Raw genomic sequence first — 224,682 nt, forward strand, 5'->3', positions numbered from 1 at the left:
CGCCGAGTTCACGGTAAAATGCTTTCGTCAGTTCGTATCCACTGCCAACCATGGGTAATAAAGTTTAGCGATTCGGCAGCTATAAAGCTTGCAGAGCACGTTTTGGAGAAAGAGAATTAAGCCAGGTTTGTAAACTCGGCTCATCTGAAGCAATATGAGTTTGACAATCCAATTCAGACGGAATGCTGCGAGAAGATTTACCAGGTGAAAGCGCAACGATTCGCCCAGCATGACCACCTACAAGAATATGAATGATAAAGCCGTATGAGGTTGGTCTGCACAGCACTACTTCACCCTTTGAGGCCCGTACAATGGAAGTAATTTTATGGAGGATCATGCCGCTTTGTACCCCTCCTTGCGGCTTTTAGACTGCTTACGACGATCAAGCCGGGTTGCGATATGTTGGCGAGCTTGTTCTTCTAATTCCCCATTAGTCGCCTTGCGACCATTCTTTACCCATTCAGAAAGTTCGGAAAGAAAAAAGTACAGATTTCCGGTTCCATCAGGTTTATGATGAGGAATCTTTTTTTCGTAAACAAGGCCATAAACTGTTGCTTCTGTCTTGTTTAGAAAGGCAGCGACTTCTTTTACCCTAACAGGTCGCTCCTCAATAGGAGTCGATGGTTTCGCAAGCTGATCTAGGTATTCGCGAATCGATTGAACCAATTGGCGCGTTTCGCTTACCTCATTTTGGAGTTTTTGAAGATCAAGTATCATACATCGGCCGGTTTATAAAGCCGATGGCAAAGGGACGAAAAGAATAATGTCCACTTCAAGGGCAGTGGACAGGAAACGGACATATAATGGACCCAAAAACTACATTTTATTTGTCTTTATCTTTCCCTCGTAAATATTTAACCAGAATTGAAGGCTTAAAGGATACGATATTCATACCGTCATTTCGTACGAAGAAATTCGGTATCTGCTCACTAAGCAATTTTGCTCCTTGCTCTGGAACTGCTCCAGCCTCAAAAAAAGTTAGTCCAAAGGCTTTTACCTGACATGTTACTACTATATGATTTTTAGGCATGTCTCCTCTGTTAATCAAATTTTGAAGAGTCAAATGATCAGCGTCGTCAATAAATAAGCAAAGGTCATCATATAAAGCCTGTTTTGAATTTTGTAAGATAAATAGAGGTGGAGATGATGGAGAAGGGGCTGCAGAGGGTGTTGTGTAATCAACAAATTGATCTTGAGATTTAGATTCTTGCCACGATTTGTGCTCCTGTTGATCTTCCTGCTGCTTGGCGGATTGTTCAGAAGATTTGTGTAATGGGATGTAATTCCTACCACTATTAGTTATGCTAAAGTCATCCTCAGTGATTTCAACGTCATGCTTTAGGGATACAAGCCCAAAACGAGTTGCAGCCTTTCTAATATGACTGGCCAGGCCTATTAATGAACTTATATATCCATTGCTAATAAGTAGGAAGGATGAATCTTTTATGCTTTGGCTGATACTAAAGTCATTTTGCATAATTATTTCGGCGCTAAGTTCCTCAAATTGCTTCAGGAGGCTAATAACACCTTCATAATAAACATCTTCTACATATGTTTTTAGCCAAGCTGGATTAGATAAATTGACTCGAAGTACCTCGTCAAACTCATCCATAAAATCCTGGCCAGGATTTGACATATATAAAATATTTTGCTTTGCCTCATCGAATGGCTTATCGATAAGTTGAAGATAGAATTGATAATGTGCTTCCGAATAAGCCTTTTCAAATGATCTAAAATATTTACCTGTATAAATCATAAGGATTTAGAGTAATACTGCTTGTGACAGCTTTGTCAGACAATTTTAGGCGGAGTAGGGGAGATACTATAATTCTATCTTAAGCCGGTTAACCGCAGTTCGTTTCTGGCTGTCAACCACTTTAGCGTATACCTGAGTTGTCAATAGTTTCTTATGCCCTAAGAGCTTCGATACAGTATAAATATCCGTTCCCTGCTGAAGTTGTAGAGTCGCAAACGTATGACGAAAACAGTGGAATGTAACCGGACGGGTAATGCCAGTGTCATCTAGCCATTTGGCAAGTTTTTTATTGAGCATTTCCGAATAGTTGAGCCGAGGAAAGACGCGAGCTGTTGGCTGACCTTCATCCCCCAAAAACTGACGCGCCTGTTCAGTTATAGGCAACGTTTCGGGCATTTGCGTCTTTCTGGTCGTAAAACGGAGAGAATATCCTGTTTCGTCGTGTTTGACCTGTTGCCAGGTAAGGGCTGCGATATCGGAGAATCGTAAGCCTGTCAAAGCAGAAAAAAGGGCAGCCTGTTTTAAATCAGGCCGATCACAATCGGTACGGGAAAGAGTTGTTAATTCTTCAAGTCCCAGAAATTCTCGTTGGACTTCCTGTATAGGTATACGTTTGACCTTTGATAGAAAGTCAGTGGTTAAGGTACCATCGTCGACCGCGCGTCGAAGAGTAGTCTTAAAATGCTGGAAATAGTTGGCTTTGGAGTTTTGTGCTAAACTCACTTCATTCATCAGGCTGTCTCGGAAACGGTTACAGAACTCGGCGGTTAAGTGTTTAGTTAAAAGCTTACCTCCGGCGAACTTTTCAAATCGTTTTGCCATAGCTCGCCATGAGTTTCGGGCTCCTTTGCTCCGACCTTTGTAGGCGTCAACTTGAGCCGTCACGTAACTGACAAAGTCAACTTCTGTTTTGCGGCTTTTTACAAACCCAAACGCGCCGTTCTGAATAGCTACCTGTCGCTGGGCAACAATACGGGCGGCAAGCTCCTTGGTCTCCCAGTTGTGAAGTTTATCCGGCTCCGTGCGGGGCTTTTCAAATAAATAAAGTCCCAGAAACTCACGACGGGTTAGCTGACTGGTTTCAGGATTAGGAATAGGAGGATAGAAGTCAAGATATAGGCTTTTACGGCCACCACTGATCTTCTTTTCGCGCAGGGTTACTTTCATCGTTGTTCTTGGGATCTGTCTGTCTGACGGATACAAACCAAAGGTGCAAACGAGGTACAATAATGTACAGAAATGGGACGAAAAAAGATTTAGGTATTAATAATTGAAGTGAATGAAATTGGCCTTTTTGAGCTATTAGAGGCTATTTTCCTTAGGTGTTTATTTTGACCTATTTTGTATGTGTAACTTTCCGTCTAATAGCTGCATAGGAGAGAAGTTGTGCTCAGCCTGTCAGACAGACTGAGCACTTTTTTTGGCAAAGCTACATAAAGAAACAGGTTCGATGCCGTTAAACTTACATCAGTTTATCGTGTTGGCAGGATGTAGTCAACCTGCTGAGCTTCCCATACAGACGGGATTTCCAGTCGTTGCAGCATTCGCTGAAGTACATCATTGGGCACGACATGCTCGCGATCCCGGTTTTGCCGAACGAGCTGCTGGTAAGGAACTTCGAGATAGATAATCCGAACCCGTGCTTTGTAAGTTACAAATAACTCGACTAGTTGTTGCCGCAACTGACGCGTTAGGTTTGTGGCATTCCAAACGAACGAGGTTTGGCTACGTAACAGCGCTTTAGCTTCATCCTTGGCCAATTGGACAACCCGACTGGTACCCTGTTTGTCTGTCGGACTAATTTTCAGTCTCTGTCGATATGTATCCAAACTAACAACGGGCCAGTCGGCTAGATGACGGGAAACGAAGGTGTCTTTTCCCGAACCGGGCAAACCCGATAAAAGCACTACCTCGCAGGCTGCCTCGCCAAATGGCTCGTAATCTGGATGAGCGTCGTCGCGACTGAAATAGTGAAACCGGGCTGATGGGCTCGCAAATGAACGCGGTTGCCCCCAGCAATTAGCTTCTCGACAGAACTCCTCAAACAAATCAACCCGATACAACAAATCGGCCTGATCCGTGCATAGTCTGCCTTGTACGTCCGCCCTTGCCAACATCGTTAACCAGTGCGTATTTACCTCAAGGCTCACCTGCAACAGGGTTTTCAATGGATCAGGCTTCTCAAAAATCCAGAGCGGCAGGCCGTGATATCGTATCAATTTGCAAATCTGCTCCCGCTTGAAAAAAGGAGCGGGCGAAAGGATATGATGGGCTACATAGAGCATTTCACGAGCTGTTCGTTCACCGCGTCGGGCGTGCCCTTTCGAGGTAATGCTGCCATCTGGCTCGACCACCGTTGTTGAGCGTTTTTCTACATCGTGCAGCAATGCGGCTGTCCAGAGTATTTCCTGACTATCAGTTGATAGCGATTCATAGTCAGCTTGCTCCGCTAAGCAGTTCATTACCATCTGAGTGTGTGTTGCCACATCTCCTTCGGCATGGTGGCGTGGGTCTTGTACGACCCCCGCCATATCCCGAACCTCTGGAAAATGATGGATGAGCGCAGACCATTGTTTATCATTTGTGAATGTCCACATGACGTTTGGTAGTTAACGCAGACCGCTTGGCTGCTCGTGAATCAATCGGGCACGTTGCCAGTTTCGGGTCCAGTGTTCATCCGTTTTGACGTGTCCTTTCCGAACGTACTTGAAGACATTCTGAGGGTGATCGGCAACCGAAAATCCATTCGCATTCCGGGTCACAATGCCTTCGCGTGTGCAGGACTCGCCCGTTTGGGCATCATACGAACCAAATGTACTGGGGTGGGTGGCCCATTTCTGCACGTCAGTTTCTAAAGCCGCTAAGTCGAAAGGTTGCGACTGAATCGCTAGTACAGGTACCGTCGGAAAATCGAGCAGGTGCGCGTAAAACTGAACTTCTTCCCAGGAGAGCCACTGATCACCTTCGCGAATTGCAAAGACGTAGAAGTAGGCCTCTAATCGGGAATAGGCGATCGAGTGCACGGCATACAGATTTTCGCCAAATACCTCCAGATCACCGAGATCATAGTTTATAATCTCCCAGCGCTCACGCAGGTGGCGCGTCCAGGGTGTTTGAGTAGGGGTAGCATGCGAACGGGCAAACACGCCATAGCGGTTTAGGCAGTTATTCTCTCCATCTAGTTTCTCTGTATGAACGAGTGTTTCGATGCGGGAAATAGCTTCCTGGCTGTTGTAATTGATTCGGTCGTCGCTCGTTGTACCCGGCGAAAACGGGTAATGATACGTCCGGCCATATTTGCGGGAAATCATGTTAATCGCGTTTTGATGAGACAATAAAAACACAGGCACTTTACCGGGTGGTAAAGGCTATCCAAGGAGTGGAGCCTGTGCGCGATTACATGACATTCAGTAGCTTACGGATTGATGATTGATTAAGCGCTGCAAAGATAAGAGTATGCATTCAATAAATCACCCGTACGTTTCCTGCCATTCTTTCTTCAGTTTTTTGTACTCCGCATCTTCGCGCGCTTCCAAATATTTACCGTAAAATATCCGGGCTGATTCCGCTTTAATTGGATCTTCCTCTCGCGGAAGTTGTTTGCGGCCATGGGCACCAGATTTCCCTTTTTTGTCATCAGGAACGGGACCGTCGTATTTCTGACCAGTGGTGTGGTTTGCATAACGCCTTGCTCGAGTGTAGCCCATCATAAGAAACTTCCTGGCCATGTCCATACCAATAAAGTCGCCTTTCGCTTTATAATCCAGAAAGAGCTGGTAAATTTTTTCGGACGATTCTCGGGCTATTTCGGGAGTCTTGAACCGCCAGTAAGGAAGAATTTCGGACTTGTAGGGCTGTACTAACAGAACACCCATTTCCCCTTTTCCGACGCGATAAAGCTCGGGTTGTTCACGGAGATTCAGATTCTGGTAATCGAGATCGTAGTTAAAGGAACGGTCAGTTGAAGGCATTGGCTCAATATCATTTGTTACTGCTGTCTATAACAACGAATAGGACAAAAGAGCTATCCCCGCAACAAACGTGAATCGAACCGATAAGGTTGTTTAGCCGTGGCCCGCCGAATTTTCATACTTTCGCTTCAAAATCAGCAGCTATGATTTGGTACAACAAACCGGCAATCTGGTCGGAGGAGCGGGACTGGCTACATATGCGAGTCGAAGGTGATACAGATTTCTGGCGCGTAACTCATTATGATTTTGTCCGTGACAATGGACATTTCTATTTCCGGGAGCAGGCTGGGGATTTTGTCGCGAGTGTGAAGGTGACGGGGCACTATAAAAATCAATATGATCAGGCTGGACTGATGCTTCGACTAGATGAACACAACTGGATCAAGACGGGTATTGAGTATGTGGATGAACAGCAGCATGTTAGCGCGGTGGTTACGCGCGAGTTTTCTGACTGGTCGGTATGCCCACAACCACATAACCCGCCGTCTGTTTATTTACGACTAACACGGCAGCACGATTCGGTGCGTATTGATTATTCGCTCGATGATTTCACCTACCAAATGGTACGATTGGCGTATTTCCCGGTCGGTGTTCCTGTGCAGATTGGCCCAATGGCAGCGGCTCCGGATGGCGGTGGGTTCGACGTAACGTTCGAGCAATTCTCGGTGCTGAGCATATCGTGATTAAAAATTTTGCCTATTTTCTCAGTTGCTTCAATAAACGATAGTCTGCCCACTGGATTAATCCCACTCCAGCAATGGTCAGTAGCAAAGGGATGGTCAGCTTTGAAAAGGGTAGTGGTTGGCTGAACAGCGAAAAACCATCAGGGAGCAAGCCAAACCATTCTGGACTCGGGTTCATATTGAAAGCAGGCCCGAGTATGCCCACGGCGGCTTAGGTGTAAGTATTCCATGGCCAGTACACGGCACTCAATCACCGCAAAGTTTTTGCGACCAGCTTCGCTTTCCTCGTCCGACGGTAACTTATCAATCAGATGTTCTGGAAAACCAGGGTAGGGGTGCGGCTGTACAGTACCCGGTTTTTGTTCGGAAAGATAAGCCTTTCGTCCACCTACCCACAGCCTGCTCCAGTGATCATCGGCTATATAATCGTCGGTGTGAAGTCGGGTTTCTATTGTCAGGCGGAGTTGCACCTGGCGATTGGCATCCCAGAAAAGGAGCGATGCTTGTGGAGATGCTTCAAGTTGTAGCACCTTTTCAGAACGTGCATCCGAATAAAACCAGACGTACTTATGATCTATGTCAACCAGACGTAGAATCACGATTCGGGCATCGGCACCTCTGGACGTACAGCTAGCCATAATCATGGTTTTGAAGCCCGATCCTACCGATTCATCCTCTTTTTGTTCGGCAGCTGCCAGGAGTTGCTCCCAACTGGTGCGTTCGAGATCGGGGAGCATGGCAACGGCTTCTGAATTCTCCCGACTTTCCTGGTGATTGGATGCTGGTGTATGAATGCTCATAATGTGCGCTGATCAAGGGTTATTAACGGGCTGCCTGCTCCTTTTGTTTGCAATCGACGAATGAACGTGGCATAACCCAAGAGCCACTTTATTTGTTTAGTAAGTATCATATCGGAGGTTATCGGTAAATTCATCTGCCTATGTGTTATCATAAATCACTTGTTGTTTCTGCTCCTGAACTGGAGACTCGCTACGAGGCACAACTGCCTGCATCGGCCCATTTTCAGCCGGTATACCATGCCAATGCCTACCAGTTTCCGGCCTGGCCGATACTGACGCACCAGGAACCCGGACGGTTTCAGATGATGCATTGGGGGTTAATTCCGCGTTGGACCAAAACAGACGATGACGCTGCTGAAATACGTACCTGGACGATCAACGCCCGATCAGAAACGATTTACGATAAGCCCTCTTTTCGCTCGGCTGCACAGGCGGGAAAACGCTGCCTGATTCCGGTAACTGGCTTTTATGAATGGCATACGAAGGGAAGCAAAAAGTTTCCGTTCTACATCACGGCGACGGATCAGAAAATCGCGTCTATTGCGGGGCTTTGGGATGAATGGACCGACCCGGAAACCGGTGAACTGAAGTCGACCTACACGCTCCTGACGACTGATGCGAATCCGCTGTTGGCCGCTATTCACAATTCGAAGAAGCGGATGCCTTGCCTGCTTACACCAGAAGCCGAACATGCCTGGCTCCATAATGATCTGAGCGAAAAGGATGCACTGGCTTTACTGGAGAAACAGTACCCAACCAGTCGAATGCATAGCTACAGCATTAGCAAACGCATAACGTCACGGTCTGAGCCAAGCGATGTTCCTGAAGTAATGGCTCCGTCTACCTATACGGAATTAAGCGATCAGCCTCAGTTGTTCGCCTGATTAGGCAAGCCTGATAGCTCCTCTCCCAAAACGGGAGAGGGGAGAAATGTAGGACTTTATAGTCTTATAACATTGCCGCACCAAATACGCCGGCGCTGTCGCCTAGCTTTGGTTTGAGGATGCGATTATTTAGTTCGCGACTGTTGAACACGTATTTTCGAGCGCGTTCGACTCCTTCTGTATAGAGTAAATCAACGTTGCCGAGACCACCGCCCAGCACAATCACATCAGGATCAAGGATGTTGATAATAACCGAGATGCCCCGGCCAAAATATTCCAAAAGTCGGTTTACAGTCTGGCTGGCAACCAGGTCGTTTCCTTGCTGATACCGCTCCATAATTTCCTGCATTGTCCGTTCTTCTTTACTAACCTGCTGATAATAGCGCTGGAGGGCTGGCCCCGAAAGAACCTGCTCTACGCATCCCCGTTTGCCGCAGTAGCAGGGGTATCCATTCTCTTCCAGCGTATTATGCCCCCATTCTCCTCCGAGTCCCTGTAAGCCATTCAACACAAAAGGGCGACCATAGGGTTTGGAATGCCTGCTACGCACCACAATACCTCCACCTACACCCGTACCCATAATTACGCCAAACACTGTCTGGTAGTCGGGTACCACCTCCGGTACGATTCCCATAGTCGCTTCGGCAAGAGCCAGACAGTTGGCATCATTCGCTATCTCAACGGGTAAACCTAACAGGCGCCCTAAGTCCTGTTTCATGGGTTTGCCATTAAGAACAGTGGTGTTACAGTTCTTCATCGCTTGACGGGCTGGATCGAACGTACCGGGCGTCGCAAAACCGATTCGTTCGGGTTTGATGCCCGTTTCATCTTTTAGCATATCGATGAGCTTAACAATCTGATGCAGAATGTGATCGTAGCCATTATGGGCTTCGGTGTCAATTCGCTTGCGAACAAGGACGGCGTCGGGTGAGGGAGCTGATAGGACAACGCCTTCAATCTTGGTGCCTCCCAGGTCAATACCCCAATAAGACTTCATAAACGAATGAGTGACCGGATCGCCGGTCCGATTAGAAAATTCGATTTACGATTTAATTCGTTTCTCCACGTAGCTTTACGGTTAAAATCTTATTAAGCGTCCGTTATAATTTTTTACTTACTATGCTTACCATCGGTCAGAAAGCACCTGATTTTACATTGTTCAATACAGCCCGAAAAGAAGTGTCTATACATGATTTTCAGGGAAAGAACCTGATTATCCTATTTTTCCCAATGGCTTTTACCAGCACCTGTACCGCCGAACTTTGCGAAATGCGCGACAACATCGGTGTTTACTCAGGGTTGAATGCCGAAGTAGTTGGCATCTCGGTTGACTCTCCGTTTACGCTGGCTAAATTTAAAGAAGATCAAAACCTGCCTTTCGATCTATTATCAGATTTCAACAAAGAAGTATCGCAAGCCTATGATACGTATTACGAAACCTTTGCGATGAATCTGAAAGGCGTGAGTAAACGGTCTGCTTTCGTTGTTGATAAAAATGGGCTTATTCAATACGTCGAAGTGCTCGAAAACGCTGGCAACGTCCCTAATTTTCAGGCTATACAGGAAACATTGACTTCACTTAACTAATGATGAATTATGAATGATAAATGAAGAATGTAATTCTCAGGCATTCTTCATTTATCATTCATAATTCATCATTCTACCACATGGCCTGGTATCATAACTTTTTTCATGGATTGCCGCAGGACGCCTGGAAAGCTGCCCAAACTGAGGAGCAAACGCAGCTTGATCTCGAACTGCTCGTCGAATCGCTTGACTTTGGCCCCGACGACAGAATTCTGGATGTATTCTGCGGATATGGGCGCCATGCCCTACCACTTGCCCGAATGGGGGCTCGTATGACAGGAGTCGATATTGCCGTCGACTATATCACCGAACTTGAATCGGTTGCTACTCAGGAGAAATTGCCGCTTGTTGCCATCGCAGACGATTTTCTGGCCATGCCAGAAGTTCAGATTGGTGTTATGGCTTCATTCGATGCGGCCTATTGTCTGGGTAATAGTTTTAGTTTCTTCCCTCGCCCCGACATGCTGACTTTTCTAACGCGCATTGCTACCCTGTTAAAGCCAGGAGGGCGATTTTTAGCGCATTCGGAGATGGTGGCTGAGTCGGTTCTTCCCGATTACCAGGCACGTAACTGGCAACCTGTTGAAGATACTTCTGGAGAGTCGATCCTGTTTTTGGTTGAAAACGAATACGCTCCCCTTCACAGTCGTATCGACTCACATCTGACGTACGTAAAAGCAGGGGAAATACAGTCACGTACTGCTCAGCATTATATATATACCCTTGCCGAACTCAGTCAATTGTTTGCCGAAGCGGGTTTGACTATACTCGATTGTTATGGGACTGTAGAAGGAGATCCTTATGCACTGGGTGACGAAGCTGTATGGTTACTTGCGCAACGACTTTAAGAGTCTGGTCAATAAAAAATAACCAATTAGGAAGAAATGTTAACTTTTATTCTATAGAATAAGAAGATATAATAACCGGAAAAGAGATAATTGGAGTTTTTTGAGGAAATTCACATCAACTGTAGACAATGCAATCATTAATCCGTAGTTTTCAGTCAATATAACACCGTTAACTGAAAGCAGTAATAACCTACTTACTCCTATGGAAACTATTGAACGCAAGCCGCGCAGCCGTGAGCAAACTCGCTCTGGCATCGTAAAAACGGCTAAGTCCATTGCTCGCCGGGAGGGCTGGCAGGCGGTATCGATTCGTAAAATAGCTGACGCAATTGAATACAGTGCCCCAATAGTCTATGAATATTTTGACAGCAAAGATGTGTTGTTAGATGAAATCCGGAATGAAGGATTTCGCCACTTATATCAGCAGTATGACCGTATCCTGAGTCTCTACCGAGACCCGGAAAAACGCCTATATGAAATTTCGCTGGTGCAATGGGAATTTGCCCGTGAGAACCCTGAAATCTATCAGGTGATGTACAATCTGGACGGTGCTTATTGCACAATTCCGGTTTATCAGTCAGAATCCATGCAGGCTGTAAATCGCGTTGTGTGCAAAACAATCTTCTCCTTTATTCCCAAAGCAGAAGAAAGTATCAAGCGCCTGTATTTTCAATGGTGGTCTATATCTCACGGAATGATTGCATTGGCGATGCTACTCAAAGACGAGCAACCGCTCGATCAATCCGAACAAGTCTACCGCGAAACGATGCGTCGCTTCGTACGTGATTTGCGCTAACGCAACGGCGGAGCGGATCGCCCGTGTTACATCATGCATATTGCCGTTATAGGCGCAACAGGAATGCTCGGGCAACCTGTTGCGCAAGAACTCATTAAGGCTGGATTTGCAGTTCGCATTATTGCACGTGACGTACCCAAAACACTCTCTTTGTTCCCAGATACAGAGGTTGTTTCTGGGGATTTGCGTAGCGTTGCGGGACTAAAGGATTCGCTTCGAGGTATAGATGTAGTCTATTTGAATTTATCTATCAAACAGAACGAGAAGCGAACCGATTTTCACGCAGAAGCTGGAGGATTGATCAATCTGATTGAGGCCGCAAAATTCGCTGGTGTCCGCCGAATAAGTTACCTATCGTCCATCATCATGCGTTATCAGGGCATGAATGGTTTCAACTGGTGGGTATTTGACGTAAAGCAAGAAGCCGTTCGGCTTATTAAAGCTTCCGGAGTTCCCTACAGCATTTTTTATCCGTCCTGTTTTATGGATTCTATAAACGGCACGCAACGTGTCGGGCGTTTTATCCTGTTGGTTGGGCGATCTGCTGTAAAACCGTGGTATGTAGCTGCCAATGATTATGGTAAACAGATGGTAAGGGCTTTCCTGATTGCGCAGGATGGTCAAAATCAGGAGTATGTAATTCAAGGTCCAGAGGCTGTTACGCAGCACGAGGTCGCCGAACGATTTGTGGCTTCCTACCGACACGGAAAGTTACAGATCTTGACAACCCCGCCTTTCCTAATGCAACTTGGTCGCCCATTTTCCGCACAGGCCGACTACGGTTGGCACATCACAGAAGCCCTGAACAACTATCCGGAAACCTTCGAAGCCGCACAAACCTGGGTCGATTTGGGCAAACCTAAAACAACAATAGAGCTATTTGCTAAAAATAGTCAGGCATAATCAGTGATTGCTATTGCTGACTATGCCTGACTCATTTTTACGATGCACCACCTGCACGGCGTTTTTCTTCTTCGGCACCACCAGACCGCCGACGTGATTGGGGCACGGTGTCGCTGCCAAAGCGGTAGGTAAGTGAGGCTGTCGCTATTCGTGTATCCTGCCGTTGATAGAAACGCTCAACATAATTGGCATAGGTAGAGGTAGCATGTAACGGACTGGTATAGAAGATATCGGTCATATTTAACCGCAATGTCCCTTTCTTTCCCCACATAATTTTCTGGAGTCCCATATTGAGTTGGCCCAGCGGCTGGATATCTAAGAAACCATAAAGCTGTCTCGATTGATAGTTCCCCGCCAAATCCGCTGTCCAGCCACGACCCAGCGTGAAGGTATTGGTATTATTGATCGTGAAAGCAGGTAAACCCTGGTTGAGTGATGTACCCGCCAGATCGCCGATAAACCGGTTGTAAAATGCGACAACATTGTTATCCATCGTCCACCAGTTTGTTGGTTGAACTGGAATGGTCAGTGTCAGGCCGTAATAGTCAGAGCGGGTCAGATTCTGAAACGTTGATACGGCCTGCCGATTTCCCTCTGGTGCCGGTTGAATAACACTGACGATGGGTTGATCGGTACGGCTATAGCTAATTGACGTCATAAACTTCTGTTTGAATGTATGCGTCAGTTCGATGTTGTAACTCAACTGCGGATAGAGCGATGGATTGCCTGTGAAATAGGTTGTAGCGTCGATATACGCCCGGAAAGGGTTCAGCTGATTGTACGTTGGCCGGTCAATCCGACGACTAAGCGATAAACTTAGATCCTGCGTTTTTGATACGGTTTGTTTGACAAATACACTGGGAAAAAGTTGAAAATAGTGCCGTTCGAAACCGTTGTTGCCAATTAGTTGCAGGCCGCGTGCATTCGTTTGTTCGCCCCGTAATCCCAACTGAACAGACGTCTTTTTGAAAGTCTTATTGACGTTCAAATAAGCGGCATTGATGTTTTCATCGTAGCGGAACTGATTACTTTTGCCCGTATCCACTACACTCTTGCCTTCGCTGATATTCGTGAATAATACATCGTTATCCGCATTGACCCAACTCGCTTTTACCCCGCCTTCCAGTCGGGTTTTGTTTGGGAACGTATGCACATAATCGGCTTTGAACGAACTGATATTCAGACCTCCATTTAGCTTTCCATCCAATACAGTTGGCGACTGAATGGGCACGGTAAACGTAGTTGCCAAATTCTGGAGTCGGTGAATTCCGTAGTGAGCAAAGTCGACGTCGGCGGTTAGTTCACTACGCCCCGTTGAGTCGAAGCTGTGTTTCAGATTTAGGTTAGCCGCTGTATTCGGCGTTTCTAAGGTTCGATGATTGGCCGATTGATAGCTGGATTGTAAGTTGCCCAACTCATCGAACGTTTGCGTAACGTTAGGTATGCTGGCTTCGGCATGATTTACTAATCCATTGACTACAGCACCAAGTGTTGTTCGTTTCGACAATGTATAGTCCAGCCCAGCCCGATACGTGTGGGAGACCCAATGCGTTTTTCCCACATTATCCTGAACACTACTACCAATGAACTGATTTGCCTGATAGAAATCCCGATGCAGCATCAGTTGACTAAATTGGTTTCGGTCGTTATAGTTGTAATTCCCGAAGATGTTTACTTTTTTGTGCCGGTGATTCAGCGAAAGGCCGCTCGTAAACTTGCCATATTTTCCGTAGCCGTAACTCGTAGTTACACTGCCATTTGTGCCTTGCCGACCATCTTTTTTGAGTTTGATCGCGATGATACCCGCACTGCCAGCAGCATCGTACTTGGCAGGTGGATTGGTTATAAGTTCAATTTTCTCGATCGAATTGGCAGGCAGAGCACGTAGCATCTCACCTAATTCGGCTCCTGTCATCGGCACTCGCTTGCCATCAATAAGTACCAGAACACCCTGTTTCCCTCGTAGTGCCAGATTGTCATTTTGATCGACAGTTACACCCGGTGATCGGCTAAGTATCTCCAGCGATGTTGCTCCAGCACTAAGTGTGGTTCCTTCCACATTGACTACAATGCGGTCGGTTTCTCGTTCAAACAGAGGTTTACGTGCTTGTACCGTAACTTCTTTCAATTGCGTTTTACTACTGGACTTTAACAGAATTGGCGCTAATGTCTGGTTGGTTGATGCCACGACAAAAGGAGCCGTTTGGACACGTTCGAACCCTACCTGCGAGGCCGAAACAAAATAACTTCCTGCTGCTAGTCGGTCGAATCGAAATGTTCCGGTTGCATCGCTAAACTCGGTTTTGACAACGACCGAATCGGAGGCTCTATGTAAAGCCACCGTGGCAAATTCCACCGTTGTACCTGCCGGGTCGCGCACTGTACCTGATAAAACAGGGTCCGATTTGGCGTATAAGCCTGACCAGCCAGCCAATAAGAGAAGGAAAAGAGAAAACGCGCGTAGAGAGAAGTGCATAGTATATACTGTTTAGGTCAATCTGATAAACCAGATAAAAGAGCCTAAACCATATTCTCAGCGCGGCATTTCTCCATAAACGGGCAAAAATCGGTATTAGTGGAAAGCAAGATTCAACTGATAACGACTGCTTCTACCACCGCCAATAGGGATAAAGATCTGTTTATCAACTAAATCCTGTAGATCTCTAGTGGCTGTTGCTTTCGATGTCTTACTAATGCCAATGTATTTACGGGCATTCATACCCCTTTCGAAACCGACTGTACCGTTCTCAAACATCCGGGCAATAACTTTTTGCTGGCGTTCATTAAGGCTGGTTTTGTGGATGTCGAAAAAATGAGTTTTCTGCAATACAAACCCAAGGGTAGCTAAGAAGTCATCTTGTGAAGTCAATATCACATCAGAAAAATAGGTAAGCCAGCTAGTTATTTCGTTTGATCGCTGGCTTTTTTGCAACGCATCATAATATGCCTTCTTAGTTGCTTCTATGGTTCTGGATAAACTTAGCAACACAGGTTGGCCTAGACTTTGTGAAAGAGATTTTTCGGCGATAATGCGCCCTATCCGCCCGTTTCCATCTTCAAATGGGTGTATAGATTCAAAATAGAGATGGGCTATCGAGGCTCTGATCAACGGGTTTGTAATTGTGCCGGCTTGATTAGGAGAAGTAGTGTTAAACCAATCAATAAATCGGTTCATTTCGGCTGGTACATTCATAGAGGGAGGAGCTTCAAAATGAATTTTTTCTTTTCCCATCGCTCCAGATATTACCTGCATAGGTTCAGTGTGTGTGCGCCAGCGCCCGATTTCTATGCCGTAGCTACCTTTCATCAATAAGGTATGCCAATGGAACAGCATGGTTTCTGAAAGAGGTTGGTCGAACGTGGTGCGCACTAGCACCAGCAATTCGGCCATTCCTTCTGAGCGTTTATCGTTTATGCGAACCGTATCGCTAGTAAGCCCTAAATTTCGTTTGATCGATGAAATGACGTCTTGCCGACTGATAAATTCACCTTCTATGGCCGAAGTCTTGATGGCTTCATTGACCATAACATCAACCAAAACCTCCCGACGAGTTTCAATGGGTAAGCTATCAAATTGGCCTGTACTCTTTCCTGCTTTTTGGGCAAACTGGAGGGCATTTTGCTCCATACAGAGCAGATCGAAACGGAAGGTGGGCCAGTCAGTCTGTTGCCAGTTATAGCGTGCCATGAGCCGAATAATAATAGCTATTCGGCTCAAATATAATAGTTTTATGAGCCGAATAACAACGGATTTAATGCATAGGCAGGCTCTTCACCTTTCCACCAGCAACGTCGTCGACACTATGCTGAATAATGAAAGCGTTTGGGTCAATCTCTAAAACAATGGAGCGTAATCTACTGATTTCCAGTCGGGTAACTACGGTATACAAAACACTATCGATTTCCTTGTGACTACCGTGCTTGCCGTAACCTCCCTGACCTTTTAGAATCGTTATGCCCCAACCCTTTGCTATAATCTGCTCCCGTATTGGCTCTGGCTGTTTGGAGATGATAAGAATTGCCGTATATTCCTCAATACCGTGAATAACAAAATCGACTGTTTTAGAAGCAGCGAAGTACGTGATCATCGAATAAAGCGCTGGACTGATGCCCAGGAAGAAGGCCGCAGCCCCGAAAATGAGTACGTTGAGTACTAAAATAACATCGCTCACTTTCAGAATCGGACTACTTCGACTAATGAGCAGAGCGGCAATCTCGGTGCCGTCCAGTACAGCACCACCCCGCATGGCAAGCCCAATACCCGCCCCAATAAAGAAGCCCCCAAAAACGGCTGTTAGCAAAAGATCGGGCGTTACATCTGGGTAGGGGATAAGAGCCAGACTAAGGGAAAGACCAGCAATGGCCAATGTACTTTTAACCGCAAATTGCCGACCAAACTGCCGGTAACCTAACCCAATAAACGGCAGGTTAATAACTAATAACCAGATCGGTAGCGGAATGCTAAATAAGGTAGCTAGCAGCATAGAAATGCCCGTAACACCTCCGTCGATGAAATGACTCGACGTTAAAAATCCTTTGATACCCATGCCCGCACTGAGTACCCCGGCAATAATGAAAGCTGTATCTTTAATCGTTCTGAAAGCAGAGGTTTGTCTAACCATATTGACAGTTGAGTAGGGTGGAATAAGTGAAGTAGGTGGAGTGAGTGGTAGTGAGTGAAGTACATACTACACTTAATACCACTCACTCCACCTACTTCACGTAATTAACAATGTCCTAATATAACCCTTCTATCGACAAATACCGTTCGCCGGTATCATAACAAAAGGTCAAAATTCGACTGCCGGGGGCAATGTCGGGGAGTTTCTTGGCAACAGCGGCCAACGATGCGCCAGAAGAAACGCCAACGAATACACCTTCTTCCTTGGCCGATCGGCGAGCCATTTCGTAAGCCTCATCTTTACTTACCTGAATAGCGCCATCCAGCAGATCAGTGTGCAGGTTTTGAGGAATAAAGCCTGCGCCAATGCCCTGAATGGGGTGCGGGCCTGGTGCTCCTCCGCTAATAACTGGCGATAGTTCTGGCTCTACGGCATATACTTTCAGATTTGGAAATTTCTGTTTAAGTACCTGCCCTACACCTGTGATATGGCCACCCGTACCCACACCCGTAATCAGTACATCGAAACCTTCAGGAAAATCGGCCAGGATTTCTTCGGCTGTTGTACGAACGTGGATATCGATGTTGGCGGGGTTCTCAAACTGCTGTGGCATCCAGGCGCCAGGAGTTTGGGCAACCAGTTCGTGAGCCCGTTCGATAGCCCCTTTCATGCCTTTCTCGCGAGGTGTTAGGTCGAATTCGGCTCCATAAGCAGCCATGATTTTCCGACGCTCAATGCTCATGGATTCGGGCATGACCAGGATTATTTTATAGCCTTTTACCGCAGCTACCATAGCTAGACCAATGCCTGTATTGCCGGATGTTGGCTCAATAATAGTGCTATCGGAGGTAAGCAGTCCTTTTGCTTCGGCATCGTCAATCATAGCCAGAGCAATACGGTCTTTGATGCTGGCGCCGGGGTTGGCCCGCTCTAATTTGGTCCAGACTTCGTAGCCTGGAAATAGACGGTTAATACGCACATGGGGCGTTTGGCCGATCGTGTCGAGAATAGTAGTAGCTTTCATTTGGGGTTGGTTTAGTTAGTGTAGTAGGTGAAGTGGTGGAGTAAGTGAATAGGTGGAGTGAGTTAAGTAGGGTAAACAACGTTACTTAGTTAACTCACTCCACCTATTCCAATGACTTCACCACTTCACTACATTAAATGACAAAATTGATTGGCTCGACAGATTCCATCGATTTTAACCGAACTTCGGTCTGGTGCTGGTGGAATACGAGCGAATGGGCTTCAACACTGCTGGTTAACCAGACGTTACCACCGATTACTGAGTCGTGTCCCACAACCGTATGACCACCAAGAATGGTGGCATTGGCATAAATGACTACGTTATTTTCGATGGTTGGGTGGCGTTTTTTCTGCGCCATCGATTTGGCAACGTGCGTAGCTCCAAGCGTTACGCCCTGATAAATCTTCACATTGTTGCCGATGATCGTTGTTTCGCCGATGACGACGCCCGTGCCATGATCAATAAAAAACGATTTGCCAATTTGAGCACCTGGATGGATATCGATACCTGTCTGCCCATGTGCATATTCGGTCAACATTCGGGGTAAGAGCGGTACGTTGAGCTTCAATAACTCGTGCGCGATTCGATAGACAGAGATCGCATAAAAACCAGGATAAACCGCAACAACTTCTTCAATACCAACCGAAGCCGGGTCATTATCGACAATGGCGTGGGCATCCAACAGCAGATTGTCGTAAATGACCGGCAATTGATCGAAAAACCGTCCAGTAATTACGGCCGGGCTTTCCGATAGGTTTTTTTCTAATGGGCACAGCAGATTGGTCAGTTGATCGTGCAGACTCTGATACGTCTCTTCTACGTGCTGCGAAATCGACTTGCAATCTTGTGTAACCGGAAAAAGCAACCGCATTAATTGGTCAATAAAGCGTCCGGCGTCCGGTCTTGATGGGAGTTTGTAGCGGTAGTGTGAACGTTGAGCTTGAAGGTGGTCAAGGAGGGTATTAGTCGCAGTGGTCATAGTATTGTGTTGGTTAATAGATCAAATGGCACTACTGAATTTTGATTGTTAAGTTCGAGTATAGTAGAATCTGCGCCCCGTTCTGTAGAAACACTACCTTAGGACTCTATTCGCTTAACGAACAAAAGCTAAGTCTATGGCAAAGAGATTCTATGATTTTGGAACAAAATGCGGGCCGCAAAGTTCGCCGGACATATTTGGAGTCTGATTTGTACCGTAAATTTTAGAAACTAATGACAGGAATCATCATGTTTAGTAAAACCATCATCACGTTTGTCATTTCCCTAATCGCGACGTCGGGGGTTTCCTGGCTCGTGGCACTGGCCTGTAAGCCGGAAAAACAGACTGATGTCGTTGTAGCTGATTCGGCTGGCAGCACCTGGGGCACGGCGCTTGCGAAAGTCGTGAACGCCTATCCAAAACTGACATTTAGCTCCCCGGTTGAGTATACCTACGCCAATGACGGCACCAACCGGGTGTTTGTCGTGGAGCAGGATGGGCGGATTCGGGTATTTGAAAATGATGCCAACACCACTTCGGCAGCTACCTATTTAGATATTCGCTCGAAAGTATCGTCGGGTGGTGAGATGGGATTGCTGGGGCTGGCCTTTCACCCAAATTTCAAACAGAATGGTTTCTTCTACGTCAATTATACAAAAAGTAATCCCCGCGAAACGATTGTGAGTCGTTTCAAGGCATCATCTGCCAATGTGTCGGAAGTAGACCCTGCTTCTGAAGTGATTCTGTTTCGCTTCGATCAGCCTTATGCCAATCACAACGGAGGAAAAGTCCTGTTTGGACCAGACGGATATTTATACGTATCTACCGGCGATGGGGGCAGTGGGGGAGACCCGCAGAACAACGGACAGAATCGGGCCAACTGGTTAGGGAAAATCTTACGTGTCGATGTAAACAGTACCGACAAGGGACAGTATGGCATTCCGAATGACAATCCATTTAAAGGCAACACCAATGGTTATCGGGAAGAGATTTTTGCCTACGGCCTTCGAAACCCCTGGCGAATTAGCTTCGACGAGAAAGGCCAGCTTTGGGCGGGTGATGTGGGGCAGAATGCCATCGAAGAAGTGGATATCGTTACGAAAGGTGGAAACTACGGCTGGCGGATTAAAGAAGGAAATGCTGACTACAATGCGAAAGATAATACGGTGAATTCATCGGAGTTAATTGCCCCGATCTGGCAGTATTCCCATGACAATGGCAATGTATCCATCACGGGTGGATTCGTCTATCGTGGCTCAACTAATTCAACTTTAAAGGGTAAGTATATTTATGCCGATTACGCGAGCGGTCGTGTCTGGGCATTAACACCTAACGGTACTAAATCGGGTACGAATCAGGAACTTGTTTCGGGAGCCGGGGCTATTTCGGCCTTCGGCGAAGATCAGAAAAATGAACTCTATCTCTGCGAATATGGAGGAGGCAAGATTCTAAAACTGGTGCAGAATTAATTAGCCTATTTTTCTTTCGACAGGATTTACAGGATAAAACAGGATTTTTTTTCAATTCTATAATCCTGTTTTATCTGTAAATCCTGTCGAAAGAAAAAGTATAGCTTCAAGCCTCGCTCGACTAAAGCGGGGCTTTTTTATAAAAGGCTAACATTGTGTTATTGTTAACCTTATCGTACGCTCCTAAGAATTGGCGTTGGGGTATTGGTCTTTATAGTCTACGGATTCTGTAGAAAAATAGAAACACATGTGCCGGACACGAATTCGTAACTATAAGACTATCAGCAGTTGGCTCGAAATTGGTACAAAAGCAAGCAAAACCAATTTAGTTAAACTCAAAACCACAGTAATCATGGCAACATTTGGAGAAAGCATCGCTAACTTTTTCGGAGGCACAGATACGGAAACAGAGGAAGGTCTCCGGGGTCTATTCATTTCGGAACTCAAGGATATTTACTACGCTGAAAAGCAAGCTGTAGATGCCCTTGGCGAACAGGCCGATGCATCGACCACCGATGAAGTACGGAGCGCTTTCCTGCAACATCAGGAAGAAACCCGAAACCACTTAGCTCGACTGGAGCAGGTATTTAACAGCATCAGTGTTGATGTTGAAGAAGGGTCCAGCGACGCCATTGATGGGTTGGTTGGTGATGCTCAGCGGATTGTCTCGAATACTAACACAGGTTCATTGACGCGTGATGCTGGTTTAATCATCGCGAGTCAAAAAATTGAACACCATGAAATTGCTTCCTATGGATCGGTCGTGACCTTTGCGCAGGTACTTGGCTACAACGAGGCCGCACGGCTGCTGGAACAAACACTGAACGAAGAGAAAAATGCAGATAAGAAATTAACTACCCTGGCCGAGTCATTTATTAACAGCCGGGCGTCGTCAGAAGATGATGGTTCTTCGCCCCGGAATGATGATGACGCTGATGACTTCAATAAGTGGGGTGTCGTTAATCCAGATGGCGTTCGGTACGACGACCCAACTACAAACAGTAATTCGTCAAAGTCGACTTATAGCGGCAATTCTAGTATACCGCTGGCGGGTACATCAGGCATCTAGAACTGGCCTGATATAAAGAGAGACCAGGCTGAAATAGCCCCAGAAAAAGATAAAAATTCATCTTTTTCTGGGGCTATAATTTTGTTTGGCAAAAATGAACTTGATCGGTTATACTTGCTTCAGTTATCCTTTAATTTCGATCTATTTTTACTTGTATGGACAATCTATCCCGCGATCTACTTAATGCCGATGAATTATTAGCGAAGCCAATTACACCTACAAGCCAATCGAAGCGCCTGGCCAATTTGCTACTTGATATGCTGTTTTTTTACAGTATTGTCTTTACAGTTGGTGTGATCGTTCTGCTGATTTATCCAGAAGTAGGGTATTCTGTTGAATCAGTAAACCCACTAGTTGATCGTGTGGTTGGGGCCTTACTATATGTGGCCTACTATATGGTATTCGAAACCTGGCTGGGGAAAACGCCTGGAAAGATAATTACAAAAACAAAAGTTGTCGATAAGCAAGGCCAAAAGCCAGACTTTACCACCCTACTAGGGCGTAATTTAGCCCGGATTATTCCATTCGATGCGTTCACATTTTTACGGGAAAATCCCATCGGAATGCATGACCGAATGGCGCGTACAATGGTCATTGATGATCGACCAACTCTGACGCTCGACCAGTCGCTCCGAAACATACCTGACTAACTGATGACAACTGCTGTTTTTGACTCTCCACTTGGCTCAGTACGTATCTCTGGCGATAATAAGGGTGTTTCCGTTATTTCCTGCACCGACATTTCAGTGCGGGAAATTGGTTCTGAAACCGGTCTTGCCGGGTCACTAGATGAGCCAGTTCGGGAGGCTGTTCGGCAATTACAGGACTATTTTGCCGGAACCCGCCAAACGTTTGATTTTCCATTGAATCCAGCAGGAACTGCTTTTCAACAAACGGTTTGGCGGGCGTTGCTCGACGTGCCGTTTGGCACCACATTATCTTATTTAGCGCTAAGCCGACGCATTGGGGACGAAAAAGCTATTCGGGCTGTAGCGGCTGCCAATGGCCGAAATCCACTTTGGATTGTTGTGCCCTGCCACCGCATCATCGGTTCCGACGGATCGCTGACAGGCTATGCCGGTGGACTGTGGCGCAAACAATGGCTGCTGGAGCATGAGGGTGCTTTTGCCCGATCGAGTCAATTGTCGTTGTTCTAAATTGTCAAGATAACTCCTGACCATTCTTAACAAATCAGAACAACTCACTCAAATACACCACCACGCCCAGTGAGATGCGGAAGGCAGTTACATCGGCTTTTTCATCGAAAAAATTAATACCATTCACATAAACGGGTGATTTTGCGCCCGCTTGCAAGCTTCCATTCAAGGTGATCGCAACGGGTAACGATACAAAATAATTTAGACCTGCTCCAACATGCAGGGTTCCTCCTTTAAAGATAAGATTATCGCGCCCGCCATTTACGTTGAGCACCTGATCGGCTTTGCCTGTTTGATAAGCGTACCCCAGCTCGGCATACGGACGGAGTGCATGGGTCGTCGCCGAAAAGTTAAAACGCACCCCACCCGTAGCGTGGGTAAAATGGAAGGACTTTGCAGCGATTTTAGTGGCACTGAGTGAGTTGAAATCATATTGTGCAAAGACTTCGAAGCGTTGGTTGAAACCATACCCAACCCGGCCACCAATGCCTGGTCCGCTACCCGCGTTCTCATCTAAAAACTGAAAGTGATCGGAGGACCAACCCATATAATGGCCTTGTATACCCAGGCTAAGGCCTTCTGTAGTAGATCGTTGGCGAATGGTTTGCCCCCACAGGGTATTCGAGACCAGGAGACTTATACCAACGAATAGGAACATAAATCGGACAGATTTCATAACAATCAGGCTATTAGGTATTAAGTGAAAGAATGTAGTGAGATGATTTTTAGAGGTTGATAACATCATCGCCCGTGCGGACTTCAAATGTTTGCCCTGAACGAAACAGTACGGGCTGACCTTTAGCTTCTTCGCTGAACGTGGCCGACCGAAGCGAAACTCGTTTGCCGTTTACCGCTTCGACGGTTGTGATTCGGAATTCAAGCAGATTCCTTTTTCGAAACACGTCGCCATCAGCCCGCTTGATCCGGCTAACTTCGCCATAGGCTGTTGCCCCGCTCTGAATGACTACTTCGCCGTCGCTCGTTACGGGCTCAACTACCCGAAAACGAACAGCTTGCCCTTCCTGAGAGGCATCGGACGAAAGCCCATCGATTAGAGCCAGATTGACGCGCAGTCGGCGAATGGAAATGGATTTTCGGGCCGTTGTTTTGGGTGCAGAAACTACAGGCTCTGGTTCTGAATGAGTGATTGGTGTGCCAGAATTGGCGGGCGTTTCGGGCCGTACCAGTGGATCGGACTTAGGTTGTTCGGGAGACCCAACACCCGATTTTTTGACCAGTACAGGCCCGTTTCCATATGGCCGCGGAACGATGGATTTAGGTTGTTTCCCGATCACCTTCTTTTCGGCGGGTTCGGGCTGCTGCCTGGGTTCGGGAACGGCTATTGTGCTAGGCGTGCTACTGGTTTCATTGGCTAACGAAACAACAGTGGTTTGCGAATCTACAGGCTGTTTTGCCGGATCGTTTTTCGTGGCCAAACCTGTACCAGTCACGTGTCTTTTTCTCGTTTCGGGCTTAGTATCGTCGGTCCTGTCGAAAAAGATTAGCCCGATAAATAGTAGAGCAACTACGGTAAGTCCGCCTGCCAATACGGTTTGCCAGTTGTCGGATAACCATTTTTGAGCTGGTTGTGTGCGTACTGAACTGCGATCCGGCGAAATCTCGGTGGTTTCGAGCAATACGGTTTTGCGAACGGGTTGGATATTCAAGACGTCGGCGGTAGTCACGGGCCGTCGGGGAATAAGTGACGTTGGTTCGAGCGTTGGAATCTGCGAAAAGAACGGTTGAAGGGCTTTTTGAAACTCTTTGGCGTCGGCAAATCGCTTGGCCGGATTTTTCTCCAGGGCTTTATGAACAATCGTTTCCAGTTCTTTCGGCACATTCGCGTTTAGTTTCCGGAGGGCAATTGGCTTTTCCCGAATAATGGCCTGCATCAGGGTGTAATCGGTCTGGCTGGCAAAGGGAAGTTTTCCCGACAATAACTCATACAACAGAATGCCCATGGCGTAAAGGTCTGAAGCAGGGGAGGGAGCTTCGCCCTGAACGAGTTCGGGAGCCATGTATTCGAGCGTTCCCACAATGCGATTCACCTGAGTCAGACGCTGGTTGCCGATAACACGAGCAATCCCAAAGTCCATCAGTTTAATGCTTCCTTCTGGGGTAAGCATCAGGTTCGCTGGTTTGATATCGCGGTGTAAAATCCCTTTCTTATGGGCATGGGCTAATCCTTCTAACCCTTGCCGGGTAATTTCAGCGGCCACCGCAGCCGGTAAAGCACCCGTTTTTCGGATCAGGGTTTCCAGACTGTCACCTTCGACGTATTCCATCGCCATGAAATAGTCGGAACCATCCTGAAGAAAATTATACACCACCGCAATATTCGGATGGTTGAGCCGGGCCAGAATCAAGGCTTCGTTGCGAAATCGCTCCATAAACGAAGTTTGACTAACCAGGTGCGTGTGAAGCATCTTGACTGCCACTGGCCGTTCGAGATGCGTATCGATAGCCTGATAGACGGTCCCCATTCCACCTTCGCCCAGCAGCGATTCAACGCGGTAATGATGGATCAGTCGGCCTTTCATGGTTGGTTGCATGGTGGTAGTCATTGAGGTAGTTCCAGATCACGGGTGAAGGGTAAGTCGATTTCCCGGGTTTCTTTGGTCGTCGTTGTAGTATCGGCTACAACACGTTCGGCCAGCACAATCGTAATGTTATCGTGCCCCCCCCGACTCTTGGCCATGTGCACTAATTCGTCGGCAGCATCGTGCAGATTAGTCCGCTTCAATACCCGGACGAAATCGGCCTCAAGGCAATATTCATACAGACCATCGGAACAGAGCAACAACCGGTCGCCCGCATCGAAGGGCAGAACACAACGCCCCAGATCGACGCGAACATCAGCTTTGGTGCCCATTGCCTGCGTCAGTACATTCCGTTCTGGATGGTTGGCAGCTGCTTCGGGAGTGATTTCGCCCGATCGAAGCAGTTCCTGAATATACGTATGGTCCTGAGTTAGCTGGATAAGCTGCCCCGTTTTAAACAAATAGGCCCGGCTGTCGCCAACGTGAGCGAAATAAAGTTGCTGATCGTGAATCACAATGGCCGTGCACGTAGTGCCCATACCCCGAAAGGCATCGTGTTGACGAGCCTCGTCGAAGATTTGGCGATTGGCCATCTGGAATGCCCGCAGCAAACTTTTTTCGATGGATTCTGTGTGCTGAAAATATTCTCGGTTGATGATTTCGGCTGCCATCTGGCTGGCTACTTCGCCGGCCAAGTGGCCACCCATGCCGTCGGCTACTAGGAGTAGATGTCCTTTGATCCGGCGAATACCTTCATCGGCCAGACGGACAAACAAGCCAGTGTCTTCATTGTTTTGCCGGACATTCCCCAAATCTGAAACGACAACCGCGTTTACTTCGTCGGTCGACGAGGTTCCGGCTGGTTCAACACGGGTTGGTTGCTCGACGACCGATTCGGCTGTTTCCGGGAGTGTTTCCGGATCGTTTTTGCCGAATAGCCAGGTAAGGAAATTTTTCATGATTGTGGGGTTGCTATCGGTCAAAATAACACTGGTATAACTCCTGTACTTGGGGATCAATAATAAACTGCTGCTGGGCTCCCTGATGCCGAATGGTAATGGGGATTGGCTGTCCGGGCGTCCGTTTTACCACAAAAGGTTCTTTGGATTGCACCGTGCCATCGGGCATAACAAGCTCAAGATCATAGTCGGCGTTGAGTACTTCGACTCGAATTTGCTCGTACTGTTTAGTGGGCGTAACGGTTGTTATTTCCTCCTGGTCAGCTTTTTTTTCTTCCTTTTTTGTCTGGTTAATCAGAATGAGCAGCCCTAAACCTGCTACAACGGCCAGGATCCAATAACGAATGGTGTGGATAGAAGCCCAATCGACTATTGGGAAATTTGGTAACGAAAACCCATTTTCGGCCATGAACCCTTGTTGCACAGTCGTTGACAGCATTGACTCTATATCGGCTGCGGCCGGACGCTTCATCGGATTGACATGCAGGCAATTGGTAATCAAAGCGGCCAGTTCGGGCGAAATTGTCGGATTCAACAGTTGAGGGCGGGTAAAGTGCCCTCGTTCAATTTGATGGCGTAGTAGAAGCGGATTTCGTTCATCGAAGGGTAGGTGACCGGTAGTCATCTCGTACAAGAGGACCCCCAGCGCCCATACATCCGATTTTTGTTCAACCTGACCCCGGAATTGCTCCGGGGCCATAAATTCCGTTGTTCCAACGGCAAACCCAACTTTTGTCAGTTGAGGAGTATCGCGGCCTTTGGCAATGCCAAAATCAACCACTTTTACCTGTCCATTGAGTCGAATCCTGACGTTTGAGGGTTTCAGATCGCGGTGGATAATTCCCATTTGGTGCAGGTAGGCCATCGCGTCGGCAATCTGTCTGATGATTCGGGTAGCCTCTTCATTAGTCAGGCGTTCCCTTCGTCGAATCAGTTCATCTAACGCTAGGCCATCGATCCATTCAATCACTAAAGCAGGGCGGTCATCGAGTAGGCTAAAGTCGTACAGAGCCGCAATGTTAGGGTGTGAAATCGATGCCTGAACAAGGGCTTCGTTGCGGAAGCGGGCTGCAAATTCGGGCCGGTATAACACTTTCACCGCTGCCAGACGGCCCGTTTCAAGATGGGTAGCTTTAAACACTTCACCCATTCCGCCTGCTCCGACATACTCTGTCAGGCGATAGCCAGCAACGATGCGAGAGAGGTAAGGATGGGTGAGTGACATGGATGTAGAAGCGGAAAGCTGGTTAATTAAAATGTCAGGTATTGTCAGGGACTTATTCAACTACTTGCCGTCGGCCCATCAGTTCCAGACCATATTTGATAGGGATGGCGAAGGTGATGCGTGTGGCATCCTCACGGCTGGTGCTGGCGGAGAAGATCCCAATGGCGTTGCCATCTTTGTCGAATACAGGTCCACCACTGTTGCCCGACCCGGTTGCGTTGGCCGTAAGTTGGTAATAGTCACCAAATTCGCTGTAATAGGCGGCTGCTTTACCTGCCGATTGACCACGTAGAATCTTGCCGATATTGCCAGGAGTAACTGTTACGTCGGGCACTTTTACAATTTGAGCGTTGCGATTGGCAAAGTCGCCTGAATATTCACCGACAAACACATCGGGAGAAATACCGGGGTAACCCATGACCGTAATCGGCTGACCAACGGCGATCGTTTTATCCGCATCGCGCAGTTTAACGGGGGCTAATGATTCGGCCAGGTCAATTTTGATGAGGGCAACATCGTGTTTTGGCGAAACAACGGGCTTGCCCTGGGCTGGGAATCGCTGTTCGTTTTTGTTGAACGTTACATCCATGTAGGTATTTACCCCATCGATAATTTTACCCGACATCGGTTTTTTGCCAAAGAACTGCGTTTCGCCAGGTACCCAACGGAATTCCTGCACTGGCTGATCGCTGATTTCCCATCCTTTTGCGCCCTGAACGAGTAGTATGCCTGGGAATGCATCCTGCGGGAAACTGTAGTACGAATTCCAGGCGGCTGCTACGTGCCGATTGGTCATAATGTGTCCCTGAGGTGAGACCACAAAGCCCGTTCCACTGGCTCCAGCCATGGCTATGGGCTTGCCAACAGCTACATTCCGTTTCAGACCCAATAGCGGTTCAATTTTTCCGGGTGCCGTTTCAATGTACACGGCTTTATTTACTACACGACCGTCAGACAGTTTAATCGGCATGTATTCGTGATAGATATCGTCGCCGGTAGTGTGAACCAGTTTATACCCAAATTCGATGAACACAACTTTGCTGGTATTTTCGGCTGCGATCTGCTCGGCGGTTAACCCATCTTTCGCTGGCTCGATAATTCTCGTTGAATCGTGGTGGTGAACCTCAATTCGTTGAATTTTAGGCTTTAATTCATCTTTGAAGGCATAGGCTAAACCAGATACTATCACCAGCAGGCCAGCTACACCCAGCACCATCGATTTGCTGGTTTTCCGGCGTTCGGTCATCATCATCCGCTCCACAGTTTGTTTGCCCAGGCCTACTTTATGCGGAATGGCCATATCATTATCGCCCGATGCGGCCACTGTTTCAGCAAGACTCATTTCTTTCGTAGGCTGAATCGATACCGGAATATCGACAACGCGAGTGCTCATCATCAGTTCAGCAGGGCGTGGGTTCAGATCGAACTGGAACACAGGACCACCCTGACCGAGTTGAATTTCGTCGCCGGGTTGGATGGGGGCTGAACCAGCGATACGGCTTTTATTGACGAAAATGCCATTGCGGGAATTGTTATCGACCAAGGTGAAGGAAAACGGTTTGCCGGGCTCCCGAACAATTTTGCCGTGTTCGCGGGAAACAGCCGAGTCGCGTTCTGGATCGAACCGCACCACATTCGTAGCCGCCCGACCGAAGGTCAGCTCATTGTACTTCTTATAATCGAACTCTTCAACCTGATTTGCTTTACTGCCAGTTAAGTGGCGAATGACGTAACGATTTACTAGAGTTGCCATGATTTTGTATATGTCTTGAGTTGAAAATTGATTGCCGTTTGACTGATACAAAGTTGGCGGATGGGCCGTCCGTGGGAAATCGGGAAATTCCCGGATTTAACCCCCGGCGAACCTATATTTTTCGTCTATAGGTTTTCCTATATTTTGCCGTAGGTGCTTGTCATTAAGCTCGTTAAATGGCTACTTTGGCGTATTAAAGAGTGAAAGAGTGAATGAGCGAAAGAGTGCCTAACGGTTCTCACGCTCATTCACTCATTGAAAACTATGCGTTATATTATATTCCTCTTGCTGACCTGCACCATCGCCGTTGCGCAGAATCCGATCATCGATTCGTTGCGGAACCAGTTGACGAAACTGCCCGTGGACACCAATCGGGTGAAAACGATGCACGAACTGGCAACCAACCTGTGGTGGAATGGCTATGACTCGCTGGCCCGACAAACGCTCTACCAGGCAATGCGTATGGCCAAACAGATAAACTATTCTTCAGGCGAGATTCGCGCCCGACTGGCTCAGGCCCGGATTGAAGCGGACTATCTATCCGATACTAAATCGGCCCATGCGCAACTGGACACGGCTCAGCAAATGGCCATTGCCATTCATGATCTTTCGTTGCAGGGACAGGTGCTTTTGCGACGGGCTCAACTCTATGAAAACATCATGGAGAAGCTACCCGAAGCCAGAAGCCTGCTGGATAAATCCTTGCAGAAATTTCAGCAAGCTCATGACCGACAATGGGAAGCGCAGACGTATAACGAACTGGCGATCATGAAAATGGGCGAAGGTAATTACGTAGCTGCCATTAACTTATGGCTCAACGCCCGCCGACTTCAGGAGTCGATTCACGATTGGAAAGGCCTGCGGTCCACTTTGCCGAATCTTGGTATGGTTTACATAAAACTAAAGCGCTACGACGAAGCTATGGCCTGCTTTACCGAAGCTGAAAAAGTGGCCGACCGCCTGAATGACAACCTGGTTCGAACGTTTATCCTTAGCCGGAAAGCCGAGATACTCGAAAAAGAAGGAAAATACGCACTAGCGCTAGAATCCTACATGGGTGAGGTAAAAGCCTACCTGAATCCATACCAGCCTAGCCATCTGGCCAGAGCGTATGGGGCAGTTGGTCGAATATATATTCAACTCAAGCAGTATGATAAAGCACTTGAATACAGTCAGTTGGCTCAGAGTACATATCGTAAGACTGTTGAGAAAACGAGAGAAGCACTGGAACATAATGCGCAGGCTAATTTCGGAAAGATCTATCTCGCGCTGAAACAATACGACCGTGTGGTTCCGTACGCTCAGGCAGGTCTGGAGTGGACAAAAGATGTGAAAGAAATGCGGCCTGAGCGAACAGAGTACGTTCGCCAACTGGCTGAAGCCTATGATCATCTGGGGCAACCTGCTAAAGCACTTCATTATTTTAAATGGTACAAAGCCGAAGCCGACACCATGCTCAATGAAGAGGCCATGCAGAAAGCCACTGTGGCCAGCATGACCTATGACTTCGAGAAAAAACAGCAGGGCGTTCGCTTAAAACAGGCCCAGCAGGAAGCTAGAATACAATTGCTGGAAAACGATAAACTCGAACAGACCCGTAACCTGCTGATTGTCTTACTCCTATTGGTTGCGGGTATTCTCAGTTTCGTATTTTGGAATAACCGCCGACTCCGTGTCAGAAACGAAGAGCTTTCCGAGAAAAACGCCGAAATCGAAGCCGCTTTGTATCGGGGTCAGACGCTCGAACGCAAACGGGTTGCGAGTGAACTACATGATAGCGTAGCCGCCAAAGTATCGGCGTTAAAATGGCGATTCGAAGCGTTTGATACGTCGCAGTTTGATGCGGATCAGCATCGGGAACACGCCCGACTGCTGGATCATATGGGTGAAGTGTATGAAGATATTCGGGCCATTTCACACAACCTGATGCCCGAAATTCTCGAGAAACAAGGCCTTCAGGCGGCACTAATCAAATTGACCGATACGCTGAAGGTGCAGAACAAAACCCGGTTCTTGCTGGAAGTTGAGAAATCTGGGGAGGATGTCCGAGGCAAAACCGCCTACGAACTCTACACGATCACCCTCGAATTGGTCAACAATATACTGAAGCACGCAAAAGCCCGCCAGGCCGACATTTCGTTAGCTCGCCAGAATGGCTTTCTGATGCTAACCGTTCAGGATGATGGGCAGGGTATGCCAGCGGGAAAAAATCAGGATGGCTTTGGTACGCTGAATATTAAATCGCGTTTGGAGCGGCTAGGTGGTACCTATCTGGTTTCCAGCCCAGCTGAAGGCGGAACATGTATTAACGTTCAGATTCCAATTGCTGCGTAACCTACAACAACCCATGCTTCACTGCATATTTGATAATTCCAATTGAATTTTTGACGCCCAATTTTCGGAGAATATTATGTCGATGCGTTTCAACGGTACCAGGGCTGATGAAGAGTTTGTCGGCGATAGCGTTGGTTGATAATTCCTGTGCTACGAGTTTGATGATTTCGATTTCACGGTCGGTTAGCGGGACAAGTAGAGCCGGGGCTTCATCCGATGGCCTTACCGATTCGACCGGTAGCGCCATCAACTGCGTCATGACAGATTCGGAGAAATATTTTTCGCCCCTGGCTAGTGTTTTCATCGCCTTTTCAAGCTCGGCTTTACCCGCTTTTTTCATAACATAGCCTGAAATGCCCGCCCGAAAAGCCTCCCGAATCCGATCAGCATCTTCCGATACCGTCAGCATCAGTATTTTAAGCTGAGGAAAATGCTGGCGTACCTGCAATGTCAGATTGATACCGTTAAGGAGAGGCATGTCCATATCCGTTAACAGAATATCCACCTCGTTCTCGTGGAGAAAACCAACAACCTGCCGGCTATCGCTTAAGGTGCCTACAACTTCTACGCCTTCAATGCGGCTCAGAAGTAAGGATAAACTGTCTAAAATGATTTCGTGATCGTCGGTTAATAATACACGTATGGGCGAGGGCATATGAAATACAAATCAAAACAGTAGTGAAATAGATCAAATATACTAGGTGTTTTAGCGATTGACAATGAACGTTTTTAGCGTATGGACAAGATCTTTTGAGGGAATTTAAACTTTCGGGACCACGATGCAGTATATTCACGATATGCACACTGCACTACCCTTGTTACTATTGTCCAGCCTGGTCCTGACAATAGTTGCCTGCGCTCCACGGTACAAAGGCCCGGTTACCGATCATTTCGACGGAAAGAAATTCTTTAATCCGGGTATGCCGGAGCAAACATCGGGTGGTTTACTCAAATGGCTATTGCATCGGGACAAAGGCCCCTGGCCAGAGCAACCCGACGCCTTTGTGGGCTCCCGACCTGCCACACGCATTGAAGGCGATAGCCTGGTGCTCACTTTTGTCAATCATTCTACCTTTCTAATCCAGACAAACGGACTTAACATTCTAACCGATCCGGTCTGGTCGAAACGTGTTGGGCCAACGTCATGGCTGGGCATCAAGCGCAAACGTCCGCCAGGACTTCGGTTTGAGGAATTACCTCCAATTGACGTAGTCCTGCTCAGCCATAATCACTATGACCACCTCGATTTGCCCACCATCAGGAAATTAGTGAAAGCGTATAACCCGCTCTTTGTTACACCGCTGGGTGTGTCATATCTGCCTAAATCGGTAAAGGGTCGTACAACCCGCGAACTCGACTGGAATGATACGTTACAGATCAATGAGAAACTTCGGCTTACCTGCACCCAGGCGCAGCATTTCAGCAATCGGGGTATGGGCGACCGCGATGAAACCCTCTGGTGCGGTTACCTGCTTCATACCAGTTTCGGGACAACCTATTTCTGTGGCGACAGCGGCTATGGTCCCCATTTTAAGCGCATTGGTGAGCAGGCGGGTGGGCCGATAAAACTGGCGTTGCTGCCTATTGGCTCATATCGGCCCGAATGGTTTATGGCGCCTGTTCACGTGTCGCCTGCCGGAGCCGTGCAGGCATTTATTGACCTAAAAGCTACCCAGGCGGTCGGCATTCATTTCGGGACGTTTCAGCAGGGCGACGATGGTTTAGCTGAGCCTGTTGATGATTTGCGAAAATCCTTGCGCGAGAAGAAGATTGCTGAAGAAAAATTTCTGGTTCCGAAAGAAGGCCACCCAATGGTGTTTAAATAAGCTACAATAAAATATTATTAACTGCCTGAATAGCAGGTGGAATGTCTGTTTCGTCGAGCATTTCGCGGAGGTCGATTTCGATGGTGCGGCTCATGGAGGTAATGGGCGTGTCGTTGGCTCCACCTTCGAATGGATTCTCAGTGCTTTCTCCAACCTGCTCCAGGCTCATGAATACCCACGACACCAGCACGCCAAACGGAATAGTCAGCCAGACGATATGCTCACCCAATTTGTCGAATTCTTTTAACAAACCAAACGGAACTAGCCACACAAACAGGCGAATAAACAGGCCATTGATAGTGGCAAATTGACGAGGGTAGGGGAAATTCTTAATTCGCTCGCTCTTGCCCTGATGCTCATACAGTTCTTTCAGCATCAGCGCCAGTTCTATATAGCGATAATTCTCGATCCAACCCTGGTCGACCAGCTCCCGAAGCTGTTTTGATTGAAGACTAATCAACTGTGTGGCCCGATTTTTTTTGCTCAGTACATAGTCAGCTTCCTGAGTAGATACTAATTTCCTGAGTTCATCGGCCAGATTGCTTTCCCGTTCAGTGATTTTATAAAACTTCTGATACTCAGCATTGTACTCTTTGTCAATGTTTTCCCAGACCCGCGATTCCCGCAGTTGAAATCGTAAAGCGGTTAGCCAGGCTATGTGCCTGTAAATGAGTTGCTGATGGATGGCTTTAGAATCAGCGCCCGATGCTGCTGGGTTACGGACAAAATCCCGAATCATGATGCCCAGACTCCGACTGCTGTTGACTATGCCTCCCCAAATCTGACGGGCTTCCCAGGAGCGGGCATAAGTCGCATTATTACGAAATCCGGCAATAAATGCAGCTGCCGTACCTAGCAAAGCAATGGGTACCCAGGGCATGCCCAGCCATGTAAAGCCGATCACCTGATAAAGAACCGTTACGCCCGTATTAATGGCAATTAACCAGTATAAATTCTGGCGTGTCCAAACTATAAATTCCTTTAAGGTATACTTTCTTCCAGCGTGCATGGTGGTGGTGTAGTGTGTGTAGTAAGTGAAGTGGTGGAGTGAGTGAAGTGGGTGTAATAGTGGCCTAACTTCACTTATTACACTTACTTCACTCACTCTACTACACTAATTTAATTTTTTCTCATAGGCCAGGAATCGTAATCCAGGACGAAAACCAAGTGTGATTTCTCCGGCATACTGATACCCTAGTTTCGGAAAGAGTTTCTGAGTGCCCTGGTTCTCAGAATTGGTATCAATGCGTAGAAACTTGATGCCCCGTTCAAGCGCGAGCTGTTCGGCTTGCTCCAGCAAAGCAACAGCTACGCCTTGTCCACGAAAAGCGGGATCAACAGCCAGCCGATGCGTAACAACCGCTCGCTGACTGAGGTCGAAGCCGACCTGAGCATACTCGGGCTCCTGATCTTCGGTTAGAGCCGCTACACCTGCGAGCTGACCATCAATGTCGGCCACCCAAAGCTGTGCTTTCGTAATGTCGTTTCCGAAGACTGTTTCGTTGGGGTAATGGTCGTCCCACTGAAAATTACCCGTTTCGTGCATAAGTGGTATAACATTCTTTAACAGGTTCAGTAAAGCTGGGATATCGGCAGTAGTAGCAGGGCGAATGGTCATGGATGAATAAGCGTAGTTCGGTGTTTTTAAAAATTAGGATTAGTTTCTCTAGCCACAACAATACGATCCCCATGACTTTTCGGCATCGATGTCACGGTGAAAACGACGTCATTTGAAGAGTCATTGCGCATTTGATGCGGGACTAATGGTGGGATTTCAATGCCCTCATTAGCCTTTAGGTGAATTGTTTCCTGGCCAATCTCCATGGTTGCTTCACCCGCTAGTACAAAGAAAAACTGGTGTGACTTCTGGTGATAATGCTTCACCTCAACCGTACCCGGTGGCATTCGTTCCTGAATGATACTCAGTGAATCTGACTTCACTAAATGCCAGCCATCGCACTGGTCACCCCAGGTATAATGCTCCGCATTTTGGGTGGAAATGGGTTGAAGAGATTCCTCCTTCATTGCTTATGTATACGCTGCTTATTTCCCTTCTTTCAGCATTTCTACCACTAGCGTCAACTCATTAACGGTGGCTTCCGGGTCGCCCGAAAACCCGATTTGACGGTAGCGCACGCGACCATTGGGTCCAATCACCACCTTCGTCGGAATTCCCTGAACTTTATAGGCGTTAGCTACTTTCTGCTGCGTGTCGAGCGGCACAACGAAATTGTAAGGGTGTTTGTCCATGAACGAATGAACTCGTTGTAAGGGGCCGCCTTCGCGTGTATTGACAAATAGAAACCGAACGTTTGGATCATTCTGAAATCGGGTTTGCGCCTGTTGCATGGCTGGGAACGACGCAATGCAAGGCCCGCACCAGGTAGCCCAAAAATCAAGCACAATCACTTTTCCTTTAAAGGCCGACGACGAAATGGTGCGTCCCAGCAAGTCGGTGAGGGCAAAGGCGGGAGCGGGTTCATTAATTAGCTTCTCCTGAAGTTCATCGCGCTGGTCGGCCTTAATGTCGGCTTCGAGGTTGGCTAAATAAGCATCCGCTTTTGCAGGAGTATTGCCCGGTTGTTTGGCATACCAGTCGCGTAATGTGGTTTTTAGACCTGATGTCGCCTTGTCCACTTGTATTGCGGCTTCAACCATTGGGAGCGCATCGGTAGCATGGTTTGTACGAAGGGCACAAAGGAAATAGCGTTCATTAGTGCGCGGGTCGCTATTCTCGGCATCGTCGGGATTAATAACATCCTGATAAACCGTATAGGCTTCAGCGTATTTGCCCTGTTGTTCCAGCGTACGGGCGTAGGTATTCATCAACTGCCGTTGTCGGGTCTGTCTTTCTGCTTCCCAATTGCCCGGTGCGACCCTGGGTTTAGCATGTGCTTTTAGAACTGTCAGCGCGTGCTTAATCAGTTGCTCAGCTTCGGGTAATGATCGCCGTTCTTCCGCTAATTGATAGGCTATGGTGTTCAGAACCAGTACATCTGTTTGTGTCGTGGGTTGCTGCTCAACAAATGCAACTAACCCACGAATGTCGTTATTTTTGAAGTACCCGTTGGTCATGATTACCGCCAGGTCGGACAAATGTGATGAGGTTGGAAATTCATGAACAAAGGCTTCGTACGCGGCTTTCTGGCGATTCCAATCCGTTTGGGCCCGGATGGCTATGGCGCGGTCTTTCTGCACTAATGAACCGGCAGGTTCCACTGTTTTCTGGCGCTCGCGTAGCGCATTGACTTTCTGAAAGTCGCCTAAACTTTCGTACAATTTTGACGCATCTGTCAATTCAGCAAGCGTTGGGTTTGGGCGAGATGCCAGATAAGCCTCAATCTCGTTTTTTACTTTAGGTCCATAGCCGAGTTTCCTCTGCTTAATCAGAGCCGCTAAATGATCGGACCAGTATAAAGGGCGTAGGTCAGGATTTTGCGCCAGTTCATGCTCATATAGCGTAACGACCCAGGTTGGATCGAAGCGGGTATTCGTTTCGTTCAGAAAATGACTACGGGTAAATACTGATGCCTGACCACCAGTAGCATGCGGTACAATCCGGCCTGATGCATCATTAACTGGAATGACATAAAATTGCCCACAATTGAGATCAGTGCGTTGTGGCAGCTTACTGTTTCGGAAAAACAGCATTGTTCCGGTAGCATCTTTTGTTGGAATGTAAAGCTCTCCAACGTAATCAGCTCCCTGCCGCACTAACGTGACGGTCGTTGGCTTGCTGATTTGCATCATGTTAGGCGCTCCATAGCGTACGTACCGCCCTTCAAGTGTGCTGTCTTTAGCTAAAGGCGTCGTTTGTGGGCTATACGTAAAGGAAACGATCTGCCCAAGCTGTGGTCGTTCCGGGGAAAAACAGAATTGAGCAGATGCTGAAAAACAGCATGTCAGCAGTAAGAAGACGACACCGAAAATTAATCGCATAACGTTAAAAATAAACTTGTTTTATACGGCTACTGGTTCTTCTTTTCGCACGGGTTTCGATACGGCCCATAAGCCAATAAACGTGAACAATCCGTTGAGTAGCAGGCGTTCAAAGCCAAACTGATAACCACCAAACCAGGACGCTGAGTTTTCATTGACAATGTAGGTTAGCACGGGTGATGCCAGACAGATGAACGGCACAAGCCGATCAATAACCGGACGCTGGCTGAAAATACCAAAGGCATAAAGCCCTAATAATGGCCCGTAGGTATAGCCTGCAATATCAAAAACAGCCGTGATAACTTCCTTACTATTGAGTTGACGGAAAACAATGATGACAATATAAAACAATAGCGAGAAGCCAATGTGCACGATGTGTTTGATCCGGGATCGTTCAACTTCAGGGCGTTTCTCCACGTCCATGAAATCTACACAGAAAGAGGTTGTCAGGGCTGTTAGAGCAGAGTCGGCGCTAGCGTATGTAGCGGCTGTAATGCCCAGCAGGAACGTAATGGCAACCACAAGGCCAAGGTGATTCAAGGCTAGCATCGGGTATAGATCATCGGTACGGGCCGGAATCTCGATGCCTTCGCGTTGGGCATACACGTACAACAACACGCCGAGCGAGAGGAACATAAAGTTGACGAAAACGAGCGTAACCGTAAACCAGAACATGTTCTTCTGGGCCTCGCCAATATTTTTGCAGGTCAGGTTTTTCTGCATCAGATCCTGATCCAGACCTGTCATCACAATAGCGATGAACGCCCCCGAAATGAATTGCTTGAAAAAGTTCTTCGGGTCGTTGCCATCCCAGTAAAATACCTGTGACATTGAACTATTTTTCACGGTCTGTACTAACCCACCGAACGATAAACCCAGTTCTTGAGAGATCAGAATAATGGTCAATACGACAGCTGTAACCAGAAATACAGTTTGGAGTGTATCCGTTACAATAATGGTTTTAACGCCCCCTTTGAATGTGTAAATCCAGATTAATCCGATTGTAATGAACACCGAAACCTCGAACGGAATACCTAGTGCGTTGAATAATGCAATCTGCAACACACCAGCCGCCACATAGAGTCGAACGGCTGAACCTACTGTTCGGGCGAGCAGGAAGAAACCAGCTCCGGATTTGTACGACCAGAACCCAAATCGCTTTTCAAGGTAGCCGTAAATCGAAATCAGATTGAGTCGGTAATAAAGCGGCATCAGCACCGAACCGATCACAAAATAGCCAACTATATAGCCTAGTACGACCTGGAAATATGAAAACCCGATTTTACCTACGGCTCCCGGTACCGAAATGAAAGTAACCCCTGACAGCGAGGTGCCTATCATACCGAAAGCCACTAACCACCAGGGTGATTGGCGGTTAGCCGTAAAAAAAGCGTTGGTATCAGCTCCTCGGGCCGTGTAAAACGAGACGGCAATCAGCATCCCGAAATAAGCTACTAAAATCACTAAAGCGAGGGTAGTATTCATGTATTGAATTGGTGATCTACGAAGTACGAGCTACGATTTCAGCGAGCATCTGAAAGCAACTTTTTGCGCTCAAATAAGGTTGTTTTAGTATACGGATAAGGTTTTTAAAACTGCCCGTTTTTCCGTAAATTTGCTAAGTAAACACGCTTTTCGATCCCATGCAACCTTTTGAAGAAAACGACTGGTCGACCGATGTAGATGTACTCGATGATGTAGTTGAAACCGACGTCCATAACCTTGTGGTTTTCAATGACGATGTCAATACGTTTGAACACGTTATTGATACCTTGATCGACGTTTGTGAACATACACAGGAACAGGCCGAACAATGCACCCTATTGATCCATTACAAAGGCAAGTGCGCTGTCAAAAACGGTTCATGGGAAGAACTTGTGCCCATGCGTAACGAGATCTGCCGGCGAGGCATCTCTGCTGAAGTCTTAAACTAATGATGAATGATGAATTATGAATGATTTGCCAGAACGGTGATTTCTGTTTGTAATTCATCATTTATCATTCATAATTCATCATTCTCTTGGAATACCCCTCCAAACTTATAGAAGACGCAGTTAACGAGGTGTCGAAACTGCCGGGAATTGGGAAAAAAACTGCGCTCCGGCTGGTATTGCATCTCCTTAAACGGGATGAAGACCAAACAGAACTATTGGCTCAGAGCTTAACGGCCATGCGTACGAAGGTTAAATATTGCCGAAAGTGCCATAACCTGTCTGATCACGATTTGTGTACCATTTGTGCCAGCCACAAACGCGATCAGTCATTGATTTGCGTTGTTGAAGACACGAGGGATGTGCTGGCCATTGAGAATACAGCTCAGTTTAAAGGGCTCTATCATGTGCTGGGTGGCATCATTTCGCCCGTTGAGGGGGTAGGTCCGAGCGATTTGCAGATCGATTCACTCATGGCTCGGTTGCGCGGTTCCGAAGGCGAACAGGTGCGTGAAATTATCCTGGCCATCAGCCCTACCATGGAAGGGGATACAACCGCTTTTTATCTCCAAAAGAAGCTCAAGCCTTTTAATATCAAAATCTCGACCATTGCCCGTGGTGTTCCTATTGGGGGCGATCTCGAATACGCCGACGAGATAACGCTTGGCCGAAGTATTCTGAGCCGGATTGCGTACGAATAAACTCTGGCTCCAGTTCCAGAAATAGATGCGATTGGCATCAAAAACTCGTTTCTTTGCGGCTGTGACCTTGGGTTGTTGAACATTTGCCCATTTACAGGGTTTTGCTTAATGGCTCTCGTGGTCGCAGACCTAAGGTCGTAGACACTTTTTGTTTCTCCCAAAACCAATCATTCGCATGAATCGCTCCGAGTTTTTGAAACTGGCATTCGGTACTTCAGCCAGCTTGATAGCCTTCCGTTCTCTTGGCTTTGCACCTGCTCAGGCAGAAGGACCGTTTAAACTGGCTCCATTGCCTTATGATGCTGGCGCGCTTGAACCACATATCGATAAAATGACCATGGAAATCCACCACGACAAACACCATAAGGCGTATGTGGATAACCTCAATAAGGCCGTTGCTGGAACCGATATGGCGAAGATGGACATTGAAGCCCTGGTGAAAAGTGTGACAACCAGCACTCCGGCGGCTGTTCGCAACAATGCAGGAGGGCACTGGAATCATACGTTCTTCTGGAACATTATGGGCCCCAACGCGGGTGGCTCACCGAAGGGTGCATTGACCGAAGCCATTAATAAGAAATATACATCGTTCGATAATTTCAAAACCGAGTGGGGTAAGGCAGCAACGGGTCGCTTTGGTTCTGGCTGGGTGTGGCTCATCAAGAATGGTAACGATGTCGAAATAATTTCGACGCCTAATCAGGACAATCCATTAATGGCGTTGGCAGAGAAAAAAGGAACACCTGTCCTGGGCCTTGATGTTTGGGAACATGCATATTACCTGAAATACCAGAATCGTCGTCCCGAATATGTTACAGCCTTCTGGAACGTTGTTGACTGGAATAAAGTAGGAAAGAATTTCGGAGCGTAATCGGCTAGAGTAAGGGACGTAAGTGAAAGTAAGTGGAGTGGGTGAAGTAAGTGCTATATGCACTACTCCATCCACTCCACTTACTTTCACTTACCCCATAAATTCATATTTTTGTGAAAATAGATTTCGTCTATGTTAACAGAAGAATTATACAATGAAATCCCGTCATTAGACCTGGCGGATTTCACCTCAGGCGATCCTGACCGCAAAGCCAAATTCGTGCAGGATTTAGGCCGGGCGTTTAATCAGATTGGATTTGTGGCCATTCGTAACCACGGCCTGACCGATGAATTGACTAAAAAATTATACGATTCAGCAAAGGAGTTTTTCTCTGCACCCGATAATGTTAAGCAGAAATATGAGCACCCTGAACTGAATGGCCAGCGCGGCTATATTGGCAAAGGGAAAGAAACAGCTAAAGGCTTTAAAATAGCTGATTTAAAGGAATTTTATCATATTGGTCAGCCCGAGCCAGAAGGCGATATGCCCGGCAATGTGATTCCTGAAGAATACCCCGAATTTGGTGAAGCAACCCTAACGGCCTATCGGACTCTCGAAAATGCAGGCAAGCAATTACTACGTGCTATTGCCCTGTACCTGGAGTTGCCTGAAACCTATTTTGACGACAAAGTGCGGAATGGCGACAGTATCCTCCGAGCCTTGCATTACTTCCCACTCGATCCCAATACCACGCCTGATGGCGCTGTACGAGCCGCTGCCCACGGCGACATTAACCTGATTACCTTGCTCATGGGTGCTTCGGCTGACGGCCTCGAAGTGTTGCGTCGCGATGGCAAATGGATTGGCATTACGGCCCTGCCCGATCAGGTTGTGGTCAATGTAGGCGATATGCTTGATCGACTTACGAATCATAAACTGAAATCGACAATTCATCAGGTCGTAAATCCGCCCCGCGAGAAAATGAATCAGTCGCGGTACTCGATTCCGTTTTTCATGCACCCGCGCGCCGATATGAACCTTACCAGTCTGGAAAGTTGCATTGACGCCCAGCATCCCAAACTGTATGTTGACATGACGGCGGGTGAATTTTTGGACGAGCGGTTGATGGAATTAGGGTTGAAAAAGAAATAATTAGTCAATAGTCAGGTTTTGTCAAGAATTGCCCGATAATCGGTTTAAAACGACTCTTGCCAATCCTGACTATTCTTGACAAATTTTGACCACTCTCCTGACCCGCTAATCATGTTGCCCTACCTAACCGCTACCAAACCCGTACGCCGAATCCGTTACTTCATCTTTCTGAAAGATGTGCTGATTCTTGCGCTCACGACGTTTGGCGGGCCTCAGGTACATCTGGCCATGTTCTATGACCGATTGGTGCATAAAAGGCGGTATTTGACCGAAGAAGAATTGCTGGAATTAAATGCACTGGGTCAGGTATTGCCGGGGCCAACGTCAACGCAGACGATTACGGCCTTAGGCTTTAAAATTGGTGGGCCAAACTTAGCGTACCTAACCGTTATCATTTGGATTTTGCCCGCTGTATTAATCATGACGGCGGCTGGAATCGGTATCTTTTATCTGGAACGGCACAATCTTTCGCTCCAGTTTGCCCGTTTCATTCAACCAATGGCCGTTGGCTTCATGGTGGTAGCTGGGTACCGAATTGGGCAAAAAGTTATTCATGATAAAATAAGCCTTGCCCTTGCGCTCATAGCGGCTTTAGCTGGCTATCTATTTCGCTCGCCCGTTATGACGCCCATCGTTATCACTATTGGTGGGCTCACTACAGCGCTGGCTTATCAGAAACAAGAGCGGATGGAAAAAAAGCCCCTGCGCGTGCAGTGGGATAATTTTTTTCTATGGTTGGGCGTCTTTATCCTGGCTGCCGGATTGGGGGCTGTTACACATTCGCTTCCCGTACGGTTGTTCGAAAACTTTTATCGGAACGGTAGTTTCGTCTTTGGTGGGGGACAGGTGTTAACCCCCATGCTGTACAATGAGTTTGTAGCCTTTAAGCATTACCTGACCCGAGAAGAATTCCTGTCGGGGCTTGGGCTGGTGCAGGCGGTACCAGGACCAGTGTTTTCGTTTGCGTCATACATTGGTGCGTTGTCCATGCGTGACGCTGGTTTTCATGGCCAACTATGGGGCAGCCTTGTGTCGACGGTCGGGATTTTTCTGCCCGGCACGTTTTTGATCTTCTTTGTCTACCGTTTCTGGGAACAACTTAAACGGTATCGTGTGGTGCGGGCGTCGTTGGGAGGTATCAATGCAGCCAGCACGGGATTAACAGCAGCAGCAGCCATCGCCCTTTTTGAGCCTATGGCTCCGTACTGGCCTTCAGTCGTTGTTGTATTGGTTACAATCTGCTTGTTACTCTATACGAGAATTCCACCCTATGCACTGATTTTAGGCGGTCTGCTGGCAGGTATAATTTTGTAGGAAAAGCAAACTGGCGCGTTAGACCTTCTTCATTTTAACACATCAGCCAGTTCGAATCTGCCTGAATAAGTAGAAAAAGCCTACTATATTCGGTAGAATCGGGTACAAACGGCAGAAAAATCTGAAAAATCTGGCTTTTGCCTATAAGGCTACCTCTTATTATTGAGAGAAAAACGCGTAGTTTTACCCTATAGCGTTCATCCTCATATACATACCTCGTCATGTCTACTCGTAGAACCTTCTTTCGCCAGACTGCAGCCGCAGCGACTGGTGCGCTGACTCTCCCTCAGTTTTTACCCGAAACGTTTGCCAGTCCCATTCCTACTGCCGATGCCGGGTTGAAATCGGCTGCTCAGTGGGCGCAGGACGAAGACTTCTGGTCGTGGGTAAAATCAGAATATACGGTATCGCCAACGTTGCTCAATCTCAACAATGGGGGCGTTTGTCCGCAGCCGAAAGTAGTGCAGGATGCGCACATTCGTTTCTACCAGTATTGTAACGAAGCGCCATCGTATTACATGTGGCGTATTCTCGACCAGGGCCGCGAATCTTTGCGCGAGAAACTGGCTGATTTAGGTGGCTGTTCGCCCGAAGAAATTGCCATCAATCGAAACGCTACCGAAGGATTGAACACGGTTATTTTCGGCCTGAATTTAAAGCCGGGCGATGAGGTTGTTTTGACCAAACAGGATTACCCGAATATGCTGAACGCGTGGAAACAGCGGGAAAAGCGCGACGGTATCAAACTGGTTTATCTGGATTTGAACTTACCCAGCGAGGACGAAAATTACCTTACTGAACAATACGTAAAAGCATTTACCCCCAGAACGAAAGTTGTCCATGTTACCCACATGATCAACTGGATAGGGCAAGTGATGCCCGTTCGGAAAATAGCCGATGAAGCCCACAAACGAGGCATTGAGGTAATTGCCGATGGTGCGCACTCATTTGCCCTTTTCGATTTCAAAATCCCCGACCTCGGCGCCGATTATTACGCCACCAGTCTGCATAAGTGGCTTTGCGCGCCTTTCGGAAGTGGTATGCTGTATATCAAGCAAAACAAGATTCGTAATATCTGGGCATTGCTCTCCAATAATGAACCCGACGGGCCAGACATTCGTAAATTCGAGAGTCTGGGTACGCGCTCGTTTGCATCTGAAATGGCCATCGGTACCGCCGTTGATTTTCATAACAGCATTGGGTCGGCGAGGAAGTTTGCTCGGGCACACTACCTGAAAAATTACTGGATGGAACGCGTTAAAGACTTGCCGGGCGTGAAGATCCATACGTCGCTCAAACCCGAATTTGCCGGTGCTGTTGGCCTGTTTTCCATCGACGGTATGAAGACCAGCGAAGTGGACGGACAGTTGCTGAATAAGTATAAAATTCATACGACGGGGATTGACTGGGAAAACATTCACGGTGTTCGTGTGACACCCCACGTGTATCATTCACCCAAAGACCTCGACCGACTGGTGGTGGCAATCACACAGATGTCGGAGAAACAGGCGCTGGCCAGCAAGCAGAAGAAGAGTTAATTTATCGTTTATAATACCTAGCAGATTTGCGCAGCAGATGAATAGATTCTGCGCGAATCTGCTTTTATTTTTGAGCGTATCCGAGAAACCAATCAAGCTAGTAACGCTCATCTTTAAACTATGGATCAATTGAAATGGGGTATTATTGGTTGCGGAGATGTAACCGAAGTGAAAAGCGGCCCGGCTTTTAATAAAGTGCCTAATTCGAGTTTGGTGGCAGTGATGCGCAGAGATGCCGAAAAAGCCGCCGATTATGCCAAACGCCACAATGTACCTACCTGGTATGATGATGCCGATGCCCTAATTAACGACCCCAATGTCAATGCGATATATGTGGCAACACCGCCAGATACGCATGCCGAGTACGCCATTCGAGCGATGCGGGCCGGAAAGCCAGTTTACGTCGAAAAGCCGATGGCCAGAAATGCGGCCGAATGCGAAGCTATGAATCAGGTGAGCCGGGAAACGGGTGTGCCTCTGTTAGTGGCATTTTATCGTCGGTCGCTTCCATATTTTCTGAAGATTAAAGAGCTGGTCGACGAGAAAGTAATTGGTGACATTCGGTACGTTCGGGTTCTATTGAATTGGCAACCGTACGCCGAAGAAGTAGGGGAGAACCCAAAACCAAGATGGCGGGTTGACCCTGAAATTTCGGGCGGTGGCCATTTTCATGACCTTGCATCTCACCAATTCGATTTTCTGGAATACGTCTTTGGTCCAATCAAAACCGCTAGTGGAATCGCCAGAAACCAGGCTGGACTCTACCAGGCAGATGACGTGGTTATCGCAAACTTTGAGTTTGAATCCGGCGTATTGGGTACAGGAAACTGGTGCTGGACTGTGAATAAAGAGCAGCGAATCGAGGTGACAGAGTTTATAGGCTCTAAAGGGAAAATCTCGTTTTCTTATTTTGAGATGAACTTCATTAAGGTAGAAACTGAAGCAGGTACAGTTGACTACACCATTCCATATCCAGAGAATATACAACAGCCACTGATTGAGTCGATTGTGAGCGAGCTTCGAGGGGAAGGGAAATGCCCAAGTACGGGAGAGACAGGGGCAAGGGCAAATGCCATAATTGATCAGATTACAGCACATTGATACGAAGAGACCGTCGAACGGTCTCTTCGTATTTTTAATTATTTTACATACAAATACTGAATTAATAAAACCATTTTACATACATTTGGAGAATTAATACAATCAGAAGAATAACCGACCAAGCCCATGAAGGGGAGTAATCTGGGGGAATTTGAAGAACTCGTGCTGCTTACTATTGCCGCATTAGTCAACGACGCTTACAGTGTAGCCGTTTGTGATGAGCTGGAAAAACATACGGGCCGAGTCGCCAAATTGGGTGTTGTGCATGCCGTTCTGAATCGGCTGGAAGAGAAGGGCTTAGTGAAAAGCCATCTGGGTGATGCAACCAGCACGCGAGGGGGTAAACGCAAACGCTATTACGAAGTAACGCACGCGGGTAAAATTGCCTTGACAAATGCCAAAGATGTGCGGGAGTCACTCTGGCGTATTATCCCCGGATTCAATCTGGAAGGCTCAATATGACACGATTTGACAGCCAAAACGATCGGTCTGGAGACCAATCCGATTTGCCTCAACCGCCCCGTTGGGCGCAGCGCCTGATTAGCTGGTATTGCCGCCCCGACTTACTGGAAGACCTGCAGGGTGATCTGAATGAATACTTTGAGCGTAATCTGAAAGCTAAAGGCGCCAAACGCGCCCGATTGATTTACTGCCTCGATGCCCTGAAGTTTTTCAGATTATACACCATCCGCAAACCCGATTTCCTAAACCTTTTTATTCACTGGATCATGATTGGCAGCTACCTCAAAACCTCCCGGCGCAGTCTGGTGCGCAACAAATTATTTTCCTTCATTAACATTTTCGGGCTGGCCGTGAGCATGTCGGTAGGTCTGCTCGTTATTTCCCTGATCTCGGATTTTCTTTCGTACGATGATTTTCAACTGAAGAAAGATAGAACATATCGGGTCATCACTACATTTCAGAACGTAGATCAGCCTGCTGTGGAATTAGCTTCTACATCGGTAAAGGTTGGCAGGAAAATCCGGGAAACGGTAGCCGGAGTAGAAGATCTAACGATTCTTCGTAATGGATTTTCTGGCGATGCCCATGTGGGTGAAACGGTCGTACCCTTTGGGGCTTTTTGGGCAGATAATTCATTTTTCAAGGTATTTACATTTCCCTTACTAAAAGGAGATCCGGCTACTGCTCTCAAAGAGCCGTATTCATTGGTGTTGACCGAAAAAACGGCAAAAAAACTATTCGGAGATGTTGATCCACTGGGCAAGTCAATACGATTTGATTCGCTGAATTATACGGTTACGGGTGTTGCGAAAGATGTTCCCAAGCTATCACACGTACGGTTTGACGCACTGGTTTCGTTTGCTACGGCCGATGCGTTGTTAGCCAAAGCAGATCCTAATTTTTACAGCTGGGAAAATGTCTGGCAGAATTATGTCTATATGGTGCTGCCAGAGAATAGTGATCCTGAATCGGTACAAGCTATCCTTGATAAACTGAATACGAAGGAAAACGCTGCCATAAAGAATAAAAAGTTTACCGTTGCGCTCCAACCATTAAATAAAGTCGTATTAAGCAAGCGACTAGATAACTCGATTGGCCCCACCATGATGCCTATTGTCATATGGATTTTAGGGGGCCTGGCTTTCGTAATTATTCTCTCTGCCTGCTTTAATTACACCAATCTCTCCATTGCCCGTTCGCTTAGACGATCTCGGGAAGTAGGCATTCGTAAAATTATCGGTGCTATGAAAAGTCATGTACTAGGACAGTTCATGGCCGAATCGGTAATCATTGCCCTGTTGGCTCTGGTGTTTTCTTTTGGTCTGTTTTTGTTCTTACGAACCCAATTCCTGGCGCTCGATCCACATATCGGTGATCTGGTCGTACTTGATTTGTCACCCCGGATCATTCTCTATTTTCTGGTCTTTGCCATAGTGGTTGGTCTGGCTGCCGGTTTTTTGCCCGCCTTATTTTTCTCCCGGATCAATGCGCTTCAGGTCATAAAAGACGTCTCAACCGTAAAGGTATTTCAGCGGGTCAGTATGCGTAAAGCATTGATTGTCATTCAGTATACATTTTCACTGATTTTTATCGCCACAACCCTGATTGGCTATAACCAATATCGTGGACTTGTCCTGTTCGATCTGGGCTTTACGACTGAAAATATTTTGAACATCAGCATGCAGGGCAATAAAGGGAATGTATTAGCCAAAGAGTTATCGGAAATTCCGTCTGTTCGTGAAGTGTCTCAATCGCTGATGATTACAAGCTTGGGAAGTATTCATGGGACAACTATGAAATATACTGATCCCCGAGATTCGGCAATGGTGTGGCTCAATTTGGTTGATGAGCATTATTTGCCTGTGCATAACCATAAACTGGTCGCTGGCAAAAACTTTACCTTACGTCCGAAGAAAGGAGAAGAAAGTGAAATCATCGTGAATGAACAGGTGCTGAAACGGTTCAACATTGCCAAAAGAGATCCTGAAAAAGCACTGGGCAAAGTAGTGACCGTCGATGGAAATAAACTCACCATCGTAGGCGTACTAAAGGACTTTCATTATGGAACAATGGAAAAGAAGATTGAACCCGTTATGTTCCGCTACTCGTCCGACGAGCCCTGGGGTTATCTGAATGTCAAGATTGCTCCCACCGATCTGCCTGCCACAATGGCGAGTATCGACAATGTCTGGCGGAAGATTGATAAGATTCATCCGCTGGAGGCCAAATTTTACGATGATCAGATTGAACTGGCCTATAGTCAATTCTCGGTCATGGTGAAGGTGATTGGCTTCATTGCTTTCCTGGCCATCTGCATTGCCTCCCTGGGCTTGTTTGGCATGGTTGTATTCACGACCGAAACTCGCTTAAAAGAAATTAGCATCCGTAAAGTACTGGGCGCAACCGAAGGCGGATTGGTTTTTTTACTGAGCAAAGGATTTTTGGGACTGCTGCTTATCGCTAGCTTAGTTGCTCTTCCGGCCACCTATTTCTTTTTCGACAAAGTCGTTCTAACCAATTTTGCCTACCACCAACCCATCGGCCTGAGTGAATTACTGATCGGAGTAGTGATGGTTATGGTACTGGCCTTTTTACTGATTGGCTCCCAAACCTTAAAAGCCGCCCGGAAGAACCCTGCCAACGTGTTGAAGAGTGAGTAGAGACGCAAACCATTGCGTCTCTACGTGAGAACCGACCGATACCAAAATCCAATCGCCCCGAGCCAGCCCAACACCAACCAAGCACCCACAGGAACCCCAAACATAATGGCCAGTAAGCCGCCGATAAACGTAGCCAGTACACCTGACAGCCAGCGTTCGGGAATTATGGTGCGACCATACGAAAGGCTATGCATAAGGAGAATACATCCCCAACCTGTCAGCCAGAGCCATATGACGTAATCGAACCGAATTTCGGACGGGCAATTGCGTAGTAAAATCAAGAGTTCGGGAAACCAGATTAGGCCGTAGGTAAATGCGTACCGCGCGAAGCGCTGTAGCCAGGATAAGGGCAGATTTTCCAGGAAGAGTAAATACTTTTTCTCAAACTCACTGATTTGTCCGCCCACCTGCGAATGACCTAATACGGCCAGTAACAAACCGATGAGCAGTAGGCGTTGGTCGTAATCGTCGGTAGGGTAGAGCCGGCAAACACCGGCCAATAAAAGCCCCGAAAAGGATTTCGTCAGGACGAACGAGAGGGGTTCGTGGCGTAGCCAATAAGCAGGAAAGAACAGCTCGTAAGGGAGCTGGACTGTCAGATGTGGTAACCGAAGTGAATCAGGGTTAGGGTGGCGAAGTCGATAATCGGCTGCGGTAGCCCCCATTATCAGTAAGATCAGAATAACCAGAACAATAGCACTGAGCGAATCCCATCGCTGGAAATGAATGCCTAGCTGGATCATCCAGCCTGCGTAGGCAATAATGGGTAATAACAGACCCGTTTGTATCGCCAGCCACAGCGCCCACCGCTTTGAGGTTGGGATAAGCCAGAATGTTTGTAGAAATAAATGCTCTGGAGCTGTTAATTCCTGCCAGATAAACGCAATGGTTTTAAGGAGGTATAAAGTCCACAGAACGAATACAATAGCCAGAAAAAATGGCGACCCCAATGCTGCGGTAATCAGCGCTTTGTGTTCCGTAGCGCTCAGAAACCCAAAAGCTAGCAGGAGGATTACCAGAAAGGTACCCGCGTTTTTGGCGTAAAAGGGGCTAATGAAAATCCGATTGAGAAAGGTCAGCATGGCATGATTAAGTTGTGGTCGTAATAACCCCTTCATTCACTTGCCAAACACTGGTTATAGGCAAACCCGTTAGGCTGACATCCTGGTGGGACGTCAGTAGAAACGAAACACCCTCGCTCGTATGGAGTTGCTGGATATAAGCGAATAGTTTCTCGGCGGTGGCTACATCTAAGGTCGTAAGGGGTTCGTCCAGTAAAACCAGTTGGGGTGTTCCGAGTAAGGCCAGAAGAAGAGACAGCTTCTTGAGCATGCCACTCGAAAACTGGCCGGTGGGTTTCGTCCAGAACGAATCGACTCCCAATAAGTTAGCTACTGCATCGACTTGCCCGACAGGAGATTTCTTGGCTTTACTGACAAATCCGACAAGATCACGGGCGCTTAGAAAAGATGGATATAGCGGCTCGGCTTCGGCATAGTTAACCCGCATTCGGTAGGCAACTGGATCGCGACTGATTTCGTACTTTCCAGCCAATACAATCTCACCTGAAAACGGAAGTAAGCCTGCAACAGTACGGAAAAGGGTCGTTTTGCCGGAACCATTACCACCCCGAAAATAATGAAATCCAGGTGGGAGTTGAAGTTCCGGTACGGTCAGGGCAATGTGACCATTGTAGGCTTTGGTGAGGTTAGTGACAGTGAGCAATTTTTGAATGATGACCGGGTCGCCGGTGCGATTATAAATGATGAATGAAATGTGCACAGTACTGTGCCGTTGACAAAATTCATCATTCATCATTTATAATTCATCATTCCACGTCACCATTTCACACTCAACCGAACACCACCCATGCCATTTCGGCCTGGGGCGGCATTGTAATACCGGTTGCCAACTGCGTTCAGGTCGTAGCCAAGCGAGTAGCTTCTGTCCAAAAGATTGTCGCCACTGGCATAGACATCGAGCGTCCAGTGCTGACCTAAGTTGCGCCGGAAGCCGAGGGTAGCCTGTAATAACTGTGTCGGATTAGATAAGGCTGTATTCGCGTCGTTCAGCGCAAATTCTAAAAGAAACTGATAGGTTAAATGGGCATAGAAGCCCGACTTAGTCTCCGCATCAATACCGGTTACGTTTGTCGTGGGTGCTACACCAGGAATTCGATTGTTTGATAAGTCGACGGCGCCCTGTTGATAATCGCGATACCGATAATTGACGAGTGTCAAGCTATTCCACAAGCGGAGAAGAGAAAAGGTGGATGAGCTGGAAAACGACGAGGGAAGAATAAAATCATAAGCGAGCTGCGCTTCTAAACCCGGCTGATCTGTCCGACCGGCATTCACAAAATAGTCTGCCCCGGCAGCATCCGACCGGCGAACAATGGTTTCGCGCAGTTGAAGTTTATACAGCGCGACATCGAACCGCAATCGACTATGGAAGACTGATCCCCGAATGCCCACTTCATAACTTGTTCCACGTTCAGGGTTGAGTGTTGTGCTGAATCCACCAGCAGAGGGGTGTACTTCCTGACTCGATGGGGCTGAATAGCCCGTACTAATGCTTACAAAAGCCGACAAATTGGGGCCGAAGGTGCGAAGCAGAGCTATTCGTGGTAACCAGACAGGATTGAAATTGCGGTTGATCGTAGCCGTTGGCAGCCCTCCGGCTCGTACCATAAACCGGGTAAAATCATATTGAACATCATTTCGACTAATACCTGCCGTTAGTCGGAAGTGAGCAGGTAACTCTGTTTCGGCCTGGGCAAAAATGGTTGACTGGCGCGAAATCAGTTCTTCATCGGTCTGGATACTATCAGGCACTCCAGCCCGGTTTCCAAAATTTCGGTCTACGGTGAAGTTGCGTAAGAACTCCCCGCCCACCGTAAGGACCGTGGGCAGAGGACTATTCGGGAAGCGGAATTGAGTAACCGTCCGTCCACCGACACCCATGTCGGTCCGTCTTTCGTAGTTCGTGATAAACGGATTGGCAAAGTCGGTAGTGGAACCAAAGATAACGGTTGTATTCTGTATGCGATCACTCCATCGGTATTCGTGTGACAACCCGAAATAGCTCACTTTCTGGTAAATACCTGCCTGTTGGGCTGCACTGCTGGGTAGGGTAGCGGTAGCCGGACGTGAGGCTCGTGGATTGGCAAGAAATTGCGCTTCGGTCAGGCCACCAGGCGTTTGGTAGTGCAGATCCGAATACATAGCCAGTACCGAAACCGTTCGTTTAGGGCTAACGCTGAACGAACCAATTAAGCTCAGATTGTCGCGTACAACTGCACTTTGATCACGGTAACCATCAGATTGTAAGTGATTGTAATTGAGTGCTATGGCCGAATTGTTTTTGCCCGTTTGCAGGGCAATACCATTGCCATACAGCCCATATGATCCACCCAAAGCAGAGACTTCAACATTACTTTTACCCGCCGGAACCGCAAGTCCGCTAAACAGAATGGTGCCTCCTGTTCCGGCGCCATACAAGCTTCCCGACGGTCCTTTGATAACTTCAATGCGCCCCAATGCCCGAACATCTAATGCATTCAGGTTTGTGTTGCCGCCTGCATCGGTAAGCGGCATTTCGTTCCAGTACGTTTTAATATTACGGACCCCAAATGGCGACCGGATCGCGCTCCCTCGAATTGCCAGCCTATAACTGCCCGGAGACCGCTCATCTGCCCGAACGCCGGGCAGCGTATTAAGCGCAGGAACAAGAGTGGGGGTGCCAAATCGTTGATTCAAATCCCGGCGAGTGAGCAACCCTACCGATGCTGGTGTTTCCAGTAGGCGTCGATTGGTCGCATACCCCTTAACAACAACTTCATTAAGCTGAAGTGTGTCATCTAACGACGAAGCCGTTGGCGTTTGGGCAACTAAAATTGAGGGAAAAAATAAGCCGGAAACTAGAGCGAATGGAAGGAAACGTTTGAGCATATTGCTACGGGATAAGTAGCACAAAAGTACAACGTAACAGTTGAATGCAGCGTTTTTTGTCAGGTATAGGCAAAGTTTTCAACTCACAATTTTAGGTGTAGATTGGGATGAAAACCAGTAAAGTTCTCGTTTCTTAGTTCGGCAACTTCACCCGATATAAGCGAAACGGGTAATCCACTTTGTCTTCCCCATTATTATAGCGTTTGGTACGGTGAATCTGTGCGGCTGTCACATATAGATACCCATCGCTACCAATGCCGAAGCTATCAGGCCAAAGCAGCCGATTATCCTGAACAAGCATTTTTAATTGACGATCAGGAGTAAAGTATCGGATGGCTTTGTCGGGTGAATCGGTTAAATAGATGTTTCCGGCTTTATCTGCAATCATGCCGTGTGAGACGCCCGTTTCGCCCATTATCTCAACATGCGAAGCTACCTCGGTAGGGGATAAGGCAGGATTTGTTAAGTAAGTTGTGGCTATACGGAATAGTTTTGTTTGTGTAATGGGTCTGAAATAGAGATACTTGAAGTCGTGAGTCAAGGCAATACCGTTGACGTTGCTTCGGAATGGGTTTCCCCGCGTGTCGCGCACTTCCTTGCCATCAATATTGAGCACAAAATTTGGGTCAGCTTTGGTTGATTTATCGTTTTCCAAAACTGTTCGGCTCTTACCCGAAGCCAGGTCCAGCACCACAATGGCTCCTCGTCCGGGATCTGACAGATACGCAACCTGCTGCCGCGAATCGACCTGCACATCATTCAGGCCAGTTCGCTCGCGAGGTAAATCCTCGAACCGATAAATCTTCTCAATCTGATTGGTTGACAGGTTGACTTTTACCAACTTAATACCTTCTGGAATGGCTTTCTGGCCCGCAGGACTGGCTGGGTCAAGTACCCAGAGTGTATTGGTCTGATCGACGAAAAGAGCCTGTACATTGATGAATCGACTTTGTGGTTTCAGTGAATCCCACTGGTTCCATTCAGCGTTTGGATAAGGATGTCGTTCGCCCTTGATGAGTTCTGCTAGTCCGTCATCGTAATTGCCAGGGTTTTTCGGAAACGTAACGAAAATGCGGTTCGCTTTCGAAACGCCTAAGCCAATGGGTTGATGTTTTCCAAATTCGGCTACAGTCTCCAGCTTCGATTGTGCCGTTGAGAGCAGGCTACTTAACAAGAAAAATAGGCTCAAGAATCCTGGTTTCATTCTATGCTTGACCGTTTGTCAGTTCCTTTTTTGATAGGGTTAGCAGTTAGAAAAATCCTGTTTTATCCCGTTAATCCTGTCAAAACCCTTTACCCAACCCGTTCCGCCGATTTCCAGATTTGATCGTCGTAGTTAATACCGAGACCTGGCGTGCTGGGTATTTGCATGACACCATTCTGTACACGAATGGCGGGTTCATACCACGAAGGCACTTTGCCATTCAACTCGTAGACAAACTCCTGCAAGCCGTAAAGGTTTGGACAAACGGCGGCTAAGTGCCAAAACGGGGCGATAAGCGGGTCGGATTTGGGCGTGTGGGGAGCTATGTTTTTACCAAAACTTCGGGCAATTTCTGCCACCTGCAGGCCCCGTAATATGCCTCCGTTATAATAGACATCGGCCTGTAATAGATCATAGACATCAGTTCGGGCCAACCGCTCAAAGCGATACAGACTCGTATCCTGTTCACCACCTGCCATTACCAGTTTAGTAATTGCTTTATTGACTCGACGAATACCGTCTTCGTCCTCAAAATTGCAGGGCTCCTCAAAAATGGCAACCCCGTTATCTTCCAGCATGTGACCTATCCTGATGCCTTCTTCGGGCGTGTATGAACCGTTGGCATCGGCGTAAATAGTTATGCTGTCGCCTAGTTTCTTACGAACTAAAGGCACAAAAGCTCGTGTCCGACGTTCGTCCTCAGGCGTATTCTGCATTCGCCCACCAACCTTGATTTTTACCCCTTTAGCCCCCGTAGCGGCCAGTTTCTGCGCCAATCGGTCAACAACCACATCGGCAGTATCTGTGCCTCGATCAAAATCAGAAATGTAGACGTCGTAGTTAGTGCGAACAGTTTGCCCCAGCAACTGATAAACGGGCTTTTTAACCTGTTTACCCAGTAAATCCCAAACCGCAATCTCGACCGAACCAATGCAGTTCCAGAGCGGCATGCCCGCATATTTGTAATTCGAATTAAGCCGGTACGCATTATCAACTAACATCGGCAAATCACGGGCATCTTTACCTGTAAAGTGCTCAATAATAAGTCCTTTTAGTAGCGAAGATAGATTTTGCATCCGTTCGTTGCATTGCGTAATGCCCCGCGTCCCATCCTGTGCTGTTACCACCAGCATAAGTTGTCCCTGCGTTTTTAGTAGCTCTACAGACCGAATGAGGACAGGATCGGAAATCGCTTTATGCAGATCAGGTAGTTGCCAATTGGGCAGGTCACTGGTCGATCTCTGATTCTGCCCGAAAAGGTCTTTATGGGCGAGCAGGCTGCTGCCCATGAGGGTATTTTGGAGGAACTGTCGGCGCTGCATAGGGCTAAGTCGAAGGGCTAAACCGGCAAAGGCGGCTGTGCACCCGTCATACTGGCAAAATCCTGATTTTTCGTTATATTTGTTTCAAATCAAGCGGTTTGCTGACCGGGAAGTTAAGGTCAGCTGTGTTCCACCATCATTCAGCTGTTACCTTGACATTTCAGGAATTTAATCTCCATGACGACCTGCTGGCCGGCGTGGATGCCATGAACTACTTAAAAGCCACTCCGATTCAGGAACTAGCCATTCCCAAAATTCTCGAAGGGCGCGACCTGATTGCCAGCGCTCAGACTGGAACCGGAAAAACGGCGGCTTACCTTATTCCACTTCTCGATAGAATCTCCCACGCCAACCACGACCATACCAGCACGCTTATTCTAGTGCCAACGCGTGAACTCGCCAAACAGATTGATGAGCAGGTAGAAGGCTTCGGTTATTTTGTAGAGGCTAATAGCATCGCCATTTACGGTGGAGGCAAAGGCGACGATTGGGACAAGCAGCGAAAAGCGCTCGAAACCGGAGCCGATATTATCATTGCCACTCCGGGTCGACTTATTGCACACATGCAACTCGGCTATGTTCATTTCGATAAGATTGACTATCTGGTACTCGATGAAGCCGATAAAATGCTCGACATGGGCTTTTCGGACGATATAATAAACATTGTAGCGAAACTGCCTGTCAAACGGCAAACCTTGCTGTTTTCGGCTACGATGCCCAATAAAATCCGTGAGTTTTCGAAACGAATTCTGGTTGACCCCGAAGAAATTCGGTTGGCCGTTTCGAAACCAGCGGCCGGTATCGATCAGCAGTTTTATCTGGCTTATGACAGCCAGAAGCTGCCGCTGTTGGCCCACCTGATTAAAAACAGTACAAAGCCTGTGCAGAGCATGGTGCTGTTTACATCCCGGAAATCGGAAGTGAATGGAATCGTGCGGGCGTTGAGCAAACTGGGTTATGAAGCACGAGGCATCAGTTCTGATCTAGAGCAGGATGACCGCGAAGTCGTGTTGCGTGATTTTAAAAATAAAGCGTTCCCGATTCTGGTCGCCACCGATGTGCTGTCGCGTGGTATCGACATCGATAATCTGACCCACGTTGTCAATTACGATATTCCGCGTGATGCCGAAGATTATGTTCACCGAATCGGTCGTACGGCACGGGCGGCTACTACAGGTACAGCCATTACGTTCATTAGCGATCAGGATCAGAACCGCATCGTAAATATTGAACGGTTGATTGAGCGGGAGGTCGAAAAACAGTCGATTACCGAAGCGCTCGACATGGGTAAATCACCGGTTTTCGACCCAAAACGATTCAGTGGTCTACGGGGTAAAGGAGGCTCTCGCGGTGGTTCAGGTCGGGGTGGTCGCGATGGACGCCGTGGTGATGGCCGCCAGCGGCACGAGAGCAATAAACCAGCGACTGGTGAGCGACGAGAAGGTCGTCGTGATCAACGCACCGATGCTGAATCCAAACCCCACCCAGAAGGAATAATGCCTATTACTGAGGGTTCGACAAATGCAACATCTGAAGGAGTAGCGCAGTCACTTCCGGTCGATGCTGGTGGGCAGGCAAAAAACAAACGTCGGAAAAAACGCCGGAGAGGCCCGAAAGGTGAAGGCCGTCCGAATGACCAGAGCCAGTCATCGGTTTCGGTGCCCGCTGGAGAATAAGCGTTTATCAATCTTGTCAGACAGCCTGGTCGTTGCAACGGGCTGTCTTTTTTATTGTCTTTTATTGCAGCACAAAACCGCTCTCCCATGACCTCCCTAATTTCTCGCCGGACAACTTTGCAAACGCTGTCGCTGGCGACTGGTGGATTATTGACACAATCAATTGACCTGGTGGCAGCTCAGCAACCAGCTCCCAAAAAATTAGGTGTTGCTCTGGTCGGTTTAGGGAATTATGCGACCAATCAACTAGCCCCAGCGTTACTTGAAACCCAAAATTGTTATCTGGCGGGTATCGTAACGGGCTCTCCCGATAAGGCGAAGAGCTGGTCAGAGAAATACACGATTCCTGCGAAGAACATCTACAATTACCAAACCTTCGACCAAATTCGGAACAATCCCGATATTGATATTATCTATGTGGTTCTGCCTAATTTTCTGCATGCTGAATACACCATTCGGGCAGCTCAGGCGGGCAAGCATGTGATTTGTGAGAAGCCGATGGCTATGAATGCTGAGGAAGCCCGGCAGATGATTTCGGCCTGCGAAAGAGCCGGTGTACAGTTGTCTGTGGGTTATAGACTGTATTTCGAACCACATCATCTGGAGATGCGCCGATTAGCCGCTGATAATACATTCGGACATGTAAAGGTGATCGAGTCAGGCTTGGGTTTCACCGTACCAGGACCAAATTCCTGGCGACTGGATAAGAAAATCGGTGGGGGAGGAGCCATTATGGACTTAGGCATTTACGCCATCCAGGGTGCCCGCCGAATGATCAATCTGGACCCCATAAGTGTGACTGCTCAGGCGTTTACGTTCGATAAGGAGCATTTTAAAGATATTCACGAAACGGTCTTCTGGCAGTTCGAATTTCCCGGTGGTACCGTAGCGCATTGTAGTACTACTTATTCGTCATACGTAGATCGACTTTATGCTACCTGCGAGCGCGGCTGGTTTAAACTCGAACCCTCCTTCAATGCTACAGGCGCTCAGGGTGTTACTAGCCGAGGAGCAATGGACGTACCTTCTCCGCATTATCAGCAAATTGCTCAGATGGATGCATTTGTTCAGGCCATTCGAACGAAATCGAAACCCGAAGCATCGGGCGAAGAGGGTTGGAAAGATATGAAGCTGATTGGGGCTATTCTACAGGCCGCTGAAACCGGCCGGAAAATTCAACTCGACTGGAGAAGTTAGAACGGATGATGTTATAAAATTAATGTGTTTACGTGTTTTCTCTGAATTTTAAATTCATTAATTTATTTGGTTTTAAATAGATGTAATCACGTTCAAAATCAAATACCATATTAAATCGTTTTAAAAGATCATTACCAACGTAATTAACCTCAAAACCTACTGGATTTTTGCTTCCTAAAACGAGCGTGGGAATGTTTGTAAGCTCAAACGTATTAAGTTTCAAGAGCGGGAATAGCATTAATTTAGTCTCATACTTTACGCCCCTCGGATCGCGAATAACTGATGATTTAATGAGCTTTAAATTCTGAGAGAAATTTTGCTTACTTGCCCAGGTGCTATCTAAAATAATGGCCTGATCCGAACCCGTGTCAATTAAAAAAGTACCAGTATATTTTTTGTTTTCTATGGAAAAGGCTCCTTTCATACAGACAAAAGAATGGATAAATTCCAACTTTGATTTAACGTAGCCTTTCAACGCCTTTGGTAATTCTGAATGAATTAGTAGACGATTATGATCGTAATCGATTTCTACTTGTTTCCCTTCAAATAGATTCCATCCAAAACGCCCATCCATATCGTGTGAGGTTAATCCTGTAGCAGTAACCTCAGGATTAGTCCATACCGAATTGCCCATTTGCAATTTAAAAATCTTAGTTAAATTAGTATAATTTGGAGTTGCTTTGCCCGCTAGGACATCAGGTTGATTTGATAACAATTTTGTCTTTTTAAGGATAGCATCTTTCGTTAAATGAAAATCGAACGAGCCAACATCAAAATGTAAGTTTAGCGTATCAGTGTCGTTAATAATAGTTTTTACCTGAATCGCATTAAATGCCGTCAGTGTAAAAGGAATTGTATCATGAGTAATAGCCCTTCTTTGGTGCGTACTTTTTGACGGAATTGCGCTTGCAATTTGCGTGTAGCAGGAATCTTTGCCATTTAACAGAACAATAAAATTGTATTTTGTTCCTGGTTTTACTTTTACCTTTATAGAATCTATGTCTGTATAAAATGTCACCCATTTTGTTTTTCTCGTTCTATCCGCCGTAAAAATATCTGGTCTGATCTTCGGAGAAAGTGCCCAGGCATTTTTATCTAAATAGCCACCATCATTGATAGCTACACGTTTGGACGTTGCTTTAATAATGGGCAATGTTGACTGGGCAAAAATTGATTGAGTTAAAAATAATAAAATAGCAAAAAGTGTATAGTTCATTTAGTTGAATAGGCTTGGTTTTTAGTTGGCTGATTATATGAGTGTTGTTTACAAATCTAGAGACTGGTAATACAAATTGCTTATTTTATTAGATAAGACTTGAGATAGTCCTATTTAGCCCGACAGTTAAGTGTACAGGTTGTCACACAAAGTTAAATAGTGATTCTGTTAAAATTGTGTCGGGCTCATATTGTCAAGCGATGAGTTCTATCGCTTTTCAAAAAGATCTACTTTCAGTCTAAAACAGCAAGAGTCCACCACGGCGGCTTGACATGAATGTATTGTTAAAGGATAATCAAGTCCGTTATTAAGTGCCATACAGCTTTGTCCCACAGCCTAGTTAAGTGCTAACATTTTATTATCCATACTCTTTTTAGCGATAAAATATATTATCCGAAATGTCCGGTGGGACACTTCGTCGCTCGATAGTTATTGCGGAATAGGCTCGTTTGTGGTAATATTGCAGCTTTAAATACATTTAATACATAATAAAACTTCAGAACCCTTCAGCACCCATATTAGAACCAAGATAAGTGCATTTCTGCTTGTTATATTTCCTTTTAAACTAAAATTTACTGGGAATAAAAAAATGCTCGAATAATCTTATTAATTAAAACTCCTTAGTCGATGGATTTATATAAACCTCTGGTTAGTATTATTATTGCTGTTTATAATGGTGGTGATTATTTAGAAGGTGCAATTAAGAGCATACTTGTCCAAGAATATAAAAACTACGAAATTATTATAATTGATGGAGGTTCAAGTGATAATACTTTAGAAATCATTGATCTCTATAAACAGGATATCTTCTACACAATAAGTGAACCAGATAATGGAATTTATAGTGCTTGGAACAAAGGGCTTAAGGTAGCTTCTGGTGATTGGATTGCTTTTTTAGGTTCAGACGATATTCTATATCCTCATGCCTTTCAATCTTACATAAATTATATTACTGATCATCCAAATAAAGAGCTGTTAGAATTTATTTCATCGAGAATTAACCTTGTTAATAACAATCTAGAGATAATAGATACAGTAGGTAAAGCATGGGATTGGCCGCTCTTTAAACGTAATATGATTACTTGGCACGTAGGGTGTTTTCATTCTAAAAACTTATTTGCTAAATATGGATTATTTGATGAAGATTATAAAGTTTCTGGAGATTATGAACTTCTGTTGAGACCCAAAGAGCTTTTACAAACAGGTTATTTACCAGTAACAACAGTTATGATGCGTGATGGAGGAGTAAGCACAAGATTATTATTTAAAGCTATCGACGAAACCTATAGAGCTAAAGTGAAGAATAAAATTATCTCTTCATCTATTAGCCCTTTACTTATCTATAATAATAAAGTCAAATTATTTATAAAAATGTTCTTAGTAAGAATTGGTTTTATAGAAAAATTATAGAATTTATTATTTTCTATCTTAGGAAAAAGCTTCTAGTATGTGATTTAATAAAGTAAGTACCTATTTAGCTTTCTTAGCTTGAGAGACTAATAATCAAGCTAAGAAAGCTAAATAGGTACTTGTGATAAAGCGATAGTGTTGTATAAAGTTATCGCTTTATTTTTTTTATGAGCGACTTAGGCAACATTCGTCCTATACTGCGAACAATACCAGTAATACTGGCGGCCTTTGCATGGCCATCCTGATTGACTGGTCGTCCGAAATATTTATTAGGGACTAACTTTCCTGTAATAATATTCCGGATTTTTCTGACGAACAGTTTATCGATGGTCGTATCTGAACGAAGGGGTGTGTAGTAGACACAGTCTTCAAAGAAATAGTGCGTAACCTGGCTATGGCGGCTTGATGTAGGGTCATTTATTGGCTCGCCACCATGCAATAAGTTTGAAGCCCAGATTAAGGCATTACCTTTAGGCATGTTCATAATCATTTTTTTCAACCCTTGTGCTTCAATGATTGTTGCCAACCGTTTTTCGTATTCACGATACACTCCTTCTTTCCCATAAAGCTCTTCGACAGTTTGGGCAGATGAACCACTTAGGCCCATGTCGATCATGTCATAAAATGGCAATTTATGACTGCCTGGGTAATAATGAAGGGGCCCATTATCATTATGGATATCTTCAAGAGCAACCCAAACTCCACACATAAACTTCTGGGGAATTGAGTTAAAGTGCACAGCGTCAGAATGTGTAAGTTGCTGGGTGCCAACGGGGAAATTTAATGTCTGGAAAGGGATTGGCTCCCGACGATACAAGATACGGAGCACTTCAAGAATACGTGGTGCCGTAGCAATTTCGCGTGTTGCAGATACCGTTTCCCAAGCATCCTGAACCCGAGCGCCACCTTTATACAAAGGCTCAACACCAGCTATAGCTTTATCTAAAACGCTTCCTGAAATTTGTGGATCAAAAATAACGTAACCATCTTTTGCAAATCTAAGTGCAATTTCTTTTAGTTCCGGATCTAAGTTTGACTGGTTCAACTCCTGTGTAAAGAATGGAGATTCAACCCATGGCATATTGAAAGGAGGGTTATCTAGTACCTTAGTGGTAGGGGTGATAGAAGTCATAATCGAATTAATTTGAATTTCCTCCAAACCTATAAAGAACCATTAACTTATACAATGACTCTTAGCACTCATTATCGTCAGTTACAACTTTGCTTTACTTACTTTAAGCTATCACATTTAGGATGTGTCGGATAAGTTCGTTTGGTTCTAGTCTTCTCCGACCTGATTAGATGATTGTACCCACCTGACTGGAATTAATAAATTTTTGTAAGTTCCTATTTGCCAAACCTTTTTCTGTGAGTCGATGGCATCGATAGAGCATTGAATACGGGTTGCCAATAGCCGCCCGTATGCTCCACGGCGGTGATGATAATTTTATATGATAAGCGCTTGGTGATACTAGTATAGACGCCAAATCCGTGTAGAAGATTTTTATTTCGATCGACTTGATTGGTTGGTCTGCTCTTTCCAATGGCAAAAAATGTTGCCAGAAATACTCAACAAGCAATCAAACTACAACTGGCACCCTTGGGTTGTCAATAACCGCCAGCCCAAGGATGTTGGTTGTATACGCTTCTTCAGACTTTCAGAGTGACTTTTCTGTGATGCGATTTTGGGCATGATATAGCTAAGCAACTAAATCTGGACCACCTCGAATGACTGCGCGATAATACAAAAGGCGTAATAGAAATTTGAGGCCCTTATACAGCTTTCGAGTTTCAAACTAATGGAAACTTGTTTTAGAAGACTTCACCCAGGTTGAAAAATAATCCATGAGAGCCATCGAAACCGAAGCCGTAATCGACGGAGAGATTTGTTCGTGAGACTTTGTTCATTTTAATCCGAATACCACCGCCTACGGCCGGAGCAATTTTTTCAAACTGGTTGGTGTTCTGCTCTGTAACAGATTGGGCATTGGCAAAAACCACTCCGCCCAGCAATCGGTCGTTGGTAATATGAAAACGGTATTCGGCTTCTGCATAGATGAAATTTTTTCCTCTAAACCTCCCCTGAATGAACCCACGACCTACGTTACCTGTGTTATCCCAACCTGTGCTAGGTAAATCCAAAAATGGTGGATCACCATTGAAGGTGAAGGCATTATAAGACCATAATGCCAGAATATTACCTGATTGTAGAGATATTGGAATATACTTTCGAGCTTCTAATAATAATGACTTGTAGGTATCGTCACTTCCTAAAAGCTCCATATTGGCTCTAAGTACAGCATTGAGATATAAGCCACCGCTTGGATTAATGGCATTACTTCGGTTATCGTAAAGCAAATGCAATGCAGGGCCTGATGAAACCGAACGCCCTTGAATACCAGACGAATAGCGGGAAATGCGTACTAATTCACGAACGCCATTAGGGCCTTCAACATAGCTGTCAATATTCCAATGTAAGTCTAGGTAATACCCAACACCGCCGTATAAATTAGGAGCTAACCGGCGTAGAAAACTCTGATAAAACCGGAAGTATGCGTAATCCATATTGATAATCCTATCGGTGGTAGTATACATACCGAGACCGTAGGTAGCCTGAGGATAGTGCATCAATCGCCAATCGTTGGTCCATAGGTAGCGATTGTTCCGACTCCAGATCTGCGAATTAGCCGTTAGAATTATCTGATTATTCTGGGTGTATGATAGCTGACCGCTTACTGACGACATATTGGCGCCTGGTTTTCGGAAAGGTGTATTTACTAATACCGCTACCAGTGCTTTGGTTTGTAAAGTATAGCCAATTTGCGGGATGACTAACAAAAAGCGTTTGCCTTCTTCCAGGTTCGACGAGTCATGTGGAGTAATATGTAAGCGCGGATACCATCGCTTTACCAGATCTGCAACATCGTGTAAACGGGGTACTGGTTGCGTATTTTTTACGGCCATCGTATCCACTAATGGCATCTGTGCCAGGCAACAGGTAATCTCCGATACACTTAACAGCAGGAAGCCCACAAACAAACGGGTAACGAGTTTCATGAGTGGGTTTATACGTGTTGCATAGGTTGATAAACAGTACTTTAAGGGGGCAATCGGGTACGCTCTTGAAGCTGTTCTACGCATACCCAAACGTAAAAAAACATCGGAATGTTGCAAGTACAAACGCAGGAGCGAAAAACAGAATCGGTCTAATAAGGTAAGTAGAACTCGATACTTATTGTTTGTGATAGTGCAAAAATACAGCTATCAGGCCCAATCTGAAATCCAGGTCGGGCTTTTCCGTTTTCAGAAAGCGTTTATCTATTCTTTTTTGTCGGCTATTAGTTCCAGAATTGATTTCCTGCTCTATGAGAATTTAATGACGTTTTTATCCCGACCTGTTGATATTATCTACATAGAGGATGGCAAAGTAAAGAAGGAAAACGTGCATGGTAGAATAAAAAGAATGGTTATTACGGAATAAAGAAACAATTTTCTGTGCTAAGATAAATTATTTTCTTTAATGTCAATTTGCAAAATATTCTTTGGGTAAACTATCCGTAAACCCATTTATTTCTGTATTTTTGGCCGTTAACCCAATCATCAACTCATCTATTTCATGTTTAAACCTCTCCTGACAGGGCTGCTCGCAGCCGGTTTGGCCTACTCCTCCATAGCTCAGACGACCTTTCCGGTAAATGGCGTTTACGACGAGCGACCGGGGCTATATGCCTTCACCAACGCAACCATTATTGTTGATCCGCAAACTACGTTACAGAATGCTACCCTACTAGTTCGTAATGGCCGGGTCGAAGCGGTTGGTACAGCTGTTAACGTGCCCGCCAGTGCCGTCGTTACTGATTTAAAAGGCAAACGGATTTATCCGGCACTCATTGACATTGATTCCGATTACGGAATGCCAGAAATTACCCGCACAGGTGGTGGGGGCGGTGGCCGTGGGGCTGGTGGAGCTCCTCAGTATGAGTCGAACAAAAAAGGGGCGTATTATTGGAATCAGGCCATCCAGCCCGAAAATGAAGCCAGTATATTGTTCAAGGCGAATCCGACCAAAGCAGATGAACTCCGTAAGCTAGGCTTCGGTGTCGTGTTGACACATGCTCACGACGGTATTGCTCGGGGAACTGGCTCACTGGTGACGCTGGCTGATGATCGCGAGAATTCGATCGTACTGAAACCTACTGTTACGGCCCACTATTCGTTCAGCAAAGGGACGTCGGGACAGCAGTACCCTAACTCGATGATGGGCGTGGTTGCCTTGCTACGTCAGGCCATGTACGATGCCGATTGGTATAAACGGGCGGGTAGTAAAGAGCAGGCAAATATGTCGCTCGACGCGTTGAATCGTACCCGTTCGCTACCGGCTATTTTCGAAGCGAATGATAAGTTAGGTATTGTTCGTGCCGATAAAATCGGTGATGAATTCGGGATTCAATATATTATACGTAGCTCGGGCGACGAGTATCAGCGTTTAGACGAGGTGAAAGCAACCGGAGCCTCGCTTATTGTGCCTCTCAATTTTCCTCAGCCGTATGATGTTGAAGATTCGTGGGATGCCGACAATGTATCACTAGCCGAACTCAAGCATTGGGAAATGGCGCCAATGAACGCCGGACGGGTTGCCGCAGCAAATATCCCATTTGCGCTAACAACGGCTGGCCTTCGGAATAAAGCCGATTTCTGGGCGAACCTTCGCAAAGCCATAGAAAATGGGTTATCTGAGCAAAAAGCACTCGAAGCATTGACAACCATACCGGCAAAGCTCATCCACGTCGAAGATATGGTAGGTACGCTGCAGAAAGGTCAGGTAGCCAATTTCCTGATCACATCGGGCAATTTATTCAGCGCCGATAATGTGATCTTTGAAAACTGGATGCAGGGGAAACAGTACATTGTTGCCAACAAGAACGCGGCCGATTTACGCGGAAGCTGGAATCTGACGGTAGGCAGTCAGAGCAATCTCAAACTGAACATTACTGGAAAAACGCCAGATAAGCCAGAATATCAGATTCTGGTGGACACGGTTAAAGTGACACCCAAAGTAGCCGTAGCAGGTGATATTATTTCGATTCAGGTTCAACTGGATAAACGCAGACCAGGTACGACTCGCCTGACAGGTTACCGCACGGGCACTACGATCAAAGGCGATGGCGAATCTCCAGATGGTAAAACCATCACCTGGTCGGCAGTTCGTGCGGGCGATGTTCCATCGTCAACAAGTGCGACGAGCTCAACAGCGCCTATCGCATCGGCGACAGCTACTACACCGGCCAGCAACACCGCAGCTACGTTACTTTATCCGTTTGTGGGAATGGGTAACCTGAAAAAACCACAGGCCGAAACGGTACTGATTCGGAATGCGACGGTCTGGACGAATGAAAAAGACGGTATTCTGGCTAATACAGATGTATTGGTTGAGGGGGGGAAGATTTCTAAAATAGGTAAAAGCCTAACCGCTCCAGCAGGGGTTAAAGTCGTTGACGGAACAGGCAAGCACCTCACCAATGGTATTATCGATGAACACTCACACATTGCGTTGCTGTCAATCAATGAAGGTGGCCAATCCAGCTCGGCCGAAGTTCGGATGTCGGACGTAATCAATCCTGACGACATCAACATTTACCGTCAGCTAGCAGGTGGCGTTACTACTTCGCAACTCCTGCATGGTTCGGCTAACGCGATTGGCGGACAGTCGGCCATTGTAAAACTCAAATGGGGCGAACCTGCCGATGGAATGCTGATCAAAGGTGCCGACGGTTTTATTAAGTTCGCGCTTGGTGAGAACGTAAAGCAAGCCAACTACCCAAACCCGAACGTACTGACCCGTTTCCCACAATCGCGGATGGGCGTAGAGCAGGTCTATATGGATCACTTCACACGGGCTAAGGAGTACGCAAAAGGATGGACTGATTACAACAAACTGGGCGCTAAAGAAAAGGCAACGGCAATTGCGCCCCGTCGCGACATTGAACTTGACGCACTGGCCGAAATTTTGGCTAAAAAACGCTTCATTACCTGTCACTCCTACGTACAGTCGGAAATTAACATGCTGCTGAAAGTGGCTGATTCACTGGGCTTTAAAGTCAATACGTTTACGCACATTCTGGAAGGCTATAAACTGGCCGACAAAATGGCGAAGCATGGTGTAGGTGGCTCGTCATTTGCCGACTGGTGGGCATACAAAATGGAAGTACATGATGCGATTCCGTACAATGCGGCTCTCATGCACCACCAGGGTGTAACGGTTTCTATCAACTCCGATGATGCCGAAATGGCCCGTCGTTTGAATCAGGAAGCGGCTAAAACCGTCGAATACGGTGGTGTGCCCGAAGAAGATGCCTGGAAAATGGTGACGCTCAATCCTGCCAAACTACTGCATTTAGACAGCAAACTTGGCAGCATTCGGGCTGGTAAAGATGCCGATCTGGTACTTTGGAATGCCCACCCATTATCTATTTATGCTCGCCCAGAAATCACAATGATTGAAGGTGCTACCTATTTCAGCCTGAAAGATGAAGATGCCAAACGTGACGCTGTACAAGCCGAACGTGCCCGGATTATTCAGAAGATGCTGACAGCTAAAGCGGGCGGTGCTTCGACCGTACGGCCAAACTTCCGGCGGGCACGTATGTGGCATTGCGAAGACGTAGAAGGAATGTTTGCAGAAGAGGAAGGGAAATAGACCGCGCGGGCGGCCCCGCCGGGATTTATCTGATTTAACTGATTTTCTTGATTTTGTTATCCTCTGCGTTCTTTGCGAATTCTCTTTAATCTCTGCGTTTACCATTAAAAACATGAAAAAACTACTCATACCTATACTTACCCTGGTCACGCTTACGAGCTACGGCCAGAATCCGGCTCCGGCTAAGCCGCAGACGAAGGCTATTGCGCTCACAGGCGGTACTGTGCACGTTGGCACCGGACAGGTGATTCCCAACGGCATTGTCCTGTTCAGCAATGGCGTTATTACAAATGTGGTGGATGGCACGACTGTTCGCCTGAACCTGAATGATGTCGAGGTGATCGACGTGTCGGGCAAGCACGTATATCCTGGCCTTATCTCGCCGGTATCGACGGTTGGTCTGCAGGAAACGGGTGCTGTTCGGGCTACGGTCGATATGCGTGAAATCGGCATTCTGAACCCAAATATCCGGTCGCTGATTGCGTACAATACCGACTCCGAAATTATTCCGACCATTCGGAACAATGGTGTGTTGTTTTCTCAGGCCGTGCCACAAGGAGGTACCATTTCGGGAAGCTCGAGCGTCATGATGTCCGATGGCTGGAACTGGGAAGATGCTGCATTAAAGAAAGATGACGGCATCTGGCTCAACTGGCCTACCTATTTGGCTCGTGATTTCAATTTTGAGGATTTCACAACCGTTGTTCGGAAAAACGAACGCCGTGCAGCGGCCATTGATGCGCTTCGGGCGACGTTTGCTGATGCCAAAGCGTATGCAGCTCTGTCAAATCCAACTCCGTTGAACCTCAAGCTGGAATCGATGCGTGGCTTATTTACGGGCAAACAGAATCTGTATATCCGCGCCGACTATGGTAAAGACATCATGGAGGCTGTTACGTTCGCAAAGTCAGTGGGTGTACCGAAAGTGGTGATCGTTGGAGGAGAAGAAGCACACCGCGTGGTTACGTTTCTAAAGGAAAACAACGTTCCGGTTATTCTGAGTGAATTACACCGATTGCCCAGTCGCGAAGATGAAGATGTCGATCTGCCATACCGGATGCCGGGCATTCTACAAAAGGCTGGCGTGTTAGTTGGTCTGAGCTATGCCGATGGCTGGTGGCGGACTCGTAACCTGCCGTTTCTGGCCGGAACAGCCGCTGGTTTTGGGGTAACGGATCGCGAAGAAGCGCTGAAAATGGTCACCTCGAATACGGCCAAAATTCTAGGCATTGACAACCTTGTTGGTACGCTTGAAAAAGGTAAACACGCAACGCTGTTCGTTTCGGCAGGTGATGCTTTAGATATGCGGACAAACGTTGTGGAACAGGTGTTTATTCAGGGCCGGAAGGTGAACCTGGATGATCGCCACAAGCGCCTTTACAAGACGTATAAAGACAAGTACGAGAATAAATAGTAACGAGAATAATGGCTGATTGATTTTTGTCATCCCGACGAAGGAGGGATCTTAGGGTTTCTTAACTCCCTAATAAGGGTGGTTTAAGATCCCTCCTTTGTCGGGATGATAAAAAAGCTTACAATTCACGTTAATCCCTTTTATAAGCCCGTAAAGGCTGTTGGTTAATGCCGAATAACAACGTATTCCCGATTGGCAATACAGCCCGTACATCACCCGTTAGTTGAAACCCTGCCTGTTGCTGTGGCACTGCAAGGAAATTTCCCTTTCCATCACCCCGCAAGAGTAAACCATAATTCGCATCGGATCGACCGAACCGTAGACGGGCTTGTGCTGTATTGCCACACAGAAGTAGATCTTTTCGTCCGTCCTTATCATAATCCAGCGCCGTTAGTGTAAAAATAGGAGCTTCCTGAACAGCTAATGGTAATGGCTTTTCTGCGAATTTGCCAGATGGCGTACTCAGAAATAGGCTGGTTTTTAGCTGGTTGGCAACCAACTTATTCGATCCTTCTAATTGTTCCTCAGTAAACACATCGGCTAGCGTAGCATTCGAATAACTATCGTAGTTGGTGAACTTATGGCGAAGCATGCCTAGTTGCTCAAGCAGTTCGTCGCGGGTGGCATGGGGGTAGCTTTTCCCTTGTACGTACAGACATAGAATAGGGTCTATTTTGCCGTTTTTATCGAAATCCTTGTAAATCAACTCGGCAGGTTCCTTATCACTGGCGCGACATTGAGTATTCAGTCCCTGATTTCCCACTACTAAGTCTGGCCGACCATCGCCGTTGAGGTCATCGACCAGCAGCTTGTTCCACCAACCCCGCGATTCTTTGTCGAAATATGCCTTTGTCTGATCAGTTAAACCAGCTCCCTTGTCGAAGCCGAGTACCGTTATGGGCATCCATTCACCAACGATCACTAGTTCAGGTTTACGGTCGGCATTGAGGTCAATCCAGGCGGCATCGGTGACCATGCCTAGCGTGGAGAGCATAGGTGCTAGTTTGGCTGTCTGATCGGTGAATTTCCCATGACCGTCGTTAATGAGCAGGAAGCTCTTTGGTGTTTCTGGATAACGACCCGGCACCACCCGGCCACCGACGAACAAATCAGGCTGCTTATCACCATTAACATCGGTGACTCGTACACAGGCTGCACTGGTATTCAGAACGGGCAATGCATTTGGACTTTTGGTAAAATTCCCTTTGCCGTCATTTAGATACAGACGATCCTGCAAGCGCGGATCATCAAGAGCCAGGTTGCCATAACCACCGCTGCATACATAGAGATCAGGAAATCCGTCGGCATTGGCGTCGAAGAAAATGGCGTCGGCATCATTGCTTAATTTGTCGGCTTCAAAAGCGGGCTGGACTTTTCGACTGAATTGATTACCAGTTTGCTGGATAAATAAGGCTCCGGCTTGCTCTATACTTCCGCCCACATATACATCCTCAAGCCCGTCGCCATTCACGTCGGCTTTGGTTAGACACGGCCCATTAAATGACTGCGCATTGACCAAAAGTGTTTGCCGTTTAAAATCGTTGGTTTTGTTGATCGGGTCGGCAAAAACGACTGGCGTTTTGATTTCCTGAAATAGGGAAGGGGCAACCTTAGGCGTCTGGAAAGTTGCCTGCGCATTTTTCTCTTGTAAAGCCAGCAGTTGATCCGCTTTAACATTGGTCAGCAACTGCTGCTTCCCTGTTGGCCAAACCACTCGAAGCGAATCAATTGCCGAATCTTCGCCTAACCCAAAATGCAGCCGGGGCGACATGCTCGACTGATAACCGCGCGTAGGCATCTGCTCAACGTACTGTTGCTTGCTCTTGCGATAGAGTGTTAACTTGGCACCCACTCCCTGTGTGTTCGCTCCTGCTCCTTCCAGCTTTACAGTCAAATAGTGATGATGGAGTTCCTTATTGGTTTCGTTCTGAAAAATAAAGGCTGGCTGGTTTGTATTATTAACCACGAGGTCTAAATCCCCATCGTTATCCAAATCGGCGTAGGCGGCTCCTGTACTGTTGGAATGTTGCGTTAATCCCCAGGCCGAGCCAACATTGGTAAATGTGACTTCTCCCGAAGGATCACCACCCCGATTTCGGAACATATAATTCACGACGTTGGAGGAAGGGATTTTATGAACGAGCTCCAGTACATCTTCGCGCCGGAAATTTGTCGGGCGATTTTTCATGTAGTCGGTCATATATTTCAGGAAATCCAGGTTCGTATAGTCGCGAACATACCCATTGGTAATGTAAAGGTCTTTCCAGCCATCATTATCATAATCGGCAAGTAGGGGAGACCAACTCCAGTCGGTATTGGAGATACCCGCCATCTGACCCACTTCGGAGAATAAAGGTGCCGAGCTTGATGCATGGCGCGCGGCAGCTCCCTGCTCCTTGCTCCCTGCTCCCGAGCCCCATGATCCTTCGTTAATCTGAAGCATGTTCCGCATGTGCTGGTAATGAAAACCCGATTGCACACTAAGGTCAAATTTTTCGTAATTGTCGGGAGCCATGAGCAGTTTCTGCCGACGGTTGTCCTCGGGAAGCATATCGAGTGTCAGAATATCTGGGCGACTGTCGTTGTTCACATCGGCGACATCGTTACCCATCGAAAAATTGGATATGTGACGAACGCTGGCGCTGAGCTGATTCGTAAACACTGGACCACCAGATCGACCGCCCTGATTGTTGATGTAGAGATAATCTGGGACGCCGTAATCATTGGAGATATACAAATCTGGCCATCCATCATTATTGAGGTCTGATACGCCGACTCCCAGCCCATAACTCAGTACCGAACTACTTAAACCTGATTGTTCGGTTATGTCTTCAAACCGATTTTCGGTATTCTTCAGCAATCGAACCCCAATCTCCGGATTGGGTTGTTTCATGATAGCCGCAGTCGCTTGGGGATCGAGGATGGGCAACAGACGGGGATTATGATTGAGTAAAAATAGGTCGAGGTCACCATCCCGATCATAATCGAAAAAAGTAGCCTGCGTGCTCTGCCCTGGTCTGTCCAAACCATACTGGGCCGTCTGTTCAGAAAAATGTGGAATGCCCTGGGCATCAGGCCCATCGTTGATGAAGAGTTGAGGAATACGTTTTTGAGGAGGTAAACTGCCTGAATAGCAGACAAATAAATCAAGTCGACCGTCGCCGTTGACATCAGCCATCGAAGCCCCCGTACGCCAGGGACCTTCGCGTCCGGCGACACCAGCGGTTGCTGTTACGTCGGTAAATTTCAAGCCTCCTTTATTGATGTACAACTGGTTTGGCACCATATTTCCGCTGAAGAAAATATCTTCCAGACCATCGCCATTCAGATCTCCGACAGCCACACCCCCACCATTGTAGAAATACTCGTACATCAGTACGTTTGTATTCAGCCCTTCGGTCAGGTTGTTGGAGAACGTGACCCCAGTTTGTTCGGGTGATAATGACGTAAAAAGGGGAGGGCCACTAGCCTCATTAGGTTCGTTAGCTTGGTCAGACGTATGACAGGCAACTACCGAAACCAAACTGACAAGGGTAAACAGACGCGTAATCGTTTTCACGTAATCCGGGTTTATGAGAAATTAGCTAAAACTAAACTAAAAAATGCCAGTACCCGTAAGCACTGGCATTTTTTAGTTAAAAGCATTTCTGCTGGATTATTAATAACCGGGGTTCTGAATCAGTTTATTGTTCCGGTTAATTTCGTCCCGACTGATGGGCAGGAAGTAGACTTTATCATCCCATTTCCGGTTTTCTTTACCAGTCCCTAAATCCTGCGCGCTATAAGTATAATCGTAATTGTCTTTGCTATACTTATAGGTTGTCACCGACTTTCCTGCTTTCAGCTTACCTGTAATCGTGATAATCTGAGCCTGTTTTCCTAAAGCAGTTGGCGCAATCATCCAGCGTCGAACGTCGTAGAAACGCTGCTCTTCAAACAGCATTTCGATGTTTCGTTCGTTCTGATAGCGTGCTACGAGTGCTGCACCAGATTCTGTAATGGCAGGCATACCTACACGGAAACGAATAGCGTTGATCCACTTTTTGGCCTCAGCTTCCTGCCCCAGCGCGATACAGGCTTCAGCATAGTTGAAGACCACTTCTGTAAAGCGAATCTGAATAGAAGGTACTTCCTGACGAATATTCATGTCCACCAACGTTGGGTCTGGGTCCATAAATTTCCGAATACCGTAGCCTGTCCAGGTGCCGTTCCAGTTCTCAATCGTACTGTTACGTGTATCTAATCCATTGTATGGAGTAACTGCACCACCGCCAGTTCCAACTTCGTATTGACCCATTTGAATCTGACCCGCTGGGTCGATACCTGCGCCATCGGCTGTACGAGGTTTCCACTGAGCACCATCATACAGAATAGATACATAGAAACGAGGGTCACGATTCTCGTAAGGAGCAGCTGCCTGAGCTGGATTTTTCCAGTCGAACTTTGTTCCATCCATCATTTCGTAACTGTCAACCAGATTCTGAGTCGGTTCACTTGACGTCCAGCCGTGGTAACCATTCGGCATGTTGTTACGGGGATACCAGGAAGCCCAGTCGTCGTAAGAAGTACGAATGTTATATTTCAGGAAAATTCCATCCGCTTCGCCACCGTTGCGTGATAAAAACAGGTTAACATAGTTCGCCTGCCCTTCGGTTGCCGTAACGGGTGCTGTCAGATTCAGTTTATAACCGTACTGGTTTAGATCCATAACAGCTTTGGCTGCGTCCTTAGCCTTCTGCCAACGAGCTGTGCGATCGCCACTCACGTAACCCAGTAGTTCTGGATTGGCAAAGCCAGCAATTACAGTCGATTTAGATTTGGCCGTCGGAATATCGTGCAGATCGCTGGCAGCATACAACAGTACGCGGGCTTTGAGCGCCATGGCAGCGCCCATCGTAGCACGACCACTTGTCAATGTCTTACCTTTCAGTAAGACAGAGGCTGAATCCAGATCGCTTACGATAGCATTTACACATTCTTCGTAGGTATTCCGGGAGATGGTAAACGTCGATTCGTCCAGCGTATAGGCTGATTTAATAATCGGAATTGCTCCATAATAGCGAAGCAGTTGATTATGATAATAAGCCCGCAGAAAATACATTTCACCTTTCATCCGATCGGCAATACCGCTACTGTTGTTGAATTTAGGTTTCGCTAAATTGGCCAGGGCAATATTGGCAGCCCGGATGCGAGCATACATAGCACTCCACTCCGTCATGACAGGGATGTCCCCTAAATTGGACGGACTCACGGTCGACTCATTAACCGACTGTTTACCGAAGCTATACAGTGCATTGTCGGTTTGACAGTCGAAATTCATCTGGCTCAGAATACCATCCCGAAGGCCATTGTAGACATCCGTTACGAAAGACTCAGATAGGGATGCATCAGCCCAGACCGCATCTCCCGATACCTTATCGAGCGGTTTGGTGTTCAAAAAATCGGTATTACAGGCTGCCATCGTTACGCCTATGACCAGGCCGAACGACAGACACTTTATTATATAGTTCATACTATGCTGATTGATCGTTTAGAAACTAACAGATAACCCCGTGTTAATAACCCGAGACTGGGGATAGTACTGCGCGCTGCTGCTGGTCGACTCAGGATCGAACAGACCCTTCATTGCAGGGGCGTAAGTAGCCAGATTTAGCCCATTTACGTAAACCCGCAGGTTGTTTAACCCGACTTTGTTGGCGATTGTGCTTGGTAATGTATAGCCCAATTCAACATTCTTCAGACGTACATAGTCGGTGCTTTTCAGCCAGTAGCTGGTTCCGTTCGAAAAATATTGATTGCTCCGGTCAACAATACGTGGATCGACTGTGCTTGGGTTATCGACTGTCCAGCGGTGATCGTAGCTGTATTGAAGGAAGTTGCCGATCGTGCCCGACTCCGTTTGAAGGAAGATTTGACCACCAGTCGATGCCTGAACAAGCACACTAAAGTCGAAACCTTTGTAACGCAGACTAGCATTGAAACCACCCTGAAAACGAGGCTGATTGTTCCGGTCGGCCCGTACTCGGTCGTTTCCGTCAATCTTACCGTTTCCGTCGATGTCCTTAAGCCGCATATCGCCAGGACGTAATAAGCTGGCACCTACACCGGTGTAATCCACTTTGTTAGCATCGATCTCGGCTTGGGTTGAGAAAATACCATCATATTGGTACATCAACGTTCCGTTCTGCTGATTAGGGTCGTTAACGTTGCTTGGGATAGGCTTACCAGTCGAACGTTGCCATTCTGGCGCACCTGGTGTTTCGTCCCAGAAGGTAATGGTGTTCTTGGCATAACCGCCGTTTACACTCACGCTATATTTCAGGTCGCCCGCCTGACCATTGTAACCAACCCGGAATTCGTACCCTTTGTTGGTAACTTTACCAATGTTTGTGGCGGGTAGGGTAGCACCAGTCGTTTGAGGGATAGAAGCACTTTTCCGCCATAAGATATTCGACCGTTTGTTCTGGAAGACGTCAAATTCGAAGAAAATCTTGCCGTTCAGTGCTGATCCTTCCAAACCAATATCTGTATTGTTGGCTACTTCCCAGGTGAGCGCCTTATTTGGTACGCCATTTTCATAGAGTGTTGGTACAACCTGGTTACCCGTTACATAACCCCAGGTCGAATTCGCTACGTCGCCATATGCGTAGGTTGGCAAGTAGTCATATTCACGCAAGGTATTGTTGAAGTATACCTGATCGTTCCCCAATTGACCCCATGATGCCCGAAGTTTCAGTGAGCTGATAGCAGGAAGGCCCTTCTTGAAAAAATCTTCTTCCGAAATACGCCAGCCCGCCGATACGCCAGGGAAGAAACCCCATCGGCTCGATGCTGGGAACATATACGAAGCATCGTATCGCCACAGAAATTCGGCAAGGTATTTTTCTTTGAAGTTGTAACCTGCCCGACCGAAATAACTCATCCGAGCCCGTTCCCAGGCAGCGGTTGTGTTACTGTTTTTCTCAGCATTACCACCCGCAAATAACTGGTCGATAGCGGTAGAGGCAAAGTACTTGCGATAGCCTGAGAACCCGTTCGAGTTCGACTGTTCTTTGGTAATACCCGCCAGTACAGTTATGGCGTGATTGCTCCCGAACACATGGTCGTACGTCAAAATACCGGACAACAGCGAATTCAGCTGGTCGTTCGTATATTGATTAAGCGTTGCCTGTGCTGGGCCTTTCTGTACTGGTTGCAGTATCGGCTGTTTGTTCGCATCGTAGGAGGTATAATCCCAGCTGTAAACGGTCCAGGGTGTTTGCCAGGTTTTGCCTTGTTGTATGTATTTATCAAGGGCAACACTACCGGTCAATTTCAAACCTGGAATCCAGGGGTTAGTGATGTTTACGCTGGCATTGCTTTGCAGGTAATAGCGTGTATCTCTATCGTAACCTGTAGCGTTGGTCGTGATTAACACCGGTTGCTGACCATTCTCAATGTCAGGAGCTGGCTGACCACTAGGCCAGTAAGCTGGCTTATTAGGATATCCCCGCATCAGCATCCGGAAAATAGAACCCGGATCTACTGTTGGGTTAAACCGGTTTTCCTGACGACCTACTATACCAATAACGGTACTGATGTACTTGCTAACTTTAGCGTCCAGATTCATGCGGAAGTCATACTGCTTATAGCCCGTTGCCGAGTTTTTATAGTAGCCATCCTGATTCTGATAGTTCACCGATGTCAGGTATTTAATATTTTCGCTACCACCTACCAATTGCAACGTGTGACGCGACTGAGGAGACCATGTTTTCAGTGTTGAGCCAAACCAATCGGTATTGGGATGTCCCCAGGGGTCCGAACCGTCCTGATATTTCTTAAGGTCATCAGGTGTAAAAGCAGCTTTGGCAACCGACTTGTCGTCGGGCCGGGTGTAGCTACCTGTAGCCGCAAAAGCAGCCGAAGCATCTTTCCAATACTGCGAAGGCAGGTTATACACGTTTATTTCATTGTTCAATTGAGCATATTCAGCCGCCGTTGCCATTTTAGGAATGACGGTTGGCTGGCTAAAACCCTGATTGAAACTGTAGGATAACTCAGGCTTGCCACTTTTGCCGCGCTTGGTCGTTACCAGAATAACGCCATTAGCCGCCCGCGAGCCATAAATAGCAGCCGAAGCATCTTTCAGAACAGACATGCTTTCGATATCGGCTGGATTCAACCGGTCGATACCCCCAGCCCGAGCTGGTACACCATCGATAACGATCAGGGCATCCGTATTACCTAATGTGTTTGAACCACGAATCCGGATTGCAGCACCATCATTTCCGGGTTGACCACTAGAGTTGGTGGCAATAACACCTGGCATCCGACCCGCAATTGAGTTAGTCAGGTTCATCGCTGGCGACTTGATCAGATCAGATCCTTTTACAGTTGCTACGGCTCCCGTTACGGTTTCTTTCTTCTGCTCGCCATACCCTACTACAACGACTTCGTTCAGCATTTTGTCGTCTGAAGCGAGGGTAACGTTAATCGAATTTCGGCCTGTCGCTGCGATTTCCTGGGTTACATACCCTATGTAGGAAAATACCAGCGTTTCGTTACCCCTTGCTAAGTTAAGGGTGTAATCACCAGTCGCAGATGATACCGTACCAGTTGTTGTACCCTTTACAACAATACTGACCCCTGGTAACGCTAAGCCCTGCGCATCGATCACTTTGCCAGTTACTTTCGATTGAGCAATGGCCCCAATCGAGCAAAAAAGGCTGAATAGAAACACAGAACAGAACGCGATTCGCCTGAGCTGGATCGTGTTTGTCGGGAAGTTATCTCCTTGTAGAAAGAAGATCTTCTGATGGGTAAATTGTTTTTGCATAAGCTTTAACCTCTATTTAATTGGATTAACAAAAGCTTAAAGCAAAATACTTAAGTCTTTATACTTAGCCGATTTTACCCTTTTATTACTATTTTTTGATGAATTAGGACAGCTGGTAAAATATTTTAAAAAGCAAATAAATAATTGAAAAATCTTTATTGGTTACTTGTAGCCTAATAGGCAAAAAAAAAGCGCGATGTTAATCAGCCCCCACCTATGCAGGTAGCGGCTGATTCTTATTAAGTGGCATCAATAAGATTACAAAAAAATAAAGAATTTTCGAGGGAAATAGCCAGCGTACTTATCGGCCATCTTTGTCATCGTTGCTGATCTTTTTACCCTTTTTACCGCCCCCAGCATTCATTTGCCCAAATCGCCATTCGAATGTGAGTCGAACCGAACGACGGATAAAGTAATAAGTAGACTCCGACTCAAAAGTTGGGGCTGACTGCCGGTTAGTCTGGCTTACCCCGCGTATGAACGGGTTATTAAGCCCCAAGGTTAAGCTAGCCTGTTTGTTCATAAACTCACGTTTGGCTGAAATACTGTGCCAGTAAAAACCGGTATTGGTTCCCTGTAAACTAATCCAGCCTGAGCTATAATTACCATTCGCCTGGAGGGTGTAGTTTTGCGCTAGCTTGTAGCTGGTGTTCATATTGACACTCCAGACGAGTCCGCTGTTACCCTGATTAAGTGCCGGGCTGAACAGATCTACATAGCGAATATCACCCCCTCCATTCAAATTCCAGTTTTTAACGGGTTGACTGCTTAGGTTTACGTTTAGCCCCATGGCTTTCCGCTGAGCGATGTTCTGCGGCTTACTGGTAGAAATTCCGGCTGCATCAACCGTTGAGATATAATCGATGGCATTGTTGGTCAGCCGCCAGTACAGTGCCGAATTCACCGATAGCCCCTTCTTCGTACTTACATTGTAGGAAAGTTCGGTGGCGTGACTCAACTCAGGATTGAGGTAAGGGTTGCCAGTCTGGATATTTTTTGGATCACTCTGATTAAGCCAGGGATTCAAAGACCAGATCATAGGCCGCTGGATACGCTGAGTGTAGCTTATCTTCAGGGTATGGGATTTAACGCTTTTAGATAAGGTAATGCTTGGAATCAAATTCGTGTACTCACTGGCCAATTTGGTTTGAGTGGTAAAAAAATCACCCTTGATATTGGTATGTTCAAAGCGCGCTCCGGCATTCAGACTCCATTTTCGTTTTGTATCAATCCGCAAAGCGGTATAGCCCGAATAAATCCGTTGGGTATAATTGAAATCATTTGACTGAGAAGAATCGGCTACCAGTGGACTTTGTCCATCCAGCGACTGCGTAACCCGGTATTCGCTTCCAATGTCGCGTAGAATACTTTTAGCGCCTACTTCGAGTTTGATACTGGTTGTGTCTTTTCGCCCATATATTGTAAACGGATGGGTGTAGTCAGTTTGAAAGGTGTATTCTTTATTGCGACTATAGTTACTGCTATGCTGGCGATAGATCAACGATTCGGATGTAGAATACCGATCTGTATCGTAAAAGTAATTATCGGGCATTAGGCTGAACTGGGTTAGCAGCGAAAACTCCTGACCCGGCTTTTTGAATGATTTCGTATAGCCCAAATCAAGTTGGCCGTTGCCATAGGGGTTACTGAATTGAATGTCATTTCGAAAGGCTTGCAGTTCATTCCCCGCCGGATTTGTCAGCCGGTTCTGCACACTACTGTTATTGGGGTAATGACCTCCCCAAACGTTGGCGGCAAAATTGAAATGATTCGTTGAATCAGGGTCATAATCAATACTCATTTCGCCATATCCACCCGTACCGGTATTGTCGGCAGTACTAGTCTGGGTTAGGATACTCAGTGGCTGGCTCGGCCCGTCACTACTCGGCATCAGATTGGTTCGCACCGATTGGCTTTCCCGTCTATTCCGAAACTGGTAGCCGTTGGCAGAAAGCGAAAGACCGAACTTCTTCTTCTTCAGATTCAGCGTAGTTCCAACTCCCCGGTTTAAATTACCCGCCGTAACCGAAGCGGAGCCATTAAACCCCTGAAGGGCTTTCTTCGTGATAATATTAATGACTCCGGCAGAACCTTCTGCATCGTATTTGGCACCAGGGCTGGTAATGACTTCGATGGATTTTATGACATTCGCGGGCATTTGGCGTAGTGCATCAGCCAAGTTTCGTGCCATCATGGCCGAGGGTTTGCCATTGATAAGCACCTTGATATTTCCGTTACCCCGCATTTGTACATTGCCATCCATATCAACGCTCAGAGTTGGTACTTTTCGGAGAACATCGGCAGCTGTACCGCCGGCATTCGAGATGTCTTTTTCGGCATTATAAACCAGGCGATCACCTTTGTCTTCAACGATTGCTTTTTGACCAGCTACAGTTACTTCACCCAGTGTTTTTCCCTCCGCAGCAATCAGAATTGGACCCAGTTGAACGGACGGGTGCTCCGTCGTTAGGGAGACCGGAAGATTTTTGGTTTTGTATCCCACGAATGACACAACTAACCGATAATTACCTAATGGCAAATTGGGTAATACAAAGGTGCCAGCTCCGTCGGTGGTGGTGCCGGTAAGAAGTTTAGTTCCGTCCATCAGGGCAACTGTGGCAAAAGGAACGGATTTAGTCGTTGTAGAGTCGGTGAGCGAACCGGTGAGCTTACCAGGGTTGAGGGCTTGAGCAAGGGCACTAGCAATCCCGACGCCAAGCAGGAGCAGCGTGAAAAGATGTTTCATCGAAAAGTAAAATCAGAAAGAAGAACCTGTTAGGTGCGAGCAGCCAAGGCAGCAGGAGTTAAATTTTGGTGAGTAACGGAACGTGTAATCCGGTTTTACGCGTCTCCGTTAATTTTGAATTAAAGATGGAGATGGATCTACGTATGTTGCATCCGTCGTTAAAATAAGTTGTCTATCGGGCAAATCAGTTGATGGGATGAGGTGGCGTAGGTTCATTATCCCTCCGAAGACGACTTAGTCAGGGAAATATTACAGATCCATGTAATTTTTATTTATGACCTGGCCTTGCCAGCTGGTTAACTGGCTTATTTCAGGTGTTCATCGAGAAGTAAGCTGCTCTGCTCAGTGACTTTTATAAGCTATTCACGGCTTTTAGTGTAGCCTCATAATTCGGCTCCAGCATTTGATCGGCGACGTACTCTGCGTACCGAATCTGGTCTTGCTGATCAATAACAAACACGGCCCGTTGCAATAAGCGCCATTCTTTCAAAAGTACTCCATATGCCTGGCCAAACTGCTCACTGCGGTGGGCTGATAACGATTGATGGTTGACCCCTTCGAGTTGGTGCCAACGAGCCTGCGCAAAAGGCAGGTCCATACTAATGCTATAAAGAATCACATTGGCCGGTAAATCGGCACTCAACGATTGCCAGCGGTGGGTTTCTATCTGGCATACGGGCGTATCGATTGAGTTGACCACATTCAGCAGACGTATTTTTCCGGCAGAATCGGTTAACCGAACCTGTTCCATGGCCGAAGTGGCAGGGTTAAAATAATCTAGTTCGAAGGCTGGGGCTGGCTCACCCGGATGCAGTTGGCGACCTACAACGGTCAAAGCTTCGCCCAATTCAAAGGCTTCGTTGATTCGTTCTTCCATGACCGAAAGGTAGCAGAATTCCGATAAATTCTCAATTCAAACTGACAACCACGAAGGGGAGAGGTGAGGATATTTACCGGCGAACAAACACGCCCTGTTATGCCTGATTTTGATTATCGTATCCTGTTAGTGAATACTTACGCGGCTTTTAACGCACGAGCCATTGATGAAGTTCTGACCACTATGCATCCTGATGTAGACTGGCCAAATGGCTGGGAAGGAGGCCGCGTAATTGGTCACGAAGCCGTGCGCGACTACTGGACCCGTCAATGGGCAGTTCTGGACCCAAGGGTTGAGCCGCTTCGGTTTGAAACCGATCCCATAGGACACATCGTAGTGGATGTCCATCAGGTTGTTAAAGATCCGTCAGGCAGTATTCTGTCAGATGGAATGGTGCAACATGTTTACCAGTTTGAAGATGGCCTGGTTAGGCGAATGGACATCAGGCACATCTGATGAGGATTCTATTGAGTCCGTTTAATTCGGGTGGCGACTTCAATAGCAGGGTTGCCACCTACGGGCACGTAGTAATAATCCGCCTGACTGTTGTCGCTATTATAAAATTGGAAGGCGTCTTTTAATGAACCCAAGTTAGACGAGGGGCGAGGTGTTAGATATACGTTGAACGTGTATTTGCCCTGACCATTCGGAACGCTGACAATGTACGCTTTCGGATACGAACGATTCTCACCGGGCGAAAAGCCATCATTGGGCGTTGCCTGTATATCAACCTGAACGGTGTCTTTCGTAATCCGCTTAATTTGTAACGTAAATGTCTTGCCGTTTATAGGATATGGCAAAGGGGTTGAATTGCCTCTGTAGGTAAAGGCGGTATAATTACCCTGCAAAATACTGGCTGGATCGGCAGCAGGATCGTCTTGTTTGCAGGCTGCGCAAGTCAGTACGGCTAAACAAAACAGGATAGATTGCTTTTTCATAAGGCTAACGGTTAAGGCTTTAACCAATGACTTTCCGACTCACAAAAAGTTTTGTTTTTATTGGCTTTTTAATTTCAGTTAAATGAGGATTAATAGAACGCAGATTTTTGTAATGACCATAACCGATCATAAAAATCTGCGTTCTATTGATTTAGTTTTGAATAACCGGAAACTGGGCAATACGTAGAGTCGTGCACCCGTAAGGCACCAGAATAACCTCCTCTTCCTGTTCAGCTTTCAGGTTATAGATAGGGCTGTAAGGAATCGGCCCCGTCATCTCGCTATACAGTTGCCAGAACGGAATGCGCTTGGCTTTTAGCCGAATTTCAGACGGTGCATTTTCCAGATTCCAGGGATAATTGGCTACGGATTCTTTTTGAGTCACCTTAGCGGTTTGCGGCAGTTTCGTATCCGATACGTCTAGCAAGCCGTAGTTCCAGGGCGTTGTAGGACGCACTTCCGTATATTGATTTCCGTAGGCAATTGGATCTTTTTCGTTCTGGACGGTCTTCCACTCTTCGCCCATTTTCAGCGCGTAGGTTAGAGGTCCCCGCTCTACAGAGACCGAGTTTTCGTGCCACTGGTTTTTGAAAACGTGCATGGGTAAACGTAGCTCGACGACATCGCCCGATTTCCAGGCCCGATTCAGGACCACAATCTGATTTCCAACTGACGTTTTAACCGGCTGACCATTCACCGAAATAGTTGCTTGTTTGCACCAGGCTGGAATCCGTACGTGGAAAGGAAACTTGATGGTGTTTACAGACTTATCAGTTGTCAGCGTAAACCGAATTAGTTCATTAAACGGGTAGGTCGTTTCTTCGGTGAACGTCACTTCGTTTCCACCTGCTACGTACGCTTTCACCTGGCTAGGAGAATAAACCAATGCGGCTAAACCCTGATCGGCGGTAGCGTACCACAGACTTTGGGTAAACTTCGGCCAGCCCTGGTGCATATTGGACGTACAGCAAGGATAGCCGGTTAGTAAACCCACGCAACCATCGGTACCGCCATGATTCTGATCGAAGTTTCGTACATGCCGGGTGAGCATAACCTGATTGGCCTGTTGGAAATACTGACGCCCCATAAAATCGTCGCTTACCTGAGCAGGCAATGCATTAAAGGCGATTTTTTCCAACTGATCGGCAAAAGAAACGTTGCCAGTAATGCCAATCATGCTTTCCAGACTAAACATCATCTCCACCGCCGTGCATAGCTCTGAACCCTGAGTCGGGTTATTGCCATGCAGGGCTTCGTCGCCCCCATATAAACCGTGCGCCATACCGTTATAATGGCGAATATCGGCGAGCCCTTTTTTTACTGCTTCCAGGTATTTTGGTTCAGCATGTTGCTGGTAATAAATCAACGGTTCTTTAATACCCTGCGCCAGATTGACGCAATGAATGCTTCCGGGTTGCGAGAGCATATTGGTATGCAGAAAGCCGTTGGTATAATCGAAAGTTTGTTTGTGAAGCAGATCGGCCAGCTTGAGTAGGAATGCATCGCCGGTCTGGTTATAGAGCCAGTAGACGATCATCAAATTGTCGCCAGCTCGATAGCGTGCCCAGAATGTCCAATGGTCGAGCGGAAATGTAGGTAACTGCTGCAATTGATACTTGAAGTAGTTGGTCATCAGCTTAATTACTCGTGGATCGCCAGTGGCTGAGTGATACTGCTTCAGGATTTTAAGCATCACCATTTTGGGCCACCAGTCCTGGCAGTTGTCACGTTGTAAGCCTGCTTCGTGTGGGTAATCGGTCAAAGGGCCGAAGTATCCATTCGGTTGCTGACTATTGATGGCCCAGTCTACCCAGGGTTTCGTTTTGGCAATCAACTCCTTGTCATCCAGCAGATAGGCGAGGGGCAATAGCCCGTCTATCCAATAGGGGCCGCGTTCCCACTGGTCTCCATCTCCACCGAGCCAACCATTTCGTTTGCCCATAACCGACGGATAAAGTTCATCGAGCCTGCCGGAAGCTCCGGTTTTTTGCCTTAGAAGCATTTCCTTAAGCCAACCCTGCGCTTTGATCGCTCCCAGCGGTAATTCGATATAGGGATTGGGGCGGAGAGGCTTTCGATTGTTCAGGTAAGTTCGGGAAAGGACAGGTTTGCTTACCGATTGAGGTTGGGCACTCGCGTGGATGGCCGTGACTAAGCCAATCAGACACAACAGGGTTAGGCGCATAAATGGGTAAAACCAAGGTTAATCGTTGCCCATATTGGGTACGTAAAGAACAGCAAAGAAATAGGATAAGGTTATACTACTGATTAAACGCGAGAAGAGATTACTTGTACCGTTGGGTACAACCTACGACCGTTCGGGAGAAAAAGAAATGCATAAGTTAACTTTTTTACTTATTTACATATGGATGGGTGATTCATGTTACTGAAGTGGGTTGGGTAGACATAATGAGCTAGTATGCGAGTCATCATAATTACTGTTTCTATACTAAGTGTGTTGGTTGTCCATATAGCCAGGTCGCAGAGCCCAGTTAATGGTACTGGGAATCTTAGTTCAGGTGGCCGAACCCGCACGTTCTCCTATCATTTACCGACCAATATCCCCAAAGATAATCTGGCACTCGTCATTGGTTTCCATGGCGATGGCGGAACTGGGGCCGGATTTCAGGCGTATGCGGGCCTGGATGCACTTGCCAATGCACAGAATTTTATCACTGTTTATCCCGATGCCGTAACTGTCGGCGGGAGCATTCAATTCAATAAATACGCCGATACAGCACCCGGATTTGGTAAAGCAGGCGATACAAATGGGCCGAATCCTCCCGATCCCAATGCACCCGACGACGTTCTGTTTACAGCTGATCTCATCGATTATTTCGCGCAGAAGTACCGCATCAATCGGAATCGAGTGTACGTGACCGGGCACTCAGGAGGTGGGTATATGTGCTATTTCCTGAGCATGACGTTACCGAACAAAATCGCGGCTTTTGCACCGGTTGCGGCTAGTTTGTGGGGAAATAATGCGTATCTGAACACGTATTTTTCGGCTAATACCTACACCCCTGTTCCCGTTTTGCATATCCACAGTAAAGGCGATCCTACGGTCGATGCGCCGATTATTCCTTACCCGAAAACACCCGCTTATGTATGGCCGCTATCGAACTACTCGGGCTTAAATTGTACGAACTGGAGCTCCTACACAACAACGGCCTTTAATCCAAATGTAGACTCGTTAACTTTTTGTGGATCAGGTAAAAAGGTTATCCTGCTCATGACGAAAGATGCGACGCATGGATGGAGCTCCCAGTTCAATGTGGCACAAACGATTTGGAATTTCGTTAAAGGATACCAACTAAACAGTTACCCTGAAATTGATAACCACCTGAAAGTTGATCAGTTTGGCTACTTGCCTCTGGCTAAGAAAATTGCCGTTATTAGTGGCCCACAAACGGGCTACAATGCAGCTGAAACGTTTACCCCATCCAGCTATTATCAAATCCGTAAAACAAATAATGATGCTGTAGTTTTCCGAGGAGCACCCGTGGCCTGGAATGGAGGGACTACACATACGCAATCGGGCGACAAAGCCTGGTGGTTCGATTTTTCGGCTGTTCAGGAAGCGGGCCAATATTATGTCTATGATTCGCTTCAGCGTAAACGCTCTTACACATTTGAGATCAGCAATACGGTCTACCAACCCGTGTTGAAACAGGCTGCCCGTGTTTTCTTCTATCAACGGAGTGGTTTTGCTAAACAAACACCCTACGCAGAAACACCCTGGACTGACGGTGCTGCCTTTCTGGGCGCTCAACAGGATACTGATTGTCGGCTGGTGAGCAATACGGCAGCGGCTACCTCGCTGGATTTACAGGGGGGCTGGTTCGATGCAGGCGATTACAACAAATACGTACCGTTTACCTATGGCCCTCTTGTCGATATGTTACTGGCCTATCAGGAAAATCCCGCAGCCTGGACCGATGATTTCAACATCCCGGAATCAGGGAATGGCATTCCCGATTTACTGGACGAAGTAAAGTGGGAACTCGACTGGTTGCGTCGTATGCAACAACCCAATGGGTCGCTGCTTCATAAAGTATCGGTGACGGACTTTAGCGCGACTTCACCACCCAGTGCGGATACACACCCTCGACGCTACGGAGCAGCCAGTACAGATGCCACCGCCACAGGTGCCGCCGTATTTGCGCTGGCAGCTATTCAGTTTAAATCGTTGAGTAATCCGCAGATGCAGACCTATGGGAACACCCTGCAAACCGCGGCCATCAAAGCGTTCAACTGGGCAGACACTAACTCGGCAGTACTCTTTAACAATACGGGTTTCCAAAGTGTGGCGGCTACATACGCCGATCATGATCGGCTGGCACGACGAGTAGCCGCAGCTGCTTTTCTATATGTGCTCACCGGCGATAATACATACAGGATGTTTTTCGATGCGCATTATAATCAGATTCACCTGATTCAGTGGGGATTTGCTTATCCGTTTGAGGCTACTTATCAGGATGCGTTGCTGTATTATGCCCGTGCTCCGGGTGCTACGACCAGCGTTAAAAACGCGATTTTATCTGCCTACACAACTAGCCTTAAAACGAGTAACAGTGATAATTTGCCCGCTTATCTGAGTCAATCGGATGCCTATCGCGCTTTTCTGAAAAACGATAATTATACCTGGGGCAGTAATGAAACGAAAGCTCACCAGGGAAATATGTTTTTTTCGATGAATACCTATAGTCAGGATGCTGTCAACAAAACGAATTATCGAGATGCAGGCATGGGTTTTATTCATTACCTGCATGGCGTGAATCCCACTTCCTATTGTTACCTGACCAACATGAGTGCTTACGGGGGTGAATTTTCGGCTCCAACAATGTATCATTCCTGGTTTGGTGATGGAACCGTCTTCGATTTTAATCCGCCACCGGCTTACCTGATGGGCGGGGCCAACCCAACCTACACGCCCGATGCGGCTTACTCGGGGCCAGTGATTAGCCCACCGCAAAACCAGCCGATCCAGAAATCCTACAAAGCCTGGAATACAAGCTACCCCGAAAACTCATGGCAACTTAATGAGCCAGCCATTTATTCGCAGGGAGCTTACCTTCGACTACTTGCTCAGACGATGTGTTATACCGATATGATAACCAGCGTAAAATCAGGCAATTGGAATGATGCAACGACTTGGACATGCGGACGAGTCCCGTCGATTACAGACCGTGTTTTGATCCAACAAAGTCATGTCGTTATAGTCGATATGGTCGTCAACGCCAAAAAGTTGGAACTGAAAGGAAAGCTTACGTATATAAACGGCGGAAAGCTTAATCTAGGAAACTGACAACCAACGGCAATAGCTATCCATGCGTAGCCACGATGTCTGGCGTCTCTGCTACTTTATCGATAAGGTCAATTTTTGAAACCGATACAACCAACGTTGCCAGGGCATTTTTAGAACGTTCGTCAACCATCAACACCCAATCTGTTTTGTCAACTCGATGCGTTTTATGTCCGATAGGGTTGTGAACGGTGGCATTGGTAGCCTCCCGACGGGCTAGTGTCATATTGATGGTATCCCCTTCTTTAAACGTAGGTACAAAGCTGAAATAGCCATCAGCAATCACCTTCCCTGATTTGTTTTCAGATGCGGACTCAAAAAAGATAACTTTCAGATTTTCGGATTGACTGGCCATTTGTATGTAGTGAAATTAAGGATGCTAACACTTACCTAACTGCCTAAACACGTTAAATGTTATGGGTATCCGTTCAATCTGCCTTGCCCGAAGGTAATCCGATGAATTAATATTGATGCGCTGGTTTTTGCAAAACAGCCGCAATCAGCGTACTTTTGCGGCTGAAAAATGGTCCCGTAGCTCAGCTGGATAGAGCATCTTCCTTCTAAGAAGGCGGTCATTGGTTCGAATCCAATCGGGATCACATTGAAAAAAAGCTAGTTAACTTATTTGTTGACTAGCTTTTTTGTTTTAGGTACAACAAATGATATGTGTCCTGGCTAATATGGTGGTTATATGCTACATCTTTAACTAACCGAAAATTTAACCAATACATTAAAGAATTAGGTGAAAAGGCTGATTTTCAATAGCTATGGCCAACGATTTGCAGTTTGATAAATTGGGCTATCTGACCCCCTATAGCGCAATAACAACCAATATAGAAACGCTTGAAAGAATATTTGTAGATGGATTTATAGATTCGACTACCCGCCGAAACTTGTTCGATGCCTATCAACAGTACAATACACAAATAAAGAACAATTTGCCAGACGGGGAGGTATTTACGGGAGTTTTGTAACTCGCAAAAGAAACCCAAACGATATTGATATGGTAACGTTTATTGACTTTAGGCGCTATGAACAATATGAGCCATTTTTTGACAGTTTACGGCAATTACACTATTTGCGTAAGACTGATGTTGACGGGTATTTCGTTCGGGTTTACCCCGCCGATCATCCGAATTACAGGTTGTTTGACCTTGACCGGGCCGATTGGAGTTTTCGATTTAATACGCCCAAACCAAAGGGCAATAAAGGATTCTTGGAACTAACCTACTGACCAATGGAAATCTATGAACATTTAAACGACAATCAACCGGCAAATGCTGATGAACGGGCCGCAATGGTTGCCCGGTTGCTTGACTTAATAGAACGCACAAACGCGGCTATAGACCGACATACAGTTCAGGAGAAACCCGACCAGTTAGCTATTCGGCAGTATACCGAACTACGGGACGAATACGTACGGGAGTTTGCGGATTTGGTGCAACCTATCGGATTAGTTGTTCAGGTACCGCCAAATCGTCAGGCAGCATAAATTACAATAACTGGAATGCATTAAATTATACCATTGTGATGCGCTTAATATCGGCAATATGTTTTGTTGTTTAAAAAAATAAAAGTATCCTTTGGGGTACTGTGGGTTTGATTCCCTCGCTATCTGCATTATTTTACAATCTAGTATAACCTTATAATCTGACTGACTACTAATTAACGACCAAACCAAATATGGCCAAGTCAATAAACTATTATGATCGTGCTCAATTAGCTAAGAGAAGAATACTGCATCCAGATTCAAAGACATTCAATTTGGACAAAGTAATTCAGCTAACTGGGCTAATTATTGAGAGAAGACTAGAGTGGGATATAGAGTGTCACACCGACGATATTACTACATCATTAAAAGAGGTATTTAATGTAGAAACTACATTTTTTAATTTATCTTATCCTCCAGAAATGGAGCAAAATGGTGATGATGAGTACTATAGTTTTGACTTTGATTTGCAAGAATGGTACATACTTATGCTCAATCTTGATAAAGAATTGAGAGAGATGTTTCAGAGTAAAAACGAGTCAATATTACAAAATCGAGAGGCTGCATATTTGATGGATAATCTAGTTAACCTCATCTTACCAACGTTCACTGACGTGCATGAAAGTTGTTTAAAAGTATGGGGAGATATTTTTTTGTAGATGGAGTAAGGCATTACAGAGAGCCTAAAACTAAAATAGAGCTAGAAAATGTAGAATATTCTTCCATCCTGTTAAATGCCCTTTCATCATGGGCGCTGAAGATTATAGAAAACGTCAAATTCTATTCCCCCGAAGTGTATGAAAGACATAGACAGCAAATAGAACATTACTTCAGGTTTACAAATGGGTTACTTATTGATCCTATCTCAGATAAAGCAGAATTTAGTGCAAGGCAAATAAATGATACCCCCACCAAAGACCAAGTCTTATTACTAAATGAGTTAGGTGTTTTTGACATACCGTCTATTAAAAATCTAACTACTGAGAATAAAGGCAAACTATTCGCCCGGTTATTAAATCGTAATGAGAAGAACGTAACTGAGTGTATACGCAATTGCGATCCCAAAGGCAACAGACAGGCAGCAGATAATCCTTACATCTACGCAAATAAAGTAAGCTCTATAAATCAATTACTAGCAAGTCTAGGCTTCTTTACAAAGTTGTAGCCCCTATATAACCCACTACACGCATTCAGACCCACCAACTTTGAGCCGTACTAAATCAACTACGGCCCATGTTACGCAACACATTTACACGAATACAGGAAATAAAACCGGGAAGTATAATTCTAATTAAATTACAACAGGCTGACGGTGGCCCTAAACAACGTCCAGCAATAGTTTTGAAACAGATGCCTGGCTATGGTGATTTTTTGGTTTGTGGCATTTCTTCCAGGCTACAACAAACAATACCAGAGTTTGACGAAGTATTAAGATCTAACTCCATAAACGGGCTTAAAGTAACGTCTGTTATACGATTAGGATTCCTGGACGTAATACCAGCTAAACATATTGTTGAAGTTATTGGCCGGGTTCCTGACGTGCTATATAATAGCTTACTTCAACGATTAGCCGACTACCTTAAACAGATAGAAACCTGACCTATATTTTTTGACTAACAATCCGATAAATGTTGGTATTCGGACAAAAAAACGGATCGGGAAACCACCCACCCGATTCTGACCAAATCAAATAGCCAATAAAGACCACTTGGCAACCCAATCGCCAACTAAGGCGATAAACTATTCTCTTATTGCCTCCTCATGTTTAATTAAAGGACTGCCTGTATTCCAAAGGCGTTTGTTTTGCTTTACTTTTAAATAATTTGCTAAACGACTGCGGAAATTCAAAGCCCAATTGATAGGCAATTTCATTTACCGATAGTTCTGTGGAAGCCAAAATATCTTTTGCATACTCAATCAGTTTTTCATGAATGAACTGTTGTGCGGTTTGCCCGTACTGTTTCTTTAAACAGTCACTCAGGTATTTAGGTGATAAATTTAACTGGGATGCCAGAAAAGTTGTCGTCGGCAATCCTTTTACGTTTGCCGAATTTTCAAAATAAGTAGTTAATATCAGCTCGGCTTTTTGGAGTAAGGAGTTATTAATAGGCTTGCGAACGATGAACTGCCGGTTATAATATCGATTGCAATAGGATAATAACAAATCTAAGTTGGCAATAGTGATATCCTGGCTGAAATTATCAATAGGTAAACTGATTTCTTTTTTAATTTGGTTAAGGATGTTTTCGATGGTTTTTTCTTCATCCTCCGACAAAATCAATGCTTCATTCAGTTCGTAGCCAAAGTAGCCATACTCTCTTATCTTTTGATGTAAGGGGAAGTTTCTAATAAAATCAGGATGAATAAGCAACGCCCAACCGGATTGGGGTTGCCAATCGCCCGGCTCAATAATCTGTATTTGTTTGGGAGCAAAGAAAGACATGATTCCTTCATCGAAATCATAAGGTGTTTGCCCATATTTTACTTTGCAGGGGCAGCCTTTCTTCAGGGTAATCTGATATAGATGAGAAATGAATTTTACTTTCTGCTCAATTACGGCTTTAGGTACTTCGTCAAATCGAAAAATACTGACCAACGGATGTTTGGGCTTGCGAATTCCGATCACCTGATGCTGTTGTGCAACAGATTGAACGACAACCGGTTGAGGTTCCTCTTTCTTCATATTGACAAACGTCGATGAAAAGATTAATTAAACGCTCATTTTTCTCCGATAGGATGCTGCCATGCGTTTGGCAAGCATTGCATTAGGGAATAATGCCGTCATTTTTGCTGCCATTCGGTTGGAGACTCCCGAAATAACAACGTGTTTCTTTTGATCCAAACCTTTCAATGCCTCATCAGCCACTTCTTCTGGTGTTTGCAAATTGGCTCCTTCAGTTAATGCTTTCCCTTTTTCGTTTTCGATACCTGCCGCCTGGTTGAAATTAGTTTTTGTTAGCCCCGGACAAAGTAACATCACATGAATGTTGTGCGGCTTGCACTCTTCAGTAATGGCTTCGGTAAAGGAGCGCACAAAAACTTTGCTTGCTGCATAAACGGCCATATAGGGAACGGGCATAAAAGCGGCCATTGAGGCCACATTGATTATCGTTCCGCTTTTTCTTTTTTGCATTTGCGGCAGAAAGAAATGCGTCATCGCTACAAATGAGGCATTGTTTAGCTGCAACATGTCAAGTTCGCCTTTTAAAGGAAGTTCTGAAAATTCTCCGCCAGAACCTATTCCTGCGTTGTTGATCAGCGTTTCAATCTCCAGATTACGTTTTTGGGTTTCCGTAAAAATCAGTTCCGCAGCTTCCGGCTTCGATAAATCAGCCGCAATGTAGTGAGCCTCAATACCAAATTGTTTAGAAAGCTGTTGACAAAGAATAGCTAATTTTTCAGTGTTTCTGGCGACCAATACCAGGTTGTGCTTTCTTATGGCTAATTTGTTAGCAAGGGCTTCCCCAATTCCACCCGACGCGCCTGTAATTAATGTTGCTTTCACGTTTCTGCTGTTTAACGTTTACAGCACAAAAGTGGCGTACCTCAAGTTAATAAAAGTGTTCAAAAGTCGGATTGTTGTGTTTGAAATTCGGTAATGATAATCACGACTTTACTTGACACTCTAGTAGTCTAGTCGGATTGCCTATGTAAGTTTCCCCTTCCCGGATGTAGTGATCCAACGTTAGTTTGGCGCTTCATTTCTTTAGCTTCTCAATTTCTTCTTGTTGCTGTTCAATCTGCTTCTGGGTCTTAATCATAGTGCTAAAAACCAAAATCGGCCTTTGGTGCGTCGTTATCTTTTGCTGATAGGCTCGGTTTTTGATAACAGAAAACTCGGTATCTGATTGGAGTTATGATGGTTTTAAGTAGCCCATAATCGGTTATTGAGTTTGCCTATCCGTAGCGTGCTGGAAGCAATTAACGTCTATTCAATTAAATAGCCCGAAATGAAACGCATTCTGTCAATCGTTCTATCTCTGACTACATTTCTTGCTTTTGGCCAAAACGCTGAAATTGGCCGACAAGTAAGCCAAAATCTACGTGGGTCTAGCCTGAATGTGAACGCCTTGAAGGCTGACGTCATTAACTCGCCTGTCAGCACGACGCTATCCGGAAATATAACGATAAGTGGTATAAATCAGGTTGACAAATTAACCTATCACACACTCAATGCAACCAGTTCGCTATTCATCTGTATTGACCCGGTGAACGGGAGCGACACAAAAGACCCGTCTGAATATACCGTTCAGACCGAAAATTTTACGGGTGGGGTCGTCTTCAAAACCTTGGACAAGGCTATCGAATGGATAAACGGTAGTTCAGGTTATAGCTACTTCGTCAGCATCCGTAATACTTCGTCAGCTAATCCGGTTGTACTGAGCGCAGACCATGAGGTCAATAATAAATACATTATCCTGTATTCGGCAGACTATCCTACACTCGCCAGTATAGTCTTAAATGCGGGTCTGTTTGCCAGTACGGGGACAATGCTACAACTACTTACCCTGGATTTAACCATAAATGGCTCTAATCGGATTGGATTAGATGGGGGTGATATTGTTGTTCAGAATTCAATTATCCGACCTTCAGTGTCCTGTTCAAATCTGTATTATGTTACGATGGGGAGAATGTATCTTGACAATTCGACCTACGTTTTTAGCGCTAACAATCAGAGTATTGTACAACCATCGGGCGGATACGGAGCGCAGGTTAGTATCGGTATGCATGGCCCTTTGGTATTTACCATGGGATCGTTTACTGGCCTTTCGCTTATATCGGCAGCGCACAGAGGCTACAATCTAAGTGTGAAGTGTAAGGATAACGCTACGTTTCCTATGGCTTTAAACATCGAAGGCGGACTTTTCCAATACGGACAAACACTTGTGCAGGGACAAGCTATGTTCGACCCTACCAATAGCAATTATAAGAGCGTTTTGCATGGCCCTACGCCTATCCGAACGCCGGATATGAATAGTAACAGTGCAGATTTGACGGGCAGTTTAAAAACGGTGGTAGTCGATGAAAACGGACGCTTTGGAGTTCGCGGCAACCGATTTACCACCGTGCAGCGCGATGCACTAACGCCCTATGAAGGCTTAGAAATATACAATCTGACGACGCACACCAAAGAATTCTGGAACGGAACTACCTGGAAAACCATCCTTACCAACTAGGGTAATAGCAGCCTTTACCCGCACATTTACAACTTTACCGTAACAATTCTGCCAGGTATCCTTTTGCGTTTTCATTCGTCGGGTCTTTTTCAATGGCTTTCTGGTAATATAGAATCGCCAGTTGTTTCAACCCTTTCTTCGTATAACAATCGGCTATCAATTGGTAAGCATAGGAATAATCATTCGGCTGAACAGGTAAAGTCGTGCTCAGTTCAAAAAGCCGAATAGCCTCGTCGAACCGCTGCCGATGCATGAGGTATTTACCCGTATTCACCAGATCGCCGATTTCGAAGCTGAGGTCATACCGATTCTGCTGATGCTCCCTGACATCTCGGTAGAAAGCAATTCCCTGGTCGAAATCAGCCAGTACTTTTTCGCGAAGATCCAGATACAACGACCGTTTGGGAACCGTATAGGGTTGCCCTTTCAGGATAGCAATAATACTGTTCGTCAACGCATTCACTTTAAACTGTTGGCTGTTGGTCATCAGAACGACAACGATATCGTTCTCTACATCGTGGGTCATCAGGGCTTCGTAATTATAGTTGGAGCCATGATGCTGATGCCAGGTCAGTTTATCGGCGTTAAAAACGGCATGACCCAGACTACTTTCGTTTCCGCCAAGATCTACTGCCAGCGCTTGCATGGCCGCTTTGTTGACCAACTGGTAGCTATCCAGTTTGACAAGCCAGTTGTATAAATCGTCAATTGACAACCGAGGCCACCCACTCATTTGCTGATCGTACGAGCTTTCTTTGAAATTGCTGTCAAACGCCCGAGTCATTTCCGGTGCAGTTATCGGCAGATCCATAAATGTATGGTTCATCTGCATCGGTTTCAGGAGATGTTCGGTTATAAACGCACTATAGTTCTGGCCCTAAATGGCTTCAATTACCTGACGCTGAAGATATACATTGGAATAGCTATAGGCATAGGCTTTCCCAGGCCTAAAGGCCAATGTTTTCAGACTTTTCAACTCATCATGGATTTGCTGATCGCTCGTTGCCGCACTTATTGGCAGACCACTCGTATAGTTGATCAGGTGCCTGAGCTGGATACTATCGGCCCATGTAGGGAGATCCTTCAGGTACTGGCTGAGCCTGTTATTGAGCGATAGTTTTCCCTGCTGCTGCAAAAGCAACAAGCTTACGCCATTGAACTCTTTGGAAATGGAGCCAATGTCGAAGAGTTTATCGATGGTCAGTTTTTTGGTCCGGCTGCCATCAGCATAGCCCAGGCTGTTTCGGTATTGGATCGTTCCTTGATGAACAACCAGTACGTTGCCATTGAAAACGCCCAACTGATGAGCAGCGTGCATGAGCGAATCGATCCGGTTGTTTTGTTGGTGCTGAGCAACCGAATGGGGAGATACTAGCCCCAATAGGGCCAGACTGAATAGGATTAATGGGTAAGTGCGCATCGTATAGTTGTTAAAATCAATCAATGATACGACTCAGGCACGTACCAGAATCCGGAAAACTTGCCAACCGCACGACCCGTTTGTGAACGACACCTGAACCGATTTTGGGACGCTTATCTTTGTGCATTCACCAACGATCATGACGAGAATCAAACAGCTGATTACATGGTTTAGCCTAGCTTGGTTGCTCGCGTTGGCAGGCTGTCAGCAGGATTCGGTCAGGCCGGAACGTATCCTGTTAAAGCTGGGTGATCAGCCAGAATGGGCAGCTTTGGACTGGAATGACCAGGACTGGGAGGCCACGAATGGGACGTCTCACCAAGAGCTATTCTGGCTACGCTTCCATATGCGGCTGGATTCTACCGTCACCAGACAAAAACCACTGGGAGTAAAGGTCGTTGCCCTGGGCTCCTTCGATGCGTTCTGGGACGGGCGGTTGATCGGTCATAATGGTCAGGTTGGACGTACGAAAGCCACAGAACGACCCGGCAAGCATGCCACGTATTGGCTCTTACCTGATACCGATACGAAACCTGGCGTTCATGTGCTGGCGCTACGGGTGTCCAATTTCTATGCCCGCACAGGCTACAGTTTTTATAATTGCAGCCTGGATAATTACCCGGACATGGTACGGGCATCGGTACAGACAATTGCCTGGATGGCTATGCTGGCGGGCGCATTTCTGATCGGCGCTATTTATTACCTGTTTTTATCCCTCCACAATCGCCGGGAGCCCCTTTTTTGGTTATTTAGCCTGATTTGTGGGTTATTCTTCTGCCTGATTATCGCGGAGTACCTGCCCCTCATCTGGTCGTATCAATACGACGTGCAAACGCCCAGACTAGAGGTGATTGGGGTGCTCACCCTGAGTATTTCGCTGTTGGTTCCTTCCTTTTTAAACCGCCAATTTGCGCTCTTCAACCCAACGCGATTCACGCTCCCGTTGCTTCTTCTTTTGCTGGGTATTTACGTCAACTTTCACGGACGGTACGATTTTACGGCCCAATTGATGAGTTTAACTATGGGCATTAGTGCGTTACTGCTGGCGCTATTGGCAGTGCACCAACAGCGGAAAGGAGCCCTCAGTATTCTCATTTCTGTCGGTTTAAGTGGCCTGTTAGCCTGCTTTTTATATTATGATTATAGCCTTTACCTGAGTTTTGGGTTTTTACTGCTGGCCATGCTCTATGGGCTGGTTATCCGCTCCAGGGAAATTGACCAGGCTTATCAACAGACCTTACTGCTGTCTGAACGCCTGAAAACAGAATTGCTGAAAAAAAGTATCCAGCCTCATTTTTTGCTCAATACATTAACCTCGCTGATCGACTGGATTGAAGAGTCGCCGAAGCAGGGCGTTGTATTTATTGAAGCGCTGGCGAGCGAGTTTAAACTATTGAACCAAATGGTCGATGTGCGTTTGGTAGCCATTACTCACGAAATTGAACTCTGCAAAAGCCATTTGGTGGTCATGCGCTTTCGGAAAGAGATTCACTATGTCTGGGATGATTTCGACATTGATCTCAGGGATACGCTTCCACCTGCCTTGTTACATACCGCCCTGGAAAATGGGATTACCCATAGTTTGCCACTCGCCGATGGGACAATCCGATTCCAACTATATTTTCAGCGAACCAACGTCTACCGGCAGTATCAACTACGCACGATAGCCACTAACCGAATCGTCGGAAAAGAACCAGAAAAAGGGACTGGATTACCGTATATGAGAGCACGACTAACCGAAAGCTATGGTAATAACTGGACATTGCTCTCTCAGGAAAGTGACGAAGGCTGGCTGACCCAGATAACGATTTATGAGAATTCTAATCATTGAAGACGAAGCCCGGATTGCGGCCCGCATTGAACGATTCGTGCGGGAGATCCTGGGTAATGAACTAACCAGTCTGACCAGTTGCGATGCGGTCGCGAGTGGCATCGAACATATTCGTACCCATGGTATAGATTTGTTGTTTCTGGATTTGAATCTGAATGGGCAAGACGGTTTCGAAGTGCTGAAAAACGTAATCGCTGAATCCTTTCATACGATTATCATTTCAGCGTATACCGACAAGGCGATCACTGCCTTTGAGTACGGCGTACTCGATTTTATTGCCAAACCGTTTGCTAGCGAGCGGGTAGGACAGGCCTTGGATCGGGTTAGGTTGAAATCGACTAGTATGCAGCATCCGCTTAAGTTTCTAGCAGTAAAAACGCGCGGAATCGTTCGATTAATTCAGGTAGATGATGTCCTCTTTGTGCAAGGGTCGGGTGTGTATTCAGAACTTCACTTACATAATGGGACGACGGCTCTGCACGATAAATCACTGGAAAAACTGGAACAGCTCCTGCCCACTTCCTTTGAACGAATTCATAAATCCTATCTGGCTGACAGTCGTTACTTTGCTGCGCTTCAAATTCAATCGGGTGGTCGATATGCGCTTCAGTTAACCAGTGGCCATCAACTGCCCATTGGCCGGACGCGGTATGAGCAGATCAAACGGCGATTTAAGTAGGGGCTAATAGGCTTTTTCAGCCTATTAGCCGCCTGAATTCGACACGTTGGTAGCCCATTGTCAAACGTCAGTCGATTCAGATTAACCTCTTCCCGATTTCGAAACTGGTGGATATGCAGGTAAGAGCTGATGTTCCACTTATCGTGACTGACCGAAATACGCGGGTTAACGGCCTCAGATTCCCGGCCACCACTTCCAGCGTACCGCTCACCTGCTGCTGGACCTTTTTAGTGATGATGTTAATTACGTATGCGGCCCCCTTCGGCGTCGTAACGAGCGGATGGACTGGTGATTACCTCAATGGCTTTGATCGAATTGGCAGGCATCATGTTCAATGCATGGGCTGCACCCCTTGAACTAAGAGGAAGGGCTACTAACACTGCCGAGTTTTCATCCCTCTCCTGGTTTTCAGGGGCGGGGCCGGGGGTGGAGTGATTAAAACTATACTTCATAACGAACAGAGTGGTTACGAGAAGCCGATTTGGCTTTTTTTCGTCGGCCGAATCCACGACGGCCCCACCAGACATAAAAACCGGTGATGGGCAAGCTGGCACAAATCAGGCTGGCGATAAAATAGATGATCTTGGTAGGCATATTGCCAATAGCTCCTACGTGTATGGCGTAATTGGTGCGACGAAGCCAGTCGGCAAAGTTCAGTTGGTCGATCTGAATGACTGTTGATGGCAGTTGTTTCAGCGTGTATTGATCCAGGTAAATGTCGCGCCAGGAACCTTTGTCCATATCGGTGCAAACGTAGATTGCATCGGTGGGTTTTTGAGGAAGCGAGACGATAATGACGTCTTTGTTATAGACAGCCAACTCGTCCATTCCTTTTTTGAAGGCTAAATCCACACTGGCCAGTCTGCTTCTAGTTGGCATCTGCATTGTATCAGATACATATTCGCCCCGCCGGTAAGGAGCCGGCGATTCACCGCCCGACGCGAGCCAGTAAACACCTTTGTTGATCCAGGCAAATCCCATAATCAACCCGGTGAGCGTAATGACCAAAGCCACAATGAGCGAATAAAAGCCCAGTACATTGTGCAAATCATAATTGACTCGCTTGAACTTGGCTTTCCACTTGATTTTAAAGCTCTTATCGCGGGTGCTCTTATTCCATTTTTTTGGCCACCACAAAATCAGGCCGGTAATCAACAAAACGAAAAAAATCAGAGTTGCCCATGCTACAATATGCTGCCCCACTTCACCGTCAATCCATAGGCTGGTGTGCCCTTCCAGAACGAACCGAAAGAAATCTTCCTCATCGACAATACCGGCAACAGCACCTGTATACGGGTTAACGAACACCGTCGAATCGGAGTCTAACGTGACTTTGACGGTCCGTCCATGCCCCTGATACCAGAGACTCAACGTCTTTTTGTCTGGAAAAACAGCTTTCATTTTCTGCTGAATCATCGACGGAGGCAGGTAAATGGTTTCGGCAGGTCGTTCCGCGTTCTGCCAGGGCTGCGTCAGTGGCTTGAGTTCCTGCTCGAAGACCAGAATACAGCCTGTAACCGCCACAACGAACACAACGATGCCCGATGCCAGACCAAGCCATAAATGAAGCCAGGCATTGATTTTTTTTAAGATCATGACAGGAGAGTGGGAAGAAGCGTTAATTGTGTAAATGCTTCTGTTTATCAGCTGTTTGAGGACTGTTAAGCTTAGCCCCGCTCCTAAAACAGGAGCGGGGTTGGGTGAGGTGGGTTATCCGAATTGATCGCTTCCCCTCACCCCCGACCCCTCTCCCAAAACGGGAGAGGGGAGCAAATTGGGACAAAACACTTACTTCGTTTTTTCGAGACGGAGAATGTAGTTGATACCTCCTACGAACTCAGCACCTTGTGTCAGTTTATCGGTGCTTGGATCGTATTCCCAGATGTAGTCTTTATCGGCTGCGTTGACAGCGATGTACGCTTTCCCATTTTCGACAACTACGGCCTGCACCATCCGCTCACCTTTATCGACAGGTAGCGCCAGCGTTTTAATAAATGCGCCATTTTTAACATCGATCACCGAGAATGAATGATCGGCATCGATCGACTCGCCAGCTACGCGCGTACGAACAATGGCTTTGCCATTGCCGATATACCACATGGCAGCTCCCATACCATTGCTCACTTTAGACGAAAAGTCGAAGTAATATGATTGATCTAGGGTCGTGCTGCCGCTCTTGATCCGATACACAGCCGAGGGGGATTTGTAATCGTAATTATAAACCGGGTCGGTCATAAAGTAGATGTCTCCGTTTTCGTCCTGGAACGAAGCTGGAGCGTATACGGCCGGACCGCCGGGATTGGTTGAACGAACATCTGAGATGTTGCTCTCTACAGCCATCGTCGATGCATTGATGACCGCTACGTTCAGCTGTTGATAAACCGGCATATTAGGGTAAACCGACCAATCTTCTGAAGCGAAGCTATACCCTAGGAACAACTTGCCCGCCCGGTATTCGGCAAAGCCCATTGAGTACGTACTAAAGCCGGTTGGATATGCCTGTAAATCAAGTTTACCCGTCGTAACGGTCATGTCAGCCACTTTAATGACGGCATAACGGCCTTCGTTTTTGCCGCCGTTATCGCCGATACCAAAGATCACCAGCGTCTGATCATCGATCCACGCGTAGGTGCTCCAGTCTAGGTAGGTAAAGGGAACCTCTTTATCGACTACTACGGCACCATTGGCAACATGATATTTGCCCAGCCGACCACTTCCGGCATTGGCATGATAATAAAATCCATTTTTCTGGATGATGTCCTGCGCATACACTTTGCCGGTCATTTCCGCGCCGTTGCCTAACAGGCTGATTGTACCCGAAGTCAGCGACGGAATATCGGCAATGTAATAGGCAATGTTGGGCCAGGAACCCACCGCCAGCACGGCCGAATAAGTACCTGCTTCTTGTGTTGGGTTTACGTTACTATCGCTGCTACATCCGTTTAGGGCGAATGCCAGCAGGGTTATCAGAATCGTTTTGACAGGGAAGTTGAGAAATCGGCTCATTGAGTTGATTTGTAAAAAACTAGTGGTTGTTATTTAAGGAAATAGCGGAGTTTCACAGAGAAAGCACGTCCGGGTTTCTGCAAACGGAAGTTGTCGAAAGCCAGCGCATCGGTCAGATTGCGGCACTCACCCGAAATGTTGTAGCGACCGTTGTTGACCGAATAGCTCAACGTAGCGTTGTGGATCAACTGGTCGGGGATACTCGATTTGCCATTCACGTTGCCATAGGCCGCCCAGGTTAGGTAGAACCAGTGAACACATTGCGTGTACCAGTTGAATTGCAGCCGCGTCCCGTTGCCGAAAACGTTATTCTTTCCAACACTCAGGTTGGCATTGCCAAAAAACCAGGGCTGGTTCGGAATCTTGTTCTTGTAGGTAGCCTCGTAGACCGTAGAACTCGTGCTACCGTACTTGGTCATGTTAACCGCGCTTTGGTAAGTAGCCTTAATGTTAAACGACAGCAGATCAGCATAATCGTAGCGGAGTTCGGCCTCGAAACCCGTGACACGCACACTCGACTTATTCTCGTTTTTGAGGGCCTTCGATCGCTGATCAGGCACGGGATAGATGAAATCCTGTGCGTCGCGATAGAACCCAGAGGCTTCGGCAAAAAATCGGTGTTTGTTAAATCGTAGCCCGTAATAACCACCCAGGTTGGCGTTGTAGCTGCTTTCGGGTTTGAGGTCGGGGTTGGGTTGAACGTTCAGGCCATCGCCAAATACTTCATCAACTTCCTGCAAGCGGTAGGCCCGTTCGAGCGATAGTTTCACCCCCAGATCGGGCAGGACTTTGAAACGCGAGGCCAGGCCATACCCGAATTTGTCGAAATGAGTAGTTAGTTTTTGATACGCGAGGTCAACGTATTTGTTACGTTCCAGCCCTAAACCATAATACTTGGCAAAAAAGGTGTTGGTCAGGCGTTTGTCCAGAAACTCTTGCTGATAAGCAAAGCCGATGATCTGCTTGTTCATCAGCCCCGGCATATCGTCTCCCGACACCAGCAGGGAGTTGTAACTCTCGTTTTTGAGATGATCGAGCGTGTAGTTGAGGTTGAAGGAATGTTGCTCGTTCAGGACGTAGCTCAGATTGGCCCGCAGGAAAGTTCGGGGGCGAATAATGTAGGAAAGCGACTTGATACTCCCCATTTCGCTGGCAGATTTAGTCGTCCAGAAACCATCCCAGTAATATTGACGGAAAAGCGTATCAGCTGTGATATAGGTATCTTTTGACCGTGATGCGAACAGGCTCAGATCGAGACCTTTTATGAACAGATCGTTCTTTTTGTAGCGCAGTGTGGCCGTTGAAGCTTTGTTTTTTCGGGTTACGTTTCCGTATACAATTGTCTGTTCGAAGCCGGTTTGTAAATCCTGCTGCCCTTCCGAATAGCCCAGACCAGCATAGAACACATCGGCCCAGCGCTTACCAGAAATGCCCACTTCCACCTGCCCCATGCCCGATTTATAGTGGTCATGAAACCGACGTACATCGGCTACCACAAACGAAGCGCCCGTTAGGTCAGTAATTTCGTTGCCGACACGCTTACCTCCTTCGAGGATTTCTACCCCCTTCATTTTGTAATTGTTGTCGGAGTAGTTGTAAAAGCCACTGGCCTTGACCGTGATGCCCGTTGGCTTGTGGACATATTGACCCGTCAGCGCCGACCGATGCGTGTTGAATGATCCATAACTATGACTGATGTCCAGGTAGTTTTGCTGACGCTGGTTGGTGATGACGTTCACCGCTCCGCCCATCGCATCGGAACCGAGCTGAACGGGCACGACGCCTTTGTAAACCTCAATCCGCTCGGCCAGATTAACCGGAATGCTATTGAGCGATACGGCGCTACCCAGAATTTCCAGCGGTACACCGTCGATGAAATACTTGACGGCTTTACCCGAAAGGCCATTGATCGAAAAGTTGAAGTTGGAGCCTAAACCGCCCTGTTCCCGAATCCGTACGCCCGTGCTCCGGTTTAGCACCTGGTTCAGATCGGCGTTGGAGTTGGCAAATTGTTTGGTTTCAATTGCGTTGACCGTGAACGCCTGTTCCTTAATCTGCTGGGTTTCGGTTTTCCCAAACACACTGACTTCGCTCAGGTTCTGCTGGTTTTCGGTTAAGCTAAAATTTGCTGTTTGGGACTGACGGGACTTGATTGTAACCTCCTTGAAAACAGGCAGGTAGCCAATGGCCGAACTGCCAATGGTATAGTTTCCCGGCTTGAGTGACGCAAATGAATAGAAACCGTTGGCATCGCAGGTGGTGCCGTATGACGTATTCTTAAGGGCGACGGTAGCGCCGGGAATGGCTACGCCCGATTCGGATTTGACATAGCCCGACAGCACTGCAACGGCTTGCCCGGAAGCAGCAAACGACAGTAACCAGAAGGAACTAAGCAGGTAAAAAAGTACAGATTGACGATACTGCATTGGTTGATCTAAAAAGTAGCTATCAACCAATGAGTAGCGTCATCGTCAACTTCCCGAAGGTCGTGGGAAGAAAAAAGTTGAATTTTTTAATTGAACGACAATCCTTTATCCTACCACGGACTTATCCCGGTATCGGGAGCGTTGTCATCGCTGAAAAACTGACTCGTTGGTCCATCTGGGCCAATCGTAGCTGCTTTTACCAGACGTGCTGCTGCATCAGTTACTGTACCCGGCCCACTGTGGTGATTGAAATCGGTAGCGGTGTAGCCCGGATCAACCACGTTGACCTTAAACGATGTGTCCCGCAGTTCATAGGCCAAGACGATGGTATAGGCATTCAGGGCTGCTTTGGATGCCGTATAGCAAGCTCCTTTTACATGATAATACTTCCAGCTGGGGTCATTATGCAGCGTCAGCGAACCTAAGCCGGAGGTGACATTGACGATCCTTGGTTCCGGGGATTGTTTCAGCAGGTCGATAAAGGCCTGTGTGGTTTCGATGACCCCAAACAAATTGGTTTCAAAAACTTGCCTGAACACGCTAATGTCTGCCTCAAGCGCCGTTTGAGGAAAACCGCCACTGATGCCAGCATTGTTGATCAGCACATCCAGAACACTGATTTTCTGACCTAGTGCCTCACGGGCGGCTTTAATGGAGTCGAGGTTGTCAACGTCAATCGTAATGGGCTCGACCTTGTCAAATCCTTCCGACTTCAGTTGATCAACCGCCTGTTTGCCTTTTTGCTCATCACGGCTTCCCAGGTATATGTAGTAGCCTTTTTGTAATAACTGTCGGGCTGTTTCGAAGCCGATGCTTTTGTTCGCTCCGGTAATCAGTACTGTTTTCATTGTTCATCTGTTTGTGATGGGACAAAATTACCGCGTTCCATACAAGCAGTTGACACACATTCTTCGGCATTACTGGTACATTTCACGGGTAGTTGCCCGGTACTCTGCTGGCGTGAGGTCGGTTTCTCTTTTGAAGAAGCGGCTGAAATACGATGCATCTGAAAAGCCGAGCTCAAAAGCGATTTCCTTTAATGAATGTTGGGTGTGAAACAGCATGCGCCTGGCTTCCAGCACCAGCCGTTCATGGATGTGGGCGATGGCAGGTCGGCCACTTTGGGCTTTCACGGCTTCGCTTAGATACCCGGCAGATACGTTGAGCAGGGAAGCATACTCGCTCACCTGATGCAATTCGCGAAAGTGCTCATCAATTATAGCCTGATAATTCTTCAGCAGAAGTTTGTCAACAGAAAACGATGAGCTCTCAAACTGTTCCGTATAGAGTCGGCTCAAATAGGTCAGTACTACTGTTAGGTAAGCGGTAAGCATGCGTTGCTGCCATTCACTAGGTCTGGTGTACTCGGTATGAATCTTATCCAGGATGTCTTCGATGAAGAGCACATCGTTTTCTGACAGCAATAATTCGTGAGCGTTCTGTGGGTTTCGAATCACTGGCAGTTTCCCCAGGGATGCACTCTCCTGTAAGGCCAGGAACTCGCTGGTAAACGCCAGAGCAGTACCCCACATAGGCTTAGGTTCTTCTTTGACGGTTAGCTGGTTAGGTACAAAAATATAAAAGGTATTATCTCTGGTAACGTAGGGAGTCATATCCACCCAATGACGGCTGTTGCCCCGGCGGGCAAATACAAGCAGATAATAATCCTTGCGGTGTGGTATCAGCAGTTCAGATTGATGAGTCAGCGCCCCTTCAAAGCGGGCCATGCTAAATAGCTTTCCGCCTAGAACCGGGTCCTGGGCTAATGTGTAAACTGGTACCGATTGATCATTAGTGATTATATTCATTCCTGAAATTACAAAATTCCTGCCGTTATTGTCAGGTGGTTCGAGGCTTTCGTCACGGATTCAACCGCTCTATTCCCAAGATATAATCAACTTGATTAGCAAAAGAGGTTTTCGGGTCGACCCGGAGAGACTATTCCTTTTCGTTGTCTTTGGGAAAATGGCCTTCCTATACAGCAATTAGCTAAAACCGATAGAACGTATTACGTATTCAGAATCAGGCTTTAGACGTAATCGGATGTCGAGTTTGTAGTTTCTATTTCAGAAGCCCGTGTATATACTGTAGCTGACAGAGAGTATTATTGCGGCTTATATACCCCAACAGTGATGAGCCTGAATAAATCGACAGCCTACCCATCAACACCAACCCACCATTTCGAATTACTGGACGGCCTTCGGGGAGTTGCCGCCATTGCCGTGGTCATCTTTCATTTCATGGAATTAATTGCGCCTGATTACAAGGACAATTTCATCGCGCATGCCTATCTGGCCGTTGACTTCTTCTTCTGTTTATCCGGCTTCGTCATTGCGTACGCGTATGATCATAAATTACAGACAATTGGCATACTCTCTTTTCTGAAACTCCGGTTAATTCGTCTGCATCCACTAGTGATAATAGGGTCGGTAATCGGGTTGATCGCGTTTATTTTTGATCCGTTCAGCAATCTGCATCAAGTATATGCCGACAAAATCGTAATCATGTTTGTCGCGTCCTGTCTGATGATTCCTTATCCGCTGGTACGCGAACGCTACTTTAATCTGTTCCATTTAAATCCACCTACCTGGTCGTTGTTTTGGGAATACGTTGCCAACCTGCTGTATGCGCTCGTATTGGTGAAGCTGCGCCCGAAACCATTGTGGATCGTAACGGCCATAGCCGCCATGCTACTGATCTGGGAGGCTCGCCAGGCAAATTATCTGGGGGTGGGGTTTGGAGGGGATACCTTTTGGGGTGGAGGTATCCGGGCGCTCTATCCGTTTCTGGCCGGAATGATCGTATATCGTTCCCAGTGGATTATTAAATCTCGTCTTGGCTTTATTCCGGTGAGCCTATTGTTGCTGCTAACCTTTTTCGTCCCGTTCTCAAAGTCCACCGCCTGGTTTGTCGATTTAGGGATTGTACTCATTTACTTTCCCTTCCTGATTGCTCTGGGGGCAGGGACTCGCCCCGGAGCCGCGATGGCTAAGATTTGCCGGTTTTCGGGCGAGATCTCATATCCACTTTATATGGTCCATTACCCATTCATATGGCTGGTCCTAAGTTATATGGAAGTTAAAAAGCCGCCGATAGGTCAACTGACGATGATCACCTTAATGGGTGTCTTTCTGCTGATTTGTTTTGCGTATGTAGTCATGCGCTTTTTAGATATTCCTATTCGCAATTACCTAAAAAGGGTATTGACGAAAACAGCGTGATTTGTGAATTGCGTTACACCGAATAGACTCTTTACTACTTCAGCTTTTTTCGTAACCAGGCTCTTATTGGTTCATCGTACCATCTTAAACTGACATAAGCCAACACGATAGCTCCTGAAAAGGTGAGCAGGGCATAGGGCCAGGCCTGTCCTAATGTAATGCCCTTATGATTGCTTACCCAGGCCACGTAAAAATAGACAAGCACATAATGCGTCATGTATAAGGGATAGGAAAGATTGCCCAGGAACTGACAAATTTTAGCTTCCGTTTGACTACGCACAACACCACTGGCACCGATATAGACAATGAGTGGAAAGACAATGATGATGCAAAAAGCTTCGTACAAACCATTCATCCAAAGATGTGTTGCACCACCTATTCTTGGCATAAGCAAAACAGCCGCAACCAGAAGGCTACACCATACGAACGCATTTTTGATGTAAGTAGGCCGGGATACCCTGGATAAAAGCAAACCGGCAAAAAATGGGAATATGGTACGTATTATCCCAATACGCATGTGTTCAGCATTAAGGGTCCAGCCACCGGTAACATCTCCGTTCGGGTTCGTAACAGCAAAATGCAAAAGCACGGCACCTGCCAGTACGACAAAACAAGCCAATGCTTTATTCGATAATTTTCGTAGACCCAGCGCATAAAGAATATTGGCTATATACTCGAAAAATAATGACCAGCCAACACTATTGAGCGGATGCATTTCTTGCCAGCCGCGTATATCCATAGAAAGTGGGACGGGTAAAATCGTATAACCGATCAGCATAACGACGATCAGCTTCCATACAGGAACTGTATGAATGAGCGGCCATATCGTTGAGTCGGTAAAGTAAAAGCCTATGGCGCCGAGCGTCATGCCCAATACAACGAGTGGTTGCAGCCGCTCGAACCGGCGACGAAGAAAACCGCCGATGGTTAATTTGTCCCATCTGTCGTCGTACGCATACCCAATGACAAAGCCGGATAGCAGAAAGAAAAAATCAACGGCCAGGTAACCGTGATTTACAACATTGTCAAGGTGGCTGCTGGCAAGTGGCTCAGTAAGGTGAAAGAAGACCACGATAATAGCTGCTACCCCCCGAAGTCCATCTAATAGTTGATAATGCGGCTTTGTGCCAAGCTTGTTATTGTTCATTAATAACAGGAAATTTAGTGCTACATGTTCGTATTACCCAGCAATACTAACTGATCACGGATTTAATCGCTCCAGCCGCAGGATGTAGTCAACCTGATCGTCGAAATGCATTCCCTTGCGAAGTGAACTGGTTTTGGGGTCGTAAATCCAGATGTAGTTGCCACCGATGTTGGGGTTTACGGCAATGTAGACCAACCCATTTTCGATTAATATGCAATTGCGGGCCGTCCCTTTGTCAAGCGGCAAGTCAAGACGGGTCGTAGTTTGTTTAGCCAGATCGAGTACGTAAAAATCGAAATGGGGAACCAGATAATGATCCTCCATACCTTTAAAAAGTCCTTTTCGTTCGGTACGTACGATGGCTTTGCCATTTCCAATATACCAGAATCCATAGCCGTGGTTATGAATTGGTGAAGCCGACAGGTTGAAAAAATAAGTTGGATCAAGCGCGCCAGTAGCTTTGTTGATGCGGAAAATGCCGGTGGGCTTGGATGGATTATCGCCCAACGCAATACCCGGACACGCGATAAAATAGAAATCCCCTTTCTCATCCGTAAAGAAATGCGATTGCCGCGTATTGATCCCTCCCGGATACGTTGAGCGGGTATCTTTGGTCGTATGAATGGGTTTCAGGCCGGGATACGTTAATTCGCCTACGTACAATGTATCGCTCGTGGTATAGCTGTTCAGGTCGGTTTTATGGTAGGTATAACCCAGATATAGGTGTCCATTCAGGAATGTCGAGAAACCGATAGACATGGAGTTGAAACTGTTCGCTGGTTTCGGCAGATTAACCTCGCCTTCTACAATCAGCTTCATTGGCTCCAGCTTCATTTTGGCATAGCGTACTTTTGAGTTTTTGGCGTCGTAGCCGATAAGTAGCAACGTATCTCTGAGCCAGTTGTAGTTGTCAACACTCCAGGTACCTGCCAGTTGAATCGAGTCGGTTTGAACGAACTCCTTGTTGATGATCGTATTTTGTAGGAACCGGCCACTTTTCCAGTTAAGTCGATAATAGTGGTTGTTGTGGGCAATCAGTTCGTAAAAAATTCGGGAAGGAGTAACTCTGGCGCCTTGTATAAGCGGATTGATATGGCCGGAGTCGATTGTATCGGTTTGAAGGATATATTCCGCCCCGTCCTTCATCATTACGTAGAGGCTGTATTTTTTCTTTTGACTCGGTTGGTCGCCCGTTTTTTCTGGAGCACAGGCAATGAGTTGACTTAATCCCAAAAAGAGCAATACTGTACTGAAACAGTTCCAGGAGATTCCCTTCATACCTTTTCTTAGATATTGAACTGCATCATAAGGTGACGTTGCATCAAAGGTGGCAGGCCAGAGAGAGAGCCTTGCGAAAGAATAATCACCTCATTGTTGTTGGATGCATTACCGTAGTTCAGTGCAATATAGTGTTGTCCTTTTTTTAGGGTCATTTTCTCGATTGCCTTATCGGGCCGAACGCAGATACCCTGTATGGTTAATTCAATATCCCGTTTTGGGTTGATCAGCATAGCCCCACAAAACTCAATTCGTCCCGTTTCGTTGTTAATCTCAACGTTGCTTTTTGGGCCAACCGACAGGGAATAGGCACTTTCCTGAAGATCCTTGTTAGCGGTTTCCGAGACGTTATTGACAATAATTACACCAGTATCGGTAGATTGAGTTTTAAAATAAAAAGCAGTAAGTCCAGCCAGCGAAACCAGGAGAATTGCAGCCGCCTGTCGCCAGAACGGCTTGAAAAAGAGCTGAACGACCGGTTTTTGCCGTGAGGGAAGCACCGTCGAGATTTCTTCCCACATATCGTTCTGAATTCTGGCCTTGCTTTCGCCAATGGGTAACGGTAACGTAGGTTCGTCGGTGAATTCATCATCGAAAAGCCAGGACTCTACCGCCTTTATTTCGTCGGGCGAACAGTGTCCGTTGTGGTATTTTTCGATAAGTTCCTTACTAATCTCCATGAATGCGCTTCGGCAAAATAGCTGCTTATGGTAAAAGTAGCATAAATAAGGAATAACCGTAAGTCGCAAAGATAAACTAGGTGAAGTATTCGGAAAGATTTGTTTTCAGCGTCGATAGGGCGCGGGTAATGTGATATTCGACGGCCCGTTCTGAGATCAGAAGCAACGAAGCAATTTCTTTATTGGATAACCCTTGTTCGCGGCTCATTCTAAACACATTCCGACACTGAGCGGGTAATGTCTCAACCAGGTTACTGACTTTCTCTTTCAGGTTGTTATACAGAACGTCGTTTTCTGTACTATTACTGGCAGTACTTTTATGCGTAATACACTCCGCAGCGTACTCCTGCCGTATTTTACTGTTTCTCAGGTGTTCAAACACTTTAAACTTTGCGGACCGGACGAGGTAACGTTCAATAGACGTCGTAATTTCCAGTTCATCCCGTCGTTCCCAGAGCGATTTGAAAATATCCTGCACCATTCCTTTGGCGACTTCAACATCACGAAGGTTACTGTAGCATACATTAAATACCTGTTCCCAATGCTGCAAATATATCTCCCGAAACGATTGTTCATCGATTCGAACAGGATCAGTAGAGCGTATTAGTTCTGGCATATAACGAGGAGAATGTGCAAAGATAATCTGCCACTCCTGTTTTATGTAGATTAATTCTAAATAAATTACTCCCTTATCTGGTATCGACCTATCCTGTCTCCACCAATTCAGCATCACCCGCAGTTGACGATAATGCCATAGTGGATACCTTTTTGTAATGAAATAATAGGAGCATTATATACAGCGAAGCGATGGTATGCAAGAATTAAATGTGGTCATGATCGGGCCTAAAGTAAATCATAGTTTATTGTTATTAAAAGAAGTAAACAACAGATTTACAGTTTTTTAGCGACTCAAAAATTTATGACAAAATATCGCTTATTCGTGGCATGAAAACGCAAATTGGCAGGGTTTTGGGTGTATTTCATGTAAAAACTAACTACCCCAATGTCCTCTCCTAAAAACGTACAATTATTGAAAGAATACATCAAAACGTTCATAGCAACGGAAGTGGTCTTTCCTGGTATTCCACCTCGGCAGTGGGGTGTAGCATTTAGCCCCTCTGAGCTGAATGAAGTTTATACTGGACTAAAGTTTGTCATTCGAAAGGCTCATCCTCTCCAGGATAGCGCTATGATAGCAGCTTTCGAGCAAATTGAAGCATCGAAGTCACTGGATTTACACTGGTTTTTATACGACTATTGGCGTGAAGTAGTCGTTATATTCGAATTCTACCCTAATTTGGGTGAACACTACCCAACCAGTTATCATCCTAGACAGCCCTACCAAGGTTGGTCTTGGCAACAGCCTGCTTAACATAGTAGACGAGTTGGTTAAGCAACTGCTGGAAAAGAAATAAGCTCCGGCTACAAAAGCCCCTCCCTTCACGGGTTGGGGCTTTTCGTTTGGGCCGGTTACAAGCTTTTATGCGTATTGAGTGATAAGGTTATAATACTTGATCAGTCAGGTTTTTACCTTTTTAATAAGCGCTGATGGACCAACTTCATCAATGCATCTCGATAATTGCGGCTCATGGGCAAGCTTTTGCCACCTAGTTTGATTTCGTTCCCTTCAATCGCTTCGATTTTTGATCCGTTGACCAGATACGATTGATGGATCTTGATAAACTGTTCTACGGGCAACTGTGATTCCAGACTTTTCATTGTCAGATAAGCCAGGATCGTTTTACGTTCGGTGTAAATACGCACATAATTGCCCACACTTTCCGCATAAAGAATGTCGTTCAATTCCAGTTTTTCAATTCGTTTTTCGCTTTTAATAAACAGATACGAAGGCGATAAGCTCGTTGTTGCCCCATGCTTCAGCTGAAAGTAATCTTTGGCCTTATGCACTGCTTTCAGGAATCGACTAAAGGCAAAGGGTTTTAATAGATAATCGATGATATCCAGCTCATAGCCTTCCAGGGCATAACGAGGAAAAGCCGTGGTGAGAATCACCAGCGAGTCGATGTCCAGTTTTTGCAGGAACTGGAGGCCAGAAATCTTGGGCATCTCAATATCCAGGAAGATCAGGTCAGTTGTCGTATGACTGAGAAATAGGTCTGCCTTCATTGCACTTTCAAAACTACCCTGCCAGTCCAGGAAGGGTACCTGTTCGACAAATTCATGCAGGAGTTTACGGGCAACGGGCTCGTCATCCACAATAATACAGCGGAGCTTCTTCATAGGGTGAGTATTAAATGCACCTGATACAGATTCTGTTCTTTTTTTATCGCCAGTTGGTACCGGTCCTTATACAATAGGTCCAGTCTTCTGACGGCGTTCGTCAGGCCGATACCGCCCACATCAGGTTCCGTTTCTTCATACGAATTTTCGCAGGTAAAATCGAGCCGGCCTGCATCCTCCTTCAACCGGATCATGATTCGGTTGATAATCGTATCATCCCGGGAAACGTATTTAAACGCATTCTCGACAAAAGCCATGAAAAGCAGCGGGGCAATTTTGACTCCACCGTTCTGGTAGGTTAAGGTAGAGCTAACCTGCATATTCTCATTACTGCGGGCTTTTTGCAGAGCCACGTAATTTTTCAGGTAGTTTACTTCCTTCTCCAGCGCAATCATATCGACGTCGGCTTCATATAAATTGTACCGCAGCAGATCGGAAAATTGCACCATCATATCCCTGGCCTGGAAGTTACCCTTGTCAATCGAGCCGTAAACAGTGTTGAGGCCATTAAACAGAAAATGAGGGTTTATTTGCAAACGCAGGTATTTTAGTTCGGTTTGCAGTTGGTTGATCTGGCTATTTTTGACTTGCTCCTGCTGGTCTGACCATTTCTGGGTTACGTACAGCATAGACGTAATGACCGTGCAACAGAGAGCATACACAAAATTATCCCAGAAACCACCGCTGGTTTTGGTGAGGGCATCCTGAAAAAGAACGTCGTGAATCATGTGATTATACCGGCTGATACAGAAGGTATATCCCGAGAGTAACACAAGAAGGCTGGCGAGATACCAGCCAAACCGTTGCTTTTCAAGCAGGTAGGGTATTAACAAGGCGCTATTGGCGATGATCATACCTGCAAATAGAGAAAAGTGGACGAGGAGCGTAAAGAGGTACGAAAAACAGGAAATTACACTGTCACCTATATAGGTAGGTTTCTCGATAATCAAGGCGCCGATATAGGCCAGCCAAAAAAGTACATTGTAGATACGCCGTTTGATTAACATCGCCTGTCTGGGTCCGGTAAATAGATAAATATATTTTATTGACCTGACAAACGGAAACGGCCCATTTAGTCGAATACTGCTTATCACGCTAAAAGGTGCACTTATCCTGCAAGCGATGCCTATTGTCCCGTAAATTTTTTGGTTCAACTAAATTCACTACATCATCTATACGGCTGATTTTCAATCGCCTTGTTCGTGTTCATTCAGGTTGTATCCTGTTTATAGATACGTGGTTCTGCACGTCAGATTTCAGGCAAAACTGTCCGATTACGTAGACTATGCCCACGACTGTCATATATTTTTTTAAAGTGCAAATGGTCCCTATACTTTTATGAAAACTTGATTCTCTAGTCGAGGCCGTACCAACATTTACTATAAAAAACCAAATCAACAACTCATGAATAAGATTGTAGGCTTTGGCCAACACGTAGACGGATATGACATTCCTGTGTTAAATGAGCGCGAGATAAGAGCAACGGCGGGAATCTATTTTTTTACCATCTTTTTGGCGCTCATGCTCATTCTATTTAAGAATGATTTTTTGCTGGCAAAATATGCGATAACCGTATTCCTGGCTGATTTCCTCATTCGTGTATTTATAAATCCTGAATTTTCACCTGCCTTACTCATTGGGCGGTTAATCGTTAGCAATCAAACACCTGAATATGTTGGCGCTCAGCAAAAGAAGTTTGCCTGGATCATTGGTGTCATTTTATCAGGCACAATGTTTATTCTACTGGTGGTCGTCAATGCCTACAGCCCAATAACCGGCATTGTTTGCCTGATTTGCTTAGTATTCCTGTTTTTTGAATCGGCGTTTGGTATCTGTTTAGGATGTACCGTGTATCGACTAATTTATCAGGAAAAAGCGCAATACTGCCCTGGCGAAGTTTGTGATCGTATGTCCAGACAGCCTATTCAGAAAACATCTATTAGTCAGCTATTTATTGTTTTTGGTTTTGCGGTCTCTATTATCCTCATGGCCTTTTTATTTAATGATCAGTTTAGTAAAAAGCCTCATAATATGTTTGGAATAAATCGCGCTGAACAGGCAAAATAAACGCTATATGTAAGCCTTATTTTTTCATGCGGTATAACTGAAATCGGGATATGGTTCAGCCCAGTGATTTAGAGGAATTTTTCGCTCCCTTCCGTAGAAATATTATCGGTCGGCAACAAACGTTTGATTCCCCGTTTGGTAAAAAAGAGATACTTTATGCGGATTGGACCGCCAGTGGTCGGGCATACGGACCGATTGAAGAGTGTATTCAACAGCAGATCATGCCTTTTCTGGCTAATACGCATACCGAGACGACCTTTACAGGCAGTCTGATGTCAAAGGCGTATGAAGCAGCTAAGGACATTGTTAAACACCATGTTCATGCCCAGAGCGATGATGTCCTGATTTTTTGCGGTAGCGGCATGACCGCAGCAGTGAATAAGTTGCAGCGGCTATTGGGCCTGAGACTCCCGGAACGACTACTGGATTACGTAAAAAAGGAAGACTGTTTCGATCCCGTGGTGTCTACTGGTCAGGCGGTTACGGTACCCAGGTGTTTAGAGAAATACCTGTCTTTGGATGAGACGTTAAGGCCGATTGTTTTTGTGACTCACATGGAGCATCACAGCAATCAGACCAGCTGGCTGGAAACCATTGCCACGGTCGAAATCATTCCTTCAGATGCGAACGGGGATGTTGATGTCGATGGCTTTAAGGATTTATTGGACCAGTATAAACATCGGAAAAATAAAATAGCGGCTATTACAGCTTGTTCAAATGTGACTGGTATTCAAACGCCTTATCACCAAATTGCCAGGTTAATTCATGCCTACCAGGGAGTCTGTTTTGTTGATTTTGCCTGTTCGGCTCCCTACGTGGACATCAATATGCACCCGACCGAAAAGGGAACTCATTTAGATGCGATTTACTTTTCTCCCCATAAATTTTTGGGCGGCCCAGGCACGGCTGGTGTGTTGATTTTCAATCAAAAACTCTATAAAAACCACATTCCTGATCAGCCGGGAGGGGGCACAATTCTGTATAGTAACCCCTGGAAGGAGCACGTCTATAGCACCGATATAGAACAGCGGGAGGATGGCGGCACTCCGCCCATCTTGCAGGGGATAAAAGTAGCTATGTGTATTCGCCTGAAGGAAGCTATGGGCGTTGACAATATCCGTAAACGGGAAGACGAACTGTTGCAGATCATATTTGATCGGTTCTCAACCATGAAACAGGTACATCTACTGGAAGGGCATTATAAAAACAGACTGGGTGTGATTTCCTTCCTTGTGGAGGGAGTCCATTATAATTTGGTGGTCAAACAGCTGAATGATCGATTTGGTATTCAGACCCGAGGAGGCTGTTCGTGTGCTGGTACGTATGGACACGTATTGTTGCAGGTTGATGCGCGTAGATCGCACGAACTCTTGACATCGATTCAATCCGGCGATCATCTGAGTAAGCCAGGCTGGGTACGATTATCCCTGCATCCCACGATGACGAATGCCGAAATGGAGTTTATCCTGGACGCCATCGAGTGGACAGCCTCGCATAGTCAGGAGTGGATACACGAGTATACCTACGATCATGAACATAACCAATTTGTCGTCAATGGACTAAAATCCCAATCATCCATTTCGTTTGATAATTGGTTCACGGCCTCTCATTGGGTTAATTCTTAAGCTCCAGCTATGCCCATTGAAGGCAACGAGCCCTGCTCATTTTTTTGTGTATACAGCAGCGGGTAGCGTGACGGTTTCAAACCAGTAATTCCGTAACCCTTTCAAATAGCTTTGCCAATCGCTATAACTAAATGGCTTGACCGAAAACGAATTGGCACCCCATTCGTAGGCTTGCCGAACATCAGAAGCTGCTTCACTAACGGTCAGCATAACCACGGGCAACAGGCTGTTTTGTTTATCCAATCGTAGATAGGACAAGAAATCCAAGCCACTTTCGGGAGCCTTTAAATTGATATCTAACAGTACCAGACGAGGCCCATATCCATCGAGTGTATTCAGAAACGTTTTGGCCTGGCTGACGTTGGCCACCTGGGTGAATGCAGCTTCGGGAAAACTGGTTTGGGAGGCTTGGTTTAGTATACCAAGCAGCGTGGAATCATCGTCCACGACAAGAACTCGAAATTTTGAAGGCATAGTTACGGATGAATTAGAACGCTAAAGAAACAAAAAAGCAGTTTTGCAAGACAAATGTGCAACAATGTAATGATAGAATAGCGAGTCTACTGTTGTAAAACGTACCATTCGGCGAGTAGTTCAGTGTTGTTTAATTATTATTTTTTGCTAGAAAAACTGATGACAACTGGCATAACTTTATGGCTTCCTTTTTTACTACTAGTTGAACTACTTATGATTCGGAATGCTGGTCTTCTTGTTGTTTTAGTCGCCTGTATACTGTCTGGCGGATGGGTTTTGTTGGATAGGGCGTCGCTGCCAATACTTGCCGAGCCTGATTTCCCGGCAGAGCTTACAGCCTTTACGCCTTATGCTGCCAATCCGGTTTTTAGCGGGACAGGAACGGATACCTGGGATCAGAAAATTCGGGAAAGGGGATACATTCTACAGGAAAATGGACAGTATCATCTTTGGTACACTGGGTATCGGGAGGGGAAAGATCAGACCTGGTCACTGGGTTATGCTACATCACCTGATGGCCTGACCTGGACCCGTTACAAAGGCAACCCTATTCATCAGTCGACCTGGGTTGAAGATATGTCCGTAATCAAATCCGATGGCACGTATTATATGTTTGCCGAAGGCAAGGATGATGTGGCCCACCTACTTACCTCAACGGATCGGATTAACTGGCAGGAGCGAGGGCCAATCGAGATTCGATATACTAACCATCAACCCCTTAGTAAAGGGCCGTATGGAACACCAACGATCTGGAAGGAGAAGGATGTCTGGTATCTTTTTTACGAACGAAATGATCAGGCGGTCTGGCTGGCAACCTCAAAAGATCTGAAGGTGTGGACCAACGTGCAGGATGAACCAGTTCTTGCCAAAGGCCCGCAAGAGTATGATTTGTATGCCGTTGCTATGAATCAGGTGATTCGCTATAAAGGCTTATATTACGCCTATTACCACGCATCGGCCTTTGCCGATTGGCACGAGTGGTCAACCAACGTTGCCGTATCGAATGACCTGATTCACTGGACGAAGTACACGAGAAATCCAATTATGAAAGGCAACACATCGAGCGGTATTCTGGTCAACGACGGCTCCCAGTATCGGCTTTATACCATGCATCCAGCGGTTAATGTTTTTCTGCCAGTGGCAAAGAAATAATGTTAGGCCTTTCGCCTGGAGCCGTGCCACGGTTTAATTAAGCGTCACGAAGAACCGTGGTACGGCTCCAGGCGAAAGGCCTACATGTAACTGGTTTTATAAAAGCCCATCCGGGCCAACGGCCTCAATATCCGGTGGACCATCGGGATAGTAGCGGAAAGTGGTTTTGGCAATCAGAGAAGGGTAAGGTTTGAAGGTAATCCAGCGCAGTGGCCATTTGCGTAGCCATAACGCGCTTGTTGTTAACCCCGTGAACCAACTGGGCGGCCGTTGGTAACCAAAAGCCATCCGTAATTTATCGTTGATGAGCGCTGCAAATGTGGGCTGGACAAGCGGATGCAGAAATCGGGGAAACCATCCCTCAACAATCCGCACGGTCGCATCGGCAATTTTACGATTGCTTTCTGTATAGCGAAAGTATCTATCCTCATAGGCATCGGTAAAAGCGCGTAAGTCAGCCAGATCGTTGGGAAGATCGCGTAGGTTCATGCGCCGGCCTACTTCCCGAAAAAAGTAAAAAAGAGCCTGTTCTTCCGAAGGCGTCAGTTTCCGCCAGCCATAACGATTGAGCCAATCAATAGGGTAGAAGACAAACGTGGCTAGCACAAACAGAAAATCGGCATTGTCAATACGATAGTGTCCGTGAATCTTATTCATGTGAGCAATAGCGCGTTGGCCTTTCTCGCTGTCGTAACCCGATTCCATAAACTCCGAAATTAGTCGGCTCGTATCATCGTAGCGTTTCTGGCCATGTCGTTCAAATTCGCCCGTTCGGGCCAGTAGTCCCGACACGCGCGGACTGGCGTAGGTATGAAACAGAGCCAGTTCGAGGGAGCGGGTTATATCGAAGGGAAATTCGTAAGCAGTCAGTAAATGCACGATACGCTGGTTATCGCGGATAGGATCGAGGGATTGCAATTCACGCCGAACGGCCGGATTGCGAAACAGGCCGAATCGTTTACTATAGATAGCGTTCATGGATACGAGGCTGTCATCAATTGACTTCCTACACGAAAGTTAGGCAACAAGTTGCCAGTTTGGTCTAGCCGCTAAGAATGACAATAAGAATTGTACTGACTGTCTGTTATACTTACCTTTATAAAGGCAGTTATAGCGAGATTTTCTGGAATAAGACTACAACCTCGAAGAGGTGTCATTTTTATAGAAAATTAGCCAAAGAGCACCTATAAGAACTCCAAAGGAGTGATATCTGTCGTGAAGCTATGCCACTCCTTTGGAGTTCTTATAGGCCGTTTGAGTCATATAACTGCTATAATAATTTCATCCGGTATCGGCCGTATGACTAAAGTATTTTTATAGGAAAGTCCTATAATTTGAAACAAGTAATTTGATATAAAGGGAAGGACAAAAACTTTCACCACCTAAACTTAAATGAAATGAGGAATGTAGTGAAGAAATTAAAAACAGTATCGCTTGATACAATGATCGATAAGCATATCGGCAAAATAGGAACACAACGGCGCGATACGTTTGAAAATGAACTGAAAATCGAACTATTAGGGAGTGCAATTAGACAAGCCAGAAAAGAACGTCACTTGACCCAAGAACAATTAGGTGACTTAGTGGGTGTTCAAAAAGCACAAATATCTAAATTAGAGAATAGTGTGACGAATGCCAGATTTGAAACAATCCTGAAAGTATTTTCTGCCTTAGGCGCAAAGGTGAATTTTAACGTAGAGTTAGATGATAAACAAATGACACTTTCCTGAATTTAAGCTGCTTTTTTCATTATCCCGAACGCCCACCTTATAAGTGAAATTGAAACTCCGCTGGTATTTATGAGCACAGGTTTCTATTCGCCCAATGGTCTACTGACCAACAAGCCCCACAATCAGTGAACCGTGAGCACATGGTTCAATTTATTAAAACCCGTTTGGGTTTCCCAGAGCCCATCATTGGCCAGTCGAATGCTATAAGCTGGGTTCGTCGCCAGTGAGGCATACCCATCCGGGAAATTTAAAAGTAGTTCGTACTGCCCTGCTTTTATAGCGTCAGGAAGCTTGACCGACTGACGAATCTGATGCAAGCCGGGCAGCAACCGTCGAACATCCGTTTGTAAGGGAAGTGTGTAGACTACTCCCGTTTTCGTATTACGCAAAATGAGTTGAAGTGGCCTTGGGTTGTAGGGAGAAGCATATCCAACATTATCAATAGTTACCGCAATGTTTACAGGCTTACCCGCCTTCCCTGATTCGGCGAACGTAGCGGTACGAAGTACAAAGCGATAGCCGAGTCGGCGACGAATGTTGTCCATGCAGCCATTGGCTTGCCAGTCGTTGTTTACCTCATTGTTATAGCTGGCGTTCAGGTAGCTATAGTGCATCAACGCCATTTCCTGTTCAGCACGGCCAAGGGGCGCGCAATCATTTTGAGGGCTGAAAGCATCGTCGCAGGTTTCGCCACCAACCGCTGTATATCGGCTGTCCTGTGCCATATACTGGCGTAGCACATCCGTAGCGGGACCGCGCTTGGTCGACGAATTACCCACGTCATAAAATGTCCCATAGTCGTCGGGGCTGGCAAGAAAACAGTCGTTGTGAAAGCCAATCCGCGCGGCTGGAGCACGCCCAAAACCAGCAACATCAGCTATAGCAGCCGATGTAATTGGCGCTTTGGGACCATAGACAAACCGTTGTTTAATCTGCGGTGTACGCACTTGTACCATACGGTCGGCGGGTAGTGCTTTCAGGAGAGCCGCCAATACCTGGTTTCGATCCTGCCAGCTACTATCGGGCACGACAGCCAGCCCATTGGTAGAGGCATCACCGAAATAATCAGTGAAGTAGTTCTCGCCCCAAATGCCAATGAAACCCATCTGAAAAACGGCAATGACATCGGCATTTTCATGCAACAAAGGGCTTAGCTGGCTAATGTGTTTCAACACAATCGCTTTGGGCGCATCGCCATAGGGCGGACATATTTTATATTGATCGGGACAATCGCCGGTGGTGGCTTTATCGGTGTAGGCAAATCGAAGAATGAATTTGACGCCAGTGGCGCGGGCAATGGCAAAATCGGCCCGTACTTTTTCCAGGAAGTCCTCACTGAGCGGACTATCTTTAAACGTTTCCAGCCGATAGCTCCGATACACCAACGAACAGTAGATTGAATAGGTCGCCTTTGAGACACGTTGGGGCTGGGTTCGATAGGTCGTAAGCGTAGCTGCATCAAGTGGTACAAATTTGGCTGACGAAGTAGAAATAGGAATGTAAAAACCTCGTTCAGGATTCAGAAAATCTTCCTGACTCTCTCGGTACGCTACGTGGTGGCCCTGCGCCTGAACGCTCGTTGGGGTTACTAAACAGCAACAGGCTACTAACGCGAGTAGGTATACATGATAGTTCATGCCTGCAAATTAACCGTTACTGGTTAACCGAAGAAATCCTATCTTACAGTTGCGAATACAACCTCTTTCTAGAAAACCTTCCTATGCAAACGCGAAAGCAGTTTTTGAAAAATGTATGTACAATAGCGGCTGGTGCTTCCTGGTTGTCCGTCGATGGACTGTCAGGCTTTGCAATGCCAGCGCCTAAGAAATCAATCTATTTTGATTTTCACTGCCATCCCGGCTGGTCAATGGCCGAACATACCTTTGCGAATAACGCAGAGACAATGCTTCCCCAAACGGTCAGCGATATGAAGGAAGGCCATCTGACCAGCGGATTTCTCGCCCTGGTGGCCGATGCGCCCCTGATAAAACCAGGCCCCAAAGGAATCATCATTACCCGGAAATATTCGCCGGGAGAGGGCTGGACAGAATATAAGCGCCAGATTCAACGGGTAAAAGAGGTGTTTGCACAAGTGTCAGTCCCGTTTTCAACGGATCTTAACGACCTGAGCACCAAGAATAATGGTCCCATTGCATATCTGGCTGTGGAAGGGGGCGATTTTTTAGATGACCAGGTGGGCCGGATCGAAGAAGCTTATCAGGACGGGGTTCGCTCCATACAATTAGTGCACTATGCACCCAATAACCTCGGCGACCTTCAGACGGCTGAAGCGACGTTCAATGGGTTATCTCCGTTTGGCAAAGACGTAGTAAAAAGGATGAATGAATTAGGTATGGCGATTGACGTAGCTCACGCTTCGTTTCAAACGGCTAAAGATGTGGCCAACCTGACGAAGGCCCCGATCATTTTATCGCATAGTATTCTGCAAATGGATGCCGATCGCCCAATTGCCCTCCGAGCTATTTCAAAAGAGCATGCAAAAGTAGTCGCTGATACGGGTGGAGTTATTGGAGCCTGGCCTTCGGGATTCAATAAAAGTTTTGACGAATATGTCGATAACATCAAGCGCCTGGTCGATGTGGTCGGCATTGATCACGTGGGAATTGGCACCGATATGGCGGCAAACTTCAAACCGGTTTTAACCAACTATACCCAATACCCTCAGGTAGCGGAAGCCTTAAAATCGAAAGGCTTGACTAGCGAGGAAGTTGATAAGATTATGGGCGAAAACGCCAAAGTTGTATTAGGGAAGATCGCTAAATCCAGGACAAAGAAGATGTAAGACCAATTTTTTCGACAGGATTTACAGGATTAAACAGGATTTCCAGTGGCTAAAAATCCTGTTTAATCCTGTAAATCCTGTCGAAAAAGGAGGCACAATCTGTGCCGATATTCAGCCAAATTAAACTTGCTCTACATCTTCCGATCCATTTTGGCTACTACAAACGGGGATTCGGCTACAGTCATCTTATCGCCAGCGAAGACCTTTGTGATCAAAAGTTGATAACAGCGATTATGATTCACTCGAAAGGATATGCAGCGCAAAGTGCTGAAACCGATTTAGCACCCTGGAATTTTGAACGGCGGGAAGTTGGCCCCCACGACGTACTGATCGACATTGCCTACTGTGGAGTTTGCCACACTGATATTCACCTGACCCGCAACGAATGGTTCCCTGGCCTGTTTCCGATGGTGCCCGGTCATGAGATTGTGGGCATTATTGCGCAGGTAGGCAGCCATGTAACGAAGTTTAAGCCCGGCGACCGGGCCGCCATTGGCGTCATGGTCGATTCGTGCCGGGAATGTGAAGACTGTAAAAATGGACAGGAGCAATTCTGTGCCGTAAGTCCGGTCGTGACCTATAATAATCTCGATCACTACGGTATGCCTGCCTATGGCGGTTATGCGAACAACATCGTCTCGAATGAAGATTTTGCACACCATGTTTCTGATAAACTGGACTTTGCCGGTGTGGCTCCCTTGCTCTGTGCAGGCATCACAACGTATTCGCCCTTACGAAAATGGAAGGTTGGCAAAGGGCATAAACTAGCGGTGGTTGGCCTAGGTGGATTGGGCCACATGGCCGTGAAATTCGGCGTAGCGTTTGGCGCGGAGGTAACCGTTCTGAGTACATCGCCGGGTAAAGAAGAAGCCGCAAGAAAGCTGGGCGCGCATCACTTTGTGGTCACGAAAGATGATGAGCAGATGAAGTCGGCGTTACGGTCGTTCCACTTCATTATTGATACCGTTGCTGCCGACCACGACATTAATCCTTACCTCGCCTTACTGAAAACGAATGGCGTGTATATCAACGTCGGTATGCCCGTCGAGCCCTGGCAAGTTTCGTCGTTTACGTTGGCTACAGGCAATAAAATAGTGTCTGGTTCGGGCGCGGGTGGTTTGCCGGAAACCCAGGAAATGCTGGACTTCTGCGCCGAACATAACATCGTAGCTGATGTAGAACTGATTGATATCAAAGACATTCACACCGCTTTTGAACGGATGCTGAAAGGAGATGTGTTATACCGCTTTGTGATTGATATGGCCACGTTGTGAGATGAAAAAAGAACCCACTCCACCCTATGTATTCCATTCTGTTTCTGAACTACACAAAGCGTTGGGATTACCAAAGCCGCTGCATCCGCTGGTGAGCTTGAGTAATTATCAGGACATCAGGGCGAATACAGATGAAATTGCCAAGGGCATGATGACGAATATGTACAAGATTTCGTACAAAAAGCATTATACCGGCAAGGTGCGCTATGGGCAGAGTTATTATGATTTTGATGAAGGCGGCCTCTGCTTCGTTTCGCCGAATCAGTTGATTACAGAATCGAGGCCGCGCGGTGAATACGAGGGTTTTACGCTGATCATTCACCCTGATTTTCTCCGTCCGTATCCATTAGGAAAGACGATCAAAAACTATGGCTTCTTTTCGTATTCGTCCAATGAAGCCCTGCACCTTTCAGAGAAGGAAAAAGAGACCATCATGGGCGTGTTCGGAAGTATTGGTGAAGAATTGGCGTTGCCGATTGATCAATACAGTCAGGATGTGATCGTTTCGCAGATTGAGTTATTGCTCAATTACAGCAACCGCTTTTACAACCGACAGTTTATTACTCGCAAAGCCGCCAATCACGATATACTGACAAAGCTGGAAACGCTGCTAGCCGATTATTTTGACAGCCAAAAACCATTAATAGAGGGCTTACCAACGGTTCAGTATATATCCGAACAACTGGCGGTTTCGCCCCACTACCTGAGCGATATGCTCCGGTCGCTTACGGGAATGAATACCCAGCAACATATTCACAATAAGCTGATTGACAAAGCGAAAGAAATACTAAGTACGAGTAATCTGACTACCGCCGAAGTTGCCTATCAGCTTGGTTTTGAACATCCCCAATCGTTCAACAAGATCTTCAAGCGCAAGACAAACGTATCGCCAATTGAATTCAGGCAGTCGTTTAATTGATAATTTTTTTGTCATTCCTCTTACACTGAATACCTCACGTTAAAAAAAGTTTTGCCAATTTGTCCAATCCGGAAAGTTCGATTGTCAATGAGTCGTAAAACAAAAACTCAGACAAATGGAACAACGATTGAATGTCCAGGAAAAAGGGCAAAACGCTCTGAAAACGCTTTTTGGGATTGGTAGCTATTTAAAGAAATCGCACATTGATGAAGCACTTCAGAACCTGATTTACTTTCGCGTATCCCAGATCAACAGCTGTGCGTATTGCCTGGATATGCACTACAAAGACGCCCGCGCCAAAGGAGAAACGGAGCAACGATTATATGGCTTAAGTGCCTGGCGCGAATCGCCGTATTATACCGACCGGGAGCGAGCGGCATTCGCCTGGGCCGAGGCCGTTACTGCCTGTCATGTTCCGGATGATGTTTACAGTCAGGCAAAAGGACAGTTTTCTGATGAAGAACTAATTGATCTGACACTGGCCGTTACCACGATCAACACCTGGAATCGCTTCAATCATGCCTTCATGGACATAACTACTCCAGGAAGCTATCGGGTTGGCCAATTCGGTTAAGTTCATGTCAAATAACCACTAACTTTCTGCCACTAAAAAGCGCCATGAACGAATTCCTGTTAGTAATTCACCGGGACCTGACCAGCAAAGATGCCAGTCCATCGCCCGAACAAATGCAAGCCTCCATCAAGCCGTTTCAGGATTGGATCGGAGGAATTGCGGCTCAAAACAAACTTGTCAGCCCTCCCAAACGCTGGGATGCGGGTGGGCGGGTTATCAAGCAAAACAACACAGTACTCAATGGTCCATATGCCGAAATTAAAGAATCGGTTGGGGGCTTACTTATGATCAGAGCGGCTGATTATGATGAGGCTGTTGAAATTGCTCAGGGATGCCCAGTTTTGAAATGGGGTGCCGTTGTTGAAGTGCGTATGGCTATGCCAACGGTGTAATAAATTAAAAATGGACGAGAGCGAACTATTGCCTCATTTGTTCAGAACAGAGTACCGAAAACTGGTTTCGGTACTCTGTTATTTGTTTGGTATTGAGCATATTGAAATTGCTGAAGACATTGTTAGCGATACGTTTCTGTCGGCCACCGAATTGTGGAGCCTCAATCAGATACCCGAAAATCCGACTGGGTGGCTATATACGGTCGCAAAAAATAAAACGAAGAATTACTTAAAACGGAATGCCCTTTTCGAACAAAAGCTGTCGGCCGATATAAAATACAATACACCCAAAGGAGAAGAAATTGACCTTGATCTGTCGACGAAGAACATTGCCGACAGTCAACTGGCTATGATTTTTACGGTTTGCAATCCACACATTTCGAGTGAATCACAGATTTCACTAGCGCTGAATTTGCTTTGTGGCTTTGGCATTCAGGAAATTGCAGACGCCTTTTTGACCAATAAAGACGTAATTTATAAACGGGTTAACCGGGCAAAGTCTGCATTAAAAGAAGCCCGGATAAAAATTGAACAACCCACGATATCGGAAATTAACAACCGACTGGAAACGGTTTTGACAACCCTGTATTTACTGTTCTCCGAGGGCTATTTTTCGACGGCCCAAAACGTACTGCTCCGGAAAGATTTATGCGCCGAAGCCATGCGACTAACGTACTTGTTGATCGAAAACGAAGCCACGAATAAACCAGCCGTTAATGCCCTGTTTGCCCTGATGAGTTTTCATGCCTCCCGATTCGATGCCCGAACCGACGAGCAGGGTGAGATTATTTTGTACCAGGATCAGGACGAAACACGATGGAATCAGGAATTGATTGAGCAGGGCACTTATTATTTAAATCAGGCTTCTACCGGTGATCAACTCACTAAGTACCATCTGGAAGCTGGAATTGCCTACTGGCATACGCATAAGGAAGACTCTCCTGAAAAGTGGGAAAGTATTTTGCAGCTTTATAATCAACTGCTTATGCTGGAGTATTCACCCCTGGCTGCCCTAAACCGGACGTTTGCCCTGGCGAAAGCGAATGGAAAAGAGGAAGCTATTCGTGAGGCCGAAAAATTAAAGCTTATCGATAATCACTATTATTACTCCCTGCTGGGTTATCTCTACACCGATCTTGACAACGCAAAAGCAGTACGTCATTTTGAAAAGGCGCTTTCCCTTACCAGTTCGCACGCTGTCAAAATCGCACTAGCCAAAAATATCGATCGATTGATGAGCCCCGCAAACCCTCAAACCCAATTAGCCCATGTCCTATTGCCGCGCCATTGACACAATGTCCGAAGAGCGTAAAGCCTTACATAAAGCCTACCACGACCACCTGTATGGCTTTCCCATTCATGACGATAATGAACTGTTTTGTCGATTGGTGCTGGAAATCAATCAGGCGGGGCTGAGTTGGGAAACCATTCTGAAAAAGGAAGCGACTTTCCGAAAAGCGTACGATAATTTTGATCTGCAAACCGTGGCGGCCTACACCGATGCTGACCGGGAGCGACTACTATCCGATCCGGGCATCATCCGCAACCGACTGAAAGTGAACGCTGCCATCGATAACGCCAAAACTATATTGCGGCTACAAGAGGAACACGGTTCATTTGAGAAATGGCTGGAACTGAACCACCCAAAGACAAAAGCCGAGTGGGTGAAGCTCTTTAAAAAGACGTTCCGCTTTACGGGTGGTGAAATCGTCAACGAGTTTCTAATGAGCATTGGTTATCTGCCCGGCGCTCATGCAGAAGATTGCGCGATTTATAACAACGTCATGGAAGCTAAGCCATTGTGGATTAGGAGTATGTAGAAAAATACGAATGAGTTTGGATTATGAAACACCTGTTTGTTACCTCTTCGTTTTTACTGCTAAGCTATGCGGTGCGTGGTCAACAGAGTTCGCTGTCAACGGAATTGCCAATTACGAACGTCGCAACGGTTGTTTTAAAGCTGGATGGGTACCCTGATTTTCTTGTACCTGACAACAATAATGTCTGGATCACCAATGTAAAGCGTATTGATAAACTGTCGCCGACAACTAATAAACCCATCCTGAGTGTTCCGGTGCCCGAACCCTGTGGCGCCATGGCTGTTGGATTTGGTGCCGTATGGGTGGCTAACTGTAGCGATAAATCAATTTATAGAATTGATCGGTTGACCGGTAAACTAGTGGCCAAAATACCAACGGGATTGGCGGATAAGCACGGGGAATTAAGCCTTGCGGTGGGTGACGGTTCCGTATGGGTACTTTCCGATAGCACAGGAATTTTAGCCCGTATCGACCCTAAAACCAATAAATTACAGGCAACCATCAGAGTATTACCCTTTTCCTATTGTGTCGCGTTTGGCTACGGTGCGGTATGGATAACCAATACCGGTCAGGGTAAAAACAGACCAGGCGCAGGTACAAATGCAGGATCGGTTCAGCGAATTGACCCGCAGACGAATAAAGTGGTTGTTACGATACCGACTGGTATGGTGCCCCGCTTTCTTGCCGTCGGGGAAAACGGCGTATGGACGCTCAATCAGGGCGATGGTTCCGTCAGTCGGATTGACCCTTACACGAATAAATTAATCGCAACAATTGATGTGAAAGCAACTGGTTTAGGTGGTGATATTGCTGCTGGAGCCGGTAAGGTTTGGGTCAGAGGAAATAAAACTGTTTTTCTGGCTACTATAAATCCCAAAACCAATTCTGTTGATAAGCGATATGGGCCAATCTCGGGCAGTGGTGCCGTTCGAGTGACGAATGATAAAAGCGTATGGATTTCATCACATGATATAAATACCGTCTGGATCATTAAACCATAACGATTAAGTCCCAGCCAGTTAGCCTACTGAGCGCGCTAACGTGCTACGTCCTTCCCACCGATAAAGCCAATCTGATAGCCATCGAAACAGGCTCGTGGTGCCGAGGTAGAAGTACATCAGGAACAGAAGTTTGAAGAATCCACGCCGGAAAGTGAAGGGAACGTTGGCACCATCTACATGCTGAATAATAAGGCCAAATAGAGCGTAGGTGCCTGCTATCCAGAGGAGTACGGTAAGCCCACGTTTGTCGCGAAAAACGACAATGTTTGCGAAAGCCAGGATCAGGCAAACCCAAACAGCATAGCCCCAGTAAACCGCATCGAAAACCACCTGATTGTTCATGTTGGAATATACCCTGATGAGCTGGGTCAGATAACCATTGGTTACTGCATGGATTGCGCTCAGATTCGCAGTCGAGGAGATAGGAATGTAACCTCGCAAGAAGACGTAATTCCAGAAGATAATTGGTAATAAACAGGCGATTGATAAAGCAATTGCACGAACAAGCGCCTTGCTTTTCGGAATGTCGGCAGATTGTACAAGTACCAGCAGCGAGCCAATTGGCACAAAGAAAATAGTTTCGGTACGAGTCCAGCAGGCAATGGCTAGTAAAAGGGCGCTTCCAACAAATGAACCGCGTTGTCTTGATTCAAGGTAACGTTGCAATAAGATAACTCCCGAGGCAAAGAAGGCCGCATTGGCCCAATCGGTTTGCACCAGAAAGGTGTAGGCAAATAGTTCTGGAGAGCAGGCCAGAATTGTGATCAATAGATCCGCAAGTAGTGGATGGATTCGTTCGCGAAGTTCAGCATATAAAAACAATCCGAACGAAACGACCAGAATCGTCAGCCAGATCTTCCCAAACACAAATGGCCCAACTCCGTCTGCTGCCAGTAAATAAATGATCTGTTGCATGGTAGTAAACGGAGCATAGAACGGCTGATTACTGAAAACCGAAACAGATGGTAAATGCTCTGTAAAGACCGACGAGACTAAGGTGTGTTCCCTGACGGCAAACGTTGCCACCAGATCAGGCCCGACGATCGTGTCAAATGGAATATTCGGAAACCAGGCGCATTTCCAGGCACTGATGAACAATAAATAGCCCCAGAAGACTAGAAACGGCAATTCACAGAGCCGAAAGGACAGTCGTTCCCACGTAAATAGCGAACGTAGATAGCCTAGTTGCCCACGTACCAGCATCAGGGACAGGCAAGCCATTACAGCTAATCCCAGAAACATCGGAGTAGGAGCGATGGGAAGATGAATCAGTTGCAAAATTACGGGCAGTATTGAACTAACTCCCAGGCCTGCTAACATCGAAAGCCCCAGTAAACTAAAGCCGTTCGTCAGTGCTCGCAGGCGAGTAACCAGCCCAAAGCCAAGTAGAAATTGTGCGCTAATAACAAAGACAAGGGACAAACTCATGGTTTTGATGTCTTATAATAAGCCTTGGCTTGTTGAGGTGTATAGGCAAAAAAATGAGGATCGTACTTCCTGAATTCGGCCATAACTAAAGGGCGATTATGGTCCTTGAATGTCAATAGAAAAATCTTGTTGTCGTATACCCAAAACGTATGCGTTGCCTGTTGCAACAGCGAATCAGGCGCGGTCATATCGAGCAAATGAACTGACTTGCCAAGGTGATAGTATAGCACACTTGGGTACAACCAGGCATATCCATTCGCTTTCCCTTCCTGCCAGGCGTTTCGAATCAAGTACCGTTGGGGAGGAATCAGAAAGTAATCAGTAGGTTGAGTACGTTGCCGGATTAATTCGGTGTACACATAAGCCTCCTTATACCCTTCCCGTTTACGAACCGAAACGTCAGTTTGTTTCCCAAGTGTCTGCTGTTGCGTATAAAATCGATCAACGGTTTTGGTAAGCCATGTTCTGTTTTTTGGTAGCCATACGATCACAAACAGGCTAACGAGGCTTATGAACAAATAGCTAATCTGCCTGATCCAGAACTGTCGATTAGCAGGTGAAAAAGAAAGCGGACGCATCTTATTGAGTCAACAGACGTTATATTTACACAGCTATAACGGCTTGATTTCTCCAAATTGACCATTCTTTATGAATCGACAAAAATTGATTATTAATTTGACCCGATGGCTGGCTGTTTTTCTGCTGATAGCGGGTTTGATGCCTATCAACCTAAGAGCACAGACCGTGCTGATCATCTCAGGCGAGGTAACCAAACCATTGACGCTGCAAGCCGCCGATTTGAAAGCGATGCCACATACCGAGGTAACGGGTAATGATCGGGATGCAAAGGAACATAAATATTCTGGGATACCGCTTTCGGAATTGCTCAAGCAGGCGGGAGCTACGCTAGGCAGTGCGCTTCGGGGCGAAAACCTGACCAAGTACGTTGCTATAAAAGCGATCGACGGTTATGAAGTCATTTTCGCACTCGCTGAAATCGATCCTGATTTTGCCAGCCGGGTAATTGTCCTGGCCGACGCCGTCGATGGAGCGCCACTACCTCAGGGTGTTGGGCCTTATCGGGTGGTGGTTCCCGGTGAGAAAAAACCTGCCCGCTGGATTCGGGAGGTGAAGTCGATTGAGGTGCGGTTCGCTAAATAAGTTAAGAATGAAGAATTAAGAGTGAAGAATAAGGCTCCAGCGATATTCTTCATTCTTCATTAAAAAACGGGTTATGCGTATTGGTCATATCGGTCTTGGTTTGGCGTTTGTTGCCGTTCTGGCTTCGGCCTGGACGGTTGACGAGCCTGTGCCAACAGGCCCATACGCGCTCCATTACCCCGCTTCATTCGGGGGGCGATTTACCATTCCCGCCGATAATCCTACGACGCAGGAGGGCGTTTATCTCGGGCGGATGTTATTTTACGAACCCAGTATATCGTCTACGAAAACCATCTCCTGTGCAAGTTGCCACCAGCAAGCGCGCGCATTTACCGATGGACAGGCCTTGAGTGTCGGCGTTACTGGAAAACGTACCCAACGGAATTCAATGTCCTTAGTCAATTTATTGTGGGTAAGACAGTTGTTTTGGGATGGCCGGTCGAGTAGTCTCGAAGAACAAGCGCTGGTCCCCATGGCGCATCCCGACGAAATGGGGTTAGCTCCGGGCGAAGCAGCCCAGGTTTTACAAAAAACGACTTCTTACCCTGCCCTTTTCAAACGTGTCTTCGGCTCCGACACGATTACTGATGCACGTATCGGCAAAGCCATCGCCCAATTTGAACGAACGCTGATTTCAGCTAATTCGCCCTACGACCAGTATTTGGAGGGAAATTATAAACTAACTGAATCGGAACAACGGGGTTTACAGTTATTCAATGTTGCACCGTCGATGGAGCGGAATGTTCGGGGTGGCAACTGCGCTCATTGTCACGGAGGCCCAAAACTCTATCAGGAATTATTTCACAACAACGGCCTTGAGCAGAAAGCGACTGATTCTGGTCGGCAGGGGATTACCGGACTGGAACTCGATCACGGACGATTCCGCGTACCGACCTTACGAAATGTTGCGCTAACGGCTCCCTACATGCACGACGGTCGATTGGCAACGCTGAATGACGTGCTGGATCATTATAGTGAGCACATTCTGGCCAGCCCGACGTTAAGTCGTGAGCTGCCGGGTCATACAAACGGATTTCATTTGACTGCGGGAGAAAAGACGGATCTGATTGCCTTTTTGCATTTGTTTACGGATAGTACGTTTATCAATAATCCAAAATTCGGGAATCCGCATTTAACGAGTTTAACTACCAAAAAATAGCCTCGAATTCTTTGCCTTATGAAAAAACTACTTCTTTCCCTTCTTCTGCTTCCCGTAACACTGTTAGCGCAGACCCAGCCTCTGCGCGTAGCAGTGGCGGCTAATGCGCAGTTCGTGATGGAACAGTTAAAAACGGCGTTTCAGAAAAAGACGGGCGTCGAGGTGGAGTCTATCGTGAACTCATCGGGTAAACTTACCACCCAAATTCAGCAGGGAGCACCTTATGATGTGTTTCTGTCGGCTGATATGGATTATCCGCAAACACTGCACAAAGCAGGATTAACGGTGGACGCTCCCGTTATTTATGCGTATGGCTCTCTGGTACTCTGGACGCTAAGTGAGCTACCATTAACTGCCGATTTAAAAGTACTTTCTGATCCTTCTGTTCACCACGTTGCCATTGCAAATCCGGCTACCGCTCCATACGGAGAAGCAGCTGTTTCGTTCCTGAAATACAAAAAGTTATTGGATCAGGTACAGCCCAAAGTTGTTTACGGCGAAAGCATCGCCCAGGTGAACCAATACGTATTGACTGGCGCAGCCGAGATAGGCTTTACGGCCAAATCGGTGGTGCTCGACCCTAGCCTGACGAAGCGCGGACACTGGATCGACTTGCCAACAACAGGCTATTCGCCGATTGCACAAGGGGTTGTCGTTTTGAAACGAAGCACCCTAACGAAAGAAGCCCAGCAGTTTATGGAGTTTTTGCGTAGTCCGGCGGCCCGGCGTATTTTGCAACAGTTTGGCTACCGTTCGCCCGCTTCCTGAATCTGATAATCATGCCCATCGACTGGGAACCCATCTGGCTAACCTTACGCTTAGCGGGTATCACCACCTTCATTTTACTCCTGATCGGCGTTCCCTTAGCGGGTTGGCTGGCGCTTAGTCGCTTTCGATTCAAACCAGTAGTCGAAGCCCTGATTAGTCTCCCGCTGGTATTGCCACCTTCGGTTGTTGGCTTTTACCTGCTCGTAGCCTTCAGTCCGACCAGCGCATTCGGGGCCTGGCTGTTAAAAACGGTCGATCTTCAGCTTGTATTTTCGTTCGAAGGCTTAGTCGTGGCTTCGTTGTTGTATAGTTTGCCGTTTATGGTGCATCCGGTTCAAGCTGGTATAGAAAATCTCCCTATTTCCTGGCGGGAAGCTTCCTACACATTAGGCCAATCGCGCAGTCGAACGATGTGGCGTGTCTTGTTACCCAACTGTAAACCTGCATTGCTCACCGGCATTGTTCTTACGTTTGCCCACACTATTGGCGAATTTGGCCTGGTGCTAATGATTGGCGGAAACTTACCTGGTCAGACCCGCGTCGCTTCCATCGCCATTTATGACGAAGTCGAATTGCTTCATTTCGAAACGGCCCATACTTACGCAGCTTTGTTGCTGGGCCTTTCGTTTGCCATTTTGTTGTTGGTATATGGCATCAATAAACGCGTAACGGTATGATTCACATCGACGTTGTCATACCACGCCTGTTTGCTGAAGGGGCCAGTGATCTTCATGTAAAACTTGAGATCGAATCGGGTAGCTTACTCGCATTGGTTGGACCTTCTGGCTCTGGAAAAACGACGCTGCTGCGATTGCTGGCAGGGCTCGAAACACCTCAACAGGGGCGAATCGTGGTTGATAACGACGTATGGCTAGACAAGCAACAGGCGATAAACCGGCCTCCTCAGCAACGTTCGATTGGCTATGTGTTTCAGGATACGGCTCTGTTTCCGAATATGACCGTTCGGGAAAATATTCAATATGCGGCTCCATCTGGACAGAGAGCTTTACTGGATGAATTGGTTGAGGCCACAGGTCTGGAACCCTTTATCGATCAAAAGCCCATACGCTTGTCAGGAGGGCAGCGGCAGCGGGTGGCGTTGGCCCGTGCATTGGTTCGTCGGCCTAAACTCTTACTATTGGATGAACCGTTTGCCGCACTGGATGCCGATGCCAGTCAGACGCTTCGGCAAGTGTTGCTGAAACTGCATCAGAACTGGGGGACAACAACGCTACTGGTGAGTCACCACGAGGTCGATGTACAGGCGCTCGCCGATCGGGTTATTCGCATGGTACAGGGCCGTATTCAAACGGACGACCTTATCGCAAACCGAATTACGGCCAGAGTTCAGCTGGAAGCGATCAAACGTATTGAGTACGATGAAGCCCGGCAGTATTGGATTATTGAAACCGATACGACTCTGATACAATCATCCAATCCGGCTTGGGAAAATCGACGCGTGGGCGATTTAATCCAGATTGGAGTCAGTTAATTCATGGGCAACTAGCATAGCCTGAATCAAGACCCTTCGGCCATTTTAACCCGAATGTTGATCATTACCTCATCGGCGAGAATCAGACTTGGTTTGCCGAGGTCGAAATCCAATCGATTGACTTTCAGATTGCCTATAAATTCGTTTTTGGGAGATACCGAAAATGGCAATTTTACGTCTCGGTGGATGCCTTTCATGGTAAGCTCAAAAATGCCTTCGTAGGTATTCGGGCTGATTTTTCGAATGGTCTTCGACTGTAACGTAATCATCGGATTCTTTTCGGCATCGAAATAATCCGGTTTCTGTAAATGCTTGTCTCGTAGCGTCAAACCCGTTTTTATGGTATTGACTGGAACTGACGCCTGAATCAGAGCTTGTTCGGGATGTTCGGGGTTGAACTGAATAGCGGCCTCTGTACCCGTAAACGTGCCATTTACAGTTAATCCCGCATTTACAATTTGAAACCGAATTTCTGATTCTTCAATTTTTGTATTCGGAGGTACGGAACCGGCAAACAGGCAAAGCAGCAAATAAAGCCATAAGGATGGTTGCATACGTGTTAAAGCGTTTTGAGAAAGGCCAATAGCGCATTTCGATCAGTTGGCGATAATTCCAGGCCAAACTCATGCCCACGAACAGCCCTTGTTTTTACATCTGCCCCTTTAAATCCGGTCGGAATATAGTCGTCTCGAAGTCGTTTTGGGTCAAGCATGTCATCTAGTTTGGCCAACGAACCATCGTGCAGAAAAGGCCCTCGGTACCAGACACCTTTCAACGACGGAATTTTATAATACCCAGTACCCCGCCGTGTTTTCAGCGTATAGCCCGGATCAGTGCCGATAGAAATGTCGAAAATATCATATTTTTTCAGATGGTCTTCAGGCACGGTAAAACCATCTGCGGGTGTTAACATATTGTTGGTGTAAAGCGGTGGTGTATGACAACTGACGCAACCTTGCTCAATGAAAACCGTTTCACCACGTTTCGAAATCTCAGTTGGTTTGTTGGGATTGACGGGTGGTTTCAGCGAATAAACGTACTTGGCAAGCGCATACAATTGGGCTTCACTGTGTCGATCAAACGTGCCGGTAAAACGACTTTTACCGGCTTCGGGCCTTGTTTTGTGCTGATCTCCGGCAGGAATATAGCCGTCGTAATCACCTAAAAAATCCAATGCCTGATTGATGGCAATATAACGCATCATATCGCCGATGTTCCGGTGGCGAGACAGACCACCGTGATCCAGATACGTACGATCCTGAACCCCGATCAGGTCAGGTACCGAAGGAGGAAACAAAATACTGGTGCCCTGACGGCCAAATGTACCAGGAGGAACCGCTTCGAAAGCCTTAGTAATTGCCGCTTTTGAGCTATGACTAAGCTGACTATTCGGGTCGTCTTTCACAAAGGGAGCATCAAATAAAATGCCTGATAAAAATTGGGCACCTGCTTCAGGAAAGTCAGGTTTTCGAATCAGCCAGGCGGTGGCTAAATCGCCGGGGAAATTGCCCTGGGCGCCTTTAAGTACCATTCCGTTCGACTCGACACGGGTGTGGCACATACTACAGGCAAGATTTCCCGTTAACACTTTCCCTTTTTCCGGAATAACGTATCGGGCATAGGGCATAATGCCATCTTTGGTCAACGGCATTTTGGTGTACGCATAAAAAGCTGGATCACGAATATCCTCATCCGATATAATGGCACCGTCAAGATCAATTGGCGCATCGAAAAGCAACTCACCCGCCTTAATCCAGTCTGCTTCGGTTTTGAGTTTTGCTGGGTCGAAAACTACCTGTGGCTCCTGTTTCTTTAGCCATTCCCAATACCCTTTGGGTTCACGACCGGGCGCATAGACTGGGTAATTTTTATAAATAACCCGTTCGGGCAACTGATAATAATAACTGGTCGGTACATGCTTTGGCGAAGCTTTTGAGGTGGCCAGAGGCAGTTCAACGGTAGCCATCGCCGTACTGTCCCAGGTGCGTGGAATATCAGGCGTAAAGGGAACCAATACATTCGCCTGATCTCCATTTGTTTGTGTAGTATAACTAAAGATGCCCAGAAGTAAACAGTTCAAAAAGAGGATGGATAGAGCCGATAGAAGCTGTTTCATGCACAGGAATGGTTTTTTAGCAAAATATAATAATGGAAAGCTAGTTGAACAACTCTTTGAGTATGCGGTCAATGTTGTCAGTGATAAGGATTAATTCGAATCGTCCCAAGAAATAAAGAAGTAGGCTGATTCGCAATTTGCCAGGAGAAGCGTAAATGGATATTTTTTATATGAGAAATAGTATTATTGTTCTGTAAATCAAGTAGTTGTCTGTGATTTATTTTGAACTTAGCAATGCTGCCAGACGTTTATTTACTAGACGCTCAATGCCTGATTCATGCCCGATTTCAATCCGTCAATTATCTTATATACTGCCGACGCGCTCAACGAACGGGGGGAGGCCATATTGGCGCATTTTCCGAATGTCGAGACGCTCGAGCTGAAGCAGCACAACCGCTTACCCGAGTTGGGTATGAATCATTTCAAGATCAAGTCCGACGTGTTGGTGCTGGGTAAATTGAAGACGCAGGATATAAAATGGAGCGGTCGTAGTGCAGATTACATTGCGCCAAGTCTGGCAAATGGCTGTTTCGGTGGGTGTGCCTATTGCTACGTTGACCGGCACAAAAACGCTAATCCGATTACACTATTTACCAACATCGACGAGAATCTGGCGAGTGTTGACCAACATGTTCATTCACTGGCTTGGCCTAAGCCTATCAATCAGACAGACCCGACGTTCTGGACCTATGACATCGGTTGCAACTCGGATATTTCGATTGATTACGACCTGACTGATGGCATTCAGGAGGTATTCTCTTTTTACCGCGATCATCCACGTGCCAAAGCTACGTTCGCGACTAAATTCGTAAACCCAGCGCTCCTCAACTTCGATCCAAAACGGAAAATACGCATCCGCTTCAGTCTGATGCCCAGCCACGTCAGCAAACTTGTGGACGTGCGAACGGATAGCATCGAAAAGCGGATTGCCGCGATTAATGACTTCTACGACGCAGGTTACGAAGTGCACGTCAATTTCTCGCCAGTTATCGTCTACAGCGGTCCCGATGGGGATCGCAAAGCGTGGCGCAACGACTACCGCGAGCTATTTCGTCAGCTCAATGCAACGCTACGTCCCCAAGTCCGAGAGCAGCTCAAATGTGAAGTTATTTTTCTGACTCACAACCAATGGCAGCATCAGGCCAATTTAGCCATCAACCCAAAAGCCGAAGAACTGCTGTGGGTACCTGAATTACAGGAGAGTAAAGTCAGCCAGTTTGGTGGCTGGAATATCCGTTATAACCACCAGTTGAAGCGGAAAATGATTGAAATTTTCGAGCAATTAGTTCGGGAAGAGATTCCGTGGTGTGAGATTCGGTATATTTTCTGACCGGGATTTAGCTGATTTAGGGATTCAAGCTGATTTTGCTTTTTAAATAGATTCGCATCTTTGACGCGCAAAACAAAATCAGCTTGAATCCCTAAATCAGCTAAATCCCGGTTCAGATTAGTGACTATGCTGCTTTACATACTCGTCCATCGAGAACTTGCCGGAGCCGATGACGAGGAACCAGAGCAACAATAACAAGACGATAACCGACAGCCAAAGCTCAGAATTCAAGGGCGAAAAACCCTGACTAATGTTGACGAAAAAGAGCGCACCTACCAGAATAGGAAGTTGTAGAATAACCATCAAACGGGTCAGGCAGCCGAGCGCGATCAGAAAGCCCCCCATCAAGTGGGCAAAGGCCACATAATGCACCAGCATTACGGGCCAGAGACTAAAGTGCAAACCACCGACTAATCGAGTCAAATAAGCCGTATCACTAATGAAACTGACGCCTTTCAGCACCAGTATAATGCCCAGCACAATTCGCAGGGCGTCGGTCCAGGCAGGGTGATGGGTATCGCCCCAGTTTTCAATTCGATTTAAAACGTTCATACCTGTAAGTGGTTTAGTGAAAACTAATCGAATATACAGGTAGGGTAACTAAAAAACAAGCTGATTGTTAGGGAGTTATTTTGAAAATTGGTTAGCTAGTCAAAGAAAAAATAATCGACCGTCTTCTGTCCGAACTAGCGGTAATTAGTAAGCTTGATTTTGCTGGAACTCCCTAACATGCAGTCGCCATAATCTGCTCATTATACCCGATTATATAAGTAATCTACCGTTTCCTAAATAGTCTGGATGATTGGACAAGTAGATGGGTGAACTGACTAAATTACTCTCATCTTGTCAAGTTAAAATCACTCTTCACATCAATCCAGTTCCTATGAATCCCACCGTTGATCCTGCCAGCAATGCATTGGCTCCTTTGAGACCCATTTGTTTTATGATTATGCCCTATGGCAAAAAGCCTACTCAGTCTGAAAGTGGAGTTGCCATTATTGATTACGATGCACTGTGGGACAAAGCCCTTTTTCCGCTCATTGATCAGGACCTTAATTATTATCCAGTACGGGCAGATCAGGATTTGGGGGCTATGATTATCAAAGAGATGATTGAACGACTCGCTCTGGCCGATTTAGTTATTGCTGATGTCTCGACGCCTAACGCTAATGTATATTATGAAATTGGTGTTCGGCATGCTGCCAGGGAAACAGGCTGCGTGATGATTTCGGCGGATTGGTCGAAGCAATTGTTCGATATTAGTCAGATGCGTCAGGTTCGTTATCCTTTGCCCGAAGGAACTATAACCGACGAAACCGCAGCGGCTGTACGAGAAAAGTTAAAAGGGATATTGCCGCTTGTAACAGGAATCTCGCCAGTTTTTGATTCGCTTCCCGGTTTTCCGTCCAAAATGGATATAAGCAGGACGACTTCATTTCGGGGTCAGGTTGAAGAATTATCTAGATTCTCGACTGAAGTACGAAAAATCCGACTCCTTCAGGATACTAAAGAACGGTCAGCTCAATCGAAACAATTAATTGAAAAGTATAAAAAAGCAGCATACACATTACCTGGAGTCGCCCTGGAAATCATCTACCTGCTTCGCGATAATGCCGATTGGGCAGAAACGCTGGTTTTTCTTGAAAGTTTGCCTGATACATTTCAATCCCTGCCGGTTGTAAAAGAACAGACTTGTTTAGTGAAATCTAAGAATGGCAGCCATATCGAAGCTATTGCTGCCCTAAAAGAGTTAATCGCCACTTCTGGAGACAGCTCGGAGCGACGCGGGCTAATTGGAGGGCGATATAAAAAACTGTTTAATAGTACGAAAGACAATCCCTCACAAAAGAGCAACTATCTGGATCAGGCAATTGCGGAGTATACCAAGGGAATGATGCTTGACTTAAATGATTATTTTCCATCCTGTAACCTCCCTCGACTACTACGGACTCGTAACGAATTTGATGATGGAAAGCAGGCTCAGGTCGCGGCTATTATTGCCCTGGCAGCCTGCGAACGGAAACGGGCAATTGACCCTTCTGATGAGTGGCTATTACCTACCTTGCTTGGTCTGGCCTTTGATGCTGGGGATATCAATACGGCACAAAACCTTTATAAAGAAATGAGAGATACCGGAGTCCAGCCGTTTAAGCTGGAGACAACTGTTCCTGACCTTGAAACGGCGATCAGCCTTATTAAAGATGAAACAATCAGTTCTCAATTGACTACGATTCTTTTACGTATAAAAGCGTTAGTTCAATGACTATTAAGGAAAAACTTACGAAAACAGGGCCTAAGCGATTATTGGCCCTTGATGGAGGAGGAGTACGGAGCGCCATTTCGCTGGAGATACTAGCCGAACTTGAACGGACGATCCGGCAAACGGAAGGCGCACCAGAAACATTTGTTCTGGCCGATTACTATGATTATATCGCCGGAACTGGCTCTGGCGCCTTTATTGCGGCCTGTCTGTCGCTGGGTATGCATGTCGCTGACATTTGTACTCAGTTTACTCCGATTGCCATAGAAGCATTTGCCCCGACGGATTCGGTGTACCCAGTCCGAAGTCGACAACGGGAAGAAAAACTGGACAAGATGCTTCAGGAATTGTTTGGTTTGGATACACTCCTGGGAAGTGATAAACTCAAAACCTTGTTGTTGCTAGTGCTTAAAGCGGCCGATTCTGACTCTCCCTGGACACTTACCAACAATCCCAACGCCTTTTACAATCAGGCCAACCAGCCTAAAAACAACCTGACTATTCCGCTCTGGCAGCTTGTAAAAGCCAGTTTAACCACCCCTATATTTATTTGTCCGGAACAAATTCAACTGCCAACGGCTACACTCTCTATGGTGGATGGAAGTGTCAGTATGTACAATAATCCTGCATTCCTCTTATTTCTGAATGTAACGTCTCCGATATATAAAATTAATTGGCCGGTTGGCGAAGATAAATTACAGCTTACATCCGTCGGAACGGGTCGAAATCCAGGCGTCAACGTCAATATAGGCCCAAAGGAGGTGAATCCACTTTTTCAAATGGGGGCAATTTCGTCAGGATTACTACAGTCGGCTTCTTTTGAGCAGGATTATCTATGTCGCTTTTTCGGCCGATGCGTGGCTGGCGATGTGTTAACGCAGGAAATAGGCGATATGATTGGGCAGAAATCTGGATTGCCAGGTAAATTTTTTACGTATCTCCGGTATGATATCGAACTTTCAAATCCAAATCTGTTCACAATAGGCTTGGCTTCCATACCGGCAGAATCCGTTCTGGCAGTTGATGCAGTTGACGCCCTGCCGGCATTACAGCTTATTGGTAAAACGGTTGCCCAAAATAAGGTTATGGCCGCTCACTTTACGACGCGACAGACGACTAATCTTGGGAGTAAAGAAGTGCCTAGCAGACTGGAAATGCGCGGGCCTGTTGCCGAGAAACGAGGTGTAGATTTTAGCTTTCTAGGTGAACCAGCTAAAGAGACTCCGCAACAGAAGGATACACTAGACGAAGAGAAAATTCAACTAGCGCAGGGTTATGAATATCAGGGCAATAGTTCTTACGACTCCTGGAAATGGTGGATATGGGTCAAAGGCACGGAGAAAACATTGGATACTGTAGCCTATGTTACCTATTATTTGCATTCTTCTTTTCCGAATCCGGTTCGGAAGGTAACGGATCGAAAATCAAAATTCAGATTAGACGCAGTAGGGTGGGGTGTTTTTTTAATTCGAGCGACCATAACGTTTAAAAACGGCAAAGAAAAACAAGTAACCCATTATTTGGAACTAGGTTATCCAGACGGCACATTCACGACTAAATAAATCATTTGCGGCTGTCAATCAACTCATTTTACAACACACCTATATACCCTTCATTCAATGAAAATATTCGTTGCCTTCGGTTATAATGATCGTGATAAATGGATTCCTGAGCTAGTATTTCCTGTCATCAAAGCGTTCGGACATGATGTGATATCTGGTGAAGATATACAGGGGCAAATATTGTCAGAAGCTGTGGCAGGTAATATTAGACGAAGTGATGCCCTCATTGCTTTTTTAACCCGGCGTGGAGATAAGGCTGAGAATGGCATATGGCCTACGCACCGATGGGTTACGGATGAACTTTCTGTGGCTATTGAATCAAGACGACTAGTTGTTGAGGTTCGTGAAACAGGCGTTGATTCACAGGGAGGCATTGCGGGCGATAGACAGCGTATTGAGTACGATGAGAGTCGACGGGATCGTTTCCTGGTTGAACTTGTTAAAACAATAGGCTCGTGGACACAGAACGTGCAGGTAAATATGCAGCTACTACCCGAAGATTTTTCGAATGAAATCCGTCCTTTTTTAGAATCGCCTTATCTACGCTGTACCTACCGATTATATATCGACAATACCATATCAGAAGAATTTCCAACCAGAATTCTCCCATTGCCGGGAGGCTTATCTATTCAGGCGCTCAATGTACAGAAAGGTGCCTTAATTCAAGTTAAAGTGATCGCCAACAATACTACCTGGGTTTCTGATTATATGAGTACAGGCTCGTACAGTATTCAGCTTCGGAAGGCAATGTAAGTGTTCTGACTACTAGTCTATTTAGTTAACTTTTCCTTTCCGTAAATACAGCTTATCGAAAAATAATAAATGCAGATTAGAGACTATCCAACCTATTGTAATTAATCCTAAACCAAGGATAATGCGCGTAATCGCTCCCTTATAGTTAAGTAGTTTTCCGGCAATTGCTCTAATAACTAATATAGAAGCCAAGGCAATAATAACCCAGCCGATAGCGCTAACTATGGTCGATAAAGCGCCTGCCTGATAAATAGCGAATCCGATTGCGATGAGCCCGACTAAAAGGCCTGCCAAAAGGATTTTTCGGGCAAGTTGTAGAGGCTCGGAAAGCATCCATACTTTCATGAATTTTTCGCGGGATACGTCCAGGATATCCAGGAGCTGCTTCAATTCAGGATTTGTTTCTTTTGACGTTAGATTATTTTTTATCTGTAAAAATTTCCATGAGCTGGATACTGGTTTATCCTTGCAATAGGTAGAATGAACCATTAAATAGCCACTGGTCATTAACGAAAATGCTTCAGTATCATGAAATGAGTCCAGATCAGTTCGAATAGCAGATAGGCGAGCCTGCATGTCTTTTCGAATAGTATAACTCGTGAAGGGATCTAAGTTGGGATTAACTGGGCTAGGATCTTCACAATTTATCCAGTCGACAGGGATAACATCTAAATCCATTTTTAGGTGAATGAACATCAATTCCTTTAATAGACCAGCTCGTTTCAGACTTAGCAAATCCTGATACTGCGCATTCCGAATCCGCTCCATGAGTACGTCGTTGGTGCGTGGAGGAACGCCCAGAATACTGCTGCTGGGGTCGTCTTCCGAACTCATCTGACCGCTGGCATCGCTCACCAACAGTACTGAACAATCCTGCTCCAGTAATCCACAAATACCCTGATTGTCGTGAACACCACCATCGACCAGTCGAACGATTTTATGCTCATACAAATCTTTTCGGGCCAGCGGCTCAAACAAGCCGGGTACGCAAGATGAAGCAGCCACGGCATGACCTAAGCGGATAGACCGCCCAACTTCAGGTTTGTAATACATTCGCCGTAATCGATAATTGCCGTCAATCTGCTGAATGGCCGCCGGAGATTCTCCCATCCAGGACGCCGTAAACTGCCAGTTATGTCCGGTATTAAGGGTTGTAGCGTTCAGGATAAGCATAGGTACTTTGGCCTGCCTACGCCAGTTGTCTGATTTAATTGAAAAAGATTCTATTGGCTTTCCATCGTCGTCAATCGGTTTAACTAATAACTCATTGAGCCAGATTGGCTTATTATCTGTATTAATAGATTGCCTATCACCGCTTAGGCCTTTTTTATTTCCGTTGCTGCAGTCAGCATACCTGTCTGTATCGTTTATTTTGGCGAAAAGCTCCTGTTCGTATAATTCGCCAACCCGTTCGGTACGGGAGTAATTTCGGTCGATAAGCATCTTCAGATTACTGCCGAAATCTGCGAGTACACGAGTTCGGATGTTGCGTTGCACTCCCGCCAGAAAATCCCGTTCAATGTCTTTGACCAGTTCGATATAACACTCTCTGGTAATAGCGCTGTCTGGAACAGATTCCAGTAAATTTTTGGCCTTTAGGTAGTAGTAGGCTCCAATAATGGAACCGCCTGATACACAGGACAGCACTTCAATATGCCGAAGTTTATCGAGTTCGGCTAGTTTGGCCAAAACACCAATATGGTATAGCGAAGCCCGGAATCCACCTCCTGATAGGGCGAGGCCGGTCTTTCCATTAAAAATAGCCTGTAAAGCCTCTGGCTCAACTTTGGTAAAGGCTCGTAAAACCGTCCAGGCTTCTGAAACCTGTGCCTGTTCAACACTATTTTCGTGTAATACCGCCAGTTTCGCTAATTGTCGGGCTGTGGTTTCTACTTGCCAATCAGGAATGGCGTCCTGGGTGCCTTTTTTCTCCTGAATAAAGGTATACGCACGCTCCAGCCAGGAGCGTGCAGTTGTGTACTCCTGTAGTCCAAAATACACTTCAGCCACCGTAACCAGATACCAATAATCTGTAGTGGTTTCCGGCGTATGCCCCACTGTTAATTTTTCTTTCAAGGCTTCCCGAATGCCGCTGGCTTTTTTCTGTAAAACTGACCGTTCAGGGGTAACTCCCTTGGGCTGCGCTTCCTGACTTTCCTGTTGAATTAGCAAATCCAGCATAAAGGCTGCGTTGACACCCGTATATCCCCAATCGTCGTACTCAGGCTTGCCGGTCATGTAGCTGTCAAAGCCACGCTGATAATAAGCCAAAGAAGTTTCCAGGTTTTGGACCTGTCCATCCGACTCCCATTTGCGCTTATAAATGGCCCCGGCAATACCTAATGTTTCTGAATTTTCTGTAGTAGAACTAAGTTTCGGAGAATCCTCTACCAGGATAGCTAGCGCCTGATCCAGCCGTTTAAGTAAAGGTAAATCTGGATCCTTATACGTGCTGACTGCACATTTCTGATCTAGCTTGAGCTGGACCTCTGGCAAAAGACCGGGTAATTTTCTTGCTTTTTCCAGAACTCGGCGGGCATAACTGAGGGCTCGCTTATTGGACAATTGCTGAGCAAGTTCCAGCGCTTTTCTAGCAGTCAGAGCTGGAGTAGAAAGTTGGCCATCCAGATTCAGAAATGAGCGGGCTTCTTTAATGGCATCCATGTCGTAGAAGGTTTGGTGGGTAGGTGGTTCGAATCAGGCAATTGTTTTTCAATCGTCATTTGGCTGTCTAAGTGCCTCAATTAATCGGTCAATATTGGCCTCGTACGCTGCATCAGTTGTCATATCAAGCCATATATTAGCCGACATACTGAGTCTAGGATTACAGATCTCCCGCATAATCATTAACAGCCGACGCTGGCTTTTTTCGAGTCCAAGATGTTGTGATAGTAGATTCTCTAATTCAGTAAAATTACTTTCTAAGTAAGCTGGCGTGAGCACTGCCAGCGTATAAGCACTTTGCTCAACTGCCCGTTCCATTTCTTTAATGAGAGAAGCGCCAAGTCGAAACGACTTGTGGTCAATGAAAACTCGTAAACCTGCTTTTTCTAAATAAGGAACCAAGACCTGGCGCACCCATGTCATCTCAGGATTTCGTTGGCGATAGCTAACGAAGACATCAAATTTATACTCATTCATTGGTATAGGGTTTGGGATAATGTCAAGTTAGTCCTCTTGAATATTGGCGATTTTCTTTGCTTTTTCCGCCCATTTTTTCGGGTCAAGGTCCCAGCGGGTAACGTATCCATTTCGTTCACCAGAGAATAAGAATTCATTGTTTTGGCTAAACGTTAGTGCCCAAACCTGATCAGATGTTGTGAGAGCCGAACCAAAACGATCGTGTGTTGCTACATTCCATAAATTAATCTTTTTATCATCTCCTCCAGATGCCAGTAGTTTTCCGTTAGGGCTGAAAGCCAATGACCAGATACCGTTTGCGTGGCCCATTAGTGCAGGCCCGACTGGTTGCCTTTTGGAAATGTTCCAAAGAAAAATCATGCGGTCGCTTGCGCTTGAGGCTAACAATTTACCATCTGGACTAAACGCGATACGTTTAATTTCTTTACTATGATTTTTAGGTAAAACTATAGCACTATAATCGTTCAGATTCCATAGAATAATCAGCCGATCGCTTCCGCCTGAGGCAAGTAGTTTACCATCAGGACTAAATCTTACACAGGCTATACCAGCTCTGTGAATTTTAGGCAAGGTGGTAATTAATTTGTAGGTAGAGATATCCCATAATTTTATAACTGTGTCGGCGCCACAGGTTGCCAGTAAACGCCCATTTGGACTGATATCTAGGTAGTTAACAGCTTTTTTGTCTACTTTGAGTGATTTGGTATATCGTTTATCAAAGGTATTCCAGAATGTAAGTACACCTTGATCATCACCCAAAACAACAGTTCCACCTTTGGGCGACAAAGCCAAACAATTGATAATACTGTTCTTGCTTTTTAATGGTTTTCCTATAGGTTTATGAGACAATACATTCCATATAATAATTGATTTATCATTACTAGCCGAAGCTAGAGTGCTATCATTAATAAACAGAACATCGGTGATAGCTTCCTTATGCCCAGCTAATGTATCTGTAAGCTTACCCGTTTTAGCATCATATATTCGAACGGTTTTACTCTTACTGGCTACCGCCAATCGATTGCTGGTAGGGCTATAGGATAACCCGTATATTGTACCCTGTGTAGATTTAATCTCTTTAGGATATTTGGAAGGAAGGTTCCAGAATTTTAGGGTTCCGTCATAACCGCCAGAAACGATTTGATTACCATTAGGATTAAATGACAGCACATTAATTCCTTTTTTGCTTTCAAGTAGGGTAAACTTTTCCCTATTAATATCCCACAGCCGAAGTCTGTTATTTTGGCTGTCATCTCCGATGGCTAAAATTTCTCCGCTTGGATTAAAGCTGGCAGATTTGGCATAAGCAGTACAGACACTATCCGTATCAATTAATACTGTAGATCTTATACGCTTCCAGGTTTTAGTATTGTACAATACAACAGTACAACGGTCATAACAAACCGCCAGAGTTAGCCCATCTGGACTAAATGTGAGGCTGTTGACATCGCCCCTATGAGCTCTTAGCTTTAAACCTGTTGATTTCTGGGTAGCTACATTCCATAATTTAACAGTTCCATCATCGCTACCTGTGGCAACTAGTGTGTTTTCCTTGTTGAAGGCAATACAGGAAATAGATTCTGTATGAAGTTTTACAGCAGGGCAAACTGGTTGTTGACTGGCAATATTCCATAGGGTTAGCGTACCATCTGACTGACCAGAAGCTAATATCTTCCGATCACTACTTAATGCTAGGCAATTAGGGTACATTGTTGTCTGAGTGGAGAATGAAATGGTCGGTTTTTGATCAAGATCATTGAAAGTTAACGTCCCATGTTGATCACCGGTAAGCATATGTTTCTGATCTGAGTCGAATCTAATAGATTGAATAGCAAATGGCGACTGGAATAATTTTTCGCCGAGCAAATTAGGATTCGGCAAATCCCAAAGAATAATATTGTTATCCCAACCAGAGGAAATAAGAGTTTTGCCATCTTGCGTGATGTCGACACTATTTATCTGATCCCGATGACCTGTCAAAGGATTTCCTAACTGCTCATAATTATTCATGTTCCATTGAATAATTTTTCGATCTGCGCCACAGGAAAATAACGTATCTCCGGTTGGACTAAACTTCAATCCCATAACAGATTCTGTGTGTCCTAAAAAGGCATATTCTAATGAGCGCCTGCTGGGAACATCCCAGATAATTAAGTTTTTATCGGTATCACCTCCTGAGCCAGATGCCAACAATGTGCCATCAGGACTAAATGCCAGTGCATATACACTACCATAGTGTTCATCGAGCGGATCACCTATAGGTTTACGGGTTTTTGTATTCCAGAATATGATTTTTTGATCAGAATCTCCTGAGGTTATTAATTGCCCATCTGGGCTAAACGCTATGCAATTAATAGTACTTTCGTGCGCAGATAATGAATCAATAAATTGATGCGTAACCGCATTCCAGAGAGTAATCTGTTTATCTGTGCCACCAGATGCCAGTAGGTTTCCATTATGACTGTATGCTAAGGCAGCAATATTATTGTTTTTGTCCACCAGTGTATCGATAGATTTTCGGGTAAGAACATCCCATAAAACAATTGTTCCGTCGGCACTCGCCGAAGCGACTGTTTTCCCATCTGGACTAAATTCAACGACATTTACGGCCTTTGAATGTCCCAAAAGAGGTTTGGTCAATGGCCTCTCATTAATCAAATCCCAGAACACGATTGTACCATCTGCATGACCTGAGACAAAAATTTTACTGTTGGGGCTAATTTTTACATTCCAGGCAAATGCCGAATGACTGTGCAAAAATTTTCGTAAATGAGGGCTTTGACCAAGGGTTGATAAAAGGCTTCCTCGTGTATCGATATTGTTATCTTTGTTATAAGCCTTACTGCTTAAGAAAAGAGCGCGATCTAACTGCACATCAATGTACGTTAATGCTTGAGCAGCTAACTGTCGAGACTGAGCGATATTTAATTCAATTACCGCGTAAATGAAAGCGGCAATAGCAAATACGGCTATAGTCGATATAATATAATTTCGCTGTCGTATATCCTTTATTTCCTTCTCACGAGCAGCCTCTTTTGCCTCTTTAATGGCATCCAATTCTCTTTGACTGACTCCTACTAAAGCCTGTACGTCATCGCTAAAACCTAAATCTTTTGCATCAGGGCTGTTGAGCCAACTGGTAGCCTCAAGTAGTTCGGTGGCGTCGAGTAAACCACCGTTGCTGCGGCCTAAACGTACCCACTCGGCAGCTTTTTGTTCCAGTCGCCTTCTTACTTGCTCGGTTTCCCTTCGTTCTCTAATCCAGCCTTGTAACTTGGGCCAGCCATCGATTAGGGATTCATGGGCAATATCGACATTGGGATTTTTACTGTTTTCTTCTGCATTGAACGTTAATAACCGATTATTGACTAGATGATTAATACAAGTTGTAAATTCAGTCGGATTATCATCTGTACTGTGTAGTTCCGAAACTGGTTGTTGTCGACGGGTATCGGGGCGGCCTTCGCCAAATTGAACCAACCGAAGGAAAATGCGTCGGGCTATCAACTGCTGCTCAGGCAACAAACTCGCATACGTGGCATCTGCCTTAGCTGCCATGGCAACGGCAAGGCCACTTTTGCCAAGTTGTTTATAAGATTGGAATGTAATTAGTTTATTGGATCTCTTTTCCCAAAGCAACACCATGGCTTCCTGCATCAAAGGCAGTACTCCTGGCTCGTTAGCTGCGTCACTTAATAAGCGATCCAGCAACTTCGGTTCAAGAAAAACGCCTACACCGCTAGCTGGTTTTTCAATTGCCTTTGCTAACGATTCATCTCGTAACGGCACTAATTCCAATCGTTCGCTAGCGTCAATTGGCCATAATCGGCTTCCCATTAAATCCTGATAGAAGGCAGCCCGCATACATAATAAAATACAACAGTCTGGGTGCCGACGAAGATTTTGTAGGGCTGTAGTAAATTTATCCTGCTCGTCCCGACTCGCCAGATTGAATAATTCTTCAAACTGGTCAATAACAAGCAGTAACCGTTCCGACGGCTTATTCTTATCCAGCAAATCACAAATAAGAGTGCTTGGGTCGGTGGTTAGTTCTCCTTCTAATAAAGTACTAAGTCTTTCTGTGGGCTGATCGCCCGGACGCATATCGCGGACTAACCAATAGCCTTTAGTGAAAAAACTGCTTTGGGGGAGCTGAGATAATATCCCGGCATAAGTGAGGGATGATTTGCCTGAACCTGATGCGCCGATAATGGCAATAAAATGCTGATAGCGAAGCCGACGAAGCATATCATTGATTTCGTCGTCCCTCCCAAAAAAAACAGATGCATTTTCGGTTGTGAAAGGTCGCAATCCTGGATAGGGACAAGGAATTGTCTCTGTGGTTGGTTCGGGAAGCAGAAGTAAGTCTCGCAACCGAGTGGTTTCAGTGGCCCAATCGGTGGCTAACCGAAAATCAAGGCTAACCCGAAACTCGATACGAAGCGGTATGCTGACTTCTTCTAGTTTAATTGGAATCAGACGGTTCCGTTGGCTGGCTACAACTGCGTATGTCGCAAGTTGTTCACTAAAATCTGCCCAATCATCAGCAATATAGGCTGGTGTGAAGACTAATATAACATACCGACTAGCCTTTATGGCTCGTTCAAATTCAGCTACTATTGATTTTCCCGGTTGAAATTGGGAGGTAGTAATTACTTGTTTAGGGGATAGGCCGAGTTCGGGTAGCAAATAGCCATATACCCATTGCTGATCGGCTTTAGCGTGAGAAATAAACAACTCATAAGTTGCTGACATTTCCATTTGATTTGTGAGGTTGTGTATGGATAATATGGTTGATCAAACTGACCTTTAAAGGAGTAGTCAGATTAGTCAATGTCGCTTTTGGTAAAAGGCAAGCTTATTAACTAAAATACCATATATCTAGCTGATTCTTAGCTGTTTTTAGCTAACGGTAGGTAAGCTGGCCTAAATGATTTGAGTGATGATACGACCGTTAGCTAAAACGCGCTGATATAAATTTTGAATACTTAGAAAACGCGCTTATTTTCCTTACCTCATACCCTTTCCTTTCCATATCATATGACACAACCATCTTGGGGCACACTTGCCTATCGTTACAGTATTGCACAACCACAACGTAAACTTCTGGCTCTGGATGGAGGGGGCATTCGTGGCCTGATTACGCTTCAGATACTGCTTGAATTAGAAAGTCAATTAAAAACTAAACTGGGTAGAGGAGACGACTTCCGTTTAGCCGAGTATTTCGATTACATTGCTGGTACCAGTACCGGCGCCATTATTGCCGCTGGTCTGAGCCTGGGCTTTTCCGTTCAGAAATTGATAGACTTCTATCTTGAAAAAGGGGAAGCTATGTTCGACAAAGCGTTTCTGGCGAACTGGGGGCATAATCTATACTCTGATCAGGCATTACTTGAAGAACTAAAAGCGACTTTTGGCGATGGAACAGACCTGTTTTTAAACGCTGGCCAATTCCATAGTTTACTTCTGGTGGTGACTATGAATCGAACTACCGATTCTCCCTGGCCTATCAGCAATAACCCCTGGGCGAAGTACAATGATCCCAATCGCCCGGATTGTAATTTAAGAATTAAACTCTTTCAACTCGTAAGGGCCAGCACTGCTGCACCCGTTTATTTCCCACCTGAAAAATTAGAGTGGGAAGCTAAAAATGCCAAAAAGACCTTTGAGTATGTTGATGGCGGAATGACTCCATATAATAATCCTGCCTTTTTGCTGTTTCGGATGGCTACACACCCTGCTTATAAACTAGAGTGGCAGACTGGTGAGGATAATTTATTGTTGGTATCTGTTGGAACGGGCGCATCTGTAACGACAGGTGGTTATGGCAATATTATAGACACACTCAAGTCACTACCTGATAATCTGATGTATGCGAGTCTGGTAGATCAGGATATCAATTGTCGAACGTTTGGTTGTTGCGCCTATGGAGCGCCCATTGACCGGGAGCTTGGAGACTTAGTGCTGCCTGAGGAGGCTATGGCAAACCCGGATCGGGCGAAACGACTCTTCCGATATGTTCGCTACAATGTTGATCTGAGCCAGGATGGGTTAAATGCGTTAGGACTTTCCACTATTAAATCCGACGATGTTCGCCAGCTCGACTCCGTTAAGTTTAAGGATCAACTTCAACTGGTGGGAAAAACAGCTGCCGCTGCTCAGGTGAAAATCGCCCATCTGGGTAATTTCATCTGATTATGAAAGCGTTTGTCGTTCGACCGTCTGGTACCAGGGAGGTGGCCAAACGCGACCCGAATTATTGGTCAATTTTTGGGAAAACATCAAGACACTCGATCCGAATAAGAAGGCGGAGATTTATCGCTTTTTGCCGTAATACGAAAACTCGTTGGATAGCCTCCTGGGCCGATAAGGAGACCGATGCCAATCGGTGGGTTGCTGCACTAATGCCTCCTTTTCTGAAACAAGACTATGAGCGTGGATTTAATAAGGATTTAAGTCATTTTTACTCAGGTGGCAGTGCTCTGGGATTCCTCACGGTAATTATTGCATTGGCCGAAGGGCATCCCGATACATGAGAATTAGAGTATGAGTCAGCAGTTAAGGCAAAACAGGCTTTACAAGACTATAAAGATCACCATCAAGAACTAGGAGTCGTGGTGAGAGCTTCACTGGAAGCCACTCAGAAGCGATTTCAACTCACGGGGGAATCGGAACTCCTGGGTTGCCGTTTCCCGACCAGACATTAGGTCAGTTCCTGGACGAATCCGTTCAATTTGCAGGACCAGGCTGGGTAGACCGTTTCAATGAACTATATGATCATGCAGGTCCAGCCCTGCCAACAGCTTACTATTTTTTTTAATAATTTGGATTTTTAATTTCAAAACCCTAGGAGCCAAAATAGTTGCTAGTTATTACTGGTTTAGTTGTGCAATGAGGCTAGCCAAAATAGCTAAATATTTCTTCTTTGGGGCTTTCTAAGTCTGGAAAATTTTGCAAAAATTAATTAGTCTGTTAGTTGATTGGAAATAATCGAATCCAAATGAAATTCTAAGTAACTTAGTCAGTCAATATTGTTTGCCTTGATTAAAGCAAGACAAAGACTAATAAGTAATAAAGTTATTAACTTATTTTAATCATTAATAAAGTATGTCGGCTTATTTGTCAAGTGGCCTTCCTGATCCTGTTCTTCCGTTAGATGAGGATTGGGATAAAATTATTGATGCACAGCAAGCCAATAAATGCATTTTGATTTTAGGGCCCGATGTTATAACTATTCAGGGGAAAACTTTATTTGAATTCGTAAGTGAATCTATATTTAAAAAACATTCAGGAATAAAAATTTTTTCAAATGAACAACTATTGCACATTCCAAAGGAAAATGCGATACGAAATAAATTAAGATTTGAATTAAATGATTTTTATGAAAAGTGTAACGAGTTGAAAGAAGTATATGAACTGGTCGCATTATTGCCTTTTCATTTAATTTTGTCCTTTATTCCACATGATGGATTATTTAAAACTATTAGGTTAAAATCAAAGTATGGGTCAAAAGCAAAATTCGGTTTTCAACCGGTGAAGGACCCACCTATAAGTGTAGCAGAACCTACAAAAGAACAACCTTTAGTATATAATATGCTTCCCCCAATTCTAAACCCGAATATAAGCAACAAAACCATCGAGCAACCATTACTTACATTTGAAGATTTATTTGATTATATATCTGGCGTGTTAGGAGCGCGCGAGTTGCCAACCAATTTGCAGTATGTTTTAGGTGAAGCTATAACCTTCGTTTTCTTAGGTGTACCTTTCGAAAATTGGTATACACATTTACTACTTAAAAAGATTTGTGGAATTAATGCTACTTATCTCAAAGCTTATGAAAGTGGACTTTCTGAAAAAACCCGAACATTTGTAGTAGATAATTTTTCTTTAGATTTTATGGATATTGATCCTAAACAGTTTCTAAAAGATTGGCATGCAAAACTAAAGAAAATGCAAGACGAAACAATTTTGGAATCTAATTCAGACCATTATGGAGATTTTGCCAGTGAAATTAATTTAAATGATAAAGAGCCGATTTCAGTATTTATTTCTTATGCTCACAATAATATTAATGAGATGACAATATTGAAGAATAATTTAGAAGCAATGTATCAAAAAAAATTGATTATATGGACTGATGTTAGATTAGAGGGTGGGGAAAAATGGTCGACAGAAATAGAAAATCAGATTAAAAAAGCTCGTATTATTTTATTGATATTGACTTGGGATTACTTGCGTTCTTCCTATTGCTGGTATGAAGAACTTAAATATGCGCTTGATCTCTATAAGGACGACCCAACTATACGTATTATACCAATCATGATGGGTGAATGTCCATGGGGAGATAAAGACCTACCGGACGATTTGGGGCGTAAACTATCAGAAAAATTTACAGACGCGTGGAAAATAGAGAGGAACTTGGCTAATCTACAAGCAATTCCAACAAACTCAAAGGGTAGACTTTTGCCAATTGACAAATGGCCTAAACGTGATTATTATTGGACAGCGTTATATAATCAAATGCAAATCATAATTAAAAATATGTAGGCCATTAGAAAGCAATGAATGACTCCTCTAATTTCCTTTACCGATATCCTGGTACTCGACCATTTGTTCAACATGATGAACGTTTATTTTTTGGGCGAAAAAATGACGCTAGAGAGCTATTTAAACTTATTTATGTCCAATCAATTGTAGTTATTTATGGGAAAAGTGGTTATGGAAAAAGTTCACTGTTGAACGCAGAAGTTGGCCCTAATCTTTCGAGAGAAGGTTTGCCTTTCTTTAATATTCGTTTTGGTAATTTCAATCCTGATCCTAATTACAAGGAACATCAAGTTACTCCCATTCAAGCTGTTATTCAAGAAATTAAGCACCTACAGCCGCTGGATTCGCTGACTGGACTTTTCCATGAAGAAGAATCATTATGGTATACGGTAAAGCAATTCCAAGTATCACAATTCTGTAATCAGCTTGTGCTAATATTTGATCAATTTGAGGAATTTTTTTCCTATCCTGAGGAGCAGCAACTTATTTTTTCTCAACAATTGTCAGATTTATTTAATCGTATTTCATTTCGCTCATTAATCGAAAGTTCTGATCAATATTCTGTGCTCAGTCCTACCAAAAAGGCGCTGGTACGCACAAATCCTATTGTGAAAATTGTATTTTCAATCCGTTCAGATAGTCTAGAATTACTTAATAAATTAAAAGATTTACATCCTGGTATTCTGCGTCACTGCTATAAGCTTGATGCAATCGATGAGGCCAATGCAGAAGCTGCCATACGTGAACCTGCAAGACTCCCTAAATCTGAAGGATATGGAAATTATCCATTTGAATATGAAGATAAATTATTGAAAGCCATACTAGAAGCTATTAAACATAATGGAAAAATAGATGCAGCTAATTTGCAGATTGTGTGTAGGTATTTGGAAAAGAATATTTTGCCGACTAAGGAAATAAATAAAGAGAAAAATTTAAAACTACTAGAATTAGATGATTTAAAATATATTTCTGGCGGACTTGACGGTATTTTTAAAGATTTTTATGATCGTTCTCTTCAGGAATTAGATAGTAAAAAGCACGTTGGTTTGGCGCAAAAAATTATAGAGAATGAATTTGTAAAAGATGGTAAGAGAATACCATTTTTGTCTACTTACCTCCTTTCTCGCTTTAAATCTGATGGTTTAAATATTGGTATTTTAAACAAATTGACCGAAGTAGTATTACTGCATAAATACCGTGATAATGATAATAGAGAATTTTATGAGCTAGCTCACGATACGTTGATTGGGCCAGTTGCTGAAGCTGCTCAAATTCGTAAAGAACGAGCCTTGAAAAAAAGATATTATAAAGCAATAGCTGCTTTTGTAGCATTAGCTATTATTCTAGGTGGAACCATACTGTTCTTCTTATACGTGCAAGGTCTTACTATCTCTATAAGAGCGCTTACACTAGACCGTGATAATAAACAAAAAGAATTGATCTATAAGCAGAAGCTTTTATATAGTGCGCAATTGAGCTTTGCGAAAATGCAAGAAACATATACTTTAACAAAAAAAGAATTATCTAACAAAAAGAAACAAGTTGATTTGCTAAATATACAACTTGAAGAAAGGAGGAGATATTTGGAATTGATTGTTGGTAAAATTCGTAAAGTACAAGAAGAATTAAATTTAGCTAATAAAGAAGCTTTTTTTAATCAAAGAGCATTAATTTACTTGGAAAAAGGAGAACCTTTAGAAGCTAAAAATGCTTTTCAAAGATTAAAACAAACAACTAATCAATATTGGTGGGTAAATTATAATATAGGTTCTATATATCAACAGCTTGGTCAGTACGAACAAGCCGATGAAAATTTGCATGCTGCTCTGGCTTCTATTGAGGGTAAAGACCCCGAAAATAGAATAAGGAGAATTATTACAATGAACAGAATAGCCCAAGTTTATAGAAATAGATACAAAATAATTTTAGATAAAAATAAGTATGGAGATTTAGTGAATCAGTATGAAAAATTATTAAATGACCTGAAAACTGACACGACTACCAGTGATAAAAAGCTGTATCTGGCAAGTGTCCAAAATGATTTGGCTGATTTTTATACTTCGCAAGGCGAATATGAATTAGCCGAGCCCTTATATGTATCGTCTTTAAGTAATAGAAGAACAACTTTACAAAGCAAAGATTCAAGGATAGTAGATATTATAGATAAACTTGCAGAAGTATATTTAAGAGAGCAGAAATATTCTGATGCTATCAAGAAAATGAATGAAAAAATTAATATTTTAGAAAATGCTTATGGGGCAGATAATTACCTTTTAGCATCTGCTTATCAAGACCTTGCCATAGGTTACCTAAGTTTTGGAACTGCTAAAGACTCTATCTCATTGCGAAATAAAGCAAATTCACTTTTTACCCTTTCACAAACTCTTTTTGAAAAGAAAATAGACTCAAAAATATCAACTGTTAAGCAAGAGAAACTTCAAAAATTATATACAGAAATCGGTCGATATAGTACTGCGAAAAGACTTTATTATAAGGAAATTAATAGAATGGATAGCTTAAAAGATTCGAGGATTGTTAATCAATATGTTAGATTCGCTGATTTTTATGCTACATTGTCTATGTATGATTCGACAAATATCTTGTATAAAGAAGCGATAAGATTAAAGCAAAAACAATTAACTAACCGAAATAGCACTAGAAAAGACACACTGGAATATCAACATATACTAGAGAAGTTCGCCGATACACTAAGTAAACATCGCCAGGGGAAGTCTGCTTTAGTATATTATAATCGTATTGATAGTTTCAGAGTTGATTACTTTGGTAATAATAGCCCTATATTAACGAATAACTTAAAAAAAATTGCCGATTTGTCTGAAAGTAATAAATCAGAAATTATTTATAATAGTATTATTAGAATTTGGAGACCACTTATTGGAACGCAGGATAATAAGAAAAAACAACCTGCTACTAATAAATGGTGGACTCAAAGATGGGCGATGAGTAAACCAATTGTTTTAGATTGGTATTGGGATGATCCAGAGGCATATATAGCCAGCCTTGATAAACTAGCCAGCCTTTATGCTAAACGAAATGAAAATGCTGCCGCTCTAAAGCTATATGATGAAGCCTTTTTAGCGTTACTTGTTTTTTATACACCTGGCGAAGTTATTGATAATCCTGAGACGAATGTCAAAGTAAACGATAGGAAGCAAAGGCCTTTCGCCGTATACAAGCCTAAATATTTTCCAGATATTTCAAATTTCAATGAGATATCTCTTGCGGTTTTAGATCATTATATCTACTTACTACAAACTTTAGGTAAAGATAAACAAGCTGACCAACTAAGAAAAAGCCCTTTATATTTAACTTTAATAAGTGTGAGCAAAAAGAACCTATTAGCCAAAATATTATAATTACTAATTATGAGACATATTATATACAGATGGGTCTTAATTTATATAATATTATGGCTATATTATACTAATGCAACTATCATATATGCTCAGTCTTTCCCTTATGATCCGATTATTAGATCACCTTCCAAGTATAATAGTAAAGAGCTGAAAAAAGGAGATAATCAATATATGACTCGTCAGGATTTTGAGTCACAATATAAAATTGTTCCTAATCCTAGTGATTCATTACTTCAGCCTTTCCTTTATAAACAAAATTCCTGGCCTTGGCGAGTTGGAGTTTTTAGTGGGTTTAATTACGCTTATTGTGGAACGTGGGAAAATACTTTTGGGCCTAATAAGCGAGATAAAACACTTTATAATGGAACAGGTTTTAACGTTACAGGTAGTATTGATTATTTCCTGACACCTGCTAAACGTCGCCTGCGTTTTGCGGTAGGAACTGCTTTCGGGTATCAAAACTACATTACTCGTGATGTCTATGAGGATTATTTGCATAGCCTGGCAGCGGCCCGTACGCCTGGTGTCAGCCGTGATCAGGTTACGATTGATCAGCGAGCTTCGGAGGACACTTACCTGACTGCCGGGATGGTAATGACTTTCACACTGACCCGCGGTCATCGAAATCCTTATGCAACAACATTTATTGAAGTGACAGCCCGTGGCGGTTTGTTTCATACACAAGCAGCAACAATTACAGCCTTTATTCCTTCGCAAAATACCACAGTTCCCACAGCGTCGATGGTTACGGGTGGCGCACTTATACGGACTGTGAATCCTAGCTCAAATCTATATCATCCTGGAGCGTTAGGGTCATTGGCTCTTTTTTTTCCACTGCGCAACAACTGGAATGTTGGTATACAGGCACAGGGATTTATTTCTCAATTAAACTACCTGATTGTAAATGGCCAAGAAGAACAGTTATATGAGTTTAAGCGCAAACATGGTGGATTTAGTGTTGGGATAGCTATACGCAGAAGCTTTCCTCACAGGCGTCTAATTCCTATCAAAAATGATACTGATACAAGTAATACAAATTTTAGTCGTGACGTAATTACTAATAATATTCCTCCTGATCCAATTATTGTATCATCCTCTCTAACTAAAAATAAACGGCGTAGAGAGAATATGGGGAAAAGCTCTTTTATGATGCGTCAGGGCTATGATACCACACATATTCAAACTATCCCTAACGACCCTAATCTTCAACCTTTCCTGTACAGGCAAAATCCAAAATCCTGGCCTTGGCGAGTAGGAATTTTTGGTGGAGTCAATTTAGCCAATTGCGGAACATGGGAGAGTTTGTCTAGCTCTTCTACAGGCAATTATGCTCAGCATAATGGTGTGGGCATTAACCTGACTGGAAATGTCGACTACTATCTGACACCTGATACCCGCCAACTACGTTTTGGTATAGGAACCGCATTTGGCTACCAGAATAGCAATACGAGAGAAGGCTATCGAAATTACCTATATGATCTGGCAGCCGCTCGTACCCCAAGGGTCTCCCGCGACCAGGTGACAATACTTCAGGGTGCATCAATAAATACATACTTAACTGCGGGTCTGTTAGGAACATATACATTTCATAGGAAAGCAATCGCCGTTGAGCTAGGTATACGCGGGGGCTTATTTCGTACAGAAGCAGCTACTATATCGGCATTTATACCATCACAAGGTACTGTTTTTCCAATGGGGCCACTGGTTGAAGGTGGAGTGCTTATTCAACGGGTTAGCCCTGATTCGAAACTTTATCATGGCGGTGGCACAATGTCGCTTGGTGTATTCTTTCCATTTAGTAAAAATTGGCAGTTAGGTGTTCAGGCCCAAGGCCTTAGTACAAAACTTAATTATTTAATAATAAATGGAATCGATGATCAGACAACCTCTTATAAAAAATCGTACAATAGTTTTAGTTTCGGTATTGCCTTACGCAGACTACTGCCTAGAAGATATCTGGTTCCTGTAGCAAAATGAATAACACACGTTATGTATTGAGGAAGCGCAATAGCATAGGATTTTAAATAATAAGCAGCTGATTAATTTTTTCCTACCATGTCCTTCTATAAAGTTTACATATCGTCCACCTTTCGTGATTTAGCGCCGTATCGAAAAACGGTGATGGAAACACTACATAAGGTACCCAACTTTAAGGTGGTCGGCATGGAGTACTATACAGCAGAAAGCACGCAGCCGCTTGATCGTTGCTTGCAGGACGTGGCCGATTGTGAGATTTACATTCTCATTCTGGCAAACCGATATGGCTATATAATTGAAGGACAGGATAAGTCGATTACCCATCTGGAATACCTCAAGGCGAAAGACCTTGGCAAAGTAATTCTTGTGTTTCTTGCTGATAATAAAGATGGTCGATTCCCGCCCGATGCCGATGAGCCTGGGCAACCATCGCCCGACGATAAACAGGCGAAACTAAAGGATCTGAAAAAAGTTGTAGGTAGCGCGTTCCTCTTGCCTCCTGAAGGCTTTACGTCGGAATATCATCTGGCCTTACAAGTAATGGAAGCACTGGTGCGAAATCCACGCGTGGATTTCGATGGGGTTTTTCCCGAAGAGCGTAAAATTTTCTGCGATCGGGCAAATCAGGTCTATAACTTTTATGAACTGATTCGCAAAAAGGAGCCATTTAATGTTTTTCTGATTCAGGGAAAGGAAGAGGATTTAAGTCAAAGCCTGGTGGAGCGGTTAAGTAAGTATTATCTGGTTTCATCAGATCCTACATCGTTGAGCTTCCATGAACTCATTGTCGAACCTGATTACGAAAAATTTAAAAGTTTACTTGTTAATGAACTTTGCCTCAAACTGATTCCATATGAGTCCGAACAACCCAGCGATCTGGTTGGCTTGCTGACAGCCTTAAAGGCCAACGAGGTTAGTATACTTACCTTAGAGGTGTCTGTAAGTGATGAAGTTAAATGGCAACAAGGGTATCAATACCTGGATAGAATTTTAAAGGAATTTTCGTTGGCCAGTGCCCAGGTTCAGGGCATACGGGTATATTGGTTCATTATGATCGATGTACCTGATTCATTACAGGAACAGGTTCAATCGGTGCCTATTCTGAAGGCGCCACCGCTGGCAATGCTGCAACGTGATGACATCAAAAGCTGGATTAGTACGTATATCAACAGTGATGCGGCAACGGTTCTGAAACTATTGAAACTCTGCTTTACAGCCATGCCGGCCCCACCGCAAACATTCGACATGCTAGAGGCCCAGGAGTATCTTCAGCGATTTATTAAACGCTTCAACGTTCGTCGGAAAAAGGAAGATGCTGAACTATTAGACATTTTACCCTAACCATGCCACTTACCTTACGAACCATTCCTGTCGATCTGAAGCCGTCCAACTACCTCATGGACAGCCGGCTGCAACGTGCCGTTGAATTAGCCTATGCCCTGAACAAACCACTGTTGGTAAGTGGCGAACCGGGTACGGGTAAAACTCAGCTGGCCTGGCACATAGCCGATATACTGGCTAAACAAACTGAAGGCACGCAGGCGCCTTTTTTGAATGAACCCATTGAGTTTTACACTAAATCGACATCGACAGCTACCGATTTATTTTATACCTACGATGCGGTAAGTCATTTCAGGAGTAAAGAACAAACCGATACAAACGCCTTTGTCGATTTCACCGCGTTGGGACGTGCCCGTGTGCTGGCTCATGGACGCAATAGTCCGGCTCTGTTAGCTGCCAACATACAGCCGCTGCTTGACCGCTGCGATCGATTAACAACTACTCCCCGAAGTAGCGTGGTTTTGATCGATGAGATTGATAAAGCGCCCCGAGAGTTTCCAAATGATCTGCTCAATGAGATGGAGTCGGGCGAATTTCGCGTTCGGGAGCTTAATTTCTCGCTCAAAAAACCACAGAACGACGCTCGGGTCGTAGTCATATTAACCTCTAATTTTGAGAAAAGCCTGCCCAATGCGTTTCTGCGACGCTGCGTGTTTTATCATATTCCATTCCCTAGTGATGACCAACTCCTGGAAATTGTCAATCTGCGCTTAGGACTTAGCCAGTCGCCAGCAGTAAGCGAAGCCTTACGACGATTCCGGAGCTTTCGCGACCAGGCGCGGCAATCGTCCAGCCGAGTGCCGTCTACCGCCGAATTTCTTGACTGGTTACGCGTGTTAAATGCCGATAAGTTGCTTATCGACAATACTTTCCCACCCCTTCATACCCATTCCAGTCGGGCTTTATATGAATCGTCGCTGGTGGTGCTGCAAAAAGATGGAGCTGCCTTCGACAAGAATAACCCGTTGCTGGCGTGATACCCGTCGATCCGACCCTAGCGACTACCGCCTGGCCATTGGCCGGTCTTTTCGACGCATTGCGCCGTGAAGGCTTTCAACTGCGCCCGGATGATTACGTAGAGGTCGTTCAGGTGCTTAATACGTTTCAACCGCAGTCTTATGCCGACTTGCAGGCGTTGATTGCTCCGTTAATTGTAACCAGCGATGAAGAGCAGGAGAAGTTTGACCGCATTTTCGAACGAGTCCGCCAGGCAGAAGGTATCCAACCTCACGTTGTTACAAAGAAACGACTGCCCTGGAACTGGTTGATAACTGCTTTTCTGGTACTTGTGGTAGTTGGATATACCGCATTTTTCTGGCCTGCCCCTACGTTCAAAACAGACTTATACCTGCTGAAGCCTGAGGGCCCGTATGAAGTAGGGGATACGCTTGTTTTTTCGATTGATTCCTCCATGCGACAAGCGGCTGGTTCGAGGGCGCGCTGGCAGTGGGAAACCGCAGATGGTCAACCGTATCCTCATCCCAACGAGTTAGAACTACAAGTGGTAGCTGAACACGCTGGCCCGCTCGTTGTGAATGTACGAGGTCGGCAGGGGAGGGGTTTGTTATTCACAAGTTGGACAGATAGTATACGAAGTATCGAAATCCCGATTTGCGATAACCTGCCTGTTGTTCAGATCGACAGTGTACGGTTGTCGACTTCTCCGCTCCGCTATCGTTTTTCAGCCCGGCTGGTTGGCTCTGTTAAGCCTTTGCAACGCACGAACTGGCAGCTCAACGACGGCGTTGTGGCGAGTAATCAGACAGAGTGGGAACATACCTTTAAGGCAGGTTCGGTTCCCGCTGCTTACAATGTGCGTTTCACGGCCTTCCCCGATACAGTTCAGCGACTTTGTTTTGGCGAAGCCAGATTGGAGGTGGATGTTCCTGAATTGAATCAGCCTCCTTTTACAATTGACCTACAGCCAGCGGGGAATTTAATCAAGCCTATAACGCAACGGACAAATGCTTATGCCTGGGCAATTGGATTGGTCGGTACCTTACTGGCTATTCTGATGGGCATTTATTACTGGCTGACCGCTCAGAAACCAGCGAAAAAAAATGACTTAAACCTTACCGGTACTAATCCACTGTCCCGATTTGCCAGCACTAAGCCCCCCTTAGAAATTCCGTTTGAAAACAGGGATCGCGAGCTGATTACCCTCGATCAGGCGTTTTACCGTACTGTGCGCCTTTTACGTCAACCAGCCGAGGGTGAAATCCGACGATTGAATATTGGGCAGACTATGCAGGCAACCATGCACGAGGGTGGCTTGCCAACACTGGTCTACCAGCCTCATTTTACAGAAACGGAATACTTATTTCTGATTGACCAGAGTCAGGTACGGAGTCAGCAGGTAGCCTTGTTCGAGTATTTGTTTCAGGCATTTACCCGGGAAAACGTATGTGTCGAACGGTTCTTTTTCCACAAGACATTTGATCGGTTTACGAACGAAACCCACCCCAAAGGCCTGTCACTCCGTCAATTATCGGATAGCTATACTGGGCGCACATTAATCATTTGGAGCAACGGTTATCCGCTGCTTTACCCGCCTTACCCTGTGGTGGAGCCATTCGTTCGTGATGCATTGGTAGATTGGCCATTACGTGCAATTCTGACGCCTGTTCCGTTTGCTGACTGGGGTTCGAAAGAGCTGGCTTTGAAGGCCGATTTCTTACTCTTACCCGCTGACTTGGTGGGTCAGCTGCGATTAATGCAGGTATTGACCGAAAATCAACCGAATCAGGATGCGTATCTGGAGCAACACGAAAAGGAATTGTATTCAACAGACTATGTCGATTTTCGATCTGTGGCTGGATTGAGGAAATACCTGGGTGACGAGCTTATTCAGTGGCTGGCTGCGCTGGCCATTTATCCACGTATTCGCTGGGAGGTAGTTGTGGAGATGGGTCGAACGCTGATGACTCCCGAAGCGGTCAACTTTACAAATCTGCTTAAACTGGCGCGTATTAGTTGGATGCAGGAGGGATCGTTTCCCGATAAAACGCGTTTGGAACTGCTGAAAACGTTGCACCCTGACAACGAAGTGAAGGCTCGTGTAACGCTTCTGAGGATGCTCAACAAAGCCGAGCAATACTTTCCCGGCGACCACTTTTACGATGGCGAAAAATTCCTGTTACAAACCGCCAGCCAGTTTGCGCTCTACGCCTATGATTCTGAAAAATACGCTGAGTACCAGCCAGCGCAGCAAGTCTTTAAGGCCCTTTACGAGCAAGGACAGTATCCTGATGGCGCCATGCTTCGTTACCTTGAAAATCCGGATGGTATCTGGACAACGTTGTTACCCACTACTGGCTCATCAATCGATCAATCGAGCCAATCGTCAGTAGACTCATTACGGCCAATCCCGCTTCAGGCGTACTTGACAAATCTGCCAGCTCCACCCGAAGCAGCGCCTGAGGAACCGCCAATAAATAGAAAACCACAATACTTACTGGCGGCCATTGGCGCTACTTTTCTGAGCCTTTTAGGATTGTGGTATTTATCTTCCAGGCCCCAGAATCAGGAAATAGACCTGGATCAGCAAATTCCGGTTACGATTTCGCTCGATTCAAGCCTTTGTGTAACGGCCCGGAATACAGTCAACAATGCCTATAACTCTCCTCGCTGGAGATTTTTTCTAAATGATTCGTTGTTGACTGTCAACAGCCTGCATGCGACACGCTCATTACCACTCCGAAATCTGATTATGGATTCGGCGAAAGTGCCAGCAGATTCGATGGCGTTGCGGGCAATGTTTTCGGTAAGTGACACGATGTCGGGAGGAGGGAGGCAGTACAGTTCTGTACAGTTTAGCCGGGATACATTGCGGGTTCGGATTAGTTGCCCAAATTCTCTGATAGTACCCCCAACAGCTTCTAATGATAGCTCGTCAACGGTCTATATTCAGTACTCATTTAGAGATCAGATCAATAAAGCCCGGCAATTGCAAACACGATTAAGCGCAAGCGGTTTTCGTGTGCCAGGCATTGAGCTTCGTGCTACCTACAGAGATTCTACGCAGGTTCGGTATTTTGCGAATCAGGATCGTTCCGAAGCAGACTCCGTTGCCAGTATTGTAAAAAGTCTTTTTAAACTTCGGATTGTTCGGATTGTAAAAGTTGGTGGCATTAAGAAAGCACCGGTGGAGGTTTGGCTGAATACTGGGGCAGCAACGAATGCGTTCATTTGTCAAAGCGTTCCAATAAGCTGGGCTAATCAGTTTAATGGATGGCAGGCGAAAGTAAATGGGTATACGTATACGATTAACACTTCGAGGAATCGCATTACTTTAAATACAGAATCATCGAAAGTACCCCCCACTGTAGATCCAAAAACCGGTGCACTAAGTGCTATAGGTTCATCATTAAGTATAGAGCTTGCGGGGTCAATTGAAAGCATCTGCAGGCAAAATGGCGTGTACATCGTGCAACTGGCAAACCATATTGGTCGAACATTGCTCATTCGAAATGTAACACGTACTTCCTGCACTCTTGCTGTTGTCAGGTTTAATGCGAACCAGTTGAACGGCTCACAAGGGAAAGCCTATTTTGACAGGGTTTTAAGTAGTGCGAGTTTCCGACAGTACCGCTACGTAACCACTAAACAGCCACAAAGCCAGACAACGAACGCCGACGCTGTCCAGCAAACTACCAACCCAGGTAATGAGTACAATCAGAGCCCAATTCAGACAGCAACACCAGCTCCGACAAGTACGGAAAGCTTGCGGTTAGCAGCTCAAAAATCGGCAGATATGACTGTAAAGGCCGGTCTTGAGGCCTACCAGAATGGACAATATGAAGAGGCTGTTAAGTTATTCGATCAGTCGCTGGAGAAGAACCCGGCCAATGCCTTCGTATTGGATATGAAAGGCTCCTCATTATTCAAATTAAAGCGATACGATGAGGCAGAGGCTACCCTCTTAACTGCTACAAAAGTAGACCCCAAAGATGCCTGGCCTTACTTTGATTTAGCCCGTGTTTATTGTGCAATGGGCAGATCGGCAGAAGCGAATAGTGCGAAACGTCAGGCTATAAAATTACAACCCGACATGCAGACGATTATGCGGAAAGACAGAGAGTTTATACGCGTGTGCGGGGCGGAGGCTTCGGCGAAATAAATAATACTGGTTTGCTAGCTTTCACTGAAGTAGCAAACCAGTATTTTCTTTAGCTGTCAAGTCAATAACTAAACTTCCTCCAGTGGCCCAATATGCACTGGCGCCAACTGAGCAAATTCCTCATCGTCAAACAACCGGGACCGAATCAAAAATCGAACACCCAACGGAATTTCTAGTGAGAAACTGGCACCACGCCCGCGGGTTATATCGACAGTCAGATGCGTATGTTGCCAATACTCGAACTGATCGCTCGACATCCAGAAGTCGCACCCGTCAATCTGACCCAGCAAGACATCCGACGAGCCAATAATGAATTCGCCTGCGGCATAGCACATAGGCGAGGAACCATCACAGCAACCGCCACTCTGGTGAAACATAAGCGGTCCGTGTTCTGCACGAAGCTTATCTATGATTTCGGCAGCCGCCGGAGTGAGGTCTATTCTGTCCATAATAGTGAGTGAGCGAAAGAGTTAATGAGTGAAAGAGCGAAAACTGAATGCGCCAGCTTTTCGCTCTTTCACTCATTAACTCTTTCGCTCTTTAATCAAAAGAATCCTAATTTGTTTTTGCTGTAGGAGATCAATAAATTCTTGACCTGACGGTAGTGGTTCAGCATCATCAGGTGGTTTTCGCGACCGAAGCCCGACTTCTTGTAGCCACCAAACGGTGCGTGTGCTGGGTAATCATGGTAGCAGTTTACCCAAACACGTCCCGCCTGAATCTGCCGTGGAATGGTGTACAGTTCATGCGCATCGCGTGACCAGAAACCGGCACCTAATCCATAAAGCGTATCATTGGCAATGGCAACCGCTTCGTCGGCATCTTTGAAGGTCGTAACCGATAGGACAGGCCCAAAGATTTCTTCCTGAAAGATTCGCATCTTGTTGTTGCCTTTGAAAATCGTTGGCTGAATGTAGAAACCACCTTCTACGCTATTGGCCGGACCGCCACCCGTCAGCACTTCGGCCCCCTCTTTTTTGCCGATGTCGATGTACGACAAAATTTTCTCGTATTGGTCGTTGCTGGCTTGCGCGCCCATCATCGTCTCTGGATCGAGCGGATGGCCAAGTTTGATGGCTTTGGTCCGTTCAATAACCCGCTCGATAAACTTGTCGTAAATGTCTTCATGAACCAGCAAGCGTGAAGGGCAGGTACAGATTTCACCCTGATTCAGCGCAAACATCACAGCGCCTTCCACGCATTTATCGAAGAACTCATCGTCGGCGTCGGCAATGGATTTCATGAAAATGTTTGGTGATTTGCCACCCAATTCCATCGTGACGGGAACAAGATTTTCTGATGCGTACTGCATAATCAGCCGACCAGTAGTGGTTTCTCCCGTAAAAGCTACCTTATTGACGCGCTTGTGTTGCGCCAGCGGCTTGCCTGCTTCTGGTCCAAATCCCTGAATAATATTGACTACGCCCGCAGGAATGATACCTTCCAGCAACTCGATCATGATGGCCAGCGACGTAGGTGTTTGTTCGGCGGGTTTAATAACCACACAACAACCAGCGGCTAATGCTGGAGCCAGTTTCCAGGTAGCCATCAGTAGCGGGAAGTTCCAGGGAATAATCTGGCCAACGACACCAATAGGCTCTTTAATAATCAGCGACAATGTATCGGCGTTGAGTTCGGTTGCTGAACCTTCTTCGGCACGGATTACGCCTGCAAAATAACGGAAGTGATCGACCACGAGCGGTAGGTCGGCCGCCATTGTTTCGCGGAGTGCTTTGCCATTCTCAACGGTTTCGACACGGGCCAGAAATTCAAGATTCTGTTCAATGACATCGGCAATCTGGAGCAGTACTTTGCTACGTTCGGTAGCCGATGTTTTTCCCCAGGTCTCAAATGCTTTATGAGCAGCATCAACAGCTAAATCAACATCGGCGGCTTTCGAGCGGGGCATTTTAGCAATCAGGCTACCATCTACCGGCGATTCATTGTCGAAATACTCTCCGCCAACGGGTGGCACCCATTTACCGCCAATGTAGTTTTCATACTGGGTCTTAAACATTGGCCGGGGCATAATCTTGCTCGGTGCTTCTGCAGTTTGCATGAGTTAAAAAGGATTTATGTGATTTAATTAGCTTCTTCACAAATTTTGCCGAAATTGTACAACTATAATTGCGTTATACTCTCAAAAACTTACGGAATTCTCCCATCCTCGAACGCATGAAAAAAATAGGAAAAGGTAGTACGAACGAAGCCATTAGTGCGTGGGGAGCACGGTTAGACACGCTGGTGGAGAATAAGCTGACACTCAGTCACGACGAAGCCGAATTACACCTATATGAGACGTTTCAGCAAGCCGATCTCATCCAGCTACGGTTCAACGCACCTGTCATGACGAGTATGCTGAGTGGTCGAAAAGTGATGCACTTACGCGAAATGGAGCCTTTTAATTACCAGCCTGGTGAATCATTACTATTACCGTCGGATCGGTTGATGCAGATCGATTTCCCCGATGCGACAACAGATGATCCGACTCGGTGCCTGGCTTTAACTATTTCGGACGAGTTTATTCGCGAAACAATTGCAGAGCTGAATGAGAATGTGCCTCGTGTGGAAACCATAGATCAATGGCAGTTAAATACCGATAATTATTTGCTGCAAAACGACCCTGAAATCAGTTCATTGACGGATAAGCTCATCCGGCTATTCCGTGAAAACAACCCATTTAAGACATTCTTTATCAAAAATACCTTGCGCGAACTGATTGTTCGGCTCTCACAAACGCAGGTACAGTCGGGTTTGCTTCTGCAAACGAGTGAGCATATTAATACGAATCGGCTCGCGTATGTTGTAACCTATATTCGCGAGAACTTGACCCGTACGTTATCGGTGGAGGAATTGTGTGATAAAGCCTGTCTATCAAAGTCCCACTTTTTCAGACTTTTCAAAAGCGAACTGGGCGTTTCTCCGGCTCAATTCATTTTGACTGAGCGCATTCGTCGGGCTAAAGCTATTCTGAGCAATCCCGCTAAAACTATTACGGATGCCTGCTATGAATCGGGATTCAACAGTGTAACTCATTTTAGTAATGCTTTTCGGTCGGTAGAGCATGTCTGTCCCCGTCAGTTCAAACGGCAACTGTTGAGGCTGAATTAAGAATGATGTAGTAAGGTATATGATGTGTATTGGACCTGCTATCCTTTACTGGACACGTCTTTAAATGACCTTTATGTAAGGTCCAATTTTAGAACGTTTACTGTTTTGTGCAGTAAAAGGTAGCAAATTCACTTTACCTAATTGCACTTAATATACCAGCTGTGAAGGGTCACTTTCACGCTACGAAATCCCAGACTGGTAGATCACCCTTCAGCAGGACTTTCTTTCGGGTAGCCCTTCGTTGATTCTTCGCTTATGCGTTCCACTCCATTGCTGACTTTTCTTGTTTGCCTACTCGGTCTACTTCCAATCGCCTGTGTGGACCCCGAAGACCTCGTCCTGACAGGCACGGTGGATATCATCGTGGTCGATGGTACCGTGACCAATCTGGCCGAGCTCCAGTTTATTAAAATCAACCGTTCCCGGGCCGACCGGCTGACGGGCCGCTTTGGTACCCTGCCCATCACCAAAGCCCAGGTCGAAGTGGTCATGGATTCCTCGGTCGTGATTCCAGCCCATGAAACCACCGATGGCCTTTACCAACTACCAGCAGACTTCAAAGGCCAGGTAGGGCATGCCTACCAGTTGCGACTTACCCTTAGCGACGGCACTCATTATGAGTCGACCCAGCAAGTGATGCCCGCAGCCCCCCCCATTGATAAGATCCACGCCCAGTTTAACCTCAAGAGTCTGTCCCCTCCCGTGCGGGGATACTATACGTCGGGTCATGATGTGTTTATCGAGTTGCAGGACCCCTCCGACCAGCGCAACTATTACCGCTGGGATTGGATTGACTACGAACCTCAGCATTGGTGCCGCAGCTGTTACCAAGGCTTTTATTCGATCTTTACCCCAATCGAAGTGAGTCATGAGCGATATATCTCCGGGCCGGACTTGTACGAAGACTGTTATTTCCCGCACCCCGTTTATACTACTGATTTCGTTTACAACCGCAACTTTGATTACGTCTGCCGCACTCAATGCTGGGAGATGCTGCATAGTTACAACGTGACACTATTTGACGACCAATATACCAATGGGGGTCTTATCCCCAACTTCAAAGTAGCCGCCATCCCCTTCTATCAACATGGCCCTTGTTTGGTGCATGTGCGCCAGTCCTCGATAACCCCCGATGCCTATCACTATTACAAGCTGTTTCAGGATCAAACCCAGAACACGGGCGGCCTGGCCGACACGCCCCCCAGCGCTCCCATTGGTAACGTGCACAATGTGGCAAACCCTAAAGAAATAGTCGTGGGTTATTTTACGGCCTCGGGGGTGTATAGTAAACCGCTCTATATTGACCGTCAGGATTATCAGGGCCTGCCTTTGGGCTACGATCTCCTCAACGGATATTCGGATCAGGTAGGGGCTGAGCTCTTCTATGCCTTGTACGGACGCTACCCCAATCCCGAACCCGCTCCCGACCTCAATCCTCCTCGAAATGCCCCTCTGATCATACCCTTTTTCATCGACAATACGCCCCGCCCACCGACGGCCTTATGTGCGCCCCTCGACCTACGAACGCCCTACAAGCCAGAAGGCTGGCCCAATTAATTTTGTTGTATAATCTACACTATATTTAGATGCCAAAAATGGGCTAACTATAACGACCATTTTTGATGTGATACTGTTAGTATGCCGTTTCGTACTTTAAAAAGAAAAGTACGAAAATAGAATTGTCCTATCCTGAGCTGAAATGGAGCAGATACGCGCTCGATTCTATGCAACACGTGATAAAGCAATTGATACATTACGAGCACAAGGTAAATGATGAGGAAGTAAAGTGATTAACCACTAAAATCGCTGCGTCAAAGCCTGTTAATTTGGGTGGTTGGCTAGGTAAATGTATAACTGCTAGCTCATACATTTATCCGATTGTGGCCAGGAAGCTTAGGGAATAATTTTGCTGAAGGGTTGGCCCACTGAATGGATTGAATTCAGCGGGCAGCTAAGTCCAACTGATGATTTAACAGCAATTCATTCCCTTTGACTTTATGAAAGCTCTTTACAGTGTACTGATTTTAACCATCAGCCCAGCTTGGCTACTGGCCCAAACAAACTATGTAGCTAACACAGCTAATTCGTATGCCCCTAGTACCAACAATACTCTGATAGGGCCAGGAGCAGGGGCCAATATTACAGGCAATGGAGGTAGCAACGTATTCACGGGCTATCAGGCGGGCTATAAAAATACCACGGGCTATTTTAATGTTTTCATCGGGCAGGGGGCAGGATATTCCAACCTGGTAGGAAATTACAACACGTTTGTGGGCACGGAGGCCGGCAACGCCAATACAGGATTCTACAATGTATTCATGGGCTATCGGGCTGGTGTCAGAAACACGAGTGGACTAGCCAACACGTTTCTTGGGACTCATGCGGGCGAAGCTAATCTTACGGGATATCGCAATGTATTTGTAGGCCACACTGCGGGAAATAACAACAAAACTGGTAGTGACAATGTCTATATCGGGTATTCGGCTGGTGATTTTGGTACGGATGGGCAACGGAATGTGTTTGTTGGGAATAGTGCAGGAGGATCCAATTCGACCGGTAGCGATAACCTGTTTGCTGGCCATGCAGCGGGTGTTGCGGTTACTACGGGCTACAGCAACGTAGTCTTAGGGGTTTATGCCGCTAGACAAATTGGCGCTGGCCATAACAATGTGGTCATTGGCGATTCGGCGGGGTATAATAGTAATACGTCAGGCAATCTGTTTGTTGGTTCTAAAGCGGGTTATAGGACCAGCAACGGTTCGCTGAATGCCTTTTTAGGCTATCAGGCGGGTTATAATAATACCTCAGGGAGTTATAATGCTTTTTTGGGTAATCAGGCCGGCATCAACAATACGTCAGGAGCTTACAATACCTTTATGGGTAATCAGGCGGGTTTCGGGAATTCGACCGGTAGCTATAATGTGTTTATGGGTGAAAATACGGGGTCCAGTAACACAACCGGTAGTTCAAATGCGTTTATCGGCACTCGGGCTGGTTTTAATAATACCAAGGGAGGAGGCAATGCATTTATGGGCTACTTTGCGGGCTATAGTAACATGGAAGGCGTCAATAATTCGGCTCTGGGTTATTCGGCGGGCTTTGGCACCACGTCGGGCTCCAATAATACCTTCGTGGGGACTAGCGCAGGCTCCACCAATACCAGCGGTGCCAACAATACCTTCATCGGTGCGGCAACTAATACCTCGGTCAGTAGCCTGACTAACGCTACGGCCATTGGTTATAACGCCAAAGTTAACATCAGCAACGCCCTGGTGCTGGGTAGCGGAGCCAACGTCGGCATCGGTACCTCAGCACCTAACAACAAACTGGAAATCACCCAGGGTACAACCGGCAATAGTGGGTTACGCTTCACCAACCTGACCAGCAGCATCACGCCCAGCATTAGTACCAATCAGTTTTTAACAGTTAACGCGAACGGGGATGTGGTACTGGCTCTGGTGGGCGGCAGCAAAGGAGCCTTTCGTTCGGCAGCTGGGGCGGATTCAATAAGTTTGTGGAGTAGTGATGGATTGAATCTTCATAATGTGAATAGTAGTGGTGGGGTAGTGATTGGGCCAGGTATTCAACATACGCCAGCAGGCTATCGGCTATACGTAGCCGATGGGGTGCTCACCGAGAAAGTGAAGGTGGCCGTAAAGAGCAGTGCCGATTGGAGCGATTACGTGTTTGCGCCAGACTATAAACTGACTTCACTAACTGAGGTGGCAGCCCACATTCAACAGAAAGGACATTTGCCGGGTATTCCTTCAGCAACAGAGATGGTTGAGCACGGAAATGATCTGCATCAGACAGATGCCAGATTGCTGGCCAAGATCGAAGAACTCACCCTATATACGATTCAGTTGGAGAAAGCCAACCATCTTTTACAGGAAAGTCAGAAAAGCCAACAAGCTATCAACCAACAACAACAGGCTCAGCTTGACGAATTAAAGCGATTGGTTGACCAATTACTCAATAAGAAATAAACAGACCATCGGCTGTTGTCATATATAAAGCTGGGCAATCGGTGCTTTTGCATCCCGGTTTTGTGGCTAATCCGGGTTCAGTGCGAGATTAATAATCATCGGCACTTATCGAATTGCCTGCTCGGTTTGTGTATCGAAGAAGTGAAGCTTATCAATTTCCCAAAACAAAGCAATCGGCTGACCGAACGTAACGGACGCCCCGCCAGGCAGTTTGGCGACAAACCGACGGCCTTCAATTGTAAAATAGGCCAGGATTTCGCTACCCATATGTTCTATGGCGTCAATTAAGGTAGCTGTTTCAGCGGAGTAATTTCGTTGTGACAAACCAATAGGCTGCTCCCGAATGTGCTCTGCCCGAACACCGAGCGTTACGTCGCGACCTTCGTAAGGTGCTAGTGCCGTCTGATGAATCGACGTTGACAAGTCAATCCGAACCGTACCCTCTGTACTTTCAAAACTTATTTTTTTATCCGAATTGATAATTCGACCGGTTAGGAAATTCATAGGGGGCGAACCGATAAAACCGGCAACAAACAAATTGGCAGGCTGATTATACAGCACTAAAGGTGTATCGTATTGAAGCACGTCGCCATGACGTAGTACCACAATCCGGTCGCCGAGAGTCATGGCCTCGATCTGGTCGTGGGTAACGTAAATCATTGTGGCCTGCAACTCGCGGTGAAGTTTCTGCAGCTCGATACGCGTCTGACCGCGCAGTTTGGCATCCAGATTACTGAGCGGTTCGTCGAATAAGAACACTTTTGGATTTCGTACGATAGCCCGCCCAATAGCCACGCGTTGCCGCTGCCCACCCGACATATCTTTAGGCTTTCGATTGAGAAGATTCTCAATTTCCAGGATTCTGGCTGCGTTGGTCACGCGTTGCCGGATTTCATCGCTGGCCATGTTCCGTAACTTCAGCCCAAACGCCATGTTGTCGTAAACGGTCATGTGCGGGTAAAGCGCGTAATTCTGAAATACCATGGCAATGTCGCGATCTTTCGGAGCACGATCGTTGATACGTTGTCCATCAATCAGCAAGTCTCCATCGGTGATATCTTCCAGACCGGCAATCATCCGCAACAATGTAGACTTGCCACAACCCGACGGCCCAACCAGCACGACAAACTCGCGGTCTTTGACGTCAATATTGACATCGTTGATCACCTTCGGTCCACCTGGGTAAGCCTTGGCAATGTGACGTAGTATAACTTCAGCCATTCGCTATTTATATTTTTCTAATGCTTTCACTGCGTCAGGATATTGTTCGAGCCTTTGAAACGCCCAGAGCGATTCGATAGTTGATTCGGCGCCTGAATTGCGATTAATCTGACTACTTGAGATAATCCCATCGTACCCTCGTCCCGATGCCTGGTCGTACATAGGCGTATTGGCTACGTTTTTTCCCAGAAACCAACTTGTCAGTTGCCCGGCTAAGTCGGCATATTTAGCATCTTTTGTTTGATCAAATGCTTCCAGCGCAGCCCAAACCATCGGCCGAATACCATAGGCAATCTGCGAAACCTGACTGGATTTAAGCGGTTTAACTTCAGTACCGGGTTGTTGTACCGTAAACGATTCCAGAAAACCCAGTTGAATTAGATACGGGTAAAAATTATCAATTTCACGCTTAGCGGCTGCAATCCAAGTCGGTTTATTCAAGGCTTTTCCAACCCGTAATAAGGCATACGATTGATCACTGGCATAGGCATGCCAGCCATTGTCAAAACTCAGAATAGCGCCATATGGATACTTGCCTACATCACCGTATTGCATCGCCAGAATACCATCACCCAGCAATTCAATCAGGTTCAGAACATCGGGATTTGGGGTTTGCTGATAGAGATTAGTCAGAGAAATCAGCATAATGGCTGCCTGGTCGGTGCCCGAACCGAAAGGAAGCCATTTAGGCACCTGAATACCCTGAACGAAATTGTACTCTTTTGGCTTGTTGCCAAAGTCGCGAAGCATATTGGCCGTCAGTTTCTGGATGGCCGTCTGCATACGCCCCGCCAGGGTCGCATCCACTTTTTGGTAGTACGGATAAGCTTCGCTTAAAAGCCATAAGGCTCTCCACGACCAAAAATTTGCTTCAGCCACGCTCGTCTGAAATGTCTTGTTAATGGTTCTATCGGGCCAGAGGAAATTATAAAAATACCCGTTGTCGGCTTGTAATTGCAGAACGAACTCGGTCATTGTCCGCAATTTGGTTTGCGTGTCTTTATTGGTTGATAGATCCGGTTCACGTAACATTAGCAGGGCTGCCCGCGCTACGTCGTCGATGCAGGTGAATCCTTCGTCGGTATCCGTCACGAGGTGATAATCCGGCGCTTCGCTGTAGATGGCTACCGTTCCAACGTCGGTTCCGTTCGAAGCCAATTTAACCGTTTGATACAGTCGATCCAGATGCGACAGATTAACGTAGCGTGTTGTTGGCGTAATCGTCTGGGCAACAGGCTGCTCTTTCTTACACGAAAACGCGAAGAGTAAAATTTGCAGCGTAAGAAGTTTCAAAAAAACAGGACGAATCATAACGTTTCAGTTCTAGTATTTCCTGGTCTCGCAATGACAGGAAAGAAATTTAATCTTTTAAGCCCGAAGACGCCATGCTTCGGATGAAGTGTTTTTGGAAAAACAGGTACAAAATCACAATCGGAATAGCCAGCATAACGGCAGCCGCAATCTTAACCCCTAATTGTCCTTCGGCCCGACCACCAACGGAAAATAGCGTTACCAGTTGCGGCATCGTCATCCTTGATTCATCCCGAATAACGATCAATGGCCATAAGGCTTCATTCCACAAACCCATGAATGTCAGGATAGTAATGGTCAGGACCGTCGGTAAAATATTGGGAATCAGTATCTGAAAAATAATCCGCATCTCATTGGCCCCATCCATCCGGGCCGCATCGATCAACGCCTGTGGTAAGCTCTGAAATGCCTGCCGAAATAACAGGATCGACAAGGAGCTGAGCGCAAAGGGTACAATCAGTGCCAGATACGTATCCACCCAACCTAGCCGCACCATGGTGATGTAGTTCGGAATAAGCGTGATCTGAAATGGTAGCGTCATCGTGAAAATGATGAGGTAAAAAATCCAGTTCCGCCCTACAAAATCCAGTTTTGCCAGTGCATAACCGACCATTGCACCCGATACCAAAACCAGTCCTGTTGTCAATAGCGCAACAAAGGAGCTATTCAAAAAGGCCCGGTCGAGCGGAATTTTGGTGAACACCGTTACGTAGTTGTTCCACGTAAAACCCACCGGCAACAATGTCAAATCTCCCAGCCCACTCTCCGACGACAGGGACGCGCTCACCATCCAGATAAACGGATAAATGAACGACACGGCCGCCAGGATCAGGAGAATGTATTTTATACTGGTTTGAAGCATGTTATGTTTTTAGTTTACACTTCCTGCTCAACGTATCGTCGCTGAATGACCACGACAAATAGAATTATCAGCGCAAAGCAGAAGCCTAACGTTGCAGAATAGCCCATGTGATAATATTGAAAGGCTTGCCGGTAAATGTACATTACCGCTGAGAGCGTCGTGTTCATGGGCCCGCCCTGCGTCATGATGTAGGGTTCGACAAAGAGCGAAAATCCACTAATTGTTGAGAGGACAACTACGGTAAAAATTGTTGGGTTGATCATTGGCAGCGTAATGAACCGAAACTTCTGCCAGTTGGTGGCTCCTTCGAGATCAGCAGCTTCATAATATTGCACGGGCACAGATTGCAGTCCGACCAGAAACAGAATAACGTACAGCCCAACATTTTTCCAGGTCGCCATTACAGCAATGGAATACATCGCCACCGCTGGATCGTCGAGCCAGGCGACACGAGGCACACTCATGGCCGTCAGCAATCGATTCAGAATACCCGAGTTGAAGCTTAATAGTTGCTGCCACAAAATCGTAACGACCACGCCCGACACGATAACCGGCAGGAAAAAAGCCGCCCGAAAAAACGATGCGCCACGTACCGTTCGGTTCAGTAACTCTGCCAATACCAGTGCCACAACAATTTGTAACGGAATGTGTACCAGCAGGAAACGTACCGTATTCCAGACTGCCTGCCAGAACAGCCGATCTTTGAAAAGGTGTTCGTAATTGGCTAACCCAACGTAGTGCATCGGCGAAATGATGTTCCAGCTATGGAACGTCAGCACCACCGAGAATACGACCGGGAACGCCACAAACACCGCGAAATGCAGGATGTAAGGCGAAACGAGAAGATAGGGCGTCCACTTTTTCATAATGAGTGAAAGAGTGAAAGAATGAAAGAGTGGAAGGGCGTTTCAGTTGGTTGCGCTCTTTCACTCTTTCATTCTTTCGCTCATTAATAACACATCTACCGCCTTGGCTGCGTCGGCAATGGCGGCTTCGGGTGTCTTTTTGTTAAAAATTACGCAGGCTTCGTATTCCTGCGAGATAATATCAAAGACTTCCACAATTACTTCCGAATTATCCACGCCTTTGATGTAGCGGGCCTGTTTGGCAAAGGGAAGTAAACGCGGATTCTTTGTTAGGAAGGAGGCAAAATACGGATCCGTATCGACGTTTTTCCGACGCGGAAACTGACCCGTTAATTCCATTAGTTGCAAATCTCCGGGCTTGTCTATGAGTGTTTTTACAAATTCCCAGGCGGCTTGCGGATCGCGGCAGGTGTTGAAAATGACAATGTTTTTGGGGTCACCATACGTATAGGCCGGACCGCGATGGTTGTCTGGAACGGGCATGGCATAGGTACCGTATTCAAAACCAGGATCTTTGAATTTCTCCAGGAAACCTACCGTCCAGGGACCCGTAAACTGCGAGGCAATACGCTTGGCTAAAAATGGGTCACGAGTAGCCGAAAGACGCTCCTTTGCGAAATAGCCATCTTTGTACAGCGTCTGTAAAAACCGAAATACCTCAATCGCGTATTGGTTGTTGAAAGCAGCCCGATTGTTCGTAATAAGTGGAGCACCATTAGAAGCCGCCAGATAAAGCGGATAAAAATTGAAGAGCCGTTCGTACCAGATTGCTTTCACTTCTGTATAACCCAGCCATTGATCAACGTAGCCATCGCCATCACTATCCTGTTTAAACTGACGCCCGGCATTGAGGTATTTTGTATAGGTATAGGGAGGCTTTGCATTATGCAGGGCATTCATCGCGAGGGTATTAGAGACCAGCATAATCGGATTCACTTTCCAGGGTACCTGATAAATATGGCCATCCGCCGACGTAATTTCCCGAATAACGGTACTATCACAGCGGGTCATCATGAACTCCCGAAATCCTTTCAGCGTGTCTAGAGGGATTAATACACCCGCTTTGGCGTACATCTCCACGCTACCCTGCCACATATTGGCGTAAATATCGGGTGTGGTTTTGCCCACCACCGATGCCAGAATGATTTCTTCACTCGACTGCCCTTCTGGAATAGGCTGGTAATGTAACGGCTTATCAGGTCGCTGTTTCTGCCATTGAGCCGTAAAGTTTTTGGCAAAAGCAATTTCTCCCGCATTATTGGAGCACCAGAACGTGAGTGGACGGTTTGTCGCCTGTTCGCGGTTGCAGCCGGTCAGCCAGAGAAAACAAAGTAGCGCGAGGAGTTTGGACATTAGACGGAATCAAAGAAACTAGTTAATAACAGCTCTCCCCTAAAGAGGGCTTTGTCCGGAAGGGAGGAAGGCACCCTTTAGGGGGAGAGCTGCTATTAACCTTGCAAAGCAATCATTACGGCTTCTCAGCCGTATAAATCGATTTTACCTGCGTATCACTGAGGGCTACATTATAGATTCGGACTTCATCTAGATCACCCCGGAAGTAGCCTCCCCAAGGACCGTAGAAATTATTGCCGTCGGCATCATCCTTTTGAGAAGCTTCATCGAGTTTATACAAACTCGTTGGCAAATCCTGACCAATAGCTAAGCTAATCGTACTCTTCACCGCCACAGGGTCACCTGTTAGGTTAGGCCAGTTTTTTACCAGGGTTCCGTTCAGGTAAAAATTCATATTACCCGCTTTGTAAGTCACCGTGATATGATACCATTTGTTAAGGTCCAACGTTGGATCGGCATTGTCATGGTCGATAATGCCAGTGCCCGTCTTAATTGTAAAGAAGGCGTAATTTGCCTGTTGAATATTGAATTTATAGCCATTCCAACGATTCAGGCCCAACATATAGTTGTTGGCATTACTTGAATCCATACGTGCCCACAAACTGACCGTAATTTCTTTCGATGGATTCAACGCCGTGTTGTAAGGGACTTCAATATTGCCACCTTTAAAGAAGTGATAGGCTTTATTATCAACGCCGTACCGGTCTTTCGTCAGCGTTGGTGTACCCGCTCCCCATATGGCCGCACCTGCCTTCAGACTTCCATCGAACCCTTTCCCCGATGCATCTTTTGTGTCTCCATCCATTTTCATATAGAGCACCAGATTGGTTGGGGCAATTTGCTGCACCTGCTTACTTAGAAACAGGAGCCCGGCCTGGCCCAAATTTGTATAGGCATTGTTCACATCTGATTGGACAGCGTTGGTGTTGTTATACACGGTCGTAGCCGCGTCAATAGCCGCTTTAAATACGGCTTTAGAGCCCGCTTCAAATTGACCGACTTGTGTCCCTTCAACAGCAAGCGCGTACCCAGCATTAGCACTGTCTAAGCGGGCTTTGAGTTTTGTTTTATCTGCGGGTACAACAACGGGGTCATCCGTTTTTTTACAAGCTTCAAATAAGACTAACAGGAGCATGAAAGCCATCATTACGCTCAGCATGGAGCGAACAGAAAACAAATTGTTTTTCATTGGTTTTGTGAGTTAAATTAATTGGTAAATCGGTTAAAATTGTGTTCTCCCTAACGTCAACCTGGCTGGCAGTCGGATGGAGATCGGTAGCGGCCGACCGCCCTTTGGGGATTTAGGGGGTTACTATGGTTCATTATTCAGTCAAAATTTTAAAGCTTTATTGGTATCCCGCTCACTCTGCGGAATCGGGAAATAACGGTTGGCGTCATAGGTAAACGATGGCTTATCACGGAGTGCATTTTGCGCGTAATCTTTTCCCCAGCGCATTAGATCGAAGAAACGGTGAAATTCCTGACCCAGCTCAACCCGCCGTTCGTGGTAGATCGCATCGCGAAGGCTCGATTGGCTCGTGTTTGTTACGTCGGGTAGCAACCCTGCGGGTACGGTTGCTACAACTGTTCCAGAACCTGGTGTGCCTGATATGGGCGCACTCAGGGTCGGATCATTGAGGTAGCTTTCCCGCGCCCGCTTCCTCACCTGATTGAGTAGGGGCAGCGCTTCGGCCGAACGACCTAACTCATTGAGTGCTTCGGCCTGCCATAATAATACGTCCGCATAGCGAATCGCTACGTAGTTCAGATTACCATCGCCTTTTGTGCTGGCTGGAATTTCGGACAATGGTTGCTCATGCTTTTTGGTCAGATAACCCGTTGGGGACCAGGCTGGATCAAACGACTGGCCGTTAACCCAATTCTTGCCCGACCGCCCAACCGTATAATCGAGTCGGGGATCAACAACGCCCGCACTCGTTTTCTCAAACTCGTTGACAAAACCGACCGTTGGGGCGTTGAAAAAATAGCCGTTTTCGTTCGCACGGGGAGCAAACCATTGATTCAGTCGATTGCCGGTAAAGGGGACCTGACCCGTTAAATGCTGTACGGCGAAAACGGTTTCGGTGCTGTTCTTATGAGCCTGATCGAAATTCTGGGAGAACACCGGCAACAGCGAGTAGTTGCCAATAGCTTGTACCTGTGCGGCCGTTGTGGCGGCCAGTTGCCATTTTTTCTCGTACAGATACGCTTTCGCTAATAAGGCGGTAGCTGCTCCCTTCGTTGCCCGGCCTACATCCGATCCCGTATAGGCTGAAGGTAGATTTTTGATGGCTTCCTGCAAATCTGGCTCAATCGCCTGTTCATAAATCGTTGCTACCGGCGACTGCGTAATCTGGAGTTGATCGGCGTTTTTTGGCTCCAGCAACAGGGGTATAGGGCCATAAATGTTTACTAAATAGAAATAATACAAGGCCCGTAAGAACCGGGCTTCACCCAAAATACGATTCTGCACGGTAGCGCTCATATTGATGGCAGGAACCCGTGCCAGAATCTGGTTGCACCGGTAAATGCCTTCGTACATTTCGCCCCACTGCGACTCAACGGGTCCGTTGCTGGGATAAATCTGAAAATCGTCGATCAAACCAATATCTGCCTGATCGCCGGGGTCACCGCCCTTGGCCGCATCATCGGACGCTACGTCGCCAAAGACCCATAACCGGTTGCGGTCACTCGAAAACGTCAGGGGTGTATAAGCCGCATTGATGGCCAGAATTGCCTGCGCCTGAGTCTGATAGAAAGCCCCGTCAGAATAATTGCCGAGCAGTTGTTCGTCCAGGTAATTTTTACAGCCGCCCATGGTTAGAGCCAGCAGACAGGCACTAAGCAGTAATACATAAATTCTTTTCATAACGTTACGTTCAAAAACTAATATTCAATCCCACAGTGTACGTCTTCGCACTCGGATAGGTCCCCCAGTCAATGCCGACCGCTACGTCGCCACGAAATTGTTCGTTATTGACGTTATCGCTCGTTTGTTGCTCAGGATCAAGGCCCGGATACTTGGTGAAGGTCAGCAGGTTTTGTCCCGCTACGTAGATACGTACCGTCGATGAGCCGATCTTCTGACTGATCTTGGCGGGCAACGTATAACCGATCTGCAGGTTTTTTAGCCGTGTATACGCTCCATCTTCCAGAAAGCGCGTAGAGGGTTGCTTATTATTGGCCGCTCCTCGCCACGACACACGTGGCTGCGTATTGCTCGTACCTTCGCCGGTCCAATGCTGATCGACTACGCGCTGTGTGACATTGAACGCCCGGTAGAACCCTTCAATATCGGTGGCCACCTGGTAGTAAATTTTATTGCCCGATACGCCCTGAAAAAACGCCGACAGATCGAACCCTTTCCATTGCACATTCGCCGTAAAACCATACAGCAACGTTGGAATCGGGCTACCCACGTGCGACCGATCATTCTGATCAATAATACCATCCCCATTTATATCGGCGAACTTTACGTCGCCCGGCTGGATGTTATTCCCCTGAAAGGCACTGGTGAATATTTGCTCTTTGTTCTGAAAAATTCCAGCTTGCGTTAGCAAATAAAATGACCCAATCGGGTACCCCGGCTCCGTTAACGTGGCGAAAACGCCGTTGTCAATTCGTCCACCTGGAATGGGGCGGCCATCGCTGAGCGAGGTTACTTTATTCCGTATGAATGACCCATTAGCGGTTAAGTCGAAACTTACCGGTCCAATTCGGTTCCGATACGTTAGATCAATTTCGAGACCTCTGTTTTCGACACGACCGGCATTCACATAGGGAACTCCCGACGTACCGCCCGAACGCGGTACAGGAATCGGCACCAACATATCCGACGTAGTCTTGATAAAATAGTCGACATTCAACTGTAGTCTATTTTGAAAAAACGCAGCATCAAGGCCAATATCGGTTTGAGTCGAAGCTTCCCATTTCACCGTCGAATTGCCCCGACTGGTGATCGCGTAGCCGTTATTTGTCTGCTGCGGACTCCCCAGAGGATAGTTGTAGCCACTCCCGACGATGGACGCGTAGGGGTAATTGCCAATATCCTGATTACCCAACTGCCCAATACTAGCCCGCACTTTCAACGCCGACACGATATTAGTTAATGGCTGAAAAAAGGCTTCCTGATCAATGTTCCAGCCAACTGATCCCGAAAAGAACGTAGCGTAGCGATTCTGAGGTGAAAAGCGCGAAGATCCATCCCGCCGAACGTTGAGAGTTGCCAGGTATTTGTTCTGATAGGCGTAGTTGAGTCGGAAAAATTGTGAAAGCAGTTTCCAGCGCTGATCCCCTTCCGAAGCCGAACGACCCAGCGGATCGTTACCCCGACCCAGGTAGCGGAGGTTGGGGTCCTGGTCAATAAAATTCCGGTCAGAGCCAGTTAGGTCGCGGCCAATATTTTGAATGGCTTCCATCCCTAACAAGGCGGATATATCGTGTTTCGAGCCAAAGGTATGCGTGTAGTTCAGCGTGTTATTCCAGTTCAGATTCGTACTGGTACTGATGTGATCGCTCAATGTAGCGGGGCTATTGATCCGGCCATTGGTGCCCCAGTTTTCGTTATAAATTTTCTGATTGACGACGCTAATGTCCACGCCCCCATCTGAACGGAAACGCAAATCTTTCATAATCTGCCACTCGGCAAACAGGTTGCCAAAGACTCGGTATTGATTCTGCTTATTATCCTGCTTATTGGCCAGTCCGACTGGGTTATAACCGTCGCCGTAGAGGTCAGGGCGAGCGGGCAAATCGGTATAATTTCCAGTCGAATCGTAGACAGAAACAGCAGGCGTATGAAATAGCGCGTACCGAACAATACTACCACCATTACCCCCATAACCATCACCTGAACTCCCCACGATGCTACGGTTCGAGTAGGTCATATTTATATTTGTCCCAATCTTCAGCTTGCCTTTAATATCGGTATCCAGACTCGTCCGTAGCGCGTAGCGTTTGTAACCTGAGTTTAGGATAATACCCTGCTGATCGAAGTAGTTGCCCGAAATCAGGTAGTGCGACCGGTCGGTGCCACCACTGATTGACAACTGGTAATTCTGAATGGGAGCCGTGCGAAAAATAGCGCGTTGCCAATCGGTATTCGGCAGTGAATTTGGATCCGCCGTTATGAGTTTTCGGAATAGTGTTGGGTCGCCGATGGTCGCATTATCGGCGTTAGCCGCTTCGTTATACATCTTTACGTAGTCGGCGGTGTTGGCCATTGGAATCAATCGCCCATGTTGCTGAACCCCTGTATAACTATTAAAGGAAATGCGCGGAGCCCCGGACTGGCCGCGCTTGGTCGTCACGACAACAACACCATTGGCCGACCGGGCGCCGTAGATCGCTGCCGACGATGCATCTTTCAGCACCGACATACTTTCAACATCGTTCGGATTCAGCAGGCTACCCGGATCTTTAGTCGGTACGCCGTCTATGACAAAAAGCGGACTGTTATCATTGATTGTCCCAACGCCCCGGATACGTATCGACACCGCTTCGCCCGGTTGACCCGAAGACTGCGTTACCCGAACCCCAGCGGCTTTTCCCTGCAATGCCTGATCAATACCACCGACCGGCAACCGGCCAATATCTTTTGATGTAACAGTCGAAACAGCGCCAGTCAGGTCGGCTTTCTTTTGAGTTCCATAGCCAACGAAAACAACTTCATCGAGTGTTTTAGTATCCTCAAGCAGCATTACGTTCATGTCGGTTTGATTGCCGACTGTAACTTCCTGCGTAACGTAACCTATATACGAAAATTGAAGAATGGCTCCCTGATCAGGGATAGTCAATTGAAATCGACCATTCGCATCGGTCGCAGTGCCCTTCGAGTCGCCTTTGATCAGTACATTCACACCGGGTAGTGTCTGGTTCTTAGCGTCGACTACTCTACCTGTAACAGATCGATCAACTGAAAATCCGTTGTTAGGATGCCGTTTATTAGCTAGCGATGGTGTGACAAAACTAAGCAGGCTCAGAAGTAGTAGCGCGTAGCAATAATACCCCCTGACATGTAGAAATGTAAAGGTGTGATTCATAAAAAATACGTTGAGTTGATCCAAAAAATTACTTTAGGTCACATTTAGTAATTTTTCGGCAAATACTACTTTTATTTCACTCAATAATACAAAAAATAACGATCAATAGTGAATAGTGTTTGCTGAAACGAAGCATTTATGACCTAATGGACTTATTTTCTTTTATACGGCCTGATTTAGGGGCAGCCAGCGTATTCTGGCGTCGTATTGGTCTGAAGAGGAACTGATGGCTGCTTACACTGATCAAGCGAAATGATCAGCAACATCCCAATAAAGAGACGAGAAGAATACTTAATAGATATGTTTTTATTTGTTACACACTTTTAATTATTGCAGCTAATTGAGCCGTATTTTTGAGTGACAATATGGTGAATACCTAGTTGAGACCTTAATCATAATCACCAAATGAGCAATCAAAAGCAGGCACGATAAGTCCACCACTTACTGAGATCTTGTAGTGCCGAAAAACCTAATGATTTGCTGCTTTTCATCCTTATTTGTATCTTTTTGAAGGTTCTTCAGTGTAAGTATCTGTAAAATAGATACTTACACCTGATCTTTAGTTATGACAACAAAAACTGCCTCAAAAGCTGTCTTTACAGCCCCTACGCTGGAGTTCATGCGCGAACTCGTTCAAAATAATAACCGGGAATGGTTTCATGCTAATCGGGCTCGCTATGATGCTGCTAAAGCCGAACTCTGTGGTGTAGTCGAGCGAGTGCTGGCGGGACTAAGCCCTTTTGAACCGCTAGCCAACACCACTGTAAAAGACTGTATTTTTCGCATCAACCGCGACATTCGTTTCTCGAAAGACAAAGCCCCTTATAAATCGAATCTGGCATTTGCCATTGGCCCCGGTGGCCGGCATTCGGGACGTATTGATTACTATATACATATTCAGCCCGATAATCAATCATTTCTAGGCGCTGGCATGTGGCAGCCAACTCCGGCTAACCTTGCTAAATTTCGGCAGGAGGTAGACTATAATGTCCAGGAACTGAAAGACATTATTGAAGCCGAGGAGTTTAAAATCTATTTCCCGGAAGCTCACGGCGAGACACTAAAAGTGATGCCCAAAGGCTACCCTGCCGACCATCCTGAAATTGACTTACTGCGCCGAAAGGAATTATTCTTTATGCATCGTTTTACCGATAAAGAGGTCTTGAAGCCCAACTTCGCTGACGAAATCGTGCGCGGTAGCCGCATTATCAAACCCTACTGCGATTTATTGAATTATCTATTCTACGACGAGAAGGAAGAGCAGGTGACGTTGTAGAGAAGTTGTGAATGTAGACTTGGCCAAGGCTTCACTGAATAGATATTCCCGAAAGTTCGTATTGGCACCCTTCGCCCAGATTTCGCCGTAATACTTCCTCTGCGACAGGGCTAAGCAGTACTGCTGCTTCCTGTTCAGTTGGCCTGGCTTCGGTTTCAACGGTCGTTGATATATAAGTACTTACACGGACATCATGGCATAGCATGTAAGCACTTAGTTTGTATGTGTTATTCATGTTGCCGTTAATCTAAACGTGCATAAAGAACCCAAATACAGCTATTTTTAACTACATAAAAAATAAAAAGCCTACCGCTTGAGTAAACGGTAGGCTTTTTTAATAAAAGTTCAGCTACTATTCGACGGCAATCATCGACACCGCTTTCGCTTCGAGCATACTTTCGCCCATCAGGTAGATATCAGCAGCGCGGGCGGCCTCACGACCTTCCGAAATTGCCCAAACCACCAGCGATTGACCCCGGCGCATATCGCCAGCAGCAAATACTTTAGGATTTGTGGTTGTCTGGTAATTCGATGCTTTTATGTTGCCACGTTCGTCGTACTCAACGCCGAGATCGTCTAACAAACCATTATGTTGCGGGTGGAGGAAGCCAGCAGCCAGCAGCGCCAGTTCGCAGGGAACGTCACGCTCGGAACCGGGTAGTTCAACCATCTGCATGCGACCGTTTTCGTTTTTCCAGGTCAGATCAACAATACGGAGCGCTTTTAGATTGCCATTTTCATCACCAATGAATTCTTTGGTATTGATGGACCAGTGCCGGTCGCAACCTTCCTCATGTGAGGTGCTGGTGCGAAGCATCATGGGCCAGTTAGGCCAGGGTGTATTTTCTGCCCGGTCTTTGGGCGGCATCGGCATTAGCTCAATTTGTGTCACGCTGGTAGCGCCGTGTCGGTTCGAGGTACCAACGCAGTCGGAACCCGTATCACCACCACCAATGACCACTACATTTTTACCCGTTGCCAACAGTTCGCCATCGGCGTATACCTCACCGCGATGATCGACCTTAACGGGCAAATTAGCATTACGCTTATTTTGCTGGCTCAGGAATTCCATAGCTGGGTAAACCCCCTTGAGGTCACGACCTGGAATGGGTAGATCGCGCGGAACGGTTGAACCACCCGTGAGCATCACTAGATCGAAGTCATTCAATAAGTCTTTCGCCTTCAGGTCAACGCCGACATTAACGCCCGTTTTGAAGGTAATACCTTCGGCTTCCATGACGGCTAGTCGACGATCGATAGTCCATTTTTCAAGTTTGAAATCGGGGATGCCGTAACGGAGTAAGCCGCCAATCTGATCGGCCCGTTCGAATAGAGTAACCGTATGACCCGCCTTGTTCAACTGAGCTGCAGCGGCTAGTCCTGCTGGACCAGAACCTACAACGGCTACCTGTTTCCCTGTACGCTCTTTTGGTACTTTAGGTGTAACGTAGCCATGTTCAAATGCAGCTTCAGCAATTGATTTTTCAATGAATTCAATGGCAACGGGCGGTTTATTGATGCCCAGCACGCACGATGCTTCGCAGGGGGCAGGGCAAATGCGACCTGTAAACTCCGGGAAGTTATTGGTCGAACTCAGAATCTCATAGGCGTAGGCCCAGTTCTGTTCATAAACCGCATCGTTGAACTCAGGAATGATGTTTCCGAGTGGGCAGCCGCTATGGCAAAATGGTGTACCACAGTCCATACAACGGGCTGCCTGCCGCTGAGAGTCCTGCTCCGAATGCGGCATTTCAATTTCCTTATAATCGTGAACTCGCTGCTGTGGATCGCGCTTTTTGGGGAGCTCACGCGTAAATTCTAAAAATCCGGTAGGTTTTCCCATAGTTTTTTATCCCTGTGTCACATCTACGGTTATGTCCTGATAAACAATGTTCTTATCGCGAATCTGATCGGCAAGTGAGATGCCACGACCGGCTAGTGCCTGACGGAAATCGCTTGGCATTACCTTCACAAACTTACCAAGCTGGTTGTCCCAATCCTGAATCAGGGCCAGAGCAACGTTACTGGTTGTGTATTGGAAGTGCTTTTCAATATACTCGCGAATAATACCCTGATCTTCCTCAGTCAGACCTTCTAAGCTCACCATTTCAGGGTTTACTTTAGACGCAAACGTTCCATCCTGATCGTAGACATAAGCGACACCGCCCGACATCCCGGCTGCAAAGTTTTTGCCTGTTTGTCCCAGAATGACCACCAGGCCACCAGTCATATATTCCAGACCGTGATCGCCTACGCCTTCAACGACGACTTTAGCGCCTGAGTTACGAACGCAGAACCGTTCGCCAGCCATGCCCCGAATAAAGGCTTCGCCTGAAGTAGCACCGTAGAATGATACGTTACCAACGATGCTGTTTTCATCTGGCTTGAACTGGGCTGTGCGGTCAGGGTACACAATCAGTTGTGCTCCGCAAAGACCTTTGCCGAAGTAGTCATTGGCATCGCCTTCAAGCTCAAGTTTGATACCGCTCGTGCTGAACGCACCAAAACTCTGACCCGCTGTACCGCGTAGCTTAACATGTATAGTACTATCAGGCAGACCGGGACCACCGTATACTTTCGAGATTTCGTTGGACAACATTGTACCGATACTTCGGTCGATATTCTGCACCGTAAATTCTCCGTAAACTGATTCAGTAGCGCCGTCCAGAGCAGGTTGGGCTAACTCGATCAACTTACGATCGAGGACCTCGTCCAGATGGTGATTTTGCTCTTCCTGTTTGTACAGAGCAACGTCAAGATTCGTTGGCTCTTTGTAAATCAGTGCGTCGAGGTTGATTTTTTTGTATTTCCAGTGCGCCAGATTCTCGCGGAGTTCAAGCATTTGGGCCTGTCCAACCATTTCGTTGATGGTACGGAAGCCCAGTTCGGCCATGATCTCACGCAATTCCATCGCCAGGAAGGTAAACATATTCACCACGTGCTCAGGCTTACCAGTGAATAGCGCGCGGAGTTCCTTATTCTGAGTGGCCACACCTACAGGGCAGGTATTCAGATGACACTTCCGCATCATGATACAGCCTGTAGCAACCAGTGCCGCCGTAGCCACACCGAATTCTTCGGCTCCGAGCAAGGCGGCAATAGCTAAGTCACGACCCGTACGCATCTGTCCATCGGCTTGCACCGTTACACGACCGCGCAGTTTGTTTTTAACCAATGTCTGATGCGCTTCGGCCAGACCCAATTCCCAGGGTAGACCCGCGTGGCGAATCGACGAGAGGGGAGATGCGCCTGTCCCGCCATCGTGTCCCGAAATCAGGATATGGTCGGCGTGGGCTTTAGCAACCCCAGTGGCAATTGTACCGACACCTGCTTCTGACACGAGCTTAACACTGATTCGGGCAGCCCGGTTGGCGTTTTTAAGATCGGAAATAAGTTGCGCTAAATCCTCAATCGAGTAGATGTCGTGGTGGGGAGGGGGCGAAATTAGACCAACACCGGGTGTTGAGTGACGTGTTCGGCCAATCCAGTCATCGACTTTGAAACCGGGCAACTGACCACCTTCACCGGGTTTAGCACCCTGTGCCATCTTAATTTGCAGTTCGCGGGCGTTGGTCAGGTAGTAGCTTGTTACACCGAAACGACCCGATGCTACTTGCTTAATGCTGGAATTCATGCTGTCGCCGTTTTCAAGCGGAGTATAGCGGAGTTCGTCTTCACCACCTTCGCCCGAATTGCTTTTTCCGCCGATGCGATTCATGGCAATCGCCAGCGTTGTGTGGGCTTCCCAGGAGATTGACCCAAATGACATCGCACCTGTAGCAAAACGTTTGAAGATGGCTTCAATAGGCTCAACCTCATCGAGAGGTACTGATGCACCTTTCTTAAACTTCAACAAACCGCGCAGCGTAATTGCTTTTTGCGTCTGATCGTCAATGAGTTTGGAATATTTCTTGAAGAGCGAATAGTCGTTCTTCTTCGTAGACTGTTGTAATAGGTGAATTGTATCGGGATTGAAAATATGCTTTTCACCCCGCTGTTTCCACTGATATATACCGCCAACCTCCAGGCGAGAAATTGACACCGACATATCGGGGAAGGCAACTGCATGACGAACCAGAATTTCCTTCGCTATTTCGTCCAGTCCCATGCCGCCAATGCGCGATACAGTTCCCGTGAAATATCGGCTCACAACGTCCTGGTTTAGACCAAGACATTCGAAGATCATGGCACCCTGATAGGATTGCAGGGTTGAGATACCCATCTTCGAGAAGATTTTGAGCAACTCACCATTAACCGCCTTCACGTAGTTCTTAAACAGCTTGTCGAGATCGTAATCAACTGCCAGCAAGCCTTTTGCTTTCATGTTGGCAATCGTCTCGAACGCCATGTATGGGTTCACACCCGAAGCACCATAACCGATGAGAGTAGCCACGTGGTGAGTTTCCCAAACATCGCCCGCTTCGACCACAAGTCCGACTTTTCCGCGCAATCCCTGACGAATCAGGTAATGGTGAATAGCCGATGTTGCCAGCAGCGACGGAATAGGGGCGTGGCTCGAATCAATCGCCCGATCAGACAGTACCAGAATCGAGTAGCCGTCCTGAATGGCATCTTCGGCGTAGCGGCAAATGCGGTCAAGAGCACGTTCGAGCGAACGACCTTCGCCATCAGCTGTAAACAGACAGTTGATCGTTTTAGCCTGGAAATTAGGCTTGTCGATGAACCGAAGCTTATCAAATTCCTTAGTTGTGAGTACGGGTTGATCTAATTCTACCTGACGGCAATGGACCGGCGATTCACTCAACAGGTTATACGTTGCGCCTACAAACGAGATTAGCGACATGATAGATCGCTCCCGGATCGAGTCAATCGGTGGGTTGGTTACCTGTGCAAATAACTGCTTGAAGTAGTGGCTCATGTGCTGGCTCTGCTCTGAGAGTATAGCCAGGGGAATATCAATACCCATCGAACCGAGAGCTTCCTTACCGGTCTCAACCATCGGGGCCAGAATCATTCGAAGATCTTCCGATGTAAACCCAAACGCTTGTTGCATCCGTAGCAACTTCGCTGGTTCGTAAGGGCTATACGTCCGAATGGGTGATTCTAAATCCTGAATCCTGATTTTATTGTCGTCAAGCCATTGTTGATAAGGCTGGCGTGCGCAAATCTCGGCTTTGATCTCTTCGTCTGATACAATGCGACCCTGTTCCATATCAACCAGGAACATCTTACCAGGTTGCAAACGACCTTTCGAAACTACCGTAGCTGGGTCAATGTCCAGGACACCAACTTCCGACGCCATAATAACGATGTCGTCAGTTGTCACCCAGAAACGGGACGGACGCAGACCATTACGGTCGAGTGTAGCGCCCACGATGCTGCCATCTGTAAACGAAATAGACGCCGGGCCATCCCAAGGCTCGATCAGAGCCGCGTGAAATTCGTAAAACGCTTTCCGAACGGGGTCCATGTGTTGATTACCATCCCAGGCTTCTGGAACGAGCATCATCATCACATGGGGCAATGACCGGCCACTCATGACGAGCAACTCAATGGCATTGTCGAGATTGGCGGAGTCGGATTGCTTAGGATCACAGATGGGCAATAGCATGTCCATCTCATCCTTGGTAAATTTGGATGATTCGAGCAGACCTTCAGCGGCTTTGATCCAGTTCACATTGCCGCGTACGGTGTTGATTTCACCATTGTGGGCAATGTATCGGAAGGGCTGAGCCAGCTTCCACGATGGAAAGGTGTTGGTCGAGAAACGGGAATGGACAACACCCAGGGCAGAAACAACTTCATCGTTCTGCAAATCGGGGAAATACGGCTCCAGCTGTAACGTTGTGAGCTGACCCTTATACGTAATTGTCCGACAGGAGAGTGACGAGAAGTAGAAGTGGTCAACACCCGCAATCGTCTCGTTAATAATACGAGTACTGTAGTTGCGCAGAATGTATAGTTTTCGCTCAAAATCTTCCGCATTGGTAACATCGACAGGGCGTTTAATAAACACCTGTTCCATTTGCGGTTCCGCTGAACGCGATCCGTTACCAAGATCACTATTATTGACCGGCACAACCCGATAACAAAGGAGTTCTAGTCCCAGGCGTTTCATTTTCCGGTTCAGGACGGCACGACACTCTTCGCGCAGCCACACATCTTTCGGGAAATATACCATCCCAACGCCGTATTCGAACGCAGGGGGCAAATGAACACCCAGCTTACGGGTTTCGTCCACGAAAAACTCGTGCGGAATCTGGATGAGTAACCCCGCGCCATCGCCGGAGTTGGGTTCAGATCCAACAGCTCCCCGGTGTTCCATACGCCGAAGCATCTGGAGGGCATCCGATACAATCTGGTGAGACTTTCGACCTTTAATATGGGCCACAAAGCCAATACCGCAATTGTCGTGTTCAAACTCGGGGCGGTAGAGTCCCGCCAATTGGTCAACCTGATCAGACATGGTCGTAACAGTGTTGGATAAGGCCGTTATTTTCGATATTCTGATTAACAGAATGGTAAAAAATAAGGGCAATTATTAAGAAAATCTAAATTAACAACTAGCCCGGCGATAATTAAATCCGGAGATGGTAGTCGGGCTGAAGGGCGTTTGTGACAAAGTCATGCAATATACTACCAAAAAAATTTGGCAAAAACAGCTTTTCCCGGAATATACTAGTAAACGGCACTAATTGTAAATTCGATTATAAATGTTCTTGAAAAATGCCAATTCAACAACCCCAGCCAGATAGATCAACCTGTAAAGTAGCTCCTTCTGTAGTTGAAATTGCACGAAAATACGAATCCTGATTGAGTACTTCCCGTAAAGAGTAATCAACCAAGGCCACTACTTTTCGTGTTTTATGGGCTTTCCACCAATCATTACAAACTTAACCCGCTGTAATTCAGTGATGTCAATTAATGGATCTCCTTTTACAGCGATAAGGTCAGCTAGTTTGCCCACTTCTACTGTACCCAAGTCCTTTTCTTTACCCATCATTTCGGCATTCACTTTGGTGCCTGCCAGTATGGCTTGCATAGGTGTCATGCCTAGTTTGACCAGTTCAGCAAATTCACGGGCAGGAAAAGTAGGTGGGAAACCCACATTATCAGTTCCTAAGGCTATTTTGACGCCTTTTTGAATCGCTAACGAAAGCATTCGATTCTTCACATTCTCAGCTTGATCGTGCTTTCCTAACTGAACAGCTTTGACGAGTGCCTTACTGTTAAAGTATTTTTCCTGAAAGAATAAACCTACTGCCAATGTAGGTACCAAGTATGTCCCATGCTGTAGCATAAGGTTAATGCCTTCCTCATCCAGATACGAACCATGCTCCACAGAACGAACGCCAGCTTTAATCGCCATTTTTATGCCCTCTGTAGCATGAGCATGGGCCATAACGGGCTTGTGCCGTCGGGCGGCTTCATCCATAACGGCTTTTAATTCTTCGTCACTGAAATGGACATCCTGAGGATTGTCGCCAACGGTCATAAAAGCGCCTGTCACTAATATTTTTATCCAGTCGCTGCCATGTTTGATTTCTTCCCGAACTGCTTTTCGCATCTCTTCGGGGCCATTGGCAACCAGACCATCGGCAATAATAGGCTGTTCATACGACAGAAAATTGATGTCTCCACCTCCGCCCGTCACCGATATATAATGGCCAGCTCCGAATATGTGCGGACCAACGAATAATCCTTTGTTAATCGCGTTCCGAATATCAAACTGGGCATAGGCTACATCAGCATCTCCAGCAATGCGCAGGGTGGTCCATCCTGCATATAATAGGTCTTGCATGTTTTTTAGACCTTCCAGTGCCTTCTGGGCAGATGATCGACGTAAATGGTCAACCTGATAATCATCTTTGTCAATAAAAGGATGGACGTGGGCATCAATCAGGCCGGGGAGTACCGTATACTCGCCGAGATCAGTAATGGGAACTCCTTTGGGGATATTATTCTTACCGCCTATTGCGATAATTCGGTCAGCTTCAATAATGATGGCTGCGTTTTGAATGACTTTTCCCGTGCCGTCAATTAATTGTTTACAGACAATGGCGGTTTTCTGCGCACGAAGCCCTGTACTTGCCAAACCCACTATTATAACCCCTAACCAGTAGTGTTTAAATCGCATAAGCAGATTTCGTGAAAATTGGATTTCTAGGGTTGTTGAGTAAAGGCTATTGCTCAAACATAGCGAAAAACAGGCAGGGAACCTATCGTACAACACATAAAAAAAGCCGCTCAGTTGAGCGGCTTGGCGGTTTTTGTGATTCGGCTGGGATTCGAACCCAGGACCCATACATTAAAAGTGTATTGCTCTACCAGCTGAGCTACCAAATCATTTCCCTTTCGGCAAACGGGTCGTTCGTCGTTTGGGAATGCAAAAGTAGAGGTTTGTTTTTGTAAACGCAATACTAAGCGCGAAAAAATTTTAATTGTTGGGTGAGTTTTACCGCTTCGACAGCTTCTCGAACATCATGAACACGTAGAATCGATGCGCCTTTTAGTAGAGCTGCTGTGTTTAAAACAGTAGTACCATTTAGTGCTTCATCGGCTCTGATGTTCAGAGTTTTCCAGATGGTTGTTTTCCGGGATAGACCGACTAGAATAGGTTCGTCGAATAGCTGAAAAGCATCCAGTTTATCGAGTAACTCAAAATTTTGCGTTGGTGTCTTCGCAAAGCCAAATCCGGGGTCTAAAATAATGTCTTTAGCACCCAATGAACGTAATTCAGCCAGGCGAATAGCTAGTTCGTCGATTATTTCCGTGACGACATTGTGATAGGTTGCCAATGACTGCATCGTTTGCGGAGTGCCTCGCATATGCATCAATATATAGGGGACTCCCAACATAGCTACTGTTTCGAACATAGCCGGGTCGAGGGTACCGCCAGCTACATCATTGACGATTGATGCTCCTGATTTTACTGCCTGCCGTGCTACCGATGCCCGAAAGGTATCGATTGAGATCAGCGCATCGGGAAAATTCGCTAGAATTGCTTCTATAATAGGCAGCACCCGGTCGGCTTCTTCGGTGGGACTAACGGCAGCTGCACCCGGGCGAGTGGAGTACCCACCAATATCTAAAAAGGTAGCGCCATCGTCGAGCATTTGCTGGGCTACCTCAACGGCAACTGTAGTCGCCGTTTTGTTGGGCGTAACCCGACTGCCGGCAAAGAACGAATCGGGGGTTGCATTCAGGATGCCCATCACTGCTGGCTGGGTCAAATCAACCAGCCGCCCCCGGCAGTTCAGCGTTTTTTTTGTAACTTTCGGCATCAAAGTAGTCGTAAGTCTGTAAGTCGTAAGTGGTAAGTGCTTACGCAAGTTTTTACTTGCGACCTACAACATAGCACTTACAACTTGTGAATACAGAATCCGAATATCGGCAGGTTATCCAACGCTGCAAAGACCTGTTCCTGAAAAAAAATAAAGATTACGGCACAGCCTGGCGTATTCTACGGCTGTCCAGCATCACCGATCAGATTTTTATTAAAGCACAACGCATCCGAACCTTGCAGGAAACGGGCGTAAGTCGCGTAGGAGAGGGTATCGAACCGGAATTTGTGGGTATCATTAATTACTGTGTGATGGCTCTGATTCAGATGCAGTTAGCGCATGACAAACGGACAGATATCCCAACCGACGAACTTGAACAACTCTACGATGGACAGATTGGCCAGGTTATTGAGTTATTGTTTGCCAAGAACCATGATTATGGCGAAGCCTGGCGTGATATGCGCGTTAGTTCAATGACCGATATTATTTTAATGAAACTGCTACGAACGAAGCAAATTGAAGACAATCGAGGGGCTACTCTGGTGTCTGAAGGTGTAGAGGCTAATTATATGGATATGATTAACTACGCCGTTTTCTGCTTGATAAAATTAACAATTAAGTAGACGGATTATAGGGTTAACAGGATGCTCACCAAGAATAAAATCATCTTAACCCGATAACCCTTTCAAGAAAATATGAACCCAACTACATCGCAGACTAAAGTCAAAACCGGCACGCCACCCATGCTGATTGCCGCCCGTATTGCCCGTATTCTAGTCGGGATTGTTTTTATTTTTTCGGGCCTGATTAAGCTCAACGATCCTGTTGGTACTCAGATTAAATTCGAAGAATATTTTGAAGTTTTCGCCCAGGATGTGCCATTCCTGCATGATTTCTTCATGGCCCTGGTCCCATTCACGCTGATCATGTCTGTGTTATTCTGCGCAGCTGAGGTAATTCTTGGGGTGGCCCTGCTTGTTTCCTATAAGCCTAAAATTACGGTCTGGCTGCTGTTTTTTCTGATTACCTTTTTTACGTTCCTGACCTTCTATTCAGCCTATTTTGATCGTGTAACCGACTGTGGGTGTTTTGGAGATGCCATTAAGCTCAAGCCCTGGACGTCATTCACGAAAGACATTGTTCTGACGGTATTGATCCTGTTTATTATTGGTCACCGAAATCGGCTTCGATCCCGTAATACAGGCTGGTTAGTGGGAATTACAGTTGCCCTGACCCTTGCGCTTGGTGTCTATGCCGTTCAGTTTCTGCCACCAATTGATATGCTTCCTTATGCCGTGGGTAAGAGCATTCCGGCACAGATGAAGCCTTCGGAACCGCTGCGGTATAAGTATGTGATGGAAAAAGATGGTAAGACGACAGAATTTGAAACGTACCCTACAGACCAGAGCTACAAATTCAAAGAAATGACGCTGGTCAATGAAAAAGCCAAGCCTAAAATTACAGATTATCGGGTCTGGAATGACGAAGGTGATTTTACCCAGCAAACGTTTGAAGGCAACAAGCTCTTTATCATCATTAAGAATACGAAAGACATTGATGCTGGAAGTCTGCCCGCTGTTCGTGCCCTGATCGAAGGCTTACAGGGAAGCAATATATCGCCTTACATTCTGACTTCGACCAGTGACGATGAGATCAAAGCGTTCCGAAAGGAATATCAGTTAGAGAACGTACCCTATTACAAAGCCGACGCTACCGTTCTAAAAACCATCATGCGCTCTAATCCTGGTACCTGGCTGATGAGTAATGGCGTGGTGCGTGGCAAGTGGCATTATAATTCAACGCCGGATGCGGCTAAGGTGAAGGATTTAGTGAAGTAGGTGTACTGAGTGCAGTCTGTGAAATGAGTGTGAGAAATCACTACTCTCACTAACTGCACTCAGTACACCTACTTCACTAAATCCACTAATCATGAAAAATATCTTTCTTATCGGCATGCCCTCATCGGGCAAGAGTACGTTGGGTAAACGTATCGCTGATGTATTACATTATCGGTTTGTCGATACTGACAAAATCATTGTTCGGGAGGAAGGGCGCTCCATTCCTGAAATTTTTGCCCAGTCGGGAGAAGCCTATTTTCGGGAAGCTGAACGACGGGTACTGCGAACCATACGGCCTGGCGATAGTCTGGTGGTTTCGACAGGCGGAGGAATGCCCTGCTTTCACGATAATATGGCCTATATTAAAGCTACCGGTGTATCCGTATTTTTGGATGTACCTATTGAGGTGCTCGTTCGCCGAATTCTGGCCCATGCCCATGAGGACCGTCCCCTTAACAAGGCCAATGACCCCGAATTAGCCTCTACCTTACAAAAGCGTTACGAAACTCGCTTTCCAATTTATTCCCAGGCCACCATCATTGTTCCGGGTGAAACAACTGAGGACGAAGTACTGCAAAGGATAGGAGAGTGGTTGTAAATAAATAAGCAGTTCGTTAATCGACTTTCCTCATTAGATACAGCGATGAGGTGACAACAGTCCACTGGTAATCAGTGGACTGTTTTTGTATAAATACTGTAATCGGCCAGCCATTATTCTAGTTAGTTACTTGTCAAAAAGTCTATATTTGAGGGTATAACCCATAAGCAGATTACCCGATGATAACTGCAAAAAAGCCACCGATGGCGGGTATTTATAGCGCGAATAGCTACAGTCCTAACCAGCTCCATTGCTAAAAACACAACATGAAAAATACTAAAAAGCTACTCCTTTTTCTTATGACGTTTTTGGTGATGCTGTCGGGTTTTGCCCAATCGACATTGCCCGTTGCTTCGGCTGGTACCACTGTATATGGTAGTAATATCAAAGTAGGGAAATACGCCAACATCCGGGGATTCAAGATGTATTACGAAGTCTATGGCGCTGGTAAACCCATGCTCTTTATTCATGGTAACGGTGGTTCGATCAACAACTTCAAAAACCAGATTCCGTATTTCGCTAAAAACTACAAAGTGATTGCAGTTGATAGTCGGGCGCAGGGAAAATCAATTGATACCAGCGATTCGCTTACCTACGAAATGATGGCCGACGACTTTAACGCCCTGCTGAATCAGCTTCATCTGGATTCGTGCTACGTTGTTGGCTGGAGCGATGGGGGTATCAATGGATTGTTATTGGCGATGCGTCATCCCGAAAAAGTAAAGAAACTGGCTATTACCGGAGCCAACTTATGGCCCGATACGACGGCCGTTGAACCGGGCCTTTTTCAGTGGATTGTATCGGCCAATGACAGTTTGGCGAAGGCATCGCAAACTCCGGCTACCAAAGCACAGAAGAAACTGCTCAATCTGATGGTATTCAATCCAAACATCTCGACGGCAGAATTGAAAAAAGTACACTGTCCTACGCTGGTAATCGGTGGTGATAATGATGTGATTGTGCCGAAACACACGATGATCATTGCTGAGGGAATTCCGCAATCGTATCTGTGGATTTTACCCAATTCCGGGCATTCGACGCTCGTCCGTTACAAGGATATGTTCAATCAAGTGGTTGGCGATTTTTTCAAAATGCCATATCGAAAAATAAATGGAATGGCAAAACTTGACTAAACGAATGATTTGTGTAGTCTATAATGCACTAATTCTTAGTAGATTGACTCATTAATCGCCAAAGTTCTCCTCAATTTTAACATGAAAACTTTAGTTGCCTGCTTGCTTCTACTAGCTTCATTACCGCTTGTTAATCAGGCACAGTCTGCTAAAAGAGCAGAAATTAGGGAAATCCAACTGTCGGGCAGTGGCTACGAATTGGGTTTGCAGCATGGTAAAGTATTGAAAAAAGAAATTGCCGAGTTAGTCGCTAAAATGAAGGCGAACACGACACGAGTTCTCGGCAAAGAGGCTAATCAGGTTATCAACGAATTCATACAATATGCCCAGTTTACGGATGCCATTAAGCAATACACGCCTGACCTGTATGAAGAAGTAAAGGGAATTGCAGATGGGTCGGAACAAGCTCTGAACGATATCATGGTTTTCAATTTACTGGATGAGTTTTGGGTGTATCAGGACAATCTGGCCAATCATCATTGTAGTGGTGTGGGCGTACCGGCGTCAAATGGTAATCCAGCTTATATCGCTCAAAATATGGACATTGAGAGCTATACCGACGGCTATCAAATCCTGATTCGTTTATCAAAAACGCCCACACGACCTGAGCAATTCATTTTGACGCATCCGGGCTGCATCGCTCTGGCTGGGATGAACGAGACAGGGGTTGGTGCCTGCATGAATACGCTCATGCAACTGAAAGCTTCCTCGAAAGGCTTACCCGTTGCATTTATAGTAAGGCGTATTCTTGCGAGCACCGACAAAAAAGACCTGCTGAATTTTATTCAGACCGTACCGCATGCTTCTGGCCAAAACTATATTATTGGCATCAAAGACGAGGTCTATGATTTTGAGGCTTCTGCCAATAAAGTTGTCCGATTTGACCCTAAAAATGCCAATGGTACGATCTACCACACCAATCACCCTCTTGTCAATGACGACGTAAAAGACTGGTTCAAAAAGCCCAGTCTCGCCCCGGAAAAATCAAACAGTCATATTCGGTTAGCGTCTGTTCAGAACAGAGTAATGAGAAGCCCAATCGTGAATGATGGACTGATAAAAGAAGCGTTACGCGCTAAGGATGATAAAAATAATCCTGTTTGTCGTGCCCCCAAAAATGGCGGATTTACATTCGTTTCAATGATCATGACACTAACAGGTACGCCTTTTCTTCAAGTCACGGCAGGGCCACCCGATGAGTCGGAATACAAGCGAGCTGAATTTAGCAATCGTGCAATGTCAGCGAAAAACCGATGAAAGCGGTATTCGGAGGACTGAGTGGCCAATAAAAATTAGAAAAATGGAAAAGGCATACAAATACCTTGGCTATTATTTGCTGCTATTTATTCCTTTGCCCACGCCATAGTATAAAAACTACTCATGAACAGAACGATTACTTTACTCGCATTGCTTCTCCAGTTTTTGTTTGCACAGGCCCAAACAAAAATTATTGACATGCACATTCATTCCTACACCGATAGTGACTTTGGTGGACGGGAGCCAGCTACCGATTATTATGGACATAAAGGTTCCGTAAATGCGGAAGCACACCGGGTAGCCACCTTTGCTGCATTCAAAAAATACAATATCGTAAAAGCAATGGTAAGCGGTAATCCAGAAAGTGTAGAGAACTGGGTGGCTAAAGACAGTGACCATCGTATCATCAGGGGCATTTTAATATATTCTGCCCATGATTACGGGATGGATAGTGTACGTTTTGAGCAACTGATCAAGGACAAAAAAATTGAAGTTTTTGGCGAAGTGGGGGCTTATTATGGCGGTACTACTCTCAACGACGCTTCTTGGCAGCCTTATTTACGCATCTGTGAGAAATATGATATTCCTGTAGCCCTTCATACCGGTGGCGGTGATCCAGGCGGCACCGGCTCCTGGTCACCCAGGGCACGTCTTACCTTAGGCGATCCTTACCTGATAGAAGATGTGCTTGTCAAGTATCCTAAGCTTCGGATTTATATCATGCATTCTGGCGAAGACTGGCATGAACATGCGCTTAGGCTGATGGCTTATTATCCCCAATTGTATTCCGATTTAGGAGCCATGTTATGGGTTGAACCGCTAAGCCAGCGATATGTTACTGACTTTTTGAGAAATGCCAAACAGGCGGGCTATTTAAACCGAGTCATGTTCGGTTCTGACCAGATGATCTGGCCCTATGCCATTGAAAAATCTATTCACTTTCTGAATAGCCTGCCTTTCCTGACTAAGCATGACAAAGAGAATATACTTTATAACAATGCCATGCGATTTTTATGGCGTGGCCAGTGAATTGCTTTTTGAAAAAACTGTAGACATGATATCGTCACCAATTATCTATAGTTGGTGCTGGCTAACAACCAAGTCGTCAAGCTAACTGAACCATGTTGAGTCATGAATTAAAACGGACGAAAAGACGCGTATCACTTTCTGCAAAAGCAATGAATCCATTTATAGCCTACATTCTGATCATCAATTTCAATAAATAGTACTTATTCTACCTGTCTATGAAAAATGCACTACTTGGTTGTCTAATTCTGACTTCATCGTTGGCTATTGCCCAGATAAAGACAAACAATCTGAAAATCAATCAGCAACGGATTCAGACTCGGCTACTGGAACTATCAAAATTTGGAGAACTCCCCAACGGTGGAATAGGGCGGGTGGCGTATAGCAAGGCCGATCAGGAAGGCCGGGCCTACTTTATAGGGCTGATGAAAAAAGCCGGACTCGACGTAACGATTGACTTCGCGGGCAATCTCATTGGCCGACGAAAAGGGAAAAATCCAGCCTTGAAACCCATCGCCTTTGGATCGCACATCGATAGTGTACCGAATGGAGGCAATTACGACGGCCCCGTTGGTTCAATTAGCGGACTGGAACTGATTGAGACGCTTAACGAAAATAACATCGTTACCGAACACCCTCTGGAGCTGATCATTTTTGCCAATGAAGAAGGTGGTACGGTCGGTAGTGGCGCCCTAATTGGTAAAATCACCCCAGCTGCATTGAAATCGGTGACCCAAAGCGGGCTGACGATAGCCGACGGTATTCGGGCTATTGGCGGAAATCCAGATAGCCTCAGTAAAGTAGTTCGAAAAAAAGGCGATGTGGCTGCCTTTATTGAACTGCACATTGAGCAAGGTGGCATCTTAATGACCGAAAATCTACAGATCGGTGTGGTCGAAGGGATTGTCGGGATTGAACACTGGGATGCAACGGTTGAAGGAGTGCCCAATCATGCTGGTACAACGCCTATGAATAGCCGACGCGATGCGCTACTGGCGGCTGCAAAACTGATTGTTGCCTTGAATGAGGTGATAACAAGCCATGAAGGCCGACAAGTGGGGACTATTGGTAAAATTGTGGCCGAGCCTGGTGCGTATAATGTTATTCCGGGAAAGGTGATTCTAGGGGTGGAAATCAGGGATTTATCGCATGATAAAATCTGGAAGTTATTTCATGAAGTAGAAGCAAAAGCCAAGGAAATTGCCAAAGCCTCAGAAACGACGATCACATTTACGCAGTCTTCCATAGGAGTAACCCCTGCCCTTACGGCTAAACCGATTCAGGACAAAATCATCAGTGCAGCCAAAGCAATGGGCTTTTCGTACCGCTATATGCAAAGTGGGGCCGGGCATGATTCGCAGGAAATGGCGCAAATCGCACCGGTGGGCATGATTTTTATCCCCAGTGTAGGTGGTATCAGCCACTCACCCAAAGAATTCTCAAAAGGGGTTGATATTGGCAATGGGGCCAATGTGTTACTGCAAACGTTGTTAGCGCTTGATCGGGAGTGAAACCTGAAAAAATCGGGAAATTATCAGCTACCAAATCAGTTTTCTGTATGAGTTAACTGACACAACTGCCCGATAAACTATGATGTCGAACTGCCTCAGCCACGCCAGGGTGCCTTGGGTTACCTCGAATATAGCTTTCTGGCTACTGCTGGCAATTTAGCTGACAACAGTAATTCGGGACCGATTCAGAACGGTATAGGCAAACAGGACTGGACCAACTTCAATGAGGCTGACGATTATTCGTACGCCAACAATGGCAGTTATACTAAAAACAGTCGAATTACCGCCTATCGAAATGGCATGCTGATCTGGGGTACCGAACCTGCTACTGTCAATACGGTGCAGAGCCTGAAGATTTCGACCGAGAATAAAAGTTCGACCACGACCAATTCGATCAGTACATACTTGCAACTCAACAATGTGGGTAACGTACCAGTCAATTATAGTGATCTGAAAGTGCGTTACTACTTCACCTCGGACGGTACACCCTCACTGAATTTCTATCTGGATTATGCCATGCTGGGCAATAGTAACGTGAAAGGCCAGTTTATAAAGATCAATCCACCCTTGGCCAATGCCGATACGTATCTGGAAATCACATTTCCCAATCTGAGCAAGCTGTATCCCTTGAGTGGTATAGGCAACATTCAGTATCGAATTGCTAAGCAGGACTGGAGCAATTTCAATCAGAGCAATGACTATTCGTATCATAATGGCAGTAGTCCGATGAGTGAAAACAATCGGGTGGTAGTGTATCTGGCGAGTCAGCGGGTGTACGGCACCGAACCTGGTGCGGGTGCCCGAGTCGGAACGGAGTTGACTGAGCCCAACCTGAGCGTGACGGTATTAGGTAACCCGGTTCGGGGTACTGAATTGGCTGTTGAAGTTCGTGGCGCCGAAAGCCAACCACTACGCTTTCAACTGACAGATTTACAGGGAAAAGTAGTAAGTGAGCGCTTGCTGGAGGTGGCTGGATCGGTAGAACAACAGCGCCTGGTGGTGAGTGAAGGGGTGAATGGCTTGCTACTGTTGCAGGTGAGTACGCCCATCCAGCGTCAAATTGTGAAGGTGCTTCTGGAGAAATAGTGAATGCTCGTTTGCCGTTAATTAATAAAATAGCTTAAACAAACAAAGGCGGACCAGAGCCGTCTTTGTTTGTTTAAGCTATAAAGACTTTGTTAGAAAAACACACCCAGCGACAACATCAGATTGGCGCTACGATTGTTGGTCGCAACTGTCGGCGTATCCGCACTGTTGGGCAATTCGAAGGGCGAGTAGCCTGATTTGTATGTTAGGTAAGAACCTGATACGTCAGCAAAAAAACGATCGTTTCGTACGCCCAATCCAGCGGAGAGCAGCAATTTAGATCGGTCGGCTTTGGCTACCCGATCCAGATCAACTTTATAGGCACTGGGCAAATAAGCAACCCCTGCCCGTAGGCGAAGTAATCCCGCTCGGATTTCGGCACCTGCCCGTACATTGACCACGTTTTGATAGGTTTCCTGAACAAACCGCTTCACATCATTTCTGAAATCGATGTTATCCTGTTGATTGGTGAAGGAAGAGGTGCGCACCCGCATGCCCTGATAATTCACGTACTCCGCAGTTGCAGTCAGGAAGCCAATTTTGCCATTTCCAATAAAGTAAGTGGCACCACCAGACGCCCGTAAGGGTGTTTGCAGTGAATAGGTGAAATCATTGGATGGATCAACCACATCCACATAATTTGTTGTCAGGTGAAGATTAGGATCTTTGGCCACCGCCGACAAGGTTTGGCTAAACGTTTCATTGGCACTACTGAACGTGGGTGAAATGAACGTAGCACCAATCTGTAGTTGGGGAATTAGTTTATAGATTACCCCCAGCGATGCGTTTATCCCACTCCCAGTTATGTTTAGACCATTTGTCTGTCCATAGTTTGCAAAAGTTTTTCCATTCACGGGGGTTTCCAGGAATATAACTTCCGATGTATATTTTAGGTGAGTCAGGGCAATTGAGCCACCAATATAAAGTTTGTCATCTAAGTTGCCTGAATAGGCCAGTGTCCATTGTGAATGCGCACCCGACCGGTTGATGGTTGAGCGCTGATCTTTTTGGGTAGTGGCATCATAGCGTGTATAAGGCGGCCCTGAGTAACTCGGTGTTGTTGTTGTGGTAGGATTGATCAGATACAATCCATAAGCAGCAGCCTCTTTAAAATCAGCCTGTCGGTCATTTGGATAAAATCCGTTAATTAGCTCGGTTTCACTATACTGAGCCGAATTGGCCGAATTAATATACGTCTGCGCAATGGATGAATTTGGGTTGTTATTTAACCCGCGTGCATCTATGTAATCGAAGAAATTGGTTGACTGTGAATAACCAACACCAAAAGAGGTCCGACGCCAACGACTGCTACCGTTAACTTTACCGGGTAAAATAAGGCTCAATTGGCCAATACTGACTTTGCCACCGCTGCCTGTTGTCTGTTGCCCTAAAAACGTACTTTGATTATTGGCCGATGTAAACATTGGACTAATGCTCAACTCAGACCGGTTGTAAAAGGCTAATCCCGCCGGGTTACCCGACAGGTTACTGGCATCACCACCCAGAGCAGCGTGGTTACCACCAATGCCTCGAAAGCGGGCCGTACCATTCTGACTAAAATCAGAATAACGGAAAGCATCGTCAGCATAATCAAAAGCTGCTCCCTGACTAAAGGCCAGGTGAGATGCGACTACAAAGGCTACTGTAAAAAAGGAATGTTTAGTCATATTCATAAAGCTTTATAAAGCGATTGGTGGAATGCGCTATGTATGCCGGGGCGCTGGTTATAGATTATTAGGCTATTGAGTTAGTAAGTTAGTGATATACAATGCACTGGATATAGCCTACTAACTCAATACCTGTAACCAACTTCCCTTTAGAACAGATAAACGAATAAACGTTTAATTGTCTTGTTATAAATACATAGGTGGCACAACACATACAAAACGAAAATCCCCGCTAATTGTCCTAACTAGCGGGGATTTTTTATTTATAATTTAATAAATGTTAGCGTGGACCACGGCCGCCACCGCCTGAGTGACCACCACCACCGGAGAAGCCGCCACCCCCCGAACTAGGGGCACTATAGCTTGGCGTACTAAAACTACGGCTTGGCGCGCTATAGCTGGGTTGTTGATAGCTTGGCTGATAGCTGCTCCGGCCACCCTGACTGCTTTGATAGGAGGGTTGTTGGTAGCTTGGCTGATAGCTGCTTCGACTTCCACCACTGTTGCTGTTGCTATAGCTGGAACCACTAGTCGATGGTGTGTAGCTACCCCGGCTGCTCTCCCGTGGGCGAGCGTAGTAATCGCTGTTACTGGTGCCTGAATTGCTGTTATAAGAGGGTGCTGCCGTGCTGGTGCTTGTTCGGCCATTGCTATTCGAGCTGTTATCGTAGTAATAACTACCCCGATTGCTGCCACTGCTGGGGCGAGCGTAGTAGCTATCACTTCTCGATGTAGAACCTGTGCTGGCACTTGTACGACCTCCATTTGGATTGTACGTACGGGCTGAGTTATCGAAAGGGGATGAATAACGACCCGATGAGCGATCACTGGTTCTGGCGTACGTCCGAGTACGATATGGATCGGCTCCCGTTACGTAAGCATTATTGATGTACGAGCCTCCATAATAACCTCCTCCGTAAAAGGGAGAATAAAATGGGCTGTAATAACCGCCATAGCCATACGCATATGAACTATAGAAGGGGTCATAAAATGAACCATAGCCGAATGGGCTGTATGCAAAGGCACTGCCATATCCAAATGGTGAGTAGAACGGACTTCCGAAGCCCATACCAAAGCTGTTGTAACCATAACCTCCATAGCCTCCAAAAGCACCCATGCCTAAGCCAAGGCCCAGGCCACTATAGAAGCCGGTATTGTTGAAACCCCAGCGATTCCAGCTATAAGCTGAGGTCGTAGCGGCATTGTAGCCATTCACGAAGCCTGAGTTATAGGCATTCGTTCCGGTATCGTTCCAGCCCGGATCAGGCGAAAGCCCCCGATTTAGTTTACGGGCGCTCAATTCGGTATAATACTCATCCGTGTTGCTGGTTCCGTTTGTACCGTATTGCTGATCGTCCACATAATCGGGATTGGCATTCCGAAGAGAGCGTTGCTGCTGGCGGTCGTAACGTTGCAGAGATCGGCTTGATTGCTGACCGCTGTAACTATCCGACTGCCGATTGCTGGCATATACGGGCGCGTTACCAGAAACACCATACAGATCATCCGCTTCACTGGTGTTCTGCGCAGTTTGACGGCTGGAAGTACACCCCCAGATACTAAGCAGAGCGGCCAACGTCAGGTAAGAATATAGTCGTTGCGTTTTCATTTGGCAAGGGAATTAAAGTAACAAAGTGTCATATAAACTGCCATTTCAATATATAACACTGGAATGACGGGTTTGATTACAAAAATAGAGTAAAAACCTATCTTTGCAAGTTATCTTTTAGTTAGATTCCATTTTATACATAAAGGTTTAATCCGTCTTAAAAAAAAAGTTAAGAATAGTTAAATATGGTCAGGACAATCCCTGACTACCCTTAATCATTCCTGACGAGTGAAAACATGGCAAAAGCAATTCCGTCCCGTAGTGAAAATTATTCCGAGTGGTATAACGAATTAATTAAAAAGGCTGACCTGGCCGAAAATTCAGCCGTTCGGGGCTGTATGGTTATCAAACCCTATGGGTTTTCGATCTGGGAAAAAATGCAGCGAGCATTGGATGATATGTTCAAAGAAACAGGCCATTCGAACGCTTATTTTCCTTTGTTTATCCCGAAGTCATTCCTGAGTAAAGAAGCGTCGCACGTAGAAGGCTTTGCCAAAGAGTGCGCCGTTGTAACGCACTACCGGCTTAAAAATGCTGAAGATGGTTCGGGAGTAATTGTTGATCCTGAGGCTAAACTGGAAGAAGAATTGATTGTACGGCCTACTTCGGAAACGGTAATCTGGAGCACGTACAAAAACTGGATTCAATCTTATCGTGACCTGCCATTGCTCATTAACCAATGGGCCAACGTAGTGCGCTGGGAAATGCGGACACGAATTTTTTTGCGAACAACCGAATTCCTTTGGCAGGAAGGTCATACAGCTCACGCAACGTCTGAGGAAGCACAAGCCGAAACCCAGCAAATGCTTGATGTATACGCAACGTTCGCCGAAGAATGGATGGCTGTACCGGTCATCAAAGGCGCTAAAACAGCCAATGAGCGGTTCGCCGGAGCCGAAGATACGCTCTGTATCGAGGCTATGATGCAGGATGGCAAGGCGCTTCAGGCCGGTACGTCGCACTTTTTGGGGCAGAATTTTGCGAAGGCGTTTGACGTGCAGTTTCTGAACAAACAGAATCAACTGGATTACGTTTGGGGTACTTCCTGGGGTGTTTCGACCCGGTTGATGGGCGCTTTGATTATGGCTCACTCCGACGACGATGGACTGGTGTTACCGCCAAAACTGGCCCCTATTCAGGTGGTTATTGTGCCAATTTACCGGACTGAAGAACAACTGGAACAACTAACAGCTAAGTTGAAACCGCTGATTCAGGAATTGAAAAAAGCAGGAATTTCGGTGAAATATGATGATTCGGATGCCAACAAACCCGGCTGGAAGTTTGCCGAGTATGAATTGCGTGGTGTTCCGGTTCGGTTGGCAATGGGCGGTCGTGATCTGGAAAATGGCACGGTCGAAATAGCCCGGCGCGATTTGAAAACTAAAGAAACCGTTTCGTTTGACGGCCTGACTGAGCGTATTAAAGCGTTGCTGGATGATATCCAGCAGACTATTTACGCGAAAGCCAGGACATTCCGTCAAGACAATACTTTCCGGGTCGATACATTCGAGCAGTTTCAGGAACAAATTGAGAAAGGAGGCTTTTTGATGGCTCACTGGGATGGGACATCTGAAACCGAGGAAGCCATTAAAGAAGCCACTAAAGCCACTATTCGCTGCATTCCGTTCGATCAGGAAGTCGAAGAAGGCGTTTGTGTGTATTCAGGCAAACCTTCGAAAGGGCGCGTCGTGTTTGCCCGGGCGTATTAAAAATAGGTAAGGGTAGTCAAAAAATGGTCAGGTATTGTCAGGTCTAGTTTAGCAACTCTTGATAATATCTGACCATTTTTTGATTATACCTGGTAGCCTATAATTTAGCCAACCATTCATCGGTTGAAATGGGTGATCTGCCGATTTTTTCCGGGCTCCGGTCTATTGCGTTTTTGGGAGTGAGCGAACTACTGTTGTTTTGACTCATGAATTTATGGTCTTACCATGAGGAGGTATTTCTATGCCGGAATATCGCTCATCCATATAGACTGTTTAAACCCCAAACGTATACCTATGAGTACCAGACGTTCGTTCCTTCGTGATGCCGGAGCTTTAACATTAGGCGGTCTTGTTTTGCCCCAATTGTCTCAGGCCGATTCCCTATTTTCTGCCATAGCTCCCCGCCCAATTGGGCTTCAGTTATTTACGCTGTTTAAGCCTATGAGCGATGATCCGAAAGGAACCCTCGAAAAAGTGGCAGCCGTGGGCTATAAGGAAGTTGAATCGGCTTTTAGTTTAAGGGGTGGCTATTACGGCTATACCGCAAAGGAATTTAAAAAAGTGGTCGAAGGACTGGGTATGACATGGCGGGCTCACCATGCTATGGGCGCACCATTCCGTCCACGGCCAACACCACCCTCCAGCGCAACCGGAACTGCAAGTGGAGGACAAGGAGCAGGTGGTGCCAATCCACGTCCGGCGATGGATTTTTCCAAGATGCCTCCCATGCTCAGCCTGCGAGATAACTACCAGCAGCTCGTTGACGAAGCGGGTGAAGGGGGATTGACTTATCTGGTTTGTGCCAGTACCCCTGTGGCCACGCTCGATGAGATTCAGAAGTCCATTGAGGTATTTCAGAAAACGGGTGAGGCTTGTAAAAAAGCGGGTATCGGGTTTGCCTATCATAACCACGCCACCGAATTTGATGCCGTTGAAGGTGGGAAAACACCCTATGATTTAATCCTTTCGCAAACAGACAAAGAGCTGGTTAAGATGGAGTTAGATCTTGCCTGGGCTGTGAAGGCGGGTAAAGACCCCGTTAAATTATTTCAGGAGCATCCGGGCCGTTTCCCGCTCTGGCATACCAAGGATATCAAGTCTGATCTGAAAACGATTACGGAGGTAGGCAATGGAGTCGTAGATTTTAAAAGTGCGTTTGCAGCCGCTAAAACGGCTGGACTGAAGTACTTCTTTGTGGAGCAGGACATGGCGGCTCAGCCTATCGAGAGTATTACAACCAGTTATACGTACCTGAAAAATCTACAAGCCTGATCAGACGAGTTGTTATGAAAAAAATAAATTTGATCGGAAAGAAGTGGCCCCAGCATTTTGCCTGGCCACTGTCAATTTCCCTGCAGGCGGTGCTGGTGCTTGGATTAGCGTCTTTTGTGATGCAGGACGATTCACCATCCCAAAAGCCCGATGAGAGCCGCTTTACCCCTGTAGTCGTGGCCGATGATCTTGACGAACCAATGACGTTCGAGGTGCTGAAAGATGGGACTGCTTATATTATTGAGCGAAAAGGGGGCTTTAAGAAATACGACCCGGTTACCAAAACGGTCGACCTGATTGCGACGATTCCGGTTAACACAAAATATACCTCGGCGGAGGGTAAGGTATCGGAAGCGGAGGAAGGTTTGATGGGAATGAGTCTTGATCCGAATTTCTCAACCAACCATTGGGTGTACTTATATTATGCCCATCCGACCGAGAAAAAACACATCCTGACGCGATGGGAGTTACGGGATAATAAACTGGTCGATAACTCAGAAAAAGTTTTGATCGAAGTGCCCACTCAGCGTGAAGTATGCTGTCATACCGGCGGGGGAATGACCTGGGATCGAGCGGGTAATCTTTACCTAACGGTTGGTAATAATACGGGTAATCAGCAGGCCGCTCAAACCGATGAGCGACCTGGTCGCAGTAGTTGGGACGATCAGGGGCACGCTGGGAATACGGAGGATCTGCGGGGTAAAATACTGCGTATCCATCCCGAAGCCAACGGTACCTACACCATCCCGACGGGTAACCTGTTTCCAAAGGGGACAGCCAAGACCCGGCCCGAAATTTATTCGATGGGGCACCGCAATCCCTGGCGGATATCAATTGATAGTAAGACGGGTTACATCTATTGGGGCGAAGTTGGGCCCGATGCCACTGCCGACTCAGAGATTGGCCCCCGCGGATATGACGAACTGAATCAGGCCCGAAAGCCAGGCAATTTTGGCTGGCCCTGGTTTGTAGGGAACAATCAGCCATTCCCGGTCTATGACTACGCGGAGAAAAAGCCATTAGAGAAAAAAGATCCGACTAAGCCGATTAACAATTCGCCAAATAACACGGGTTTAAAGGAGTTGCCACCTGTAGCACCGCCGTTTATTTATTATCCCTATGGCGTTTCTGAAGATTTCCCATTAGTGGGTACAGGATCGCGTTCTGCAACAGGCGGACCAGTTTATCATCAGGCTGATTTTAAAGGTGCGAAACGGCCCTGGCCTGCTTATTACGAGAACAAATGGATTATCACCGATTTCTCGCGGGGCTGGATTATGGCTGTCACGATGGATGCCGAGGGTAATTATAAATCGATGGAGCGTGTATTGCCCAACTATCACCCTGTTGAGCCCATTGACATGAAGTTTGGTCCTGATGGGGATTTATATACACTGGAATATGGTAGTAACTGGTTCCGTAAAAGCGACAATGCCAAGCTGGTTCGGATTGAGTACAATGGCGGTAACCGGAAACCCATTGTCGAAGTATCAGCCAGTAAAAAAGGAGGCACCGTTCCTCTGAATCTAACGCTGTTAACTAATGGTACGAAAGATTTCGATGGTGACAAACTGACCTATCAGTGGAAGATAACGGCCCCTGGAATGACCCCTCAGGTCTTCAACGTTGCTGAACCTGAAATCAAACTGGAAAAAGCAGGTGTCTATACGGCTACACTAACAGTAACCGACTCAAAAGGAGCCGCTAACAGCAAATCGATGAAGCTAATTGCGGGAAATGAGCCACCTGCGGTGGCGGTTAACCTGACCAGCAATAAAACGTTTTTCTTCCCAGATCAACCCATTCGGTACGTCGTTAGTGTGGACGATAAGGAAGATGGTAGCCTGAGCAATGGTAAAATTGCGCCCGAAAAAGTGGCCATGAGCATTGATTATACCTCAGAAGGGTTCGATTATGCCGAAGTTATGCAGAGCCAGCGAAGTGTCGATGCATCCACCCAGTATGCGGTTGCACAAACGCTCATTAGCCAGAGTGATTGCAAAGTTTGCCATCAGGTGAATACAAAATCGGTTGGTCCCATGTTTACCGCTATCGCAACAAAGTACAAAGGTAATACTGGAGCAACCGATCAACTGGTCAAGAAAATTCGGAATGGTGGAGTAGGGGTATGGGGTGACGTTGCCATGCCTGGTCACCCAGCAATGTCGGTAGCCGATGCCGAAATTATTGTGAAGTATATCCTGAATGTAAACGAGAAGACATTCAGTTCGCTGCCGATACAGGGGAGTTATAGCGTCAAAGTACCAGAAGGTGATAACGGACAGGGCTCGGTGCTGGTGCGGGCTGCTTATACCGACCGGGGTGGCAAAACCGTTCCCACACAAACATCCGAACGCATGATCGTGCTGCGTAGTCCACAAGTGAATGCCTCAGATGCGTCTGTCGTTCTCGGAGCTGATTTAAAAGCGCGGGGTATGGGTAAAGGTATGAATGTCATTCCCTACGCCAATAGCTATATTGGTTTCCATCGTCTCGATCTAACGGGTATCAAACAACTGGATTTTGGCGCTTCTGCCCAGCGACGCGAAGGTAGTTCGGGAGGCATCATCGAAGCGCACTTGAATTCACCTACGGGGCCGCTTATTGGTGAAGCCAATGTCGAACTGGCACCTGAAGTCGATATGGCCAAGCTAATGGCCCAGATGGAATCGGGTGCAGCTACGCCACCAGCTAGTGCATCGGCAACAGCGGGCGCGCCTAATTCGGCGGCAAGTCCCGCTCGATTCAGGCGACCTGCTCCTTCAGTTAAAATGGCACTAAAAGATACAGAGGGCATTCACGACGTTTACTTCGTCTTTAAAAACGATAAAGCCAAAGCGATTCAACCGCTTATGACGGTGGCGGGTATTAAGTTTATGGAATCAGTAAGTCAGTAGTTTGACCGTTCGGTGTAAACTTTTAATGTCAGTAGCGAGTTGGTAAAAATTAACGTAGAAGCAAATTCTTGTCGGAAGTTCCGGTATTTTTGCGAAGCGTTTACAACAAACCACTTGTATTATGGCACAAGCAAAATCTGGTGACACCGTTCAGGTGCATTACACAGGAACCCTAACCGATGGAACCATATTTGATTCATCAGCAGGACGTACACCACTGGAATTTACAGTTGGTAGCGGCCAGGTGATTAAAGGATTCGATGAAGGAGTGGCGGGTATGAATCAGGGTGAAAAGAAAACCATTAACATTCCGGTAGAGGATGCCTATGGACCTGCCAACGAAGAAATGATTTTCACGTTGAACCGTTCAGATATTCCGGATGATATCCCACTTGAAGTGGGCATGACGCTCAATATGCATGAAGATGGCAACCCCCGGCCTATCCCGGTCATCGTTCGCGATCTTACAGAAACGAACGTTACGCTCGATGCAAACCACCCGCTGGCGGGCCAGGAGCTTACCTTCGAAGTTGAGCTTGTTGGCGTAAAATCGCCTTCCGGATTGATTTTGTAAGATTCTGAAATAACTGAAGTGGGTGAACTGACTTTAAACGTAAAGTCAGTTCACCCACTTCAGTTATTTCAGAATCTTAGTTTACTCCGCTTTCTTTTCTAAGAGCAGCAATTCGCTCAACTCACGGAGGGCGGTTTGGATACCCCGTAAATTGGCGCGAGCCACATAGGCCGCTAAGGCAACAGTGATCGCTCCTACATTTAAAGCAAGGGGCAAATTGTGGATATGTTTCAGGCTTGATTGAGCATCGGCAGTAGCCTGCTGAATGCGCTCTGCCATTTCGGTCACATCGACAAAGGCCGGCCGACTTGCCAGCGTTTGAAGATCCTGAGCCCGATTGAGTAGGCTATTTTGATAAGCATTGAGGTCTAAATGTTGCTCATGCGATAGTTCTGGCCAATGGACTACCTGATACTCGTTGAGTGCCTGAGCCATGTTGCAATAGCTTCTTATAATGCCAGTACGTTGATCCGGCGTAAAATCTTCCATAAACAGATTGGGTTCTGCATCTATCCACCGTCTGGGAAATGGTTGGACTTTACTGGTAAATTAAGTCACTAACTGTTGATTAACGGGCTAACTTTTGAACGAACGGTCAAAAATATGAAGCTCAACTGGCACTCTTCCGAGGTAGTGGGGATGGTGTAAACTCCGATTTAAGCTGCTGTTAAAATCAAAAAAAGCCCGCTGCCTTCGTAAGAAGGCAGCGGGCAGAATTAGTGGTGTGGCCAGGCTTGTCCGAAAAGACTGACCACGTGTGTTGAGAGTGGGTAATGAACTTCGTAAAGGCGAGTCGCCGTCGAATTCAGCTTAGTGCTGAATGTCAATACGAGTCGTAAATTGTTTCTGATTTGGGCCAACCACAAATGTGTAGGCTCCAGCAGGTAAACTAGATAAATCGAATCGGCGAGTTGTGCCTTTGAAAGAATCTACTTGTACCAGAACGTTCTGAGGATCGTAGATAGCTACAGTTGATTCTTCTACGTTTTTAGAAGGCAACACGACTTCGATCTTGTTCTTTTCATAAGCAGTCAGCGTTGGCTCAGCAACTTGTTGCAGGTTGCGGTCGTCGATGTTTACCGAGTTGGCTTTAATCGTAAGCCCTTGCGACATCCACCAGGCGTTGTTGCCAGCCGTCAGAAAATACTGACCATCGGGTAAGCTGTTCAGGTTGAACGAGGTTGCCTTCTGGTTGTTTTTGGTGATGATTCCCCGGTAGAGAACGTTGCCGTCTGCATCAATGATTGCCACGTCAACGGGTGCCCCCGGCTTTGTATAAACACGTACTTTCTTTTGTTCGGACTTCTCAACTTTCACACCACCCATTCCTGAACCATTGTCTGCATTAGCAACTCCTGTGCCGGCTAGACTCCATACTGACAAGAGTACAGCGATTGATAAACGGATTTTTTTCATTGGTTTGAAATTTTGTTTTAACCGCTACAAAGGTGTGGGGTAAACACGATTTAATGCAATAGGTAAGTCCGTTTACAGCCTGTTATAGATGAATATTCATGTAAAAACACAATTTGCTATAGGTTTAGTAGGGCGATTATTAAAAAAGTACAACAAGTCCCTATAAATAACGTATGAATTGTATTTTTCTAATAATTTTAAATAATAGGATTTTTTGAATTTGAAAGTCTATTTTTTAGTCATATTATTCTATTTTGTGAAAAACAGTTAAATACATAAGTAAACCAACTGCCGTTAACTCGGGTAAAAAATAGGGAAAACCACCCTTTTGACGCATACCAGATTAACCTTTGCCAATCTAAGATCGATGGAAGAGTCAATTTTATTATTGTAAAATACCATTATTGAGAAAATAGTACTACTTGGAGTTTTGCAGGATTTTTATAGAAATAGTTATATTTTTGAGGTCAGGTACTTTTGCTTAAAAACAACTTATTTATACTTCACGAAACGGATGGGAGCTTTAGATTGGCAACGGAAAATTTATCTGGATGGCTTTGCGGGACAAGTTTCCAAAATTTCGCCCAACGCGTTTCAATTAGAGCAAGCTGCCAGTCGCCAAATGACAGCCGAAGCAGCAGCTTATATTCTGGGAGGGGCAGGGAGTGAGCAAACCATTTTAGCGAATCAAAAGGGTTTTGGACATTGGAAAATTGTGCCCCGGATGCTCCGAAACGTAGAGAATCCAGACCTTAGTATCGAATTGCTGGGTCAGAAACTACCCTCGCCGATTCTGCTAGCGCCTATCGGCGTGCTGGAAATGGCACATCCAGAGGCTGACCTAGCGGTAGCGCGAGCGGCTATGGCAACAGGCGTGCCGTTCATTTTTTCAAATCAGGCATCGGTGTCGATGGAAGCATGTTCAGAGGCTATGGGTAATTCAATGCGCCTGTTTCAACTCTACTGGAGCCGCTCCCGCGATTTAGTAACCAGCTTTGTCAAACGAGCTGAAGCCTGTGGTTGTAGCGCCATAGTACTGACACTTGATACAACGATGCTTGGCTGGCGAACGCAGGATCTGGCACTGGGACATCTGCCATTTTTGCATGGCAAGGGTCTCGCTCAATATACCTCTGATCCGGTTTTTCAACAACTTCTGGACGAATTTCTTCAACGCCCACCTGCCGCCCGTCCGTCCATAACAACTACGACCCTCAGGAATTTGCTGGGCTCTGTTCGACGGTATCCAACAGGTTCATTTCTGCATAAACTACGCTCAGGGAGAGCCATGGGGGCTGTTTCATTGTTTTCGGGCATCTATAGTAATCCGACCATCACCTGGGACGATCTGGCGTTTTTACGCGGGCAAACCCGATTACCAATACTACTCAAAGGAATTTTACACCCTGACGATGCCCGTAAAGCAGTGGACTACGGTATGGATGGTGTCATTGTTTCTAATCATGGCGGGCGGCAGGTAGATGGGTCAATTAGTACCATTGAAGCACTTCCGAGTGTAGTAGCGGCTGTAAATGGGCAATTACCTGTGTTGCTTGACAGTGGTATTCGGGGTGGGGCAGATGTGATTAAGGCACTTGCCCTGGGAGCTAAAGCCGTTTGCCTGGGTCGTCCTTACGTTTATGGCCTTGCGCTGGAAGGACAGCGTGGAGTTGAAACTGTGATTCGAAATTTACTGGCAGATCTGGAACTGACACTGGGCCTAAGTGGCTATAAGACCCTGGCAGAGCTTACTACCGACAGCCTCCGTCTTAGTTAACGAAAGGTCTTCGAGCGCTTTCCGAATGCCCAATAATGTTCTCCAGATTTCCATTCCGAAATATTAAATTCATTTAATCTGGCCATTCAGACAGACCTATTTCAGGTAATAATCCATAAATCGTTTGTAGTTTGCCGCTGATAAGTCTGATCAACATGCTTTATTGGTTACTAGATGAAGTGTCTCTTTAAAACAAATGGATCAGCCACGACTTACCAATAAACAAACACATCGTTAGAAAGGTATGGATCAGGTATTAAAGGGACAGATTGCCATTATCACCGGAGCCAGTAGTGGTATTGGAGCAGGCGTAGCGAAGTCGCTGGCGGCTGCCGGAGCTACTGTTGTCGTGAATTATCCCGTTGAGGCTACAAAACCAGCAGCCGACGCTGTCTTAAAAGAAATCACTGACGCAGGCGGAGTGGGAATCGTAGCCTTGTGTGATGTCAGTAAAGAAGATCAGGTTATCAAGTTATTTGCCGACGTTGTGGCTCAATACGGTACGGTCGATATTTTAATCAATAACGCGGGTTTACAACGCGATGCGAAGTTCGATGAGATGACGCTCGATCAGTGGAATACCGTTATTAGTGTTAATCTAACCGGGCAGTTTTTGTGCGCCCGCGAGGCTATCCGGGAATTTCTTCGTCGGGGACCGCGCCCGGAAGTATCAGCTGCTACCGGAAAAATTATCTGCATGAGTTCCGTTCATGAGTTAATTCCCTGGGGTGGACATGCGAACTATGCAACCTCAAAAGGGGGCATTAAAATGCTGATGCAGTCACTAGCGCAGGAGTATGGCGATCGTAAAATTCGGGTCAATAGTATTTGCCCTGGAGCCATTCAAACCCCTATTAATCGGGCTGCCTGGGAAACACCTCAGGCACTGAACAGTCTGATGTCGTTGATTCCCTACAACCGCATCGGTCAACCTCAGGACATCGGCAACCTTGCCGTGTTCCTATCCTCTGATCAATCTGATTACATCACCGGAGCCAGCATTTTCATCGACGGCGGCATGACCGTTTTCGAAGGCTTTTCTACGGGCGGGTGATCGGTTATATATGATGTATGATATAGGAAATATGAGATTGATAGCTCCTAAATCATACACCCTACATCATAATTCAATACAGTGACAATCGAACAACAACGCTTAGAAGACCCAACCTGGCGACAATGGGGCCCTTACGTCTCTGATCGCCAGTGGGGTACTGTGCGCGAGGATTATAGTTCCAATGGCGATGCCTGGAATTATACGACGCATGATATGGCCCGTAGTTATACGTATCGTTGGGGCGAAGAAGGTATTGCGGGCATTTCTGATGATAAGCAACAGCTTTGTCTGGCGTTGGCGCTCTGGAATGAGAAAGATCCTATTTTAAAAGAGCGTTATTTCGGCCTGACGAACAGTGAGGGAAATCACGGCGAAGACGTTAAAGAACTCTATTATTACATAGACAACACCCCAACGCATTCGTATCAGCGAATGCTTTACAAATACCCGCAGGCAGCCTACCCTTATCAATGGCTTGTCGATGAAAACCGACAACGAACTCGTCTGGAGCCCGAATTTGAATTGCTTGACACGGGTATTTTCGATGAGGATCGCTACTTCGATGTATTTGTCGAGTATGCCAAAGCAGGCCCGAAGGATATTTTAATGAATGTGACGGTGCATAATCGCGGCCCCGAAGCAGCCACCTTACACCTCTTGCCAACACTCTGGTTTAGAAATACATGGATATTTGGCGATGACTCCGACGGGGTGCCCAATTATCGACCTTCGCTGATATGGCAACCCAATGGAACAGTATCGGTTGAAGATTCGGACTTAGGGCGCTACGTACTTCATGCCGACGGGAAGCCGGACTGGCTGTTTTGTGAAAACGAAACAAACATGGTTCGGCTTTACAATACGCACTCCGGTTCGCGCTATCCAAAAGATGGTATTAATGACTATGTAGTACAGGGTGCCGATACCGTCAACCCAGCCCATACAGGTACTAAAGCCGCTGCGCATTATACACTGACAATTAATGCGGGGAGCTCCGTAACAGTTCGTCTACGACTCGAAGCCCCTGGAACGATGGTGGCTGATCTGGTGGCACCCTTCGCCGATTTCGACCATATTCTCGGGCAGAGAAAGGCTGAGGCCGATGCGTTTTACGCCCATATTCATCCCAAGGAAGCGACTGCCGATGAAAAATTAGTGCAACGGCAGGCATTTGCAGGCATGCTCTGGAGTAAGCAGTATTATTATTATGATGTATCGCGCTGGCTGGCTGGCGATCAGGGCGTAGAGTCGCAACATCACCCACCACCACCGCCCGAACGGTTACAGGGCCGCAATCATACGTGGCTGCAACTCATCAATGCAGGCGTTATTTCGATGCCCGACAAGTGGGAGTATCCCTGGTATGCGGCTTGGGATTGGGCGTTTCATTGTGTAACCCTATCGGTGATAGACCCCGGTTTTGCCAAGCAGCAGCTTATGATGCTCACCAATGAATGGTTCATGCATCCTAATGGTCAGTTGCCAGCTTACGAGTGGAATTTCTCTGATGTGAACCCGCCCGTGCAGGCGTGGGCAGCCTGGCGTATCTACCACCTGGAATTGGAGCGAAAACCGCCCGGCGAAGAGGACCGGACATTTTTGCGGGGTATTTTTCATAAGCTGATGCTCAACTTTACGTGGTGGGTAAACCGAAAAGATGAAGCAGGTAACAATATTTTTGAAGGTGGCTTTCTCGGATTAGACAACATTGGAGTGTTTGATCGCAATACTGTTTTTCCGGATAACAGCCATCTGGAGCAGGCTGATGGGACAAGCTGGATGGCCATGTATGCGCTGAATATGATGCGTATTGCACTGGAACTGGCTCGTCATGATCAGGTCTACGACGAAATGGCCACAAAATTCTTTGATCATTTTCTGTATATCGCGGGCGCTATCACGAGCATAGGCCAGGATCACATGGGCTTGTGGGACGAAGACGATGGGTTTTTCTACGATCAACTTCGAATGAGCGATGGGAGTGTTCAACGAATGCGTGTTCGGACGCTGGTGGGACTTATTCCGATGTTTGCTGTGGAGGTGCTGGATGATGCATTGATGAAAGCAACCCCCGCATTTTTACAACGAATGATCTGGTTTCAGAGTCACCGACCGGATTTGTATAACCAGGTATCACGCTATACTGAAAAGGGAGTAGATGAAAAACGGCTCCTTAGTCTGTTGCGGGGTTTTCGACTGAAATCGCTCTTAACGAAAATGCTCGACGAGAATGAGTTTCTGAGTCCGCATGGTATCCGGGCGGTCTCGAAAGTCTACCGGGATCATCCTTACGAGTTCACGCTAGATAATACCACCTTCCGGTTAACCTATACGCCCGCGGAAAGCGATAGCGGGATGTTTGGGGGAAATAGCAATTGGCGAGGGCCGGTTTGGATGCCTACCAATTACCTGATCATTGAAAGCCTGACCCGGTTCTACGACTACTTTGGCGATAATTTTACCGTCGAATATCCTGTTGGGTCAGGCCTACAGGTTACCCTAAAGGACGTAGCTCGTGGGCTAACCAATCGACTTATCGGCCTATTTACGGCCGATGCCAGCGGGAATCGACCTACATTCGGTCAGCATCCGAAGTATCAGGACCCTTATTTTCGGGATTATGTGCTATTCTACGAATATTTCGATGGGGACAACGGTCGGGGTGTTGGAGCCAGCCACCAAACTGGCTGGACAGGTCTGGTAGCTGAATTGATTACCCGAAAATATGGAAGTTTGAAGTAGGAAGGGCCTTCGAGGAATACCAATGGAAAACAAAAGAGAGCGGTTCGTCAAAACCGCTCTCTTTTGTTTGTTGTAGCCAAGGTTTCTACCCGTGCTATAAATTGTTAGCTCCGTGCTGGCCGAAGCACCAGAAACCGTTGCTGGAGTAAGTAATAGCCACCAAACAACAGACCACTGAAAAACAGGTCTCCCACCACGCCATTCAAGAAAAAGGAAGTACCGTTATAGAAGGCCAGGCCAGCAGCATAGCAGGTCATCAGACCAGCGGCTGTTTGCTGGTAAAATGTACTACCATACCATACCGCGAAGTTAGTAATCAGGAAAAACAGGAGCGAAGAAGTAATTGAAGCTAAGGCAATGCGTCCTGCTGTTGGACGCTGTAACGCAAACAGGCCCAGCAGCCACGTCAGGCCAAAACTGATGTAAACAGCGCCCATACTGCCGTGAAAACCAATCAGCGTGTCGCTCAACAGCATAGCCGCAAATGGAGCTATCAAGCCAATCCATTTACGCTCAAACGTAGCTGCACCAAACAGGGCCAGAGCCGCTACGGGCGTGAAATTCGGCCAGTGAGGTACTAAACGAAACAAAGCAGTAGCAAGAACAAGGACTGTAAGCGTAAGTAAACGAATTTGAAGCGGCTTCATGGTAATATCAAGGGAATATACTATACGTTTAGCAAAGGTAACTCCATAAACAGATACGGCCAAGTCCAATTTACATCTCTGGAGAAAGATGATCGCAAACTAAACTACAGTTACCAGAATCGGTTCATACTACCAGTATTAGCTGGAAATAACTCATGTATACCTTACTGCTTGCTTCTATTGATTGGGAGAAAATGATTACACCCAGTATGTCGCTCTGGGAAATACTTATTCGGGGTACAATTACCTACTGGTTCTGCTTTGCTTATATCCGCTTTTTCAGGCGCGGAGCTGGTCAGCTGGGTATCAGCGATTTATTGCTCATTACGCTTATTTCGGATGCATCTCAAAACTCAATGGCGGGCGAATACACGTCTATAACGGAGGGATTTGTGCTCGTTGGCATACTAGTCTTTTGGGATTATGCCATTAACTGGCTTGGCTACAGGTCGGTTTTCTTCAGCAAAATAGGGGAGCCCGATCCTGTTTTACTCATTAAAAACGGGGTGATGCAACGGCAGAATATGAAAAAGGAACTGATCTCGGCTTCCGAATTACAAGGTATGCTTCGTGAGCAGGGAGTCGATGAAGTGGCTGATGTGAAAGCCTGCTACATTGAAGGAAGTGGGAATATTAGTGTTATCTCCAAATAAATCGCTAACCATTCTCCGATCATCACGAATAATGACCATTCATCATTAAAGATAGCCTTATTTGTTTAATTAGATAGTTGTCTAAATGATTAATTAGATATTTGCCTAACAGTTTAACAGTCGCCTGATGAATAACCTCTTTAAAGCCTTAAATGATCCTACCCGCAGGCAAATACTGGACTTGCTGCGTGGGGGAGACCTGAACGCCGGTGAGATTGCCGAGCGGTTCGATATGACGAAGCCCAGTATTTCGCACCACCTCGATCTGCTGCGGCAGGCTGGTTTGGTTGAAGCCACTAAGCAAGGGCAGTTTATCAATTATTCCCTCAACACCACCGTACTCGACGAGCTACTGGCCTGGCTCATGAGCTTCCAGAAAACTGAAACGTCGACGACCGAAAAAACACAACAACCCCGTTAAACCTCCTTATCAATCATGAAAACAAATTCCACGTCAATCGAAATTCTGATGATTGCCATTATGCTGGCTCCACTTGCCTATCTGGGAACTATCTGGAATCAACTGCCTGCCGAAATTGCCATTCATTATGATTTACACGGAAACCCAAACGACTGGCAACGAAAAGAAACGGCTGCCTTACTCATTGGTGGACTGTCCGTGTTTCTCTACCTGGTTCTTCGATTTCTACCTGCGCTCGACCCCAGAGGACAACTAAAAACGTTGAACTATCAGAAGTTACGTTTTGCGGTAACGCTCCTATTTGCCGCTATCATGGGCTGGTTGTTTTATTTGGCTGGTCATCCAACCGATGGTATGGTATCAACCGAGGTGATTCTGGCGCTTGTCGGATTGTTGTTAGCAGGCATGGGTAATTACCTTATTACGGTAAAGCCCAACTGGTTTGTGGGTATTCGCACGCCCTGGACGCTAGAAAGTGATGCCGTCTGGCGTAAAACACATCGGCTGGGTGGTCGGCTGATGGTAGGAGGTGGGCTGTTAATTACCGTATTGGCCCTGGTTGTACCCACGTCCTATAAAATAGGTTCTATCATGGGCGTTCTGGCGATTACAATACTCATTCCCGTTATCTACTCCTACATTTTTTATCGGCAGGAGAAAGCGCATCAACTTAACTGATTAATTACCAGAACCATTTGTTCTATTTATTGCTCTCAATGATGAATCGTTTTATTACATCCGCTTTTTTCCTGGTAGCTGGTTACCACCTTGCACTGGCGCAAACGGAAGAGCCAATTCACTACAAAATCACAGCTCCGGCTGGGGCCGATCTAACGCTTGATGGTACGTTGACAGTACCCGACAACCAAAATAAAGCGGTACCGGTGGTATTACTCATTGCCGGTTCTGGCCCAACAGATCGCGATTGTAACAGTACCTATGGCTTTAAATCGAACGCCTTCAAAATGCTGGCCGATAGCCTGGTTCGTCAGGGCATAGCCGTAGCCCGATACGACAAGCGCTATTCTGGCACTAATCTGAAAGCAGCGGTTGCCGCAATAGGCACTGAAAAGCACCGATTTAATTATTATGTAAGCGATGCTGTTGGGTTTATTGAGCAACTACAGGCCGACAAGCGATTTTCTAAAGTTATCGTAGCGGGGCATTCCGAAGGTTCGCTAGTGGGTATGCTGGCAGCAAGGCAGACAAAAGCGGCTAAATATATCTCCATTGCCGGGCCCGGACGGAATATTGCCGACGTCATGAAGGTGCAGTTTCAAACAGCGCTGCCCGACACACTTCGTTCGCTGGCAACAGTGATCCTTGACTCGCTTAAGGAAGGATATCCAGTTCAGCGAGTGAACCCATTTTTACAGACTATGTTCAACGCCAAAATGCAGCCGGGCCTGATTTCCTGGATGAAATATGATCCCGCTGTTGAAATCAAAAAATACGTTGGTCCAGTATTGCTGATCAATGGAAAACATGATATTCAGGTAGCTACCAGTGAAGCTGAATTATTAAAAGCGGCTCGTCCAGATGCCACATTAGTGCTAATTGACCGGATGAACCACGTCCTTAAAAATGCGCCTATTGATCGGGCCGCAAATATTGAAACCTATAATCAACCCCATTTGCCCCTGACTCCTGGTCTGGTCGAGACAATTGCTCAATTCGTGAAAAAATAGTTTTTGTCATCTCAACTTTAGGGGAGATGACAAAAACTTAGTTAGCTGAGTAATGTTGTAGATAGGCGATCAATCGCTCGAAGTGCAGTTGCTCATATGGGTTTTGCGTCAGTCGGAGAAGCAAATGGCGATAGGTGTCCACTAAGCCATCGAAATGCGGATTGTGGTTAAGTCGGGCAGCAATTAGTCCTTTATAACAGCGATGCGTTTGATTATACACATACTGACAGGGCTGGTTTGGATCTTCATTCAGCAACTGATCCAGTGCCGATAAGACAGAGGCTGACTCCAGAAAATTAAAACCATGACTGTTGAAAAATAGCTCAATTTTTTCGCAAACATCAGTCAGGGCTTCTCTGGAGTGAATCTTGTAGCGGGAATAGTGCGAACCGCTAAATCGGCCAATGGACAGTAAAAACGTATTGGCATCGAGTCGAATGTCGGGTTGATTATTGAGAAATTGCTGGGCAATTTGCTCCACCTGATCATTCCGCCCGCCAAAATTTACGTCCAGAATCGTGTCATCAATATAAAATACTGACGACAGAACAATGTTCTGAAACCCACCGGTACTGGCTCGCCGAAACTGCTTTTTTTCCGGCAACAATACAAAATCGTGCTCCGCAAAAAACGGGGCCAGATGTTGATAGAGATTCGTTTCGAAAGGCGTAATGGTCATCGTATGAGGGGCAGCAAGGTAAAGATTGAGTTATAGAAATATAACGAATAGGGCTGGATTAAGTTAATAGAATTTCCTGAAATAATGTAATTTAGCCTACTTATTTTTATGGAAACTTAGCAAATGCACCAGCTGCTGAACTAAATGAACATTGAGTAAGTTAATTCAAACACATATCACAAGAATTGCTGTGTAAACGGACTATTTAGGATATGGTCAATTGGGGGCGACTGGAATTGACAGCTTGCTGAGGTCGCGTGTAAGCATGCCGGGAGTTGACGGTATTTCCCGCCCAAACAAATCGTCAAAACAATAACTGGCGAATATAACTACGCCATGGCTGCCTAATCCGGAGGATTAAGCAATAGCCATTGTCTCCCCGGCCTACGTGCTGCTGGCTGGATCAGGAGGCATCGACTCGCAGCGCTGGTCTGGATAATGGTGTTGACAACAGACGAGACAAAAGCACCTACGGATGACGCTTGGTCTGGTATACACTGGGCCGATTCCCGACAATCCCAAGTGTACCTAAGCATGTAGAAAGCGCGTTGGTTTCCTTGACTGGACGAGGGTTCAAATCCCTCCGTCTCCACAAAAAGAACAAAAAACCCCGAAAACTGTAAGTTTTCGGG

At 46.2% G+C, this 224,682-nt stretch carries 178 protein-coding genes, 2 tRNA genes, 1 other RNA gene and 1 pseudogene; 93 read left to right on the forward strand and 89 right to left on the reverse strand.

Features of this window, described 5'->3' with window-relative positions; genetic code table 11:
• Positions 1 to 333: 333 nt before the first annotated feature.
• The 6 genes from GO755_RS28605 to GO755_RS28630 all read right to left on the reverse strand — a co-directional run bounded on the left by GO755_RS28605 (position 334) and on the right by GO755_RS28630 (position 5,727).
• Positions 334 to 717 carry a helix-turn-helix transcriptional regulator gene (locus GO755_RS28605; RefSeq protein WP_157588746.1) on the reverse strand — a complete coding sequence of 128 codons (384 nt, stop codon included), beginning with the start codon at positions 715 to 717 and terminating at the stop codon, positions 334 to 336.
• Between the two features lie 106 nt (positions 718 to 823).
• Entirely contained in the window at positions 824 to 1,756 is a 933-nt protein-coding gene (locus tag GO755_RS28610; protein WP_157588747.1) for a hypothetical protein, read from the reverse strand.
• A 66-nt stretch (positions 1,757 to 1,822) separates the two neighbouring features.
• Complete coding sequence (locus tag GO755_RS28615; protein ID WP_157588749.1) at positions 1,823 to 2,923, reverse strand: site-specific integrase; 1,101 nt, start codon at positions 2,921 to 2,923, stop codon at positions 1,823 to 1,825.
• A gap of 305 nt (positions 2,924 to 3,228) precedes the next feature.
• Positions 3,229 to 4,353, reverse strand: coding sequence for an AAA family ATPase (locus GO755_RS28620; protein ID WP_157588750.1), 1,125 nt, complete (start codon positions 4,351 to 4,353; stop codon positions 3,229 to 3,231).
• Positions 4,354 to 4,365: 12 nt separating this feature from the next.
• Positions 4,366 to 5,067, reverse strand: coding sequence for an RNA ligase family protein (locus GO755_RS28625; RefSeq protein WP_157588752.1), 702 nt, complete (start codon positions 5,065 to 5,067; stop codon positions 4,366 to 4,368).
• Between the two features lie 159 nt (positions 5,068 to 5,226).
• Entirely contained in the window at positions 5,227 to 5,727 is a 501-nt protein-coding gene (locus GO755_RS28630; RefSeq protein WP_157588754.1) for a DUF4385 domain-containing protein, read from the reverse strand.
• 143 nt (positions 5,728 to 5,870) lie between these two features.
• Here GO755_RS28630 and GO755_RS28635 point away from each other — a divergent pair, with 143 nt between their 5' ends.
• Positions 5,871 to 6,410 (forward strand): DUF1349 domain-containing protein, encoded by a 540-nt coding sequence (locus tag GO755_RS28635; RefSeq protein WP_157588755.1) that lies wholly within the window; start codon positions 5,871 to 5,873, stop codon positions 6,408 to 6,410.
• Positions 6,411 to 6,550: 140 nt separating this feature from the next.
• On the opposite strand, the gene GO755_RS28640 is transcribed toward GO755_RS28635, so the two are convergent.
• The gene (locus GO755_RS28640; protein WP_157588757.1) at positions 6,551 to 7,210 is read right to left on the reverse strand and encodes a pyridoxamine 5'-phosphate oxidase family protein; all 660 of its coding nucleotides are present in this window, start codon (positions 7,208 to 7,210) and stop codon (positions 6,551 to 6,553) included.
• Between the two features lie 140 nt (positions 7,211 to 7,350).
• Here GO755_RS28640 and GO755_RS28645 point away from each other — a divergent pair, with 140 nt between their 5' ends.
• The gene (locus GO755_RS28645) at positions 7,351 to 8,094 is read left to right on the forward strand and encodes an SOS response-associated peptidase (protein ID WP_157588759.1); all 744 of its coding nucleotides are present in this window, start codon (positions 7,351 to 7,353) and stop codon (positions 8,092 to 8,094) included.
• Between the two features lie 64 nt (positions 8,095 to 8,158).
• Here the strand turns inward: GO755_RS28645 and GO755_RS28650 are convergent, their stop codons facing one another.
• The gene (locus GO755_RS28650; protein ID WP_157588760.1) at positions 8,159 to 9,091 is read right to left on the reverse strand and encodes an ROK family protein; all 933 of its coding nucleotides are present in this window, start codon (positions 9,089 to 9,091) and stop codon (positions 8,159 to 8,161) included.
• 122 nt (positions 9,092 to 9,213) lie between these two features.
• Here GO755_RS28650 and GO755_RS28655 point away from each other — a divergent pair, with 122 nt between their 5' ends.
• The 4 genes from GO755_RS28655 to GO755_RS28670 all read left to right on the forward strand — a co-directional run bounded on the left by GO755_RS28655 (position 9,214) and on the right by GO755_RS28670 (position 12,228).
• Positions 9,214 to 9,681, forward strand: coding sequence for a redoxin domain-containing protein (locus GO755_RS28655; RefSeq protein WP_157588762.1), 468 nt, complete (start codon positions 9,214 to 9,216; stop codon positions 9,679 to 9,681).
• Positions 9,682 to 9,761: 80 nt separating this feature from the next.
• Positions 9,762 to 10,529 carry a class I SAM-dependent methyltransferase gene (locus GO755_RS28660; protein WP_157588764.1) on the forward strand — a complete coding sequence of 256 codons (768 nt, stop codon included), beginning with the start codon at positions 9,762 to 9,764 and terminating at the stop codon, positions 10,527 to 10,529.
• Positions 10,530 to 10,731: 202 nt separating this feature from the next.
• A complete protein-coding gene (locus GO755_RS28665) occupies positions 10,732 to 11,325 on the forward strand; it encodes a TetR/AcrR family transcriptional regulator (RefSeq protein WP_157588766.1) in 594 nt (197 codons plus the stop codon).
• Between the two features lie 33 nt (positions 11,326 to 11,358).
• Complete coding sequence (locus tag GO755_RS28670) at positions 11,359 to 12,228, forward strand: SDR family oxidoreductase (protein WP_157588768.1); 870 nt, start codon at positions 11,359 to 11,361, stop codon at positions 12,226 to 12,228.
• Positions 12,229 to 12,265: 37 nt separating this feature from the next.
• Here the strand turns inward: GO755_RS28670 and GO755_RS28675 are convergent, their stop codons facing one another.
• From GO755_RS28675 to GO755_RS28695, 5 genes are all read right to left on the reverse strand, one after another.
• Positions 12,266 to 14,704: a TonB-dependent receptor gene (locus tag GO755_RS28675; RefSeq protein WP_157588769.1), complete on the reverse strand. Its 2,439-nt coding sequence runs from the start codon at positions 14,702 to 14,704 to the stop codon at positions 12,266 to 12,268.
• A 96-nt stretch (positions 14,705 to 14,800) separates the two neighbouring features.
• A complete protein-coding gene (locus tag GO755_RS28680; RefSeq protein WP_157588771.1) occupies positions 14,801 to 15,916 on the reverse strand; it encodes a Fic family protein in 1,116 nt (371 codons plus the stop codon).
• Positions 15,917 to 15,980: 64 nt separating this feature from the next.
• The gene (locus GO755_RS28685; RefSeq protein ID WP_157588773.1) at positions 15,981 to 16,850 is read right to left on the reverse strand and encodes a YitT family protein; all 870 of its coding nucleotides are present in this window, start codon (positions 16,848 to 16,850) and stop codon (positions 15,981 to 15,983) included.
• A 115-nt stretch (positions 16,851 to 16,965) separates the two neighbouring features.
• Entirely contained in the window at positions 16,966 to 17,874 is a 909-nt protein-coding gene (gene cysK / locus GO755_RS28690; RefSeq protein ID WP_157588784.1) for a cysteine synthase A, read from the reverse strand.
• Between the two features lie 133 nt (positions 17,875 to 18,007).
• Positions 18,008 to 18,853, reverse strand: coding sequence for a serine O-acetyltransferase (locus tag GO755_RS28695; RefSeq protein ID WP_157588786.1), 846 nt, complete (start codon positions 18,851 to 18,853; stop codon positions 18,008 to 18,010).
• A 233-nt stretch (positions 18,854 to 19,086) separates the two neighbouring features.
• Between GO755_RS28695 and GO755_RS28700 the strand changes: the two genes are divergently transcribed.
• From GO755_RS28700 to GO755_RS28715, 4 genes are all read left to right on the forward strand, one after another.
• The gene (locus tag GO755_RS28700; protein ID WP_157588787.1) at positions 19,087 to 20,322 is read left to right on the forward strand and encodes a PQQ-dependent sugar dehydrogenase; all 1,236 of its coding nucleotides are present in this window, start codon (positions 19,087 to 19,089) and stop codon (positions 20,320 to 20,322) included.
• 352 nt (positions 20,323 to 20,674) lie between these two features.
• Positions 20,675 to 21,391 (forward strand): YciE/YciF ferroxidase family protein, encoded by a 717-nt coding sequence (locus GO755_RS28705; RefSeq protein ID WP_157588789.1) that lies wholly within the window; start codon positions 20,675 to 20,677, stop codon positions 21,389 to 21,391.
• 155 nt (positions 21,392 to 21,546) lie between these two features.
• Positions 21,547 to 22,041 carry an RDD family protein gene (locus GO755_RS28710; protein ID WP_157588791.1) on the forward strand — a complete coding sequence of 165 codons (495 nt, stop codon included), beginning with the start codon at positions 21,547 to 21,549 and terminating at the stop codon, positions 22,039 to 22,041.
• A gap of 3 nt (positions 22,042 to 22,044) precedes the next feature.
• A complete protein-coding gene (locus tag GO755_RS28715) occupies positions 22,045 to 22,548 on the forward strand; it encodes a methylated-DNA--[protein]-cysteine S-methyltransferase (RefSeq protein WP_157588793.1) in 504 nt (167 codons plus the stop codon).
• 34 nt (positions 22,549 to 22,582) lie between these two features.
• On the opposite strand, the gene GO755_RS28720 is transcribed toward GO755_RS28715, so the two are convergent.
• From GO755_RS28720 to GO755_RS28740, 5 genes are read right to left on the reverse strand one after another with little or no spacing between them, the layout of a single operon-like run.
• A complete protein-coding gene (locus tag GO755_RS28720; RefSeq protein WP_198174971.1) occupies positions 22,583 to 23,224 on the reverse strand; it encodes an outer membrane beta-barrel protein in 642 nt (213 codons plus the stop codon).
• Between the two features lie 49 nt (positions 23,225 to 23,273).
• Entirely contained in the window at positions 23,274 to 25,100 is a 1,827-nt protein-coding gene (locus tag GO755_RS28725) for a serine/threonine protein kinase (RefSeq protein WP_198174972.1), read from the reverse strand.
• 8 nt (positions 25,101 to 25,108) lie between these two features.
• Positions 25,109 to 26,047 carry a Stp1/IreP family PP2C-type Ser/Thr phosphatase gene (locus GO755_RS28730; protein ID WP_157588798.1) on the reverse strand — a complete coding sequence of 313 codons (939 nt, stop codon included), beginning with the start codon at positions 26,045 to 26,047 and terminating at the stop codon, positions 25,109 to 25,111.
• Positions 26,048 to 26,060: 13 nt separating this feature from the next.
• Complete coding sequence (locus GO755_RS28735) at positions 26,061 to 27,272, reverse strand: serine/threonine-protein kinase (RefSeq protein WP_157588800.1); 1,212 nt, start codon at positions 27,270 to 27,272, stop codon at positions 26,061 to 26,063.
• A gap of 52 nt (positions 27,273 to 27,324) precedes the next feature.
• Complete coding sequence (locus tag GO755_RS28740) at positions 27,325 to 29,025, reverse strand: trypsin-like peptidase domain-containing protein (RefSeq protein WP_157588802.1); 1,701 nt, start codon at positions 29,023 to 29,025, stop codon at positions 27,325 to 27,327.
• A gap of 264 nt (positions 29,026 to 29,289) precedes the next feature.
• On the opposite strand from GO755_RS28740, the gene GO755_RS28745 reads away from it, so the two are divergent.
• Entirely contained in the window at positions 29,290 to 31,359 is a 2,070-nt protein-coding gene (locus GO755_RS28745) for a tetratricopeptide repeat-containing sensor histidine kinase (protein WP_157588804.1), read from the forward strand.
• Position 31,360: 1 nt separating this feature from the next.
• Here GO755_RS28745 and GO755_RS28750 read toward each other — a convergent pair whose 3' ends face one another.
• On the reverse strand, positions 31,361 to 32,014 hold the full coding sequence (locus GO755_RS28750) for a response regulator (RefSeq protein WP_157588805.1): 654 nt from the start codon (positions 32,012 to 32,014) through the stop codon (positions 31,361 to 31,363).
• Between the two features lie 142 nt (positions 32,015 to 32,156).
• Here GO755_RS28750 and GO755_RS28755 point away from each other — a divergent pair, with 142 nt between their 5' ends.
• Positions 32,157 to 33,185 (forward strand): MBL fold metallo-hydrolase, encoded by a 1,029-nt coding sequence (locus GO755_RS28755; RefSeq protein ID WP_157589022.1) that lies wholly within the window; start codon positions 32,157 to 32,159, stop codon positions 33,183 to 33,185.
• Between the two features lies 1 nt (position 33,186).
• Here GO755_RS28755 and GO755_RS28760 read toward each other — a convergent pair whose 3' ends face one another.
• From GO755_RS28760 to GO755_RS28780, 5 genes are all read right to left on the reverse strand, one after another.
• A complete protein-coding gene (locus GO755_RS28760; protein ID WP_157588807.1) occupies positions 33,187 to 34,194 on the reverse strand; it encodes a bestrophin family protein in 1,008 nt (335 codons plus the stop codon).
• Between the two features lie 105 nt (positions 34,195 to 34,299).
• On the reverse strand, positions 34,300 to 34,803 hold the full coding sequence (locus tag GO755_RS28765) for a GNAT family N-acetyltransferase (RefSeq protein ID WP_157588808.1): 504 nt from the start codon (positions 34,801 to 34,803) through the stop codon (positions 34,300 to 34,302).
• 26 nt (positions 34,804 to 34,829) lie between these two features.
• A complete protein-coding gene (locus GO755_RS28770) occupies positions 34,830 to 35,210 on the reverse strand; it encodes a cupin domain-containing protein (protein ID WP_157588810.1) in 381 nt (126 codons plus the stop codon).
• 18 nt (positions 35,211 to 35,228) lie between these two features.
• On the reverse strand, positions 35,229 to 37,124 hold the full coding sequence (locus tag GO755_RS28775; protein ID WP_157588812.1) for a redoxin domain-containing protein: 1,896 nt from the start codon (positions 37,122 to 37,124) through the stop codon (positions 35,229 to 35,231).
• Between the two features lie 21 nt (positions 37,125 to 37,145).
• Positions 37,146 to 38,609 (reverse strand): sodium:solute symporter, encoded by a 1,464-nt coding sequence (locus GO755_RS28780; RefSeq protein WP_157588814.1) that lies wholly within the window; start codon positions 38,607 to 38,609, stop codon positions 37,146 to 37,148.
• A gap of 158 nt (positions 38,610 to 38,767) precedes the next feature.
• Between GO755_RS28780 and GO755_RS28785 the strand changes: the two genes are divergently transcribed.
• The 9 genes from GO755_RS28785 to GO755_RS28825 all read left to right on the forward strand — a co-directional run bounded on the left by GO755_RS28785 (position 38,768) and on the right by GO755_RS28825 (position 48,794).
• Positions 38,768 to 39,058 (forward strand): ATP-dependent Clp protease adaptor ClpS, encoded by a 291-nt coding sequence (locus GO755_RS28785; protein WP_157588816.1) that lies wholly within the window; start codon positions 38,768 to 38,770, stop codon positions 39,056 to 39,058.
• A gap of 86 nt (positions 39,059 to 39,144) precedes the next feature.
• Positions 39,145 to 39,756: a recombination mediator RecR gene (gene recR / locus GO755_RS28790; RefSeq protein ID WP_157588818.1), complete on the forward strand. Its 612-nt coding sequence runs from the start codon at positions 39,145 to 39,147 to the stop codon at positions 39,754 to 39,756.
• Between the two features lie 175 nt (positions 39,757 to 39,931).
• Positions 39,932 to 40,627 carry a superoxide dismutase gene (locus GO755_RS28795; protein WP_157588820.1) on the forward strand — a complete coding sequence of 232 codons (696 nt, stop codon included), beginning with the start codon at positions 39,932 to 39,934 and terminating at the stop codon, positions 40,625 to 40,627.
• A 132-nt stretch (positions 40,628 to 40,759) separates the two neighbouring features.
• Positions 40,760 to 41,719: an isopenicillin N synthase family dioxygenase gene (locus GO755_RS28800; protein ID WP_157588822.1), complete on the forward strand. Its 960-nt coding sequence runs from the start codon at positions 40,760 to 40,762 to the stop codon at positions 41,717 to 41,719.
• Between the two features lie 111 nt (positions 41,720 to 41,830).
• Positions 41,831 to 43,033 (forward strand): chromate efflux transporter, encoded by a 1,203-nt coding sequence (gene chrA / locus GO755_RS28805; RefSeq protein WP_157588823.1) that lies wholly within the window; start codon positions 41,831 to 41,833, stop codon positions 43,031 to 43,033.
• Positions 43,034 to 43,254: 221 nt separating this feature from the next.
• The gene (locus GO755_RS28810) at positions 43,255 to 44,571 is read left to right on the forward strand and encodes an aminotransferase class V-fold PLP-dependent enzyme (RefSeq protein ID WP_157588825.1); all 1,317 of its coding nucleotides are present in this window, start codon (positions 43,255 to 43,257) and stop codon (positions 44,569 to 44,571) included.
• 120 nt (positions 44,572 to 44,691) lie between these two features.
• Positions 44,692 to 45,672 (forward strand): Gfo/Idh/MocA family protein, encoded by a 981-nt coding sequence (locus GO755_RS28815; RefSeq protein ID WP_157588827.1) that lies wholly within the window; start codon positions 44,692 to 44,694, stop codon positions 45,670 to 45,672.
• Positions 45,673 to 45,798: 126 nt separating this feature from the next.
• Entirely contained in the window at positions 45,799 to 46,134 is a 336-nt protein-coding gene (locus GO755_RS28820) for a PadR family transcriptional regulator (RefSeq protein ID WP_157588829.1), read from the forward strand.
• Positions 46,131 to 48,794 carry an ABC transporter permease gene (locus GO755_RS28825; RefSeq protein ID WP_157588831.1) on the forward strand — a complete coding sequence of 888 codons (2,664 nt, stop codon included), beginning with the start codon at positions 46,131 to 46,133 and terminating at the stop codon, positions 48,792 to 48,794. The genes GO755_RS28820 and GO755_RS28825 overlap by 4 nt, the downstream gene beginning before the upstream one ends.
• Before the next feature lie 20 nt (positions 48,795 to 48,814).
• Here GO755_RS28825 and GO755_RS28830 read toward each other — a convergent pair whose 3' ends face one another.
• From GO755_RS28830 to GO755_RS28850, 5 genes are all read right to left on the reverse strand, one after another.
• Positions 48,815 to 49,876: a hypothetical protein gene (locus tag GO755_RS28830; protein ID WP_157588833.1), complete on the reverse strand. Its 1,062-nt coding sequence runs from the start codon at positions 49,874 to 49,876 to the stop codon at positions 48,815 to 48,817.
• 7 nt (positions 49,877 to 49,883) lie between these two features.
• Positions 49,884 to 50,519 (reverse strand): ABC transporter ATP-binding protein, encoded by a 636-nt coding sequence (locus GO755_RS28835; RefSeq protein WP_157589023.1) that lies wholly within the window; start codon positions 50,517 to 50,519, stop codon positions 49,884 to 49,886.
• Positions 50,520 to 50,632: 113 nt separating this feature from the next.
• Positions 50,633 to 52,744 (reverse strand): TonB-dependent receptor, encoded by a 2,112-nt coding sequence (locus GO755_RS28840; RefSeq protein ID WP_157588834.1) that lies wholly within the window; start codon positions 52,742 to 52,744, stop codon positions 50,633 to 50,635.
• 133 nt (positions 52,745 to 52,877) lie between these two features.
• On the reverse strand, positions 52,878 to 53,948 hold the full coding sequence (locus GO755_RS28845) for an L-dopachrome tautomerase-related protein (protein ID WP_157588836.1): 1,071 nt from the start codon (positions 53,946 to 53,948) through the stop codon (positions 52,878 to 52,880).
• 89 nt (positions 53,949 to 54,037) lie between these two features.
• A complete protein-coding gene (locus GO755_RS28850) occupies positions 54,038 to 55,270 on the reverse strand; it encodes a mandelate racemase/muconate lactonizing enzyme family protein (RefSeq protein WP_157588838.1) in 1,233 nt (410 codons plus the stop codon).
• A gap of 206 nt (positions 55,271 to 55,476) precedes the next feature.
• On the opposite strand from GO755_RS28850, the gene GO755_RS28855 reads away from it, so the two are divergent.
• Positions 55,477 to 56,946, forward strand: coding sequence for a DEAD/DEAH box helicase (locus GO755_RS28855; protein WP_157589024.1), 1,470 nt, complete (start codon positions 55,477 to 55,479; stop codon positions 56,944 to 56,946).
• Positions 56,947 to 57,033: 87 nt separating this feature from the next.
• Positions 57,034 to 58,143, forward strand: coding sequence for a Gfo/Idh/MocA family protein (locus GO755_RS28860; protein WP_227687130.1), 1,110 nt, complete (start codon positions 57,034 to 57,036; stop codon positions 58,141 to 58,143).
• A 28-nt stretch (positions 58,144 to 58,171) separates the two neighbouring features.
• Here the strand turns inward: GO755_RS28860 and GO755_RS28865 are convergent, their stop codons facing one another.
• On the reverse strand, positions 58,172 to 59,359 hold the full coding sequence (locus GO755_RS28865) for a hypothetical protein (RefSeq protein WP_157588840.1): 1,188 nt from the start codon (positions 59,357 to 59,359) through the stop codon (positions 58,172 to 58,174).
• Between the two features lie 627 nt (positions 59,360 to 59,986).
• Between GO755_RS28865 and GO755_RS28870 the strand changes: the two genes are divergently transcribed.
• Complete coding sequence (locus GO755_RS28870) at positions 59,987 to 60,769, forward strand: glycosyltransferase family 2 protein (RefSeq protein WP_157588842.1); 783 nt, start codon at positions 59,987 to 59,989, stop codon at positions 60,767 to 60,769.
• Positions 60,770 to 60,917: 148 nt separating this feature from the next.
• Here GO755_RS28870 and GO755_RS28875 read toward each other — a convergent pair whose 3' ends face one another.
• Together GO755_RS28875 and GO755_RS28880 are read right to left on the reverse strand one after the other, a co-directional pair.
• Positions 60,918 to 61,901 (reverse strand): phytanoyl-CoA dioxygenase family protein, encoded by a 984-nt coding sequence (locus GO755_RS28875; protein ID WP_157588844.1) that lies wholly within the window; start codon positions 61,899 to 61,901, stop codon positions 60,918 to 60,920.
• A 680-nt stretch (positions 61,902 to 62,581) separates the two neighbouring features.
• Positions 62,582 to 63,826, reverse strand: coding sequence for a BamA/TamA family outer membrane protein (locus GO755_RS28880; protein WP_157588846.1), 1,245 nt, complete (start codon positions 63,824 to 63,826; stop codon positions 62,582 to 62,584).
• Between the two features lie 559 nt (positions 63,827 to 64,385).
• Here GO755_RS28880 and GO755_RS28885 point away from each other — a divergent pair.
• Positions 64,386 to 67,466: an amidohydrolase family protein gene (locus GO755_RS28885; protein WP_157588848.1), complete on the forward strand. Its 3,081-nt coding sequence runs from the start codon at positions 64,386 to 64,388 to the stop codon at positions 67,464 to 67,466.
• 112 nt (positions 67,467 to 67,578) lie between these two features.
• Positions 67,579 to 68,880, forward strand: a complete 1,302-nt coding sequence (locus GO755_RS28890) for an amidohydrolase family protein (RefSeq protein WP_157588850.1) — start codon at positions 67,579 to 67,581, stop codon at positions 68,878 to 68,880.
• A gap of 130 nt (positions 68,881 to 69,010) precedes the next feature.
• Here the strand turns inward: GO755_RS28890 and GO755_RS28895 are convergent, their stop codons facing one another.
• The 5 genes from GO755_RS28895 to tpx form a co-directional block, all read right to left on the reverse strand.
• Positions 69,011 to 72,439 carry a VCBS repeat-containing protein gene (locus tag GO755_RS28895; protein WP_317165972.1) on the reverse strand — a complete coding sequence of 1,143 codons (3,429 nt, stop codon included), beginning with the start codon at positions 72,437 to 72,439 and terminating at the stop codon, positions 69,011 to 69,013.
• Between the two features lie 99 nt (positions 72,440 to 72,538).
• Positions 72,539 to 74,392, reverse strand: a complete 1,854-nt coding sequence (locus GO755_RS28900; protein ID WP_157588852.1) for a RagB/SusD family nutrient uptake outer membrane protein — start codon at positions 74,390 to 74,392, stop codon at positions 72,539 to 72,541.
• Positions 74,393 to 74,410: 18 nt separating this feature from the next.
• On the reverse strand, positions 74,411 to 77,695 hold the full coding sequence (locus tag GO755_RS28905; protein WP_157588854.1) for a SusC/RagA family TonB-linked outer membrane protein: 3,285 nt from the start codon (positions 77,693 to 77,695) through the stop codon (positions 74,411 to 74,413).
• 301 nt (positions 77,696 to 77,996) lie between these two features.
• Positions 77,997 to 80,441, reverse strand: coding sequence for a TonB-dependent receptor domain-containing protein (locus GO755_RS28910; protein WP_157588856.1), 2,445 nt, complete (start codon positions 80,439 to 80,441; stop codon positions 77,997 to 77,999).
• A gap of 352 nt (positions 80,442 to 80,793) precedes the next feature.
• Positions 80,794 to 81,318: a thiol peroxidase gene (gene tpx / locus GO755_RS28915; RefSeq protein WP_157588858.1), complete on the reverse strand. Its 525-nt coding sequence runs from the start codon at positions 81,316 to 81,318 to the stop codon at positions 80,794 to 80,796.
• Positions 81,319 to 81,417: 99 nt separating this feature from the next.
• Between tpx and GO755_RS28920 the strand changes: the two genes are divergently transcribed.
• Positions 81,418 to 81,774, forward strand: a complete 357-nt coding sequence (locus GO755_RS28920) for a nuclear transport factor 2 family protein (protein WP_157588860.1) — start codon at positions 81,418 to 81,420, stop codon at positions 81,772 to 81,774.
• Between the two features lie 8 nt (positions 81,775 to 81,782).
• On the opposite strand, the gene GO755_RS28925 is transcribed toward GO755_RS28920, so the two are convergent.
• Together GO755_RS28925 and GO755_RS28930 are read right to left on the reverse strand one after the other, a co-directional pair.
• Positions 81,783 to 82,256 carry a hypothetical protein gene (locus GO755_RS28925; RefSeq protein ID WP_157588862.1) on the reverse strand — a complete coding sequence of 158 codons (474 nt, stop codon included), beginning with the start codon at positions 82,254 to 82,256 and terminating at the stop codon, positions 81,783 to 81,785.
• Between the two features lie 151 nt (positions 82,257 to 82,407).
• Positions 82,408 to 84,441: a beta-L-arabinofuranosidase domain-containing protein gene (locus tag GO755_RS28930; RefSeq protein WP_157588864.1), complete on the reverse strand. Its 2,034-nt coding sequence runs from the start codon at positions 84,439 to 84,441 to the stop codon at positions 82,408 to 82,410.
• A 234-nt stretch (positions 84,442 to 84,675) separates the two neighbouring features.
• Here GO755_RS28930 and GO755_RS28935 point away from each other — a divergent pair, with 234 nt between their 5' ends.
• Entirely contained in the window at positions 84,676 to 87,564 is a 2,889-nt protein-coding gene (locus GO755_RS28935; RefSeq protein WP_157588865.1) for a glycoside hydrolase family 9 protein, read from the forward strand.
• A gap of 16 nt (positions 87,565 to 87,580) precedes the next feature.
• On the opposite strand, the gene GO755_RS28940 is transcribed toward GO755_RS28935, so the two are convergent.
• On the reverse strand, positions 87,581 to 87,916 hold the full coding sequence (locus GO755_RS28940; RefSeq protein WP_157588867.1) for a hypothetical protein: 336 nt from the start codon (positions 87,914 to 87,916) through the stop codon (positions 87,581 to 87,583).
• 170 nt (positions 87,917 to 88,086) lie between these two features.
• Here GO755_RS28940 and GO755_RS28945 point away from each other — a divergent pair.
• The 6 genes from GO755_RS28945 (at position 88,087) to GO755_RS28970 (ending at position 90,649) form a co-directional block, all read left to right on the forward strand.
• A tRNA-Arg gene (locus GO755_RS28945) sits at positions 88,087 to 88,160 on the forward strand.
• Positions 88,161 to 88,516: 356 nt separating this feature from the next.
• Positions 88,517 to 88,795, forward strand: coding sequence for a DUF6932 family protein (locus GO755_RS28950; protein ID WP_394351052.1), 279 nt, complete (start codon positions 88,517 to 88,519; stop codon positions 88,793 to 88,795).
• A 3-nt stretch (positions 88,796 to 88,798) separates the two neighbouring features.
• Positions 88,799 to 89,053 carry a hypothetical protein gene (locus GO755_RS28955; protein WP_157588871.1) on the forward strand — a complete coding sequence of 85 codons (255 nt, stop codon included), beginning with the start codon at positions 88,799 to 88,801 and terminating at the stop codon, positions 89,051 to 89,053.
• A gap of 191 nt (positions 89,054 to 89,244) precedes the next feature.
• Positions 89,245 to 89,709, forward strand: coding sequence for a hypothetical protein (locus tag GO755_RS28960; RefSeq protein ID WP_157588873.1), 465 nt, complete (start codon positions 89,245 to 89,247; stop codon positions 89,707 to 89,709).
• A complete protein-coding gene (locus GO755_RS28965; RefSeq protein ID WP_157588875.1) occupies positions 89,688 to 90,215 on the forward strand; it encodes a hypothetical protein in 528 nt (175 codons plus the stop codon). Before GO755_RS28960 ends, GO755_RS28965 begins: the two co-directional genes overlap by 22 nt.
• A gap of 68 nt (positions 90,216 to 90,283) precedes the next feature.
• Complete coding sequence (locus tag GO755_RS28970; RefSeq protein WP_157588877.1) at positions 90,284 to 90,649, forward strand: type II toxin-antitoxin system PemK/MazF family toxin; 366 nt, start codon at positions 90,284 to 90,286, stop codon at positions 90,647 to 90,649.
• 166 nt (positions 90,650 to 90,815) lie between these two features.
• Here GO755_RS28970 and GO755_RS28975 read toward each other — a convergent pair whose 3' ends face one another.
• Together GO755_RS28975 and GO755_RS28980 are read right to left on the reverse strand one after the other, a co-directional pair.
• Positions 90,816 to 91,733 carry a helix-turn-helix domain-containing protein gene (locus tag GO755_RS28975; protein ID WP_157588879.1) on the reverse strand — a complete coding sequence of 306 codons (918 nt, stop codon included), beginning with the start codon at positions 91,731 to 91,733 and terminating at the stop codon, positions 90,816 to 90,818.
• A gap of 27 nt (positions 91,734 to 91,760) precedes the next feature.
• Complete coding sequence (locus GO755_RS28980; protein WP_157588881.1) at positions 91,761 to 92,555, reverse strand: SDR family NAD(P)-dependent oxidoreductase; 795 nt, start codon at positions 92,553 to 92,555, stop codon at positions 91,761 to 91,763.
• A gap of 445 nt (positions 92,556 to 93,000) precedes the next feature.
• Here GO755_RS28980 and GO755_RS28985 point away from each other — a divergent pair, with 445 nt between their 5' ends.
• Positions 93,001 to 94,227 carry a hypothetical protein gene (locus GO755_RS28985; protein ID WP_157588883.1) on the forward strand — a complete coding sequence of 409 codons (1,227 nt, stop codon included), beginning with the start codon at positions 93,001 to 93,003 and terminating at the stop codon, positions 94,225 to 94,227.
• A gap of 34 nt (positions 94,228 to 94,261) precedes the next feature.
• Here GO755_RS28985 and GO755_RS42065 read toward each other — a convergent pair whose 3' ends face one another.
• Complete coding sequence (locus GO755_RS42065; protein WP_317165976.1) at positions 94,262 to 94,714, reverse strand: tetratricopeptide repeat protein; 453 nt, start codon at positions 94,712 to 94,714, stop codon at positions 94,262 to 94,264.
• Positions 94,706 to 95,647 (reverse strand): annotated as a pseudogene (locus GO755_RS41630) (serine hydrolase domain-containing protein); the annotation flags it as partial. The pseudogene GO755_RS41630 and the gene GO755_RS42065, both read right to left, overlap by 9 nt.
• A gap of 139 nt (positions 95,648 to 95,786) precedes the next feature.
• Here GO755_RS41630 and GO755_RS29000 point away from each other — a divergent pair.
• Together GO755_RS29000 and GO755_RS29005 are read left to right on the forward strand one after the other, a co-directional pair.
• On the forward strand, positions 95,787 to 97,478 hold the full coding sequence (locus GO755_RS29000; protein ID WP_157588889.1) for a histidine kinase: 1,692 nt from the start codon (positions 95,787 to 95,789) through the stop codon (positions 97,476 to 97,478).
• Complete coding sequence (locus tag GO755_RS29005) at positions 97,459 to 98,157, forward strand: LytR/AlgR family response regulator transcription factor (protein WP_157588891.1); 699 nt, start codon at positions 97,459 to 97,461, stop codon at positions 98,155 to 98,157. The genes GO755_RS29000 and GO755_RS29005 overlap by 20 nt, the downstream gene beginning before the upstream one ends.
• A gap of 239 nt (positions 98,158 to 98,396) precedes the next feature.
• On the opposite strand, the gene GO755_RS29010 is transcribed toward GO755_RS29005, so the two are convergent.
• From GO755_RS29010 to GO755_RS29035, 6 genes are all read right to left on the reverse strand, one after another.
• Entirely contained in the window at positions 98,397 to 98,609 is a 213-nt protein-coding gene (locus GO755_RS29010) for a hypothetical protein (RefSeq protein WP_157588893.1), read from the reverse strand.
• On the reverse strand, positions 98,599 to 99,753 hold the full coding sequence (locus tag GO755_RS29015) for a PepSY-associated TM helix domain-containing protein (RefSeq protein WP_157588895.1): 1,155 nt from the start codon (positions 99,751 to 99,753) through the stop codon (positions 98,599 to 98,601). The genes GO755_RS29010 and GO755_RS29015 overlap by 11 nt, the downstream gene beginning before the upstream one ends.
• Positions 99,754 to 99,945: 192 nt before the next feature.
• A complete protein-coding gene (locus tag GO755_RS29020; RefSeq protein WP_157588897.1) occupies positions 99,946 to 101,163 on the reverse strand; it encodes a DUF4374 domain-containing protein in 1,218 nt (405 codons plus the stop codon).
• 29 nt (positions 101,164 to 101,192) lie between these two features.
• The gene (locus GO755_RS29025) at positions 101,193 to 103,589 is read right to left on the reverse strand and encodes a TonB-dependent receptor (RefSeq protein WP_157588898.1); all 2,397 of its coding nucleotides are present in this window, start codon (positions 103,587 to 103,589) and stop codon (positions 101,193 to 101,195) included.
• 110 nt (positions 103,590 to 103,699) lie between these two features.
• Positions 103,700 to 104,437 carry an SDR family oxidoreductase gene (locus GO755_RS29030; RefSeq protein ID WP_157588900.1) on the reverse strand — a complete coding sequence of 246 codons (738 nt, stop codon included), beginning with the start codon at positions 104,435 to 104,437 and terminating at the stop codon, positions 103,700 to 103,702.
• Between the two features lie 69 nt (positions 104,438 to 104,506).
• Complete coding sequence (locus GO755_RS29035) at positions 104,507 to 105,397, reverse strand: helix-turn-helix domain-containing protein (protein ID WP_157588902.1); 891 nt, start codon at positions 105,395 to 105,397, stop codon at positions 104,507 to 104,509.
• Between the two features lie 324 nt (positions 105,398 to 105,721).
• Between GO755_RS29035 and GO755_RS29040 the strand changes: the two genes are divergently transcribed.
• Positions 105,722 to 106,810: an acyltransferase family protein gene (locus GO755_RS29040; protein WP_157588904.1), complete on the forward strand. Its 1,089-nt coding sequence runs from the start codon at positions 105,722 to 105,724 to the stop codon at positions 106,808 to 106,810.
• Positions 106,811 to 106,844: 34 nt separating this feature from the next.
• Here GO755_RS29040 and GO755_RS29045 read toward each other — a convergent pair whose 3' ends face one another.
• From GO755_RS29045 to GO755_RS29060, 4 genes are all read right to left on the reverse strand, one after another.
• Entirely contained in the window at positions 106,845 to 107,957 is a 1,113-nt protein-coding gene (locus tag GO755_RS29045; protein ID WP_157588905.1) for an acyltransferase family protein, read from the reverse strand.
• 54 nt (positions 107,958 to 108,011) lie between these two features.
• Entirely contained in the window at positions 108,012 to 109,235 is a 1,224-nt protein-coding gene (locus GO755_RS29050) for a hypothetical protein (RefSeq protein WP_157588907.1), read from the reverse strand.
• 8 nt (positions 109,236 to 109,243) lie between these two features.
• Positions 109,244 to 109,915, reverse strand: coding sequence for a hypothetical protein (locus tag GO755_RS29055; RefSeq protein ID WP_157588908.1), 672 nt, complete (start codon positions 109,913 to 109,915; stop codon positions 109,244 to 109,246).
• A 76-nt stretch (positions 109,916 to 109,991) separates the two neighbouring features.
• The gene (locus GO755_RS29060; protein WP_157588910.1) at positions 109,992 to 110,531 is read right to left on the reverse strand and encodes an RNA polymerase sigma-70 factor; all 540 of its coding nucleotides are present in this window, start codon (positions 110,529 to 110,531) and stop codon (positions 109,992 to 109,994) included.
• A gap of 387 nt (positions 110,532 to 110,918) precedes the next feature.
• Here GO755_RS29060 and GO755_RS29065 point away from each other — a divergent pair, with 387 nt between their 5' ends.
• Positions 110,919 to 111,287 (forward strand): hypothetical protein, encoded by a 369-nt coding sequence (locus GO755_RS29065; protein ID WP_157588912.1) that lies wholly within the window; start codon positions 110,919 to 110,921, stop codon positions 111,285 to 111,287.
• Positions 111,288 to 111,442: 155 nt separating this feature from the next.
• On the opposite strand, the gene GO755_RS29070 is transcribed toward GO755_RS29065, so the two are convergent.
• Both GO755_RS29070 and GO755_RS29075 read right to left on the reverse strand, forming a co-directional pair.
• Positions 111,443 to 112,156 (reverse strand): LytR/AlgR family response regulator transcription factor, encoded by a 714-nt coding sequence (locus GO755_RS29070; protein ID WP_157588914.1) that lies wholly within the window; start codon positions 112,154 to 112,156, stop codon positions 111,443 to 111,445.
• Positions 112,153 to 113,163, reverse strand: coding sequence for a sensor histidine kinase (locus tag GO755_RS29075; RefSeq protein ID WP_157588916.1), 1,011 nt, complete (start codon positions 113,161 to 113,163; stop codon positions 112,153 to 112,155). Before GO755_RS29075 ends, GO755_RS29070 begins: the two co-directional genes overlap by 4 nt.
• A gap of 397 nt (positions 113,164 to 113,560) precedes the next feature.
• On the opposite strand from GO755_RS29075, the gene GO755_RS29080 reads away from it, so the two are divergent.
• Together GO755_RS29080 and GO755_RS29085 are read left to right on the forward strand one after the other, a co-directional pair.
• Positions 113,561 to 114,223: a DUF4395 domain-containing protein gene (locus tag GO755_RS29080; RefSeq protein ID WP_157588918.1), complete on the forward strand. Its 663-nt coding sequence runs from the start codon at positions 113,561 to 113,563 to the stop codon at positions 114,221 to 114,223.
• A gap of 50 nt (positions 114,224 to 114,273) precedes the next feature.
• On the forward strand, positions 114,274 to 115,848 hold the full coding sequence (locus GO755_RS29085) for an aminotransferase class V-fold PLP-dependent enzyme (protein WP_157588920.1): 1,575 nt from the start codon (positions 114,274 to 114,276) through the stop codon (positions 115,846 to 115,848).
• 36 nt (positions 115,849 to 115,884) lie between these two features.
• On the opposite strand, the gene GO755_RS29090 is transcribed toward GO755_RS29085, so the two are convergent.
• Entirely contained in the window at positions 115,885 to 116,322 is a 438-nt protein-coding gene (locus tag GO755_RS29090; RefSeq protein WP_157588922.1) for a response regulator, read from the reverse strand.
• 213 nt (positions 116,323 to 116,535) lie between these two features.
• Between GO755_RS29090 and GO755_RS29095 the strand changes: the two genes are divergently transcribed.
• Positions 116,536 to 117,474 (forward strand): glycoside hydrolase family protein, encoded by a 939-nt coding sequence (locus GO755_RS29095; protein WP_157588924.1) that lies wholly within the window; start codon positions 116,536 to 116,538, stop codon positions 117,472 to 117,474.
• Positions 117,475 to 117,570: 96 nt separating this feature from the next.
• Here GO755_RS29095 and GO755_RS29100 read toward each other — a convergent pair whose 3' ends face one another.
• Positions 117,571 to 118,452, reverse strand: a complete 882-nt coding sequence (locus GO755_RS29100; RefSeq protein WP_157588926.1) for an oxygenase MpaB family protein — start codon at positions 118,450 to 118,452, stop codon at positions 117,571 to 117,573.
• Between the two features lie 419 nt (positions 118,453 to 118,871).
• Between GO755_RS29100 and GO755_RS29105 the strand changes: the two genes are divergently transcribed.
• On the forward strand, positions 118,872 to 119,204 hold the full coding sequence (locus GO755_RS29105; RefSeq protein ID WP_157588927.1) for a helix-turn-helix transcriptional regulator: 333 nt from the start codon (positions 118,872 to 118,874) through the stop codon (positions 119,202 to 119,204).
• 122 nt (positions 119,205 to 119,326) lie between these two features.
• Here GO755_RS29105 and GO755_RS29110 read toward each other — a convergent pair whose 3' ends face one another.
• Positions 119,327 to 120,841 (reverse strand): DUF4832 domain-containing protein, encoded by a 1,515-nt coding sequence (locus GO755_RS29110; RefSeq protein ID WP_157588928.1) that lies wholly within the window; start codon positions 120,839 to 120,841, stop codon positions 119,327 to 119,329.
• An 83-nt stretch (positions 120,842 to 120,924) separates the two neighbouring features.
• Between GO755_RS29110 and GO755_RS29115 the strand changes: the two genes are divergently transcribed.
• The 8 genes from GO755_RS29115 to GO755_RS29150 all read left to right on the forward strand — a co-directional run bounded on the left by GO755_RS29115 (position 120,925) and on the right by GO755_RS29150 (position 127,987).
• Positions 120,925 to 122,007 carry a dipeptidase gene (locus tag GO755_RS29115; protein ID WP_157588930.1) on the forward strand — a complete coding sequence of 361 codons (1,083 nt, stop codon included), beginning with the start codon at positions 120,925 to 120,927 and terminating at the stop codon, positions 122,005 to 122,007.
• A gap of 233 nt (positions 122,008 to 122,240) precedes the next feature.
• Positions 122,241 to 123,281, forward strand: coding sequence for an NAD(P)-dependent alcohol dehydrogenase (locus GO755_RS29120; protein ID WP_157588932.1), 1,041 nt, complete (start codon positions 122,241 to 122,243; stop codon positions 123,279 to 123,281).
• 1 nt (position 123,282) lies between these two features.
• Positions 123,283 to 124,200 (forward strand): helix-turn-helix domain-containing protein, encoded by a 918-nt coding sequence (locus GO755_RS29125; RefSeq protein WP_157588934.1) that lies wholly within the window; start codon positions 123,283 to 123,285, stop codon positions 124,198 to 124,200.
• A gap of 115 nt (positions 124,201 to 124,315) precedes the next feature.
• Positions 124,316 to 124,774, forward strand: coding sequence for a carboxymuconolactone decarboxylase family protein (locus tag GO755_RS29130; RefSeq protein WP_157588936.1), 459 nt, complete (start codon positions 124,316 to 124,318; stop codon positions 124,772 to 124,774).
• Positions 124,775 to 124,818: 44 nt separating this feature from the next.
• Positions 124,819 to 125,166, forward strand: coding sequence for a YciI family protein (locus GO755_RS29135; protein WP_157588938.1), 348 nt, complete (start codon positions 124,819 to 124,821; stop codon positions 125,164 to 125,166).
• A 10-nt stretch (positions 125,167 to 125,176) separates the two neighbouring features.
• Positions 125,177 to 126,457 (forward strand): RNA polymerase sigma factor, encoded by a 1,281-nt coding sequence (locus tag GO755_RS29140; RefSeq protein ID WP_157588940.1) that lies wholly within the window; start codon positions 125,177 to 125,179, stop codon positions 126,455 to 126,457.
• Complete coding sequence (locus tag GO755_RS29145; RefSeq protein WP_157588941.1) at positions 126,435 to 126,986, forward strand: DNA-3-methyladenine glycosylase I; 552 nt, start codon at positions 126,435 to 126,437, stop codon at positions 126,984 to 126,986. The genes GO755_RS29140 and GO755_RS29145 overlap by 23 nt, the downstream gene beginning before the upstream one ends.
• 23 nt (positions 126,987 to 127,009) lie before the next feature.
• On the forward strand, positions 127,010 to 127,987 hold the full coding sequence (locus GO755_RS29150; protein WP_157588943.1) for a Vgb family protein: 978 nt from the start codon (positions 127,010 to 127,012) through the stop codon (positions 127,985 to 127,987).
• A gap of 18 nt (positions 127,988 to 128,005) precedes the next feature.
• On the opposite strand, the gene GO755_RS29155 is transcribed toward GO755_RS29150, so the two are convergent.
• Together GO755_RS29155 and GO755_RS29160 are read right to left on the reverse strand one after the other, a co-directional pair.
• Positions 128,006 to 129,415: a glycosyltransferase family 39 protein gene (locus tag GO755_RS29155; RefSeq protein ID WP_157588945.1), complete on the reverse strand. Its 1,410-nt coding sequence runs from the start codon at positions 129,413 to 129,415 to the stop codon at positions 128,006 to 128,008.
• The gene (locus GO755_RS29160) at positions 129,412 to 129,993 is read right to left on the reverse strand and encodes a hypothetical protein (RefSeq protein ID WP_157588947.1); all 582 of its coding nucleotides are present in this window, start codon (positions 129,991 to 129,993) and stop codon (positions 129,412 to 129,414) included. The genes GO755_RS29155 and GO755_RS29160 overlap by 4 nt, the downstream gene beginning before the upstream one ends.
• A 70-nt stretch (positions 129,994 to 130,063) precedes the next feature.
• Here GO755_RS29160 and GO755_RS29165 point away from each other — a divergent pair, with 70 nt between their 5' ends.
• The 5 genes from GO755_RS29165 (at position 130,064) to GO755_RS29185 (ending at position 133,995) form a co-directional block, all read left to right on the forward strand.
• Positions 130,064 to 130,576 carry a molybdopterin-dependent oxidoreductase gene (locus GO755_RS29165; protein WP_157588949.1) on the forward strand — a complete coding sequence of 171 codons (513 nt, stop codon included), beginning with the start codon at positions 130,064 to 130,066 and terminating at the stop codon, positions 130,574 to 130,576.
• Between the two features lie 73 nt (positions 130,577 to 130,649).
• Complete coding sequence (locus GO755_RS29170) at positions 130,650 to 131,735, forward strand: cytochrome-c peroxidase (protein ID WP_157588951.1); 1,086 nt, start codon at positions 130,650 to 130,652, stop codon at positions 131,733 to 131,735.
• Positions 131,736 to 131,753: 18 nt separating this feature from the next.
• Entirely contained in the window at positions 131,754 to 132,503 is a 750-nt protein-coding gene (modA, locus tag GO755_RS29175) for a molybdate ABC transporter substrate-binding protein (protein ID WP_157588953.1), read from the forward strand.
• An 11-nt stretch (positions 132,504 to 132,514) separates the two neighbouring features.
• Positions 132,515 to 133,180: a molybdate ABC transporter permease subunit gene (modB, locus tag GO755_RS29180; RefSeq protein ID WP_157588954.1), complete on the forward strand. Its 666-nt coding sequence runs from the start codon at positions 132,515 to 132,517 to the stop codon at positions 133,178 to 133,180.
• Positions 133,177 to 133,995, forward strand: coding sequence for a sulfate/molybdate ABC transporter ATP-binding protein (locus GO755_RS29185; RefSeq protein ID WP_157588956.1), 819 nt, complete (start codon positions 133,177 to 133,179; stop codon positions 133,993 to 133,995). Before modB ends, GO755_RS29185 begins: the two co-directional genes overlap by 4 nt.
• A 26-nt stretch (positions 133,996 to 134,021) precedes the next feature.
• Here the strand turns inward: GO755_RS29185 and GO755_RS29190 are convergent, their stop codons facing one another.
• Positions 134,022 to 134,549 (reverse strand): YceI family protein, encoded by a 528-nt coding sequence (locus GO755_RS29190; RefSeq protein ID WP_157588958.1) that lies wholly within the window; start codon positions 134,547 to 134,549, stop codon positions 134,022 to 134,024.
• Positions 134,550 to 134,554: 5 nt separating this feature from the next.
• A complete protein-coding gene (locus GO755_RS29195) occupies positions 134,555 to 136,111 on the reverse strand; it encodes a hypothetical protein (RefSeq protein WP_157588959.1) in 1,557 nt (518 codons plus the stop codon).
• Between the two features lie 277 nt (positions 136,112 to 136,388).
• On the opposite strand from GO755_RS29195, the gene GO755_RS29200 reads away from it, so the two are divergent.
• Complete coding sequence (locus tag GO755_RS29200; RefSeq protein WP_157588960.1) at positions 136,389 to 137,441, forward strand: spore photoproduct lyase family protein; 1,053 nt, start codon at positions 136,389 to 136,391, stop codon at positions 137,439 to 137,441.
• Between the two features lie 117 nt (positions 137,442 to 137,558).
• Here GO755_RS29200 and GO755_RS29205 read toward each other — a convergent pair whose 3' ends face one another.
• Positions 137,559 to 137,993 carry a DoxX family protein gene (locus tag GO755_RS29205; RefSeq protein WP_157588961.1) on the reverse strand — a complete coding sequence of 145 codons (435 nt, stop codon included), beginning with the start codon at positions 137,991 to 137,993 and terminating at the stop codon, positions 137,559 to 137,561.
• A gap of 331 nt (positions 137,994 to 138,324) precedes the next feature.
• Here GO755_RS29205 and GO755_RS29210 point away from each other — a divergent pair, with 331 nt between their 5' ends.
• The 3 genes from GO755_RS29210 to GO755_RS29220 are packed head-to-tail and all read left to right on the forward strand — an operon-like array spanning position 138,325 to position 142,016.
• Positions 138,325 to 139,704, forward strand: a complete 1,380-nt coding sequence (locus GO755_RS29210; RefSeq protein ID WP_198174974.1) for a TRAFs-binding domain-containing protein — start codon at positions 138,325 to 138,327, stop codon at positions 139,702 to 139,704.
• A complete protein-coding gene (locus GO755_RS29215; RefSeq protein ID WP_157588963.1) occupies positions 139,701 to 141,263 on the forward strand; it encodes a pYEATS domain-containing protein in 1,563 nt (520 codons plus the stop codon). The genes GO755_RS29210 and GO755_RS29215 overlap by 4 nt, the downstream gene beginning before the upstream one ends.
• A 57-nt stretch (positions 141,264 to 141,320) precedes the next feature.
• Complete coding sequence (locus tag GO755_RS29220; RefSeq protein WP_157588964.1) at positions 141,321 to 142,016, forward strand: hypothetical protein; 696 nt, start codon at positions 141,321 to 141,323, stop codon at positions 142,014 to 142,016.
• A gap of 21 nt (positions 142,017 to 142,037) precedes the next feature.
• On the opposite strand, the gene GO755_RS29225 is transcribed toward GO755_RS29220, so the two are convergent.
• From GO755_RS29225 to GO755_RS29235, 3 genes are read right to left on the reverse strand one after another with little or no spacing between them, the layout of a single operon-like run.
• Entirely contained in the window at positions 142,038 to 144,680 is a 2,643-nt protein-coding gene (locus tag GO755_RS29225) for a tetratricopeptide repeat-containing protein (RefSeq protein ID WP_157588965.1), read from the reverse strand.
• A gap of 48 nt (positions 144,681 to 144,728) precedes the next feature.
• Positions 144,729 to 145,157 carry a toll/interleukin-1 receptor domain-containing protein gene (locus GO755_RS29230; RefSeq protein ID WP_157588966.1) on the reverse strand — a complete coding sequence of 143 codons (429 nt, stop codon included), beginning with the start codon at positions 145,155 to 145,157 and terminating at the stop codon, positions 144,729 to 144,731.
• A gap of 27 nt (positions 145,158 to 145,184) precedes the next feature.
• Positions 145,185 to 149,918 (reverse strand): nSTAND1 domain-containing NTPase, encoded by a 4,734-nt coding sequence (locus tag GO755_RS29235; protein WP_157588967.1) that lies wholly within the window; start codon positions 149,916 to 149,918, stop codon positions 145,185 to 145,187.
• Between the two features lie 279 nt (positions 149,919 to 150,197).
• Between GO755_RS29235 and GO755_RS29240 the strand changes: the two genes are divergently transcribed.
• The 8 genes from GO755_RS29240 (at position 150,198) to GO755_RS42070 (ending at position 165,521) form a co-directional block, all read left to right on the forward strand.
• Positions 150,198 to 151,352 carry a patatin-like phospholipase family protein gene (locus GO755_RS29240; protein ID WP_157588968.1) on the forward strand — a complete coding sequence of 385 codons (1,155 nt, stop codon included), beginning with the start codon at positions 150,198 to 150,200 and terminating at the stop codon, positions 151,350 to 151,352.
• A 2-nt stretch (positions 151,353 to 151,354) separates the two neighbouring features.
• Positions 151,355 to 151,693 carry a hypothetical protein gene (locus GO755_RS29245; protein WP_157588969.1) on the forward strand — a complete coding sequence of 113 codons (339 nt, stop codon included), beginning with the start codon at positions 151,355 to 151,357 and terminating at the stop codon, positions 151,691 to 151,693.
• 571 nt (positions 151,694 to 152,264) lie between these two features.
• The gene (locus tag GO755_RS29250; protein ID WP_157588970.1) at positions 152,265 to 153,707 is read left to right on the forward strand and encodes a toll/interleukin-1 receptor domain-containing protein; all 1,443 of its coding nucleotides are present in this window, start codon (positions 152,265 to 152,267) and stop codon (positions 153,705 to 153,707) included.
• A gap of 14 nt (positions 153,708 to 153,721) precedes the next feature.
• Positions 153,722 to 157,084: a tetratricopeptide repeat protein gene (locus tag GO755_RS29255; protein ID WP_157588971.1), complete on the forward strand. Its 3,363-nt coding sequence runs from the start codon at positions 153,722 to 153,724 to the stop codon at positions 157,082 to 157,084.
• A gap of 9 nt (positions 157,085 to 157,093) precedes the next feature.
• The gene (locus GO755_RS41045) at positions 157,094 to 159,061 is read left to right on the forward strand and encodes a hypothetical protein (protein WP_198174975.1); all 1,968 of its coding nucleotides are present in this window, start codon (positions 157,094 to 157,096) and stop codon (positions 159,059 to 159,061) included.
• Between the two features lie 78 nt (positions 159,062 to 159,139).
• Positions 159,140 to 160,402, forward strand: a complete 1,263-nt coding sequence (locus tag GO755_RS29265) for a DUF4062 domain-containing protein (protein ID WP_157588972.1) — start codon at positions 159,140 to 159,142, stop codon at positions 160,400 to 160,402.
• 2 nt (positions 160,403 to 160,404) lie between these two features.
• Complete coding sequence (locus GO755_RS29270) at positions 160,405 to 161,379, forward strand: AAA family ATPase (RefSeq protein WP_157588973.1); 975 nt, start codon at positions 160,405 to 160,407, stop codon at positions 161,377 to 161,379.
• Positions 161,376 to 165,521 (forward strand): tetratricopeptide repeat protein, encoded by a 4,146-nt coding sequence (locus GO755_RS42070; protein WP_157588974.1) that lies wholly within the window; start codon positions 161,376 to 161,378, stop codon positions 165,519 to 165,521. Before GO755_RS29270 ends, GO755_RS42070 begins: the two co-directional genes overlap by 4 nt.
• Before the next feature lie 68 nt (positions 165,522 to 165,589).
• Here the strand turns inward: GO755_RS42070 and GO755_RS29280 are convergent, their stop codons facing one another.
• Both GO755_RS29280 and GO755_RS29285 read right to left on the reverse strand, forming a co-directional pair.
• On the reverse strand, positions 165,590 to 165,970 hold the full coding sequence (locus GO755_RS29280) for a DUF779 domain-containing protein (RefSeq protein ID WP_157588975.1): 381 nt from the start codon (positions 165,968 to 165,970) through the stop codon (positions 165,590 to 165,592).
• Between the two features lie 95 nt (positions 165,971 to 166,065).
• Positions 166,066 to 167,580, reverse strand: a complete 1,515-nt coding sequence (locus GO755_RS29285) for an aldehyde dehydrogenase family protein (protein ID WP_157588976.1) — start codon at positions 167,578 to 167,580, stop codon at positions 166,066 to 166,068.
• Positions 167,581 to 167,696: 116 nt separating this feature from the next.
• Here GO755_RS29285 and GO755_RS29290 point away from each other — a divergent pair, with 116 nt between their 5' ends.
• From GO755_RS29290 to GO755_RS42230, 4 genes are all read left to right on the forward strand, one after another.
• Positions 167,697 to 168,632, forward strand: coding sequence for an AraC family transcriptional regulator (locus GO755_RS29290; protein WP_157588977.1), 936 nt, complete (start codon positions 167,697 to 167,699; stop codon positions 168,630 to 168,632).
• 255 nt (positions 168,633 to 168,887) lie between these two features.
• Positions 168,888 to 170,189: a DUF4249 domain-containing protein gene (locus GO755_RS29295; protein WP_157588978.1), complete on the forward strand. Its 1,302-nt coding sequence runs from the start codon at positions 168,888 to 168,890 to the stop codon at positions 170,187 to 170,189.
• Between the two features lie 440 nt (positions 170,190 to 170,629).
• Entirely contained in the window at positions 170,630 to 172,618 is a 1,989-nt protein-coding gene (locus tag GO755_RS29300) for a beta strand repeat-containing protein (protein WP_157588979.1), read from the forward strand.
• Positions 172,615 to 172,710 carry a 3-coathanger stack domain-containing protein gene (locus GO755_RS42230; RefSeq protein WP_394351053.1) on the forward strand — a complete coding sequence of 32 codons (96 nt, stop codon included), beginning with the start codon at positions 172,615 to 172,617 and terminating at the stop codon, positions 172,708 to 172,710. The genes GO755_RS29300 and GO755_RS42230 overlap by 4 nt, the downstream gene beginning before the upstream one ends.
• 13 nt (positions 172,711 to 172,723) lie before the next feature.
• On the opposite strand, the gene GO755_RS29305 is transcribed toward GO755_RS42230, so the two are convergent.
• The 8 genes from GO755_RS29305 to GO755_RS29340 form a co-directional block, all read right to left on the reverse strand.
• A complete protein-coding gene (locus GO755_RS29305) occupies positions 172,724 to 173,839 on the reverse strand; it encodes an ABC transporter ATP-binding protein (protein WP_157588980.1) in 1,116 nt (371 codons plus the stop codon).
• Positions 173,840 to 173,842: 3 nt separating this feature from the next.
• Positions 173,843 to 175,150 carry a hypothetical protein gene (locus GO755_RS29310; protein WP_157588981.1) on the reverse strand — a complete coding sequence of 436 codons (1,308 nt, stop codon included), beginning with the start codon at positions 175,148 to 175,150 and terminating at the stop codon, positions 173,843 to 173,845.
• Positions 175,151 to 175,199: 49 nt separating this feature from the next.
• The gene (locus GO755_RS29315) at positions 175,200 to 176,012 is read right to left on the reverse strand and encodes a carbohydrate ABC transporter permease (protein ID WP_157588982.1); all 813 of its coding nucleotides are present in this window, start codon (positions 176,010 to 176,012) and stop codon (positions 175,200 to 175,202) included.
• A 14-nt stretch (positions 176,013 to 176,026) separates the two neighbouring features.
• Positions 176,027 to 176,878, reverse strand: coding sequence for a carbohydrate ABC transporter permease (locus GO755_RS29320; RefSeq protein ID WP_157588983.1), 852 nt, complete (start codon positions 176,876 to 176,878; stop codon positions 176,027 to 176,029).
• A 60-nt stretch (positions 176,879 to 176,938) separates the two neighbouring features.
• Positions 176,939 to 178,231 carry an extracellular solute-binding protein gene (locus GO755_RS29325; RefSeq protein ID WP_157588984.1) on the reverse strand — a complete coding sequence of 431 codons (1,293 nt, stop codon included), beginning with the start codon at positions 178,229 to 178,231 and terminating at the stop codon, positions 176,939 to 176,941.
• A 115-nt stretch (positions 178,232 to 178,346) separates the two neighbouring features.
• Positions 178,347 to 179,420 (reverse strand): LamG domain-containing protein, encoded by a 1,074-nt coding sequence (locus GO755_RS29330; protein ID WP_157588985.1) that lies wholly within the window; start codon positions 179,418 to 179,420, stop codon positions 178,347 to 178,349.
• A 141-nt stretch (positions 179,421 to 179,561) separates the two neighbouring features.
• On the reverse strand, positions 179,562 to 181,100 hold the full coding sequence (locus tag GO755_RS29335) for a RagB/SusD family nutrient uptake outer membrane protein (protein ID WP_157588986.1): 1,539 nt from the start codon (positions 181,098 to 181,100) through the stop codon (positions 179,562 to 179,564).
• Positions 181,101 to 181,110: 10 nt separating this feature from the next.
• The gene (locus GO755_RS29340; RefSeq protein WP_157588987.1) at positions 181,111 to 184,272 is read right to left on the reverse strand and encodes a SusC/RagA family TonB-linked outer membrane protein; all 3,162 of its coding nucleotides are present in this window, start codon (positions 184,270 to 184,272) and stop codon (positions 181,111 to 181,113) included.
• A gap of 565 nt (positions 184,273 to 184,837) precedes the next feature.
• Here GO755_RS29340 and GO755_RS29345 point away from each other — a divergent pair.
• The gene (locus GO755_RS29345; RefSeq protein WP_157588988.1) at positions 184,838 to 185,548 is read left to right on the forward strand and encodes a DUF2461 domain-containing protein; all 711 of its coding nucleotides are present in this window, start codon (positions 184,838 to 184,840) and stop codon (positions 185,546 to 185,548) included.
• 31 nt (positions 185,549 to 185,579) lie between these two features.
• Here the strand turns inward: GO755_RS29345 and GO755_RS29350 are convergent, their stop codons facing one another.
• The 6 genes from GO755_RS29350 to folP form a co-directional block, all read right to left on the reverse strand.
• A complete protein-coding gene (locus tag GO755_RS29350) occupies positions 185,580 to 185,783 on the reverse strand; it encodes a hypothetical protein (protein ID WP_157588989.1) in 204 nt (67 codons plus the stop codon).
• Positions 185,784 to 185,900: 117 nt separating this feature from the next.
• Positions 185,901 to 187,391, reverse strand: a complete 1,491-nt coding sequence (locus GO755_RS29355) for a glutamate synthase subunit beta (protein WP_157588990.1) — start codon at positions 187,389 to 187,391, stop codon at positions 185,901 to 185,903.
• 6 nt (positions 187,392 to 187,397) lie between these two features.
• Positions 187,398 to 191,975 (reverse strand): glutamate synthase large subunit, encoded by a 4,578-nt coding sequence (gene gltB / locus GO755_RS29360; RefSeq protein WP_157588991.1) that lies wholly within the window; start codon positions 191,973 to 191,975, stop codon positions 187,398 to 187,400.
• 384 nt (positions 191,976 to 192,359) lie between these two features.
• On the reverse strand, positions 192,360 to 193,646 hold the full coding sequence (locus GO755_RS29365; protein WP_157588992.1) for a metal-dependent hydrolase family protein: 1,287 nt from the start codon (positions 193,644 to 193,646) through the stop codon (positions 192,360 to 192,362).
• 136 nt (positions 193,647 to 193,782) lie between these two features.
• Positions 193,783 to 193,855, reverse strand: a tRNA-Lys gene (locus GO755_RS29370).
• A 74-nt stretch (positions 193,856 to 193,929) separates the two neighbouring features.
• A complete protein-coding gene (gene folP / locus GO755_RS29375; protein WP_157588993.1) occupies positions 193,930 to 194,793 on the reverse strand; it encodes a dihydropteroate synthase in 864 nt (287 codons plus the stop codon).
• A gap of 86 nt (positions 194,794 to 194,879) precedes the next feature.
• On the opposite strand from folP, the gene GO755_RS29380 reads away from it, so the two are divergent.
• From GO755_RS29380 to GO755_RS29415, 8 genes are all read left to right on the forward strand, one after another.
• The gene (locus tag GO755_RS29380; RefSeq protein ID WP_317165974.1) at positions 194,880 to 195,416 is read left to right on the forward strand and encodes a DUF1599 domain-containing protein; all 537 of its coding nucleotides are present in this window, start codon (positions 194,880 to 194,882) and stop codon (positions 195,414 to 195,416) included.
• A gap of 72 nt (positions 195,417 to 195,488) precedes the next feature.
• Positions 195,489 to 196,631 (forward strand): BT_3928 family protein, encoded by a 1,143-nt coding sequence (locus GO755_RS29385; RefSeq protein WP_157588994.1) that lies wholly within the window; start codon positions 195,489 to 195,491, stop codon positions 196,629 to 196,631.
• A gap of 91 nt (positions 196,632 to 196,722) precedes the next feature.
• Entirely contained in the window at positions 196,723 to 197,229 is a 507-nt protein-coding gene (locus GO755_RS29390; protein ID WP_157588995.1) for a shikimate kinase, read from the forward strand.
• A gap of 266 nt (positions 197,230 to 197,495) precedes the next feature.
• Positions 197,496 to 198,362 carry an alpha/beta fold hydrolase gene (locus GO755_RS29395; protein ID WP_157588996.1) on the forward strand — a complete coding sequence of 289 codons (867 nt, stop codon included), beginning with the start codon at positions 197,496 to 197,498 and terminating at the stop codon, positions 198,360 to 198,362.
• Positions 198,363 to 198,443: 81 nt separating this feature from the next.
• Positions 198,444 to 199,619: a C45 family autoproteolytic acyltransferase/hydolase gene (locus tag GO755_RS29400; RefSeq protein WP_157588998.1), complete on the forward strand. Its 1,176-nt coding sequence runs from the start codon at positions 198,444 to 198,446 to the stop codon at positions 199,617 to 199,619.
• 123 nt (positions 199,620 to 199,742) lie between these two features.
• Positions 199,743 to 200,648 carry an amidohydrolase family protein gene (locus tag GO755_RS29405; protein WP_157588999.1) on the forward strand — a complete coding sequence of 302 codons (906 nt, stop codon included), beginning with the start codon at positions 199,743 to 199,745 and terminating at the stop codon, positions 200,646 to 200,648.
• Positions 200,649 to 200,863: 215 nt separating this feature from the next.
• Positions 200,864 to 202,156 carry a Zn-dependent hydrolase gene (locus tag GO755_RS29410; RefSeq protein WP_157589000.1) on the forward strand — a complete coding sequence of 431 codons (1,293 nt, stop codon included), beginning with the start codon at positions 200,864 to 200,866 and terminating at the stop codon, positions 202,154 to 202,156.
• Positions 202,157 to 202,270: 114 nt separating this feature from the next.
• The gene (locus tag GO755_RS29415) at positions 202,271 to 203,242 is read left to right on the forward strand and encodes a cellulose binding domain-containing protein (RefSeq protein ID WP_157589001.1); all 972 of its coding nucleotides are present in this window, start codon (positions 202,271 to 202,273) and stop codon (positions 203,240 to 203,242) included.
• Positions 203,243 to 203,334: 92 nt separating this feature from the next.
• Here the strand turns inward: GO755_RS29415 and GO755_RS29420 are convergent, their stop codons facing one another.
• Positions 203,335 to 204,909: a hypothetical protein gene (locus GO755_RS29420; protein ID WP_157589003.1), complete on the reverse strand. Its 1,575-nt coding sequence runs from the start codon at positions 204,907 to 204,909 to the stop codon at positions 203,335 to 203,337.
• A 280-nt stretch (positions 204,910 to 205,189) separates the two neighbouring features.
• Positions 205,190 to 206,518, reverse strand: a complete 1,329-nt coding sequence (locus tag GO755_RS29425; RefSeq protein WP_157589004.1) for a hypothetical protein — start codon at positions 206,516 to 206,518, stop codon at positions 205,190 to 205,192.
• A 236-nt stretch (positions 206,519 to 206,754) separates the two neighbouring features.
• Between GO755_RS29425 and proS the strand changes: the two genes are divergently transcribed.
• The 4 genes from proS (at position 206,755) to GO755_RS29445 (ending at position 212,970) form a co-directional block, all read left to right on the forward strand.
• Complete coding sequence (gene proS, locus GO755_RS29430) at positions 206,755 to 208,227, forward strand: proline--tRNA ligase (RefSeq protein WP_157589006.1); 1,473 nt, start codon at positions 206,755 to 206,757, stop codon at positions 208,225 to 208,227.
• A gap of 294 nt (positions 208,228 to 208,521) precedes the next feature.
• Positions 208,522 to 209,499, forward strand: coding sequence for a sugar phosphate isomerase/epimerase family protein (locus GO755_RS29435; RefSeq protein WP_157589007.1), 978 nt, complete (start codon positions 208,522 to 208,524; stop codon positions 209,497 to 209,499).
• A 119-nt stretch (positions 209,500 to 209,618) separates the two neighbouring features.
• Positions 209,619 to 212,396, forward strand: coding sequence for a PQQ-dependent sugar dehydrogenase (locus GO755_RS29440; RefSeq protein ID WP_157589030.1), 2,778 nt, complete (start codon positions 209,619 to 209,621; stop codon positions 212,394 to 212,396).
• Positions 212,397 to 212,517: 121 nt separating this feature from the next.
• Positions 212,518 to 212,970, forward strand: coding sequence for an FKBP-type peptidyl-prolyl cis-trans isomerase (locus tag GO755_RS29445; protein ID WP_157589009.1), 453 nt, complete (start codon positions 212,518 to 212,520; stop codon positions 212,968 to 212,970).
• 81 nt (positions 212,971 to 213,051) lie between these two features.
• On the opposite strand, the gene GO755_RS29450 is transcribed toward GO755_RS29445, so the two are convergent.
• On the reverse strand, positions 213,052 to 213,459 hold the full coding sequence (locus GO755_RS29450; protein ID WP_157589010.1) for a hypothetical protein: 408 nt from the start codon (positions 213,457 to 213,459) through the stop codon (positions 213,052 to 213,054).
• A gap of 321 nt (positions 213,460 to 213,780) precedes the next feature.
• Positions 213,781 to 214,386 (reverse strand): T9SS C-terminal target domain-containing protein, encoded by a 606-nt coding sequence (locus tag GO755_RS29455; RefSeq protein ID WP_157589011.1) that lies wholly within the window; start codon positions 214,384 to 214,386, stop codon positions 213,781 to 213,783.
• A gap of 514 nt (positions 214,387 to 214,900) precedes the next feature.
• Here GO755_RS29455 and GO755_RS29460 point away from each other — a divergent pair.
• The 3 genes from GO755_RS29460 (at position 214,901) to GO755_RS29470 (ending at position 219,962) form a co-directional block, all read left to right on the forward strand.
• Positions 214,901 to 216,163, forward strand: coding sequence for a lactate 2-monooxygenase (locus GO755_RS29460; RefSeq protein WP_157589012.1), 1,263 nt, complete (start codon positions 214,901 to 214,903; stop codon positions 216,161 to 216,163).
• Between the two features lie 244 nt (positions 216,164 to 216,407).
• Positions 216,408 to 217,217: a glucose 1-dehydrogenase gene (locus tag GO755_RS29465; protein ID WP_157589014.1), complete on the forward strand. Its 810-nt coding sequence runs from the start codon at positions 216,408 to 216,410 to the stop codon at positions 217,215 to 217,217.
• A gap of 81 nt (positions 217,218 to 217,298) precedes the next feature.
• Positions 217,299 to 219,962: an MGH1-like glycoside hydrolase domain-containing protein gene (locus GO755_RS29470; protein WP_317165975.1), complete on the forward strand. Its 2,664-nt coding sequence runs from the start codon at positions 217,299 to 217,301 to the stop codon at positions 219,960 to 219,962.
• 104 nt (positions 219,963 to 220,066) lie between these two features.
• Here GO755_RS29470 and GO755_RS29475 read toward each other — a convergent pair whose 3' ends face one another.
• Positions 220,067 to 220,609: a DUF6580 family putative transport protein gene (locus GO755_RS29475; protein WP_157589015.1), complete on the reverse strand. Its 543-nt coding sequence runs from the start codon at positions 220,607 to 220,609 to the stop codon at positions 220,067 to 220,069.
• A gap of 155 nt (positions 220,610 to 220,764) precedes the next feature.
• On the opposite strand from GO755_RS29475, the gene GO755_RS29480 reads away from it, so the two are divergent.
• The 4 genes from GO755_RS29480 (at position 220,765) to GO755_RS29495 (ending at position 223,371) form a co-directional block, all read left to right on the forward strand.
• Complete coding sequence (locus GO755_RS29480) at positions 220,765 to 221,262, forward strand: DUF421 domain-containing protein (RefSeq protein ID WP_157589016.1); 498 nt, start codon at positions 220,765 to 220,767, stop codon at positions 221,260 to 221,262.
• A 127-nt stretch (positions 221,263 to 221,389) separates the two neighbouring features.
• Positions 221,390 to 221,683, forward strand: coding sequence for an autorepressor SdpR family transcription factor (locus GO755_RS29485; protein ID WP_157589018.1), 294 nt, complete (start codon positions 221,390 to 221,392; stop codon positions 221,681 to 221,683).
• A 15-nt stretch (positions 221,684 to 221,698) separates the two neighbouring features.
• Entirely contained in the window at positions 221,699 to 222,361 is a 663-nt protein-coding gene (locus GO755_RS29490; protein ID WP_157589019.1) for an SdpI family protein, read from the forward strand.
• Between the two features lie 38 nt (positions 222,362 to 222,399).
• Positions 222,400 to 223,371, forward strand: coding sequence for an alpha/beta hydrolase family protein (locus tag GO755_RS29495; protein WP_227687132.1), 972 nt, complete (start codon positions 222,400 to 222,402; stop codon positions 223,369 to 223,371).
• 37 nt (positions 223,372 to 223,408) lie between these two features.
• On the opposite strand, the gene GO755_RS29500 is transcribed toward GO755_RS29495, so the two are convergent.
• Complete coding sequence (locus GO755_RS29500; protein WP_157589020.1) at positions 223,409 to 224,050, reverse strand: hypothetical protein; 642 nt, start codon at positions 224,048 to 224,050, stop codon at positions 223,409 to 223,411.
• Between the two features lie 222 nt (positions 224,051 to 224,272).
• Between GO755_RS29500 and ssrA the strand changes: the two genes are divergently transcribed.
• Positions 224,273 to 224,645: a transfer-messenger RNA gene (gene ssrA / locus GO755_RS29505) on the forward strand.
• The last annotated feature ends 37 nt before the right edge of the window (positions 224,646 to 224,682 follow it).

Origin of the sequence: Spirosoma arboris (assembly GCF_009754945.1) — a bacterium.
Lineage (GTDB): Bacteria > Bacteroidota > Bacteroidia > Cytophagales > Spirosomataceae > Spirosoma > Spirosoma arboris.

What these genes read in the sequence shown, in the direction of transcription:
- GO755_RS28605 (WP_157588746.1), bottom strand. Translation starts at nt 717, where the DNA reads ATGATACTTGATCTTCAAAAACTCCAAAATGAGGTAAGCGAAACGCGC.
- GO755_RS28610 (WP_157588747.1), bottom strand. Translation starts at nt 1,756, where the DNA reads ATGATTTATACAGGTAAATATTTTAGATCATTTGAAAAGGCTTATTCG.
- GO755_RS28615 (WP_157588749.1), bottom strand. Translation starts at nt 2,923, where the DNA reads ATGAAAGTAACCCTGCGCGAAAAGAAGATCAGTGGTGGCCGTAAAAGC.
- GO755_RS28620 (WP_157588750.1), bottom strand. Translation starts at nt 4,353, where the DNA reads ATGTGGACATTCACAAATGATAAACAATGGTCTGCGCTCATCCATCAT.
- GO755_RS28625 (WP_157588752.1), bottom strand. Translation starts at nt 5,067, where the DNA reads ATGATTTCCCGCAAATATGGCCGGACGTATCATTACCCGTTTTCGCCG.
- GO755_RS28630 (WP_157588754.1), bottom strand. Translation starts at nt 5,727, where the DNA reads ATGCCTTCAACTGACCGTTCCTTTAACTACGATCTCGATTACCAGAAT.
- GO755_RS28635 (WP_157588755.1), top strand. Translation starts at nt 5,871, where the DNA reads ATGATTTGGTACAACAAACCGGCAATCTGGTCGGAGGAGCGGGACTGG.
- GO755_RS28640 (WP_157588757.1), bottom strand. Translation starts at nt 7,210, where the DNA reads ATGAGCATTCATACACCAGCATCCAATCACCAGGAAAGTCGGGAGAAT.
- GO755_RS28645 (WP_157588759.1), top strand. Translation starts at nt 7,351, where the DNA reads ATGTGTTATCATAAATCACTTGTTGTTTCTGCTCCTGAACTGGAGACT.
- GO755_RS28650 (WP_157588760.1), bottom strand. Translation starts at nt 9,091, where the DNA reads ATGAAGTCTTATTGGGGTATTGACCTGGGAGGCACCAAGATTGAAGGC.
- GO755_RS28655 (WP_157588762.1), top strand. Translation starts at nt 9,214, where the DNA reads ATGCTTACCATCGGTCAGAAAGCACCTGATTTTACATTGTTCAATACA.
- GO755_RS28660 (WP_157588764.1), top strand. Translation starts at nt 9,762, where the DNA reads ATGGCCTGGTATCATAACTTTTTTCATGGATTGCCGCAGGACGCCTGG.
- GO755_RS28665 (WP_157588766.1), top strand. Translation starts at nt 10,732, where the DNA reads ATGGAAACTATTGAACGCAAGCCGCGCAGCCGTGAGCAAACTCGCTCT.
- GO755_RS28670 (WP_157588768.1), top strand. Translation starts at nt 11,359, where the DNA reads ATGCATATTGCCGTTATAGGCGCAACAGGAATGCTCGGGCAACCTGTT.
- GO755_RS28675 (WP_157588769.1), bottom strand. Translation starts at nt 14,704, where the DNA reads ATGCACTTCTCTCTACGCGCGTTTTCTCTTTTCCTTCTCTTATTGGCT.
- GO755_RS28680 (WP_157588771.1), bottom strand. Translation starts at nt 15,916, where the DNA reads ATGGCACGCTATAACTGGCAACAGACTGACTGGCCCACCTTCCGTTTC.
- GO755_RS28685 (WP_157588773.1), bottom strand. Translation starts at nt 16,850, where the DNA reads ATGGTTAGACAAACCTCTGCTTTCAGAACGATTAAAGATACAGCTTTC.
- cysK (WP_157588784.1), bottom strand. Translation starts at nt 17,874, where the DNA reads ATGAAAGCTACTACTATTCTCGACACGATCGGCCAAACGCCCCATGTG.
- GO755_RS28695 (WP_157588786.1), bottom strand. Translation starts at nt 18,853, where the DNA reads ATGACCACTGCGACTAATACCCTCCTTGACCACCTTCAAGCTCAACGT.
- GO755_RS28700 (WP_157588787.1), top strand. Translation starts at nt 19,087, where the DNA reads ATGACAGGAATCATCATGTTTAGTAAAACCATCATCACGTTTGTCATT.
- GO755_RS28705 (WP_157588789.1), top strand. Translation starts at nt 20,675, where the DNA reads ATGGCAACATTTGGAGAAAGCATCGCTAACTTTTTCGGAGGCACAGAT.
- GO755_RS28710 (WP_157588791.1), top strand. Translation starts at nt 21,547, where the DNA reads ATGGACAATCTATCCCGCGATCTACTTAATGCCGATGAATTATTAGCG.
- GO755_RS28715 (WP_157588793.1), top strand. Translation starts at nt 22,045, where the DNA reads ATGACAACTGCTGTTTTTGACTCTCCACTTGGCTCAGTACGTATCTCT.
- GO755_RS28720 (WP_198174971.1), bottom strand. Translation starts at nt 23,224, where the DNA reads ATGAAATCTGTCCGATTTATGTTCCTATTCGTTGGTATAAGTCTCCTG.
- GO755_RS28725 (WP_198174972.1), bottom strand. Translation starts at nt 25,100, where the DNA reads ATGCAACCAACCATGAAAGGCCGACTGATCCATCATTACCGCGTTGAA.
- GO755_RS28730 (WP_157588798.1), bottom strand. Translation starts at nt 26,047, where the DNA reads ATGAAAAATTTCCTTACCTGGCTATTCGGCAAAAACGATCCGGAAACA.
- GO755_RS28735 (WP_157588800.1), bottom strand. Translation starts at nt 27,272, where the DNA reads ATGTCACTCACCCATCCTTACCTCTCTCGCATCGTTGCTGGCTATCGC.
- GO755_RS28740 (WP_157588802.1), bottom strand. Translation starts at nt 29,025, where the DNA reads ATGGCAACTCTAGTAAATCGTTACGTCATTCGCCACTTAACTGGCAGT.
- GO755_RS28745 (WP_157588804.1), top strand. Translation starts at nt 29,290, where the DNA reads ATGCGTTATATTATATTCCTCTTGCTGACCTGCACCATCGCCGTTGCG.
- GO755_RS28750 (WP_157588805.1), bottom strand. Translation starts at nt 32,014, where the DNA reads ATGCCCTCGCCCATACGTGTATTATTAACCGACGATCACGAAATCATT.
- GO755_RS28755 (WP_157589022.1), top strand. Translation starts at nt 32,157, where the DNA reads ATGCACACTGCACTACCCTTGTTACTATTGTCCAGCCTGGTCCTGACA.
- GO755_RS28760 (WP_157588807.1), bottom strand. Translation starts at nt 34,194, where the DNA reads ATGCACGCTGGAAGAAAGTATACCTTAAAGGAATTTATAGTTTGGACA.
- GO755_RS28765 (WP_157588808.1), bottom strand. Translation starts at nt 34,803, where the DNA reads ATGACCATTCGCCCTGCTACTACTGCCGATATCCCAGCTTTACTGAAC.
- GO755_RS28770 (WP_157588810.1), bottom strand. Translation starts at nt 35,210, where the DNA reads ATGAAGGAGGAATCTCTTCAACCCATTTCCACCCAAAATGCGGAGCAT.
- GO755_RS28775 (WP_157588812.1), bottom strand. Translation starts at nt 37,124, where the DNA reads ATGCGATTAATTTTCGGTGTCGTCTTCTTACTGCTGACATGCTGTTTT.
- GO755_RS28780 (WP_157588814.1), bottom strand. Translation starts at nt 38,609, where the DNA reads ATGAATACTACCCTCGCTTTAGTGATTTTAGTAGCTTATTTCGGGATG.
- GO755_RS28785 (WP_157588816.1), top strand. Translation starts at nt 38,768, where the DNA reads ATGCAACCTTTTGAAGAAAACGACTGGTCGACCGATGTAGATGTACTC.
- GO755_RS28795 (WP_157588820.1), top strand. Translation starts at nt 39,932, where the DNA reads ATGAATCGCTCCGAGTTTTTGAAACTGGCATTCGGTACTTCAGCCAGC.
- GO755_RS28800 (WP_157588822.1), top strand. Translation starts at nt 40,760, where the DNA reads ATGTTAACAGAAGAATTATACAATGAAATCCCGTCATTAGACCTGGCG.
- chrA (WP_157588823.1), top strand. Translation starts at nt 41,831, where the DNA reads ATGTTGCCCTACCTAACCGCTACCAAACCCGTACGCCGAATCCGTTAC.
- GO755_RS28810 (WP_157588825.1), top strand. Translation starts at nt 43,255, where the DNA reads ATGTCTACTCGTAGAACCTTCTTTCGCCAGACTGCAGCCGCAGCGACT.
- GO755_RS28815 (WP_157588827.1), top strand. Translation starts at nt 44,692, where the DNA reads ATGGATCAATTGAAATGGGGTATTATTGGTTGCGGAGATGTAACCGAA.
- GO755_RS28820 (WP_157588829.1), top strand. Translation starts at nt 45,799, where the DNA reads ATGAAGGGGAGTAATCTGGGGGAATTTGAAGAACTCGTGCTGCTTACT.
- GO755_RS28825 (WP_157588831.1), top strand. Translation starts at nt 46,131, where the DNA reads ATGACACGATTTGACAGCCAAAACGATCGGTCTGGAGACCAATCCGAT.
- GO755_RS28830 (WP_157588833.1), bottom strand. Translation starts at nt 49,876, where the DNA reads ATGCTGACCTTTCTCAATCGGATTTTCATTAGCCCCTTTTACGCCAAA.
- GO755_RS28840 (WP_157588834.1), bottom strand. Translation starts at nt 52,744, where the DNA reads ATGCTCAAACGTTTCCTTCCATTCGCTCTAGTTTCCGGCTTATTTTTT.
- GO755_RS28845 (WP_157588836.1), bottom strand. Translation starts at nt 53,948, where the DNA reads ATGAAACCAGGATTCTTGAGCCTATTTTTCTTGTTAAGTAGCCTGCTC.
- GO755_RS28850 (WP_157588838.1), bottom strand. Translation starts at nt 55,270, where the DNA reads ATGCAGCGCCGACAGTTCCTCCAAAATACCCTCATGGGCAGCAGCCTG.
- GO755_RS28855 (WP_157589024.1), top strand. Translation starts at nt 55,477, where the DNA reads ATGAACTACTTAAAAGCCACTCCGATTCAGGAACTAGCCATTCCCAAA.
- GO755_RS28860 (WP_227687130.1), top strand. Translation starts at nt 57,034, where the DNA reads ATGACCTCCCTAATTTCTCGCCGGACAACTTTGCAAACGCTGTCGCTG.
- GO755_RS28865 (WP_157588840.1), bottom strand. Translation starts at nt 59,359, where the DNA reads ATGAACTATACACTTTTTGCTATTTTATTATTTTTAACTCAATCAATT.
- GO755_RS28870 (WP_157588842.1), top strand. Translation starts at nt 59,987, where the DNA reads ATGGATTTATATAAACCTCTGGTTAGTATTATTATTGCTGTTTATAAT.
- GO755_RS28875 (WP_157588844.1), bottom strand. Translation starts at nt 61,901, where the DNA reads ATGACTTCTATCACCCCTACCACTAAGGTACTAGATAACCCTCCTTTC.
- GO755_RS28880 (WP_157588846.1), bottom strand. Translation starts at nt 63,826, where the DNA reads ATGAAACTCGTTACCCGTTTGTTTGTGGGCTTCCTGCTGTTAAGTGTA.
- GO755_RS28885 (WP_157588848.1), top strand. Translation starts at nt 64,386, where the DNA reads ATGTTTAAACCTCTCCTGACAGGGCTGCTCGCAGCCGGTTTGGCCTAC.
- GO755_RS28890 (WP_157588850.1), top strand. Translation starts at nt 67,579, where the DNA reads ATGAAAAAACTACTCATACCTATACTTACCCTGGTCACGCTTACGAGC.
- GO755_RS28900 (WP_157588852.1), bottom strand. Translation starts at nt 74,392, where the DNA reads ATGAACTATATAATAAAGTGTCTGTCGTTCGGCCTGGTCATAGGCGTA.
- GO755_RS28905 (WP_157588854.1), bottom strand. Translation starts at nt 77,695, where the DNA reads ATGCAAAAACAATTTACCCATCAGAAGATCTTCTTTCTACAAGGAGAT.
- GO755_RS28910 (WP_157588856.1), bottom strand. Translation starts at nt 80,441, where the DNA reads ATGAAACATCTTTTCACGCTGCTCCTGCTTGGCGTCGGGATTGCTAGT.
- tpx (WP_157588858.1), bottom strand. Translation starts at nt 81,318, where the DNA reads ATGGAAGAACGAATCAACGAAGCCTTTGAATTGGGCGAAGCTTTGACC.
- GO755_RS28920 (WP_157588860.1), top strand. Translation starts at nt 81,418, where the DNA reads ATGCCTGATTTTGATTATCGTATCCTGTTAGTGAATACTTACGCGGCT.
- GO755_RS28925 (WP_157588862.1), bottom strand. Translation starts at nt 82,256, where the DNA reads ATGAAAAAGCAATCTATCCTGTTTTGTTTAGCCGTACTGACTTGCGCA.
- GO755_RS28930 (WP_157588864.1), bottom strand. Translation starts at nt 84,441, where the DNA reads ATGCGCCTAACCCTGTTGTGTCTGATTGGCTTAGTCACGGCCATCCAC.
- GO755_RS28935 (WP_157588865.1), top strand. Translation starts at nt 84,676, where the DNA reads ATGCGAGTCATCATAATTACTGTTTCTATACTAAGTGTGTTGGTTGTC.
- GO755_RS28940 (WP_157588867.1), bottom strand. Translation starts at nt 87,916, where the DNA reads ATGGCCAGTCAATCCGAAAATCTGAAAGTTATCTTTTTTGAGTCCGCA.
- GO755_RS28955 (WP_157588871.1), top strand. Translation starts at nt 88,799, where the DNA reads ATGGAAATCTATGAACATTTAAACGACAATCAACCGGCAAATGCTGAT.
- GO755_RS28960 (WP_157588873.1), top strand. Translation starts at nt 89,245, where the DNA reads ATGGCCAAGTCAATAAACTATTATGATCGTGCTCAATTAGCTAAGAGA.
- GO755_RS28965 (WP_157588875.1), top strand. Translation starts at nt 89,688, where the DNA reads ATGGGGAGATATTTTTTTGTAGATGGAGTAAGGCATTACAGAGAGCCT.
- GO755_RS28970 (WP_157588877.1), top strand. Translation starts at nt 90,284, where the DNA reads ATGTTACGCAACACATTTACACGAATACAGGAAATAAAACCGGGAAGT.
- GO755_RS28975 (WP_157588879.1), bottom strand. Translation starts at nt 91,733, where the DNA reads ATGAAGAAAGAGGAACCTCAACCGGTTGTCGTTCAATCTGTTGCACAA.
- GO755_RS28985 (WP_157588883.1), top strand. Translation starts at nt 93,001, where the DNA reads ATGAAACGCATTCTGTCAATCGTTCTATCTCTGACTACATTTCTTGCT.
- GO755_RS42065 (WP_317165976.1), bottom strand. Translation starts at nt 94,714, where the DNA reads ATGACCAACAGCCAACAGTTTAAAGTGAATGCGTTGACGAACAGTATT.
- GO755_RS29000 (WP_157588889.1), top strand. Translation starts at nt 95,787, where the DNA reads ATGACGAGAATCAAACAGCTGATTACATGGTTTAGCCTAGCTTGGTTG.
- GO755_RS29005 (WP_157588891.1), top strand. Translation starts at nt 97,459, where the DNA reads ATGAGAATTCTAATCATTGAAGACGAAGCCCGGATTGCGGCCCGCATT.
- GO755_RS29010 (WP_157588893.1), bottom strand. Translation starts at nt 98,609, where the DNA reads ATGAAGTATAGTTTTAATCACTCCACCCCCGGCCCCGCCCCTGAAAAC.
- GO755_RS29015 (WP_157588895.1), bottom strand. Translation starts at nt 99,753, where the DNA reads ATGATCTTAAAAAAAATCAATGCCTGGCTTCATTTATGGCTTGGTCTG.
- GO755_RS29020 (WP_157588897.1), bottom strand. Translation starts at nt 101,163, where the DNA reads ATGAGCCGATTTCTCAACTTCCCTGTCAAAACGATTCTGATAACCCTG.
- GO755_RS29025 (WP_157588898.1), bottom strand. Translation starts at nt 103,589, where the DNA reads ATGCAGTATCGTCAATCTGTACTTTTTTACCTGCTTAGTTCCTTCTGG.
- GO755_RS29030 (WP_157588900.1), bottom strand. Translation starts at nt 104,437, where the DNA reads ATGAAAACAGTACTGATTACCGGAGCGAACAAAAGCATCGGCTTCGAA.
- GO755_RS29035 (WP_157588902.1), bottom strand. Translation starts at nt 105,397, where the DNA reads ATGAATATAATCACTAATGATCAATCGGTACCAGTTTACACATTAGCC.
- GO755_RS29040 (WP_157588904.1), top strand. Translation starts at nt 105,722, where the DNA reads ATGAGCCTGAATAAATCGACAGCCTACCCATCAACACCAACCCACCAT.
- GO755_RS29045 (WP_157588905.1), bottom strand. Translation starts at nt 107,957, where the DNA reads ATGAACAATAACAAGCTTGGCACAAAGCCGCATTATCAACTATTAGAT.
- GO755_RS29050 (WP_157588907.1), bottom strand. Translation starts at nt 109,235, where the DNA reads ATGAAGGGAATCTCCTGGAACTGTTTCAGTACAGTATTGCTCTTTTTG.
- GO755_RS29055 (WP_157588908.1), bottom strand. Translation starts at nt 109,915, where the DNA reads ATGGAGATTAGTAAGGAACTTATCGAAAAATACCACAACGGACACTGT.
- GO755_RS29060 (WP_157588910.1), bottom strand. Translation starts at nt 110,531, where the DNA reads ATGCCAGAACTAATACGCTCTACTGATCCTGTTCGAATCGATGAACAA.
- GO755_RS29065 (WP_157588912.1), top strand. Translation starts at nt 110,919, where the DNA reads ATGTCCTCTCCTAAAAACGTACAATTATTGAAAGAATACATCAAAACG.
- GO755_RS29070 (WP_157588914.1), bottom strand. Translation starts at nt 112,156, where the DNA reads ATGAAGAAGCTCCGCTGTATTATTGTGGATGACGAGCCCGTTGCCCGT.
- GO755_RS29075 (WP_157588916.1), bottom strand. Translation starts at nt 113,163, where the DNA reads ATGTTAATCAAACGGCGTATCTACAATGTACTTTTTTGGCTGGCCTAT.
- GO755_RS29080 (WP_157588918.1), top strand. Translation starts at nt 113,561, where the DNA reads ATGAATAAGATTGTAGGCTTTGGCCAACACGTAGACGGATATGACATT.
- GO755_RS29085 (WP_157588920.1), top strand. Translation starts at nt 114,274, where the DNA reads ATGGTTCAGCCCAGTGATTTAGAGGAATTTTTCGCTCCCTTCCGTAGA.
- GO755_RS29090 (WP_157588922.1), bottom strand. Translation starts at nt 116,322, where the DNA reads ATGCCTTCAAAATTTCGAGTTCTTGTCGTGGACGATGATTCCACGCTG.
- GO755_RS29095 (WP_157588924.1), top strand. Translation starts at nt 116,536, where the DNA reads ATGATTCGGAATGCTGGTCTTCTTGTTGTTTTAGTCGCCTGTATACTG.
- GO755_RS29100 (WP_157588926.1), bottom strand. Translation starts at nt 118,452, where the DNA reads ATGAACGCTATCTATAGTAAACGATTCGGCCTGTTTCGCAATCCGGCC.
- GO755_RS29105 (WP_157588927.1), top strand. Translation starts at nt 118,872, where the DNA reads ATGAGGAATGTAGTGAAGAAATTAAAAACAGTATCGCTTGATACAATG.
- GO755_RS29110 (WP_157588928.1), bottom strand. Translation starts at nt 120,841, where the DNA reads ATGAACTATCATGTATACCTACTCGCGTTAGTAGCCTGTTGCTGTTTA.
- GO755_RS29115 (WP_157588930.1), top strand. Translation starts at nt 120,925, where the DNA reads ATGCAAACGCGAAAGCAGTTTTTGAAAAATGTATGTACAATAGCGGCT.
- GO755_RS29120 (WP_157588932.1), top strand. Translation starts at nt 122,241, where the DNA reads ATGATTCACTCGAAAGGATATGCAGCGCAAAGTGCTGAAACCGATTTA.
- GO755_RS29125 (WP_157588934.1), top strand. Translation starts at nt 123,283, where the DNA reads ATGAAAAAAGAACCCACTCCACCCTATGTATTCCATTCTGTTTCTGAA.
- GO755_RS29130 (WP_157588936.1), top strand. Translation starts at nt 124,316, where the DNA reads ATGGAACAACGATTGAATGTCCAGGAAAAAGGGCAAAACGCTCTGAAA.
- GO755_RS29135 (WP_157588938.1), top strand. Translation starts at nt 124,819, where the DNA reads ATGAACGAATTCCTGTTAGTAATTCACCGGGACCTGACCAGCAAAGAT.
- GO755_RS29140 (WP_157588940.1), top strand. Translation starts at nt 125,177, where the DNA reads ATGGACGAGAGCGAACTATTGCCTCATTTGTTCAGAACAGAGTACCGA.
- GO755_RS29145 (WP_157588941.1), top strand. Translation starts at nt 126,435, where the DNA reads ATGTCCTATTGCCGCGCCATTGACACAATGTCCGAAGAGCGTAAAGCC.
- GO755_RS29150 (WP_157588943.1), top strand. Translation starts at nt 127,010, where the DNA reads ATGAAACACCTGTTTGTTACCTCTTCGTTTTTACTGCTAAGCTATGCG.
- GO755_RS29155 (WP_157588945.1), bottom strand. Translation starts at nt 129,415, where the DNA reads ATGAGTTTGTCCCTTGTCTTTGTTATTAGCGCACAATTTCTACTTGGC.
- GO755_RS29160 (WP_157588947.1), bottom strand. Translation starts at nt 129,993, where the DNA reads ATGCGTCCGCTTTCTTTTTCACCTGCTAATCGACAGTTCTGGATCAGG.
- GO755_RS29165 (WP_157588949.1), top strand. Translation starts at nt 130,064, where the DNA reads ATGAATCGACAAAAATTGATTATTAATTTGACCCGATGGCTGGCTGTT.
- GO755_RS29170 (WP_157588951.1), top strand. Translation starts at nt 130,650, where the DNA reads ATGCGTATTGGTCATATCGGTCTTGGTTTGGCGTTTGTTGCCGTTCTG.
- modA (WP_157588953.1), top strand. Translation starts at nt 131,754, where the DNA reads ATGAAAAAACTACTTCTTTCCCTTCTTCTGCTTCCCGTAACACTGTTA.
- modB (WP_157588954.1), top strand. Translation starts at nt 132,515, where the DNA reads ATGCCCATCGACTGGGAACCCATCTGGCTAACCTTACGCTTAGCGGGT.
- GO755_RS29185 (WP_157588956.1), top strand. Translation starts at nt 133,177, where the DNA reads ATGATTCACATCGACGTTGTCATACCACGCCTGTTTGCTGAAGGGGCC.
- GO755_RS29190 (WP_157588958.1), bottom strand. Translation starts at nt 134,549, where the DNA reads ATGCAACCATCCTTATGGCTTTATTTGCTGCTTTGCCTGTTTGCCGGT.
- GO755_RS29195 (WP_157588959.1), bottom strand. Translation starts at nt 136,111, where the DNA reads ATGAAACAGCTTCTATCGGCTCTATCCATCCTCTTTTTGAACTGTTTA.
- GO755_RS29200 (WP_157588960.1), top strand. Translation starts at nt 136,389, where the DNA reads ATGCCCGATTTCAATCCGTCAATTATCTTATATACTGCCGACGCGCTC.
- GO755_RS29205 (WP_157588961.1), bottom strand. Translation starts at nt 137,993, where the DNA reads ATGAACGTTTTAAATCGAATTGAAAACTGGGGCGATACCCATCACCCT.
- GO755_RS29210 (WP_198174974.1), top strand. Translation starts at nt 138,325, where the DNA reads ATGAATCCCACCGTTGATCCTGCCAGCAATGCATTGGCTCCTTTGAGA.
- GO755_RS29215 (WP_157588963.1), top strand. Translation starts at nt 139,701, where the DNA reads ATGACTATTAAGGAAAAACTTACGAAAACAGGGCCTAAGCGATTATTG.
- GO755_RS29220 (WP_157588964.1), top strand. Translation starts at nt 141,321, where the DNA reads ATGAAAATATTCGTTGCCTTCGGTTATAATGATCGTGATAAATGGATT.
- GO755_RS29225 (WP_157588965.1), bottom strand. Translation starts at nt 144,680, where the DNA reads ATGGATGCCATTAAAGAAGCCCGCTCATTTCTGAATCTGGATGGCCAA.
- GO755_RS29230 (WP_157588966.1), bottom strand. Translation starts at nt 145,157, where the DNA reads ATGAATGAGTATAAATTTGATGTCTTCGTTAGCTATCGCCAACGAAAT.
- GO755_RS29235 (WP_157588967.1), bottom strand. Translation starts at nt 149,918, where the DNA reads ATGGAAATGTCAGCAACTTATGAGTTGTTTATTTCTCACGCTAAAGCC.
- GO755_RS29240 (WP_157588968.1), top strand. Translation starts at nt 150,198, where the DNA reads ATGACACAACCATCTTGGGGCACACTTGCCTATCGTTACAGTATTGCA.
- GO755_RS29245 (WP_157588969.1), top strand. Translation starts at nt 151,355, where the DNA reads ATGAAAGCGTTTGTCGTTCGACCGTCTGGTACCAGGGAGGTGGCCAAA.
- GO755_RS29250 (WP_157588970.1), top strand. Translation starts at nt 152,265, where the DNA reads ATGTCGGCTTATTTGTCAAGTGGCCTTCCTGATCCTGTTCTTCCGTTA.
- GO755_RS29255 (WP_157588971.1), top strand. Translation starts at nt 153,722, where the DNA reads ATGAATGACTCCTCTAATTTCCTTTACCGATATCCTGGTACTCGACCA.
- GO755_RS41045 (WP_198174975.1), top strand. Translation starts at nt 157,094, where the DNA reads ATGAGACATATTATATACAGATGGGTCTTAATTTATATAATATTATGG.
- GO755_RS29265 (WP_157588972.1), top strand. Translation starts at nt 159,140, where the DNA reads ATGTCCTTCTATAAAGTTTACATATCGTCCACCTTTCGTGATTTAGCG.
- GO755_RS29270 (WP_157588973.1), top strand. Translation starts at nt 160,405, where the DNA reads ATGCCACTTACCTTACGAACCATTCCTGTCGATCTGAAGCCGTCCAAC.
- GO755_RS29280 (WP_157588975.1), bottom strand. Translation starts at nt 165,970, where the DNA reads ATGGACAGAATAGACCTCACTCCGGCGGCTGCCGAAATCATAGATAAG.
- GO755_RS29285 (WP_157588976.1), bottom strand. Translation starts at nt 167,580, where the DNA reads ATGCAAACTGCAGAAGCACCGAGCAAGATTATGCCCCGGCCAATGTTT.
- GO755_RS29290 (WP_157588977.1), top strand. Translation starts at nt 167,697, where the DNA reads ATGAAAAAAATAGGAAAAGGTAGTACGAACGAAGCCATTAGTGCGTGG.
- GO755_RS29295 (WP_157588978.1), top strand. Translation starts at nt 168,888, where the DNA reads ATGCGTTCCACTCCATTGCTGACTTTTCTTGTTTGCCTACTCGGTCTA.
- GO755_RS29300 (WP_157588979.1), top strand. Translation starts at nt 170,630, where the DNA reads ATGAAAGCTCTTTACAGTGTACTGATTTTAACCATCAGCCCAGCTTGG.
- GO755_RS29305 (WP_157588980.1), bottom strand. Translation starts at nt 173,839, where the DNA reads ATGGCTGAAGTTATACTACGTCACATTGCCAAGGCTTACCCAGGTGGA.
- GO755_RS29310 (WP_157588981.1), bottom strand. Translation starts at nt 175,150, where the DNA reads ATGATTCGTCCTGTTTTTTTGAAACTTCTTACGCTGCAAATTTTACTC.
- GO755_RS29315 (WP_157588982.1), bottom strand. Translation starts at nt 176,012, where the DNA reads ATGCTTCAAACCAGTATAAAATACATTCTCCTGATCCTGGCGGCCGTG.
- GO755_RS29320 (WP_157588983.1), bottom strand. Translation starts at nt 176,878, where the DNA reads ATGAAAAAGTGGACGCCCTATCTTCTCGTTTCGCCTTACATCCTGCAT.
- GO755_RS29325 (WP_157588984.1), bottom strand. Translation starts at nt 178,231, where the DNA reads ATGTCCAAACTCCTCGCGCTACTTTGTTTTCTCTGGCTGACCGGCTGC.
- GO755_RS29330 (WP_157588985.1), bottom strand. Translation starts at nt 179,420, where the DNA reads ATGAAAAACAATTTGTTTTCTGTTCGCTCCATGCTGAGCGTAATGATG.
- GO755_RS29335 (WP_157588986.1), bottom strand. Translation starts at nt 181,100, where the DNA reads ATGAAAAGAATTTATGTATTACTGCTTAGTGCCTGTCTGCTGGCTCTA.
- GO755_RS29340 (WP_157588987.1), bottom strand. Translation starts at nt 184,272, where the DNA reads ATGAATCACACCTTTACATTTCTACATGTCAGGGGGTATTATTGCTAC.
- GO755_RS29345 (WP_157588988.1), top strand. Translation starts at nt 184,838, where the DNA reads ATGACAACAAAAACTGCCTCAAAAGCTGTCTTTACAGCCCCTACGCTG.
- GO755_RS29350 (WP_157588989.1), bottom strand. Translation starts at nt 185,783, where the DNA reads ATGAATAACACATACAAACTAAGTGCTTACATGCTATGCCATGATGTC.
- GO755_RS29355 (WP_157588990.1), bottom strand. Translation starts at nt 187,391, where the DNA reads ATGGGAAAACCTACCGGATTTTTAGAATTTACGCGTGAGCTCCCCAAA.
- gltB (WP_157588991.1), bottom strand. Translation starts at nt 191,975, where the DNA reads ATGTCTGATCAGGTTGACCAATTGGCGGGACTCTACCGCCCCGAGTTT.
- GO755_RS29365 (WP_157588992.1), bottom strand. Translation starts at nt 193,646, where the DNA reads ATGCGATTTAAACACTACTGGTTAGGGGTTATAATAGTGGGTTTGGCA.
- folP (WP_157588993.1), bottom strand. Translation starts at nt 194,793, where the DNA reads ATGCCGAAAGTTACAAAAAAAACGCTGAACTGCCGGGGGCGGCTGGTT.
- GO755_RS29385 (WP_157588994.1), top strand. Translation starts at nt 195,489, where the DNA reads ATGAACCCAACTACATCGCAGACTAAAGTCAAAACCGGCACGCCACCC.
- GO755_RS29390 (WP_157588995.1), top strand. Translation starts at nt 196,723, where the DNA reads ATGAAAAATATCTTTCTTATCGGCATGCCCTCATCGGGCAAGAGTACG.
- GO755_RS29395 (WP_157588996.1), top strand. Translation starts at nt 197,496, where the DNA reads ATGAAAAATACTAAAAAGCTACTCCTTTTTCTTATGACGTTTTTGGTG.
- GO755_RS29400 (WP_157588998.1), top strand. Translation starts at nt 198,444, where the DNA reads ATGAAAACTTTAGTTGCCTGCTTGCTTCTACTAGCTTCATTACCGCTT.
- GO755_RS29405 (WP_157588999.1), top strand. Translation starts at nt 199,743, where the DNA reads ATGAACAGAACGATTACTTTACTCGCATTGCTTCTCCAGTTTTTGTTT.
- GO755_RS29410 (WP_157589000.1), top strand. Translation starts at nt 200,864, where the DNA reads ATGAAAAATGCACTACTTGGTTGTCTAATTCTGACTTCATCGTTGGCT.
- GO755_RS29420 (WP_157589003.1), bottom strand. Translation starts at nt 204,909, where the DNA reads ATGACTAAACATTCCTTTTTTACAGTAGCCTTTGTAGTCGCATCTCAC.
- GO755_RS29425 (WP_157589004.1), bottom strand. Translation starts at nt 206,518, where the DNA reads ATGAAAACGCAACGACTATATTCTTACCTGACGTTGGCCGCTCTGCTT.
- proS (WP_157589006.1), top strand. Translation starts at nt 206,755, where the DNA reads ATGGCAAAAGCAATTCCGTCCCGTAGTGAAAATTATTCCGAGTGGTAT.
- GO755_RS29435 (WP_157589007.1), top strand. Translation starts at nt 208,522, where the DNA reads ATGAGTACCAGACGTTCGTTCCTTCGTGATGCCGGAGCTTTAACATTA.
- GO755_RS29440 (WP_157589030.1), top strand. Translation starts at nt 209,619, where the DNA reads ATGCAGGACGATTCACCATCCCAAAAGCCCGATGAGAGCCGCTTTACC.
- GO755_RS29445 (WP_157589009.1), top strand. Translation starts at nt 212,518, where the DNA reads ATGGCACAAGCAAAATCTGGTGACACCGTTCAGGTGCATTACACAGGA.
- GO755_RS29450 (WP_157589010.1), bottom strand. Translation starts at nt 213,459, where the DNA reads ATGGAAGATTTTACGCCGGATCAACGTACTGGCATTATAAGAAGCTAT.
- GO755_RS29455 (WP_157589011.1), bottom strand. Translation starts at nt 214,386, where the DNA reads ATGAAAAAAATCCGTTTATCAATCGCTGTACTCTTGTCAGTATGGAGT.
- GO755_RS29460 (WP_157589012.1), top strand. Translation starts at nt 214,901, where the DNA reads ATGGGAGCTTTAGATTGGCAACGGAAAATTTATCTGGATGGCTTTGCG.
- GO755_RS29465 (WP_157589014.1), top strand. Translation starts at nt 216,408, where the DNA reads ATGGATCAGGTATTAAAGGGACAGATTGCCATTATCACCGGAGCCAGT.
- GO755_RS29475 (WP_157589015.1), bottom strand. Translation starts at nt 220,609, where the DNA reads ATGAAGCCGCTTCAAATTCGTTTACTTACGCTTACAGTCCTTGTTCTT.
- GO755_RS29480 (WP_157589016.1), top strand. Translation starts at nt 220,765, where the DNA reads ATGTATACCTTACTGCTTGCTTCTATTGATTGGGAGAAAATGATTACA.
- GO755_RS29485 (WP_157589018.1), top strand. Translation starts at nt 221,390, where the DNA reads ATGAATAACCTCTTTAAAGCCTTAAATGATCCTACCCGCAGGCAAATA.
- GO755_RS29490 (WP_157589019.1), top strand. Translation starts at nt 221,699, where the DNA reads ATGAAAACAAATTCCACGTCAATCGAAATTCTGATGATTGCCATTATG.
- GO755_RS29495 (WP_227687132.1), top strand. Translation starts at nt 222,400, where the DNA reads ATGATGAATCGTTTTATTACATCCGCTTTTTTCCTGGTAGCTGGTTAC.
- GO755_RS29500 (WP_157589020.1), bottom strand. Translation starts at nt 224,050, where the DNA reads ATGACCATTACGCCTTTCGAAACGAATCTCTATCAACATCTGGCCCCG.